The 227000-nt window shown below is 66.0% G+C and carries 201 protein-coding genes (2 of these 201 running past the window's edge); 89 read left to right on the top strand and 112 right to left on the bottom strand.

Annotated features, from left to right (window positions below):
• The 7 genes from DNK89_RS15740 to DNK89_RS15705 all read right to left on the bottom strand — a co-directional run.
• Positions 1–963, bottom strand: partial view of a tripartite tricarboxylate transporter substrate binding protein gene (locus DNK89_RS15740; RefSeq protein WP_110960852.1) — the 5' portion only. It extends 18 nt beyond the left edge of the window; only the first 963 of its 981 coding nucleotides appear in the window; its start codon is at positions 961–963; the stop codon falls past the left edge of the window.
• A gap of 8 nt (positions 964–971) precedes the next feature.
• The gene (locus DNK89_RS15735; RefSeq protein WP_056743247.1) at positions 972–1703 is read right to left on the bottom strand and encodes an ABC transporter ATP-binding protein; all 732 of its coding nucleotides are present in this window, start codon (positions 1701–1703) and stop codon (positions 972–974) included.
• On the bottom strand, positions 1696–2469 hold the full coding sequence (locus tag DNK89_RS15730; RefSeq protein WP_015016185.1) for an ABC transporter ATP-binding protein: 774 nt from the start codon (positions 2467–2469) through the stop codon (positions 1696–1698). The genes DNK89_RS15735 and DNK89_RS15730 overlap by 8 nt, the downstream gene beginning before the upstream one ends.
• 1 nt (position 2470) lies before the next feature.
• Positions 2471–3466, bottom strand: coding sequence for a branched-chain amino acid ABC transporter permease (locus DNK89_RS15725; RefSeq protein ID WP_110960954.1), 996 nt, complete (start codon positions 3464–3466; stop codon positions 2471–2473).
• On the bottom strand, positions 3466–4338 hold the full coding sequence (locus DNK89_RS15720) for a branched-chain amino acid ABC transporter permease (protein ID WP_110960851.1): 873 nt from the start codon (positions 4336–4338) through the stop codon (positions 3466–3468). The genes DNK89_RS15725 and DNK89_RS15720 overlap by 1 nt, the downstream gene beginning before the upstream one ends.
• 318 nt (positions 4339–4656) lie before the next feature.
• Positions 4657–5886, bottom strand: a complete 1230-nt coding sequence (locus DNK89_RS15710; protein ID WP_370220929.1) for an ABC transporter substrate-binding protein — start codon at positions 5884–5886, stop codon at positions 4657–4659.
• A gap of 100 nt (positions 5887–5986) precedes the next feature.
• Complete coding sequence (locus DNK89_RS15705; protein WP_110960849.1) at positions 5987–6763, bottom strand: GntR family transcriptional regulator; 777 nt, start codon at positions 6761–6763, stop codon at positions 5987–5989.
• A gap of 251 nt (positions 6764–7014) precedes the next feature.
• On the opposite strand from DNK89_RS15705, the gene DNK89_RS15700 reads away from it, so the two are divergent.
• Together DNK89_RS15700 and DNK89_RS15695 are read left to right on the top strand one after the other, a co-directional pair.
• Positions 7015–8070 (top strand): aromatic ring-hydroxylating dioxygenase subunit alpha, encoded by a 1056-nt coding sequence (locus DNK89_RS15700; protein WP_110960848.1) that lies wholly within the window; start codon positions 7015–7017, stop codon positions 8068–8070.
• Positions 8067–9032 carry a PDR/VanB family oxidoreductase gene (locus DNK89_RS15695; protein WP_110960847.1) on the top strand — a complete coding sequence of 322 codons (966 nt, stop codon included), beginning with the start codon at positions 8067–8069 and terminating at the stop codon, positions 9030–9032. The genes DNK89_RS15700 and DNK89_RS15695 overlap by 4 nt, the downstream gene beginning before the upstream one ends.
• 134 nt (positions 9033–9166) lie before the next feature.
• Here the strand turns inward: DNK89_RS15695 and DNK89_RS15690 are convergent, their stop codons facing one another.
• The 3 genes from DNK89_RS15690 to DNK89_RS15680 all read right to left on the bottom strand — a co-directional run bounded on the left by DNK89_RS15690 (position 9167) and on the right by DNK89_RS15680 (position 15171).
• Positions 9167–9523 (bottom strand): HPF/RaiA family ribosome-associated protein, encoded by a 357-nt coding sequence (locus DNK89_RS15690; RefSeq protein WP_015016192.1) that lies wholly within the window; start codon positions 9521–9523, stop codon positions 9167–9169.
• A gap of 85 nt (positions 9524–9608) precedes the next feature.
• Positions 9609–11630 (bottom strand): CHASE2 domain-containing protein, encoded by a 2022-nt coding sequence (locus DNK89_RS15685; RefSeq protein WP_110960846.1) that lies wholly within the window; start codon positions 11628–11630, stop codon positions 9609–9611.
• A complete protein-coding gene (locus tag DNK89_RS15680; RefSeq protein ID WP_110960845.1) occupies positions 11602–15171 on the bottom strand; it encodes a TonB-dependent receptor domain-containing protein in 3570 nt (1189 codons plus the stop codon). Before DNK89_RS15680 ends, DNK89_RS15685 begins: the two co-directional genes overlap by 29 nt.
• A gap of 293 nt (positions 15172–15464) precedes the next feature.
• Between DNK89_RS15680 and DNK89_RS15675 the strand changes: the two genes are divergently transcribed.
• Positions 15465–16340: a gamma-glutamyl-gamma-aminobutyrate hydrolase family protein gene (locus DNK89_RS15675; protein ID WP_110960844.1), complete on the top strand. Its 876-nt coding sequence runs from the start codon at positions 15465–15467 to the stop codon at positions 16338–16340.
• On the opposite strand, the gene DNK89_RS15670 is transcribed toward DNK89_RS15675, so the two are convergent.
• Positions 16323–17294 (bottom strand): LysR family transcriptional regulator, encoded by a 972-nt coding sequence (locus DNK89_RS15670; RefSeq protein ID WP_110960843.1) that lies wholly within the window; start codon positions 17292–17294, stop codon positions 16323–16325. The genes DNK89_RS15675 and DNK89_RS15670 overlap by 18 nt on opposite strands.
• A 58-nt stretch (positions 17295–17352) precedes the next feature.
• On the opposite strand from DNK89_RS15670, the gene DNK89_RS15665 reads away from it, so the two are divergent.
• The 4 genes from DNK89_RS15665 (at position 17353) to DNK89_RS15650 (ending at position 20911) form a co-directional block, all read left to right on the top strand.
• Complete coding sequence (locus DNK89_RS15665) at positions 17353–17700, top strand: protocatechuate 4,5-dioxygenase subunit alpha (RefSeq protein ID WP_110960953.1); 348 nt, start codon at positions 17353–17355, stop codon at positions 17698–17700.
• Between the two features lie 12 nt (positions 17701–17712).
• Positions 17713–18558, top strand: a complete 846-nt coding sequence (locus DNK89_RS15660; protein WP_110960842.1) for a class III extradiol dioxygenase family protein — start codon at positions 17713–17715, stop codon at positions 18556–18558.
• Positions 18559–18693: 135 nt separating this feature from the next.
• A complete protein-coding gene (locus DNK89_RS15655) occupies positions 18694–19986 on the top strand; it encodes a putative DNA modification/repair radical SAM protein (RefSeq protein ID WP_110960841.1) in 1293 nt (430 codons plus the stop codon).
• A gap of 4 nt (positions 19987–19990) precedes the next feature.
• On the top strand, positions 19991–20911 hold the full coding sequence (locus DNK89_RS15650; protein WP_015016198.1) for a TIGR03915 family putative DNA repair protein: 921 nt from the start codon (positions 19991–19993) through the stop codon (positions 20909–20911).
• Here DNK89_RS15650 and DNK89_RS15645 read toward each other — a convergent pair.
• Positions 20875–21876, bottom strand: a complete 1002-nt coding sequence (locus tag DNK89_RS15645) for a pyridoxamine 5'-phosphate oxidase family protein (RefSeq protein ID WP_110960840.1) — start codon at positions 21874–21876, stop codon at positions 20875–20877. The two genes, DNK89_RS15650 and DNK89_RS15645, sit on opposite strands and share 37 nt — an antisense overlap.
• Complete coding sequence (locus DNK89_RS15640) at positions 21873–22514, bottom strand: glutathione S-transferase family protein (protein ID WP_110960839.1); 642 nt, start codon at positions 22512–22514, stop codon at positions 21873–21875. Before DNK89_RS15640 ends, DNK89_RS15645 begins: the two co-directional genes overlap by 4 nt.
• 117 nt (positions 22515–22631) lie before the next feature.
• On the opposite strand from DNK89_RS15640, the gene DNK89_RS15635 reads away from it, so the two are divergent.
• Both DNK89_RS15635 and DNK89_RS15630 read left to right on the top strand, forming a co-directional pair.
• Complete coding sequence (locus tag DNK89_RS15635) at positions 22632–23570, top strand: LysR family transcriptional regulator (protein ID WP_110960838.1); 939 nt, start codon at positions 22632–22634, stop codon at positions 23568–23570.
• A gap of 85 nt (positions 23571–23655) precedes the next feature.
• A complete protein-coding gene (locus DNK89_RS15630; RefSeq protein WP_015016202.1) occupies positions 23656–23961 on the top strand; it encodes a hypothetical protein in 306 nt (101 codons plus the stop codon).
• A 138-nt stretch (positions 23962–24099) separates the two neighbouring features.
• Here the strand turns inward: DNK89_RS15630 and DNK89_RS15625 are convergent, their stop codons facing one another.
• The 6 genes from DNK89_RS15625 to DNK89_RS15600 form a co-directional block, all read right to left on the bottom strand.
• Complete coding sequence (locus tag DNK89_RS15625) at positions 24100–24576, bottom strand: peptidylprolyl isomerase (RefSeq protein ID WP_060985498.1); 477 nt, start codon at positions 24574–24576, stop codon at positions 24100–24102.
• A 152-nt stretch (positions 24577–24728) separates the two neighbouring features.
• Positions 24729–25808, bottom strand: a complete 1080-nt coding sequence (locus tag DNK89_RS15620) for a pirin family protein (protein ID WP_110960952.1) — start codon at positions 25806–25808, stop codon at positions 24729–24731.
• 226 nt (positions 25809–26034) lie between these two features.
• Complete coding sequence (locus DNK89_RS15615) at positions 26035–27480, bottom strand: MFS transporter (RefSeq protein ID WP_110960837.1); 1446 nt, start codon at positions 27478–27480, stop codon at positions 26035–26037.
• 149 nt (positions 27481–27629) lie between these two features.
• Positions 27630–28118, bottom strand: coding sequence for a DUF1579 domain-containing protein (locus DNK89_RS15610; RefSeq protein WP_110960836.1), 489 nt, complete (start codon positions 28116–28118; stop codon positions 27630–27632).
• Between the two features lie 32 nt (positions 28119–28150).
• On the bottom strand, positions 28151–28810 hold the full coding sequence (locus tag DNK89_RS15605; RefSeq protein WP_110960835.1) for a glutathione S-transferase family protein: 660 nt from the start codon (positions 28808–28810) through the stop codon (positions 28151–28153).
• Between the two features lie 44 nt (positions 28811–28854).
• A complete protein-coding gene (locus DNK89_RS15600; protein WP_110960834.1) occupies positions 28855–29283 on the bottom strand; it encodes a VOC family protein in 429 nt (142 codons plus the stop codon).
• 111 nt (positions 29284–29394) lie between these two features.
• Between DNK89_RS15600 and DNK89_RS15595 the strand changes: the two genes are divergently transcribed.
• A complete protein-coding gene (locus tag DNK89_RS15595; protein WP_110960833.1) occupies positions 29395–30060 on the top strand; it encodes a TetR/AcrR family transcriptional regulator in 666 nt (221 codons plus the stop codon).
• A 359-nt stretch (positions 30061–30419) separates the two neighbouring features.
• Positions 30420–32102, top strand: coding sequence for a methyl-accepting chemotaxis protein (locus tag DNK89_RS24965; RefSeq protein ID WP_110960832.1), 1683 nt, complete (start codon positions 30420–30422; stop codon positions 32100–32102).
• 11 nt (positions 32103–32113) lie between these two features.
• Here DNK89_RS24965 and DNK89_RS15585 read toward each other — a convergent pair whose 3' ends face one another.
• Positions 32114–33094, bottom strand: a complete 981-nt coding sequence (locus DNK89_RS15585; protein WP_110960831.1) for a YafY family protein — start codon at positions 33092–33094, stop codon at positions 32114–32116.
• A gap of 132 nt (positions 33095–33226) precedes the next feature.
• On the opposite strand from DNK89_RS15585, the gene DNK89_RS15580 reads away from it, so the two are divergent.
• Positions 33227–33955, top strand: a complete 729-nt coding sequence (locus DNK89_RS15580; RefSeq protein ID WP_110960830.1) for an NIPSNAP family protein — start codon at positions 33227–33229, stop codon at positions 33953–33955.
• Between the two features lie 51 nt (positions 33956–34006).
• Complete coding sequence (locus DNK89_RS15575; protein ID WP_110960829.1) at positions 34007–34543, top strand: hypothetical protein; 537 nt, start codon at positions 34007–34009, stop codon at positions 34541–34543.
• A gap of 101 nt (positions 34544–34644) precedes the next feature.
• Here DNK89_RS15575 and DNK89_RS15570 read toward each other — a convergent pair whose 3' ends face one another.
• On the bottom strand, positions 34645–35538 hold the full coding sequence (locus tag DNK89_RS15570) for an oxidoreductase (RefSeq protein ID WP_110960828.1): 894 nt from the start codon (positions 35536–35538) through the stop codon (positions 34645–34647).
• Positions 35539–35695: 157 nt separating this feature from the next.
• Between DNK89_RS15570 and DNK89_RS15565 the strand changes: the two genes are divergently transcribed.
• Positions 35696–36679: a LysR family transcriptional regulator gene (locus tag DNK89_RS15565; RefSeq protein WP_110960827.1), complete on the top strand. Its 984-nt coding sequence runs from the start codon at positions 35696–35698 to the stop codon at positions 36677–36679.
• An 18-nt stretch (positions 36680–36697) separates the two neighbouring features.
• Here DNK89_RS15565 and DNK89_RS15560 read toward each other — a convergent pair whose 3' ends face one another.
• On the bottom strand, positions 36698–37495 hold the full coding sequence (locus tag DNK89_RS15560) for an SDR family oxidoreductase (RefSeq protein WP_110960826.1): 798 nt from the start codon (positions 37493–37495) through the stop codon (positions 36698–36700).
• 141 nt (positions 37496–37636) lie between these two features.
• Here DNK89_RS15560 and DNK89_RS15555 point away from each other — a divergent pair, with 141 nt between their 5' ends.
• Entirely contained in the window at positions 37637–38563 is a 927-nt protein-coding gene (locus DNK89_RS15555) for a LysR family transcriptional regulator (RefSeq protein WP_110960825.1), read from the top strand.
• 76 nt (positions 38564–38639) lie between these two features.
• Complete coding sequence (locus tag DNK89_RS15550) at positions 38640–39341, top strand: aspartate/glutamate racemase family protein (protein ID WP_110960824.1); 702 nt, start codon at positions 38640–38642, stop codon at positions 39339–39341.
• 6 nt (positions 39342–39347) lie between these two features.
• On the opposite strand, the gene DNK89_RS15545 is transcribed toward DNK89_RS15550, so the two are convergent.
• Together DNK89_RS15545 and DNK89_RS15540 are read right to left on the bottom strand one after the other, a co-directional pair.
• A complete protein-coding gene (locus DNK89_RS15545; RefSeq protein ID WP_110960823.1) occupies positions 39348–40331 on the bottom strand; it encodes an alpha/beta hydrolase in 984 nt (327 codons plus the stop codon).
• 37 nt (positions 40332–40368) lie between these two features.
• Positions 40369–40941: a hypothetical protein gene (locus tag DNK89_RS15540; protein ID WP_110960822.1), complete on the bottom strand. Its 573-nt coding sequence runs from the start codon at positions 40939–40941 to the stop codon at positions 40369–40371.
• A 257-nt stretch (positions 40942–41198) separates the two neighbouring features.
• Here DNK89_RS15540 and DNK89_RS15535 point away from each other — a divergent pair, with 257 nt between their 5' ends.
• Both DNK89_RS15535 and DNK89_RS15530 read left to right on the top strand, forming a co-directional pair.
• Complete coding sequence (locus DNK89_RS15535; RefSeq protein ID WP_110960821.1) at positions 41199–41963, top strand: response regulator; 765 nt, start codon at positions 41199–41201, stop codon at positions 41961–41963.
• On the top strand, positions 41960–43345 hold the full coding sequence (locus tag DNK89_RS15530; RefSeq protein ID WP_110960820.1) for an ATP-binding protein: 1386 nt from the start codon (positions 41960–41962) through the stop codon (positions 43343–43345). Before DNK89_RS15535 ends, DNK89_RS15530 begins: the two co-directional genes overlap by 4 nt.
• Positions 43346–43478: 133 nt before the next feature.
• On the opposite strand, the gene DNK89_RS15525 is transcribed toward DNK89_RS15530, so the two are convergent.
• Positions 43479–45437: a sigma-54-dependent Fis family transcriptional regulator gene (locus tag DNK89_RS15525; protein ID WP_110960819.1), complete on the bottom strand. Its 1959-nt coding sequence runs from the start codon at positions 45435–45437 to the stop codon at positions 43479–43481.
• A gap of 313 nt (positions 45438–45750) precedes the next feature.
• On the opposite strand from DNK89_RS15525, the gene DNK89_RS15520 reads away from it, so the two are divergent.
• Together DNK89_RS15520 and DNK89_RS15515 are read left to right on the top strand one after the other, a co-directional pair.
• Positions 45751–47274 carry an aldehyde dehydrogenase family protein gene (locus tag DNK89_RS15520; RefSeq protein ID WP_015016223.1) on the top strand — a complete coding sequence of 508 codons (1524 nt, stop codon included), beginning with the start codon at positions 45751–45753 and terminating at the stop codon, positions 47272–47274.
• A 181-nt stretch (positions 47275–47455) separates the two neighbouring features.
• Positions 47456–47833: a DUF779 domain-containing protein gene (locus tag DNK89_RS15515; protein WP_110960818.1), complete on the top strand. Its 378-nt coding sequence runs from the start codon at positions 47456–47458 to the stop codon at positions 47831–47833.
• Positions 47834–47934: 101 nt separating this feature from the next.
• Here DNK89_RS15515 and DNK89_RS15510 read toward each other — a convergent pair whose 3' ends face one another.
• Complete coding sequence (locus tag DNK89_RS15510) at positions 47935–49905, bottom strand: methyl-accepting chemotaxis protein (protein ID WP_110960817.1); 1971 nt, start codon at positions 49903–49905, stop codon at positions 47935–47937.
• A gap of 320 nt (positions 49906–50225) precedes the next feature.
• On the opposite strand from DNK89_RS15510, the gene DNK89_RS15505 reads away from it, so the two are divergent.
• Together DNK89_RS15505 and DNK89_RS15500 are read left to right on the top strand one after the other, a co-directional pair.
• On the top strand, positions 50226–50666 hold the full coding sequence (locus tag DNK89_RS15505; protein WP_110960816.1) for an acyl-CoA thioesterase: 441 nt from the start codon (positions 50226–50228) through the stop codon (positions 50664–50666).
• Positions 50663–51634 (top strand): EamA family transporter, encoded by a 972-nt coding sequence (locus DNK89_RS15500; RefSeq protein ID WP_110960815.1) that lies wholly within the window; start codon positions 50663–50665, stop codon positions 51632–51634. The genes DNK89_RS15505 and DNK89_RS15500 overlap by 4 nt, the downstream gene beginning before the upstream one ends.
• A 48-nt stretch (positions 51635–51682) precedes the next feature.
• Here the strand turns inward: DNK89_RS15500 and DNK89_RS15495 are convergent, their stop codons facing one another.
• The 12 genes from DNK89_RS15495 to def all read right to left on the bottom strand — a co-directional run bounded on the left by DNK89_RS15495 (position 51683) and on the right by def (position 61777).
• Positions 51683–52675: a succinylglutamate desuccinylase/aspartoacylase family protein gene (locus DNK89_RS15495; protein WP_110960814.1), complete on the bottom strand. Its 993-nt coding sequence runs from the start codon at positions 52673–52675 to the stop codon at positions 51683–51685.
• On the bottom strand, positions 52672–53646 hold the full coding sequence (locus DNK89_RS15490; protein ID WP_110960813.1) for a tripartite tricarboxylate transporter substrate binding protein: 975 nt from the start codon (positions 53644–53646) through the stop codon (positions 52672–52674). The genes DNK89_RS15495 and DNK89_RS15490 overlap by 4 nt, the downstream gene beginning before the upstream one ends.
• Positions 53647–53812: 166 nt before the next feature.
• Positions 53813–54709 (bottom strand): LysR family transcriptional regulator, encoded by an 897-nt coding sequence (locus tag DNK89_RS15485; RefSeq protein WP_110960812.1) that lies wholly within the window; start codon positions 54707–54709, stop codon positions 53813–53815.
• Positions 54710–54820: 111 nt separating this feature from the next.
• Positions 54821–55645, bottom strand: coding sequence for an orotidine-5'-phosphate decarboxylase (pyrF, locus tag DNK89_RS15480; RefSeq protein WP_110960811.1), 825 nt, complete (start codon positions 55643–55645; stop codon positions 54821–54823).
• A gap of 186 nt (positions 55646–55831) precedes the next feature.
• Positions 55832–56389, bottom strand: coding sequence for a FlgO family outer membrane protein (locus DNK89_RS15475; protein ID WP_110960810.1), 558 nt, complete (start codon positions 56387–56389; stop codon positions 55832–55834).
• Complete coding sequence (locus DNK89_RS15470) at positions 56386–57072, bottom strand: hypothetical protein (RefSeq protein WP_056067885.1); 687 nt, start codon at positions 57070–57072, stop codon at positions 56386–56388. Before DNK89_RS15470 ends, DNK89_RS15475 begins: the two co-directional genes overlap by 4 nt.
• 216 nt (positions 57073–57288) lie before the next feature.
• A complete protein-coding gene (locus DNK89_RS15465; RefSeq protein WP_110960809.1) occupies positions 57289–58488 on the bottom strand; it encodes a phosphoglycerate kinase in 1200 nt (399 codons plus the stop codon).
• A gap of 83 nt (positions 58489–58571) precedes the next feature.
• Positions 58572–58907 (bottom strand): AzlD domain-containing protein, encoded by a 336-nt coding sequence (locus DNK89_RS15460; RefSeq protein WP_015016233.1) that lies wholly within the window; start codon positions 58905–58907, stop codon positions 58572–58574.
• Entirely contained in the window at positions 58904–59677 is a 774-nt protein-coding gene (locus DNK89_RS15455; RefSeq protein WP_369817443.1) for an AzlC family ABC transporter permease, read from the bottom strand. The genes DNK89_RS15460 and DNK89_RS15455 overlap by 4 nt, the downstream gene beginning before the upstream one ends.
• 47 nt (positions 59678–59724) lie before the next feature.
• On the bottom strand, positions 59725–60699 hold the full coding sequence (gene fmt / locus DNK89_RS15450) for a methionyl-tRNA formyltransferase (protein ID WP_110960808.1): 975 nt from the start codon (positions 60697–60699) through the stop codon (positions 59725–59727).
• 62 nt (positions 60700–60761) lie between these two features.
• Positions 60762–61268: a hypothetical protein gene (locus DNK89_RS15445; RefSeq protein WP_110960807.1), complete on the bottom strand. Its 507-nt coding sequence runs from the start codon at positions 61266–61268 to the stop codon at positions 60762–60764.
• Positions 61268–61777 (bottom strand): peptide deformylase, encoded by a 510-nt coding sequence (gene def, locus DNK89_RS15440; RefSeq protein ID WP_056067873.1) that lies wholly within the window; start codon positions 61775–61777, stop codon positions 61268–61270. The genes DNK89_RS15445 and def overlap by 1 nt, the downstream gene beginning before the upstream one ends.
• Before the next feature lie 199 nt (positions 61778–61976).
• On the opposite strand from def, the gene DNK89_RS15435 reads away from it, so the two are divergent.
• Together DNK89_RS15435 and dprA are read left to right on the top strand one after the other, a co-directional pair.
• Entirely contained in the window at positions 61977–63179 is a 1203-nt protein-coding gene (locus DNK89_RS15435) for a LysM peptidoglycan-binding domain-containing protein (protein WP_110960806.1), read from the top strand.
• A 79-nt stretch (positions 63180–63258) separates the two neighbouring features.
• Positions 63259–64425 (top strand): DNA-processing protein DprA, encoded by a 1167-nt coding sequence (dprA, locus tag DNK89_RS15430; RefSeq protein WP_110960805.1) that lies wholly within the window; start codon positions 63259–63261, stop codon positions 64423–64425.
• A gap of 127 nt (positions 64426–64552) precedes the next feature.
• Here the strand turns inward: dprA and DNK89_RS15425 are convergent, their stop codons facing one another.
• The 5 genes from DNK89_RS15425 to DNK89_RS15405 form a co-directional block, all read right to left on the bottom strand.
• Positions 64553–66952 carry a DUF1631 domain-containing protein gene (locus DNK89_RS15425; protein WP_110960804.1) on the bottom strand — a complete coding sequence of 800 codons (2400 nt, stop codon included), beginning with the start codon at positions 66950–66952 and terminating at the stop codon, positions 64553–64555.
• 17 nt (positions 66953–66969) lie between these two features.
• Positions 66970–67920 carry a protein translocase subunit SecF gene (gene secF / locus DNK89_RS15420; RefSeq protein WP_015016241.1) on the bottom strand — a complete coding sequence of 317 codons (951 nt, stop codon included), beginning with the start codon at positions 67918–67920 and terminating at the stop codon, positions 66970–66972.
• A 92-nt stretch (positions 67921–68012) separates the two neighbouring features.
• A complete protein-coding gene (secD, locus tag DNK89_RS15415) occupies positions 68013–69896 on the bottom strand; it encodes a protein translocase subunit SecD (protein WP_110960803.1) in 1884 nt (627 codons plus the stop codon).
• Between the two features lie 106 nt (positions 69897–70002).
• The gene (gene yajC, locus DNK89_RS15410; protein WP_015016243.1) at positions 70003–70338 is read right to left on the bottom strand and encodes a preprotein translocase subunit YajC; all 336 of its coding nucleotides are present in this window, start codon (positions 70336–70338) and stop codon (positions 70003–70005) included.
• 300 nt (positions 70339–70638) lie between these two features.
• Positions 70639–74208 (bottom strand): indolepyruvate ferredoxin oxidoreductase family protein, encoded by a 3570-nt coding sequence (locus tag DNK89_RS15405; RefSeq protein ID WP_110960802.1) that lies wholly within the window; start codon positions 74206–74208, stop codon positions 70639–70641.
• A gap of 188 nt (positions 74209–74396) precedes the next feature.
• On the opposite strand from DNK89_RS15405, the gene DNK89_RS15400 reads away from it, so the two are divergent.
• A complete protein-coding gene (locus tag DNK89_RS15400) occupies positions 74397–74882 on the top strand; it encodes an Lrp/AsnC family transcriptional regulator (RefSeq protein ID WP_056643917.1) in 486 nt (161 codons plus the stop codon).
• Between the two features lie 72 nt (positions 74883–74954).
• Here the strand turns inward: DNK89_RS15400 and DNK89_RS15395 are convergent, their stop codons facing one another.
• Complete coding sequence (locus DNK89_RS15395) at positions 74955–76112, bottom strand: murein transglycosylase A (protein ID WP_370220926.1); 1158 nt, start codon at positions 76110–76112, stop codon at positions 74955–74957.
• On the opposite strand from DNK89_RS15395, the gene DNK89_RS24585 reads away from it, so the two are divergent.
• Complete coding sequence (locus tag DNK89_RS24585) at positions 76111–76257, top strand: hypothetical protein (protein WP_203422291.1); 147 nt, start codon at positions 76111–76113, stop codon at positions 76255–76257. The genes DNK89_RS15395 and DNK89_RS24585 overlap by 2 nt on opposite strands.
• Positions 76258–76461: 204 nt before the next feature.
• A complete protein-coding gene (locus DNK89_RS15390) occupies positions 76462–77112 on the top strand; it encodes an OmpA family protein (protein WP_110960801.1) in 651 nt (216 codons plus the stop codon).
• Between the two features lie 35 nt (positions 77113–77147).
• Here the strand turns inward: DNK89_RS15390 and DNK89_RS15385 are convergent, their stop codons facing one another.
• The 4 genes from DNK89_RS15385 to DNK89_RS15370 form a co-directional block, all read right to left on the bottom strand.
• Complete coding sequence (locus DNK89_RS15385; protein ID WP_110960800.1) at positions 77148–77777, bottom strand: response regulator transcription factor; 630 nt, start codon at positions 77775–77777, stop codon at positions 77148–77150.
• 85 nt (positions 77778–77862) lie between these two features.
• On the bottom strand, positions 77863–79947 hold the full coding sequence (locus DNK89_RS15380) for a nitrogen regulation protein NR(II) (protein WP_370220928.1): 2085 nt from the start codon (positions 79945–79947) through the stop codon (positions 77863–77865).
• Complete coding sequence (locus DNK89_RS15375) at positions 79926–80741, bottom strand: carbon-nitrogen hydrolase family protein (protein WP_110960799.1); 816 nt, start codon at positions 80739–80741, stop codon at positions 79926–79928. The genes DNK89_RS15380 and DNK89_RS15375 overlap by 22 nt, the downstream gene beginning before the upstream one ends.
• Entirely contained in the window at positions 80738–84895 is a 4158-nt protein-coding gene (locus DNK89_RS15370; RefSeq protein ID WP_110960798.1) for a YhdP family protein, read from the bottom strand. The genes DNK89_RS15375 and DNK89_RS15370 overlap by 4 nt, the downstream gene beginning before the upstream one ends.
• A gap of 143 nt (positions 84896–85038) precedes the next feature.
• Here DNK89_RS15370 and glnE point away from each other — a divergent pair, with 143 nt between their 5' ends.
• The 15 genes from glnE to DNK89_RS15295 all read left to right on the top strand — a co-directional run bounded on the left by glnE (position 85039) and on the right by DNK89_RS15295 (position 104130).
• Positions 85039–87804 (top strand): bifunctional [glutamate--ammonia ligase]-adenylyl-L-tyrosine phosphorylase/[glutamate--ammonia-ligase] adenylyltransferase, encoded by a 2766-nt coding sequence (gene glnE, locus DNK89_RS15365; protein WP_110960797.1) that lies wholly within the window; start codon positions 85039–85041, stop codon positions 87802–87804.
• Between the two features lie 256 nt (positions 87805–88060).
• The gene (locus DNK89_RS15360) at positions 88061–88744 is read left to right on the top strand and encodes a CerR family C-terminal domain-containing protein (protein WP_238990828.1); all 684 of its coding nucleotides are present in this window, start codon (positions 88061–88063) and stop codon (positions 88742–88744) included.
• Positions 88745–88751: 7 nt separating this feature from the next.
• Entirely contained in the window at positions 88752–90134 is a 1383-nt protein-coding gene (locus tag DNK89_RS15355) for an efflux transporter outer membrane subunit (RefSeq protein WP_110960795.1), read from the top strand.
• 110 nt (positions 90135–90244) lie between these two features.
• A complete protein-coding gene (locus DNK89_RS15350; RefSeq protein WP_110960949.1) occupies positions 90245–91459 on the top strand; it encodes an efflux RND transporter periplasmic adaptor subunit in 1215 nt (404 codons plus the stop codon).
• Between the two features lie 12 nt (positions 91460–91471).
• Positions 91472–94606 carry an efflux RND transporter permease subunit gene (locus DNK89_RS15345; RefSeq protein ID WP_110960794.1) on the top strand — a complete coding sequence of 1045 codons (3135 nt, stop codon included), beginning with the start codon at positions 91472–91474 and terminating at the stop codon, positions 94604–94606.
• Positions 94607–94712: 106 nt separating this feature from the next.
• Complete coding sequence (locus tag DNK89_RS15340) at positions 94713–95924, top strand: HD-GYP domain-containing protein (RefSeq protein WP_110960793.1); 1212 nt, start codon at positions 94713–94715, stop codon at positions 95922–95924.
• 334 nt (positions 95925–96258) lie between these two features.
• Complete coding sequence (locus tag DNK89_RS15335) at positions 96259–96843, top strand: glutathione peroxidase (RefSeq protein ID WP_238990827.1); 585 nt, start codon at positions 96259–96261, stop codon at positions 96841–96843.
• Between the two features lie 244 nt (positions 96844–97087).
• A complete protein-coding gene (locus DNK89_RS15330; protein WP_110960791.1) occupies positions 97088–98398 on the top strand; it encodes an NAD(P)/FAD-dependent oxidoreductase in 1311 nt (436 codons plus the stop codon).
• The gene (locus DNK89_RS15325) at positions 98395–99198 is read left to right on the top strand and encodes a DUF1365 domain-containing protein (RefSeq protein ID WP_110960790.1); all 804 of its coding nucleotides are present in this window, start codon (positions 98395–98397) and stop codon (positions 99196–99198) included. The genes DNK89_RS15330 and DNK89_RS15325 overlap by 4 nt, the downstream gene beginning before the upstream one ends.
• A 23-nt stretch (positions 99199–99221) precedes the next feature.
• On the top strand, positions 99222–100445 hold the full coding sequence (locus DNK89_RS15320) for a cyclopropane-fatty-acyl-phospholipid synthase family protein (RefSeq protein WP_110960948.1): 1224 nt from the start codon (positions 99222–99224) through the stop codon (positions 100443–100445).
• A 61-nt stretch (positions 100446–100506) separates the two neighbouring features.
• Positions 100507–101040 (top strand): chalcone isomerase family protein, encoded by a 534-nt coding sequence (locus tag DNK89_RS15315; protein WP_099732304.1) that lies wholly within the window; start codon positions 100507–100509, stop codon positions 101038–101040.
• Entirely contained in the window at positions 101037–102329 is a 1293-nt protein-coding gene (locus DNK89_RS15310) for an MFS transporter (protein ID WP_110960789.1), read from the top strand. Before DNK89_RS15315 ends, DNK89_RS15310 begins: the two co-directional genes overlap by 4 nt.
• Before the next feature lie 20 nt (positions 102330–102349).
• Complete coding sequence (locus DNK89_RS15305; protein ID WP_203422290.1) at positions 102350–102889, top strand: DUF3833 domain-containing protein; 540 nt, start codon at positions 102350–102352, stop codon at positions 102887–102889.
• The gene (locus DNK89_RS15300) at positions 102886–103668 is read left to right on the top strand and encodes an SDR family oxidoreductase (RefSeq protein ID WP_110960788.1); all 783 of its coding nucleotides are present in this window, start codon (positions 102886–102888) and stop codon (positions 103666–103668) included. Before DNK89_RS15305 ends, DNK89_RS15300 begins: the two co-directional genes overlap by 4 nt.
• Positions 103669–103674: 6 nt before the next feature.
• Entirely contained in the window at positions 103675–104130 is a 456-nt protein-coding gene (locus tag DNK89_RS15295) for a nuclear transport factor 2 family protein (protein ID WP_015016267.1), read from the top strand.
• Between the two features lie 15 nt (positions 104131–104145).
• On the opposite strand, the gene DNK89_RS15290 is transcribed toward DNK89_RS15295, so the two are convergent.
• The 8 genes from DNK89_RS15290 to DNK89_RS15255 all read right to left on the bottom strand — a co-directional run bounded on the left by DNK89_RS15290 (position 104146) and on the right by DNK89_RS15255 (position 111596).
• Positions 104146–105051 carry a sugar phosphate isomerase/epimerase gene (locus DNK89_RS15290; RefSeq protein ID WP_110960787.1) on the bottom strand — a complete coding sequence of 302 codons (906 nt, stop codon included), beginning with the start codon at positions 105049–105051 and terminating at the stop codon, positions 104146–104148.
• 15 nt (positions 105052–105066) lie between these two features.
• Positions 105067–105966 (bottom strand): VOC family protein, encoded by a 900-nt coding sequence (locus DNK89_RS15285; RefSeq protein ID WP_110960786.1) that lies wholly within the window; start codon positions 105964–105966, stop codon positions 105067–105069.
• Positions 105967–106003: 37 nt separating this feature from the next.
• Entirely contained in the window at positions 106004–106864 is an 861-nt protein-coding gene (locus DNK89_RS15280) for a shikimate dehydrogenase (RefSeq protein ID WP_043567043.1), read from the bottom strand.
• A gap of 129 nt (positions 106865–106993) precedes the next feature.
• Positions 106994–107998: a TRAP transporter substrate-binding protein gene (locus DNK89_RS15275; RefSeq protein WP_110960785.1), complete on the bottom strand. Its 1005-nt coding sequence runs from the start codon at positions 107996–107998 to the stop codon at positions 106994–106996.
• 55 nt (positions 107999–108053) lie between these two features.
• Positions 108054–109334: a TRAP transporter large permease gene (locus DNK89_RS15270; RefSeq protein WP_110960784.1), complete on the bottom strand. Its 1281-nt coding sequence runs from the start codon at positions 109332–109334 to the stop codon at positions 108054–108056.
• 27 nt (positions 109335–109361) lie between these two features.
• A complete protein-coding gene (locus DNK89_RS15265) occupies positions 109362–109946 on the bottom strand; it encodes a TRAP transporter small permease (protein ID WP_110960783.1) in 585 nt (194 codons plus the stop codon).
• A 213-nt stretch (positions 109947–110159) separates the two neighbouring features.
• Positions 110160–110876: a TetR/AcrR family transcriptional regulator gene (locus DNK89_RS15260; protein WP_060985481.1), complete on the bottom strand. Its 717-nt coding sequence runs from the start codon at positions 110874–110876 to the stop codon at positions 110160–110162.
• Positions 110877–110981: 105 nt separating this feature from the next.
• Entirely contained in the window at positions 110982–111596 is a 615-nt protein-coding gene (locus tag DNK89_RS15255; protein WP_056643959.1) for a glutathione S-transferase N-terminal domain-containing protein, read from the bottom strand.
• A gap of 131 nt (positions 111597–111727) precedes the next feature.
• Here DNK89_RS15255 and purB point away from each other — a divergent pair, with 131 nt between their 5' ends.
• The 3 genes from purB to DNK89_RS15240 are packed head-to-tail and all read left to right on the top strand — an operon-like array spanning position 111728 to position 115404.
• Positions 111728–113107: an adenylosuccinate lyase gene (gene purB / locus DNK89_RS15250; protein ID WP_110960782.1), complete on the top strand. Its 1380-nt coding sequence runs from the start codon at positions 111728–111730 to the stop codon at positions 113105–113107.
• 45 nt (positions 113108–113152) lie between these two features.
• The gene (locus DNK89_RS15245; RefSeq protein WP_153064289.1) at positions 113153–114841 is read left to right on the top strand and encodes a hypothetical protein; all 1689 of its coding nucleotides are present in this window, start codon (positions 113153–113155) and stop codon (positions 114839–114841) included.
• Between the two features lie 2 nt (positions 114842–114843).
• Positions 114844–115404 carry a YaeQ family protein gene (locus tag DNK89_RS15240; protein ID WP_110960780.1) on the top strand — a complete coding sequence of 187 codons (561 nt, stop codon included), beginning with the start codon at positions 114844–114846 and terminating at the stop codon, positions 115402–115404.
• A gap of 84 nt (positions 115405–115488) precedes the next feature.
• Here the strand turns inward: DNK89_RS15240 and DNK89_RS15235 are convergent, their stop codons facing one another.
• Together DNK89_RS15235 and DNK89_RS15230 are read right to left on the bottom strand one after the other, a co-directional pair.
• Positions 115489–115794 carry a hypothetical protein gene (locus tag DNK89_RS15235; protein ID WP_056056585.1) on the bottom strand — a complete coding sequence of 102 codons (306 nt, stop codon included), beginning with the start codon at positions 115792–115794 and terminating at the stop codon, positions 115489–115491.
• Between the two features lie 52 nt (positions 115795–115846).
• Positions 115847–116287: a DUF3717 domain-containing protein gene (locus DNK89_RS15230; protein ID WP_110960779.1), complete on the bottom strand. Its 441-nt coding sequence runs from the start codon at positions 116285–116287 to the stop codon at positions 115847–115849.
• Positions 116288–116811: 524 nt separating this feature from the next.
• Here DNK89_RS15230 and DNK89_RS15225 point away from each other — a divergent pair.
• The 3 genes from DNK89_RS15225 to DNK89_RS15215 all read left to right on the top strand — a co-directional run bounded on the left by DNK89_RS15225 (position 116812) and on the right by DNK89_RS15215 (position 118540).
• Positions 116812–117567 (top strand): TerC family protein, encoded by a 756-nt coding sequence (locus tag DNK89_RS15225; RefSeq protein ID WP_056056589.1) that lies wholly within the window; start codon positions 116812–116814, stop codon positions 117565–117567.
• Between the two features lie 86 nt (positions 117568–117653).
• Positions 117654–118112 (top strand): hypothetical protein, encoded by a 459-nt coding sequence (locus DNK89_RS15220; RefSeq protein WP_056056591.1) that lies wholly within the window; start codon positions 117654–117656, stop codon positions 118110–118112.
• Positions 118113–118186: 74 nt separating this feature from the next.
• Complete coding sequence (locus DNK89_RS15215; RefSeq protein ID WP_056056593.1) at positions 118187–118540, top strand: phage holin family protein; 354 nt, start codon at positions 118187–118189, stop codon at positions 118538–118540.
• Here the strand turns inward: DNK89_RS15215 and DNK89_RS15210 are convergent.
• Together DNK89_RS15210 and tfpZ are read right to left on the bottom strand one after the other, a co-directional pair.
• Positions 118508–120046, bottom strand: coding sequence for a M48 family metalloprotease (locus DNK89_RS15210; RefSeq protein WP_110960778.1), 1539 nt, complete (start codon positions 120044–120046; stop codon positions 118508–118510). The two genes, DNK89_RS15215 and DNK89_RS15210, sit on opposite strands and share 33 nt — an antisense overlap.
• Positions 120046–120804 (bottom strand): TfpX/TfpZ family type IV pilin accessory protein, encoded by a 759-nt coding sequence (gene tfpZ / locus DNK89_RS15205; RefSeq protein ID WP_110960777.1) that lies wholly within the window; start codon positions 120802–120804, stop codon positions 120046–120048. The genes DNK89_RS15210 and tfpZ overlap by 1 nt, the downstream gene beginning before the upstream one ends.
• Positions 120805–120869: 65 nt before the next feature.
• Here tfpZ and moaC point away from each other — a divergent pair, with 65 nt between their 5' ends.
• A complete protein-coding gene (moaC, locus tag DNK89_RS15200; RefSeq protein ID WP_110960776.1) occupies positions 120870–121358 on the top strand; it encodes a cyclic pyranopterin monophosphate synthase MoaC in 489 nt (162 codons plus the stop codon).
• A 55-nt stretch (positions 121359–121413) separates the two neighbouring features.
• Here the strand turns inward: moaC and DNK89_RS15195 are convergent, their stop codons facing one another.
• The 10 genes from DNK89_RS15195 to sucC all read right to left on the bottom strand — a co-directional run bounded on the left by DNK89_RS15195 (position 121414) and on the right by sucC (position 134509).
• Positions 121414–123141, bottom strand: coding sequence for a PglL family O-oligosaccharyltransferase (locus DNK89_RS15195; protein WP_110960775.1), 1728 nt, complete (start codon positions 123139–123141; stop codon positions 121414–121416).
• Between the two features lie 111 nt (positions 123142–123252).
• Positions 123253–123750, bottom strand: a complete 498-nt coding sequence (locus tag DNK89_RS15190; protein WP_110960774.1) for a pilin — start codon at positions 123748–123750, stop codon at positions 123253–123255.
• Between the two features lie 317 nt (positions 123751–124067).
• Complete coding sequence (locus tag DNK89_RS15185) at positions 124068–124856, bottom strand: 3',5'-cyclic-nucleotide phosphodiesterase (protein ID WP_110960773.1); 789 nt, start codon at positions 124854–124856, stop codon at positions 124068–124070.
• Positions 124857–124866: 10 nt separating this feature from the next.
• Entirely contained in the window at positions 124867–127131 is a 2265-nt protein-coding gene (locus DNK89_RS15180; RefSeq protein ID WP_110960772.1) for a CHASE2 domain-containing protein, read from the bottom strand.
• A 72-nt stretch (positions 127132–127203) separates the two neighbouring features.
• A complete protein-coding gene (locus DNK89_RS15175) occupies positions 127204–127854 on the bottom strand; it encodes an FHA domain-containing protein (protein ID WP_110960771.1) in 651 nt (216 codons plus the stop codon).
• 41 nt (positions 127855–127895) lie between these two features.
• A complete protein-coding gene (locus tag DNK89_RS15170; RefSeq protein ID WP_015016291.1) occupies positions 127896–128684 on the bottom strand; it encodes a Stp1/IreP family PP2C-type Ser/Thr phosphatase in 789 nt (262 codons plus the stop codon).
• Between the two features lie 17 nt (positions 128685–128701).
• Entirely contained in the window at positions 128702–131335 is a 2634-nt protein-coding gene (locus DNK89_RS15165) for a CHASE2 domain-containing serine/threonine-protein kinase (protein WP_238990825.1), read from the bottom strand.
• 270 nt (positions 131336–131605) lie between these two features.
• Entirely contained in the window at positions 131606–132292 is a 687-nt protein-coding gene (locus DNK89_RS15160) for a TerC family protein (protein ID WP_110960770.1), read from the bottom strand.
• A 144-nt stretch (positions 132293–132436) separates the two neighbouring features.
• Entirely contained in the window at positions 132437–133333 is an 897-nt protein-coding gene (sucD, locus tag DNK89_RS15155) for a succinate--CoA ligase subunit alpha (RefSeq protein WP_015016294.1), read from the bottom strand.
• Between the two features lie 15 nt (positions 133334–133348).
• Positions 133349–134509, bottom strand: coding sequence for an ADP-forming succinate--CoA ligase subunit beta (sucC, locus tag DNK89_RS15150; protein ID WP_015016295.1), 1161 nt, complete (start codon positions 134507–134509; stop codon positions 133349–133351).
• A gap of 204 nt (positions 134510–134713) precedes the next feature.
• Here sucC and argC point away from each other — a divergent pair, with 204 nt between their 5' ends.
• Entirely contained in the window at positions 134714–135646 is a 933-nt protein-coding gene (argC, locus tag DNK89_RS15145) for an N-acetyl-gamma-glutamyl-phosphate reductase (protein WP_015016296.1), read from the top strand.
• A 53-nt stretch (positions 135647–135699) separates the two neighbouring features.
• Here the strand turns inward: argC and recX are convergent, their stop codons facing one another.
• Positions 135700–136158 (bottom strand): recombination regulator RecX, encoded by a 459-nt coding sequence (gene recX / locus DNK89_RS15140; RefSeq protein WP_110960769.1) that lies wholly within the window; start codon positions 136156–136158, stop codon positions 135700–135702.
• A gap of 84 nt (positions 136159–136242) precedes the next feature.
• Positions 136243–137319, bottom strand: coding sequence for a recombinase RecA (gene recA, locus DNK89_RS15135; protein ID WP_015016298.1), 1077 nt, complete (start codon positions 137317–137319; stop codon positions 136243–136245).
• A 140-nt stretch (positions 137320–137459) separates the two neighbouring features.
• On the opposite strand from recA, the gene DNK89_RS15130 reads away from it, so the two are divergent.
• Positions 137460–137981 carry a MarR family winged helix-turn-helix transcriptional regulator gene (locus DNK89_RS15130; protein WP_110960768.1) on the top strand — a complete coding sequence of 174 codons (522 nt, stop codon included), beginning with the start codon at positions 137460–137462 and terminating at the stop codon, positions 137979–137981.
• On the opposite strand, the gene DNK89_RS15125 is transcribed toward DNK89_RS15130, so the two are convergent.
• On the bottom strand, positions 137954–138901 hold the full coding sequence (locus tag DNK89_RS15125; protein WP_110960767.1) for a LysR substrate-binding domain-containing protein: 948 nt from the start codon (positions 138899–138901) through the stop codon (positions 137954–137956). The two genes, DNK89_RS15130 and DNK89_RS15125, sit on opposite strands and share 28 nt — an antisense overlap.
• A gap of 109 nt (positions 138902–139010) precedes the next feature.
• Here DNK89_RS15125 and DNK89_RS15120 point away from each other — a divergent pair, with 109 nt between their 5' ends.
• Complete coding sequence (locus DNK89_RS15120; protein ID WP_110960766.1) at positions 139011–139976, top strand: tripartite tricarboxylate transporter substrate binding protein; 966 nt, start codon at positions 139011–139013, stop codon at positions 139974–139976.
• Between the two features lie 166 nt (positions 139977–140142).
• Complete coding sequence (locus tag DNK89_RS15115; RefSeq protein WP_110960765.1) at positions 140143–141078, top strand: N-formylglutamate amidohydrolase; 936 nt, start codon at positions 140143–140145, stop codon at positions 141076–141078.
• A 24-nt stretch (positions 141079–141102) separates the two neighbouring features.
• Here DNK89_RS15115 and DNK89_RS15110 read toward each other — a convergent pair whose 3' ends face one another.
• From DNK89_RS15110 to DNK89_RS15100, 3 genes are all read right to left on the bottom strand, one after another.
• Complete coding sequence (locus tag DNK89_RS15110) at positions 141103–142314, bottom strand: serine hydrolase (protein WP_110960764.1); 1212 nt, start codon at positions 142312–142314, stop codon at positions 141103–141105.
• Between the two features lie 99 nt (positions 142315–142413).
• Positions 142414–143826, bottom strand: coding sequence for a HAMP domain-containing sensor histidine kinase (locus tag DNK89_RS15105; RefSeq protein ID WP_238990824.1), 1413 nt, complete (start codon positions 143824–143826; stop codon positions 142414–142416).
• Complete coding sequence (locus DNK89_RS15100) at positions 143823–144479, bottom strand: response regulator (protein ID WP_110960945.1); 657 nt, start codon at positions 144477–144479, stop codon at positions 143823–143825. The genes DNK89_RS15105 and DNK89_RS15100 overlap by 4 nt, the downstream gene beginning before the upstream one ends.
• Positions 144480–144629: 150 nt before the next feature.
• Here DNK89_RS15100 and DNK89_RS15095 point away from each other — a divergent pair, with 150 nt between their 5' ends.
• The 3 genes from DNK89_RS15095 (at position 144630) to DNK89_RS15085 (ending at position 147969) form a co-directional block, all read left to right on the top strand.
• Positions 144630–145304 carry a response regulator transcription factor gene (locus DNK89_RS15095; RefSeq protein ID WP_015016303.1) on the top strand — a complete coding sequence of 225 codons (675 nt, stop codon included), beginning with the start codon at positions 144630–144632 and terminating at the stop codon, positions 145302–145304.
• A gap of 80 nt (positions 145305–145384) precedes the next feature.
• Positions 145385–146836, top strand: a complete 1452-nt coding sequence (locus DNK89_RS15090; RefSeq protein ID WP_110960762.1) for a sensor histidine kinase — start codon at positions 145385–145387, stop codon at positions 146834–146836.
• A 128-nt stretch (positions 146837–146964) separates the two neighbouring features.
• On the top strand, positions 146965–147969 hold the full coding sequence (locus tag DNK89_RS15085) for an MBL fold metallo-hydrolase (RefSeq protein ID WP_110960761.1): 1005 nt from the start codon (positions 146965–146967) through the stop codon (positions 147967–147969).
• 31 nt (positions 147970–148000) lie between these two features.
• Here the strand turns inward: DNK89_RS15085 and DNK89_RS15080 are convergent, their stop codons facing one another.
• Genes DNK89_RS15080 through DNK89_RS15065 form a run of 4 tightly spaced genes read right to left on the bottom strand, consistent with a single transcriptional unit; the run spans position 148001 to position 151009 of the window.
• The gene (locus tag DNK89_RS15080) at positions 148001–148744 is read right to left on the bottom strand and encodes a DUF6882 domain-containing protein (protein WP_110960760.1); all 744 of its coding nucleotides are present in this window, start codon (positions 148742–148744) and stop codon (positions 148001–148003) included.
• Between the two features lie 24 nt (positions 148745–148768).
• The gene (locus DNK89_RS15075; protein WP_110960759.1) at positions 148769–149506 is read right to left on the bottom strand and encodes an SPOR domain-containing protein; all 738 of its coding nucleotides are present in this window, start codon (positions 149504–149506) and stop codon (positions 148769–148771) included.
• A gap of 46 nt (positions 149507–149552) precedes the next feature.
• On the bottom strand, positions 149553–150422 hold the full coding sequence (locus DNK89_RS15070; RefSeq protein ID WP_110960758.1) for a biotin--[acetyl-CoA-carboxylase] ligase: 870 nt from the start codon (positions 150420–150422) through the stop codon (positions 149553–149555).
• The gene (locus DNK89_RS15065; RefSeq protein ID WP_110960757.1) at positions 150419–151009 is read right to left on the bottom strand and encodes an SET domain-containing protein; all 591 of its coding nucleotides are present in this window, start codon (positions 151007–151009) and stop codon (positions 150419–150421) included. Before DNK89_RS15065 ends, DNK89_RS15070 begins: the two co-directional genes overlap by 4 nt.
• A 119-nt stretch (positions 151010–151128) precedes the next feature.
• Between DNK89_RS15065 and DNK89_RS15060 the strand changes: the two genes are divergently transcribed.
• From DNK89_RS15060 to DNK89_RS15040, 5 genes are all read left to right on the top strand, one after another.
• Positions 151129–154038: a DNA topoisomerase III gene (locus tag DNK89_RS15060; protein WP_110960756.1), complete on the top strand. Its 2910-nt coding sequence runs from the start codon at positions 151129–151131 to the stop codon at positions 154036–154038.
• The gene (locus tag DNK89_RS15055; protein WP_238990823.1) at positions 154035–154256 is read left to right on the top strand and encodes a hypothetical protein; all 222 of its coding nucleotides are present in this window, start codon (positions 154035–154037) and stop codon (positions 154254–154256) included. The genes DNK89_RS15060 and DNK89_RS15055 overlap by 4 nt, the downstream gene beginning before the upstream one ends.
• A 32-nt stretch (positions 154257–154288) precedes the next feature.
• Positions 154289–154627, top strand: a complete 339-nt coding sequence (locus DNK89_RS15050; protein ID WP_110960754.1) for a DUF4124 domain-containing protein — start codon at positions 154289–154291, stop codon at positions 154625–154627.
• A gap of 200 nt (positions 154628–154827) precedes the next feature.
• Entirely contained in the window at positions 154828–155811 is a 984-nt protein-coding gene (locus tag DNK89_RS15045) for a glycerophosphodiester phosphodiesterase family protein (RefSeq protein WP_110960753.1), read from the top strand.
• Between the two features lie 141 nt (positions 155812–155952).
• Positions 155953–156705, top strand: coding sequence for a tyrosine-protein phosphatase (locus DNK89_RS15040; RefSeq protein ID WP_110960752.1), 753 nt, complete (start codon positions 155953–155955; stop codon positions 156703–156705).
• 36 nt (positions 156706–156741) lie between these two features.
• Here the strand turns inward: DNK89_RS15040 and DNK89_RS15035 are convergent, their stop codons facing one another.
• Positions 156742–158052: an MFS transporter gene (locus DNK89_RS15035; RefSeq protein WP_110960751.1), complete on the bottom strand. Its 1311-nt coding sequence runs from the start codon at positions 158050–158052 to the stop codon at positions 156742–156744.
• 443 nt (positions 158053–158495) lie between these two features.
• On the opposite strand from DNK89_RS15035, the gene DNK89_RS15030 reads away from it, so the two are divergent.
• The 5 genes from DNK89_RS15030 to DNK89_RS15010 all read left to right on the top strand — a co-directional run bounded on the left by DNK89_RS15030 (position 158496) and on the right by DNK89_RS15010 (position 166420).
• Entirely contained in the window at positions 158496–159350 is an 855-nt protein-coding gene (locus DNK89_RS15030; protein ID WP_110960750.1) for a DUF6216 family protein, read from the top strand.
• Between the two features lie 40 nt (positions 159351–159390).
• A complete protein-coding gene (locus DNK89_RS15025) occupies positions 159391–159729 on the top strand; it encodes a 3'-5' exonuclease (RefSeq protein ID WP_238990822.1) in 339 nt (112 codons plus the stop codon).
• Positions 159730–159940: 211 nt separating this feature from the next.
• Complete coding sequence (locus DNK89_RS15020) at positions 159941–161707, top strand: hypothetical protein (protein ID WP_110960748.1); 1767 nt, start codon at positions 159941–159943, stop codon at positions 161705–161707.
• Positions 161708–161709: 2 nt separating this feature from the next.
• The gene (locus DNK89_RS15015; protein WP_110960747.1) at positions 161710–164814 is read left to right on the top strand and encodes an AAA family ATPase; all 3105 of its coding nucleotides are present in this window, start codon (positions 161710–161712) and stop codon (positions 164812–164814) included.
• Positions 164815–164998: 184 nt separating this feature from the next.
• Positions 164999–166420 carry a DUF2130 domain-containing protein gene (locus DNK89_RS15010; RefSeq protein WP_110960746.1) on the top strand — a complete coding sequence of 474 codons (1422 nt, stop codon included), beginning with the start codon at positions 164999–165001 and terminating at the stop codon, positions 166418–166420.
• A 115-nt stretch (positions 166421–166535) separates the two neighbouring features.
• On the opposite strand, the gene DNK89_RS15005 is transcribed toward DNK89_RS15010, so the two are convergent.
• A complete protein-coding gene (locus DNK89_RS15005) occupies positions 166536–167132 on the bottom strand; it encodes a flavin reductase family protein (protein WP_110960745.1) in 597 nt (198 codons plus the stop codon).
• A 326-nt stretch (positions 167133–167458) separates the two neighbouring features.
• Here DNK89_RS15005 and DNK89_RS15000 point away from each other — a divergent pair, with 326 nt between their 5' ends.
• On the top strand, positions 167459–167842 hold the full coding sequence (locus tag DNK89_RS15000) for a VOC family protein (RefSeq protein WP_110960744.1): 384 nt from the start codon (positions 167459–167461) through the stop codon (positions 167840–167842).
• Here the strand turns inward: DNK89_RS15000 and DNK89_RS14995 are convergent, their stop codons facing one another.
• From DNK89_RS14995 to DNK89_RS14980, 4 genes are all read right to left on the bottom strand, one after another.
• The gene (locus DNK89_RS14995; protein WP_110960743.1) at positions 167843–168454 is read right to left on the bottom strand and encodes a hypothetical protein; all 612 of its coding nucleotides are present in this window, start codon (positions 168452–168454) and stop codon (positions 167843–167845) included.
• A 24-nt stretch (positions 168455–168478) separates the two neighbouring features.
• Positions 168479–169300 (bottom strand): DUF899 domain-containing protein, encoded by an 822-nt coding sequence (locus DNK89_RS14990; protein ID WP_161958945.1) that lies wholly within the window; start codon positions 169298–169300, stop codon positions 168479–168481.
• Positions 169301–169495: 195 nt separating this feature from the next.
• On the bottom strand, positions 169496–170188 hold the full coding sequence (locus tag DNK89_RS14985; protein ID WP_110960742.1) for a PQQ-binding-like beta-propeller repeat protein: 693 nt from the start codon (positions 170186–170188) through the stop codon (positions 169496–169498).
• 43 nt (positions 170189–170231) lie between these two features.
• The gene (locus tag DNK89_RS14980) at positions 170232–171491 is read right to left on the bottom strand and encodes a helix-turn-helix domain-containing protein (protein WP_110960741.1); all 1260 of its coding nucleotides are present in this window, start codon (positions 171489–171491) and stop codon (positions 170232–170234) included.
• Positions 171492–171602: 111 nt separating this feature from the next.
• Between DNK89_RS14980 and DNK89_RS14975 the strand changes: the two genes are divergently transcribed.
• The 7 genes from DNK89_RS14975 to DNK89_RS14950 all read left to right on the top strand — a co-directional run bounded on the left by DNK89_RS14975 (position 171603) and on the right by DNK89_RS14950 (position 175365).
• The gene (locus DNK89_RS14975; RefSeq protein WP_110960740.1) at positions 171603–172211 is read left to right on the top strand and encodes a class I SAM-dependent methyltransferase; all 609 of its coding nucleotides are present in this window, start codon (positions 171603–171605) and stop codon (positions 172209–172211) included.
• The gene (locus DNK89_RS14970) at positions 172208–172954 is read left to right on the top strand and encodes a tRNA-uridine aminocarboxypropyltransferase (protein ID WP_110960739.1); all 747 of its coding nucleotides are present in this window, start codon (positions 172208–172210) and stop codon (positions 172952–172954) included. Before DNK89_RS14975 ends, DNK89_RS14970 begins: the two co-directional genes overlap by 4 nt.
• A gap of 27 nt (positions 172955–172981) precedes the next feature.
• Positions 172982–173134, top strand: a complete 153-nt coding sequence (locus tag DNK89_RS24410) for a hypothetical protein (RefSeq protein WP_161958944.1) — start codon at positions 172982–172984, stop codon at positions 173132–173134.
• 92 nt (positions 173135–173226) lie between these two features.
• Entirely contained in the window at positions 173227–173643 is a 417-nt protein-coding gene (locus DNK89_RS14965; RefSeq protein ID WP_110960738.1) for a hypothetical protein, read from the top strand.
• 178 nt (positions 173644–173821) lie between these two features.
• On the top strand, positions 173822–174307 hold the full coding sequence (locus DNK89_RS14960) for a GNAT family N-acetyltransferase (RefSeq protein WP_110960737.1): 486 nt from the start codon (positions 173822–173824) through the stop codon (positions 174305–174307).
• A gap of 166 nt (positions 174308–174473) precedes the next feature.
• Positions 174474–174725, top strand: a complete 252-nt coding sequence (locus DNK89_RS14955) for a hypothetical protein (RefSeq protein ID WP_110960736.1) — start codon at positions 174474–174476, stop codon at positions 174723–174725.
• A 67-nt stretch (positions 174726–174792) separates the two neighbouring features.
• Entirely contained in the window at positions 174793–175365 is a 573-nt protein-coding gene (locus DNK89_RS14950; protein ID WP_110960735.1) for a DUF1439 domain-containing protein, read from the top strand.
• Positions 175366–175390: 25 nt separating this feature from the next.
• Here the strand turns inward: DNK89_RS14950 and uvrA are convergent, their stop codons facing one another.
• On the bottom strand, positions 175391–178486 hold the full coding sequence (gene uvrA, locus DNK89_RS14945; protein WP_238990821.1) for an excinuclease ABC subunit UvrA: 3096 nt from the start codon (positions 178484–178486) through the stop codon (positions 175391–175393).
• Positions 178487–178703: 217 nt separating this feature from the next.
• On the opposite strand from uvrA, the gene DNK89_RS14940 reads away from it, so the two are divergent.
• The 4 genes from DNK89_RS14940 to DNK89_RS14925 all read left to right on the top strand — a co-directional run bounded on the left by DNK89_RS14940 (position 178704) and on the right by DNK89_RS14925 (position 182339).
• A complete protein-coding gene (locus DNK89_RS14940) occupies positions 178704–179882 on the top strand; it encodes an MFS transporter (RefSeq protein WP_110960734.1) in 1179 nt (392 codons plus the stop codon).
• 126 nt (positions 179883–180008) lie between these two features.
• The gene (gene ssb / locus DNK89_RS14935; RefSeq protein WP_015016327.1) at positions 180009–180563 is read left to right on the top strand and encodes a single-stranded DNA-binding protein; all 555 of its coding nucleotides are present in this window, start codon (positions 180009–180011) and stop codon (positions 180561–180563) included.
• A 379-nt stretch (positions 180564–180942) separates the two neighbouring features.
• Positions 180943–181521, top strand: coding sequence for a hypothetical protein (locus DNK89_RS14930; RefSeq protein WP_110960733.1), 579 nt, complete (start codon positions 180943–180945; stop codon positions 181519–181521).
• Between the two features lie 104 nt (positions 181522–181625).
• Positions 181626–182339: a Bax inhibitor-1 family protein gene (locus DNK89_RS14925; RefSeq protein WP_060986412.1), complete on the top strand. Its 714-nt coding sequence runs from the start codon at positions 181626–181628 to the stop codon at positions 182337–182339.
• A 136-nt stretch (positions 182340–182475) separates the two neighbouring features.
• Here DNK89_RS14925 and mnmA read toward each other — a convergent pair whose 3' ends face one another.
• Together mnmA and DNK89_RS14915 are read right to left on the bottom strand one after the other, a co-directional pair.
• A complete protein-coding gene (gene mnmA, locus DNK89_RS14920; RefSeq protein ID WP_110960732.1) occupies positions 182476–183645 on the bottom strand; it encodes a tRNA 2-thiouridine(34) synthase MnmA in 1170 nt (389 codons plus the stop codon).
• Positions 183642–184583, bottom strand: coding sequence for a LysR family transcriptional regulator (locus tag DNK89_RS14915; protein WP_110960731.1), 942 nt, complete (start codon positions 184581–184583; stop codon positions 183642–183644). Before DNK89_RS14915 ends, mnmA begins: the two co-directional genes overlap by 4 nt.
• 189 nt (positions 184584–184772) lie before the next feature.
• On the opposite strand from DNK89_RS14915, the gene DNK89_RS24775 reads away from it, so the two are divergent.
• From DNK89_RS24775 to DNK89_RS14900, 3 genes are all read left to right on the top strand, one after another.
• Positions 184773–185864 carry a 4-oxalomesaconate tautomerase gene (locus DNK89_RS24775; protein WP_110960730.1) on the top strand — a complete coding sequence of 364 codons (1092 nt, stop codon included), beginning with the start codon at positions 184773–184775 and terminating at the stop codon, positions 185862–185864.
• Positions 185865–185942: 78 nt separating this feature from the next.
• Positions 185943–186941 (top strand): tripartite tricarboxylate transporter substrate binding protein, encoded by a 999-nt coding sequence (locus DNK89_RS24770; protein WP_110960729.1) that lies wholly within the window; start codon positions 185943–185945, stop codon positions 186939–186941.
• Between the two features lie 85 nt (positions 186942–187026).
• Positions 187027–188091 (top strand): porin, encoded by a 1065-nt coding sequence (locus tag DNK89_RS14900; RefSeq protein WP_110960728.1) that lies wholly within the window; start codon positions 187027–187029, stop codon positions 188089–188091.
• A 7-nt stretch (positions 188092–188098) separates the two neighbouring features.
• Here DNK89_RS14900 and DNK89_RS14895 read toward each other — a convergent pair whose 3' ends face one another.
• The 4 genes from DNK89_RS14895 to DNK89_RS14880 form a co-directional block, all read right to left on the bottom strand.
• Entirely contained in the window at positions 188099–188932 is an 834-nt protein-coding gene (locus DNK89_RS14895; protein ID WP_110960727.1) for an SDR family NAD(P)-dependent oxidoreductase, read from the bottom strand.
• Entirely contained in the window at positions 188929–189723 is a 795-nt protein-coding gene (locus DNK89_RS14890; protein ID WP_110960726.1) for a citryl-CoA lyase, read from the bottom strand. The genes DNK89_RS14895 and DNK89_RS14890 overlap by 4 nt, the downstream gene beginning before the upstream one ends.
• A gap of 17 nt (positions 189724–189740) precedes the next feature.
• Positions 189741–191267 (bottom strand): class I adenylate-forming enzyme family protein, encoded by a 1527-nt coding sequence (locus tag DNK89_RS14885; RefSeq protein WP_110960725.1) that lies wholly within the window; start codon positions 191265–191267, stop codon positions 189741–189743.
• Positions 191268–191418: 151 nt separating this feature from the next.
• A complete protein-coding gene (locus DNK89_RS14880; RefSeq protein ID WP_110960724.1) occupies positions 191419–192450 on the bottom strand; it encodes a tripartite tricarboxylate transporter substrate binding protein in 1032 nt (343 codons plus the stop codon).
• A gap of 104 nt (positions 192451–192554) precedes the next feature.
• On the opposite strand from DNK89_RS14880, the gene DNK89_RS14875 reads away from it, so the two are divergent.
• The 5 genes from DNK89_RS14875 (at position 192555) to DNK89_RS14855 (ending at position 198392) form a co-directional block, all read left to right on the top strand.
• Positions 192555–193382 carry an IclR family transcriptional regulator gene (locus DNK89_RS14875; protein ID WP_110960723.1) on the top strand — a complete coding sequence of 276 codons (828 nt, stop codon included), beginning with the start codon at positions 192555–192557 and terminating at the stop codon, positions 193380–193382.
• 183 nt (positions 193383–193565) lie between these two features.
• A complete protein-coding gene (locus DNK89_RS14870; protein WP_110960722.1) occupies positions 193566–194549 on the top strand; it encodes a LysR substrate-binding domain-containing protein in 984 nt (327 codons plus the stop codon).
• Between the two features lie 192 nt (positions 194550–194741).
• On the top strand, positions 194742–196208 hold the full coding sequence (tcuA, locus tag DNK89_RS14865; protein ID WP_110960721.1) for an FAD-dependent tricarballylate dehydrogenase TcuA: 1467 nt from the start codon (positions 194742–194744) through the stop codon (positions 196206–196208).
• Positions 196195–197376 (top strand): tricarballylate utilization 4Fe-4S protein TcuB, encoded by a 1182-nt coding sequence (gene tcuB / locus DNK89_RS14860; RefSeq protein ID WP_110960720.1) that lies wholly within the window; start codon positions 196195–196197, stop codon positions 197374–197376. The genes tcuA and tcuB overlap by 14 nt, the downstream gene beginning before the upstream one ends.
• Positions 197377–197411: 35 nt before the next feature.
• Entirely contained in the window at positions 197412–198392 is a 981-nt protein-coding gene (locus DNK89_RS14855) for a tripartite tricarboxylate transporter substrate binding protein (protein ID WP_110960719.1), read from the top strand.
• Here the strand turns inward: DNK89_RS14855 and DNK89_RS25035 are convergent.
• The 10 genes from DNK89_RS25035 to DNK89_RS14800 form a co-directional block, all read right to left on the bottom strand.
• Entirely contained in the window at positions 198364–200073 is a 1710-nt protein-coding gene (locus DNK89_RS25035; protein WP_161958943.1) for a DUF692 family multinuclear iron-containing protein, read from the bottom strand. The genes DNK89_RS14855 and DNK89_RS25035 overlap by 29 nt on opposite strands.
• A 145-nt stretch (positions 200074–200218) precedes the next feature.
• On the bottom strand, positions 200219–200512 hold the full coding sequence (locus DNK89_RS14845) for a hypothetical protein (RefSeq protein ID WP_082522271.1): 294 nt from the start codon (positions 200510–200512) through the stop codon (positions 200219–200221).
• Between the two features lie 143 nt (positions 200513–200655).
• Positions 200656–201144, bottom strand: coding sequence for an NUDIX hydrolase (locus DNK89_RS14840; RefSeq protein WP_110960943.1), 489 nt, complete (start codon positions 201142–201144; stop codon positions 200656–200658).
• A gap of 315 nt (positions 201145–201459) precedes the next feature.
• Entirely contained in the window at positions 201460–201960 is a 501-nt protein-coding gene (locus DNK89_RS14830; protein WP_110960718.1) for a GNAT family N-acetyltransferase, read from the bottom strand.
• A gap of 17 nt (positions 201961–201977) precedes the next feature.
• The gene (locus DNK89_RS14825) at positions 201978–202682 is read right to left on the bottom strand and encodes a riboflavin synthase subunit alpha (RefSeq protein ID WP_110960717.1); all 705 of its coding nucleotides are present in this window, start codon (positions 202680–202682) and stop codon (positions 201978–201980) included.
• A gap of 110 nt (positions 202683–202792) precedes the next feature.
• Complete coding sequence (locus DNK89_RS14820) at positions 202793–205612, bottom strand: BPTD_3080 family restriction endonuclease (RefSeq protein ID WP_110960716.1); 2820 nt, start codon at positions 205610–205612, stop codon at positions 202793–202795.
• Positions 205612–206142, bottom strand: a complete 531-nt coding sequence (locus DNK89_RS14815) for a hypothetical protein (RefSeq protein ID WP_110960715.1) — start codon at positions 206140–206142, stop codon at positions 205612–205614. Before DNK89_RS14815 ends, DNK89_RS14820 begins: the two co-directional genes overlap by 1 nt.
• The gene (locus tag DNK89_RS14810; protein ID WP_203422289.1) at positions 206142–207371 is read right to left on the bottom strand and encodes an AAA family ATPase; all 1230 of its coding nucleotides are present in this window, start codon (positions 207369–207371) and stop codon (positions 206142–206144) included. The genes DNK89_RS14815 and DNK89_RS14810 overlap by 1 nt, the downstream gene beginning before the upstream one ends.
• A complete protein-coding gene (locus tag DNK89_RS14805) occupies positions 207371–210658 on the bottom strand; it encodes a site-specific DNA-methyltransferase (protein WP_110960713.1) in 3288 nt (1095 codons plus the stop codon). The genes DNK89_RS14810 and DNK89_RS14805 overlap by 1 nt, the downstream gene beginning before the upstream one ends.
• Positions 210659–210849: 191 nt before the next feature.
• Positions 210850–212205, bottom strand: coding sequence for an esterase-like activity of phytase family protein (locus DNK89_RS14800; RefSeq protein ID WP_203422288.1), 1356 nt, complete (start codon positions 212203–212205; stop codon positions 210850–210852).
• A 194-nt stretch (positions 212206–212399) separates the two neighbouring features.
• Between DNK89_RS14800 and DNK89_RS14795 the strand changes: the two genes are divergently transcribed.
• On the top strand, positions 212400–212651 hold the full coding sequence (locus tag DNK89_RS14795) for a hypothetical protein (protein ID WP_110960711.1): 252 nt from the start codon (positions 212400–212402) through the stop codon (positions 212649–212651).
• Positions 212652–212679: 28 nt separating this feature from the next.
• Here the strand turns inward: DNK89_RS14795 and DNK89_RS14790 are convergent, their stop codons facing one another.
• The 7 genes from DNK89_RS14790 to DNK89_RS14760 form a co-directional block, all read right to left on the bottom strand.
• Positions 212680–214398, bottom strand: a complete 1719-nt coding sequence (locus DNK89_RS14790; protein WP_203422286.1) for an NAD(P)-binding protein — start codon at positions 214396–214398, stop codon at positions 212680–212682.
• 11 nt (positions 214399–214409) lie between these two features.
• A complete protein-coding gene (locus DNK89_RS14785) occupies positions 214410–215402 on the bottom strand; it encodes a two-component system response regulator (protein WP_110960710.1) in 993 nt (330 codons plus the stop codon).
• Positions 215399–219151 carry a PAS domain S-box protein gene (locus DNK89_RS14780; RefSeq protein WP_110960709.1) on the bottom strand — a complete coding sequence of 1251 codons (3753 nt, stop codon included), beginning with the start codon at positions 219149–219151 and terminating at the stop codon, positions 215399–215401. Before DNK89_RS14780 ends, DNK89_RS14785 begins: the two co-directional genes overlap by 4 nt.
• A 120-nt stretch (positions 219152–219271) precedes the next feature.
• Positions 219272–220846 (bottom strand): polyamine aminopropyltransferase, encoded by a 1575-nt coding sequence (locus DNK89_RS14775; RefSeq protein WP_370220924.1) that lies wholly within the window; start codon positions 220844–220846, stop codon positions 219272–219274.
• Positions 220847–220939: 93 nt separating this feature from the next.
• Positions 220940–221158 carry a DUF350 domain-containing protein gene (locus DNK89_RS14770; RefSeq protein WP_015016355.1) on the bottom strand — a complete coding sequence of 73 codons (219 nt, stop codon included), beginning with the start codon at positions 221156–221158 and terminating at the stop codon, positions 220940–220942.
• Positions 221159–221231: 73 nt separating this feature from the next.
• Positions 221232–222746, bottom strand: a complete 1515-nt coding sequence (locus tag DNK89_RS14765) for a DUF4178 domain-containing protein (RefSeq protein ID WP_110960707.1) — start codon at positions 222744–222746, stop codon at positions 221232–221234.
• Positions 222747–222860: 114 nt separating this feature from the next.
• Positions 222861–223910 carry an SPFH domain-containing protein gene (locus DNK89_RS14760; RefSeq protein WP_015016357.1) on the bottom strand — a complete coding sequence of 350 codons (1050 nt, stop codon included), beginning with the start codon at positions 223908–223910 and terminating at the stop codon, positions 222861–222863.
• A gap of 282 nt (positions 223911–224192) precedes the next feature.
• Here DNK89_RS14760 and DNK89_RS14755 point away from each other — a divergent pair, with 282 nt between their 5' ends.
• On the top strand, positions 224193–224465 hold the full coding sequence (locus DNK89_RS14755) for a DUF2061 domain-containing protein (protein ID WP_110960706.1): 273 nt from the start codon (positions 224193–224195) through the stop codon (positions 224463–224465).
• 231 nt (positions 224466–224696) lie between these two features.
• On the opposite strand, the gene DNK89_RS14750 is transcribed toward DNK89_RS14755, so the two are convergent.
• Both DNK89_RS14750 and DNK89_RS14745 read right to left on the bottom strand, forming a co-directional pair.
• Positions 224697–225002 carry a flagellar basal body protein gene (locus tag DNK89_RS14750; protein WP_015016359.1) on the bottom strand — a complete coding sequence of 102 codons (306 nt, stop codon included), beginning with the start codon at positions 225000–225002 and terminating at the stop codon, positions 224697–224699.
• A 94-nt stretch (positions 225003–225096) separates the two neighbouring features.
• Positions 225097–226056: a LysR family transcriptional regulator gene (locus DNK89_RS14745; RefSeq protein ID WP_110960705.1), complete on the bottom strand. Its 960-nt coding sequence runs from the start codon at positions 226054–226056 to the stop codon at positions 225097–225099.
• Between the two features lie 129 nt (positions 226057–226185).
• Here DNK89_RS14745 and DNK89_RS14740 point away from each other — a divergent pair, with 129 nt between their 5' ends.
• On the top strand, positions 226186–227000 hold the 5' portion of the coding sequence (locus DNK89_RS14740; protein WP_110960704.1) for an aspartate aminotransferase family protein. Its footprint extends 547 nt past the window's final position; the window shows 815 of its 1362 coding nt (coding positions 1–815); its start codon is at positions 226186–226188; its stop codon lies off the right edge, out of view.

Here is a 227000-nt window from a genome sequence, read left to right as displayed (position 1 = left end):
GGCCTTGGCGATCACATCGCTCCAGCGGCGCACATCGGCGGCCAGGTGGTCGCCCAGCTGCGCGGGGGTGCTGCCCTGGGCATTGAGATTCAGCTCCAGCAGGCGCTTTTTCACGTCGGGCTGGGCCAACGCGGCTTGCACCTCGCGCGAGAGGCGCTCCACCACCGCCGGGGGCGTCTTGGCGGGCACGGCCAGGCCGTTCCACGACGTGACGTTGAAGCCCGCGAGTGGGCCGCCGCTCTCGCGCACCGTGGGCACGTCGGGCAACTGCGCCGCGCGCTGTGCGCCCATCACGGCCAGCGGCCGCAGGGCCTTGGCGCCGATCTGCGGCATGAGGCCGCCCAGGATGTCGATCATCACGTCGATCTCGCCACCCCGCAGCGCCGTGATGACCGGCGGTGTGCCGTTGAAGGGCACCACCTGCGCATCGATACCCGCCGTCACCTTGAAGAGTTCGGCCGCCAGGTTCTGCGTGGTGCCGATCTGAGGCGTGCCGATGTTGAGCTGGCCGGGGTGGGCGCGCGCATACATCAGCAGGTCGGCCAGCGTGCGAAAGCGTCCGCCCTCCTTCACCACCACGGCCAGGTCGAACGTGGCCAGCAGGGAGACGGGCGCAAAGTCCTTGAACGTGTCGAACGGCAGCGACTGGAACAGCGCCGCACTCACCGCCGTGCCGCTGCTCACCAGCAGCAGCGTGTGGCCGTCGGGCTCGGCGCGGGCCACCTGCTCGCCCGCCACCACACCACCCGCGCTGGGCTTGTTTTCAATGACCACGCTTTGCCCCAACGGGCCAGCAATCTTTTGGCCCACCGTGCGCGCCGTGATGTCGGCCGCGCCGCCTGCCGCATTGGGCACAACGATGCGCAACGGGCGCGAGGGAAAAGCGGCCTGCGCGCTGGCTGCACTGCCGAACGACGCTGCCAGCCATGCCAGGAGGGTTCTGCGGTGCATGGCGCTGCCCATGGTGTGCGCTAACGTGCCACGCCCAGCAGGCGGTCCAGCAGCTCGGGCTGCGCGCTCAGCTCGGCCGCGCTGCCGGTGTGCACCACGGTGCCCCGGTCCAACACGGCAGCATGGTCCGAGATGGCCAGGATGGCCTGCGGGTGCTGCTCCACGATGATGGCCGACAGGCCCTCTTCGCGCGTGATGCGGCGGATGGCGCGCAGCAACTCTTCCACGATGATGGGTGCCAGGCCTTCGAGCGGCTCGTCGAGCAGCAGCAGGCGTGGGTTGAGCACCAGCGCGCGGCCCACGGCCAGCATCTGCTGCTCGCCACCCGAAAGCTGTGTGCCCAGGTTGGTCTTGCGCTCGGCCAGGCGCGGGAACATTTCGTACACACGCTCGGGCGTCCACGGCCGCGCGGTGGAGCCTTTGCGGCCCGGGCGCGCCACGGCCGTGAGGTTCTCATGCACGGTCAGCGACTTGAAGATGTTGCGCTCTTGCGGCACCCAGCCGATGCCGGCCGCCGCGCGCTCATGCGGCGGCAGCTTGTGCAGGGCCACGCCGCCCAGGCTCACCGTGCCCGCGTGCTGGCGCGTGGCGCCGGCCAGCGTGTTGATGAGCGTGGTCTTGCCCGTGCCGTTGCGGCCCAGCAGGGCCAGCGTGTCGCCTTCGGGCAGGGCCAGCGAAATGCCTTGCAGCACCACGGCCTCGCCGTAGCCTGCGCTCAGGCCCTCGATGCGCAAGAGTTCTGTCTTAGACATGGGCGTCCTCCCCATGACCGAGGTACACCGCCTTCACCTGCGGGTCATTGGCGATCGTGTCCGGGTCGCCCTCGGTGAGCACCGTGCCGTTGACCAGCACCGTCATGCGGTTGGCAAAGCTGAAAACCAGGTCCATATCGTGTTCGATCAATAGCACCGAGACATCGGCGGGCAGGGCCGCCACGGTCTGCAGCAGTTCCTCACGCTCGCCGGCGGGCACACCGGCCACGGGTTCGTCGAGCAGCAGCACGCGCGGCTCGCAGGCCAGCGCAATCGCAATCTCCAGCAGGCGGCGCTTGCCGTAGGCCAGCACGCGCGTTTCCTCAGCCATCACGGACGTAAGGTGGAACTGCTCCAGCAACTGTTCGCAGCGCTCATTGACGGCTTTGCGCGCGCCCAGCGGCTGCCACCACTTGCCGCCCAGGCCCTGGTGTTGCGACACGGTGAGGGCCAGTGTCTCCAGCGGCGTGAGCGTGTCGAACAGCTGGTTGATCTGGAAGGTGCGCACCATGCCGCGCTGCACGCGCTGGTGCGGCGCCAGGCGCGTGATGTCCTGGCCTTCGAGCGTGATGGAGCCTTCGGTGGGCTCCAGCACGCCGGTCAGCAGATTGATCAGCGTGGTCTTGCCTGCGCCGTTGGGGCCGATGAGCGCATGGCGTGCGCCCTTTTGCAGGTTCAGCGTGACATTGTTGGTGGCCGTGATGCCGCCAAAACGTTTGACCAGGCCCTGCGCCGACAGCACGGTGTTGGAGGTGGTGTTGTTCATGTCAGTGGCCTCCCGTGTTGGAGGCAGCCCCGGCCTTGCGGCCCGCGCCAAACCAGGTCCAGGGGCGGAACAGGCGGTCGCGCCCTACCAGCACCAGTACCACCAGGAACAAGCCGACCCAGAAGGTCCAGTACTGCGGCGTGATGGACGAGATCACGTCCTGCAGCACCTTGAAGCCGATGGCGCCCAGGATCCCGCCATACAGCCAGCCCACGCCGCCGATCACCAGGATCAGCATCACGTCGGCCGAGCGGTGGAACTCGAACAGATCGAGCGAGGCAAAGCCCGTGGTCTGCGTGAGCAGCGCGCCTGCAGCCCCGGCCAGCGCAGCGGCCAGCGTGTACACCTGCGCCAGCTTGGCCGTCACCGGGATGCCGATGGCCATGGCGCGCAGCCGGTTGTCGCGAATGGCCTTGAGCGTGGCACCAAAGGGCGACTGCACGATGCGGCGGGCCAGCAGGAAGAACACCAGCAGCACGGTGAGCGAATACCACGCGGCCGTGCGGCCATACAGGTCAAATTCGAACTTGCCGAGCACGGGGCCCATCATCACGCCCTGCAGGCCGTCAGCACCGCCGGTCAGCCAGTCGAGCTTGTTGGCCAGCTCCAGCATCACCAGGCCCACGCCGAGCGTGACCATGAGGCGCGTGAGGTCGGTGCCGCGCATGATGGTGAGCGACGCCACGGCGCCCAGCACGGTGGCCGCGCCCATGCCCACGGCCAGGCCCACCAGCGGGTCGGGCATCACATGCTTTGCAAACAGCGCGGCCGCGTAGCCGCCCAGCCCGAAGAAAGCCGCATGGCCCAGCGAGACGATGCCGGTGTAGCCCAGGATGAGGTCCAGCGAAATCGCAAACAGCGCCACGATGGCGATCTCGTTGATGATGAGTGCGTGGCTCGGCAGCGCCAGCGGCGCGGCAAAGGCCAGCAGCCACAGCACGGGCTCCCACCAGCGAAAGCGCCGGGCCTGCAGCAAGGTGTTTTGCAGGTTTGACATCACTTGCCCCCCTTGCGCACAAAGAGGCCCTGGGGGCGCCAGATGAGGATCAGGATCATGAGGCTGTACACAATGAAGGCGCCCAGCTTGGGGATGTAGTACTTGCCTGCCACGTCGGCAATGCCGAGCAGCAGCGCGGCCAGCAGCGGGCCGGTGATGGACGAGGTGCCGCCCACCGCCACCACGATCAAAAAGTAGATCATGAACTTGAGCGGGAAGCTCGGGTCGAGACCCAGCACCTCCGCGCCCAGCGCACCGCCCAGGCCAGCGAGGCCAGACCCGAAAGCGAAGGTGGACAAAAACACGATGTTCACGTTGATGCCCATGCCAGCGGCCACGCGCTGGTCGTCCACACTGGCGCGCAGGCGGCTGCCGAAGCGGGTCTTGGTGAGCACATATTGCAGGCCCACGGTGAGCGCAGCGCACACCGCGATGATGAACAGGCGGTAGTGCCCCATGCCCAGCATGAGGGCACCGGTGCCGATCTCGGTACGGCCCTTGAGCCATTCAGGCAGCTGCATGATCTGCTGCGTGGAGCCCACAAAGTAGTCCACGCTGGCCACGGCCATGAACACTAGGCCAATGGAGAACAGCACTTGGTCCAGGTGGGCCTTGTGGTACAGCGGGCGGTACAGCGTGCGCTCCAGCACGCCGCCCAGCACGGCCGTACCGACAAAGGCGATGGGCAGGCAGACGAGGAAGGGCACATCCAGCCGCTGCATGAGCAGCACGGTGATGTAGCCCCCCGCCATGGCAAAGGCCCCGTGCGCGAGGTTGATGAAGTTCATCAGCCCCATGGTCACGGCCAGGCCTACTGCCAGGATGAACAGCAGCATGCCGTAGGCAACGCCGTCGAAAAGAATGGTCAGCATGAAATCACTTCATTGAAGACAAAAGTGCACCACCCTGCTCAGGGCTGTGGAAGTGCGACGAATCACCAAAGCCGGACGTTCAACCTGCGGCCCCCGGTTTCGACAGGCTCAGCCCGAACGGATCGAGAGGGAGTCTGCCCGTAAATACTGGCGCGGCCCAGACCAGCGGCCGCCGCGCAAGGGCCGCCCCGCCGCGCTGGCGGCGTCCCCCTTGGGGGCTGAGTGCCGCGGCTCCGAGCCTGCCTGCGCAGGCTTGGACGGCAACGAAGAGTGGCCGCATCTGGCGGACACACCGAGCGGGTCGCGGCTCAGGGGGGCTTATTTAGTTTTGCCGGGGTCCTTGACGTCCTTGATCACGTCGAACTCCACGTTGTACAGCTGGCCGTTCACACGCTCCACCTTGCGCAGGTACACGTCCTGCACGATGTCGCGGGTCTGCGCGTCGATGAACACCTTTCCGCGCGGGCTCTCGAAGATCTGGCCCTTCATGGCGGCCAACAGGGCGTCGCCGCCGCCGGCACCCTTGGTGGTCTTGAGCGCTTCGTAAATCACGCGCATGCCGTCGTAGCCGCCCACGGCCATGAAGTTGGGGCGCAGGCCCTTGTTGGCCTTCTCGAAGGCTTCCACAAACTTCTTGTTCATGGGCGAGGGGTGCGCGGCCGAGTAGTGGTGCGAGGTGACCACGCCCAGCGCGCCGTCGCCCATGTCGTTCAGTTGATCGTCATCCGTCACGTCGCCGGTGCCGATGAGCTTGATGCCGGCCTTGTCCATGCCGCGCTCCAGGAACTGCTTCATCACCGCAGCGCCCGCGCCCGAGGGCACAAAGACGAACAGCGCATCCGGCTTGGCGTCACGCACCTTCTGCAGGAAGGGGGCGAAGTCGGGGTTGCGCAGCGGCACGCGCAGGGCTTCGGTCACCTGACCGCCGTTGAAAGTGAGGCGCTGGTTGAAGAACTTTTCGGCATCGATGCCGGGGCCGTAGTCGCTCACCAGCGTGACCACCTTTTTGATGCCGTTCTTGGGGGCCCAGTCGGCCAAGGCCACAGAGACTTGCGGCAGCGTGAAGCTGGTGCGCACCACGTAGGGCGATGCCTCGGTGATGCTGGAGGTGGCGGCGGCCATCACCACCAGGGGTGTCTTGGACTGCGTGGCCAGCGGGGCGGTGGCCATGGCCGAGGGCGTGATGCCCATGCCAGCCAGCACGTTGACCTTTTCGTTGACGACCAGCTCCTGGGCCAGGCGACGGGTCACGTCGGGCAGGCTGGTGTCGTCCTTGATGATCAGCTGCACCTTCTTGCCGGCCACCGTATCGCCGTTCTGGGCCATGTACAGGCGCGCTGCGGCTTCGATCTGGCGGCCGGTGGTGGCTTGCTGGCCGGTCATGGGCAGGATCAGGCCGATCTTGAACACGTTGTCCTGCGCCACGGCGGGCAGCACGGCCAGACCGGTGGAGAGCGCAATGGCGGCAGCGGCCGAGGCACGAAGAAGGTGGCGTTTTTGCATCGTTGTCTCCTGTGGAAAGTCGTTGTATACAGAAAATGCTGGCAGGAGTTTGGCGCGGGCTGGGTTATTTCACAAGCGCAAATTCAAGCATTCAGGTATTACCAAATGCAATAACTCAAGACACCCTAGAAGCTTGCACTGGCCGTTATGCCCGCTCGCGGATCAGCTGTACACCGGGCAAGCCCTGCACCTGCGACGCCTGCACCGCCGCCAGCAGGTTGCGCCGGGTGATGCGCGAGTGCTCGCGCAAGATGGCCTCGGCCCGCGCGCCTTCGCGCCGCTCGATGGCGTCGAGCGCCTGGCGGTGCTGGTCTTGCGCCACCACCAGCATGTCGCGCGCCTGGGCCGAATGCGTCTGCACCACCACAAACGCCGAGGGCGACGCAAACGGCAGGCCCTTGACGCGGTCCAGCTCGCGCGCCACCACGTCGCTGCCCACCATGCGGCTGAGCAGCAGGTGGAACCGCGCATTCAGCTCCACATAGCGTGAGAAACCCTCGTCATCCAGCGTGGAAGGGGCCAGCGTGGCGTCGATGGCGTCCAGGCACGCATGGGCCTCGGCCAGCAGCGCGGGGGCCACGCCCCGCTCGGCCGCCAGGCGCGCGGCCAGGCCTTCCATGGTCCCGCGCAGCTCAATGGCATCGGCCACATCGGTTTCAGAGAACGTGCGCACGGCGTAGCCGCCACCGGGCAGCCGGTGCAGCAGCCCCTCCTGATCCAGCCGCATCAGCGCGGCGCGGATGGGCGTGCGCGATACGCCCAGCTTCTCGACGAGCGTCAGCTCGGCAATGCGGGCACCGCCGGGCAACTCGCCCGCCAGGATCATCTCGCGCAGGCGCAGTTGCGCCTTGACGGCCTGCGAGGCTCCCGCCTCGGCAGCCTCGGCCGGTGGAGCGATGGTCAGGGAGTCGGACAGGTTCATGGCGGGTGATGGATTGAATTCAGCCACCAGAATGTATACAGAAATCAGGACAACTTCCACTCACTCTCGTTGAGCGCCATTACAAAACAACAGCTTACGAGATATAAAGAACTGAGATAGCTGTTTTACGGCTTTCTTATGTATACATAAAATCGGCTTTTCCGCACAATTGCGCTACGCCAGCCGCGATCCGCACCCGGGCTGTATACCAAGACTGCGACAACACCTTCCACCCACGGAGAGAGACAACCATGTATCCCAAGAACGCCTGGTACGTAGCCTGCACGCCCGACGAGATCGCGGACAAACCCCTGGGCCGCACCATCTGCGGCGAGAAGATCGTGTTCTACCGTCCCGCGCCCGATCAGGTCGCCGCGCTGGACGACTTCTGCCCCCACCGGGGCGCTCCGCTGTCGCTGGGCACGGTGTGCGAAGGCCACCTGCAATGCGGCTACCACGGCCTGCGGGTGGAATGCACGGGCAAGTCGGTGTCCATGCCCGGCCAGCGCGTCCAAGGGTTCCCCAAGGCACGCAGCTTTCCGGTGGTGGAGCGCTACGGCTTCATCTGGGTGTGGCCCGGCGACGCCGACAAGGCCGACCCCGCCACCATTCACCACCTGCCCTGGGCCAACAACCCCGAATGGGCCTATGGCGGCGGGCTGTACCAAATTGCCTGCGACTACCGCCTGATGATCGACAACCTGATGGACCTGACGCACGAGACCTATGTGCACTCCACCAGCATCGGCCAGAAGGAAATCGACGAGGTGCCCTGCAAGACCCGCGTGGAGGGCGACGAGGTGATCACCAGCCGCTTCATGGAAGGCATTGAAGCCCCCCCGTTCTGGAAGATGGCGCTGCGCATGAACGGCCTGCCCGACGACCAGCTGGTGGACCGCTGGCAGATCTGCCACTTCACGCCCCCCAGCCATGTGCTGATCGAGGTGGGCGTGGCGCTGGCCGGCCACGGCGGCTACAACGCACCGGCCGACAAGAAGGCATCGAGCATCGTGGTGGACTTCATCACGCCCGAGACCGAAACGTCGATCCACTACTTCTGGGGCATGGCGCGCAACTTCAAGCCGCAGGACCCGTCGCTCACCACCCAGATCCGCGACGGCCAGGGCAAGATCTTTGCCGAAGACCAGCAGATGCTGGAACTGCAGCAGGAGAACCTGCTGCGTTACCCCGACCGCAAGCTGCTCATGCTCAACATCGACGCGGGCGGCGTGCAGTCGCGCAAGATTCTGGACCGCTTGCTGGCCGCCGAGCGTGCACCGGCCGCAGCCCAGGCGGTGGCCGCATGACCGCGCAGGAGACCCTGCAGGTCCGCGTCGTCAAGAAGCAGCCCGAAGCCGAGGGCATCGCCAGCTATGAGCTGGCGCGGCTGGACGGCGCCGCACTGCCTCCGTTCAGCGCGGGCTCGCACATCGATGTGCATCTTCCCAATGGCCTGGTGCGCCAATACTCGCTGTGCAATGCCTCCCACGAGTCGCACCGCTACCGCATCGCCGTGTTGCGCGACCCGGCATCGCGCGGCGGCTCCGCAGCCATGCACGACAGCGTGCACGAGGGCGATGTGATCACCATCAGCACGCCGCGCAACCACTTTGCGCTGCACCCTGCACAGCGCACGCTGCTGCTGGCAGGCGGCATTGGCGTGACGCCGCTGCTGTGCATGGCCGACCGGCTGGCGCGCACCGGTGCCGACTTTGCGCTGCACTACTGCACCCGCTCTGCCGAACGCACGGCGTTTGCCGCCGAAATTGCTGCATCGGCGATTGCGCCCCACGCCCACTTCCACTTCGATGCAGGCGCCCCCGAGCAGAAGCTGGACACCGCCGCCGTGGTGGCAGCCCCCAGCGCCGACAAGCGGCTGTATGTGTGCGGCCCGGCAGGCTTCATCGACCATGTGGTGACCACCGCCAAGGCCTTGGGCTGGGCGCAGGACCACATCCACCTGGAATACTTTGGCGCCCCGGCGCAGGACACCTCGGGCGACCAGGGCTTTGAGGTGCGCATTGCCAGCACGGGCAAGGTCTACCCCATTGCGCCCGATGTGTCGGTGGTGGAAGCGCTGCGCAAAGAGGGTATCGACATCCTGACCTCGTGCGAGCAGGGCGTGTGTGGCACCTGCCTCACGCGCGTGCTGGAGGGCGAGGTGGACCACCGCGACATGTACCTGACCGATGAGGAAAAGGCCGCCAACGAGCAGTTCATGCCGTGCTGCTCGCGCGCGCGCAGCAAGCTGCTGGTGCTGGATCTGTAGGCGCCAACAGCCCCAGTCCAGCAAAAAGGCGCTGCAGGCTTTGGGCTGCAGCGCCTTTTCATTCACTCCTGAATTGATAGCTACCAGCGCATATGAATCATGCGCTTGAAGCCAATTCGGCTTGAATAATCTGACTATTCCTGTTCCGCAGCCGCTGCGCGGATGGTCTCGCGGCCATTGCGGTCTTTCACGCGGCCCAGGTCGGTGTCGAGGGCGCGGGCCAGTTTGTCGGCCGCGCCGATGAAGGCATTGGCCATCTTGTCGGCTTCATCGGTCACGGTCACAGGCTGGCGGCCGGTGACGCGGGCCTCGATGCGGCAGCGCTTGTCATTGGCGCCCGACTTGCCGGCATCCAGGTCGGTCAGAAAAACCTCCAGCCGTGTCACATGGTCCTGAAAGCGCGACAGCCGGCTCTTGCACTCGTCCGTGATCCAGCGGGCCAGGGAATCGCCGCCGTGGATGTGGTCATCGGTGTTGACTTGTACTTGCATGGGGAGGGTCCTTCCTGATGAAGTTGCGAAGGCCCCATCATGGCACCGGCATCCATATCCCCGGTAAACACATGTCAAAGGATGTTTACAGCTTGTCCAGCGCCACGGCGGGTTGCCAGGGGGCCTCGGCGGGCAGCGCCCGCGCCTCGGCCACGCGCTCCAGCAGGCGGGTGGCGGCCGGGTCGCCGGGCAGCCGCTCCAGCACCTGCGCCAATTGCGCCTCGACGCCGGTCCAGTCGCGCGCATGGAAGGCGGCCAGCGCTGCGCTGCAGGCATCGCGCACCGTGGCGTCGTCGCAGGGCGTGAACACGCGCACGGGCTCGGTCTTGCCCTTGACGATCACATCGTCCAGCGCGCGCAACGCCACCGTGGGCGGCAGCTGCGCTGCAGTGGCGGCCGACAGCAGGATGCCGGTGCCAAAGGCTTTGTTAGCGCCCTCCAGCCGTGCCGCCAGGTTCACTGCGTCACCAATCGCCGTGTACGAAAAGCGCTGGTCCGAGCCCACATTGCCCACCACCACGCGCCCCGTGTGCAGCCCGATGCGCATGTGGATGGGCGGCAGGCCGCGCGCACGCAGGTCGGCCACCAGCGCCTGCATGGCCTGCTGCATGGCGACGGCGGCGGCCACCGCGTGTTCAGCATGCTGGGGGTCGTCCAGCGGCGCGCCCCAGAAGGCCATCACCGCGTCGCCGATGAACTTGTCGACCGTGCCACCCGTGGCGTGCACGATGGGTGTCATGGCGTTGAAGTAGCCGGTGAGCACCTCCACCGTCTGCTCGGCACTGAGCTGCTCGGACAGTGTGGTGAAGTTGGCCAGGTCGGTAAACATGAGCGTGACCTCGCGCGCCTCGCCCCCCAGGCGCATCAGCTCGGGCTGCGCAATGAGGCGCGAGACCACCGCAGGTGGCACGTACTGCGCAAACATCGCGCGCGTCTGGCGCGCGCGTTGGCGCACCACGGCATAGCCCACCAGCGCGGCCGCTCCATAGATGGCAACCGCCGCCACCGCAGGCAGCAGCGGCGGCCACCACAGGCGCAGGCCGGCAAACAGCACCCACGACACGGCGCCCATGGCTACCACCAGCGCTGCCGTCAGCGCCGCCGCGCCCGCCGGGTGCAGCCGTCGGCTGGCCCACAGCAGCACTGGCAGCAGCAACACGGTGATGGCCAGGGTCCACGCGTCTGACACGCTGCGCAGCCCGCCGCCGGTGAGATAGTTGTCCAGCAGCGTGGCCTGCAGCTCTACCCCTGGAAACAGCCGCTCACCACCTGATGTGCCAAACGGCGAGTTGAACAGGTCGGCCTGCGAGTGCGACAGCTCGGTGGCCGTGCGCGCCGAGCGCCCCACCAGCACGATCTTGCCCTTGAAGAACCCCGCAGGCAGCAGCCCCGGCTCCAGCGCCTGGTAGTACGAGCGGGTGTCAAACGTGCCGCGCGGCCCCCGGTAGCCGATCCAGTCGAAGTGGTGCAGCAGGGGCGCCTGGCCACGGGCCTCGGCCGCACGCTGGGCCAGCCGCAGTGCGAAGCCCTCGCGCGCGGCGGGGGCGCGGCGCACCACAAAGTCGTCGTCCGGCTCCACCCCGGCATCGCCCGCAGCGGCGCCCGCATCCAGAAGCCGCTGCAGCGGCTGAATGTCCATCCACAGCGCGGCATTGGCGCTGTCGATCTTTTCGCGGGTCGAGGCCAGGACCACGGGGAAGCCTTGCCCCGCCTGGGCAATGGCGCGGTCCAGTGCGGCGTCCTCGGCCTCGGTGGTGGGGTCGGCAAAAACAATGTCCAGCCCCACGGCCAGGGCGCCGTCGGCGCGCAGCCGCTCCAGCAGCGCCGCATGCACGCTGCGCGGAAACGGCCAGGTCTGCTGCAGCTCCTGAAACGTGGGCTCGTCGATCGCGAGAACCACCGCCGGCGCCGTCGTGCGGTGGGGGGCCGCCAGCGCCGTCATCATGTCAAAGGTCTTGAACTCCAGCACGTGCCAGGTGCGGCTGAGCGTGGCGACCCCCACCAGCAGCAGCGCGAGCACGCCCGCCGCCAGCGAGAGCCACCGCTGGCGCTGCCGGACCTGCGGCATTGCTGCCCGATCAGAAGCGGTAGCGCGCATCCAGGACATAGCGGGCTTTTTGCCGGTCGGACTTGGGCGCCCACAGGTTCAAGGCCGCAACGCCCACCACCCAGCGCTTGTCCTGCGTTTCCCAGAAGCCCATCAGGTCCACCCCCCAGCCCGGCGCGCGGCGCGTGAGGTTCTCCTTGTCCTCAAACCGCTCCGAGCGGTACACCGCACGCGCGCTCAGGTACAGCCGCTGGGCGCTGGCCCAGGTGGCGCCCAGCGCGACGGTGTGGCGCGGAATGTAGGGTATGCGCCCCACCACCTCGGCACCCCCATCGAGCGTGCGGCTTTCGCTGTGCTGGTACAGGTACTTGGCGTAGCCCGACCAGCGGCGGCTGAACATGTGGTTGACGGTGCCACCCAGGGTCTGCAGCGTGCCCCGCTCAAAGCTTGGCGTGTCTTCGAGCAGGTCGCTGGTGGACAGGTTGACCAACTGCGCATTGCGCATCTCCTCGAGGAACGGCAGGCTGGGGGTGCGCAAATCCACGCCCACGATGCCGGGGTTGTTCACCCGCAGATGGTCGGCCCGCAGGCCCACGAAGGTGTTGGCGCCCACCTCCATGCCCAGCTGCGCCACCGTGCGTTTGTGGCGGCCACCGGCTTCGACCAGCCGGTCTTCGACGGGAATGCCTGCGGTTTCCACGCTGGCGAGGGTGGAGACGCTCAGGGGCCGCAGCCAGTCCTGGTACGCCACGCGCAGCGTGGTGCCCGCTGCAGGCTGCCACACAGCGCCTAGGCGCGGCGTGACCACGCGCTCGGTGTCCGCGCGGCGGGCCTGGTCTTCGCTCAGGGCATCCAGCCCCACCAGATAGCTCTGCGTGAGGCCATCCACGCGGTGGCGGATTTGCTGCAGCCCCAGCGCGGCGTCCAAGGTCAACGCTGGGTCCAGACGCTGCGTGGTGGCCAGGGTGAGGCCGGTGTAGCGGCGATCCACATGGTTGTACCCTGCCACCGCCAGCACATCCCGGTAGGGACCGACTCCCGGAATATCCGCACCTACAGCGGCCACACCGTCGATCAGGTTGTTCTGACGCTCCCTCACATGCTCCAACGTCGCACTCCAACGACTGCCTGGGGCGGTGTCCACGGTGTGGCGAATTTGCAGATCGTTGAACTGCTTCTTGGGCTCGCTCCCCACGCCCATCAGCGTCACAAAGGGCGGCTCGATAAACACAGTGGGATATCGCTGCAGAGTGAGCTTTTGCACGCTGCGTCCCACCTTCAGCCACGTCTGCTCCGTGGGGCCCCACCGGTACGCCATTCCTAGTGCGCCCTGGGTGTTCGTGTTGTCGAAAGATGTTTCGAACAGGTTTTGGCTGCGCATGCGGGCATCGAACTGGTTGACATAGGCAAACAAGTTGATGCGCTCGGTGGGCTGCATGCCGACCCCTGCGGTCATCGCACGGCCCCGCAGATCACCATAGCCTCCGCGCACTGCCGGAGCCTGATTGTTAAGCAGATCAAACGGAAAGTCGGTCACAGAAGCCGTCTGTGCCTTGAAGAACCATGACACCGGCACATGGCTGTTGTCCAGTCCATTGAGGGTGACGGCTGGCGCACGCATGCGGTAGAACTCGCGGTCCAGTGTCACGCCCACCGATCCATGGCTGCCGGGCTGCTGCAGCAGCGGCGAAAAACGCTGGCTGCCGCCAAATGCCATGGGGTCGGTCAGAAAGCCCTGAAACAGCGCCGAGTTCTTGTTGAACTCGCCCGCATAGCGGTCCGCCATGAACAGATGGCTGCCGCCCCAGTAGGGATAAAAACTTTGCTGCGCCATCTCCAGCGCCCAGTCTTCCATGCCAAAAAACGCCAGCGATGCGCCCAGGTTGGCACTGCCCTTCTGGTCATTGGCCACCTGGTTGAGCGACTTGAGATAAGGCATGCGCGCCACGGCTGCGCGCGCCGCCTCCACCGCTTCGCCGGGCTGGAACAGATCGGTGTGGATCTGCGCCAGCAGCATGTAGGGCACCGGGTCCTTGTCGTCCAGCACGGTCGCCTGCTGCAAGGTGGTCAGCGCATCCTGGTGGCGGCCCAGCTGGTAGTAGGCCACGGCGGTCCAGGTCTTGGCGCGGGCATAGCGGGGCTCCATGACACCCGCCCGCAAGAACGCATCCAGCGCGGCATCCGGCTGCCCTTGCTTGAGGTGCAGCAAGCCCTGGCCCGTGAGCGCAACGTAGTCCGCCGGGTTGTCGCCCAGCGCGGTGGCAAAGGCCTGGCCCGCCTCGGTGAACTGGTTCACAAAGGTTTCTAGCGTGCCCAGCTCGCCCCAGGCACCGGGCGATTGCGGCGACAGCTGCAGCGCACGCCGCAGGTTCTCGCGGGCGGGGCGCGGGTCTTCGCGCTCGGCGTGGGCGCTGCCCAGGCCTTGCCAGGCGCGTGCATCGCCCGGTGCGAGCGTCTGGGCCTCGGCATAGGCCGCCAGCGTGCCGGGCGCATCGCCCCGGCGCCGGGCCAGCTCGGCGCGGACCAGCGCCAGGTCTGCGTGGGCCGTGCCTTGCGCGGGGGCCAGAGTGGCAGCCGCTTCATCCACCCGGTCGCTCAATATCTGCACCCGCGCCAGCTGCGCCACCAGCGCCGGGTGGGCGGGCCAGCGCTGGAGCGCAGCGCGCAGCGTGTCGGCCGCAGCAGCTCCTTCGCCCTCCATGAGCTGCACGTCGGACTGCATGAGCCACGCGGGCAGCGGCGCGGCGTCGGCGGCAGCCACCTGCCGTGCCAGCAATCCGCGCGCGGCCAGCAGGTCGCCCGCCTGCAGGGCCACGGCGGCATCGAACACATCCACCCATGCGGGTGCGGCCGTGGTGCGCGCCTGCGCCAGCGCCGCACGTGCCGCGGCGAGGTCGCGCGCCGCCAGGGCATCCCGCACGGGCACCAGTGCTGCAGGCACGGACTCAGCCGACAGGTGGGGCACCGGGTCGGCGCGCAATGCATTGACCCACTGGATGCGGTCACGCGGCTGGCTCAGCACCAGCTTGACCGGGGCCTTGCCCACTTCGGCCAGCGCCGCTTCGTTGGCGCCGACCGACACCGAGCCCTGCGCGTTGGAAAACTCCACCGTGCCCGAGAGTACGGTGATCAGCGTGCGGCCGTCGTCCTCCACACTGATGTCCCAATCGGTACCCCGGATGGCCGCCGTCGCAGCCGGTGTCTCCAGGTTCAGGCGGCTGCCGTCGGCGCGCTTGGTCTGGGTCCACGCACGGCCGGCATTGAGCAGCAAGGTGGTCACCGGCTGCGCCGGAGTGGCCACGCCCTTGACCTGCAGCACCGTGTTCTGGTGCAGGCGCAGCTGGGTGTCGTCCGCAAACAGCAGCGCCATCTTGGCGGCCTGCCGCGTGCGCACAAAGTCGCCCTGGACCAGGGCCTGGGCCAGCTTGGCAGGACCCCAGTCGGCCGCGGAGGCCGCACGCTGGTCACCGGTACCTTGCAGGCTGATGATCTCGGCCGCGGCACCAGCGGGCACGGTGGCCTGGGCCAGCAGCGGACAGGCGGCGGCTGTCGCGGCCACCAGCGCGGCCAAGGCGGACAAACGGAATGTTGGATGGGGCATTTTTTCTGCTTTCGGGGAAGGCGTGCATCGCGCCACCCGGCGCCCCTCCCTGGCACCGGGTGAGCCGAAATTATGGCCAGCACCCTCACAAAATCCGCCGTCACCCCAGCGCGATGCGGACACATTTCATGAAGAAAGCCACATTTCGTTGCAGGTTGTGACGCTTTGCGCACCCCGCCAACCCATGGAGGCGACGCGCGGCTCCGCACGGCCCTTTCCTACAGACGCCACAGGGGGCGCAGTGCTACAACTGCAGAAATGACGCGCACAAGCGCTGCCCGGAGCTTTCCCCCATGCCTGCTGCCCCCCGCCTCAAGATTGGCCTGTCCGCCTGCTTTCAACACGCCGACCCTGCACGCCCGCTGTTCACGGGCAAGACGCTGCAATATGTCGAGCAGTCCATCGCCCACTGGCTGATGTCGGCCGGTGCGATGGTGGTGATGGTGCCGTGCCCCACGGGCGAGACCGCGCGTGGCGACGTGACGCTCGACCACTACGCCGAATGGCTGGACGGCATCGTGATGCACGGCGGTGCCGACGTGTGGCCGGGCAACTATGGCGAGGAGCCCTTGCGCGAGGAGTGGGTGGGCGACCGTGTGCGCGACCTGTACGACCTGGCTGTGGTCAAAGCCTTTGCCCAGGTGGGCAAGCCCATCTTTGGCGTGTGCCGGGGCCTGCAGCTCATCAACGTGGCCTTTGGCGGCGCGCTGTACCAGGACATCGAGACCCAGCACCCCGGCGCGCAGCAGCACCGCAACGCCACCACCTACGACCAGCACTTCCACGACATCCAGATCCTGCCGGACTCGCACCTGGCCAAGCTGTACCCCAACATGCCACGCGCCCGGGTCAACAGCATCCACCACCAGGGCATCAAGCGCGTGGCGCCGGAGTTCGTGGTCGAGGCCCTGAGCGAACCCGATGGCGTACCCGAGGCGATTCGCCTCAAGCCCGCGCCAGGGCGTGGTTACATCGCGGCCACACAATGGCACCCGGAGTTTCACAAGCAGGGCTCGGACACGCTGGACGACACGGCCATCCTGAATGACTTTCTGGCGGCTTGCGAACAAGCCAAAGCCCACCCGCGACCTGCAGCGCGCCCCGCGCCCTCGCTGCGGGAGCGGGCCGCGCGGCGGCTGCGGCAAGCGCTGTCACGGCAGCGCGACTGACGCAGAAGTCGGTGCGCCACTGCCCGGCGGCAACACCTCCGCCAACACTTCCTGCAGTTGTGCCCGCAACCAGCGGTGCGCCGCGTCCTGCTGATAGCGCACATGCCAGATCAGGTACATGGGCAGGCTGGGGCAAGCCACTGGCACCGGCACATGCGCCAGCGCCGCCAATGCGGTGCGCCCCATCAGCGATGGAGCGGTGGTGAGCAGCGCAGTCCCCCGCACGAACGCGGGCAGGGCCGCAAAACCCGGCACACGCACCACCATGCGACGGCGAATGCCGCGCGCCTCCAGCAGCTGGTCCAGCTCCAGCCCCCGGCGCGCCTCGTAAGCCACGGTGGCGTGGTCTGCGGCCAGGTACTCGGCCTCTGACAGCGGAGCGCTGCGCACGGCGGGGTCGTAGAAAACGCGGTATTGATCCTCCAACAAGCGCTTTTGCACGATGTCGCTGCCCTCCGGCGGGCGGGGGCTGATGACGAGCTGGCATGCGTCCGAGCGCAGCAGTTCGGCGCTGGGCGCCCCGCTGGGCACGATGCGCAGCGTGACGCCCGGTGCCGCGCTGCGCAGGCGCGCGGCCAGCGCGGGCAGCAGCAGATCGCGCTGAAAATCGTTGGCCGCAATGGTCAGCTCGGTCTGCCAATGCAGCGGGTCAAACGCGGCTCCTTGGGCAAAGAGCTGCATCTGGTGCAGCATGTCGCGCGCAGGCTGGGCCAGGGCCTCGGCGCGGGCAGTGGGCACGATGCCGCGCCCGCGCTTCACAAACAGGGGGTCGCCGGTGATGGCGCGCAGCTTGTCGAGCAGATGGCTCACGGCCGACTGGGTGACGCCCAGGCGCTCGGCCGCTGCCGTGATGCTGCCCGTCTCCAGCACTGCCAGCAGCAGCTTCAGCAGGTGCCCGTCCAGCTGCGATCCATCGAATTTGCTCATGCATTCGATGATGTTTTCGGGCTTCATCTTTGGCAATGGCATCGCGACACTGCGGGCTGACTTACATCAAGCCCCGGAGACTTCCATGCCTTCCACACTGCCCCCGATCCCCGGCACCACGCCGTTCGATGGCGACCAGGCCCGCAAGGGCTATGCGCTGAACAAGATGTGCTTCTCGTTCAACGACGAGGCCAATCGCAAGGCCTTTCTGGCCGACGAAGAGGCGTACATGCGCAAGTACGGCCTGAACGAACAGCAGGCTGCCGCCATCCGCGCCAAGAACGTGCTGCAGCTGATTGCTGCGGGCGGCAACGCCTACTACCTGGCCAAGTTCGCGGGCATCTTCCAACTGGACATGCAGGACATCGGCGCACAGCAGACGGGCATGACCAAAGACGAATTCAAGGCCAAGCTGGTCGCAGCGGGCCAATAAGGAGACAAACCCATGGCACAACTCATCGGCGGCCTCGGCACCTCGCACATCCCAGCCATCGGCAACGCCATCCACAAGGGCCTGCAGAACGAGCCTTACTGGAAGCCCTTCTTCGACGGCTTTCCGCCCATCCGCCAGTGGCTGGGCGAGAAGAAGCCGGACGTGGTGGTCATGTTCTACAACGACCACGGCTTGAACTTCTTCCTCGACAAGATGCCCACCTTTGCGGTGGGCGCGGCGGCCGAATACAACAACGCGGACGAGGGCTGGGGCATCCCCACACTGCCACCCTTCCCGGGTGAGGTGGACCTGTCCTGGCACCTCATCAACACGCTGATCGATCAGGAGTTTGACGTCACCACCTGCCAGGAGATGCTGGTGGACCACGCCTGCACGCTGCCGCTCAAGCTCTTCTGGCCCGACGGCGATTGCCCCGTGGCGGTGGTGCCCGTGTGCATCAACACCGTGCAGTTTCCGCTGCCCTCGGCCAGGCGCTGCTACGCGCTGGGCAAGGCCGTGGGCCAGGCCATCCAGAGCTGGGACAGCAACAAGAAGGTGGCGGTGATCGCTTCTGGCGGCCTGTCGCACCAGCTCGACGGCGAGCGCGCAGGCTTCATCAACAAGGCGTTTGACCTGCAGTTCATCGAGAGCCTCGCCACCAACCCCGAATGGGCCACGCAGTTCAGCGTGCACGAACTGGTGGAAAAGACCGGCACCCAGGGCGTGGAGCTGCTGATGTGGCTGGCCATGCGCGGGGCGCTGGCCACCGCCAGCGCGGGCGTGCGGCGGGTGCACAGCAACTACCACATCCCGATTTCAAACACGGCGACGGCGGTGATGGCGCTGGAAGCCGTCTGACCGCCGCGATTTCAGGCATTTTGGCCTCTAGCGCTTGTTCCACAAGCGCAAACAGCTATTATTTCAGGAGCAATCATTGCTCCTGAATTTTCCCCAAGCTGGTGTCAGGCATTTGAAATACTGTAAATTCATCCAGTGAATTTACAGTCCAAACTCGCCATCCTGGCCGACGCAGCCAAGTACGACGCCTCCTGCGCGTCAAGCGGCGCCGCGCCGCGCGATTCGGTGGGAGGGCGGGGCATGGGCTCGACCGAAGGCATGGGCATTTGCCACAGCTACGCGCCGGACGGGCGCTGCATCTCGCTGCTCAAGGTGTTGCTCACCAACTTCTGCCAGTACGACTGCCTGTACTGCGTGAACCGCGTGACCAGCAACGTGCCCCGCGCGCGCTTCACGGTGGATGAGGTGGTGCAGCTCACGCTCGATTTCTACCGCCGCAATTGCATTGAAGGGCTGTTCCTCTCCAGCGGCATCATCCAGAGCCCCGACTACACCATGGAGCAGGTCGTGGAAGTGGCCCGCGTGCTGCGCGAAGAGCACGACTTTCGCGGCTACATCCACCTCAAAACCATACCCGACGCATCGCCCGAGCTGATGCAGCGCGCCGGCCGCTATGCCGACCGGCTGTCCATCAACATCGAACTGCCCACGGCCGAGGGCCTCACCGCCCTGGCGCCTGAGAAGGACAGCGCCGCCATCGACCGATCGATGGCCCGCATGGCCGTGCACATCGGCGAATCACGCGCCGCCCGCAAGGAGCAGGCCGCGCAGGCCATCGTGTCCATGCCGCAATCGCGCACCACGCGCCGGGCCAGCGCGCCGCTGTTTGCGCCCGGCGGGCAGAGCACGCAGATGATCGTGGGAGCCGATGCGACGGACGACCGCACCATCCTCGCCACCAGCGCGCGGCTGTATGGCACGCACCGGCTGCGGCGGGTGTACTACTCGGCCTTCAGCCCCATTCCCGATGCGGCGCGCGCCCTGCCGCTGGCTGCGCCGCCCACCGTGCGCGAGCACCGGCTCTACCAGGCCGACTGGCTGATGCGCTTTTACGGTTTCACCCACGACGAAATCGTGCCGCCCAGCCAAGGCAACCCAGGCAGCCAGGCCGGCATGCTGGCACTCGATGTGGACCCCAAGCTGGCCTGGGCGCTGGCGCACCGCGAGCGCTTTCCGGTCAACCTCAACACCGCCCCGCGCGAACTGCTGCTGCGCGTGCCCGGCTTTGGCGTGCAGACGGTGGACCGCCTGCTGGCCGCCCGCCGCGTGCGCCGCCTGCGGCATGCGGACCTGGCGCGGCTGCATGTGCCGCTCAAGAAAGTGCTGCCGTTTGTGGAGGCGGCCGACTACCGCCCCGGCCGTGCTTTGGAGGCTGCTGATTTGGCTGCGCAACTGGCACCTCCACCCCTGCAACGCAGCTTGTTCTGACACCATGCAGCGCCACACCATCACGCTGGAGCACCCCACCGACTGGCCCGGGTTTCGCACCGCCGCACGCGCCCTGGTGCAAGCCCAGGTGCCACCGCAGACCGTGGACTGGCGCTGCCAGGCCGATGCCGCTGAAGACCTGTTTGCGCCAGAGCCCCACGGCCACAACGCCCTGCCACCGCCAGCCCCCGATGCGCCCACGCTGCGCGTCCCCCCCGACTTTGTGCACCTGTGCGAGCAGCTCATCCTGCACCGCGACCCCGCCCGCCTTGCGCTGATGTACCGCCTGCTGTGGCGCATGGCCCAGGGCGGCGCGGAGGCCGAAGCCGCGCGGCACGACCCGCTGGACGCGGACCGCATGTTGGCCCACCACATGGTCCGCGCCGTGCGGCGCGACATGCACAAGATGCACGCCTTTGTGCGCTTTCGGCCCGTGGTGGAACCCGATGGGCAGACCCTGCACATGGCCTGGTTCGAGCCCGACCACTACATCACCGAGGCCAATGCGGGCTTCTTCATCCGCCGCTTCACGCAGATGCGCTGGGCCATCCTCACGCCCGACGCCAGCGTGCGCTGGGACGGCCAGCAACTGCACACTGGCCCCGGCGCGCAGCGCAGCGACGCGCCGCTGCCCGACGCGGGCGAGGCGCTGTGGCTCACTTACTACCGCCACATCTTCAACCCCGCGCGGCTCAAGCTAGCCATGATGAAAAAGGAAATGCCCACACGCTACTGGCACAACCTGCCCGAGGCCGCGCTCATCACCGAGCTGGCGCAGACCGCGCACGAGCGCAGCGCAAAGATGGTGGAGGCCGAGGCCACCGTGCCGCGCAGGCGCATCGCAGCATCACCGCCGCGCTCGCAGCCGGCCGCAGGGACGGGCTCCACTCACCCCAGCGCCGCCTCGCGCATCACCCGGAACTGAGGGGCCGACACCGCCGGTGTCCAGCGCCACGGCAACACCTGCGGCCGCCACAGGGCGCGCAGCACCGTGAGGCGCAACACGCGCTGTGCGCCAGGCCAGGCGGCACGCGCTGCGCGGTCCCACAGCACCTCGGCGTGCGCTGCAATGTGCAACAAGCCGCCCTCTTCATAGTCCACCACCAGCAAGCCTGCCAGCGGGTGCAATGCGAGGTTGCCCAGGGTGTTGAAGAACTGGTTGCCCGGGTAGTCAGGCAGGCTCAGCACCACCCCACCCGGTGTCTGCGCCACCTGCACAAAGCCCGGCTCGCCGCCCCGGTGCGATACATCCACGCCTTCGCTGTGCCCGGCGCCGGGGCGCTGCGCCGAGGCACTGGCGATGAACAGCGTGTCGGCCCGCTGCACACGCGTGATGGCAGCGTCGCCCAGCTCGGCGCCCAGCCACTGCGTCGGGCCCGGGGCAACCAGCGCTGCGCGCAGGCCGGGCTCGCGAGCCTGGATGTACTTGGGGCAGTTGCCAAAGCTCTGCACCACCTGCACGCCCAGGCCATCGTCGCCAAATGCGGTCACCCGCCCGTTCATGCGGTTGCGCCGCCGCGTGTGCGGCTCCAGCCCCAGCACGCCCACGGCCGCGCCTGGCGCCAGGTGTGTGAGCACCGGGTCCTTGGAATCCGGCGCAGTCGCGATCTGCATGTGCTGCGCATCGGGGGTGTGCACAAACCCGGGCGGGCCGGCAAGCATGGTGGCCCACGGCTGGCCTTGGTCATCCAAAGCCCCCAGCAGCAAGGTGGGCAGCTTTTCAAACAGCTCGCGGTGCTGGTCGGGCATGTGGTCGCGCAGCACCATGGCCCCCACGGCCGCCATGCGCTCGCGCACCCCCACGCGCGCCTGCAGCGCCTGCTCGCCGGGGTGGAATGCCTCGGGCGGCACCGGCACTGCAACCGATGCAGCGATCTCGGCGGTTGTCATGCCGCCACCTGCTCGGCCGTGGGCAGCTGGTCAGCCAGCACCGGGTACCCCGGCAAGGCCTGCATGCGCGCCACCCAGGCCGCAATGCGCGGGTAGGCCTCCAGCGGCAGCCCCGCCAGATGCGCCTGCGAGGTGTAGCTGACCATGGCCACATCCGCCAGGCTGGGCGCCGAGCCCCCGAGCAACCAGGCACGCCCCTGCAGCTCCTCTTCCATGAAGGCGAGCAGGCGCTTGCCGGTGGCCTGCGCGACATCGTTCACGGCACGGCCCGTCAATGTGGCAAACCGGGGCCCGGCAATGCCCGGCGCCAGAAAGCCTGCCGCCAGGCTGAACCAGCGCTGCAGCTGCGCCTGCCCCACGGCGTCTTGCGGCAGCCAGGCACTGCCGGGGGCGTAGCGCTGCACCAGGTACACCAGGATGCCATTGCTGTCGCTCAGCACCTGGCCAGCGTCCACCAGCACGGGCACCTGGCCCAGCGGGTTAAGTGCCAGAAACTCCGCGCGCTGGTGTTCGCCGCGCAGCAGGTTCACATCGATCAGTTCATAGGGCAGCCCGAGCAGGGACAGCATCAGCTCCACACGGTGGCAGTGGCCCGAGATGGGCATGCGGTAGAGCTGGAGCGGGGTGGTGGGGAACATGGAGGAGCCTCGTCGGTGGGTGAAAGGGAAGATGGCTCGACGATAGCTATTGCAAACTGCGATGTGAATCACCAGCCTCCGCTTTTCATAATTGCGGCTTTCGCAATAATTCGTCGCATGGACTATCTCGACACCCTGCGCTGTTTTGTGACCGTGGCCGATGCGGGCGGCTTTGCCGTGGCGGGGCGACGGCTGGGCTGCTCGGCTACGGCCGTCACGCGCGCCATTGCGGCGCTGGAGGCGCGGCTGGGTGTGCTGCTGTTCCAGCGCAGCACGCGCATGGTGCGGCTGACCGAGGCGGGCGAGCGCTTCTTGCAAGACTGCCGCCCCATCCTGAACGACCTGCACGAGGCCGAGCAGGCCGCCAGCGGTGCACAGGCCGAGGCCCAGGGCCTGCTGTCCGTCACCGCGCCGCAAATGTTCGGCATCCAGCATGTGGCGCCCATCGTGCAGGGCTTCTTGCAGGCCCAGCCGCGCGTGCAGGTGCGCACGCTGTTCGTCAACCGGCTGGTGCATTTGCTCGATGAAGGCATGGACGTGGCTATCCGCATCGCGCCCCTGCCCGACTCGGGCCTCACTGCGGTGCAGGTGGGCGCGCTGCGCCGCCTGGTGGTGGCGTCTCCCGCCTACCTGGCGCAACATGGCAGGCCACGCCACCCTGCAGACCTGAGCAACCACCGCGCCATCGGCTTCGCGTTTGACGCACGCACGCCAGCGCCCTGGAAGTTTCGCGATGGCGCCACCGGCCAGCCGCAGTTCACCTGGATCAGCAACAGCAACGAGGTGGACATTGCCGCCGCAGAGGCGGGCATCGGCCTGACCCGTTGCCTCGCTTACCAGGCCGCAGCCAGCCTGCGCGCCGGGCGGCTGCGCATCGTGCTCGCCGAGCACGAACTGCCCCCTGTGCCCGTGCACATCGTGTACCCCGCAGGGCGGCGGGCCCCGGCCAAGGTGCGCGCGTTTGTGGAATGGGCGCGCGAGCGCCTGGGCAAGGAGCCGGTGCTGAACGGACGTGGCCTGGGGCGCGGTAACGCCTTGTTGCCAATGACTTCGTAACCTGTCATCGCGCCACCGGCGAGGGCCGTTGCATAGCTAAGTCCGACGCTGTGTCGGGCGGTTATCCGATCTGAAAGGATTTCTCATGAACAAGCTCCTCGCTGCCCTGCTCGCTGGTTTCTTTGTGACCGCATCGTTTGCCCAGGCCCCTGCGGCTCCCGCAACACCAGCAGCGCCCGCGAAGGCCGCTGCGCCAGCGACCCCTGCCACACCGGCCGCGCCCGCCACCCCAGCAGCCCCAGCCGCCGAGGCCAAGCCTGCAGCAATGCCCGCCGCAGCCCCCGCATCGGCCCCTGCCGAAAAGAAGGCGGCGAAGAAGACAAAGGCCAAGAAGACCAAGGCAGCGGCAGAGAAAAAGGCCGACGCCGCCAAGCCTGAAGCCGCCAAGTAATTCACGAGGCTGTGCCCCACAAAAAAAGCCCGCAATGCGGGCTTTTTTTGTGCCTAAGCATCCGCCCCTGCCCGCTGGGCAGAGGCCTGGACTTCCAAGGTCTGCATGCGCCGCCAGCCTCAGGCTGGCGAGCTGCCATCAATGGTGGTGGCCGTGCGCGCCGTGCACATGGCGGTGCGCGATTTCTTCGGGGCTGGCGGCGCGCACTTCGGTCACCTTGCAGCTGAAGGTCAACGCCTGGCCTGCCAGCGGGTGGTTGCCGTCCAGGTGCACTTCGGGGCCCTTGATCTTGACCACGTTGAACACGGCGGGCTGGCCGTCGTTGCCCACGCCCTGCAGTTGGCCGCCGACCTTCACGCCGGGCGGGAACTCGCTTTTGGGGATGGTGCGCACCAGGCTTTCATCGCGCGCGCCAAAGGCGTCTTCCACCGCCAGTTGCAGCGTGGTGCTGAAGCCCACGGCCTGGCCATCGAGTGCGGCCTCGACCTTGGGGAAGATGTTTTCGTAGCCGCCGTGCAGGTACGACAGGTGCCCCGCATCCAGCGGCTTGCCCTGGGGGGTGGTGACCTTGTACGTGATGGTGACGGCGGAGTCTTTGGTGATGGTGGTGGCCATAGGCGTCTTGCACTTTCTGCGCGATGAAGAATCAGCGCGAGACGGATAGGGCTGTGCCGCCAGCCGCCGCGCGGGTCAGAACGAAACCCCGGATTGTCCACGAGGCGCCCGGTGGCATGCCGTGCGCCTCGTTCGGGGCTGGCTGAGCAGCCCTAGGCGCCCACCGGGGCCTCGGCCGGGCGCTCTTCCTCCGTCTGGCCGGGGTAGCGTGCAAAACGCCGCGCCTCTGTGCCATGCACCGGGTCCTGGTCAGGCCAGGGCCAGCCGCCAAACTGGGTGCGGCGGTAGTCGTTCATGGCCTGCATGATCTCGGCCTGCGTGTTCATCACGAACGGGCCGTACTGCGCCACGGGCTCGGCGATGGGCTGGCCTTGCAGCAGCAGGCATTCCAGCGGCGTGGCGCCGGTGTTGGTCAGCTGCCAGTCCTGCCCGGCCACCAGCTCCAGCGCGGCGTGCTGGCCCACGTCCTGCGGGCCCACGCGCAGGCTGTCGCCCACAAAGAAGTACAGCATGCGGCGCGTGCCCTGGCCGCGCGCGGCGGGCAGCGTCCACTGCGCGCCGGGGTCCATGCGCAGCGTCCAGATAGCCACATCGCCCTCGGGCTGCGAAGCCCAGGACTCGGGTGGCGGCGCCAGCGGCGCGGGCGCGCCGGGCAGGGCGCCCGCCACCACCGTCACCGTGGTGGCACGGCCTGCGTCGTCGTGGTGGACCAGGCGCGGAATGCGCTCGTTCCACAGCATGGTGAAGTGCGGCTCCACCATCTTGTTCTTCGCGGGCAGGTTCAGCCAGATCTGGAACAGCTCCAGCGGGTTGGGCTCGGTGGCGTTGAGCAGCGGGAACATCTCCGAATGCACGATGCCCTTGCCAGCCGTGACCCACTGCACATCGCCCCCGCCAAAACGCGCGGCGGCGCCCAGCGAGTCGGAATGGTCGATGAGGCCCTTGCGCACGAGGGTGACGGTTTCAAAGCCCCGGTGCGGGTGGCCCGGAAAGCCGGGCACCGTGTCGCCGTGGTACATGCTCCAGCCGTCCTTGCGGCTGAAGTCGCTGCCGATCTGGCGGCCCTCCAGCGACACGGCGGGCGCAAATGCGCCATTGCCTGCGGGATAGGCGTCGTCATGGTGGGCGCAGAACAGGAACGGGTCCATCGTGGGCCACAGCGGACCCAGCGCCTGGGCCTGCACGACGGGCAGGCTGGCGGCAGACGAAGACACGGTGGGGGAGGACGACATCAAGGACTCCTTGGGTTTGCGCCACCGGCTATCGGGCAGCACGCCTGCCAAAGATAAGGCCAGAGGCCGCTTTCAGAAGTGCGCTGGGTGGAACAGTGCGGTGCGGCATACAGGACAGTGCCGCACAGCGTGCGCACACAGTTTCGTCACCATTTCAGGCAAAAATGACTGCATGCGCTAGTGGAATATGCCTGAACTGCTATCAATTAAATAGCACCCTATCTCCTCACACGGCACCCGCGTGGGAAGGCGCGGCGGCGGACGGTGGTGGTGCCGGGCGCAACACGAAACCACCCAGCACGGCGGCCACCAGCGAGCACACGGCCGACACCCAGAACGCCAGCTGGTAGCCTGCATTGAGCGCCTGCTGCACGCTGGCCCCGGCCTCGCGCAGGTGGTCGGTGCGCGCATCGGCCAGGCTGGCCAGAATGGCAAGGCCCAGCGCGCCGCCCATCATGAACGCGGTGTTGACCACCCCCGAGGCCAGCCCCGAGTCTTCGGGCTTCACATCGCCCATGGCGGCCAGCAGCAGCGGGTTGAGCGCAATGCCGGCGCCCACGCCCAGCAGCACCATGCCGGGCAGCACGTGGATCACAAACCGCCCCTCGGTGGGCGCGAGCGCAAACAGGGCCAGACCCACCGCCGCCAGCAGCAGCCCCCAGCCCAGCGTGCGGCAAATGCCAAAACGCATCACCACCCAGGCCGACAGCCCCAGCGAGCAGCCCGCCATGATGAGGTTGGACGGCAGGAACGCCAGGCCCACCTGCATGGCGTCGTAGCCCAGCACCAGCTGCATGTAAAGCGCCGACAGAAAGAACCACGCAAACATCGACGCCGCCCACAGCACGCCCACCACGTTGGAGATGGCCAAATTGCGCAGCCGCAACAGCGGCAGTGGCACCAGCGGCGCAGCCACATGCGACTCGATGAACAAAAACGCCGCCAGCAGTGCCGCCGCAGCCCCCAGCAGCCCCAGCGACTGCAGCGAGGTCCACCCGGCCGCGTTGCCGTTGACGATGGCGTACACCGCGAGCATCAGCGACGCGGTGATGGTGAGGGCGCCCGCCACGTCCAGCCGCTGCCCGTGGGCCTGGCCCTTGCCGCCCGGCAGCAGCGCCAGACAGGCTAGGTAGATGGCCACGCCCACGGGAATGTTGACCAGAAAGATCCAGTGCCAGCTCAACGCGCTGGTGAGCACCCCGCCCAGCAGCACGCCAATGCTGCCGCCACCGGCGCACACAAAGCCGTAGACGCCCATGGCGCGCGCACGCTCGCCGGGCTCGGTGAACAGATTCATGATGAGCGACAGCGCCACGGCCGACACCACCGCGCCGCCCACGCCCTGCACCGCGCGCGCCGCCACCAGCAGCCCCTGCGTATTGGCCAGCCCGCAGGCCAGCGATGCGATGGTGAACAGCGTGATGCCCGCCAGGAACAGCCGCCGGTGGCCGTACAGATCGCCCAGGCGCCCACCCAGCAGCAGGCAGCCGCCAAAGGTCAGCATGTAGGCGTTGACCACCCACACCAGCGACGTTTCGGTGAAGCCCAGGTCGGCCTTGATGCTGGGCAGCGCGACGTTCACGATGGTGGTGTCGAGCACGATCATGAGTTCGCCGAGGCACAGCAGAATGAGTGCGGGCCAGCGTGCGCGGCCTTCGATGCGGAGGGTCATGGGACAGCGGAAATCAGAAGAGACGGACAGCGCAGTGTGTCACGCGCGTTGCGCTTGCGACTGGCGGAGTGCCATGCCAGTGCGCCTGTGGAGCTGGCTTGGCCAGTCCACCGTGTGCGTCCCCCTCCAGGGGGAAGCCGCGCAGCGGCTCATGGGGTTCGCGTGTACTTGGCTTGCATGAACTGCTTCCAGCTGCCGTCCGGCTGCTGGCCGAACGAGGTGAGCGTGCGCTCGTTGGCGCTGATGACGGTGATCACGTCCCGGTAGCGCATGGTGGCGCCGTCGGCCTTGAAGCTGGGGCCTTCGGTCTCCAGCGTCAGCACCTTCTGGTCGGCATCCAGCGTGCCACGGTACACCCACATATGCGTCATCATCGAGCCCACCCAGGTGCCGACAAACGCCTGCCGGTCCGGGTCGTAGCCCAGCGTCATCAGCATGCGGGCCTCACCACCCCCGCCGGGCATGGAGCCCGCCCCTTCGCACAGCACCCACAGGCTGCCCAGCGCGCGCACTTGCTCGGTGCCCCGGCTTTGCGCGGGGGGTTCGCCTGGGCCCATGTCGGCCAGCGACTCGCAGGTCCAGTTGCCCAGCAGCTGCTGCAGCCAGCGGTGCATGGCGTGGGGTTCGGGGTTCATCATGGGGGTCTCCTGGTGACGTGGTGGGCGCGCGCTCAGTCGCGGTCGGGCGCACCGAGCGGAAAGTAATGGCGGTAGGGGCGCCCGCCCTCCACCGCGCGTGCAAACGAGGGGCGTGCTAGCAGCCGGGCACGGTACGCGCGCAGCTGCGGGTAGGTGGCCGCGATGGGGTGCGTCCAGTCGGCATAGAACAGCGAGGGCGCCGCCGCGCAGTCGGCCAGCGAGAACGGCTCGCCCGCCGCCCAGGTACGCCCTGCCCACATGCCCTCCAGCCAGGCGTAGGCTTTCTCCAGCTTCTCCGCAGCCCAGGCCACGCCCTCTGCCTTGCGCTCGGCGTTGCCGGTCAGCGCGGCGTTGACCGCGTGCTGCACCGGGGCCATCACGTGCAGGTCAAAGAAGCGGTCCATGAAGCGCACGTCCAGTGCCGCCCGGGGGTCGGAGGGAATCAGCGGCACAGGCCCCGGGTGCGCGAGCTGCAGGTGCTCGATCACGATGCTGCTTTCCACCACCGTGTGGTCACCGTCCACCAGCACCGGAAACTTCGCCAGCGGCCAGTGGCGCAACCAGTCGGCGGAATGGCTGACGGGCTCTGCGGGGTCAAGATTGAGCAGTTCGAACGGTGTCCCGTTCTCGTACAGCGCGGTCAGCACCTTCTGGGTGTAGGACGAAAAAGGGTGGCCATAGAGAGCGAGCATGCGGGTTCCTGTGGGGGAGTCGGTGGGGGTGATGGCGGTTGCACTCATTCAGGGGCCACCACCATCCAGGGCACGCCAAAGCGGTCAGCCACCATGCCAAACGCCTGCGAGAAAAAGGTCTTGGTGAGCGGCATCTGCACCTTGCCGCCATCGGCCAGCGCATCGAAATAGCGTTGGGCATCGGCCGCATTGGCGGGGCTCAGCGCCAGCGAGATGCCCTGGAAGCTGGCGTGGCCCGAGCCCATGCCGTCCGACGCCATGATCTGCGTGTCGCCCACGGTGAACGAGGCGTGCATGACCATCTCGGGCTTGGGGCCCGGTCCGCTGCCATCGGCGCAGCCCTCGCCAGCGGCAGGCTCGGGGTTGTCCTTGTAGCGCATGAGCATGGTGACTTGGGCGCCTAGGGCGCGGCGGTAGAACTCCAGCGCTTCATCGCAGCGGCCTTCGAACATCAGGTAGGACTCGACTTTCATGGGATCTCCTCGGGAGGGTTGGCGGGCCAGTGAACACCTCGACGCGCAATTGTGAACACCGTCCACAAACAATAGCAAAGATAATGGACAGTGTCCACATCCAAACGATCCATGACCGTAAGCACCCGCAACAAGGCCGCCCCCTCCCGCACACCTGCCGCACGCAGCACCTATCGCCACGGGGATTTGCACCGCGCGCTGCTGGACGCGGGCATTGAACTGGCGCGCCAGGGCGGGCCCGATGCCGTGGTGCTGCGCGAGGCCACGCGCCGTGCGGGGGTGGCGCCCAATGCGGCCTACCGCCATTTCGCCAACCGCGACGACCTGCTGGGTGCCGTGCGCGCCGCGGCTGTGGCAGCCGCCGCGCGGTCGATGGAGGCCGAGCTGGCCCTGGTGCCCACCACTGGCACGCCCGCCGAGCGGGCCCATGCCAAGGTGCGCGCCGTGGGTGCGGGCTACCTGCGGTTCGCGCACGCCGAGACCGGGCTCTTTCGCACCGCTTTCGGCGGCCGCTTCACGGTGCAGCAAACGCCCGACCCGGCCATGGGCGGCGCCACAGGGCTCAACCCCTTCCAGCACCTGAGCGCTGCACTGGACGACCTGGTGACCGCTGGCGCCCTGCCGCCCGCGCGCCGCCCGGGCGCCGAATACCTGGCCTGGTCCACCGTGCACGGCATGGCGCTGCTCGCCATCGACGGGCCGCTGCGCGGCACGCCCCAGCAGATGCTGGATCTGCTGGGCCAGCGCCTGCTGGATATGGTGGAACGGGGGCTGTAAGCGCGCGGCCTCACCAGGCCCCACCCACAGCCTCTGCATGGCCCTGGCTCGCGGCTCCGTTGCCAGCGGTATCGGTCGCCCCACTCCGGCGCGCATACACGTGGGCGGGCCGGGGTGGCCCACCTTTCGTTCCCTAGCACGGATACCCATTCGCTGATTTGTAACAAGGACGGATTCCCTGTAGCGGCGCAGGTTGTCGAACTTGGCCTACACGGCCGTGGCGCTTTGTGACCGACAATTCACAAATTGATACGCATGGTTACAACGCACTGCGCGCATCACCCATCCTCTGGCTGGCACCCGTTTGCCAGCCGGTCAGACGGCACCTCGGCCGTGCATGACACCCACCCGGACTTTCCATGGCTTTCCACCAAAAAACCGTCACCCAAAAGCTGGCGTTTGCCTTTTCTGTATTGATCGCGATATTGATCGCCGTTGCCCTCCTGTCGCTGCGCAGCCTGGGCGACGCGCGCGAAGACTTCCAGCGCTTCGTGGGCAATGAATTCCACCGGGGTGGCCTGGCGCGCGACATCCAGGCAGCCGCCAATGCACGCGCCATTGCGGCCCGCAACCTGATCCTGCTGACCAGCGCGGCAGACCTGCAGGCAGAGACCTTGGCCGTGACGGCCGCGCACGAGCGCGTGCAGACCAAGATGGCAGAACTGCGCCAGGCCGTGGCCAACGCCGCACAGGTGCCCGCAAGGGAGCGCGAGCTGTTCGAGCAACTGCAAACCATCGAGCGCAGCTACGGGCCCGTGGCGCTGGCCATCGTGGGCCTGGCACGGGACGGCAAGAAGGACGAGGCGATCGCCAAGATGAATGCCGAATGCCAGCCACTGCTCAAGCAGCTGATCAGCACCACGTCCGCCTACACGCAAGCCGTGGCGGCCTCCGCAGACCAGGAAATCAGCCACGCGGCCGAAAAGTTCGGCAACAAGCGCCTCCTGCTCATCCTGGCCACCGTGGTGTCGATCCTGGCGGCCACGGCGCTGGCTGCGCTCATCAACCGCAGTCTCATGCGGTCTCTGGGCGCAGACCCGGTGCAGCTCAGCGCGGCAGCACGGCGCGTTGCGTCGGGCGACCTGGGCACCGTGTCCGGCAGCGCCACGGCGCCCGCCGACAGTGTGCTCGCGTCGCTGGGGGACATGCAGGTCGCGCTGGCCAGCATCGTGGGGCGCGTGCGCGCATCGGCCACGACCATTGAGGCGGGCTCTCAGGAGATTGCGACGGGCAATGCAGACCTCTCGCACCGCACCGAGCAGCAGTCCGGCAACCTGCAGCAAAGCGCAGCCTCCATGGAAGAAATGACCGCCACGGTGCAGCAGAACGCCGACACCGCGCAACAAGCGGCCCAGCTTGCATCGGCCGCGCGCGCGGCCGCAGAACACGGCGGCACGGTGGTGGCGCAGGTGGTCAGCACCATGGACGACATCACCACCAGCTCACGCCGCATTGGCGACATCATCGGCGTGATCGACAGCATTGCGTTCCAGACCAACATCCTGGCGCTGAACGCTGCCGTGGAAGCCGCCCGTGCCGGAGAGCAGGGCCGGGGCTTTGCCGTGGTGGCGAGCGAAGTGCGCACGCTGGCCCAGCGCAGCGCGCAAGCGGCCAAGGAAATCAAGTCGCTCATCGAGGCCAGCGTGGAGAAGGTGGAGACAGGGTCGGCACTGGCACACACCGCTGGCTCCGCCATGACCGAGATCGTGGGCGAGGTGAACCGCGTGGCCGATCTGATCGGTGAAATCAGCGCCGCCACGCGCGAACAGAGCGCAGGCATCGGGCAGATCGGCAACGCAGTGGCCGAGCTCGACCAGTCCACCCAGCAAAACGCAGCGCTGGTGGAACAGATGGCAGCCGCCGCCCACACACTGAACCAGCAGGCCCATGGCCTGGTGGAATCGGTGGCGGTGTTCCGCGTGGAAGAGCCCGTGCGCACCGTGGCAGATGTGCAGCGCCCGCCCCAGCAGCGGCCAGGCGCCGTGAAGATGCAGCCCCTGGGCGTTCGGGCTCCGTTCCCCAAGGCGCTGACCGCCGCTTAGTCAGGGCACCGCTACAGCGCGCCGTACAGCCGCGCTGTGGCCTGCACCCGCGCCACCAGCGCGCGGCGCAACGCCACGGGCCGCAACACTTCCACCTGCGGCGACAGCCGCATCAGCTGCCCGCAGGCATGCTCCACCGATTCGATGGGGATCGTCACGGACGTGCGGCCATCCTTGCGGCGCGACGGTGGAGCGGCAGCCACCGCACGCGCCACCGCGCTGCTGAGCGCGCGCAGGCCCCGCAGCCCTTCGGGTGTGGCCAGCAGTGTGGCCTCGCCCGTGTACAGGCCTGACTCAAAACGCCGGATCGACGCAGCCCAGTAGCCGGGCAGGTCAAAGCGTGCGGGGCGCTTGGCCGGTTGGTCGAGCGTCGTGGCCGCGAGGATGTTCGACACCCGGTAGGTGCGTGGCCCGCGCGCGTCGGCTCCCATAGGCAAAGCCACCAGGTACCACACGCCCGCTTTCAGCACCAGGCCCAGCGGGCTCACGGTGCGCTCTGCCGTGCGCGCCCAGCCCTCGTAGCGCAGGGTGATCTGGTGGCCGCTCCACACGGCGGCCGCCACGGTGGGCAGGTGCGGTGTGGGGTCGCTCTCGCGGTACCAGTCCACCGGGTCCAGGTGCAGGCGGGTGCTGACACGCTGCGCGTCGTCGCGCCAGGCGGCGGGCAGTGCGGCCAGCAGCTTCAGACGCGCGCCCGCGACATCGCCGCCCAGACCCAGGTCCTGCGCAGGGCCGGGCAGGCCACTCAAGAACACGGCCTGCGCCTCCGACGGCGTGAGGCCCGTGAGCGTGGTCTTCCAGCCCGGCAACAGCGCAAAACCCCCGTTGCGCCCGCGCTCGGCATAAATGGGCACGCCTGCAGCGCTGAGCTGGTCCACGTCGCGGTACAGCGTGCGCACCGACACCTCCAGCGCCTCGGCCAATGCCTGCGCGCTCATGCGGCCGCGCGTTTCCAGCAGCATCTGGAGTGACAACAAACGGCTGGCGCGCATGGGCTTTGGCAGGGGTGGTGCAAAAAGACGGAAGGCCAAAGATAGCGCAAATACCTGCCATGGGTTGGCAGGTATAGCGGCACACACTGCCGCTCTGTCTTTGCCTTCTTGCCCCATCTTTCCGGAGCCCCCATGCGCACCACAGATCCCCACGCCATCGTCGAACTGCGCCAATACACCTTGCACCCCCAGCAGCGCGAGGTGCTCATCAACCTGTTTGACCGGGAGTTTGTGGAAACCCAGGAGGCGCAGGGCATGCGCGTGCTGGGCCAGTTCCGCGACCTGGACCGGCCCGACCAGTTCGTCTGGCTGCGTGGCTTTGCCGACATGCCGGCGCGCCACCGCGCGCTGGAGGGCTTTTATGGCGGACCCGTGTGGGCAGCGCACCGCCACGCCGCCAATGCAACCATGATCGATTCGGACAACGTGCACCTGCTTCGCCCGGCCTGGCCCGGCGCCACGGCCGGCCTTCCGCAGCACGCGCGGCCGCAGCCTGGCGCGCAGGGTGCAGCCGCCGGCGTCCTGCAGATCACCGTGTTCCCGTTGCGGGAGCCCGCCACACCCCAGTTGCTGGACTTCTGCCGCCACCGCATGGTGCCCACACTGCTGCGCGGCGGTGCGCGCCAGCTCGCCTGGTTCTGCACCGAGCAAAGTCCCAACACCTTTGCCCGCCTGCCGGTGCGCGAAGGCGAACCCGTGCTGGTGGGCCTGGCCCTGTTTGGCGACGAGGCTGCGTTGCAGTCGTTTGCCGACAGCGGCGCTTGGGCGCGCGACGTGGCGCCCGGTCTCGCCCCCTGGCTGGCGGCAGCGCCCGAGGTGCTGCGCCTGCAGCCGACCGCGCGCTCGGCGCTGCATGCGTGACGCACCCGCACACCTCTCACCCTGACGCACCAACCACCCCGGAGCCCCACCATGTCCACCCCAGCCCGCCTCATTCCCATCCCGTCGCCCACCGTGGCGCCCAGCGCTGCGCGCGACTTCGACTTCCTCATGGGCCCTTGGCGCATTCGCAACACGCGGCTGGTGCGCAGGCTCGCGGGCTGCCACGACTGGGAGGTGTTTGATGCCACGGGCACCGCCCATCCATTGCCCGGTGGCATCGGCAACTTCGACACCTTCACACCGTTGGCCTGGAATCCCGGCTACGTGGGCATGGCACTGCGGGTGTTCAACCCCGTGACGCGGCGCTGGAGCATCTACTGGCTGGACAACTTCACGGGCGGCCTGGACCCAGCCACAGGCCTGCTGCCGCCGCCCGTGGTGGGTGGCTTTCAGGGTGGCGTGGGCCTGTTTGAAGGCGAGGAGCTGTTCGAGGGCCGCCCGGTGCGCGTGCGCTTCGAGTGGTCGCAGATGCACACGGGCGCGCCGCGCTGGCAGCAGGCGTTTTCGGACGACGGCGGCGCGACCTGGGAGGTGAACTGGGTGATGGAGTTTGCGCGGCTGGTATGAGCATAGGCAGCCACCCGGCACCCAGGCTAAAAATTGAAGCCAAAACAGCCCCTGGCGCCTGATGGTTATGCGCTATCAGCTACCAAAGCAGGAGCGCTAACTCACGCCATCTGGAGTGCTGCTTCCTGCACCGGGAAGTCCGTGGACGCCGCCACCGCACGCCACTGCGCCGTCTCTTTCGCCACAAAAGCATGTTTGTCGGCAATGGTTTGCAGCGTGTCGGTGCCCAGCGGCAGGCGCAGCGGTGGCGTGGGGCTGGCCACCAGCTGCATCACGGCCTGGGCCAGGCGCACCGGGTCGCCGGGCTGCTTCAGGTTGATGCGGCGCGCTGCTTCGCGTACGGCACCGGCGCTGGACGCGTAGTCGTCCAGCACGCGGGGCGAAACGGCCAGCGAGGCTCTGTCCAGAAACTCGGTGCGGAAGTACCCCGGCTCCACCACCGTGGCGTGGATGCCCAGCGGCGCCAGCTCGGCATGCAGCGCCTCGGTGATGCCCTCGACCGCGAACTTGGTGGAGCAATACAGGCCGAACCCGGCGGCCGACTGTACGCCGCCCAGCGACGAGATGTTGATCACGTGCCCGGCGTGGCGCGCGCGCATGGCGGGCAGCACGGCGCGGGTCACATGCAGCAGGCCGAACACGTTGGTGTCGTACAGGCGCAGCACCTCGTCGGCGGTAGCTTCTTCGACCGCGCCCAGCAGGCCATAGCCCGCGTTGTTGACCAGCACGTCGATGTGGCCAAAGCGGTCGAGCGCCGCGCCCACGGCATGGCGAGCCTGGGCCTCGTCGGTCACGTCCAGCGCCAGGGGCAGCAGGGCATCGTGTGCGCCCAAGCGCTTTTCGACCGAGGCGGCATCGCGCGACGTGGCGACCACGGCATCGCCCTGGGCCAGCGCGACCTCGGCAATGCGCGCGCCGATGCCGCGCGAGGCGCCGGTGATCATCCAGACGCGGGAATACGAGGAATGGGTGGTAATGGCTGTGGTGGAAGTCATGACAGGTCCTTGAGGTGGCGTTGAGCAATGGGCGGTGCCCATGGCGGTGGACTTTAGGCATGCCATTGCCATGCGACTAGCCCATAATCTCTGGATTCATTCACAAGCAACGCTTGCCAATCCACCACGCAGCTGCCTCGCAAAATGCCTGCCCACCATGGCCATCAATGAACTGCGCGCCATCGCCAACTTTGCCAAGGCCGCCGAGCTGGGCAGCCTGCGCCAGGCGGCGGCCGCGCAGGGCATCACGCCACAGGCGTCCAGTCAATTGCTGGTGCAGCTCGAATCGCACCTGGGCGTGCGGCTGTTCCACCGCACCACGCGCAGCCTGAGCCTCACCGAAGAAGGGCGGCAGTTCCTGGCCTCCGCACAGCCGGGCCTGGCCACACTGCAGCAGGCGGTGCAGGGCGCACGGCGCGGGCGTGAGGAGATGGCGGGGCCACTGCGCATCGTGGCGCCACGCTCCATCCTGCTGGAGGTGATCTGGCCGGTGCTCGACGAGTTCTGCCGCCGCCACCCGCTGGTGGAGCCCGATGTGCAGCTGGACGACCGCATCGGCAACTGGGTGGAAGACCGCGTGGATGTCGGCTTCCGCTCGGGCTACCCGCCCGAGGGTGGCGTGGTGGCGCGGCGGCTGCTCACGCTGCAGCTCATCGTGTGCGCCGCGCCCGCCTACATCGCACGCCACGGTGCGCCGGCCAGCATCGACGACCTGGCGCAGCACCGCTGCAGCGGCTTTCGCCATGCGTCCACCGGCAAGCCCATGCCCTGGGAGTTCCAGGTGGGCGACGACATCGTGGCGCGCACCATCCACCCCACGTTCTGCACCAACGACATCGAGGTGGAGGCCCGTGCGGTGCTGGGCGGCCACGCGGTGGGCCAGCTGGTGGGCGTGACGGCCGCGCCGCTGGTGCGCAGCGGCCAGCTGGTGCCGCTGCTGCCCCAGCATGTGCCGCAGCACCTGGCGCTCTACGTGTACTACGGCAGCCGCACGGCGCTGCCAGCGCGCGTGCGGGCCTTCATCGACCTGGCGGTGGAGATGGTCGCCAACAACCCCGCTTACCTGCTCACGCCCAAAGAGCTGGCGGCCCACGGCCCGGCTGTACAGAAAAAGCCCCGGGCGCGAAAGCCCCCGCAGTGAGCGCCGTGCTGACCTCCCTCAAGCCGCAAACCCGCCGTCGATCAACAAGCTCGCCCCCGTCACCATGCCCGATTCCGGGCCGGCCAGATACGCCACCATGCCCGCGATCTCATCGGGGTGGGCATGGCGGCTCAGGGCCATCAGGCCGTGCATGTCGCCCGCCATGGGGCCGTCGGCGGGGTTCATGTCGGTGTTCACGGGGCCGGGCTGCACGTTGTTCACCGTGATGCCACGCGGGCCCAGGTCGCGCGCCAGGCCCTTGGTCAGGCCCACGATGGCGGCCTTGCTCATGCCGTACACGCTAAATCCGGCCCATGGCACGCGGTCGGAGTTGGTGCTGCCGATGGTGATCACGCGGCCATAGGCACCGCCTTGTCCCATGTGGCGCACGGCGGCCTGGGTGGCCACGAACACGGCGCGCACGTTGACGTTGAGCGTGTGGTCAAAGTCGGCCAGCGCAAAGCTGCCGATTTCACCCGCGATGGCGACGCCCGCGTTGTTCACGAGGATATCCAGGCGGCCGAGCTCGCGCGCGGCGCGGTCCACCGCCTGCGTGAGGGCAACGGCATCGGCGCTGTCGGCCTGCAGGGCCAGGGCCTTGCCGCCGCTCGCCGCAATGTCCGCCACCAGCGCCTGCGCGGGCGCTGCGGAGCTGCTGTAGGTGAAGGCCACGGCCGCCCCGTCGCGCGCCAGACGCCGCACGATGGCCGCGCCAATGCCGCGCGCGCCGCCGGTGACAAGCGCGACCTTGCCCGCCAGCGGGCGACCAGGCGATGAAGGGGCGGAGACCGGGGATGTTTCAGACACAGAAGACATGGTGTTGTTTCTCCAACAAGATGTATGCAGAAAATGGTTCGCAACCGAACCGGGAAGACCTGCAGTGTCAGAAAAACACTCATGCTCCGGTAGCCATGAATGGGCTGTATATCTTTCAACCCTTGGTTGAAAATACACCGCATGCAACCCCTCAGCCACCTCGAATCGTTTGTGCAGTCCGCCCAGTCGGGCAGCTTTTCGGCCGCCGCACGGCTCATGGGCCTGACGCCCGCCGCCGTGAGCAAGAACGTGGCACGGCTGGAGGCCAGTCTGGGCGTGCGGCTGTTCCAGCGCAGCACGCGCAGCCTCACGCTGACCGAGGGCGGGCAGCGCCTGCTGGCGCAAGTGGGCCCGCCACTCACCGCCCTGGCCGATGCGGTGGACCACGCGGCCGAGGCCGAGCAGCAGCCAGCGGGCACGCTCAAGGTCAGCATGGGCCAGGCCTTTGGCCGTGCCTACCTGGTGCCGCTGCTCACCGAGTTCTTGCAGCGCTACCCTGCCATCCAGCCCGACTGGCGCTTTGAAAACCGGCAGGTGGACTTGATCGGCGAGGGCTTTGACGCCGGCATTGGCGGCGGCCTGAACCTGAACCCCGACATGGTGGCGCGCACGCTGGGTCCCATCCACCTGGTGGTTGTGGCCGCGCCTGCGCTGCTGCAGGGCCGCAAGCGGGCGCCGCGCCACCCGGCGGACCTGGCGCAGTGGGATGGCATTGCCCGGCGCAACATCCGCACCGGGCGCATCAACGTCACCACGCTGCGCAACAAGGCCGGCGATGCGGCTCCCGTGGAGCTGCGCCCGCGCATCGTGTTCGACGACCCCGAGGCCATGTGCCAGGCCGCTCTGATGGGCCTGGGCCTGGCCGTGCTGCCCATGCCGTTTGCGCAGACCTGGCTGGCGCGGGGCGACCTGGTGCGGGTGCTGCCGGGCTGGTGGGCCGATGCAGGGCCGACCTCGCTGTACTACCCCAGCAAGAAGCTGCTGCCCGCACGCACCCGGGTGTTTGTGGACTTTGTGGTGGAGCAGTTCAGCACGCGCGGCTTTGCGCAAAGGGTGCGCGGGGACTGACGGGCACAGCATGGGGCCCGAGCCACGGCAGTGCGGTGGCAATAATGGGCCTTTGCAACCGCTCTGGACCATATTCATGCCCCAACACATCGGCATCGTGGGCTGCTCCGCCGAAGGGGCCGCCCTGTGCTACCGCACCCTGTGTGCCGAAGGCGCTGCACTGCTGGGCCGCCCGCATGCGCACCCCGAGGTGACGCTGCACACACCGTCGCTGGCCGACTATGTGGACTGCCTGGACCGGCATGACCTGCAAGGCGTGGCCGACCTGATGCTGGCCTCTGCCCACAAGCTGGCCCGTGCAGGCGCCGATTTTCTGATCTGCCCCGACAACACCATCCACCAGGCGATGGACCGCGTGCTGCCCCACTCGCCGCTGCCCTGGCTGCACATTGCCGAGGTGGTGGCGGCCGAGGCGGCAACGCGCGGGCACCGGCGCCTGGCCCTCACCGGCACCCGCTGGCTGGTGGACAGCGGCGTGTACCCCGGTGCGCTGCAGGCCCAGGGCCTGCAATGGGTGCGCCCCACCGAGGCCGAGCGCAGTGAGATCAACCGCATCATCATGGACGAGCTGGTGCCCGGCATCATTCGCCCTGAGGGCGTGGCCCTGTTCCAGCAGATCATCGCCCGCATGCAGCGCGAGGAAGGCTGCGATGCCGTGGTGCTGGGCTGCACCGAAATCCCGCTGATCCTGAGCGACGCCAACTCCCCGCTGCCCACACTGGACTCCACCCGCCTGCTGGCCCGTGCGGCGCTGCGCCGGGCCGTGCAGGCCCACTGAACGCCACTACTTGAGCCGCTGCGCCACCACGGCATCCAGCGACGCCATGAAGGCTTCCACGGCCCGCGTGTAGGCGCTCTCCAGGCCCAGCTGCGCGTTGATCTCGCCGTGGGTCAGCTCCTGCGGCAGCACCTCGGCACGGCCGCCCAGGTCGCGCACGCGGCGGGCCATGCCCTGGGCTTGCAGGCAGGGGTGGTCGGGGCGCTCGGTGGAGCAGACAAACTGGAACGGCGGCACCGGCCCCGACAGCGCGTGGTACGGCGACACCGCCGCCCAGAACAACGGGTTGGCGCCCATTACCTCGTCATAGAACGGGTAGTGCGGCGCGGTCATCACCACCGGCACATTGAGTGCCGCACTGTCCAGCGACACGGTGCCCAGCCAGGGCCAGGCCCCTTCGCGCTGTGCCAGGGTGGGCGATGCATTGATGAGCGACACCAGGTGCGCGCCCGCCGAGTGCCCCATCAGGATGAACCGCGATGCATCGGCGCCCCAGCGGGTGGCGCGGCTTTGGGCGGCGGCCAGTGCCATGGCCACGTCCTGCGCCTCCTGCAGCACGTTCACGGCGGGGTACAGGCGGTAGTTCACCGAGATGAACACAAAGCCCTTGGGCACCCAGCGCGCCACCTTCTCCTGCACCACGCGGGACATGGCCTTGTCGCCCGTGCGCCAGGCGCCGCCATGCACCATGAAGATCACCGGCGCGCGCGTACCGCTGGCCACCGCAGCACTGCTGGCGGCGCCGCCAGCAGCGGGCAGGTAGACATCCATGCGCTGCAGCGGGTCCGCACCATAGGGCACATCGGCCAGGCGCTGCACACCGGCGGGCAAGGCCGCAGCGGTGTCGCGCAACTGGGCAAAGGGCCCCAGCCCGCGCAGCTGGGCGTGGGCGGGCGGGGTCATCAGCACAGCGGCCAGCGCACACAGCGCTGCGCCCAGGCCTGTGCGCAGGGAGGCCAATGCGGAGAGTGGGGTGGAAGGACGGGACATGCGGGATCTCCTGGCTCAATGAATGGAAGGTGATGGATCAGGGCCGCGCTGGGCAGGCCATGGGGGCGCCGCTGGCGTCAAAGCAGCTGGCGCTGCGGGTGCGGCCGGTGTCCGCGTTGTACGAGCTGCTGGTCTGCACGCTGTTGCCGGTGGTGGCGCTGGTGGCCGTGGTGGTGCGGCCCTGCGTCACGCTGCCGTCGGCGCTGCGCGTGGCGGCGCCCGTGCTCTGCAGCGTGCCCCGGTCGCCCTGGGCGGCCATGGCGCTGCTGTGGCTGGCTGAGCCATCGGCATTCCTTGCGCTCTGGCCCTGGCGCACAGCGGTGGCGCCGTTGGGGCCCACCACGGCGGCGCCGCTGCGCACGCTGCCGTGGCCCTGGCCGTCGGTGGTCACGCTGCGGCCGCGCAGCACGCCCCCACCGACCGGCGCGGCGCGGACCACGCCGGTGCGGGCAGTGGTACTGCCATCGGCGTTGTGCTCCACCGTGTGGCGGCTGCGTGCGCTGGCATCGCTGGCTGCCAGAAGCAACAGTACCGCCACGGCCAAGGCGGCCAGCAGCATGGCGCGGCAGGTGGCAACGGGGGCGGGCGGTGTCGGGACGGAAGGGAACATGGCGGTGGGCTCCTTGCAACAGAACAGGGGGTGCGGAGCAGCAGGGTGCTGCGCTGGGCTGAACTATGGCCGCGAGGTATGAGCCAGTTGTGGCGCCCGCTGCGCGATGTATGACAAAGCATGACAAACCACCGGCACGTGTCATGCGTTGTCATGCACCGGATCACCTTCCCGCGCTGGCACCCGGTGTTTTCGGCCCTACCATTGGCACGCAGCCTTGGCTGCACCCACCCGCTGCCACACCCACACACCGCCCCATGACGGAAGCCCTGGCCAAGATCCTGGTCGCCGATGACGAACCCGACCTGCGTGCGCTGCTGCAGCGCTACCTGAGCGACCAGGGCTACAGCGTGCGCACGGTCGATGGTGCAGGCCCGCTCGATGTGCTGTTGCAGCGCGAGCGCTTTGACGTGCTGGTGCTCGACGTGATGATGCCGGGCGAGGATGGCCTGGCCATCTGCCGCCGCCTGCGCGCGCAGGGCGAGACCATCCCCATCCTGATGCTCACGGCCAGGGGCGACCCCGTGGACCGCATCGTGGGCCTGGAGATGGGCGCCGACGACTACCTGCCCAAGCCCTTCAACCCGCGCGAGCTGCTGGCCCGCATCCAGGCCATGGTGCGCCGCCAGCGCCTGCTGGGGGCGCACACCGGGCCGCGCCAGACGGGCGGGCGTATCGATTTTGGCGCGTTCACGCTGTGGCTGGATGAGCGCCGGCTGGAACGCCACGGGGGCGCCGACGGCGACGGCGCCCAGGACGTGCCCCTGACCACGGGCGAATTCGCGCTGCTGCAGGCGCTGGCACAGCAACCGCACCGGCCCCTGGGCCGCGACCGGCTCATCGCACTGGCCTATGGCCCCGACCACACCGCCACCGACCGCAGCATTGACGTGCAGGTGATGCGCCTGCGCAAGCTCATCGAGGCCGACCCCGCACAGCCGCGCCACATCCGCACCGTGTGGGGCGTGGGCTATCTATTTGTGCCCGATGGCGCAGCGCCGGGCGGCGGGGGCAAGCCATGACGCCCTCCGCCACACCCCAGGCCACCCGAGGCTGGTGGCCGCGCAGCCTGCTGGGCCGCAACCTGCTGCTGATGGCGGTGCTGATCGTGCTGGGCCAGCTGGTGGCGGCCATGCTGGTGCGGCAGATGATCTTTCAGCCCCGCGTGGCGCAGGTGGCCGATGGCGTGGCGCGCAACGTGGGGGCGCTGCGCGCGGGGCTGCAGGCGCTGCCCCCGGCAGAGCGGGCCGCATTCGTCGAGGCCTTCAACCAGCAGGCGGTGCGGTCGCTCCCACCCGTAGCGGCGGAGAGCACCGTTCGGCGTGCGCTGCTGTCGCCCATGGAGCGGCAGTTTGTGCAGGCGGTGTCGCGCCGCCTGGGGGCTGAGGATGCGGCAACATCAGCATCACAGCCCTCACAACCCGTATGGCGCCGCGACAGCACCGGCGTGCTGGCCCTGCGTGTGGTGCACCAGGGGCCGGAGGGGGCGGAGACCTATTGGCTGAACCTGCCCAGCGTGTTCCCCACGCGCGAATTCACCGGCGCCTGGCTGGCCGCCACGCTGGCCAGCATGCTGCTGGCGCTGCTGGGGGCCTGGTGGCTGCAGCGGCACATCAACCGCCCGCTGGCGCAGGTGGTGGCGGCGGCCCGGCAACTGGCGCAAGGCCAGCCGCCCGCGCCGCTGCCCGAGGACGGGCCCGAAGAAATCGCCACCGTGGGCCGCAGCTTCAACCACATGGCGCACAGCCTCGCCGCAGCCGAGCAGGAGCGCGCGCTGATGCTGGCCGGTGTGTCGCACGACCTGCGCACTCCGCTGACCAAGCTGCGCCTGGGCGTGGAGATTGCCGGTGCGCAGGTGGATGCACCCCTGGCCGCGAGCATGGCGCGCAGCATCGACGAGATGGACGGCATCGTGGGCCAGTTTCTGCAGTTTGCGCGCAGCGGTGAGGCAGAGGTGCCCACCCCGGCGTCGCTCAACGACCTGGCCCAGGCCGTGGCCGAGGCGCAGGCCGACCATGGACGCACCGTGCGGCTCGCGCTGGGCGCGCTGCCCGACGTGCCGGTCCGCCCCCAGGCCCTGCGCCGCGCGCTGGACAACCTGGTGGAAAACGCCTGGCGCCACGGCACACCGCCGGTGCTGCTGCGCACGGGGGCCGATGCTGACGGGGTGTGGCTGGAAGTGCAGGACCAGGGCCCGGGCATCGCCCCGGCAGAGCTGGACCGCATCCGCCAGCCCTTTGCGCGCGGCGATGGCGCGGCACGTTCGGGCGCACCGGGCGCGGGGCTGGGCCTGGCCATCGTGGAACGCGTGGTGCGCAGCCACGGCGGGCGGCTGGAGCTGTTCAGCACGCCGGGCGCGGGGCTGCGCGCGCGGCTGGTGTTGCCACGGGGCGAGCGCGGCTGATGCCACCGGGCGCGCCCTGCGCACGCCTGGGGCGTGCTGCGCACTGAAAATTCAGCCGAAAGTGCCGCAAGCGCTAGTGCGATATGCTGCAACAGCTATCAAATCAATAGCAATCTACCGAACCCGGATGCCCTCAAGCCACCGGCATCTTCAGCTTGCGGTACAGCGTCTGGCGGCTGATGCCCAACTGGCGCGCGGCCTGCGACACGTTGCCGCGCGCAGCCTGCAGCGCCTGGTCTATGGCGGCCTGGGACAGCTGCTGCAGGCTCAGGCTGGCAGGCAGGCCGTCCACACCAGCGCCCGCTACGGCATCGCTGCGCGGGCTGGCGGGCACCGCCGTCAGCGCCTGCACCAGGTCGTCGGGCATGTGCTCCCAGCCCAGGGTGTCTTCGCCCTCGGCCAGCATGGCGCAGGCGGTGCGCAGCACATTGGCCAGCTGGCGCAGGTTGCCGGGCCAGGGGTAGGCGGCCAGACGGGCCAGCAGGTCGGGCGCCACCTGCACCTCAAAACCCAGGCCCTGCTCGGTGGCCAGGTCGGCCAGCAGGCGCTGCAGCAGCGCCACAAAGTCGCTGCGCTCGCGCAGTGCGGGCAGCTGCACCGTGAGGCCGTTGATGCGGTAGTACAGGTCTTGCCGAAAGCGCCCTTGCTCCGCCGCCTGCATGAGCTGGTTGTGCGTGGCGCAGACCAGTGCAAAGTCCACCGGCACGGCCTTGCTGGCGCCCACGGGCGTCACGCTGCGCTCTTGCAGCACACGCAGCAGACGGGTCTGCAGGGCCAGCGGCATGTCGCCAATTTCGTCGAGGAACAGCGTGCCGCCATGGGCCTCGCGCAGGCGGCCCAGGTGGCCCTCCTTGCGCGCGCCGGTGAAGGCCCCGGCCACATGGCCGAAGAGTTCGGATTCGATCAGGTGCTCAGGGATGGCCGCGCAATTGATGGCCACAAACGGCGCATCGCGGCGCGGGCCGCTGGCGTGCAGCGCGCGCGCAAACACCTCCTTGCCCACGCCCGATTCGCCCTGCACCAGCATCGCAATCGGTTTGCCCACCACGCGGCGGGCCTTGTCGGCGGCGGCGCGCCAGCGCGCGTCGCCGGTGTCCAGCTGGGCCAGGGCGTCTTGCTGGGACACTGCGGCAGCCGCAGCGGCGGGCCGTGTGGGGGTGGCGACCCAGGCGGCGTCCATCTGCACCTGGGCAAACAGCAAGGCGCCTTGCAGTGTGCGCAAAGCCTGCGGCTGCTGGGGGCGGCGCTTGTGGTGCGAGAGCAGGTCATCGAGCCGCACGTCCAGCACCCGCTCCAGCGAGGTGGCGCCCACGTCCCCCGCATGCAGGCCCAGCTGCGCCAGCGCCACGCGGTTGGCTCCCACGATCCAGCCGTCGGCCGACACGGCCACGATGCCCTCGGCCACGCTGCCAATGCCCTCGGGCGCGCTGTGCAGGTGCAGCCGGATGTTGCGTTTGCAGGTGGCCGCCAGCAGGCGGTTTTCGATCATGCGGGCGGCCGTGCTCACCAGGCCCAGCGTGTGGGCGTGGCCGTGGCGGTAGTCGCCCGAGATGTCGAGGATGCCCAGCAACTCGCCCGTGGCCGACAGGATGGGCGAAGCCGCGCAGGTGAGAAAATTGTTGCGCTCCAGAAAATGCTCGCCGCCGTGCACCTCCACCGCGCAGGCCTCGGCCAGCGCCGTGCCGATGGCATTGGTGCCCCGGTGGGCCTCGTGCCACGAGGCGCCGCTGGTCAACGCCACGCGCTCGGCCTTGTCCACAAAGTGCGGGTCGCCCAGCGTGTGCATCAGCATGCCGCGCCGGTCGGCCAGCACCACCACGCTCTGGCTGTGGCGCACTTGCTCGAACAGGTATTCCATCACCGGCCGCGAATGCGCGAGCAGCTCGGGGTTGCTGGCCAGCACCTGGCGCAGCGTGCCGCTGCTGGGGTGGTCGATGGCGGGGGGCCGCCCGGTGGGCAGCAGGCCGGCCGCCATGCTGCGCGACCAGGAGCGCGCCAGGCGCTCGTCCACCAGGCCGCTGGGGCACTGGCCAGAGTCCAGCAGATGCTGGCGAGCCTGTCGCAGGGCGACGGGGGAGGTGTTGGGGCGCACGCTTTGTCTCCGTGCGGGCTCAGGGCGGCCCGCTTGTGGTGTGTGGGCCAGTATGGCGGGCTCGACGGCGCGGGGCAAGGGTGTGGGCGCAAGCGGTGTGCCAACTGTTCCATTTCGTGACAGGTGTCGCGGCCCGGCACACCGCGATGCGGGCGGCTGCAACAGGTGTCCGCCCTGGGCGGCCGAAAAAATCCAATGAAATCAACACTTCGCGCACCGTGGCCTGCTGGCATGTGTTTTGAGTAAGGGGTTGGCATCGGACGGGCACCATCGAGTCCGCCCGATGCACACAACCATCGCAGGAGACAACACCATGACCGTTTACGCAGCCCCCGGCGCCGCTGGCGCCAAGATCACCTACAAGCCCCGTTACGACAACTTCATCGGCGGCAAATTCGTGCCGCCCGTCAAGGGCCAGTACTTTGATGTCATCACGCCCGTGAGCGGCAAGGTCTACACCCAGGCCGCGCGTTCCACGGCCGAAGACATCGAACTGGCCCTGGACGCCGCGCACGCCGCCGCCGACAGCTGGGGCAAGACCGATGCCGCCACGCGCGCCAACATCCTGCTCAAGATCGCCAACCGCATCGAAGAAAACCTGGAGCGCCTGGCCTATGCCGAAACCGTGGACAACGGCAAGGCCATTCGCGAGACGCTGAACGCCGACATCCCGCTCACCGTGGACCACTTCCGCTACTTTGCGGGCTGCGTGCGTGCGCAAGAAGGTGCCTTGAGCAACATCGACGAGAACACGGTGGCGTACCACATCCAGGAACCGCTGGGCGTGGTGGGACAGATCATTCCGTGGAACTTCCCCATCCTGATGGCGGCGTGGAAGCTGGCACCCGCGCTGGGCGCGGGCAACTGCGTGGTGCTCAAGCCTGCAGAGTCCACGCCGATTTCTATCCTGATCCTGGTCGAGCTGATTGCCGATCTGCTGCCGCCCGGCGTGCTCAACATCGTCAACGGCTACGGCCGCGAGGCGGGCATGCCACTGGCACAGAGCAAGCGCATCGCCAAGATCGCGTTCACCGGTTCCACCAGCACCGGCCGCGTGATTGCGCAGGCCGCTGCCAACAACCTGATCCCCGCCACGCTGGAGCTGGGCGGCAAGAGCCCCAACATCTTCTTTGCCGACGTGATGGACAAGGACGATGCATTCTTGGACAAGGCGATTGAAGGCCTGGTGCTGTTTGCGTTCAACCAGGGCGAGGTCTGCACCTGCCCGAGCCGCGCGCTGATCCAGGAAAGCATCTACGACAAGTTCATGGAGCGTGTCTTGAAGCGCGTGGCCGCCATCAAACACCAGAACCCGCTGGACACCGACAGCATGATGGGCGCGCAGGCCTCCAAAGAGCAGCTCACCAAGATCCTGAGCTACCTGGACCTGGGCAAGCAGGAAGGCGCCGAAGTGCTGGCCGGCGGCGGCCAGGCCCACCTGGGTGGCGACCTGGAAGGCGGCTACTACGTGCAGCCCACGCTGTTCAAGGGCCACAACAAGATGCGCATCTTCCAGGAAGAAATCTTCGGCCCCGTGCTGGCCGTGACCACCTTCAAGGACGAGGCCGAAGCGCTGGCGATTGCCAACGACACGCTGTACGGCCTGGGCGCCGGTGTGTGGAGCCGCAACGGCAATGTGGCCTACCGCATGGGCCGCGCCATCAAGGCCGGGCGTGTGTGGACCAACTGCTACCACGCGTACCCTGCGCACGCAGCGTTTGGCGGCTACAAGGAGTCGGGCATTGGGCGTGAGACGCACAAGATGATGCTGGACCACTATCAACAGACCAAGAATTTGCTCGTCAGCTACAGCGAAAACAAGCTCGGTTTCTTCTGATCTGGGGTGGCGGTCCAAAAACCGCCCCTGGCGTCGTTGCTCCGTCTGGCCGTGGCGCTGCCACTGTCTGCGACGGAGGCGCCTAGCCAGAGACGGTTTGTGAACCGCTGGAAACGTTTCTACTGACGCGGCTCGTTGTTCCAACTGGCCGCGTTTTTTGCATTGCACGCTGGAGACAACCATGGTCGAAAAAGTCATCGCCACCCCTGCCGCGCTGGAGTTGGTGGCCTTTCTGCAAGCAAAGCATGGCCCTGCGCTCATGTTTCACCAGAGTGGCGGCTGCTGCGACAACAGCGCGGCCAACTGCTACCTGCCGGGTGAGATCACGATGGGCGCGGGCGATGTGTATCTGGGTGACATCGGTGGCTGCCCGTTCTACATCGGGCGCGCTCAGTACGAGACCTGGAAGCACACGCAGCTCATCATCGATGTGATCGAGGGCACGGGCGGCACCTTCTCGCTGGAGGGACCGGAGGGCAAGGCCTTTCACACGCGCTCGCGGGTGTTCACCGACGCGGAGCTGGCAGAACTGGGCATTGCGCGCGGGCCTGCGGTGTGAACCCCGGGGGCTGTACGGCCCTCCATGACGCCCCTTCATGCCCGCTCCAGCGGAATTCGGGTCATTCAGACCGGTAGCGCTAGTGCAATATGCCGCTGCAGCTATTGAATTCGTAGCACGCCTGCGGCCGTGCGCCCGCCGCCATCGTCGCCCAGGCGGAACACCGACACCACGTGCACCAGGTCTTCGGCCTGGTTCTTGAGGCTGCTGGCGGCGGCGGCCATCTCTTCGACCAGTGCAGCGTTCTGCTGGGTCACCTGGTCCATCTGCGTCACGGCCTCGCCCACCTGGGCCACGCCCAGGGACTGTTCGTGGCTGGCGGCGCTGATCTCGCCCACGATGTCGGTCACGCGGCGGATGGCGCCCACCACCTCGCTCATCGTGGCGCCGGCGCGGTCCACCAGGGCGCTGCCCTGGGCCACGCGCTCCACACTGGCGCTGATGAGCGCCTTGATCTCGCGCGCGGCCTCGGCACTGCGCCCGGCCAGGCTGCGCACCTCGCTGGCCACCACCGCAAAGCCCCGGCCTTGCTCGCCCGCGCGGGCGGCTTCCACGGCCGCGTTGAGCGCGAGGATGTTGGTCTGGAACGCGATGGAGTCGATCACGCCGATGATGTCGGAGATCTTCTGCGACGAGGCGTTGATGCCGTGCATGGTGTCCACCACCTGCGCCACCACTTCACCGCCCTGCACAGCCACCGTGCTGGCATTGGCGGCCAGCTGGCTGGCCTGCTGGGCGCTGTCGGCGTTCTGGCGCACGGTGGCGTTGAGCTGCTCCATCGACGCGGCGGTTTCCTCCAGCGCGCTGGCCTGGCTTTCGGTACGGGCCGACAGGTCCGTGTTGCCCTGGGCAATCTGCACGCTGGCCGTGGCCACACTCTCCGAGCCACTGCGCACATTGCGCACCACCTGCGTGAGCTGTGCGCGCATCTGCTGCAAGGCCTCCAGCAACTGGCCCACCTCGTTGGTGCCATGGGCAATGGGAGCGCCGCTCAGGTCGCCCTGCGCCACGGCGCGTGACAGCGCCACGGCCTGCGACAGCGGCCCGGTCATGGAGCGCACAAACACCAGCGCCATCGCACTGGTGGCCGACAGCGTGAGCACCAGGGCCAGCGCCACCCACAGCAGGTTGCGCTGCAGCCCTGCCACGCGCGCCTGCAGCGCCTGGTCCAGGCTCGCCATCGACAGGTTGTTGAGCGCGTTCAGCGCCTCGATGGTGCGGGTGAACGCGTCGAAGTAATCCTTGGACGGCAGCTGCAGCTCCGTGGCGTTGAGGATGTCGCGCTCCACCATCTGCAGCGACTGCTGGATCTGCCCTTGCACGGCCTGCACGCTGCTGCCCAGCGCGCGCTGCAGCTCGGCATTGCCCTGCAGGGCGCGGTCCAGCCCCCGGAAAGTGTCGCCCTGCAACTCGGCCACGCGCTGCTGCAGCACCAGCAGCTGGCCCTTGCCCTGGGGCGTCAACTCGCGCTTGCCCAAGGCGCTGGCGCCCTGGGCGCGCAGCATGCCCAGCTTTTCGCCCAGCATGGGGGCCTGCGCCAGCGAGGCCTGCACCAGCGCGTGGGTGTCGGCCTCGGGGTCGATCTGCAGGCCATAGGCATGCACCAGCGACTCATTGAGCTGCAGCAGCGTTGCGATGAGCTGGGTGTGCTGCGCGGTGCTTTGCGCCTGTTCGATGCTGCGCGCGGCCACGGCCTGCTCCAGGGTGCGCCAGGTCTGCTGCGCCTGGGTCCAGGCCGCCATCTGCGCTGCGGGCACCTTGGCGGCGGCAAAGCGGGCGCTCACGTCGTCCAGCGCGGTGTTGACCGCATCGCGTGCGGCGGGGCGGCGCGCGGCCAGCGACTCGTCGCCCCCCAGCATGCCCACCGACAGACCCCGGTGCACCTGCATGCGCTGCACCAGCAGCGTGAGCGCCTGGGCGGGGGCCACGCCCTGCGCCTCCAGGCGCGCGTGGTCGATGGCGTGGAGGGAGTCGCGCACCACCAGATACGTGGGCAGGGCGCTCATCATGAGCCCGATGGTCCCCAGGATGAGGAATTTTTCGAGCAGGTTCAACCGGTGAAGCAATGACATGGCAATGGACGCAGGCCACACGGCGTGCGCTTTAGAGTAGGCCCCAGGGGCGGGTGTCGGCACCGCCGACTGGAGGGCGGCCCCTGTGAACCTGAGGACGATCGCATGGGGAAATCGTCCACCGGCACCGAGGGCCAAACGGAATGGTTCTCAATGTAGGGACGCGTTTGCAGTAGGGTTTTGACTCAGGTCAAGTGACGCAGAGCTTCGCCCACGCGGCCGCATCGCGAGCGCTGGGCTGCGTTCGGAGGCGGGTGGAGGCTGCGGCCACCGGGGCGCTGGAGAATAATGAACGCCTCCCCATCCTTTGGAGCCCCGGCATGCACTCAACCACCCTGCGCTTCCTGGCGTCCCAGACCACGCTGCCCCAGGCAGGCCGCATCCCCGGCGGCACGGTGCTGCGCTGGGTGGACGAAGCCGGGTTTGCCTGCGCGAGCGCCTGGGCCAAGGGCGCCTGCATCACCGAGTTTGTGGGCGGCGCCCACTTTGTGCGCGCCATCCGCCCGGGGGACCTGGTGGAGGTGCACGCGCGCCTGGCCTACACCACCGACACCAGCATGTGCCTGGCCGTGGAAGTGCGCAGCGGCGCCGTGCACGGCGCACCGCTGGAGGACGTGGTGCACTGCGTGGCCGTGTACACCGCCGTGGATGCCAGCGACCAGCCGCGCACGGTGGACAAATGGAGCCCCGAGACCCCCGGTGACATTGCGCTGGCCCAGCGCGTGAAGGCGCACATCGACGCAGCGCGCGCGGCGCAATGAGCGGCGCTGCACAGGCCGCAGCCGCCACCAGCCCGCTGCGTGCGCGCGACCTGCTCGCGGCGCTGGTGGTGGTGATCCTCTGGGGCGTGAACTTTGTGGCGATGAAGTGGGGGCTGCGCAGCTTCAGCCCCTTCCAGCTGGGCGCCGCGCGCTACCTGTGTGCAGCGCTGCCGCTGGTGCTGCTGGTGCGCCCGCCGCGCATGCACTGGCGCTGGGTGCTGCTGTTCGGGCTGTTCCAGGGCGTGGGGCAGTTCGGCTTTTTGTTCATGGGGCTCAAGGTGGGCATGACGGCCGGGCTGGCCAGCGTGCTGCTGCAAACCCAGGTGTTCTTCACGGCGCTGCTGGGCTTTGCGCTGTTGCGCGAGCGGCCGGGGCTGCCGCTGCGCGTGGGCATGGGGCTGGCTGCGCTGGGGCTGGTGTGTTTTGCGATGAACTATGTGGGCCCGGGCTCCGGCATGGGGGTGGCGGCGGCCACCACGCTGGCGGGCCTGCTGCTCACGCTGTGTGGCGCGGCGATGTGGGCGTCGTCCAACATCGTGGCGCGGCTGGCACAGCAGCACAGCCCGGGGTTTGATCCGTTGGCCTTTGTGATCTGGAGCAGCCTGGTGCCGGTGCTGCCCTTCGTGGCACTGTCCGCCCTGTTCGACCCCGACGCCGCACGCTGGCTGCAGTGGCAGACGCTGGCCAACGTGCCGCTGCTGTCGTGGGCGGCGGTGGCCTACCTGGGCTGGGCCGCCACCATCGTGGGCTACGCGCTGTGGACCAACCTGCTGCAGCGCTACCCCGCCAACCGCGTGGCGCCCTTCAGTCTGGCGGTGCCGGTGGTGGGCCTCACCGCTGGCTGGCTGCTGCTGGACGAGGGCGTGGCGCCCTGGCAGTGGGCAGGCATTGCGCTGGTGGTGGCCGCGCTGGCCTGTGTGGTGCTGGGGCCCAGACTACAAGCCAAAATGGCCGGTAGCGCTGGTTGAATATGCCACAACAGCTATCAATTGAATAGCATTCAGCCGCAGCACCGGCTACAGCAACCTGCGCCGCGCAAAGCGCACCACGGTCACCCCGGCACGTGCCTGGCGCACCGAGGGCATCACCAGCACACAGTCGTCGTACGGAGTGACCACCGGCACTCCGTCGTTGTCGCCAATCACCGTGCCCGCCTTCTCGAACACTTCCAGGCCCGTGTACGGCGCCATAAACCGGAAGGCGCTGCTGGTGGCGACTACGGGGCCGGTCACCTCCAGCGCCCACTGGCGCGGTGCATCGGGCAGACGCCAGCCGGGCAGCTGCTGCGCCAGTGCGTCGGCGCTCAGGGCGCCAGACTGTTCGATGAAGCGCACGCACTGGTCCTGCGCCACAGCGCGACTGGCCGGGTCGCCATGGAAGCCACATTCGATGAGCAGCGAACGGGTGCCGTTGTCGTCCAGGTCGCCAAACCGGCCGTAGTCGCGCATGCGCACGCCGTCCTTGTGGCCGGCGTCCACCACGATGTGCTCGGGCGAGCGCATGGCGCGCGCCAGCGCCAGGTTGCGCGGCTGGATGCCGGTGAGCAGCAGCGGCGCCGAGGGCTCGTGCATGGAATGGATGTCGAGCAGCCAGTCGGCCTGCGACACCCACGGGCGCAGCGCGGCGGCGCGGCGGCGCTCGTTGGTGTCTGCCGCGTCGATGCGCGCGTCAATCCACTGGCGGTTGAGGTCTTCGTCGGTGAAGCGCGAGGCGTCGTGGTTGCCAGGGTCGAAGCGGTCGAAGGCGTCGAGGTTGCAGAACGCCAGCGTGAGCGTGCCCTGCTGCGGGCGCACACCGGCGTCGAGCAAGCCTTTGAGCGCCCAGGCGCCGCACAGCTCGTTGCCGTGCACCAGGGCGCTGACCATCACGCGGCGGCCGGGTCGGCCCGAGTCGAAATGCCACACGCCTTCGGTGCCGGTGTTACCGGCACGCCAGACGCTGATGTCGGGGGCAGGCAGCGCAAACACCAGGGGTTGCACGGGCGCGGGAGAGAGGGGGCTGTTGCTCATTCTTCGATCTTGGCGAATTCAACAATCTTCTTGTACTTGGCCACTTCCGTGACCAGGAACTGGTCGATGTTCACGGTGGGCGAGGCCACGGTGGACCCGCTGGCTTCCATCTTCTTGCGGAAGTCTGGCGATTGCAGGCTGTCGGCCAGCGCCTTCTTGAGCTTGTCGGTCACGGGCTTGGGCAGGTTGGCAGGGCCCATGAGCGCAAACCACACGCTGATGTCCACGTTCTTGTACTGCGGCGACTCGGCCAGCGCGGGGATTTCGGGTGTGGTGGCCGAGCGCTTGGCCTCGGTGGTGCCCAGCGCAATCACCTTGCCGCTCTTGATGTGCGGCAGGCCGCTGGAGAGCACAAACACGCCGTACTCCAGGTTGTTGCCCATGAGGTCGCTGGTGAGCGGCGCCACGCCCCGGTAGGGGATGTGCGTCATGAACAGCTTGCCCTGCTCCTTCACGGCCTCGCCCGCCAGGTGCAGCGCCGTGCCCACGCCCGAGCTGCCGTAGCTGAACTTGCCGGGGTTCTTGGACACCTTCTGCGTGAACTCCGCCATGTTCTTGACGCCCGCGCTGGTGGAGGCCACCAGCACCAGCGGCTGGGAGGCAATGAGGCCGATGGCGGTGAAGTCCTTGATGTCGTACTTGACCTTTTTGGTCACGAGCTTGTTGATGGCGATCTCGTTGTTGGCACCCACCAGCAGGGTGTAGCCGTCGGGCGCCGCGTTGGCGACCTTCTGCGCACCGATCGCGCCACCGGCACCGCCCAGGTTCTCGATCACGACTGGCACGCCAAGCTTGTTACCCAGCTCGGTAGCCACTGTGCGTGCGGTCAGGTCGGTACTGCCGCCGGGCGGGTAGCCGACCACGATGGTGATGGGCTTGCTGGGGTAGGCGTCTTGCGCGATGGCAGGGGCAGCAAGAACGGCCAGGCCGCACAGCAGTGCAACACGGCGCAGGGGATGGACGGTGGTCATGGCGGAACTCCTTGGCAAAGAGGGACTATGTGGGGCGGGTTGGGTATGGACTGGATTGTGAAAAGTCCGCCGCTGGACATTGGTGCCAAAACGGCACCATGTCGTGCCGATTCACAACATCCGACACGGGGAAACCCGCAGGCCACTTCCGGTCAGCACCGGCACATCAGCGCAGCGCCAGCGCCTTCCACAGTGCCTCAGCCAGCGGCCCCAGGCGGCGCTTGGGGCGGTACAGGCGTACGTCAAACCGCACCTCCATGCGGGCGTCTCCCGCGAGTGCCAGCCGCTGGGCCTTGCAGTCGGCAAACACCATGGACCAGGGCAGCCACGCAACGCCCAGGCCTTTTTGCACGTATTCGTAGTGGGCGTCGGCCGAGTCGCACTCCACCACGCGCTGCAGCCGGGGCGCATGGGGGTTGTGCGCCAGGTGGTCTTCCACCAGCCGCCCCAGGGCCAGCTGGGGGGCGTAGGCCAGGTAGGGCACCCGCGTGGCATCCGGCCCGAACCGGTGCAACGCCTGCCCCTGCGCCGTGGCGCGCGACACAGGCACCAGCCGGTCGGAGGCCACCGTGAGGTGCGTGAACTGGCGCGCATCGAGCCGGATGGCGAGAGTGGGGTGGTGGTACACGAGCGAGAAGTCGGCCTCGTTGCGCTCCAGCATGCCCACGGTGTCGGCCAGGGCCCGGGTGCGGATGCACAGCTCTCCGCCCTGCAAAATCGGCTGCAGGCGCACCAGCCAGTCGGCCACTACGGTGCGCGCCAAGGTGCGGCCCGTGGCCAGGGTCACGGTGCGGGCCTGGCGCCCGGCCAGGCTTTGCAGCTCCTCGTGCGACTGCGTGAGGTTGCGCACCATTTGCCCGGCGGTGTCCAGAAAACTTTGGCCAGCGGGCGTGAGGGTGACAGGGCCTCCGCCCCGCTCCACCAGCGGAGTGCCCGCCCAGGCCTCCAGCGCGCGGATGCGGCGGCCAAACGCGGGGTGGGTGACATGCCGCAGCTCGGCGGCACGGGTGAAGCTGCGCTCCTGCGCCAGCACGATGAAGTCTTCCAGCCATTTCAACTGCATCGTCGGCTCCTGGAGGGGCGGCTGTCAGGCGGGTGGCAATCGGTGGTGCCGAGGTCGCGCCAGCACTGTACTGTCAGGGGGCTGCGCGCGAGGGCTGGAGTGGTGGGGAACTCAGCCCCGGGCGGCTTCCAGAACGCCCCGGGTGCGTGTGGCTTCGGCACGCGCCGCCGCAGCAAAGTCCTCGCCTTTGGACGCGTAAAGAATGGCCCGCGACGAGTTCACGATGATCGGCCCGTCACTGCGCAGCCCGGCGCGCACGGTGGCGGCGGCATCACCGCCCTGGGCGCCCACACCGGGGATCAGCAGGGGCAGCGTGGGCGCGATGGCGCGCACGCGCTCGATCTCCTGCGGATAGGTGGCGCCCACCACCAGGCCGAGCTGGCCGTTCTTGTTCCAGGGGCCTTGCGCCAGGCGCGCCACATGTTCGTACAGAAGCGGCTGGCCCTCGACGCTGACAAGGCGCTGGGTCTGCAGATCGTCACCACCAGGGTTGGACGTGCGGCAGAGCAAAAACGCGCCCTTGCCGTGGTACGCCAGATAGGGCTCGATGGAGTCAAACCCCATGAAGGGCGACAGCGTGACGGCATCAGCGCCGTAGCGCTCGAAGGCCTCCTTGGCGTACTGCTCGGCGGTGGAACCGATGTCGCCGCGCTTGGCGTCCAGGATCACCGGCACCTGCGGCGCGTTGGCGCGCATGTGCTGCATCAGGCGTTCGAGCTGGTCCTCGGCACCGTGCGCGGCAAAGTAGGCAATCTGCGGCTTGAAGGCACACACCAGGTCGGCGGTGGCGTCCACGATGGCGGCGCAAAAGTCATAGATCTTGCGCGGGTCGGCCTGCATGCCCGCAGGGAAGCGGGTGGGTTCGGGGTCCAGGCCCACGCACAGCAGGGAGTTGTTCTGCGCCGTGGCGTCGCGCAGCATGTCGGTGAAGTTCATGGGGCGTGATTTTAGGTGGGTGGGCGCGGAAGGCCTCTACCCATGGCCGCGATCATCTGGCGGAGGCAGCATGAGACGCAGGCTGTGGCCGACCTGACCTGTTGCAGCGGGCAATAAAAAAGGCCGTCGAGACGGCCTTTCGGGTTGGCTTGGAGACTTCTGCAAGCCTCTGGCGACAACGAGCGATTAGCGGGGCACAGCCAGCAGGCGTTGCACGTCGCGGTCGTTGGGCAACGCGTAGTCGTGGCCGCGCACGATGCGGCTGTCTTCCGTGCGCACCAGCTTCAGGCTCACGTAGGTGTAGTTGGCGGCTGCCGAGTAGGTGCCCACCAGCACCAGTGAGGCGTTGTGGTTGCGGGCAATGTCCTTGATCTCGCGCGACAGCAGCAACTCGCCTTGGCCTTCGCGCACGAACACGTCACCGCGCAGCTTGATTTCCTTCACGTTGAAGCCGCTGGCCGCCATGCTGGTGGCGTACTGCTCGGACAACGTGCGGCCCAGCGGGGCAGCGCGGCTGAGGTCGTTGACATTGACCACGGTGGCCACCAGTACAGGGCCTGCGCCCAGCGCGTTCATGTCAAAGCCGGTGGTCAGCTTGGCCACCGCATCGCGGCTCGTCTGGATGAACTGGCTGCTGGCGGCTTCCTGGTAGGTAGGCTCGACGCGCACAGGCGCGGCGTTGTTGGCGCAACCGGCCAGTACGGCACCGGCCAGCACCGTCAGAAGAAGTGCAGGGGTTTTCATTGCGAGACAACCTTCATGTTGACGTTCTTGTACGAGGGGCGCGTGAACAGTGGGGTGTCAGCGTTTTCCAGGTAGTACACGTCGGTCTTGCGGGCCAGGTACTGGCCGCCGCGCGTGACGGTGGTGGTCAGGATCAGCTCGGTGTTGGTCGGGCCACCGGAGTTGATGCTGTTGGCGTAATCAGCGGCGATCGACAGACCGAGGCCTGCGGCCAGCTGGGCGTCGATGTGCTCATGGCGCAGGCCGTAGGCGGCAAACAGGCCTGCAGCCAGCATGGTGAACTGGCCAGGGATGAAGTGCGGACGGTCGCTGTTGTGGCGCACGACCTGGATACCGTAGGAGACTTCCAGGGCCTGGCCCAGGTTCTGCTGCACCACGGCACCGTTCTGGACCAGCTTGGTGATCAGGAACTCGCGGAAGGCGGTTTCAAACTGCGTAGCGTTGGCAGGCAGGGAAACGTGCAGAGGGGTGTTGGGGGCCACGCCGGCTTTGTCCAGGGTGCTCAGCGTCTGGTTGACCACATCGCGCGACACCAGATCCCAGTGGCCAGCGGAGCGAACCTTGGGCTGCGAGGTGTACTCGAAATTTTCCGCGACGGGAATAGGCGCCCTCTGTGCGCACCCCACCAAAGTTGCCACAGCGCCAGCCAGCACGGCCAAGCTGATTGCCTTTGAAAACGACATGATTCCCTCCTACGGACTGAATTTGCGAGGATCCGATCTGATGCGACTCGCACGATTGAAAAATAATTCTGGGCGGTATCCTCAACAAAAACAAGAAAAAATTACGCTAACTACGCTCCGGCGTACACAGTTCGTTGTTTTTGGTCACAGTTGTGTGCCGATGCAAGGCGTGTAAGCAGGCAGAGCCACCTTTGCAGTGGCCCGCCTTGCATTTGCTTACACGGAAGCGGCTGCGCGCTGCTCCAGGATGTCGAAAGCGGGCAGCTTTTTGCCTTCCAGCACTTCCAGGAAAGCGCCGCCACCGGTGGAGATGTAACCCACCTGTTTGTCGATGCCGTACTTGGCAATGGCGGCCAGCGTGTCGCCGCCACCCGCGATGCTGAAGGCAGAAGATTCGGCAATGGCCTTGGCGAGTTGCTTGGTTCCGTTTTCAAAGGCTGCAAACTCGAACACGCCCACGGGGCCATTCCAGACGATGGTGCCTGCAGACTTGAGCTGGGCGGCCAGACGGGCCGCCGTCTCGGGGCCGATGTCCAGGATCATGTCATCAGCCGCCACATCGGAGGCCGCCTTCACGGTGGCGGGCGCATCGGCGGCAAAGGTCTTGGCCACGACCACGTCGGTAGGAATCGGCACTTCGGCGCCCCGCGCCTTCATGGCAGCCATCACGGCCTTGGCGGCGTCCAGCAGGTCGGGCTCAGCCAGGCTCTTGCCGATGGGCAGACCCGCCGCCAGCATGAAGGTGTTGGCAATGCCGCCCCCCACGATGAGCTGGTCCACCTTGTCGGCCAGGCTTTGCAGGATGGTGAGCTTGGTGGACACCTTGGAACCCGCCACGATGGCGGCCAGGGGGCGCTGGGGCTGGGCCAGGGCCTTGGTCAGGGCGTCAATCTCGGCCGACAGCAGCGGGCCGGCGCAGGCGATGGGCGCAAACTGGGCGATGCCATAGGTCGTGCCTTCGGCGCGGTGGGCGGTGCCAAACGCGTCGTTCACGAAGATGTCGCACAGCGCGGCCATCTTGCGGGCCAGCTCTTCCTTGTTCTTCTTCTCGCCCACGTTCAGGCGGCAGTTTTCCAGCAGCACGATCTGGCCGGGGGCCACTTGTACGTCGTCCACCCAGTTGGCAACCAGCGGCACATCACGGCCCAGCAGCTCGGCCATGCGCTTTGCCACGGGAGCCAACGAATCTTCAGGCTTGAACTCGCCTTCGGTCGGGCGGCCCAGGTGGCTGGTCACCATGACGGCGGCACCGGCGTCCAGGGCCATGCGGATGGCGGGGATGGAGGCGCGGATGCGGGTGTCTTCGGTGATGTTGCCGGCATCGTCTTGCGGCACGTTCAGGTCGGCGCGGATGAAAACGCGCTGGTTGCGGGCCTTGCCCTGGGCGCACAGATCGGAGAAGCGAAGGATGTTCATGGAGGGAGGTTTCCTGGAGGGGCCGGTGGGTCAGGGGCGCCATTTTAGGCGGCCCTGCTGACGCGGCCCGGCGCCGCCAGCACCTACCAGCCCCAGCCGATGTGCAGTGGCAGGTATACCGCCATGCCCACCAAAATGGTGCCCAGAATGCCCCGGCGCCAGAAGTAATACGCGCTGGCGAACAGCACGGCTGGCAGGCGGGCGTCCATAAAGGTGTCGATCAACTCACCCTGCACCATGAGGATCTCGGGCGCGATGACGGCGGTGAGCGCGGCCAGCGGGGCATATTTGAGGCCCCGCTTGAGCCAGTCGGGCAGGGGCAGCTCACGCTCCGGGATCATGAAGAAAGAGCGCGACACCACCGTGATCACTGCCAGGCCCACAGTGGCCAGCACGGGATAGATCCAGGACCAGCTCATGGGTGGCGCTCCTCACGCAGCGGCACCACGTCGCCCGCCTCGACATGCTCGCGCTCTTCCGGCGGCATGACGCTGTCGGCAGGCACCAGCAGCAGCTCAGGCTGGCGACGGCGGCGGTCCACCGCCTCCATCAGCAGTCCCGCGGCCACGGCGGCCGCCAGCGCCACCAGGATATTGAGCTTGAGCGGCAAGGCAAACGCGGCAATCGCGGCAGTGGCCGCAACGCCCGTGGCGAGCCAGGTGGCCCGGTCGAACAGCAGGGACAGCAGCACGCCCAGCAACGCCAGCACCCCCGCAAAACCCAGCCCCCAGGACAGGGGCACGGCGTTGGCCAGCAGGATGCCGGCGATGGACGGCACCTGCCATGCCAGCCAGTTGGTGGAGGCAGCGCCCCAGAAGTACGGCACCTGCTCTGGCGCCGGCCGGGGTTCCGGAAAGCGCTTCATGAACGCCACATAGATCACGTCCCCGCTGAAATATCCCACGGCCAGGCGCTGGCGCAGCGGCAGGTGCGCAAAGTAGCTGCGCCACATGCTGCTGAAGATCACAAACCGCAGGTTGACGCAGGCGGCCGTGAGCCACACCACCCACAGCGGCGCGCCCACGGAGAGCAGCGGAATCACGGCAAGCTGAGCACTGCCGGCATACACCAGCAGCGACATGAACACCGCCATGCCGACCGACATGCCACTCTTGACCATGGCCACCCCGGTGACCAACCCCCAGGCGGCGATGCCCAGCGACGTGCCCGCCATGTCGATGGCAGCCATGCGGAAGGAGGGGTGGCGCAGTGTCCGGCCCAGGGCAGCAGACACGCTCATGCAGGGTTGGCGCCCAGCACCATGCCCGGCTGCAGGTCAAAGCCGCGCAAGAAATCAGCGGCCGCCAGCCGCTTGCCACCCGCCCGCTGCAACGTGGTCAGGCGCAAAGCGGTGCCGCTACCGCATGCGACAGTCACTCCGGCGCCATCTGCAGCCAAAATCTGCCCGGGGCGCTGGTCGGATATGCCTTGAATGCTATCAATTGCATAGCTCCAGATTTTGATCGTTTCGCCCTTGCATTCGGTACTGGCGCCGGGGAAGGGATCGAACGCGCGAATGCGCTGGCCAATGACTGCGGCGGGCAGTGTCCAGTCGATGGTGCTCTCGGCCTTTTCGATCTTGTGGGCGTAGGTGATGCCATCTGCCGGTTGCGGCACGGCAGTGAGGCCCCCACAGGCGGCCAGCTCCAGGGCCTCGACGATCATGCGTCCGCCCAGCGTGGCCAGGCGGTCGTGCAAGGTGGCCGTGGTGTCGCTCGGGGCGATGGGCAGGCGCTCGGTGAGCAGCATGTCGCCCGTGTCCAGCCCGGCGTCCATCTGCATGATGGTGACGCCCGTTTCCGCATCACCTGCCTCGATGGCACGGTGGATGGGAGCGGCGCCGCGCCAGCGCGGCAGCAGGCTCGCGTGGATGTTCAGGCAGCCCAGACGGGGCAGATCCAGGGTCCACTGCGGCAGGATCAGTCCGTAGGCGGCCACGACCATCACATCGGCCTGCGCGGCCAGCAGGGCTTCGCGCGCAGCGGCGGCATCGTCGGGGTACTTGCCATCCAGGCGCAGGCTGCGGGGCTGGGCGACGGCAATGCCATGCTCCAGCGCGCATTGCTTGACGGGCGATGCCTGCAGCTTCATGCCACGGCCTGCAGGGCGGTCCGGTTGCGTCAGCACCAAGGGAACGGTGAAGCCTGCGGACAGCAGCCGCTCCAGGGCCACGCGGGCGAATTCGGGGGTTCCGGCAAAAATGACTCTCATGGAAACGGATGTTGGCTCAGGTGGGCGCGGGACGCGGTGGCCCGGCGGGGCCGCCCATCCCATCAATCGCGCGCGTTGTCAAAATTGGGCAGCTCGTCGGTGAACAGCACCTGGCGCACCACCCCTTGGCGGTCCAGGTGCACATGGGCCTGACGCAGGTCCGAGTTCTGCCGGAAGCGGTAGGTCCAGATATCACCATCAAAGCGCGCCACCTGCTCGACCCGCAAGGGCATTCCGAAGGTGTTTTGCAGGTCGGCGCGGGTCCAGGTGCCAATAGGCAGGTTCTCGAACCGCTGCTGCGTGAGCACCTGCTCGTTGCGCACCAGCCGACCGCTGGCGTCAAAGTCGAGGTTGTAGGCAGCAAACCCGGCGGGCAGTTCCGAATACAGCAAGCGCTCGCCAGAGGGCAGCGCAATCGCGGCCGTGGGCGGGCCCAAGCGGGCGACCACTTCGGCCCGCAATGCGCCCGGCTGTTCACGGGCCGGCAATGCGCAGGCCACCAACTGACCAACCAGCGCAGCCAGCGCCAGCACTCTGACGCCCCGGCGGACGCAGAGCGCTGCGCGCATCACCCGCGAGCCTCCCGCTGTTGCTTGACCATCTTGGTCTTGATGCGGTTGCGCTTGAGGGGGGATAGGTATTCCACAAACACCTTGCCCATGAGGTGGTCCATCTCGTGCTGGATACAGACCGCCAGCAGTCCGTCGGCCTCGATCACACGGGACTGGCCCTGGGCGTCCAGAGCCCGCACATGCACGGCATCAAACCGCTCCACCCCGTCATAAATGCCAGGCACCGACAGGCAGCCTTCTTCGTTCAGGTGCTTTTCGGCGCTGGTCCAGACCAGCTCGGGGTTGATCAGCACCAGGGGCTGGTCGCGCTCCTCCGACACGTCGATGACCACCAGCCGCTCATGCACATCCACCTGGGTGGCCGCCAGGCCAATGCCGTGCGCGTCGTACATCGTGGCCAGCATGTCGGCCACCAGCGTGCGGATGCGGTCGTCCACCGCCTGGACGGGGCGGGCGACCTTGTGAAGCCGGGGGTCCGGGTAACAGAGAATGGGAAGGATTGCCATGGCTGCAGGTAAGAGATGTCGCTATTTTCGCCACTTTTGCGGCCTACTGCCGCCCTGCGAGCCAATAATCGTTGCCGAATCAAGGGCTTGAGCAGAGAATCTAAGAAGCTTTGTAACGTATTTGCCCGGCCGCACGCCTGCTTTGTGCGCCGAGGTGCCAGCGAGGGGGCGTTTCCCAATGCATGAGAAAAGGAACAACATGACGGCATTCACCAGCGTGCGGCGGACCGCCCTGGGCGCGCTCACCATCATTGCTGGCGCCCTGCTGGTCATGCCGGCCCAGGCGCAGAACTACCCCATCTCCAGCGGCCAGCGCGCCACGGCACAGCAAGTGTCCGAGCGGGGAGTGCCCCTGGAAGAGCTGGCCCCCAACGCCCCCGACACCTACACCGTCAAGCGGGGCGACACGCTGTGGGGCATTTCGGGCATGTACCTCAAGCGCCCCTGGCGCTGGCCCGAGCTCTGGGGCATGAACCTCAAGGCCATCCCCAACCCGCACCTGATCTTCCCTGGCCAGACGCTGTACCTCATCAAGGAAGGTGGCTACGCCCGCCTGAGCACCAGCCGCTCGAACGAACCCGAAACCGTGCGTATCTCGCCCCGCACGCGCAGCGACAGTCTGGCCGATTCCGCGCTGCCCACACTCAAGCAGCACCTCATTGAGCCGTTCCTGGTCGAGCCGCTCGTGGTGGACGAACAAGTGCTGCTGAGCGCCCCACGCGTGATCGCGACCACGGAAGAGCGCGTGCTGATGGCGGCAGGTGACCGTGTTTATGTGCGCGGAGACGCCGCGTCGCCCATGCTGGCAGAGGCGGGCGAACCCCGGTACTACCGTGTGTTCCGCAATGCCGTGGCGCTCAAGGACCCCGTCACGGCCGAAGTGCTGGGATACGAAGCCCAGTACCTGGGCAAGGCGGAGCTGGTGCGTGGCGAGTCGTTCGAAGAAATTCCAAACGGCAAGGGTGGATACACGGCGGAGTACATCCCCGCCACTGTGGATCTGTCGGCCACCAAGGAGGAAGTCCGCGCGGGCGACCGCCTGCTGCCCGCACCCGCTCGTCCGTTCCTGAGCTACACCCCCCGCGCCCCCGAGATGGAAGTGGACGCCCGAGTGGTGTCCATCTATGGCAGCTCAGCGGTGGCCTACGCGGCCCAGAATCAGGTAGTGGCCATCAACATGGGTTCGCAAGACGGACTGGAGCCCGGCCATGTGCTCAGCCTCCTCACCAAGGGCGACCGCATCAAGGACATGACCGACAGCAACAAGGCGATGGTCAAGCTGCCCAGTGAAGTCAACGGCACCGCCATGGTGTTCCGCACCTTCGAGCGCGTGTCCTACGTGCTGCTGCTGGAAATCCGCAACGGCGTGCGCGTCGGCGACCGCTTGGTCAACCCCAAGTAACGCGGAGGGCCGACAGCACGTATCGCTGCGCGGGATTCCTGCGCTGCGGTAATCACGTTGCCGCGCCGTACTGGCATCCATGGACCACGACGAGCTCGGCGCCTGGCTGCGGCTGACCTTGACGCCGGGCATCGGCAACGGTGCTGCACGGCGCCTCTTGGCACAGTTTGGATTACCGCAATCCATCTTTCAGCAGACTGAAGCCGCGCTGCAACTCTGCGTGCCCGCCGCGCAGGCCAAGGCGTTGCGCAAGATTCCGCAGGGTTGGGAAGCCCTGTGGCAGACCACGGCCCAATGGCTTGCCAACGCTGCGCCACAAGGGCCGGCACGCGCCATCGTGAGTCTGGGCGACCTGCGCTATCCCCAAGCCTTGCTGGACACGGAAGACCCACCGCTGCTGCTGTACCTCATGGGCCCGGCGTTGCTGCTGGAGCACCAGCCCTTTCCCAGCGACCGCTGCCTCGCCGTAGTTGGCAGCCGCAACCCCACGGCCCAGGGCGCAGAAAACGCCCGCCTTTTCGCCCGCGCGTTGTGTGGCGCCGGCTTGACCATCGTGTCGGGGCTGGCTCTGGGTGTGGACGCAGCGGCGCATGAAGGGGCACTGGAAGCGGCGACCAGCGCTGGCACCATGGCGGCCACCATCGCCGTGGTGGGCACCGGGCTTGACCGCGTGTATCCGCGAAAGAACCTGGACTTGGCCCATCGCATTGCCGCGCACGGACTCATCGTCAGCGAGTACCCCCTGGGCACGCCACCGCTGCCTGGCAATTTCCCCAAACGCAACCGCATCATTTCGGGCCTCTCGCAGGGCACGCTGGTCGTGGAAGCCGCCCTGGCATCGGGCTCCCTGATCACTGCCCGCATGGCCGCCGAACAGGGTCGCGAAGTGTTTGCCATCCCAGGCTCCATCCACGCGCCACAGTCGCGCGGCTGCCATGCGCTGATCCGTCAAGGCGCCAAGCTGGTGGAGTCGGCCCAGGATGTGCTGGAAGAGCTCAAAATCCCCGCCACCACCGTGCCCGGTCTAGCCCACGAAGGCGTAAACGCCCCGGGAGCAGCCGCATCGGATGAGACAGAAGACCCCGTGCTGGCCGCCTTGGGCTATGACCCCATGGGGCTGGATGCTCTGATCGCCCGCACGGGCATGGACGCATCGACGTTGCAGGTGGCCCTGCTGGAACTGGAGCTCGACGGTCGCATTGCACGGTTGCCTGGCGGCTTGTTCCAGCGGGTCGGCCGGGGCTAACCGATCGGGCCCGGGATCACCGGCAGCCAAACCGGCGCAAACGATGCCGGCGCACGTCCCGGTTGCGCTCCCACGCGATCCCCAGCGAGATCGTCAGCAGGCTCCAAGCACTTGCCTGTAGGGCTCATCAGTCCAGCAATCGTTCCGGGTTGGCATCCAGCTTAGCCAGGGCATCGCGCGTGGCGCGCAAGGTGAGGCCTTCCTCATCCTGCGCCACCAGCAGACCGGCCTGCAGGTACGCGGCCAGGCGGCGCAACTGAATCAGGTAGCTGCTGCCATCCACGGCGGCAAAAAGATGCAACTGCTTGCGCTGACTTTGCCAAGCGTATTGCACCTGAGCCGATGCACCGTTGTGGTCCAGGGTGTACCAGGTGCCCGGCTGCAAGTCCTGCGCCCAGGCCACCATTGCATCGTCCACCGGAGCACCGTTGTCGGCAATCACGTGGATGGACGAGGCATCGATGCCCAGCATCATCTCGATGTTGTCCGCATTGAGCGGCATGTCACCCAGCGTGGCGTCACTGATGAAATCTTCCAGGTTGGCCAGGCGCTTGGCCATGGCGTCGATGTGGGCCTGCGGGATGGATGCGGTCTTGGACAGGAAGGCGTCGGCCAGGGTGTCCGTCAACACCTTGACCTGCGCATCCTGCGCCTCGCCATTCACCCCCAGCAGGGACAGGCCCTGCCGCAGGCGCTGCAGCAGCGTGGGAAGGTTCTGGATGACCTGCGCCCGGTCGCTGCGGTTGGGCTTGGCACTGGCGGCCCAGACGAGGTCTGCCGCCGTGCGCTTGAACGCCACCGTGTCGGCATGCTGCGGCCCGTCGCGCACGGCCGACAGCGCCAGCACCTCGGCCCAGGTCTTGAACAAGAAGTCGCGGATCTCGTCGCGCACCGGCATGTCGCGCAACATGGTGCGCAGCTCGATGGTGTACTGGATCGCCAGCGTTTCCCGCTGCTCGACCTGCTGGGCGACGCTGACCAGGCGCGAAGTGACCTGCTTTTCGGTCAGGAACTTGGCCAGGAATTTTTCGAACTCGTCATAGACCAGTTGGAAGACGCGGCGTCCCGTCTCGGGGTACTGTTCGATCACCTGCACCACGCGGCGAATCTCGGCTTCCAGCGCGCTGCCATTGATGCTGGTCGCATCAAAACCGAGCACACAGGCCCCCATGCGGTCGATCAGCTTGCGCGCAGGATGGTCGAGGTTGCTGAAGAATTCGGGCTCGGCCAAGGCCACGCGCAACACCGGCACCTGCAGCCGGGCAAACCACACTCGTACGGCAGGCGGTATCCGGTCTTCGGCGAGGATGCTCTGGAACATCAGGGCCACCACCTCGATGATGGCCTTTTCGCCCGAAGTGGTCGCTTTCTTCTTGAGTTCGGTGGAGCGCTCCCGCACGGCGCCCACCAGCTGGACCACGGCGGCAGGGCTGTAGTCCTCCATCAGGGTGGCGACGCCGCTGTAGTAGGTGTCCGCATTCACGCGGTGCGCGGTGAGTGCATGGGCCAGCGCCGCCGACGCAGGGGGCGCATTCACCATGTCAAAGCCAGTGGCGGGCTGCGTGAGCAGGCGCCGAAGCTGCCCCATCACACCCTGCGCGCGCTGGCGTGCGCGGGCCAGGGGCGTCATGCCTGTGGCAAAGGCCGTGGGCATTCCGTGTTGTGGCCGGGGGTAGCCGCCATATCCGGGGGGCGGCATCTGTGCGCCCGGAGGGCCCATCGGCCGGCCTGCGGCGGGCATGCCAGGCGGTTGCATCCCTCCCCGCGCGGCCATCATGGCCTGGCGGGTCTGCGCCAGGGCCTGCGAAGCAAGTCCTCCTGAGCCCGAATCGCCACCGCCACTGCCCGTGGCAGTGCCGCCCTGGGTGCGACGCACCTTGGATTTGAGATCGGTCTGCGGCGTGATGCCCTGCTCCACGTAGAACACGTTGACCGCCTGGTAGTGCTTTTGCAGCAGGTTCGCCAGTTCGCGCTGCAGGGGGTCCACCACGGTCTGCAGGTCCGTGCGGGGCAGGCCCGCCTCCACCCATTGCTCCACCAGCAGCAGGCATACCGTATCGGGTCGGAGAATATCGCTGCTGTCCAGCTCCTGCCCTTCCAGCGACTGGGTGCGCTGGCGCAAGGTATCAAACTGATGGCTGACCTGCTCGTTCACAGTGAGCGCCATGCGCGAGGCGAGGATCTTGTTCTCCACCACATCGTCGCTGAGCAGCTCAAACTGGCTGAGCCCCCCGCCGCCGCCGGCTGCCAGCTGGCCGCGTGTAGAACTCACATGGGGAGCCAGGGCCTCTTGCCAGGCCTTGCCGGTGCGCTCTGTCCACGCGGCATGTTTTTGCTGGTACTGCAGCCACGCATCCCGGCGGGACTGCATTTCACGGGCGGTGCCCGTCTGGTTCATCAATGCGGTGAGGAAGTCCTGGACCGTCTTGTCCAGGTCCGCCAGCCCACCACAGATCCCCTCTACGAACCGCTGGCGCGCCTGGCGGGCCAGGCGACGTTGCGGAACAGAAGGGGGCGTGGTGTGCATGAACAGATATTAGCGGGTCAGACGGTAGCTCCGGCTTGGGGATCGTTGGGATCCCCTTCCTTTTTGGCGGGCTTGACAAGGTCTTCGCGCTTGACCCCCAGCCACATGGCAATGGCCGCTGCCACGAACACCGAGGAATAGATACCGAACAGGATACCGATGGTCAGCGCCAATGCAAAGTAGTGCAAGCTCGGGCCACCGAAGAAGAACATCGACAACACCATGGCCTCGGTGGAGGCGTGGGTGATGATCGTGCGGCTCATCGTGCTGGTGATGGCATGGTCGATGACTTCGTGGGTGGTCATCTTGCGGTACTTGCGGAAGGCCTCGCGGATCCGGTCGAAGATCACGACCGATTCGTTCACCGAGTAGCCCAGCACCGCGAGCACGCCAGCGAGCACCGACAGCGAGAACTCCCACTGGAAGAACGCAAAGAAGCCCAGGATGATCACCACGTCGTGCAGGTTGGCGATGATGGCCGCCACGCCGAACTTCCACTCGAAGCGGAAGGCGAGGTAAATCACAATGCCCACGACCACCATGGCCAGGGCCATCAGGCCGCCGTGCACCAGTTCCTCGCCCACCTGCGGGCCTACAAACTCGGTACGGCGCAGAGTGACTTCAGGGTCTGCCGCTTTCAGGGCGCCCAGCACCTGCTCGCTTTGCTGCGCGGACGTTACGCCCTTTTGCACAGGCAGGCGGATCATCACGTCGCGCGAGGTGCCGAAGTTCTGCACCTGCACGTCGGGGTAACCCAGAGCAGACACGGTGTCGCGGACCTTGGCCAGTTCGGCGGGCTGGCTGTAGGCCACTTCCATCACGGTGCCGCCCGTGAACTCCACCGACAGGTGCAGGCCACGCGTGAGCAGGAAGAACACCGCCAGGGCGAAGGTGATGAAGGAGATCGCGTTGAAGACCAACGCGTGCTTCATGAAAGGGATGTCTTTGCGGATACGGAAAAACTCCATGATTCCTATTCCTTCGTTGGAGTTTTCAGAGAAAGCTCATGTGCGGAACGCGCACGTGATGCTGGAACTACGAATTCCATGGTCTTCCTCCTTCAGTTCGTCTTCGCCACAGCGCTGTCGGACTCAGGCTTCCAAACCTGACCGATGGCCACGCTCTTGAGCTTCTTCTTGCGGCCGTACCAAAGGTTCACGAGGCCCCGTGAGAAGAACACGGCCGAGAACATGCTGGTCAGGATGCCAATGCAGTGCACCACCGCAAAGCCGCGCACCGGGCCGGAGCCGAAGGCCAGCAGCGCCAGGCCCGCAATCAGGGTGGTCACGTTCGAGTCCAGGATGGTGGCCCAGGCACGCTCGTACCCCGCGTGGATGGCTGCCTGGGGCGATACCCCGGCGCGCAATTCCTCGCGGATGCGCTCGTTGATCAGCACGTTGGAGTCAATCGCCACACCCAGGGCCAGCGCCATGGCCGCAATGCCGGGCAAGGTCAGCGTGGCCTGCAGCATGGACAAGATGGCCAGCAGCAGCAGCACGTTCACCGCCAGCGAGACGGTGGAGAAAATGCCGAACAGTGCGTAATAGATGCACATGAACACTGCAATGGCCACCATGCCCCAGACCACGCTGTGGATACCTCGCTCGATGTTGTCGGCGCCCAGGCTCGGGCCGATGGTGTATTCCTCGATGATTTCCATGGGCGCGGCCAGCGAGCCGGCGCGCAGCAGCAGGGCGGTGTCATTGGCCTCGGCCGTGGTCATGCGGCCCGAGATCTGCACACGGCCGCCACCGATTTCGGAACGGATCACCGGGGCCGTAACCACCTCACCCTTGCCCTTCTCGAACAACACGATGGCCATGCGCTTGCCCACGTTTTCGCGCGTAATGTCCTTGAAGATGCGGGAGCCCTTGGCGTCCAGCGTCAGGTTGACGGTGGGCTCCTGGGTCTGACCGTCAAAGCCCGGCTGCGCATCGGTCAGATTTTCGCCGGTCAGGATGACCTGCTTCTTCACGATGACGGGCTGGCCGTTGCGTTCCAGGTAGCGCTCGGAGCCGAAGGGCACGGGGCCACGGCCTGTCTCTGCCGAACGGGCTTCCGTGCCCTCGTCCACCATGCGCACTTCCAGCGTGGCGGTGCGGCCCAGGATGTCCTTGGCCTTGGCGGTGTCCTGCACGCCGGGCAGCTGCACCACGATGCGGTCCAGGCCCTGCTGCTGGATCACGGGCTCGGCCACGCCCAGCTCGTTGATCCGGTTGTGCAGCGTGACCATGTTCTGCTTGAGCGCCTGCTCCTGCACCCGGCGCGTGGCTTCGGGCTTGATCGATGCACGCAGCTTGAATTCGGTGCCTTCGGGCGTAGTAGTGACCTGCAGATCGGCGAACTGGTCGGCGATCAGATTGCGCGCGGCCGTGGCCGTGGCTTCATCGCGTACCTTGATGTCGATGGACTGGCCGTCGCGGCTGATGCCGCCATGGCGGATGTTCTTGTCGCGCAGTGCGGTGCGGATGTCACCCGCATAGGACTCGGCCTTCTTGGTCAGTGCCGCCTGCATGTCCACCTGCAGCATGAAGTGCACGCCTCCGCGCAGGTCCAGCCCCAGGTACATCGGATTGGCGTGCAGGGCCTTGAGCCACAGCGGCGAGCGCGACACCAGATTGAGGGCCACGATGTAGGAAGGATCGTTGGCGTCAGGCACCAGCGCCTTCTGGATGGCGTCCTTGGCCTTGAGCTGGGTGTCGGGCGTGTCGAAACGCGCGCGCACCGAGTTGCCCTCCAGCGCCACAAAGTCGGGCGTCACGCCAGCGGCCTTGAGGGCTTCTTCCACCCGCTGCTGCACGGCGGTGTCCACCTTGATGGTGGCCTTGGCCGACGACACCTGCACGGCAGGCGCCTCGCCAAAGAAATTGGGCAGGGTGTACAAGGCCCCTACCAGCAGCACGATCACCAGGATCGCGTACTTCCAGACCGGATAACGGTTCATGATCGCGCTCTCACCTCGGTTGTGCTGACGCCCTACGCGCCAGCGCCCCCTGCCCCCGCGCCCGGCCCAGCCGGGGCGCGCAGCGCCTCAGGGGGATGTTCACGGATTACTTGACGGAGCCCTTGGGCAACACCTGCACCACAGCGCTGCGCTGCATTTGCACTTCCACGCCGCTGGCGATCTCGATGTGCAGGAAACCTTCGGACAGGCGAGTGACCTTGCCGACGATGCCGCCGGCGGTCGCCACTTCATCACCCTTGGCGATGGCGTCGATCATGGCGCGGTGTTCTTTCTGGCGCTTCATCTGGGGGCGGATCATGACGAAGTACAGCACCACAAACATGAGCACCAGGGGCAGCATGCCGGTCAGGGAGGACATGATGTCACCGCCGCCAGCGGCTGCGGCAGGTGCGGTTTGGGCGAAAGCGGAAGAAATAAACACGGACTGGACTCCACAACGGATGGTCAAAATTCACACAACCCGCCCACACCAAGCGCCAAAGCGCCCACCGAGGGCAGAACAGGGCATTGTATGCGGCGCTTCGGGCGCCGCCCAAGGGGGAAGACCCAAGCATGCAGCGGGTGTTTGCCGCCAGCAGGGCCCGCAAGGGCTCGCCCACGGAAATACAAGCCAAAAACGGCTGATGCGCTAGGGATTCATGCCTCGATAGCTACACTATTAATAGCAAAAGCCCGCACAGGTGCGGGCTTTTGTGGGAGATACTGACGGCAGAAGGACCGATCAGGCGACCTGACGCTGGACCGGGGCGCCTGCGCGCCACTGGGCCATCAGGCCGTCCCACTTGGGACGCGCCGCCTTCAGGTGCCGCTCCTTGACGTGACCGTAACCGCGGATCTCTTCGGGGATGCGGGCAATTTCCACCGCCAGGGCCAGGTTGTCGGCGCTCAGGCGGGCCAGCAGTTCGTCGATGCAGGCGCGGTATTCGGCGATCAGTGCGCGCTCCATGCGGCGCTCCTCGGTCTTGCCGAAAATGTCCAGCGCCGTGCCGCGCAGGCCCTTCATCTTGGCCAGCACGCCGAACGCGCTGCGCATCCAGGGGCCGAACGGCTGCTTGACCAGCTCGCCCTTGGCGTTCTTCTTGGCAGTCAGGGGTGGTGCCAGGTGGTGCACCAGCTTGTAGTCGCCTTCAAACATGTTGGCGATCTTGTCCGTGAAGGCCTTGTCGGTATGCAGGCGCGCCACCTCGTACTCGTCCTTGTAGGCCATGAGCTTGAACAGGTAGCGGGCCACGGCCTCGGACAACTTCGTGCTGGTGCCCAGCTTCGCTTCCGCTGCCTTCACCTTTTCGACGAAGGCCTGGTACTCAGAGGCGTAGGCCGCGTTCTGGTAACCGGTCAGGAACTCCACACGCTTGGCCACCATCTCGGCCAGCGAAGGCTTCTTGACGAACTGAATCACTTGCGCGGCCTGGAACAGCGCCTGCACGGCCGCGAGGTCGTGCGCGCAGCGGCGGCCCCATTCAAAGGCGGCCTTATTGTTCTCGACCTGCACGCCGTTCAATTCCATGGCGCGCATCAGCGATGCGTAGGTGAGCGGCACGCGGCCCTTTTGCCAGGCGTAGCCGAGCATCAGCGGGTTGGTGTAGATGCTGTCGCCCAGCAGCTGCGTAGCCACCTGCTCGGCGTCAAAGCTGCCCACACCGCCTGCACCCACGGCCGCGCTGATGGCCGCATCGCAGTTGCCGCCTGGGAACTGCCAGTCGGGGTTGTTCACAAACGCCGCCGTGGGCGTGCCATGGGTGTTCAGCGCTACAAAAGTGCGGCCGGACTGCATGACGGCCAAGGTGTACTTGTGCGCAGCCACGATGGAGTCGCAGCCGATCACCAGGTCGGCCTTGGCGGTATCGACCTTGGTGGTGTAGATGGCGTCGGGGCGGTTGGCGATCTGGATGTGGCTCCAGGTGGCGCCGCCCTTCTGGGCCAAACCACCAGCGTCCTGCGTGATCACGCCCTTGCCGTCCAGGTGCGCGGCCATACCCAAGAGCGAGCCGATGGTGATCACGCCCGTGCCACCCACGCCACCCACCACGATGCCCCAGGCGGTTTCGGCCACGGGCAGCACAGGCTCAGGAATGGACGGCAGCGCCGACAGGTCGCCCTTCTTTTCCTTCTTGGGCTTTTTCAGCTGGCCGCCTTCCACCGTCACAAAGCTGGGGCAAAAGCCGTTGACGCACGAGTAGTCCTTGTTGCAGGTGCTCTGGTTGATGCGGCGCTTGCGGCCGAATTCGGTCTCCACCGGCTCCACGCTCAGGCAGTTCGACTTCGTCGAGCAGTCGCCGCAGCCCTCGCACACCAACTCGTTGATCACCACGGTCTTGTCGGGCGTGGCCAGCTTGCCGCGCTTGCGACGGCGGCGCTTTTCCGTCGCGCAGGTCTGGTCGTAAATGATGGCCGTGCAGCCCTTGATCTCGCGGAACTGGCGCTGGATGGTGTCCAGCTCGTCGCGGTGGTGCACCGTCACGCCGTCGGCCAGCGCAACGCCGTCGTACTTGTGCGGCTCGTCCGTCACGATCACGAGCTTGGCCACGCCTTCGGCCTTCAGGCTGTTCATGATCTGCAGCACGCTGTGCCCCTCGGGCCGCTCACCCACGGTCTGGCCGCCAGTCATGGCCACCGCATCGTTGTAGAGCACCTTGTAGGTGATGTTCACCCCCGCCGCAATGCTCTGGCGAATGGCCAGCAGGCCGCTGTGGAAGTACGTGCCGTCGCCCAGGTTGGCAAAGATGTGCGCGTCGGTGGTAAAGGGCTGCTGACCGACCCAGGTCACGCCCTCGCCACCCATCTGCGTGAAGGTGCTGGTGCGGCGGTCGGGCATCCAGTTGACCATGTAGTGGCAGCCAATGCCCGCCACAGCGCGCGAGCCCTCGGGCACGCGGGTGCTGGTGTTGTGGGGGCAGCCGCTGCAGAACCAGGGGGCGCGTTCGCCCGTGTCCACCTTCAGCTCCGTCATCGCGCGCTCGCTGGCCTCGATGATGGCCAGGCGCGCTTCCATGCGGGCCACGATGTCAGAAGGCACCCCTAGCTTCTTGAGGCGCTTGGCAATTGCCTTGGCGATGATGGCGGGCGTGAGGTCGGCCTTGGCGCGCAGCAGCCAGTTCTGGCTGGGGTTCGGCATGCTCCATTCGCCGCCCGTGGCGTCGCCTTCGGGCTCGTCGAATTTGCCCAGCACGTTGGGGCGCACATCGGGGCGCCAGTTGTACAGCTCTTCCTTGAGCTGGTATTCGATGACCTGGCGTTTCTCTTCCACCACCAGAATCTCTTGCAGGCCTTGCGCAAAGTCGCGGGTGATGGTGGCTTCGAGCGGCCACACCACATTGACCTTGTGCACGCGGATGCCCAGCTGGCGGCAGGTGTCGTCATCGAGGCCCAGATCCACCAGCGCCTGCCGGGTGTCGTTGTAGGCCTTGCCGCTGGCGATGATGCCGAAGCGATCTTGCTTGCCTTCGATGACGTTGTAGTTGAGCTTGTTGGCGCGGATGTACGCCAGGGCCGCGTACCACTTGTAGTCCATCAGGCGCGCTTCCTGCTCCAGCGGTGCGTCGGGCCAGCGGATGTGCAGGCCGCCGGGCGGCATCACAAAGTCCTCGGGCAGGATGATCTTCACGCGGTCGGGGTCGATGTTGATGCTGCTGGACGACTCCACCACCTCCTGGATGGTCTTCATGCCCGACCACACCCCCGAAAAGCGGCTCATGGCAAAAGCGTGCAAGCCCATGTCCAAAATTTCTTGCACGCTGCTCGGGAAGAACACCGGCGTGCCGCAGGCCTTGAAGATGTGATCGCTCTGGTGCGCGGCCGTGCTGCTCTTGCTGATGTGGTCGTCGCCGGCAATGGCGATCACGCCGCCGTGTTTGGCGGTGCCGGCCATGTTGGCATGCTTGAACACGTCGGAGCAGCGGTCCACACCCGGGCCCTTGCCGTACCAGATGCCGAAGACGCCGTCGAACTTCTTGCTTTGCGGGTACAGATCGAGCTGCTGCGTGCCCCACACCGCGGTGGCGCCCAGTTCTTCGTTCACACCGGGCTGGAAGACGATGTTGTTGGCTGCCAGGTGCTTCTTGGCCGCCCACAGTGCCTGGTCATATGTGCCCAGGGGCGAGCCCCGGTAGCCGCTGATGAAACCCGCCGTGTTGAGCCCCGCCGCCGCATCGCGCTGGCGCTGCAGCATGGGCAGGCGCACCAGGGCTTGCACACCGCTCATGAAGGCGCGGCCTTCGCCCAGGGTGTATTTGTCGTCCAGTGTGACCGTCTCTAGCGCTTTGCGGATGGACTCGGGCAGGGGGGCGTTCATGGCTATGTCTCCAATGGCTTTTGTGGGGTCCGCGCCTTGTGGGCACGCTGGGGTAGCACCATGCAGCCCGTTTAGGGCTGCGGCACTAATCTGCGGGTAAGTGTATGTCTGCGCCGCTGATATGTCTTTGCGTTCTGTGCCGTGTTTAGGCTATTCTGAGAAAGGATCTTTCTCATTTCAGCCGCTTTGTGAACACTCTCGACAAATTCGATATCGCCATCCTCAACGAGCTGCAGGCTGACGCCCGACTGACGAATGCCGAGCTGGCCCAGCGGGTGGGCCTGTCGGCCGCCCCCTGCTGGCGCCGCGTGCGGGCGCTGGAGGAGCAAGGCTTCATCAAGGGTTACCGCGCGGAGATCGACCGGCACAAGATCGGCCTCGGGGTTCTGGCCTTTGTGCGGCTGGATGCGGACCGCAGCACCGGCAACCTCACGCGCAAGATGGAGGAAGCCATCCGCCAGATCCCGGAAGTGGTGTCCTGCCACTACATCAGCGGCACCGGCACGTTCGAGCTGCAGGTGGTGGCGCGCGACCTGGACAGCTTTTCGCAGTTCGCGCGCGACGTGCTGCTGAACCTGCCCAATGTGAAAGACATGCACACCAGCTTCTCGCTGGGCGAGGTGAAAGCCAGCGGGGCACTGCCACTGACACACCTGAGCCGCCCGCGCGCTTGAAAACCTACTAGCGCCCTCAGCACACGCCCACGAGCACGGCGGCGCGGTGCCCGGCCCGCAGCCCCAGTCGTCTCAGCGTGGCCACAACGCCCACAGGCGCAGGTTCTGCTTGAGCCGACCCGCAATGTCGCCCGCCTCCGGTCCCCAGCCGGTGAAATAGTCCGCACGCACTGCGCCGAGGATGGCGCTGCCTGTGTCCTGCGCCAGCACCAGGCGGTTGAGCTGCACCTGCGGGCCCGACGAGGCCAGCCACACGGGGGTGCCGTAGGGAATGCTCTGCCGGTCCACCGCAATCGATCGGCCCGGCGTCAAGGGCACGCCCTGCGCACCACGCGGGCCAAAACCGGCATCCAGCGGGTTCAGGGGTTCTTCGCGGAAGAACACGTAGCGGGGATTGCTCCACAGCAGCTCATTAGTGCGCTGGGGGTTGGCAGCCACCCAGGCGCGGATGCCGGGCCAGGTCGCATCGCGCGTCAGGCCCTGGTCCAGCAGCCAGCGGCCTACGCTCTGGTAAGGCTGGTCATTGGTGCCTGCGTAGGCCACCCGCACCAGCGAGACCGAACCATCGGGCTCGGTGATGCGCAGACGGCCCGAGCCCTGGATGTGCAGCACCATGGACTCGATGGGATCACGCAGCCACGCAATGGCCCGGCCCGCCAGCGCGGCCTGGGCCTCGGGCAGGGTGTCGATCTGCTGGCGCGTGTACCAGGGCTTGCGCGCCCCAAGGCTGGCGGGCACCCGGTAAATCGGCACCGTGAAGCCGTTGCCGGGCTGGCGGGCCGCATCCATCATGGGCTCGTAATAGGCCGTCAGCAGGCCATCGGGATTGCCATCGGTGGCCTCGACGCGGTAGGGCTGCAGGCGCACAATGAGCCAGGCGCGCTGCTCATCGGCCGTGGCAATGCTAAGTTGCCGCACCTCGCTGCACAGCGCCGTGAAAGGCGGCTGCGGCCGCTCGCAGCTCTTGATCCACGCGTTCCAGGCTTCATGCAGCGCATCTTCGGTAAAGCCCGGCAGCTCGGCCCAGCGCACCGGAATCCATCGGCTTTTGGGCTGCGCCATGGGCGGTGGCAGGGGGCCCGTGTCCCCCGGCAGTACCACCGTGCTGGGCGGCAGCGGCGCGGGAGTGCCCCCAGGCCGTGCGGGGACGGGGGCAGGGGGCGTGGAGCAGGCAGCCAGCGTTCCTACAATCAGCGCGGTCAATGCAACGCGCAGGAGTGTCAATTTCATGGGGCTGATTTTGCTTGAAGCGCTGCTGGCGCTGGTGGTCCTGGTGGCCATCGTGTGGTGGACCATGTTCTCGGGCCGCAAGGGGGGCGAACTCCAGGCTCCGCAGTCCTCGGACGACGACAAGCAGCCTCCCCGATCGCCTTGAGCCGCCGCTAAGCCCCCAGCGGGTACGGCTCCGTCCTACAAGCGATGGGCCAGCGGGCTGATGGTGCAAGCGCACCCCGAGCCCGACGATGGCGTGAGCCGGGTGATGGCACCGCGCCGACGCGCGGAACAGGGCAACACCCCGACAAGGCTGCGGGCGCGAAGCCCGCCCACCCGGCGCCACCGACCTTCAAGGAGCACACACATGCGCACACACATTCAACTTCTCGGCGCGGCCGCCGCCATCGTTCTGGTCACCGGATGCGCCAACATGGACGACACACAACGCCGCACGGCCACAGGCGCCGGCATCGGCGCCCTGGCGGGGGCGGTGATCGGCTCGGCCACTGGCGGCAGTGCCGGGACAGGCGCCGTGGTGGGTGCCGGGGTCGGGGCACTGGGCACCTACATCTGGTCTCAGAACATGGAGCGCCAGAAGCGTGAAATGGAACAGGCCACCCAAGGCACCGGCATCGCCGTGACGCAGACGGCGGACAACCAGCTCAAGCTCAATATCCCCAGCGATATTTCTTTTGCTGTGGGCCGTTCGGACATCCAGCCCAACTTCGCGCCGGTGCTGGACCAGTTTGCTGCAGGCCTGCGCAACAACCCCAACACCGACGTGCGCATCGTTGGACACACGGACAGCACGGGTAGCGACGCCATCAACAACCCGCTGTCAATGGACCGCGCTGCGAGCACCCGCAACTACCTCACGGCGCGCGGAGTGGACGGCCGCCGCATCGTGATCGAAGGCATGGGCGAGCGCTACCCCATTGCCACCAACGACACTGCTGAAGGCCGTGCGCGCAACCGGCGGGTCGAGATTTTTGTGGGCGAACGACCACGGGGTTGATCACCCCGGCACGAAACCTCGCCAAAGGGACGGGCTCACTGCCCCGCGCGAAGCAGGTTCGCCAGTTCCACGGCGGACTTGACCTGCATCTTGTCGAACACCCGTGAGCGGTGAACCTCGACCGTGCGCACGCTGATATCGAGCTGGTCAGCGATGAGCTTGTTGGGAAGACCGGCGACCACTAGGTCCATCACGTCGCGCTCCCGCTCGGTCAGCTCGCTCAGCCGCACCTGCAGGTCACTGCGCTCGCGCACCTGGGCCAGCCGCTCGGACGATTGGGCCAGCGCCTGTTCGATGCGGTCCACCAGCGCGTTGTCGGAGAACGGCTTCTCGCAAAAATCGAACGCCCCCCGCTTGACGGTGTCCACGGCGGTGGGTACGTCCGCATGGCCGGTGAGAAAGATCACCGGCATGGTGGCCAAGTCGCCGCGCGCGGCCAGCACGTCAAAAAGTGCCAGCCCACTCATGCCAGGCATGCGCACATCCAGCAGCAGGCAACAGGGCTGGCGCTGGGGCGGCCGCTTTTGCAGCATGGCATCGAAGGCCTCGGCCGAATCAAAAGACTCGCTGGGCAACCTGCGCGAGCGCAGCAGCCAGGCCAGCGCCTCGCGCACGCTGGCGTCATCGTCCACGATGTACACGGTGGCGTTGGTGATGGGCTCCATAAATCAGTTCTGTGGTCCATTGCAATATCTGTCACGCGCACACGATGAAACCGCCAGGGCTCGGCAAAGGCTCATGCCATATGCCTCAGGACGTGGCGCCATTGTTCACAGGCAGCGTGAAGGTAAATACCGTACCACGGGGTTCATTCGGCGCAAATCCGAGGAAACCGCCGTGTTGTTCGATGACGGTGCGGCACATGCTCAGCCCCAGGCCCATGCCCTCGGGGCGGGTGGTGAAGAACGGGGTGAACAGCTTTTCTGCGACTTCGGGAGGAATCCCGGTTCCCACATCGGTGACGGCAAATTCAATCCAGCCATTGTGCGGGTTGGAGGCTGCGCGCCGCACCCGGATATCCAGCACACGATTGCGCACCCCAGGGTCATCCATGGCTTGCATGGCATTGCGCGCGAGGTTCAGAAGCACCTGCTCCACCATGGTGCGGTCGCACAGCGCGGGCGCCAGGCCGGGCTCGATGGATGTGTTCACGCGCACCCCCAGCTTGCGGGCCTGCAGGCTCACCAGCGGCAGGATGGCATCAAGCAATTGCTGCGCATGCACGGCCTCGCGGGCCTGGTCGCGGCGCCGCACAAAGTCGTGCACGCTCTTGATCACGCGGCCCGCCCGCTCGGCCTGTCGGGCGATCTGGCGCATGGCCATGCGCACATCCTCCAGGGCATCGTGTTCGGGGGTGGACGCACCGGCACTGGCTCCGACGCTGGCGGGCGTGGCATGTTCCAGCAGGTTGATAGAGCCGTTGGCGTAGCTGGAGATGGCGGCCAGCGGCTGGTTGAGTTCGTGGCTGAGCAACGAGGCCATCTCGCCGACCGTGGCCAGCCGTGCCGTGGCCTGCAGACGCTCCTGCGAGGCACGGGACAGCTCCTCGACCCGGCGCTGCTCGCTGATGTCCAGGAACGCGCTCATCCAGCCCGTGTGCTGGCCTTGGGCATTGATGAGCGGCGCCTCGATGATCAGCACGGGAAACCGGGTGCCGTCCTTGCGCATGAACTCGGACTCGAAGCCCTCGCGCGGAGGCATGGTGCCTGCAAAGCGGATGGCCTGGCGGTGGCGGTATTCCTCCACACGCTCGGGTGGCCAGTAGGGTGCAGACATGCTCAGACCCAGCAGCTCCTGCGGGCTGAAACCCACCATCTCGCAAAAGGCCGGGTTGACGTAGGTGATGCGCCCCTCCAGGTCGCGCGCGCGCAGCCCGGTCACCAGCGAGTCCTCCATCGCCTTGCGAAAAGCCAGCGCATCGGCCAGGTCGCGCTCCGCGCGCAGGCGGCGGCGGTTGTCGCGCACCAGCACCACCATCACCGTCACCAGCGCAATCGACATGGCCGTCACCAGGGCCGTCAGCACATTGGGAAACAGGCTGGGAGCGCTGTGCCAGCTGTCCATGCGCAGCACCAGCGTGCTGCCCGGCAAGTCCAGCAGGTGCTGCGCCGAAAACATGCGCGACCCCCGGCGCGCCGCGCCCAGCACCGCCAGCCGGGTGCCGTCGGCCTCGGTGAAGGAGGCTTCCTGGCTGCGCGTGAGGTTGTGCCCCACCAGATTCGCCAGGATGTCCTGCAGCGCATAGGTCGCGACGAGATACCCCAGGGGGCGGCCGCTGGCCGATAGCGGAACACACAGCTCCATCATCTCCGAGCCCAGGCCGTCGCCATGGGGTTGGAAGTAGCTGCTGGAATACGCCGGCCCCCCCAGGCGACGCGCGTTGGCGCAGGCGATGGTGAGATCCGACTGGCCGCTGTCGCGCAGCCGCATGTCCCAGGCCACCGGGCGGTAGGGCGACTGCACGTGGGTGCGCATGCGCAGGTTGGCATCGCGCAACTCAATGCGCACCAGCTCGCGCCGGTTGCGCAGCAGGTCGGACGCCTCGACCTCCCAGGCGAGGTGGCTCGGGTTGTCACTGGGCAGGGCCTGCAGGCTTTGCAGGTTGTGCGTCAGCGCGGTGCGGATGTCCGAGACTGCATCGGCCGTGTCGCGCTCCAGGCGCGTCTGCACCTGGCTGGCTTCATAGCGTCCGGCCAGCCACACCATGGTGGCCAGCATGGAGACCACGAGCAGCACCAGCGCAGTCCACAACGACCAGCGCCGCCAGGCGCCGCGCCAGCGCTGCAGCAGGGTGCGTTTGACGGGGGTGGGTTTCACAGCACGCGGTGGGTCAATGCGGGCAGCTGGGCGCGCACGGCACTCAGGCGCTGCACATCCAGCTCGCCGGCCACCACGCCAGCACCCTGATCGCGCTGCGCGAGGATGCTGCCCCAGGGGTCCACCAGCATGCTGTGGCCCCAGGTGTGGCGACCGTTGGCGTGCACCCCGCCTTGGGCGGGGGCCAGCACATAGGCCAGGTTTTCTACCGCGCGGGCACGCAGCAACACCTCCCAGTGCGCCTGGCCCGTGGTGTGCGTGAAGGCGCTGGGCACCAGCAGCAGGTCGGCCCCCGCTCGGGCATGCGCGCGGTACAGCTCCGGAAAGCGCAGGTCGTAACACACGGACAACCCCACGCGCCAGCGCTGACCACTGCGCGCTTGCAAGTCAAACTGCACCGGGGTATCGCCAGCGTCGATGACCCGGCCTTCGTCGTACTGTTCAGCGCCGTTGCTGAAGCGAAAGAGGTGGATCTTGTCGTAGCGCGCAACGCAGGCACCCGTCGGGTCAAAGACCAGCGTGGTATTCCGCACCCGGTCCGGCGCATCGGTGGCCATAGGCAGGGTGCCCCCCACAATCCATATCTGCAGCGCGCGTGCGGTGTCAGCCAGAAACTGCTGGATCACTCCGGAGCCTGCGGTCTCGCGCAAGGCGAGCTTGTCGGTGTCCTTGTATCCCATCAGACAAAAATACTCTGGCAACACCGCCAGCTCGGCGCCGCCCAGCGCAGCCTGCTCCAGCAGCTCACGCGCAACCCGCAGGTTGTCGTCCAGCGCGGTGCTGGACACCATCTGGATGGCAGCGACTTTCATGAAGGTTCTCCGGTCTTGGGGGGTGGGCTGGCGCGGGGCGCCGCTTCGGTGGCAGGGCTCGCTTCGCGTGCGCGGCGCGCCACGCGCACCACCCGGGGATCGGTCCAGGTACCGTCGATGCGGAACTCCTGCGTGGCCGCCTCAATGAGCGGGCCACGCAAAAACACCTGGGCCAAAAAGCTGCCCAGGCCAATCACCGGGTTGATGGCCGTGGCCACGAGCGAGGCGGTCATGGCATTGATCTCAGGCACCACGACCACACGCAGGTCCTGCGTTTCCTGGTCGATGTTGGCGCTGCCTTCCATCAGCACGGCTGCGTTGACGCCCTTCATCTGCAGGTTGTTGGTGGTGGCCACGCCGCGCTCGATGCGCACATCGCCCCGCACAAAATCGAACGCGAAGCCTTCGCTGAACACATCCCGAAAATCGAGAGTCAGCCGGCGCGGCAGCGACTGCAAACTGAGCACGCCCAGCAGCTTGGCCAGCCCGGGATCGGCCTTGAGAAACTGGCCGGACTCGACATTCAGGTTGATCTGCCCGGTCATGCTGCGGTAGTCGGGGCTGAACGGCGCGCCAATCCAGCCCACCTGACCCTCCATGCGGCCCTTGCCACGCCGCACCACGTTGGCCATGCCCAGGCGAGCCAGCAGGTCGCCCGAATCGCGAATATCGAGCTTGAAGCTCAGCACCGTGCGCCGCTCGGCAGAGCGGGGGCCGGCCGCAGCGGCGTTGAGCACTGCCCAGTTGCCACTGGCGGTGAACGCGGCCTCGGGCGCGGTGATGTTGAACTTGGACAGGCGCCACTCACGCAACACGCCCTCACCGCCCCGGTTCTGGGCCTCCATCTCAACCCGCCCCAGCCGCTTGCCCCGCAGCTCAAAGTCGTCCACCACAATGTCCAGCGCGGGCAAGTTGCCCGGTTGCTCGTTGAGCAGCTCTTCGACCTGGGTCACATCACTTTGCGGCATGTTCACCCGCGACAGGCGGGCAAACAAGCGGCCGTTGCTGAACTCGGGCGACCCAGGCTGGCGATATTCCAGATAGCCATTGAGTTCGGTGGCATCGAGGTTGGCACGCCAGGTGGTGCCCTCCCGCAGCGCGCCTGCCACCACGTTGTGCAAGGTGCGGCCTTGCAGAGTGAGTTCCCGCGCACGCAGCGCCAGCGTGGTGGGCAGATAGTCCTGCGCCATGGCCTGCCCCACCGGTGCGGCGGTCGCTCCAGCGCTGCGCGCGGTGGACTCGGCGGCAGTGGCCCGGGTGAGCACATCGTCCCACGCATCCACGTCCAGCTTGCCCTGGTTGATGTTGGCGGCCACACCTTGTGAAGGCATGGGGGCGAACTCGCCATTGCTCAGGCCCACACCGATGGCGCCGCGCAGCACGCGGGGCTGGGGGCCGCTCAGGTCGCGCACATAGGTGGCCGATCCGAGCGGCCCCAGGTCGAGCGTGATCTGGTCTCGCAGCGGTGGGGCATTGCTCCCGTTGCCGTTGTTGTTCGCCAAGCCCGCCAACGATTCGCGCGCCACCTGGTTGTCGAAGCGCAGGGGCAGGCTGCTGTCCGCAGCCTTGCCCAGCGGGGGCGGCAAGGCCAGGGCCAGGCCCTGCAGGCTGGTGTTCACCTGCAGCTCAGGCACCCCGCGTCGAAAAGACAGGGCCAGTGTGTACGGTGCGCTGCCGGTGGCCCGCCGCGCCAGTTGCGACAACATACCCAGCTGCGGGGTTTGCTGCAGCCCCTCGGCCGTGGCTGTCCCCTGGGCACGGATCTGCACCGCCGACTCGGTGGCCGGGGCATTGGCCGCCAGCGCGCGCATACCGCCTTCCAGCCGCACGGGGCCGCCCAGCGCCTGGGCCTGCACATTGGACAGCGAAAACCCGGTCTCGCTGAACTGCACGGCGCCCCGCACGCGGGTGAGCGCAGGGGTGTCGGGGGTGATGCGCAGCTCGTTGCCCGCCAGCGTGACGCTGCCCTGCACCTTGGATTTGTTGATGTCGCTGATGGGCAGGCTCAACCGCAGCTGGAAGTCGGCGTTGCCCGTGCCGCTGGCCTGCTCCAGCGCATTGCCCGTCATGCGGCCCAGCGGCGAGGTGGTCATGAGCGTAAGCAGCTCGGCCAGCGGGCCGCGCGCATCGGCACTCACGCCGACCACGGTATGCGCCAAATCTGGAATGCGCGCCTCAACCTTGGACAGGCGCAAGCCCTTGCTACCCGCAAAGCCGCCGCTGGCGCCGCGCACCTGCATGGACGAGCGTTCAAAAATCAGCTCCCCCCCGAGATCGGTCAGCGCCGGCCAGGGCAGGGTGCCTGCGGGTTGCAGCGCGGTGGGCACGTAGGCGTAGGTGACGTCCTTGACGCGCGCCGCAATGCGGAACTCGCCCTGCTTGGGGTCATTGAAAGGCAGGTCGTGCAAGTCCCCTTTGACCCGGAACTGCACATTGCTGGCGCTGCCGGCAACCACCGCATCGCGCACGTAATGGCGGGATTCGGCGGGAATCGACAGGGGCAGGTAGCGGTGCACCCGGGTGCCGTCAGCGCGGTGCAGCATGCCGGTGAGATCCAGCACCCCCGGAAAACGCGACCGGTGGGGCGCCTTGGAGGGGTCGCTGGTATGCCAGGTGGCACGGGCATCTCCCTGCGCGTCGGCATTGGCAAACTGCACATCGTTGGCCTGCACGGCGATGCGGCCACCGTCCAGCTGCCAGCGCACGTCGGCACTGAGCCGGTCGAGCGGCAGGACGGGCTCCTCAAAAACCCCCGGCAGCACCAGCGCCCCCGACGCCATGGTCAGCGCCGCCTTGCCCCCTGCCTGGGTCATGTCGATGTCCACATTGGCGCCCCGCAGGCCCAGGTGGGCGGGGGTTACGCCATCGGCGGCACCGGCCAGCGCCAGCCCCTGGATGCGCCCCTTGACCTGGTACTGCTGCAACGCATCCAGCGGCCCCTTCCAGGTCGCCTGGATCTCGTCCACCAGCCCCTGGGGCGTGTAGGTGCGCAAGGCGTCGTGGGCGGCCGCTCCCAGCGGCAGACGGCTGGCCACCTGCGCCAGGGCCGCCAAGTCCAGCCGGTCGGCCCGCAATTCGCCTTGCGCCGGGGCCTTGCCGTTGGCATCAGTGTGCACCAGCCGCAAGTTGCCGCCGGGCCAGGTCAGGCCGTCGTCGATCTGGAACTGCAGCGCCTGCGTCGAGAATTCAAACCCGCCGGTGAGCCGACGCCCCCCCAGCCGGCCCTGGATGGAAGGCAGAACCAGCGGGCGCAGATCGGCCGCCAGCGTGGTGTTCACATCGGCCAGCGCCAGGTCGGCCGTGCCGCCCACCACCTGCCCGCTGCGCACATCGGCCCAGGCCCGCAGCGCGCCCCGGCCTTGCGCCACCTCGATGCCCACATCGGCGTGGTGCCGCAGGTGCGACACATCGACCCGCGTGAAATGGGCAAACACCTGGCCGCTCCAGTGCTTCCAGTTGCCATCGCGGGCGCGCAGCAGCGGCGCGCGAAACAGGCCGACCAGACTGAAACGGTCGCCCCATTCCGGCGGCGGTGTGGCGTCTACCCGAAGGTTGTGGTGCCAGTTGCCGTTGCGCAGAACCAGGTCCACCTTTTCCAGCGCCAGCTCCGGGGCGCCGCGCTGCTCGTCGGTCCAGCGCACCGTGCCACCCTTGATATAGACCTCGCCCTGCGAGAACAACCAGTCGGCCGCCGCGCTGCTGTCGCCCTGGTTCTGGGCAAATTCAAGCCCCGCCACATAGATGCGCCCGTCGCTGGCCCGGCGCACATCCAGATCCGGGCCTTCGATGTAAAGCTGCTCGAACCCCCACTGCAGCAGCGAACGGGGCGACAGCGCCACCACCACCCGCGGCAGGCGCAACGCGGTACGGCCTGCCGCATCCAGCAGCGCGACGTCAGACAGCTCAATGGACGGGATCAGCCCCTCGGTGCGGGCCACGATGGCGCCGATCTGCACGGGAACCCCCAATACCCGTGCGGCCTGCGCCTGCAACTGTGGGCGGAAATCACCGATTCGCGGCACAATCCAGCCATGAAGAGCCCCCCATGCGATGGTCAGCAGCAGCCAGAACGCGAGCAACAAGCCCAGCGACCACCGCGCAAAACCTGCAACTATTTTCAGCAGGCGTGAGGGGTGCGAGGTGGGATCGATCATGGTGAGATGGAAAGTGGCAGGAATTATGACCCGCAGCCCTGGCGTGGGTTCACTCGTGACCCGAGTGCCCAGTGAGCTTTTGTATGCCGTCGGGCCCGCACACCAGCACCCCGCTCCCCGTCCAACATCCGGCTGTGGCTGCCATGCATCCCTCTCTGTCTGACCCCCGCTGCCACCAGCCCCTGCCCGAGGGTCCCCTGGCCGAGCATTCCCGCTTCTACCAGCGCCTGCACCGCCGCTACGCCAACGACCTGCCGCTGCTGCCCCCGGGCGTCCCGGTGCTCGCGACCATGGAACAGGCCTACGACGCCCTGTGCGCACGTGGCTGCGATACCGGAACCGCGCTGCGCGTGCTGCGCCAGCTGGTCATGGAACGGCTGATCCAGCTGGACTGCGAAGCGCAGACACCCCTGGCCGACATCACCCGGGCCGTGACCGAACTGGCCGAGCTGGCCCTGGACCGCGCCTGCCAGCAGGCGCGCCGCGAGCTGGACGAACGCCATGGCGCACCGCGCGGCCCGCAGGGCCAGCCCGTGCAGCTGTGGATCATCGGCATGGGCAAGCTGGGCGCCCGCGAGCTCAACGTTTCCAGCGACATCGACCTCATCTATGTGTACGAGCACGATGGCGAAACCGCCGGCATGCCCGATGGCCGGGGCCGCATCTCCAACCACGAATACTTTGCGCGCGCCGTCAAGGCCATCTACAGCCTGGTGGGCGACACCACCGAGCATGGCTTTGTCTTCCGGGTGGACCTTGCCCTGCGGCCCAACGGCAACTCGGGCCCCGCGTCGGTATCCCTGGCCGCGCTGGAGGAATACCTGCAGGTGCAGGGCCGCGAATGGGAACGTTTTGCCTGGCTCAAGAGCCGTGTAGTGGCCCCGCGCGACTGCATTGGCCGCCCCGAGGTGCAAGCACTGCGCGGCGTGGTCCTGCCGTTTGTGTTCCGCCGCTACCTGGACTACAGCGTGTTCGACGCGCTGCGTTCGCTGCACAGCCAGATCCGGGACCATGCGTCCAAACGCAGCGCCGGGCACCCCGAGCGCGCCAACGACGTCAAGCTCTCGCGCGGCGGCATCCGCGAGATCGAATTCACCGTGCAGCTGCTGCAGGTGGTGCGCGGCGGGCAGTTCCCCGAGCTGCGCCGCCGCCCTACGCTGGATGCGCTGCAGCGCCTGGCCCACTCGGGCCTGATGCCCCAGGAGACCGCCGACGCGCTGGCCCGGGCCTATGTGTTTTTGCGCCGGGTGGAGCACCGCATCCAGTACCTGGACGACCAGCAGACCCACGTGCTGCCCACGCGCGATGACGACCTGGCCTGGATCGCCAGCACCCTGGGCTACAAGGACTGCTGCGCCTTCCTGCACGAGCTGGACGCACACCGTGAGCTGGTGGCCCAGGAGTTCGACACCCTGCTGGGAGGCAACGGCAAAAAGCAATGCAGCGGCGGCGGCTGTGGCGGCCCCCGGGCAGCGGCACCGCCGCCCCCGGAACTGGAAGGCCTGCTGGAGCAGCTGCCACCGGGCTTTCGCGAGCGTGTGGCCGAGTGGCGCAACCACCCGCGCGTGGCCGGACTGCGTGACGAAGCGCGCGCGCGCCTGTTCCGCCTGGTGCAGCGCACGGCCCAGTGGCTCAAGGAAGGACGCGTCACCGAAGATGCGACCGTGCGCCTGGCCAACTGGCTGGAGCCGCTGCTGCGGCGCGAAAGCTATCTGGCGCTGTTGCTGGAGCGGCCGTCGGTGCACGAACAGCTGCTGCACCTGCTGGGCGCGGCCAAGTGGCCTGCGCGTTACCTGCTGCAGCACCCCGGCGTGATCGACGAGCTGGTGGGCGACGCACTGCTGTCCGAGCGTTTTGTGGTGGCCGACTTTGAACGCGAGTTGGGCATGCGCCTGGCGTCGCTGCGCTCCACCGGTGAGGACGACGACGAAACCCTGCTCAACCTGCTGCGCCGTGCGCAGCATGCCGAAACCTTCCGCACCCTGGCGCGCGACGTGGAGCGCCGCATCACGGTCGAGCAGGTGGCCGACGACCTCAGCGCGCTGGCCGACAGCGTGCTGCGCATCACCAGCCAGTGGTGCTGGAGCCGCCTCAAGAACCGCCACCGCGACGAGCCCCAGTTCGCCATCATTGGTTACGGCAAGCTGGGCGGCAAGGAGCTGGGCTACGGCAGCGACCTGGACATCGTCTTTGTGTTCGACGACGACGATGAGCGCGCCCCCGAGGTGTACGCGGCCTTTGTGCGTAAGCTCATCAACTGGCTCACTGTCAAGACGGGCGAGGGCGACCTGTACGAGATCGACACCGCCCTGCGGCCCAACGGCAACTCCGGCCTGCTGGTGACGAGCTTTGAGGCCTATGCCAACTACCAGCAGCAACGCGGCAGCAACACCGCCTGGACCTGGGAACACCAGGCCATGACACGTGCGCGCTTTGTGATGGGCAGCGAGGCCTTGCGCGAGCGCTTCGACGCCGTGCGCGAGGCCGTGATCACCTCGGCCCGCGACCCGCTGGCGTTGAAGGACGAGATCGTGACCATGCGCGAGCGGGTGCGCTCGGCCCATCCCACGCCGGCAGGCCGCTTTGACGTGAAGCACAGCCCAGGCGGCATGGTGGACGCCGAGTTTGCCGTGCAGTACCTGGTGCTGTCGCAGTCTGCGGCCCACCCCGAGTTGCGCGGCAACCTGGGCAACATTGCGCTGCTGCAGCGCGCCGAGCAAGTGGGCCTGCTACCTGCCGGTGTGGGCCACGCAGCCGCCGACGCTTACCGCGAACTGCGCCGGGTGCAGCACGTGGCGCGCCTGGACGAGGCGCCCACCCAGGTCACACCCCCCGCACTGCAGACAGAGCGCGATGCCGTGCTGGCGCTGTGGACGGCGGTCTTCGGCTCTGCCGCCGCATCAGCCTGATCGGCGGGCGCACAGCGCAGGGGACGGCCGACTTCTGGAGGGGTCGCCTTCCCCTTCCACACCCTATATTCGGATGGTGCAAAACCTCCATCCGATCTGCCCAGCCCCCGCTCCAAACAGCCGCTCCGCACTGGCAGAGGCAAAGCCGAAACACCTCCGACATTTTCTGAAACAAAAATTTAATCAATCGTTTGATTAAATAGTGCTGTAATCCGGCTCCATGCCAGATTCAGCTTCCAGGTCGCCCCGGCCTTCCATGCCCCCACCACCGCCGACGGAAGGACCGCAGGCCCGTGCACGACTGCTGCACGCAGCGTTGCGCCTCTTTGCAGAAAACGGCTTTGCCAAGGCATCCATCCGCGACATTGCCCAGGCGGCGGGGGTCAACCCGGCCTCCATCAGCTACTACTTTGGCGACAAGAACGGGCTGTACCGCGCGGCGTTCACCGAACCCATGGGCAGCCCCATCGCCGTGGATGCCTGGCCGGACACCTTGCCTGCGTTCATCGAACTGCTGATCCAGAGTTTCATGCAACCCTTGCACGAAGGCGATCTGGTCGAGCTGTGCATGCGCTTGCACTTTCGCGAAATGCTGGACCCGACCGGGCTGTGGCAGCAGGAGCTGGAGTGCGAGATCAAGCCCGCGCACGCCGCGCTCGTGGGCCTGCTGTGCAAGGAGTTCGGCCTGAAAACCGCCGATGACGACGTACACCGCCTGGCCATGGCCATCACCGCCCTGGCGCTGCAGTACTACGTGGGCCGCGACGTGGTGCAGGCGGTGCGCCCCGGACTCACCGCCACGCCACGGGGACTGGCCGCCACCACATCACGGCTGGTGGACTTTGCCCAGTTCATGGTGGACGGGGAGCGCCAGCGCCGCGCCACGGCCCGCGCTGCCGCGTCCGCCAAAAAAACCTCCTCTTCCCGTACCCCAGAGTGACTTGCACATGCGACTGATCTCACACAAACCCCTGTGGCTGGCACTGGTCCTGCCACTCGTGGCCTGCTCCACCACCGCACCCCCAGCCCAGGTCGCAACACCCGTACCCATGCGCTGGCAGGCCCCCTTGCCGCACCAGGGCTCCCTCACGGACATGGCCCGCTGGTGGACCCAGCTGCAAGATCCGCTGCTGGTCGAGCTGATCGACGCCACCCAGGCCGTGAGCCCGGGCATCGCGCAGGCCCAGTCGCGCATTGCGCAGGCCCGTGCCACGCAGGTGAGCAGTCGGGCGGCGTTGTTGCCCGCGCTCGACGCGCAGGCCAGCGCCAGCCGCGGCTTCAATGACCAGCTGGCCCGCGTAGCCACCACCTCGCAGGCCGGACTGCAGGCGAGCTGGGAGGTGGACCTGTTTGGCGCCAACCGCGCCGCCAAAACTGCGGCCGATGAGCGGCTGGCGGGCGCACAGGCCCTGTGGCACGAGGCGCGCGTGAGCGTGGCGGCCGAGGTGGCGCAGCAGACCAGCAGCATCCGCACCTGCCTGGCCCAGCAGCAGGTGGCGGAGCGCGACGCGCAGTCCCGTGGTGAAACGTCCCGCCTGTCCCAGCTGAGCGAGCGCGCGGGCTTCACGGCGCCCGCCACAGCCGCACTGGCCCGTGCCAGCGCCGCCGAAGCCCAGGCCCGCGCCTCGCAGCAGCGCATGCAATGCGATGTGGAAGTCAAGGCCCTGGTGGCGCTCACCGGCTGGGAAGAACCCACCCTGCGCACCCGGCTGGCCCAGCCGGTGGCTGCGGCCCCGGACACTTTGTTTGCCGTGGGCGCACTGCCCGCCCAGGTGCTGGCCCAGCGCCCCGACGTGTACAACGCCGAGCGCGAAGTGGCGGCCGCCAGTGCCGACGTCGCCAGCGCCCAGGCCCAGCGCTACCCACGCCTGACCCTCAGCGGCAGCGTGGGTGCAGCCCAGGTGCGCACGGGGGGCGTAACCACCGACCTGAACACCTGGACCATCGGCCCGCTGGCGCTCAGCGTGCCCCTCTTTGACGGTGGCCGCCGCGCTGCGCAGACCGATGCGGCGCAGGCCCGCTACGACGAGGCCGCCTCGCAGTACCGGGCCAAGGTGCGCCAGGCCGTGAGCGAGGTCGAGCAAGCCCTGGTGCGCCTGCAAAGCACAGCCGAGCGCAGCGCCAGCGCGCGCACTGCCGCCGACGGCTACCGCGCGTCGTTCGACGCGACCGAGGCGCGCTGGCGCGGCGGCCTGGCCAGCCTGGTGGAGCTGGAAGATGCCCGGCGCACGGCGCTGGCCGCCGACAACGCGCTGATCGCGCTGCAGCACGAGCGCCAGACCGCCTGGATTGCGCTGTACCGCGCCGCTGGCGGCGGATGGAAGCTATGAGACCCCCCCTGAGGCGCTTTGCGCCTCGTCTGCGCATCGCCGGTTTCAAGCGCAGTGGGCTGCGCCCAACACCATGCACAGCGGATATGAATTTTTCAGGACAAATGCACATGCAACACTCCTCCTTCTCCTTCAAGTTTTCCCCCACCGCCTTCGCCGTGATCACCGCCTGCGTGCTGGCCACGGGCGGTGCGCTGGTTTTCTCGGGTGCATCGCGTGCCGCCGATGAACCCAAGGCGGGCCAGCCCCGGCCTGCGCTCACCGTCAGCACGGCGCAGCCGCAGCGCATGCAGGTTCCGCTGCGCCTGGCTGCCAACGGCAACATCGCGGCCTGGCAAGAGGCGAGCATTGGGGCCGAGAGCAACGGCCTGCGCTTGACCGACGTGCGTGTGAACGTGGGCGATGTGGTCAAGGCCGGGCAGGTGCTGGCCACCTTCTCGGCCGACACGGTGTTGGCCGATGTGGCCCAGAGCCGCGCCAGCCTGCTCGAAGCCCAGGCCAATGCGGCCGAGGCCGCCGCCAATGCCGACCGCGCCCGCTCGTTGCAAGCCACGGGCGCACTCAGCCAGCAGCAGATCCAGCAGTTCACCACCGCCGAGCAAACCGCCAAGGCCCGCGTGGAGGCTGCCCAGGCCGCGTTGAACGCGCAGCAGCTGCGCCTCAAATACACCCAGGTGGTGGCGCCTGACAGTGGCGTGATCTCGGCGCGCACCGCTACGGTGGGCGCGGTGGTGGGTGCCGGCACAGAGCTGTTCCGCATGGTGCGCAAGGGCCGCCTGGAGTGGCGCGCCGAGGTCACGTCCACCGAGCTGCGGCGCATCCAGCCCGGCGCCAAGGTCAACGTCACCGCCGCCAGCGGCGCCGTGGCCGAGGGCACTGTGCGCATGGTCGCGCCCACGGTGGACCCGCAGACGCGCAATGCGCTGGTCTACGTGGATCTGCCCGCCAATGCGGACTTCCGTGCCGGAATGTTTGCGCGGGGCGACTTCGCGCTGGGCAGCAGCGACGCGCTCACCGTGCCGCAAGAGGCGCTGGTGGTGCGCGACGGGTTCTCGTACGTGTTTGTGGTGGGCGGCGACCAGCGCGTGCAGATGCGCAAAGTCCAGACCGGCCGCCGCGTGGCTGACCGGGTGGAGGTGCTGTCGGGCCTGGACGCAGGAGCCTCCGTGGCCGTGCGCGGTGCGGGCTTTTTGAACGATGGCGACCTCGTGCGCGTGGCGGCCCCTGCGGCGGCGCCAGCGGCGGGCAAGCAGTCCTCGAGCGAGCATTTCATGCAAAAAGTGCCTGTAGCGCTAGTGGATCGTGCGCCAACAGCTATCAATTAAGGAGCATTCCAGATGAATGTATCCACCTGGTCCATCAAGAACCCGATACCGGCGCTGATGCTGTTTGTGCTGCTGACCTTCGGCGGCCTGCTGTCCTTCAACGCCATGAAGGTGCAGAACTTCCCGGACATTGACCTGCCCACGATCTCGGTGACCGTGGCGCTGCCAGGCGCCTCGCCCGCGCAGCTCGAAAACGACGTGGCGCGCAAGATCGAGAACAGCATCGCCACGCTGCAGGGCCTCAAGCACATCTACACCAAGGTGCAGGACGGCGGCGCCACCATCACCGCCGAGTTCCGGCTGGAGAAGCCCACGCAGGAGGCGCTGGACGATGTGCGCTCCGCCGTGGCCCGTGTGCGCGGCGACCTGCCGGGCGACGTGCGCGACCCCATCGTGACCAAGATGGACCTGGCCGCGCAGCCCGTGCTGGCCTTCACCATCGCGTCGGCCCGCATGGACGATGAGGCGCTGTCCTGGTTTGTGGACGACGCCGTGGCCAAGAAGCTGCTCACCGTGCGCGGCGTGGGCGCCGTCAACCGCGTGGGTGGCGTGCAGCGCGAGGTGCATGTGGCGCTCGACCCGGTCAAGCTGCAGTCCCTGGGCGCCACGGCGGCCGATGTGTCGCGCCAGCTGCGGCTGGTGCAGACCGAGAGCGCCGGCGGCCGCACCGACCTGGGCGGCAGCGAGCAGCCGGTGCGCACGCTGGCCACGGTGCAGTCGGCGCAAGAGCTGGCGGGCCTGACGCTGGCCCTGTCGGACGGCCGCCATGTGCGGCTGGACCAGGTGGCCACGGTGACGGACACCATCGCCGAACCCCGCGCGCTGGCCCTGCTCAACGGCAAGCCGGTGGTGGGCTTTGAAGTGGCGCGCAGCAAAGGCGCGAGCGAAGTCGAGGTGGGCGCTGCGGTGCAGGCAGCCCTGCAGGAGATGCGCGCGCAGCACCCCGACCTGGAAATCACCGAGGCCTTCAACTTCGTGCAGCCGGTGCAGGAGGAATACGACGGCTCCATGCACCTGCTGTACGAGGGCGCGCTGCTGGCCGTGCTGGTGGTGTGGCTGTTCCTGCGCGACTGGCGTGCGACGTTTGTATCGGCCGTGGCGCTGCCGCTGTCGGTGATCCCGGCGTTCATTGGCATGTACTGGCTGGGCTTCTCGATCAACGTGATCACGCTGCTGGCGCTGTCGCTGGTGGTGGGCATTTTGGTGGACGACGCCATCGTGGAGGTCGAGAACATCGTGCGCCACCTGCGCATGGGCAAGACGCCCTACCAGGCGGCCATGGAGGCGGCCGACGAGATTGGCCTGGCCGTGATCGCCACCACCTTCACGCTGATCGCGGTGTTTTTGCCCACGGCGTTCATGAGCGGCATTGCGGGCAAGTTCTTCAAGCAGTTTGGCTGGACGGCGTCGCTCGCGGTGTTTGCCAGCCTGGTGGTGGCCCGCCTGCTCACGCCCATGATGGCGGCCTACATCCTGAAGCCCATCGTGGGCAACCACAAGGAGCCGCGCTGGATGACGGTGTACCTGCGCTGGGCCGCGTGGTGCATCAAGCACCGGTGGATGACCTTCATCGCCACAGCCGCGTTTTTCATTGGCTCGCTGGCGCTGATCCCGCTGCTGCCCACGGGCTTCATCCCGCCGGACGACAACTCGCAGACGCAGGTGTACCTGGAGCTGCCGCCCGGTGCCACGCTGGCGCAGACGCGTGCCGTGGCCGAAGACGCGCGCCAGCGCATCGCCCAGGTGGAGCATGTGCAGAGTGTGTACACCACCATCGGCGGCGGCTCGGCCGGCACCGACCCCTTCATGGGCGGCGCTAGCACCGAAACCCGCAAGGCCACGCTGACCATCCTGCTGTCCCCGCGCGGCGACCGGCCGCGCAAGCAGGGCATCGAGAACAAGATCCGCGCCGCGCTGGAGACGCTGCCCGGCGTGCGCAGCAAGGTGGGCCTGGGCGGCTCGGGCGAGAAGTACGTGCTGGTGCTCACCGGCGACGACCCGCAAGCGCTGACCACGGCCGCCTTGGCGGTTGAGAAGGACCTGCGCACCATCCCCGGCCTGGGCAGCATCTCGTCCACCGCCAGCCTGGTGCGGTCCGAGATCGCCGTGCGCCCCGACTTTGCTCGCGCCGCCGACCTGGGCGTCACCAGCAGCGCCATCGCCGAGACCCTGCGCATTGCCACGGTGGGTGACTACGACGTATCGCTGCCCAAGCTCAACCTGGCTGCGCGCCAGGTGCCCATCGTCGTCAAGCTGCAGGACGATGCGCGCAAGGACCTGTCGCTGCTGGAGCGCCTGCCGGTGCCCGGCGCCAAGGGCCCGGTGATGCTAGGCCAAGTGGCCACACTGGAGTTCAGCGGCGGCCCGGCCGTGGTGGACCGCTACGACCGCGCGCGCAACGTGAACTTCGAGATCGAGCTGTCGGGCCAGCCGCTGGGCGATGTGACCAAGGCGGTGGAGGCGCTGCCGTCCATCCAGAACCTGCCAGCCGGCGTGCGCCAGATCACGATTGGCGATGCCGAGATGATGGGCGAGCTGTTTGCCAGCTTTGGACTGGCCATGCTCACCGGCGTGCTGTGCATCTACATCGTGCTGGTGCTGCTGTTCAAGGACTTCCTGCACCCGGTGACCATCCTGGCGGCGTTGCCGCTGTCGCTGGGCGGCGCGTTTGTGGGACTGCTGATCGCGCAGAAGAGCTTCTCGATGCCCTCGCTCATCGGGCTGATCATGCTCATGGGCATTGCCACCAAGAACTCCATCCTGCTGGTGGAATACGCCATCCTGGCGCGGCGCGAGCACGGCATGACGCGTTTTGAGGCGCTGATCGATGCCTGCCACAAGCGCGCACGGCCCATCATCATGACCACGCTGGCCATGGGCGCGGGCATGCTGCCCATCGCCATTGGACTGGGCGCGGCCGACGCGAGCTTTCGCTCGCCGATGGCGGTGGCGGTGATTGGCGGGCTCATCACCTCCACGCTGCTGAGCCTCTTGGTGATTCCGGCAGTGTTCACCGGGGTGGACGACTTGGGACAGGGGTTCGGGCGGCTGGCCCGCCGCCTGCGCGGGGGGCGCCATGCCCCGGGAGCGCCGGCGGCCCCCGCAGCCACGGCAACGGCGCCATCAGCGCCGCATTCCGCCCCCTGACGCCAGCACTTGGCGCGCCCCCCGGCGTGAGCCCAAAAAGCAGGGCAATCACGGGGGTTGCGCGGGCTTTGGCGGGGGGTAGCCGTCGGATAATGCAACGCGCACCATGAACCTCGTCAGCCTGAACATCGAATCCATCCAGCTGGGCCACCCCTTGCCTTTTGTGCTGCGGGGGGCCGATGGCGTGTTGCTGGCGCAAAAGGGCTATGTGATCCGCACCCGCGACGAGCTGGCCAAGCTGGTCGAACGGGGCCGCGAGCTGTGCGTGGACACCGACGAATCCGGCGGCAGCCACCGCGCCTACCTGGCGCAGCTGCAGCGCATGCTGATCGCCGACACCAACCTGGGCGAGATCGCCGCCATGAAGATGACGGCGGGCGAGCAGGCCGCCGCTGCAGCCGCCGCGCGTGCAGGCAAGACCCTGCCCGACTGGCCAGAACTGCAGTTGCGCGCCACGCAGCTGCTGCGCGCCCCGTCGCCCAGCGACTTCGGCGGGCGCTTTCAGGCGCTGCACGACGAGCTGGCGCGCCATTGCGAACAAAACCCCGACGCCACGCTGCTGGCCCTGATTTACCTATCGGCCCAGGAAACGCGCATGTATAGCGCCACGCATTCCATGCTGGTCAGCTGCGTGTGCATGGTGGTGGCCCGCGAGATGCTGCGCTGGCCCAGCGGCCGGGTGCAGCAATTGGGGCACGCAGCGCTGAGCATGAACATCGCCATGACCGAGCTGCAGGACCAGTTGGTGCTGCAGACCCAGCCCCTCACCGCGACCCAGATTGCCGCCGTGGAAGACCACGCGGCGCGGTCCGAGGCGCTGCTGCGCCATCTGGGCGTGGCCGACCCGGTGTGGCTGGAGGCCGTGCGCTGCCACCACCACCGCACGCCCGGGCCCCTGGCCAAAAAGACCGAAGCCCAGCAAATGGCCCGCCTGCTGCAGCGCGCCGACATTTTTGGTGCCCGCCTGGCCCCCCGCGCCGCGCGGCTGCCCATGCCTGTCACTGCCGCCATGCAGGCCAGCTACTACGACGAAGAGCACCAGGTGGACGAGGCCGGCGCCGCCCTCGTCAAGACCCTGGGCGTCTATCCCCCCGGTGCCTTTGTGCGCCTGGCCAGCCGTGAAGTGGGCGTGGTCATCCGCCGGGGCACCACCGCCACCACCCCCCGCGTGGCCGTGGTGACCAACCGCGACGGCATGGCCACGGGCGAACCCATCCCCCGCGACACGGGCATGCCGCCCTGGAAGGTCACCGGCGTGGTGGCGTTCAAGGACGTACGCGTCAACCTGTCGCTGGACCGCCTGCTGCAGATGGTCTGACGGCCGGGAGGGCGCTGCAAGCCCAGTTCCATGCTCCGCCGCTGTCTGCGGTGGGCCACAGCCCCCCCTGATACCTGCATGAGGCGTCGCCCCATGCGTGGCTCCTGCCGTCCGTCACAGGGACTGACGCCGTATCACCTCCTTTCCCTGCCCAGCCATGGGCTGGCGCCGGTGGCACTGCGCGGCCGCTTTTGCCCCCCCCGCGTCCCGTTTCCTCCCGAAATCTGAATCCAAACGCGTGCGCGCCACGTAAACCATTCAGTACAAATAAAAACTCATGTGGACAAAAAATGATGAAATGGTTAAATTGGCTGCACTCACTGCCCAAAGTCCTATGAATCGCCTCACAAGACTCCTCTCGACCGCTGCCGCCCTGGGGGCCTGGCTGTTGCTGGCGCCCGCCGCCCAGGCGGCCGACGCGCCTGCCGGGTGCCCGGCCACGCTGCAGCACACCTTCCCGCGCCTGCAGGACGAAAAGCCCCAGTCGCTGTGCCAATACAGCGGCAAGGTGGTTCTGGTGGTCAACACAGCCAGCTTCTGTGGCTTTACCGGCCAGTACAAGGGGCTGGAAGAGCTGTATGCCCGCTACAAGGACAAGGGGCTGGTGGTGCTGGGCTTCCCGTCCAACGACTTTGCCCAGGAAAAAGGCAGCAACAAGGAAATCGCCGACTTCTGCGAAAACACCTTCGGCGTGAAATTTCCGATGTTTGCCAAGAGCAGCGTCAAAGGATCGGAGGCCTCGCCGCTGTACCAGCAGCTGGCCCAGCTGTCGGGCACGGCGCCCCGCTGGAACTTCCACAAGTACCTGCTGGGCCGCGACGGCAAGCTGGTGGACAACTACTCCAGCCTGACCGGGCCGGACAACAAGGGCCTGGTGCGTGCCATCGAACAGCAGCTCGCCCTGCCTACTCCCCGGTAAGCACCATGACTTCTTTACATTTCTTGAAAAAAAATACAGGCGCCCTCTGGAACTTCGCCGCAGCGGCCCCACTCTATCCATTGCGCAAGCCGATTGCGCGGCGTACAGTTTTAACGTTGCGAAGCCTTTCGGGCCCCTGGGTTCCGACTGACCTCCTGGAGCGCTTCTCCTCCCTCCCTCTCTTATTCGTTTCGGGACGCTTCGCAACCTTTTTATTCCAGGCGCCGGCCAGAGGGGGCCGGCCATGAAAATTGCCATCATCGGCTCCGGCATCTCCGGGCTCTCCGTCGCGCACCAGCTGCGCGGCCAGGCGGACATCACCCTGTTTGAGGCGGGCGACTACTTCGGTGGGCACACCCACACCGTCGATGTCACCTTGCCCGATGCGTCGGGCACCCCCGTCACCCACGGCGTGGACACCGGGTTTCTGGTGTTCAACGAGCGCACCTACCCCAACCTGATCCGCCTGCTGGCCGAGTTGGGCGTGGAGACGGCCAAATCCGACATGTCGTTCTCGGTGCAGGTGCCTGCCGCCCTGGGCGGTGGCCGCGCGCTGGAATGGAGTGGCACCAACCTGAGCACCGTATTTGCCCAGCGCTCCAACCTGGTCAACCCGCGCTTTCTGGGCATGCTGCGCGACCTGCTGCGCTTCAACAAGCTATGCACGCGCATTGCCGAAAAGCAGGCGGAGGCCGCGCTGATGCAGCCCCTGGGAGACTTCCTGCGCGAGCACCGCTTTGGCGACGCTTTCCGCGACTGGTACTTCCTGCCCATGCTGGGCTGCATCTGGAGCTGCCCCACCGACCAGATGCTGAAGTTCCCCGTGGCCACCATGATCCGGTTCTGCCACAACCATGGCCTGATCCAGGTGAGCAACCGGCCGCAGTGGTGGACGGTGTCCGGCGGCGCGCGCCACTATGTGGACAAGATCGTGGCGGGCATTGCCGACAAGCGCCTGAACACCCCCGTGCGCCGCATCGAACGCGACGCCGCCGGTGTGCGCGTGGTGACCGCAGGCCACACAGAACACTTCGACAAGGTGGTGCTGGCCACACACTCCGACCAGTCCCTCGCCCTGCTGGCCCAGCCCACGACGCAGGAGCGCGCCGTACTCGGTGCCATCCGCTACCAGGCCAACCGTGCGGTGCTGCACACCGATACGTCGGTGCTTCCCCAGCGCCGCGCCGCCTGGGCCGCGTGGAACTATGAGCGCGCCCAGCAGCGCAGCCGCGAGTCGGCCCGCGTGTGCCTGCACTACCTCATCAACCAGCTGCAGCCCGTGCCGTTCGCGCAGCCCGTGGTGGTGTCGCTCAACCCGGTGCGTGACATTGCGCCCGAGCACGTGATCGGCAGCTACGAATACGCCCACCCGGTGTTCGACATGGCCGCCATTCGCGCGCAGCAGCAGGTGGGCAAGCTGCAGGGGCAGCAGCACACCTGGTTCTGCGGCGCCTGGACGGGCTACGGCTTCCACGAGGACGGCCTCAAATCCGGCCTGGCCGTGGCCGAGCAATTGCGGGCAGCCCTGCCAGCCCCCTTGGCGGAGGCCGCGTGAGCCACGCCCCGGCCCCATCCGCAGCGCCCCTCATCGGCTTCGGCCAGGTGCGCCACACGCGGCTGCGGCCCCGGCGGCACGCGTTTGCCTACCCCACGTTTTTCCTGATGCTGCCGATGCGCAGCCTGAGCGGCACGCACACGCCGCTGGCGGTGAACCGCGGCGGTGCCATCAGCTTCCATGATGTGGACCACGGCGACGGCCGCAGCGCCGCGCAGGGCGGGGCGCTGGCCTGGCTGGACGAGCTGCTGCACACCGAAGGCATCACCGATGCCACGGGGGAGGTCTGGCTGCACTGCTACCCCCGCGTGCTGGGCTACACCTTCAAGCCCGTGAGCTTCTGGTATTGCCACCGTGCGGACGGCCCCCTGCGCGTCATCGTGGTCGAGGTGAACAACACCTTTGGCGAGCGCCACTGCTACCTGCTGGACGCGCCGCAGTACGGCGTGGAACAGCGGGCGCGCAAGGTGTTCCATGTGTCTCCCTTTTGCGAGGTGAGCGGCGGCTATCGCTTCCGCTTCATGCGCACCGAGGCCAGTCCCAAGGCCGGTGCACAGGATGCAGGCCGCACGGTGGTGCGCATCGACCACGACGACGACACCGGCCCCCTCATCCAGACCAGCGTGAGCGGCACCCTGCAGACCATCACCCCACAGACCCTGCGCCAAGCGCTGTGGGGCTACCCCGCCATGACGCTGGCCATCATTGCCCGCATCCACTGGCACGCGCTGCAGCTGTGGCTCAAGCGTGTGCGTTTCCACCGCAAGCCCGAGGCGCCCGCCGCCGCCGTGACCCGTTGATTTCCATGACGAACGAGACCGCCATGAACTCCACCACCGCCCCCCGCTCTGCCCAGACCCTGCCCGCGGGCACCCCCGCAGCCGCACGCACAGCTCTCAAGCTGCTCCACAAGCTGCAGCACGGTCACCTCACGGTGCAGCTGCCCGACGGCACCCTGCAGCACTTCGGCCACGGGAACGGTCCCTCGGCCGCGATCACGCTCAAGAACTGGAATGTGTGCAGCGCCGCACTCAAGTCGGGCGACATCGGCTTCGCCGAGAGCTACATCGCGGGCGACTGGACCACGCCGCACCTCACCGACCTGCTCAAGCTCTTCATCGCCAACCGCCAGCAGGTCGAAGGCGTGATCTACGGCACCTGGGCGGGCCGGCTGCTGTACCGCATCAAGCACCTGCTCAACCGCAACACCCGCGCCAACAGCCAGAAGAACATCCACGCCCACTACGACCTGGGCAATGCGTTCTACGAACTCTGGCTGGACGACACGATGAACTATTCGTCCGCCTGGTTCGAGGGCGATGCGGGCGGTGACATGCGCACCGCGCAGCACGCCAAGGTGCGCCGCGCCTTGCGCATGGCGGGGGTGGAGCCCGGTTCCCGGGTGCTGGAGATCGGCTGCGGCTGGGGCGCGCTGGCCGAGATGGCGACCGTCGAATTCGGCGCCCGCCTGACGGGGGTGACGCTGTCCACCGAGCAGCTCGCGTTTGCGCAAAAGCGCATGGCGCAGCAGGGGGTGGCCGAGCGTGCCGACCTGCGCCTGCAGGACTACCGCGACATCCAGGACGGCCCGTACGACGCCATCTGCTCCATCGAGATGGTCGAGGCCGTGGGCCGCGAATACTGGCCCACCTACTTCCAGTCGGTGAACCGCCTGCTCAAGCCCGGCGGCAAGGCCTGCATCCAGAGCATCGTCATCGACGACAGCCTGTTTGACCGCTACATCAGCTCCACCGACTTCATCCAGCAATACATCTTCCCGGGCGGCTGCCTGCCCTGCCCGCGCGAGTTCCGCCGCGAGGCCGAGGCGGCAGGCCTGCGCGTGGTGGACGAGTTCGCGTTCGGCCAGGACTACGCCGAAACCCTCAAGCGCTGGCGCGAGCGTTTTCTGGCGCAGCGCACCCAGATTCTGCAGCTGGGGTTCGATGAGCGCTTCATGCACATCTGGGAGTTCTACCTCGCGTACTGCGAAGCGGCGTTTGCGATGAGCAACATCGACCTGGTGCAGTACACGCTGGTGAAGGACTGATCAAGAACCGAGAATCGCTATGAAAAACATAGCTATTACCGCAATATTCACTAGCGCATTGATGGCTTTTGGCCCTCAAACCGCGCTGGCGCAGGTGGCAGAGGCCAGCGCCGCCGCTGCAGCCCCACTGTCGGGTGCGCGGCTGGTGGGGCAGGGCGTGCTGCGCTTTCTGGGGTTTGAGATCTACCGCGCGCGGCTGTGGGTGCAGCCCGGCTTTGACGCCGACAACTACGCGGCCCACCCCCTGGCGCTGGAGTTGACCTACCACCGCGATTTTTCGGCCGACGCCATCGCCAAGCGCTCCATCGAGGAGATGCGCCGCGTGGGCAGCTTCACGCCCCAGCAGGCCACGCGGTGGCAGCAGGCGCTGGCCGCCGCCTTGCCAGATGTGAAGGCGGGCGACCGGCTGTTGGGCCTGTACCAACCCGGCGCGGGCGCCGTGTTCAAGATGGGCGGGCGTGTGGTGGGCGAGGTGCCCGACGCCGAGTTCTCGCGCCTGTTCTTCGGCATCTGGCTGTCGCCACAGACCTCCGAGCCTGGACTTCGGCAAGAGCTGATCGCTGCCACCCGCACGGCGGGCCAAGGGCAGCAATGACCACCCACACGCCCATTCGCACCGGCCAAGGCCTGGCCTATGGGCTGCTGGGCCTGCCGCTGGCGTTCGTCGCGCTGCCTTTGTACGTGCTGCTGCCCAACCACTACGCGCGCGAGTTCGGCATGCCACTGGCCACGCTGGGGTCGGTGCTGCTGGCGGCAAGGCTGTTGGATGCGGTGTCGGACCCGCTGCTGGGCCGCCTGTCGGACTACCTGTTTGGCCGCTCGGTGCGCGCCGTGCTGGCGGTGGGCGCGGTGTCGGCGGTGGTGCTGGCACTGGGGCTGACCAGCCTGTTCTTCCCGCAGGTGCGCGGGGCCGACGCGCTCATCGCCTGGGCGCTGGTGGCGCTGCTCATCACCTACACCGCCTACAGCCAGTTGGGGATTGCGCATCAGTCCTGGGGCGCGCGGCTGGGCGGCGACGAGCTGCAGCGCGGCCGCATCGTGGCCTGGCGCGAAGGCGCAGCGCTGATGGGTGTAGTCACCGCCTCGGTGCTGCCCGCACTGCTGGGCCTGCCAGTCATGCTCAGCGTGTTTGCACTCACCTTGCTACTGGGCTGGTGGGCGTGGACGCGCGCCCCGCGCCCCACAGACCACGCAGGCGGCGTGGCCGGCGTGTACCGCCCGCCCCAACGTGCCAGCCTGTGGCGGCCCTGGGGGCGGCCCGCCTTCCGCCGCCTGCTGGCGGTGTTCATGCTCAACGGCATTGCCAGCGCCATCCCGGCCACGCTGGTGCTGTTCTTCATTCAGGACCGCCTGCAGGCCCCGCCCACGCAGGAGCCGATGTTCCTGGCCGCATATTTCGTCTGCGCGGCGCTGTCCATCCCGCTGTGGCTGCGCGCCGTCGCCCGCTGGGGTCTGGCGCGCACCTGGCTGGCCGGCATGCTGCTGGCCATTGCCGTGTTTGTGTGGACGGCGTTCCTGGGCGCGGGCGATGTAGTTCCGTTCCTCATCGTCTGTGCGCTGTCGGGCGTGGCCCTGGGCACCGACCTGGCCCTGCCCAGCGCCTTGCTGGCCGGAGTGATTGCCGCCGAGGGCGACAGCGGCCAGCACGAGGGCGCTTACTTTGGCTGGTGGAACTTTGCCACCAAGCTCAACCTGGCGCTGGCCGCAGGCCTAGCGCTGCCGCTGCTGGGCTGGTGGGGCTACACGCCAGGCACACGCAGCGACGACGGCCTGCACACCCTGGGGCTGGCCTACGCCGTGCTGCCCTGCGCGCTCAAGCTGCTGGCAGCGGCGGCGCTGTATTGGCTGGTGCTTCGGCCTGCGCGCGGCGCGGCCAGTGCCTGATTTTTCAAGGGATGCCCAACATGCAAAGACGCCTTCTCCTCTCCGCCGCTGTGGCCGCACCTGTGGTCTTTTCCGGCTGCGCCAGCCAGAACCTCGATGGCTACGCCAGCGAAAAACCGGTGCTGGACCTGGCCCAGTATTTCAACGGCAAGATCGACGCCTACGGCATCTTCCAGGACCGCAGCGGCCAGATCGTCAAACGCTTCACCGTGGTGATGGACTGCAGCTGGAAGGGCAACGAGGGCGTGCTGGACGAAGCCTTCACCTACTCTGACGGCACCACGCAGCGCCGCATCTGGCGCCTGACGAAGCATGCCGACGGCCGCTACACCGGCACCGCCGACGATGTGGTGGGCACGGCCAACGGCCAGACGCGCGGTAACGCCTTCCGCTGGAACTACACGCTGGCGCTGCCCGTGGATGGCAAGGTCTACAACGTGGACTTGGACGACTGGATGTACCTCATCGATGACCGCGTGATGCTCAACCGCGCCACCATGAGCAAGTTCGGCGTGCGGCTGGGCGAGATCACCCTGTCCTTCACCAAGCGCGCACCATGAAACTCAACCCTCCCTTGCGCGACTGGAAGGGCCGCCGGGCCTGGCTCATCGGGGCCAGCAGCGGCATCGGCCGGGCCACGGCCGCAGCGCTGCATGCGCGCGGCGCGCAGGTCATCGTTTCGGCCCGGAGCAGCGATGCGCTGAACGCCTTCGTGGTGCAGCACCCTGGCAGCACCGCGCTGGCTTTTGACACGGCCGAGCCCACCCAGGTGCAGGCTGCCGCTGCGCAGGTGCTGGCGGATGGCGCGCCCGACCTGGTGTGCTACTGCGCGGGCTACTACCGCGACATGCGCGCGACCGACTTCGACCTGACCGTGATGCTGCGCCACGAGCAGATCAACTACAACGGCGCACTGCATGTGCTGGCCGCCGTGCTGCCCGCCATGCTCGCCGCCGCCCAGGCGGGGCGCCCCGGGCATGTGAGCCTGATCAGCAGCGTGGCGGGGTTCCGGGGCCTGCCCAAGAGCCTGGCCTACGGGCCCACCAAGGCTGCGCTCATCAACCTGGCCGAGGCGCTGTACCTGGACCTGCACGACCTGGGCCTGGGCGTGAGCGTGATCAACCCCGGCTTTGTGGCCACGCCGCTCACGGCGGGCAACGACTTCACCATGCCTGCGCTCATCTCCCCCGAAGCGGCAGCCGACGCCATCCTGCAGGGCTGGGCGCGCGGGCAGTTCGATATTCACTTCCCCAAGCGCTTTACGCGCGTGATGAAGCTGCTGCGGCTGCTGCCCTACCGGTGGTACTTTCCAGCCGTCCGCAAGTTCACGGGACTCTGAGTTTCCATGCAACCCCCTTACACCGCCCCCGCTACCGAAGAAGCCGTCACGCGCGTCATTGCGTTTTTTGAAAACCTGTCGCCCGCCGATGTGGCGACCATCGGCCAGTTCTATGCGCCCCAGGCGCGCTTCAAGGACCCGTTCAACGAGGTGGTAGGCGTGCCTGCCATCCAGGGCATCTTTGCCCACATGTTCGAGGCCCTGGAGCAGCCGCGTTTTGTGGTTACGGGCCGCGTGGTGCAGGGACAGCAGTGCTTCTTGACCTGGGACTTTCTGTTCGCGTTCAAGGACTTCCACAAGGGCGTGACGCAGACAGTGCGCGGCGCCTCGCACCTGGTGCTGGACGCCCAGGGCCAGGTGACCTTGCACCGCGACTACTGGGATGCCGCCGAGGAGCTGTACGAAAAGCTGCCCGTGGTGGGCGCGCTGATGCGCTGGCTCAAGAAGCGCGCCAACAGCTGACGGTCCGGGCCTTCATCACCCCACCGCGCGGATGCGTGGGTGCCCCGGCAGCGGCACCGCACGCTGCAGCACGCCTTCGGCCAGCCACAGTGCACTGTTCCATGCGCGCTGCGCGACATAGGGCAGCGGCAGCTGCTGGTAGTCGTCGTTGAAGACCTCAAAGCTGTAGTCGCCCTGATAGCCCATGCCGTCCAGTGTGCGCACCAGCTCGGCCAGCGCCTGGCTGTGTACGCCCTCGCCGGGAAACACGCGAAAGTGCCGCGCAGTCTCGATGCGCTCCTGCACCGTGCGCGTCTCCTGCCACATGAAGTCCGACAGCTGCACGAGGTAGATCTTGGCCGGGTCCACATCCTCCAGCGCCGAGAGCGGCGTGCTGGTGGCGAACTGGTGGTACGAGTCGATGGCCAGGCCCAGGTTGGGGCAATCGGCCTGCTCCACGGCCGCCCAGGCCTGGTGCACCTCGTTGATGTGGCGGCCCCACGAGAGGCCTTCAAACGCCACGCGAATGCCGTGCGGCAACGCCAGCAGGGCCAGCTTGCGCAGGTCCCGTGCAATGGCATCGGCGTCGGCCGTGGCGTGTGACGATGTGGAGCTGCAGGCCAGCAGCACGGGCGCGCCCAGGTCGCGCGCCATCAGGATCATCTGCTTGGCAATGTCCACCTTGTAGCTGTGCAGGTGGCCCGAGAGGCCCTCAAAATCGCGCAGCACCTGAAAGCCCGTCACGCGCAGGCCGCTGTTGCGCACGGCGTGCACAGCGGCCTCAATGCCCGCAGGGTGGCCCACGATGTCGCGCGCGGCCAGCATGATCTGGCCAAAGCCTGCGGCCTGGACGGCGGCGAGCTTGGCCTCCAGCGGCCCAGCCAGGCTGATGGTGTCCATGCCGAAGTCGGCGACGTTGCGTTGCATGGTGGATCGGCGCATGGGCGGTCTCCAGGCTCAGCGCGCGTCGAGCACCAGCTCGAAGCTGGGCGATGCTGCATCGGCACGCGTGAGGGCGCCGCGCGTGCCGGTGTGCACGCCCGTGGGCGACTCCACAAACTCCACGCCCCGCGCACGCAGTGCATTCACAGTGGCCAGCACGTCGGGCGTGCCAAAGGCCACGCGCTGCAGCAGCTCCTCGGGGTCGGCATCCAGTGCATCGACCTGCGGCTCAATCAGTTGCCAGTGCAATGTGCCGCACGGGCTGGACAGGATGCGGCCATGGGTGAGCACGCCAAACGACTGGTTGGGCGCCAGCTCGGCAAAGCCGAACAGCTCGCTGTAGAAGTGGATCCAGTCTGCCGCGCGACCCAGACCGATGTACTGCACCACACCGAACAGGCGCAGGCCCTGCAGCGCGGGCGGGCGCGGGTGGACGGTGGGGATGGGCACAAAGTCCACGTCGTAGATGGAGAACTCTTTCCAGCGGTCCACAAAGTAGATGCGGCTCGCGCCCACACCGTGGATAGCGGGGATGTTCAGCTCCATCACCTCGACCTCGGTGTGCACAGCCCAGGCGCCCAGCTCCAGTACACGGCGAAACGCTGCGGCGGCGTTGCTGACGCGGAATGCGACGGCCGCCAGCACGGGGGCTTCGGTGAGCGCGGGCGGCGCATGCAGGCCCGTGCGCTCGGCATCCTGGTGTGCGTTGACGATGATGTTCATGTCGCCCTGGCGGTACAGCAGCACCTCGCGCGAGCGGTGGCGCGCCACGGGCTGGAAGCCCATGCGCTCCAGCGCCTGGCCCAGCGCTTGCGGGCGGCTGGTGGCGTATTCGATGAACTCCACGCCCTGCAAGCCCAGGGGGTTGGGCAGTTCGCCCAGCGCTTCGCGGGCGGCCATCATCGGGGTGCTCATGGGGTTGGCTCCTTGTGGTTTGCTGCGGGCGTTGGCATCAGCGGGTACTGACCAGGCGGCGGAAATGCGCGTCCATGCGTGCGGCATCGGGCGCCTCGCCAGTGAACAGCTCGAACGCGCCCACAGCCTGGCCCACGGCCATGCCGCCGCCGTCCGACACGCGGCAGCCCAGTGCGCGCGCGGCCTGCACCAGCGCGGTGTCGAGCGGGAAATACACCACCTCAGACACCCACATCGCGGGCCGCAGCAGCGCCACGTCCAGCGGCAGGCCGGGCAGTTTGTCCATGCCCGTGGGCGTGGCGTGGATCAGGCCGGTGGCTTGTGCCATGGCCGCTTGGATGTCAGCCGCTTCGGCCCGGGCGCCGTAGAGCGCATTCACGTCGGCCGCCAGTTGCGCTGCGCGCTCGGGCTGTGCATCGACGATGCTCAGGTGCTCGGCGCCCAGGCGCAACACGGCGTGTGCAATTGCAGCGCCCGCACCGCCTGCGCCCAGCAGCACCACGCGGCGCAGGTCGGCGCCGGGCAGCGCGCGGGTAAAGCCCCAGGCCCAGCCCGATCCATCGGTGTTGTGCCCCACCAGTTGTCCATCACGGATAACCACGGTGTTCACGGCGCCCATAGCGCGCGCTTCTTCGGACAGGCTGTCGAGGTGCGGGATCACTGCCTGCTTGCAGGGGTAGGTCACGTTGCAGCCCGCATAGCCCATGATGCGCGCCGCTGACAACAGCGTGGGCAGATGCTCCACCGAGGACGCCGAGCGGTCCAGGTCAATGAGCTGGTAGTGCAGGCGCATGCCGTGGTGGCGTGCTTCTTCTTCGTGCAGCGCGGGCGACAGCGACTTCTGGATGCCGGCACCGATCAGCCCGATCAGCACCTTGCGGGGGCTTGTGGAGGACATGGTGGACATGGGTGTGGTGACCGGGGGATCAAGCAGCTGGGTGCTCATGGGGCGGGCGGAATGCGGGGTGAATGCACGGCCGGGCGTGGCCAGGCCATGGGCGGCCGTGCGAGGAGGGCAGCGTGGGGCTTACTTGCCGCCGCGCAGCTTGGCCAGCGTGGCGTAGACCTCTTTTACCGTCTCGGCGCCGACTTTTTCGCTGTGCTTTTCGACCACGGGCTTGACCTTGGCGCGCAGCTTGTCCAGCTCGGCGGGCGAGAACTCGGACACCTGCATGCCGGCCTTCTTGAGGTCTTCCAGCGCCACGTTGGCCTGCACGCGCGACACACCGCGCTGGAAGGTGGTGGCCTCGGCCATGGCGTCGGTGAGCGCCTTCTGGTCGGCAGGGTTCAGGCTGTCCCAGAACTTCTTGCTCACGATCACGGCCTGGGGGTTGTACATGTGGCGCGTGACGGTCAGGTACTTCTGCACCTCCGCAAACTTGGACGACAGGATGGTGGAGAACGGGTTCTCCTGGCCGTCCACGGCCTTCTGCTCCATGGCGGTGTACAGCTCGGGGAACGGCATGGGAACGGCGTTGGCGCCCAGCGCGTTGAACATGTCGATGTAGATGGGCGACTGGATCACGCGGATCTTGAGGCCCGCAATGTCCTCGGCCTTGGTGATGGGACGCTTGCTGTTGGTGAGGTTGCGAAAGCCCAGCTCCCAGTAGCCCAGGCCGATCAGGTTCTTGGCCTGCAGCTTGTCGAGCAGCTTCTTGCCGAAGGGGCCGTCGGTCACGGCATCAGCCTCTTGGGGCGTACCGAACAGGAATGGGAAGTCGTAGATGCCGAATTCCTTGGCCTGGGCCGAGAGAATGCCTGCGTTGAGCACCGTCATCTCCACCGTGCCACCTTGCAGCGCCGACACCGTCTGCAGGTCGCCGCCGAGCGTGCCGCCGGGGAAGAGCTTGACCGCAATGCGACCGTTGGTCTTGGCCGCCACCAGGTCGGCAAACTTTTGCGCGCCCTGGGCCTGCGGGTGGTCCTTCTGGTTCTGGAAGGCGAACTTGATGGTGCGCTCCTGCGCGTGCGCGGCGGGCAGCAGCGATGCGGCGATGAGGGCCGTGGCGAGCAGGGTTTTGAGCAGCTTCATGGAATGGTCTCCTTGGGTTTTGGGCAGGCAGAAACGGTAGGCGAGTAGGGGCGGGTCAGCCCCCCAGCAGGCGCAAGGGCACAAGAACGATGGACGGGAACAGCACCAGCAGGAACATGACGATGAACTGCGCCACCATGAACGGCATGACGCCCCGGGTGACCTGCGACATGGAAATGCGGCCTACCCCGGCTACCACGTTGAGCACGGTGCCCACGGGTGGCGTGATGAGGCCAATGGCGTTGTTGATGATGAACAGCACGCCGAAGTACACCGGGTCAATGCCGGCTGCCTTGACCACCGGCATCAGCACGGGCGTGAGGATGAGGATGGTGGGCGTCATATCCATCGCGGTGCCCACCACCATGACCAGCACCATGATCGCGATCAGCAACAGCGTCTGGTTGCCCATGAAAGGCTCCAGCATGCCGATGACCGCAGACGGGAGATCGGCCACGGTGATGAGCCAGGCCGACACCATGGCGGCAGCGACCAGAAACATCACCACGGCGCTGGTGCGTGCAGAGGTCTGAAAGATCTCCACCAGCTGGCGCAGGCTCAGCTCGCGGTACACCACCATCGCGACAAACAGCGAGTAGACAGCGGCCACCACGGCGGCTTCTGTTGGCGTGAATACACCCATGCGCAGGCCCACCAGGATGATGATGGGCAGGCCCAGGGCCCACACGGCCTCACGCAGCGCCAGCACCAGCTCGGCGCGCGTGGCCCGCGTGGGCGGCGCCACGTTCTCGCGCCGCACCAGCCACCACCATGTCACCGCCAGCGAGAGCCCCAGCAGCACACCCGGAACAATGCCCGCCAGGAACAGCTTGCTGATCGACACGTTGGCGGCCACGCCAAAGATCACGAAGCCAATGGAGGGCGGGATGACTGGCGCGATGATCCCGGCGGACGCAATCAAGCCCGCCGAGCGCTCCTTGTTGTGCCCCGCAGCCACCATCATTGGCAGCAGCAGCGACGCCAAGGCGGCCGCATCCGCCACAGCCGAGCCCGACACGGCCGCCAGTATCACGGCCGCCATGATGGCCACATAGCCCAGGCCACCGGGGACATGGCCCACCACGGTGAGCGCCAGCTTCACGATGCGCTTGGACAACCCGCCCACATTCATGATCTCGCCCGCCAGCATGAAAAAGGGCACCGCCAGAAGCGGAAAGCTGTCCGCGCCATTGATCACGTTTTGCGCCAGGATCTGCGCGTCGAACAGGTCCAGATGCCACATGAGCGCCACACCGCAGATCAGCAGCGCGTAGGCGATGGGGATGCCGATCGCCATGGCAAGCAGCAGGGAGCCCAGGAAGATGGTGACGGTCATGGTGCGCGTTCCAGTGCAAAAGGGGGATCAGCGGCGCGGGCCTACCGAGGGAGGGGTGGCACTGGCGTCTTCCGCGCGGTGTTGCAGCGCCGCGAGTTCTTCGCTCTCCTGCACCATGACCAGTTCGTTTTCGCTCAGCGGCACAAACAGCGTGCGCAGCAGATCACGCAGCAGGATGGCAATGGCCGACCCGCCCATGAGCACACCGCTCGCGTAGAAGATGCCCACCGATGCCCCCGTGACCGGTGCTTCGGTGTCGGCATTGATCACCATCTGCGCCCAACTGCCCTTGAGCAGCAGCCAGGAGACATACAGCATGGCGACCTGCGCCAGAACCAGACAAACCTTTTTGCCCGCGGCAGGCAGGCGAGACACCAGCACGTCGGTACCCAGGTGTCCGTGCTCCCGCAAAGCCACCACGGCTCCCATGAACGTCAGCCACACGAACAGCCAGCGCGACAGCTCTTCGGACACCGTGATGCCCGAGTTCGCGGTGTAACGCAACACCACATTGCCAAACACCAGCACCACCATGATGGCCAGGCACAGGCCGGAAAGCATGTCGAGTGCGCGGGTGTATCGCCCGAGCCAGCGGTCGGCCAGTGCAAGCATGGTGTCTCCAGTCGTTATCGGTTGCTGTTTTTAAATTTTGTACGAACTGGTTAGTATTTGATCTAGGTGCAAACCCTGCTCGTTGGCGGCGGTCAGGCCATGCGGGAAAGGCTGCAATGCAGGGACGCACGGCGCCAGACGCAGAGCGCCCCCGGCTCCGATGTCCGGGAGCACCGCACGGTCAAGGCGCGCAATGCGTCGGAGAAATGCGAATCAGGGCCGCAGAAAGCGCACGATCATTTCAATGATCGATTCACGGCGTTGCGCCGTGGCGGCAGGCGTGTCCAGCGAGCGCTTGAAGATCGCGCCAAAGGTGTGGCGGTTGGCCACGTTGAAAAAGCACAGGGCGGAGATCGACATGTGCAGATCGACCGGGTCCACATCCGGACGAAAAACCCCCGCCGCCACGCCGCGCTGGTACACATCGCGCACGGCATGGATGACCGGGATGTTCAGTTCCTGGATCGTGGCCGATTGGGTGATGTACTCGCCCCGGTGCATGTTCTCGTTCATCACCAGGCGGATGAAGTCGGGGTTGGCGAGCTGGTAGTCCACCGTGAAGCCCACCAGCGTACGCAGGGCCTGCTCGGGCGCGAGGTCTTCGAGATGCAGCTCGGACTCGATGCGGCGGATGCGCCGGTAGGCATCCTCCAGCACCGCCACGTACAAACCTTCCTTGCTACCGAAGTAGTAGTAGATCATGCGCTTGCTGGTGCTGGTCAGCGCCGCGATCTCGTCGATGCGCGCCCCGGCCAAACCCTTGTCGGCAAACTCCGCCGTGGCCACCTGCAGGATGTTGGCCATGGTGCGGTCCGGGTCGTTCACGCGCACCCGGTCGGCGCCCGGGGTGGCTGCGGCCTCGCGTGCGGCGCGCTGGCGGGTCGCCCTGGTACCAGCGCCTGGGGGTGGGTTTTGAACCATTTCGTTCATACACCCGGGAGCATACGGCAAGCGGAGGATTGAACGGCACAAAGACCCGCCGCACACTGCGGCAGGACGGGCTCGCCGGAGCCTTGCGGCGGCCGTGGGACCGGGTCAGGCAGGCTTGGTGTCAGCGAAGCTGGGGCGCTGCATCAGTTTGTCGAGCAGCTTGCCCAGGTTGGGGTATTCGTTGCGCCAGGCGATCTCGGGAAAACGGAACTCCAGCCAGCCCAACGCACAGCCCACCGCAATGTCGGACAGGCTCAGGTGGATGCCGCTGCAATAGGGCTTGTCGCCCAGGCCCTGGCTCATGGACTTGAGACCATCGTTCACCTTGAGCAACTGGCGGTCGATCCAGGCCTGGCTGCGTTCGCTGTCCTTGCGATGGACCCAAGTGGCTTCCAGGCGGGCCAGGATGCCGGCGTCCATCACGCCGTCGGCCAGGGCCTCCCAGGTCTTGACCTCGGCACGTTCGCGGCCCTGGGTGGGGATGAGCTTGCCCACGGGCGACAGGGTGTCGAGGTATTCCACGATGACACGCGAATCAAACACGGCCTCGCCGCCTTCCATTACCAGGCAGGGCACCTTGCCCAGGGGGTTGGAGGCGGAGATGTGGGTGTCGTCTGCCCAGACGTTTTCTTGCACGAACTGGTAGTCGAGCTTTTTCTCAGCCATCACGATACGTACCTTGCGCACGTAGGGGCTGGTGGTGGCTCCGATCAATTTCATGGTGTGTCTTCCAGTGCGCGGGGATGCTGAACAATTCGGGTTTGATTCTATCGACAGCGACCCGGCGTGAGGCTGACTGATGCGCCGCCCCCACAAACCCCGCCAACCCGCCCCGCCTACAATGGCGCGCCATGAGCCTGTCCACCATCACCGCCCTGTCGCCGCTTGACGGCCGTTACGCCCCCAAACTTGCCGCCCTGCGCCCGATCATGAGCGAACACGGCTACATGCACCGCCGCGTGCAGGTGGAAGTGGCCTGGTTCATTGCGCTGTCGGATGCGGGTTTTGCTGAATTCAAGCCCCTCACCACCGGAGCACGTGCTTACTTGCTAGGCCTGGTCAAGAACTTCTCCGAAGCCGACGCTGCGGCCATCAAGGAGATCGAAAAGACCACCAACCACGACGTGAAGGCGGTCGAATATTGGATCAAGAGCAAGTTCGAAGCCCGTCCTGAGCTGGAAAAGGCCTCCGAATTCGTGCACTTTGCCTGCACCAGCGAAGACATCAACAACACCAGCCACGCACTGCAGCTGCGCTCGGGCCGCGACCAGGTCATCCTGCCGGGCCTGGACCGCATCATGCTTAAGCTGCGCGAAATGGCCCACGCCTTTGCCGATGTGCCCATGCTCAGCCGCACCCACGGCCAGACCGCCAGCCCCACCACCGTGGGCAAGGAAATGGCCAACGTGCTGATGCGTCTGCAAACGGCCTGCGAGAAGATCGCCGCCGTCAAGATCATGGGCAAGATGAACGGCGCCGTGGGCAATTACAACGCCCACCTGTCCGCCTGGCCCGAGTTCGACTGGGAAGCCTTCAGCAAGAAGGTGATTGAGACCCCCGAACCGCTGGGCCTGGGCCTGACCTTCCAGCCTTACAGCATCCAGATCGAGCCGCACGACTACATGGCCGAGCTGTTCGACGCCGTGGCCCGTGCCAACACCATCCTGATCGACCTCTCGCGCGACATCTGGGGCTATGTGAGCCTGGGCTACTTCAAGCAGCGCCTGAAGGCAGGCGAAATTGGCTCGTCCACCATGCCGCACAAGGTCAACCCCATCGACTTCGAGAACGCCGAAGGCAACCTGGGCCTGGCCAACGCACTGCTCAAGCACCTGTCCGAAAAGCTGCCCATCAGTCGCTGGCAGCGCGACCTGACCGACAGCACAGTGCTGCGCAACATGGGTGTGGCCCTGGGTTATGCCACGCTGGCCTACGCCTCGCTGCTCACGGGCCTGAACAAACTCGAAATCAACGAAGAAGCCCTGGCCGAAGACCTGGACGCGTCCTGGGAAGTGCTGGCCGAGCCCATCCAGACGGTGATGCGCCGCTTTGGTGTGCAAGGCGCCTACGAAAAGCTCAAGGAAGTGACCCGGGGCAAAACCGTTACGGCAGAAGCGCTGCACGGACTGATCCAGTCGCTGGAGATTCCCCAGGCTGAAAAAGACCGCTTGCTGGCTATGACGCCCGGCAGCTATGTGGGCAAGGCGGCTGAGCTGGCACGCCGGGTGTAGCAATACCGCCATGTGGCAGCGCAGTAAAACCAAGAGAGCACCTGGATGACGGCGCCTTTCACTCGGGGGCGTTGGTCAAAGGAATCATGGTTTGCTCTGCTTGTTTTTGTCTTGGTTTCAGCCGTCGCGGCGACGCTGTACGGCCCGTACCTGGAGAATCCGTTTGTTTTTGACGACGGCAATCTCTTCTTCACGTCCCGGCTCACCACTGCGGCAATAGAGCCCTGGGAACTGCTGACCCGGTCGTTACCTTACTTCACTCTTGGCTGGGTACAAACACAGTTCGGCAGCATGGAGGCGCATCGGCTCATCAGCTTGATGCTTCACATTCTGGTCGCTTGGCAGCTCTACCAATTGCTCAAGCAGCTACTGCTTCTGGATGTGGGCCGAAACGAACCCGCAGATCGAGAGCAGGCCGACGTCGTTGCGGCATTGCTGGCTATTGTCTTTGTGGCGCATCCGGTAGCCGTGTATGCAGCAGGCTACCTCATTCAGCGCACCACTGTCATGGCCGCGCTGTTCTCACTGATCAGCCTGCGATATTTGCTAATGGCGCTGCAGGAGGGCAGCTTTTTCAAGGCACTGCGAGCAGCGCTGATGTCGTCATTGGCCATGCTGTGCAAAGAACATTCCGTGACTGTTCCGTTTGCAGCCTTGTCCCTTGTTCTGATGCTGGAGCGCATGGATCGGCGCACGGTACAAATTTGCGCCACCTTCATCGGCGCAAATTTGCCCGCCATTGCACTGGTGTTTAGCGTAGGGATGGGATTCGTTGGCCAACCGTACGAACCCAGACTGAGCGACCTAGCAGGTGAAATATACGGCCTGCCTGCATTCGAGGGTCGCGGCGATCGATGGCTGTTTTCGGCCTACACGCAGGCCCAGCTTTACTACCAATACTGGCTGCAGTGGTTGGCACCTTCCACAACCAGAATGTCCGCAGACTTGCGGGTCGATTTTCTTCAACCCTGGACCTCCGCTAGCGCTTTGCTGCAATTGGGCCTGTTTGTCGCCGTGCCTTCTGTGGTGGCAGGCTTTTCGCTGCGGACGGGCAAGCACCGCTTGTTCGCTTTTGGTCTCGCATTCAGCGCTTTGCTGTTTATGGTTGAGTTCAGTCTTGTACGCTTTCAGGAGCCGTATGTGCTCTACCGTAGCTATATCTGGGCCATTGGGTATGCTGCGACGGTCGCCGCTTTGGCACGACACCTACCGTGGCGTATGACACTTGCACTTGGCGTCTTGGTGCTCCCTCTTTTGTTCGTGCAGTCGCAAGACCGGCTTGATAGCTTTTCTTCAAGGGCAGCTCTCTGGGAAGATGCTGCTGCCAAACTCCCAAAACCTGAAGTTGCAGGAGCGAGCCGGATCTTCTTCAATCGGGGCAACGAGCGTTTCCAGAAGGGCAACATGGAAGGTGCACTGCTGGATATCAGCAAGGCCATCGAATTGAGCCCCGGAAACTCCAGTTTCTACCTTGCCCGCGCGACTACGCTCACTCGGATAGGTCGCCCTCAAGAAGCACTTTCTGATCTGGAAAACGCCGAGCGGTTGACTCCCCAGGACGAAGCGCGAATTTGGTTTGAAAGATTTCGCGCGCTTCATGCCCTGCGACACCCTGGTGCTGAAGATGCGCTGCAAACTGCCGCGCGCCTGGGGAGTTTTTCAGCCCGATATGTTATTGAGAAACGTCGGAGCAAAGGCGCTGACGTAGAAGTATTTGTTGAAGGAACCCGCTGAGAATGGCGATCAAATCCACGATATTCAAAGCGAACCTTGCGATCGCCGACATCGACCACGGCTACTACGCCGACCATGCGCTCACCCTGGCACGCCACCCCAGCGAAACCGACGACCGCATGATGGTGCGGCTGGCAGCCCTGGCCATTCAGGCGCACCAGCTCAATGACCTGTGCAATGGCGACGCCACACTCGCGTTCGGCGCAGGGCTGTCAGACCCGGATGACCCAGATGCATCGCTGACGGACTTTACCGGCCGTAAACGCGTGTGGATCGAAGTAGGGCAGCCGGAAGACAAGCCCCTGACCAAAGCCTGCAGCAAGGCCGACTCGGTGATCGTGTACTGCTTCAACCACGCGGCCGAGATCTGGTGGAAGGGCATTGAAACCAAGCTTTCGCGGCTCGACAAGCTGCAGGTCTGGCGCATTCCGACCGAGGCGTCGCAGGCGCTGGCACAGCTGGCCGAGCGCAGCATGCAGCTGCAGGCCACAGTGCAGGAAGGATCCATCACCCTCAGCAGCACACAAGGCAGCGTGCATGTGGAGCCTGTACGCTGGAAGTGAGGGCGTTTTGGGGCAAAATCCCTGGTAGCGCCAGAGGAATATGCCGCAATTGCTATTAAATATATAGCAAACCACCCAATGCCGTCAGTCGCGCGGCATGAACGCTCCGCAATTCCAGCACTGTTCAAAACCGCCTTCCACCAACTCGCCACAGAGACAGGCCCAGTGGCGCTGCGGCAGGTTGTGTAACTCTTGCAGCAAGGCTTGTGCACGCGCAGCGTGCTCTTCGTGGTCCAGCCAGATCTCGGGCAGGCACTGATCGGGTGGCAGGTGTCCGGCGGCAGCGCCCAGGTACTGGCGCTGCACAGAGGCCGTCATGCCCGCTTCGCACAGCAGATCCGCCCACAGGGTGGCGATGGCGATGTTCGGAGCTTGGGTCAGGCGCAGCATGGCGCCACCTTAGCGGTTTGCCGGGCGAGCGTACAGCCCATCGCCCATCAACCTACCCCGCCGTTGGCGCCCCTGGCGCGGTCACGCCCTCTGCAGCGCGCTCGGCATATCGGTTGAAACGCCAGGCCGAGTGCTCCAGCGTGATACGGCGCCACACCCCCCGCTTTTCCGTCGGAGTGTACGAGGGCCAGAATTGCACCTCGTCGAAGGTGCGCCCGCAGCCCTTGCACAGGTCGTCGCCTTGGCTGGTGGAGCAAATCGCGATGCAAGGTGTGTCGGGCGTCGTGTCGTACCAGGCCTGCCATGCCGCCATGGCTGCGGAAGGCAGGCTGTCCTCGTCGATCTCTGTGGTGTGCCCGTAGACCATCAGCGCATAGACCTCCCCCAGGGCCTGGACCTCAGGCGCCAGACCCAACCCATCGGGTGATGCGGGCGCGCGGTGCCGCCAGTGATTGATGGCAGCTTCGATGTCGGTGATGTGGATGGCAGCCATGAAAGGGGGACAAGGGACGCGCAAGCGCAGGGGCACAAGAGGGGCTGGATGATAGCGGCCCGCCACAAGGGATGCTGGCAGTGGTGGTATCCGTCGTATCTCCCCGGGCGAGGCAGCACGCCCAGCCCCACCCCGGCGTGTACGCAGTAACCACAACACCCCGGCCCTTGCGCTGCCTCGCCGGTAATGTTCCAATCGCGGTCTCGAAGGGGAGTAGCTCCCGCCTTGCCAGCCAGCCCACCGCCATCCGGGCTTGAGCAGCACAAGGCATCGGATTTGTCGTCAATACGAAGCTTTGCTTCCGGCAATCCGGGTTCACGCACAACCAGCTTGTGTAGAACTGAGCAAGACCTTTGATGGGCCCACCGTGGGCTGATCAAGGCCGTCTCTTCGCTTGCCATGTCTCCCCTGTCTGGGGCAAGCCTTCCTTGACCAGGTCACCGTAAGCCCCCTATCCCTGCGGGGGACTCGGCGCTACAGTGGCGCCAGGATCCTCGTTTCGCGCCGCTGACATTGAGGAATTTATGGACTTTTTGGCTTCGCCCGAATTCTGGCTCGCACTCGGCCAGATCATCATCATCGACATCCTGCTGGGTGGTGACAACGCCGTGGTCATTGCCCTGGCCTGCCGCAAACTGCCCCCTGCACAACGCACCAAGGGCATCATCTGGGGCACTGCGGGCGCCATCGTGCTGCGCGTGATCCTGATCGCCTTTGCGATGACCTTGCTGGCGCTGCCCTTCCTCAAGTTCGTGGGCGCGCTGCTTCTGGTGTGGATCGGTGTGAAGCTGCTGGCTCCCGATGAAGAGGGCCATGGCGACGTGCAAGGCAGCGACAAGCTGCTGGCTGCCATCAAGACCATCATCGTGGCCGACCTGGTCATGAGCGTGGACAACGTGATCGCTATTGCCGGCGCGGCCCAGAACGCAGGCGACCATTCGTTCCTGCTGGTGGTGCTGGGTCTGCTGATCTCTATCCCGATCATCGTCTGGGGGAGTCAGCTGGTCATCAAGCTCATGGAGCGGTTTCCCCTCATCATCACGCTGGGTGGCATGCTGCTGGGCTGGATTGCCGGCGGCATGCTGGTCACCGACCCAGCCCTCGCCAACCCTGACAAGTGGCAGTGGATGCTCAAGATGCCCGTCGATAGCGTGAGCGGCGAAGTCACCGATGTCGTGAAGTACGGGGCCAGTGTGGCCGGTGCGCTGCTGGTTTTGCTGGCGGGCAAGATCATCCTGGCTCGCCGTGCCAGTGCTGGCTCGGCACCGGCTGGGCACTGACCGCTTCACGCGAATTGCATTGCATCTGACGCGGCGCAGGGGGCCATACCGCTCCCCTGTGGTCAGCATCACACCTGGAGGTGGGTATGGACAGAGTCATCGTGTATGTAGACGACGCAGCGTACGCACAGCAAGTGCTGGCACCCCTGTGTGGGCGCCCAGCCAGCGCACACACCCATTGGGTGCTGGTAGCGTGTGCGCCACGCATGACCCACCGTGTCAGCAAATGGGTGAGCCACAGCACCCGCGAGAACTGGCGTACCAAGTGGGCGGATAAGCTGTTCGCACAAATTGTTCCGACACTTCATACCCCCTCGGGGGCTGTAACCACCGTGGTGGCCAAGGGCCCGTTGGCCGAGCTCACGGCTCAACTTCAGGCAGATGCCGGCGGCATGGTGACCGCACCCGTGGTGGACGCGCGCCGACCCAAGTCCGAGCCTGTGCAGCCCACTGGCCGCGTGGACGGGCGCTGGTCGTCACTGTCGGGCACGCTAGGCAGCGTGCTCACCGGCTTTGGTGTGTTGTGGGTGCTGGCGCTCGAATAGGCCGGTAGGTGTGTGTGGCCAGGCAAGCCACATCCAATGATTGCGGCACAGCAGGCCAGTGCTATTCTCCGGCCATGCGACTTCTTCTGAAATGGCTGCTCAGCGCTGCATCGCTGCTGTTTGTGGCTTACATCTACAGCGGTGTGGAGGTGAAAAGCTTCACCTCGGCGCTGATCGCGGCCTTCGTGATCGGCCTGTTCAATGTGGTGCTGCGACCGGTGCTGGTCGTACTCACGTTACCCGTCACCATCGTTACGGTCGGGCTGTTTCTCTTCGTCATCAACGCACTCATGTTCTGGGCAGCGGCCAGCGTGCTGGACGGCTTCCACGTCGCCGGTTTTGGGGCTGCACTGCTGGGTTCGCTGATCTACTCGGTGCTGGGCTTGGTCATCGAATCAGCGCTCGGCGGCCTGTTCGCGAAGAAGTGACTCCATCGAGCGCAGACGCGTGTCGATGATGGAGGCCTCAATGTGGTCCACTGCCGCACCGCCTCGGCGAGCCATATCCTGGCCGGCCTTGAACCGGTCTACAGCGGCGGCATAGTCATAGCGCGCAGCCTGCGCTTCGGCCTCCGCACGAATCGCCCTGAGCGCCTGGCCTTGTGCTTGCCAGGTGGACGCCAGTAGTTGCCATACAGTCGCATCCTTGGGGTGGGTTGCCACCCAGGTTTGCAAGGCTTGCGTGGCGTCAGCGGGTCGGTTGGCGCGCAGCAGGGCTTGGGTACGCAACACAAGTTCTGGCCTGCGTGCGTTGGTGCCATCTGGAATGGACGGCAGGGCCGCAGATGCATCGCCAGCTGCCAATTCGGTCTCTGCCACCAACAGGCGTGCCAGGCGATGCGCAGCGGCGTCCTGTCGCACCAAGTCGTCCAGTTGGCGCGTGATCAGACGCGCATTTGCCGCATCACGCAACTGGCTGCTTGCCAACGCCGCCGCATACAGCGCGCCGGCCCGTCGCGGAAGTGGCTGCGACTGAAACCCAGAGCCCTTGGGCTCCGCGATCCACTGGCGCAAGGTATCCACTCCGGGGTTAGACAGCACACGCGCCCGCGCAGCCACCATGGCGTGTTCGCTGGAAACCTGCATTGCGGTGCCCGGCGCAGATGCTGCACCCGGAGGGATGCGCGACTGCATGTCTGCCATACGCTCCGTGGTCAGCGGGTGGCTGCGCAAATAAGGCCAGGACCCATTGTCATTGAGTCGATTGGCTTGCTGCAGCTTTTCAAACATGCTCACAAACCCTTGGGGCGCAAAACCTGCGGGGGCCATCAGCCCGTAGCCAATGCGGTCCGCCTCACGCTCCATGTCCCGCGAGAAATTGAGCTGATTCTGAATGGCCAAGGCCTGGCCTCCCAGGACCAGGGCCTGCGTGGCGCCTGGGTTCTTGCTGGCCGCAAGCGCACCCAGCACCATGGCCCCCAGCAGCAAGGGCGTCTGCTTGCTCTGCTGCGTGATCAGTCGCGAGATGTGACGCTGGGTCACATGGCTCAGCTCGTGCGCCAGTACCGAGGCCAGTTCATCGCGCGTGGCCACCACACCGATCAACCCCAGATGCACCCCCAGGTACCCACCGGGCAAAGCGAAAGCATTCACCGTGCGATCGCGTCCCAGCAGGATTTCCCAGGCAAAGCGTTCGTCCAGCTCGATGCTAAGTTCACCGCGTGTCTTGGCCGCTGAAAGGAGAGGCTGCCAGATTCCCTGCACATAGTCGGCCACGACCGGGTCATCAACGTAGTCTGGGTCGCGGTACAACTCGCGGATGATGCGGTCGCCCAAGCGGCGCTCGGCGCTTGTGGTGAGGTCGCTGGTGTCGCCGAGGGTAGGGAGGGTAGTTGGGGCTGCAATAGGGTTCAGGCAGAACACCAAAGCTAGCGCCACAATGAAGGGTGCCTTCCTCACAAGCAGAACAATATGACTTCGCTTCGAAATTCGCATCAAAGAGAGTCCAAAGGAAGGAACTCCAGTGGTTCGGCGGTGTTGCTGTCCAACAGGACAGTCCACACATGGTCGCGGCCCACTAGCGGCAGGGTTCGCAACTGTGTTATCGACTTTCCTGTACGTTCTATGGCACTCCCAATAAGCGCGGAATGATTGGGGAAGCGGGAAATCAGATCTGCCGCTGGCTTTGCCGCCTCGAGTATCCGCACAGTGCCATCAGCATAGGGCCTCCATAAATCTGTGCGCGCCGCCAGCGGAACACCACCGATAGCAGCCATCGTGGCGTCAAACTCCTCCGCAGCATCCCTGAAAGGACGCAACGTAATCGCAGTAGGACCAGTAACGGGTAACTTCTGCAGTGATGCAGGCGCCTTGTCCAAAAAAACTGGATCCACTTCAATGGCATGAACTACGCTCATGCGGGAGTACTCAAAAACAAGGTGTACCGGACGTGCCACAAAAACCGTCCACAGACCGTAGCTGAGAGCAGCCATCTGCAACAAGCCAACAACGGTGAAGTCCATAGCCATCTCTTGCCGGGGCTTAGTGCTGTTAAAGATGATCAAAGTAATGAGCGGCCCCATGACTACATCCACGCCCGCCACGAGGAAGAAAAGCGCTCGCCCTCCGGAGATTTCGCGGTACGGGTAGGGATACCACAACCCAAATACAAGAATGGCAGCCAAAGAAGCAACACAAAGGCTAATACTTAGGTGGATGCCGCTGGCGCGCAAACGTCTTTTCCAGTTCTGCATGGGCGTATGATTCTTTCATTTGATGATTGTTCAACCGCCGGTTGTTCGCCGCCGCTTTTTAACGCATGTCCACGCTCACTCACTTCGATGCCCAAGGTCAGGCCCACATGGTGGACGTCGCTGGCAAAAAAGCGACCCATCGCGTCGCTGTGGCTAGCGGTCATATTGAAATGTTGCCAGAAACGTTAGCGCTGATTGAGTCTGGCACTGCCCACAAAGGGGATGTGTTGGGCATAGCTCGTATTGCAGGCATTCAGGGAGCAAAAAAAACCAGCGATCTTATACCGCTGTGTCATCCTCTAGCGTTAACTCGGGTCGCAGTTGAATTTGCATCAGTTCGTGCAAACGAATCGGATGCTATCGGCATAACATGTACTGCAACTGTAGAAACGATTGGCCCAACTGGCGTCGAAATGGAAGCGCTCACCGCTGTGCAGATTGCATTACTCACCATCTACGACATGTGTAAGGCAGTAGATCGGGGGATGATAATCCGCGACGTACGAGTCAAGGAGAAGCATGGAGGGAATTCAGGGAGCTTTGTAGCATGCTAGGTGGTGCGCAGTTTACGAGAGCACCCATTAGACGGTAGAGAATCGCCCAAACTGCTTATTGTTCAATTAGAAACTCAGTACTGGGAAAGTTTGTTTTCCCTAGTTCAGGGTGTTTGCCCTTAGCGAGAACTTCCCAATGCTTTTTTGCACTCTCACATACGCTCTTGGGCTGCATAAAACACAATTTTTTCAGCGTCATCGCAGCATCCTCTGGACGATCATTGAGTGATAGGGCCGAGGCGTATTTAAACATGGGCGCGGCGTAGGCGAAACGCTCAGACACTCGACGCATCCATTCAAGCTCCTCCTCTGACATGCCTGATCTAGCTTCAGTGCGAGAAAATTTTAGGAATTGTTGTAGACCAATTAGCAGAATTGCACGAGGTGGTTCAGTTTTTTCAAGGTCTCCTATCCGCGCCTCCTGAAAGCGCATCAAACTCCAATCAGCCTCCATTGGAAAATATTCGATCGCAGCGGATGATGTTAAGCCCGCCGCAAAAACTCCAAGACCGAAAAGAACGCCTCGCGTCATTGGAGTTAGATATGATCTGCATGCCGCATTCAAAGGCATACATTTTTCACGTGACAAGAACCCCATGAAAAATCCGACAGGTAGCAAGAAATATGCATAGCTCAAAGGATATTCCACCATCGCATGGTTAAAAACCACGGCGACACCCAAAAGAGTCGCCCAGCTTGTAGGACTGTCACAACTTCTTACTTGGTGAAAAAACCAGAATGCAAGTCCGATGACCACGAGAATTGCAACCGGCAGACCATTCCAAAGTGCTAGATCAAGTAGCAGGTTGTGGGAGCTTTCAAGCAACAGATGCGTAGGAGGGTGATTCAAGGCGACTGCTATTTGAGCCACACTTATTTGCCCCCATCCATAACCAAACCATGGCGCCCTTCCTATTGCATCCCCAAGAGAAACCCAAATCACTTGGCGAATGCCTGGTGTACTCATGCGCTCCAAGGCCGTATTCACACCTGAACCCAGCAGAAGCCATTCATCCAGGACCGGCCACAGCCAAGTCATTCCCAAATAGAAAGATAAGATCAAGAGGATTGCGGTCGGACTAGTGCGCAAATGGCAACGCTTGCGCATGAGCGCATAAGCCGGCAGTAACCAAAGAAGTGCAAGTAGCACGGAGCGCGACCCAGTCATTACTAGCGCCCAGAGCAGCAGGACAATCGCAAGTATGGCGTAGCATGCACGCAATCGACGCGCTTCCCATAGATACATTAAACCGGCAGCACCGAGCAATATTAGTGTCGCGAGCTGGTTCGGTTGAGCCAAGTTACCAAATGGTCGACTACGTGGGGGCATTTCAACAATGAAAATGCCCTGATGCGTTGGTAGGAGCCATTGGTGAAATGCGATTAGGGCAGAAAGCAGGGCTGCAACCAATAGCGCCGTCCACAAGACCTCGACTGCCGGTAGGTCGGATTTTTTTGGAGACGGAGGTACTATTTGTACACATTGAGCGCCCGCATGGGAAGATAGCGCGAAGCCCAGAAGATAAAGACACGACATCCACCCATCAGTGGAGAAATAAAGTTTCCCAGCAGCTATTTGCAATATTGGAACTACAGCTAAAACAATGGCACCATATGTGATCGCTGGAACATGGGAGCTTCTCACAATTCCCCATGCCAATAGAGGAGCAAACGCGATTGCCGCAGCCATCTCTTGGTGAAAGCTCAACCATGGGGAGTAGTGGTTTGGCAGCAAGTAGGCAATACACGAGACCACGCCAGCCCAAAGGAGCGTTTTTTCCATAGCAGAAGGTGTCAAAAAATGATTGACAACAAAGAAGAAAGCGGCGTACCTGACGGCACACCGCTTCTTCGGGAAACATCTGTCTTAAGGACAGAATTCACGTATTAACCATTAGCCGCGGCAAGAACCAGGCAGATACTTTGCAGGCATGGGCGCTGCACCACCAGGGCCGCACACCCACTTGTAAACAACAACGTTGATGTTATTGTTTGCAATCGCTGTGGACTCAGTCAAGTAAGGAGTCATGATGATTGTCTTGCTCGCAGCCTCTTTGAGGCTAGCATCGTCAGAGGAGGTAATAGTCACAGCACCCGTGTTGCTCGTCCGGATGGACTGAACATACTTTGTCGGCTTGCTGGCAGCAACGTTGGCGGTATTTTGCTCGCAGCCCCATGTATCAGCAGCAGGCAGAACATTACTGGAAATGCTCTGAATCGTCTCCGTGATGCTGGTACGGCACTGAGAGCCCGCCAGAATCACCTCAGACACTTTAGCCCGGATGGTGTAGTCCTGATACGCAGGCAACGCCACAGCAGCCAAGATACCGATGATCGCGACCACGATCATCAATTCGATCAGGGTGAAACCCTTTTGGATAGAACGCTTCATGAAGAACTCCTAGAAAAATTGCAAATGCGCGGTAGTAATGCAATTGCTGTGCCTAGCCAACATCTACTCACTGTTCAGCCCAAACCGCTAGGAGAGACCATACGTGCAGGCCACTAATATTTCTTCGTATCGACCTCACAGCCAAAGTGGGGCCTCCACGAAGACCAGTTCATCAAGCGCCCTCGCTGCGTATTCCGTGAAGACGCTGCCCGCAAGTGCTAGCCCTCTTATATCTAAGCCTGCAGGTCAAGCGAACTCAAACTGTCTCGGCATTACATTTTTGTCGCTCAGTATTGTCACAACCCATCCCCGTCTCCTTACACCAGCATCGTTTGCCCTGCAGTCAACCAACGGATGTCATGCTGGTTTTGATCAATGCTTGTGCTGGAGTCAAACCGCTTGATTTCATCAACGATGAGCGAGGTTTCCGACGGCTTGGTGTGCGTGATGTAGATGGGGTAGTGGTTAGCTGCCGGGATATGAGCTAGCTCCTGCGCCAAGGCCTCGGGGGAGAGATGCAGACTTCGCCGGGCCAGATCTCTTTCACGATTGCTGAAGGCTGTTTCGATCACTAAACAAGCCACCTTCAATGTGTTGATCCGATTCCAGAATGGGGGATTGCGTTCGGTGTCACCGCTGAAAACCCACCACCCAGAATCTCCTTGCACGGCAAACCCCACGGCAGGGACGGTATGGTGGGCTGGCAGCACTTCGATCTGAACACCTGAGATGCTCAGTACGTCACCGCATACAAAAGCTTGATACTGCAGAAATGGGGATGCAGCAGACGGTATCGCGCTGAAATCCGGCCAGATGACGTTGTTGAAGACATGCGTCTGCAGCGCAGAGATGGTGGCAGCCAGGGCGTGCACTTGCACCGGACGACTACGCTGTGACGACACCGCGTCGAGCATCAAGGGCAGCGCGGCGATGTGATCCAGGTGGGAATGGGTCAGCAACACATGGTCAATCTTGCCCATCTCTTCCAGCGTCAGGTCGCCCACGCCGGTGCCAGCATCGAGCAAGATGCTGTCACCAATCAAGAACGATGTCGTGCGACAGTCCTTGGCAATAGCGCCGGAACACCCCAGCACACGAACCTTCATGTAGAACCCTCTACTTGGTATCGAAATTGGTGGCGCTGTCCCAGTCAGGATTAAAAGGCAACCCACGCAGGCCTTCGACCCGTGCAGCATACAACTCGTAGAGAGTGCAACGAGGTCTGAGGCCTCTCAACTGCGCCATCAGCTTGTCGCATTGTGCCCATTCCTGTGCCGCATAGGCTCGCAGAAAACCCTCCCATACCACCAGTTCTTCGGCGAGTTCGGCGGGTAGGTGATCCCGGGGCGCCAGCGGCTGGTAAATCGGTACGGCCTGCGCCTTGCCCTTGACACGAACGCGATCCATGGCCTGCCATGCAAACTGAGGGGCGAGCTGCATGGCAGATTCACTCACCACAATCGACGTGCCGTAGTGTTTGGACAGCCCCTCCAGGCGCGAGCCCAGGTTGACCGCATCCCCGATGACTGTGTAGCTGCGCCGGATGTCCGAGCCCATATCTCCCACGCACATGACGCCCGTATTGAGCCCAATGCCCACTCCGATCTCGGGCAGGCCGCGCTGGCGATGATTGGCGTTGATCTGCCCAATGGCCTGCGACATTTCCAGGGCCGCAGTCACCGCCAGCTGCGCGTGGTCTGGCGTCGCCACGGGCGCACCCCAAAACGCCATGACGCAGTCGCCCATGTATTTGTCGATGGTGCCGCGGTGGCTGCGGATGATATGGGTGAGCTTGCTGAACACTTCATTCAGCAACCCTTGCAGTTGCAAAGGCTCCATCCTCTCAGACATGGCGGTGAAGCCGCGCATGTCGCAGAACATCACCGTCAGCTCCCGGTTGGTGGCCTGCATGCTGTAGTGCTCTGGCTGCTTGACCATTTCGGCCACCAGCTCTGGAGGCACATAGGCGCTGAACAGCGCTGCGAGTTCGCGCTTAGACCGGCTCTCCACAAAATAACCGTAGGCCATGTTGAGCGCGAAGGCCAACATGGACATCACCACCGCCGTAGCCAGTGGCAACGCCAAACCTTGCGCAATGTACATCCACAGGTTCAGCCCCACTAGCGCAGAAACCACGCCGGCGCTCAGCAAGACCGCTGAAGATGCAGACAAGAGTGGCAATGCCACCGCCAAAAGTAGCCCTGCGCAGAGGAGCTGCAGCACATCGAACCCGGCGGCATAGTCGGGCCGAACGATGCTTTTGCCATCTAGAAATGCCGACAACACGTTGGCATGGGTTTCTACGCCAGGGTAGGTTCTGCCCACTGGCGTCACACGCAAATCGAGCAAGCCAGGCGCGGTGGACCCGACCAGCACCAATTGATCCTTGAGCTGGCCAGGTGGGAGCACGCCATCCAGAACGTCCGACGCTGAGATGTACCGAAAGGAGCCCCCTTTAGCATCTCCCGGTCCCCGATAAGGAATGAGGGTGGCCAGTTGCTGGTCTACAGGGAGCGCCAGCGTGCGACCGTCCTGTCGCAACACGATGCTTTGCAGCAAATCATGCGTCCCAACCGGTGTGGGGTTCACAAAGCCCGGATGGATTTCTGGCAACCCGATGGCTGTGCGGAACATGGCCAGCGCCAGCGACTCGTAATACTGCCCTTGGTACTCGGCCAACAACGGCAAGGAGCGAACGACCCCGTCCTCGTCCGTGATGGAGTTGAAGAACCCAGCAGCAGGCGCTGCGCGGGTCAGCGCCTCGATGTTGCTGCTATAGCCGCGCCAGGTGGTTGCTCCCAGCGGCAGGCCCCGTAATCGCTCCAACGGGAGCGCAGGGTCCGGCAGCATGCCTTTCGTGATGCCGTCGCGGTCTTCGCCCGACAGGTAGTAGCCCAGCACCACGGGCTGCCCACGCAAGGACTGCGCAAAAAGCGCGTCGTAGTCCAGCGACGGTGCCAGTCTTTTCAGTTGCTCCTGGAAGGCCGGCTGGCTGCGCAAAGGGCCTTGGGCCAGCTCTTGCAACGTAGAGAGACCTGAACTCTCGTCGGACTCGGCAAACAGAACGTCAAACCCGATGACCGACACTTGCTGGCGCTCAAACAGTTCGCGCACTAGCGCGGCCATTTTGTCCCTGCGCCAGGGCCATTGGCCCACACGCCCCAGACTTTTCTCGTCGATATCGACAATGACGATGCGCTCGTCCAGCGTTCGAGGCATGGTCACCCGCAGGCGGGTGTCGTAGATGATGTTGTCCAGTCTCTCCAACACCTGAAGGTGGAGCACATCGGCCACATGCAGCAGTGCAAAAACCAGCGGTATCAGAGTGACTGCAATGCGCCGCCAGCGTCGGCGGAACAGGTGCGACAGGGACTGCAGCATGGGTCCACGCGCAAGGAGAGAAGATTCAGGTCAGCAGAGGCCCGCGGCCATGGCGCGGGCCCATGCCAGGCATCAGGTCTGTTCGAACTGCATTTCGGTGCCAGCCAGCTCCAGGCGATCACCGTGCTTGAGAGGTACGGGCGAAGCACCAATGGCCGCACCGTTGAGCAGCGGCATTTCAGGCCCCTCCACGTGAGACAGGACAAAACCTTGGTGCCGCTTGGTGATGGATGCCACGGCCACGCCAGGCTTGCCAATAGTAGTCACGACCTTTTGCAAGGACACCTCGCGCCCCGCTGCAGCGCCCGACATGACACGAATCACCGCTGAAATCGGAGCGGGCGCAGGGGCGGCTGGCGCGGGCCTGGCGGCGGCCACTGCAGGCGGCACCATGCCGGGCTTGAAGATCATGGTCTTCTCGAAATTCTGACCTTCGGCATCCTGCAAAAAGCGGATCTTGTACTTGCCCACCTCGACCGTGTCGCCATTGCGCAGCTCCTGGCGCTTGACGGCCTTCGCATTCACGTAGGTGCCGTTCGTGCTGCCCAGATCCTCAATCTCCACATCGTGTCCCACCATGTGGAGCACCGCATGTTCACCGCTCACCGCGAGGTTGTCGATCACGATGTCGTTGTATGGGCGCCGACCAAGCGTAGTCCGCTCCTTGGTCAGCTGCACTTCCTTGATAACAACGCCGTCGATTGAAACGATCATTCTCGGCATGATCCACTCCTGATGTGATGAATTGTTGTAGTTCGGGCCGTTCAAGAGGCCCCTAGCAATCGGGACATGAGGCCGCGCTTCTTGCCTCCTGCGGCAGCCTGCACCAGCAGCACGCTCACGTTATCACGACCACCGTTGGCATTGGCGGTGTCAATGAGCAGTGTCGCTTTTTCTTCCAAAGGCATGGGCGCCCGTACCAGCTCCGCCAGATCCGAATCGGACACCATGTCGGTGAGTCCGTCGGAGCACAGCAGGAACAGGTCATTCGGCGCCACCTGGAACTCGTTGACTTCCATCAGCACATTGGGCTCCACACCCAGGGCCCGCGTCACCAGATTGCGATTGGAAGACAGGGCCGCCTGCTGCGCCGTCAACAGCCCTGCATCGACCTGCTCCTGCAACCAGGAATGGTCGCGCGTGATTTGCTGCAAAGCACCATCGCGCAGGCGGTAGCAGCGGGAATCGCCGATATGCCCCAGGATCAGGCGGCTGCCGTGGAACACCGCCACCACCAGCGTCGTGCCCATGCCCGCGTACTGCGGGTTAGAGAGCGACGCTCCCAAAATGGCATGGTTGGCGTTCTCGACGCAGATTTCCAGCGCCCTGCGCACGTCCGTGGACTGAGGGCTTGCACCTGCTTGGGCCAGCCAGCGGGCCATCTCGGTACGGATGAAGGTGGTGGCCATGCCGCTGGCCACCTCACCCGCGTTGTAGCCGCCCATGCCATCGGCCAGTATCGCGACCTGCGCATCGCGGTCAACGGCGACCGCGTCTTCGTTGTTGGAACGCACGCGGCCCTTGTCGGTCCGCGCAGTGAATTCGTAGGTCATGGATGTGGAGGCGTGCGTCATGGGGCGCCCGAAATCGGCGGGGCTGCCGCACCCCGCACGGCGGGGGGCTCCATCACGGTTTCCTGAAAATCCGCCATTTCTTGCCCTGTTGCATCGCGGTCCGCATCATAGACGACTGCCTCAGTGCTGGATTGCGCGTCGCCCGCCAGGGCCTGCCGCAGGTCCGCCGCAAACTGCCGCCCGGTCTGATAGCGTGCCTCAGGGCGCTTTTGCAACGACAGCGCCACCACCTTGGCCACTGCCGCTGAAAGTTCAGGGCGCAGCTGCCGCACATCGGGAGCCTCCACGCTCGCAATCTTGTGCATCAGCTCGGTCATGGACGCACCCCGCAGCGGGAGCGTACCCGTCAGCAACTGGAAGAGGGTGATACCCAGCGAATAAAGATCCGAACGCCCGTCGACCTTCTTTCCGGCCAATTGCTCCGGGGACATGAAGCTGGGGGTCCCCAGAACGAGCCCCGTGCGGGTCTTGCTCGAATCCGTGATCCGCGCAATGCCGAAGTCCGTCACCTTCACCGCGTCGGTACCGCTGTCAAACATGATGTTGGCCGGCTTGATATCGCGGTGCACCACGTTGTGGGCATGGGCATAGTCCAGCGCATCGGCCACCCTGGCCGCAATGGAGAGCACGGTGGAAACTGGCAGCAGCCGGTCCTGGCCGCAAGCATGGGTCAGATCCTCGCCTTTGAGGAACTCCATGGCGATGTAGGCCAAGTCATGCTCCTCGCCGGCATCAAAAATGGTGACGATGTTCGGATGCTGCAATCGCCCCGCAGTTTCGGCCTCGCGGAAAAACCGCGCGCGCGCATCAATCAAGGCATCGCCTTCAAACTCCTGTCCCAAGGCCAGCGTCTTGATGGCCACGACGCGGCCGATCTTGGGATCGCGCCCCAGATACACCACCCCCATGGCACCTTTGCCAATTTCGCGATCAATCTGGTAGCGGCCCAACATGGGCACGCCGACGCTCGCATCGCCTGGCAGGCGGGGTGTTGCGGCGGAGGCGCCAGGCAAAGAGTCTGTGGCGCCCTGCGGAGCTTGCGCCCCCCCTTGAGCCTGCGCCTTGGCACGCTTGTAGCGGCTGCGAGCGTCCTTGTAGTGCCGGTCATGGCGCAGGATATGTTCGTATACCGCCTGCGCCTTGCCGAAGTGGCGCTTGCGTTCGAAGTCCTCCGCCAGATGGTAGAGATTGTCCAGAAGTGCGCCGCTGGCAGGCACCTTGCGCAAGCGCTCAAAGGCCATGTCCAGCTGCCCTTGGCCTTGCAGGGCCAAGCCCATCATGCGGTCGGCTTCGGCGGCTTCGGCAGAGCGCGCGGAGGTTTCGCTGCGCTGCCCCCGGTGCAAAAGTGCCACGACGGTGGTACCGGTCAGTACGGCCAGAACAGGCAACAGCAAAGAAAGCCACAAACCGCCGTAACGCAAAAGCGTCCACTCCGTGGCAACACCCGCAAGCACGAGCCCGGCCCCCACCGCCACCACCAAGGGCCGCGCCAAACGGGGCGCTACCAGCACCACATAGAGCAGCGCCAGCGCTAACACCAGCCAGGTGACCGGCATGGCCCAGCCTGGTTCGACTACCCCCAATCCGAGGCGCATGGACGACACGGCTTGCGCAAGCTCCTCCACGGGATGGACGAGACGCTCTCCCACCCTCACTGCGGTAGCGCCCGGCGCATCTGTCATTTCGCCCACCAGCACGATCTTGCCCTTGAGGCTGCCGGTGGGAGCAGTTCCGTCGAGCACATTTGCAGCTGAGAGCGTTGGGAATGTACCTGCACCGTCACCGGACACCTGCCAGCGAGGGCGCAGCATGACTCCTGCATTGCTGGGAATGTTCAACCCGCCTAGGCGCAAGCCCTCCAACGCATCCAGCGCCCGAAGGTCATCCAGGCCCAGGTGCAGGCTGTGTTGTACCGCCAGCAACGCCAAGGACGGCACCCCGACGCTGTCGTAGCGAAGCAGCAGAGGAATCTGGCGCACACGGCCGTCGTTGTCGGGCTCTGCGTACACATGCCCCACTCCCGCAGCCACCGTTCCCAGCGACGGGATGGGGTGCTGCGCGGATTGCAGCGTGGTTGCAGTCGTACCCGGGTCGGGTGCCGTGCTGCGGCGTACGTACGCGGGCAGAGGGGCTGCAGCACCCGCATTTTCATACCGCGAGGCCAGGAACACATTGCCCGCCCGCTGGATGGATGCCGTCAGACGCGCATCTCCGTCCAGTGCGGCTTCTGCCTCTCCCACCACGCGGCCCAGTTCGGCTGTCAGCGGGGTTATTTCTGTCGAGGTTGACAGGGTGTCGCGGATTTTGCGCAGATAGGCCAACCCCCTGTCACTCTGGGGCTGCGTGAACGCGGGAGTGTAAACAACGGTTTGGGCACCGGCTGCGGACAGGCGATCAATCAAGCGGGCATGGATGTCGCGCGACCAGGGCGACGGGCCCTGTGCAGCCAGGCTGGCATCGTCGATGCCCACAATCACCACGTCGGCCAGCGGGGCGGGTGACGAAGTGCGGATGGCCGCGTCGTAGAGCTTATGTTCAAGCGTGAGCGATGCGCCCGTCACTGCGCACAGGCCTGCAACAGCCAATGCCACCAATCCGCCCCACAAGCCATCGGTACGCCATCCACCCATCCGCCGCGCCGAGGTTTTTCGTCCCACTTGCTGTTGTTCCACTCAGTATTGGGTGGGTTTCAAGCAATAACCGCGCCCAGGCAAACACAGGCAGTCGGGACAGCAGAGACAAGGGGATGGGCGGCGAATCGGCCCCCCGGGGCAGCGTCAGGTGCCGTTCTTGTCACGCAGCCTTTCCATGGAAAGTGACTGCCGTGCCATTTTTGTCACACGTTGTATCTGACACAGCAGCCGAGGCCTGCGCGCAAGCCCCGGCCGCAGCTTCAGCCATCAGGTGACGGAGGCGCTGTTCGACCCCTTGCGCCAGAACTTGCCGACGCCTACGACCAGCGCAGCGCCGAGTGCGGCCGCCACATAGTGCAGTGCGGGATGCGCCACCGCATAGTCGTGCAAGATAGCATCGCTGGCGATGGTTTCACCACCCACCCAGCCAATCAGGGCAGCGCCCAGCACCACGATGATGGGGAAACGCTCCATGAGCTTGATCATAAGGGTGCTGCCAAAGATGACCAGCGGAATGCTGATGGCCAAGCCCAGCACCAGCAGCACCACGTTGCCCTGGGCCGCAGCGGCCACGGCGATCACGTTGTCGAGGCTCATCACCAGGTCGGCAATGAGGATGGTGCGAACGGCGGCCATCAGGCTGCCATAGGTCTTGGACTCTCCCTCTTCCTCCTCGTCATCGCTGAGCAGCTGATAGCCAATCCACAGCAACAGGCAGCCGCCCACGATCTGCAGGAACGACAGCTCCAGCAGCTTGGCCGCCACCACCGTCAGCAAGATCCGCAGAACCACGGCGGCGCCAGAGCCCCAGAACACGGCTTTCTTTTGCTGATGGGGGGGAAGGGACCGGGCAGCCAGCGCGATGACCACCGCGTTATCGCCCGAAAGAATGATGTTGATCCAGACGATCTTCACCAGGCCGATCCAGAAATCGGCGCTTTGCAGAAACTCCATGACTGACTCCACTGTTATGAATGCAAGAAGCGCCCGGAACCGGGGTTCCGAGCGCTTCTCTTTTTGTTGGAGCCGCCAGTCTAGCGGTCTGTGCCGAGCGCCGCGTCCGTAATTGTGCTTACGGTCGCGACAGGGCAAGGCAACTTACTTCAGCTGGGCCTTGAGCAGCTTGCCCAGTTCAGACGGGTTGCGCGTGATGACGAAGCCCGACTCTTCCATGATGGCGAGCTTGGCGTCGGCCGTGTCAGCACCGCCGGAGATCAGCGCGCCAGCGTGGCCCATGCGCTTGCCGGGAGGGGCCGTCACGCCAGCGATGAAACCGACCACGGGCTTCTTCATGTTGGCCTTGCACCATTGGGCGGCTTCGGCTTCGTCAGGACCGCCGATTTCGCCGATCATGATCACGGCGTCGGTGTCCGGATCGTCGTTGAAAGCCTTCATCACGTCGATGTGCTTGAGGCCGTTGATGGGGTCCCCACCAATGCCCACGGCGCTCGACTGGCCCAGACCCACTTCGGTCAGCATGGCCACGGCTTCGTATGTCAGCGTGCCCGAGCGGGACACCACGCCAATACGTCCCTTGCGGTGGATGTGACCGGGCATGATGCCGATCTTGATTTCGTCAGGCGTGATCAGGCCAGGGCAGTTGGGGCCCAGCAGCAGGGTCTTCTTGCCACCGGCAGCTTCCTTGGCCTTCATCTTGTTGCGCACCATCAGCATGTCCTTGACGGGAATGCCTTCGGTGATGCAGATGGCCAGGTCCAGGTCGGCTTCGACGGCTTCCCAGATCGCGTCCGCAGCGCCTGCAGGAGGCACATAGATCACCGACACGGTGGCGCCGGTCTGCTGGGCGGCTTCCTTGACGGAGGCGTAGATTGGGATGTTGAAGATCGACTCGCCGGCCTTCTTGGGGTTCACGCCCGCCACGAAAGCGTTCTTGCCGTTCGCGTATTCCTGGCACTTTTCAGTGTGGAACTGGCCAGTCTTGCCCGTGATGCCCTGGGTGATGACCTTGGTGTCTTTGTTGATGTAGATCGACATGTGTGTTCTCCGGGCTTACTTGACGGCAGCAACGATCTTGGTCGCAGCTTCGGCCATGGTGTCTGCAGCGATGATGGGCAGGCCGGACTCGGCCAGCATCTTCTTGCCCAGCTCTTCGTTCGTGCCCTTCATGCGCACGACCAGCGGCACGTTCAGGTTCACAGCCTTGCAAGCGGTGATCACGCCGGTGGCGATCGTGTCGCACTTCATGATGCCGCCGAAGATGTTGACCAGAATGCCCTTGACCTTGGGGTTCTTGAGCATGATCTTGAAGGCTTCGGTGACCTTCTCGGGGGTAGCACCGCCGCCCACGTCCAGGAAGTTGGCTGGCTCGCCGCCGAACAGCTTGATGGTGTCCATGGTGGCCATGGCCAGGCCCGCGCCGTTCACCAGGCAGCCGATGTTGCCGTCCAGGCTGATGTATGCCAGGTCGAACTTGGAGGCTTCGACCTCGGCAGGGTCTTCTTCGTCCAGATCGCGGAAGGCCACGATTTCGGGGTGGCGGAACAGGGCGTTGGCGTCAAAGTTGAACTTCGCGTCCAGGGCCATCAGGTTGCCCTTGGAGTCGCAGTTCAGCGGGTTGATTTCCACCAGCGACGCATCGGTGTCCATGTAGCACTTGTAGATCTTGGCGAAGATGTCCACAGCCTGGTCGATGGAAGCGCCGGTCAGGCCGATGGCAGCAGCGACCTTGCGGCTTTGCGCTTCAGTGATGCCGGTCAGCGGGTCGATCATCTCGGTGACGATCTTCTCGGGCGTGGAGTGGGCCACCTCTTCGATATCCATGCCGCCTTCGCTCGAAGCGATCAGGGCGACCTTCTGCGTGGCGCGGTCGGTGACCAGCGAAACGTACAGTTCGTTCTTGATGTCGGCGCCGTCTTCGATGTACAGGCGGCGGACCTTCTGGCCTTCAGGGCCGGTCTGGTGCGTGACCAGTTGCATGCCCAGGATTTCGCTGGCGCGAGCCTTCACGTCGTCAATGGTCTTGGCAACCTTCACGCCGCCGCCCTTGCCACGGCCACCGGCGTGGATCTGGGCCTTGACCACCCACACGGGGCCGCCGAGCTTCTGGGCTGCTTCCACGGCTTCTTGCACCGTGAATGCGGGAATGCCACGCGGAACGGGCACACCAAAATTGCGCAAGATTTCCTTGCCTTGGTATTCGTGAATCTTCATGAGGTCTCTCTCAGGGAAGGGTGGTAGTTACCCGTTTACCATGAACAGTTGTCTGGCCGCGGGCTTGGGACATGGCAACCTGCGACTGTATCATGCTGCAACGCACCATCCTTGTGCCTGGCTTACATCCAGGGTTGGCGTCGCAGCCTTTCCCATCCCTTTTGCCGGCAGACGCTGCCGTCCCTTTTTTGCAGGAGCACCTCCATGTCCAAAGTCTTTATTGATGGCGAAGCCGGCACCACAGGCCTGCAGATCCGCGAGCGTCTGCAGGCCATGCCGCAGATCGAGCTGGTCAGCATTGCGCCCGAGCTGCGCAAAGATCCTGCCGCCAAGCGCGACCTGATCGCGGGGGTGGATCTGGTGGTGCTGTGCCTGCACGACGACGCCGCGCGCGACACCGTGGCCATGGTGGACGAGATCGAGCGCAGCTCGGGCCGCAAAGTCAAGGTCATCGATGCCAGCACCGCGCACCGCACGGCCGATGGCTGGGTGTACGGGTTTCCAGAACTCGCAGCATCGCAGGCACAGGCAGTGCGCGAAGCCAGCCGCGTATCCAACCCCGGCTGCTACGCCACAGGGGCCATTGCCATCTTGCGCCCGCTGGTCGATGCGGGGCTGATCCCTGCGGACTACCCCTTGAGCCTGCCCTCGGTGTCGGGCTACTCCGGCGGTGGCCGCACGATGATCGAAGCCTACGAGGCGGGCACCGCAGCGCCCTATGAGGCGTATGCGCTGGGCCTGTCGCACAAGCACATCCCCGAGATCCTGCGCTACACCGGGCTCACACGCCGCCCGGTGTTCATCCCCGCCGTGGGCAACTTCCGCCAGGGCATGCTGGTGCAGTTGCCGCTACACCTGGACCTGCTGCCCGGCGCCCCCAAGGCCAGCGACCTGCACGACGCGCTGGCTGCCCACTACAGCCGCACCAACACGCCCGAACAATGGGTGAGCGTGCTGCCGCCCACCGGCGATTTGAAGCTGGCGGCCGACACGCTGACCGACACCAACAAGCTGGAACTGCGCGTGTTTGCCAACGAGCAATACCGGCAAGCCGTGGTCATTGCGCGCCTGGACAACCTGGGCAAGGGCGCCAGCGGTGCCGCCGTGCAGAACCTGCAGTTGATGCTGGGCGTGTAACCATACCCCAGCGCTTCAGAAGGGGGCGAAAGCCCTGCTTGTGAGCAGTGCGCTCACCCCTCGTCGGAATCGTCGGCGCCCTGCACGGCGCGCCGCACCACATCGCCTGAGAACCCCCGCGTCAGCAAGAAGCGCATCTGTTTGGCGCGGGTTTGCGGGTCTGCGGCGGGCTCGCCAAACTTGCGGCGCCACACCTCGCGGGCACGCTCCAGTTCGCTGCCCTGCAGCTGGGCCACGGCGTGCTGCACGGCCTCTGCGCCCAGCCCTTTGGATTGCAGCTCTTGCCGGATGCGCGATGCACCCAGGCGACCGGCGCGCCGGTTCAGCACCGACTCCACGACCCGCGCCTCGCTGATGAAGTCCCGGGCCTGCAGGTCGTCCAGCACGGCCTCCAGGTCTTCGCCCTCTTGCACATGGGGGCTGAGCTTGCGCTGCAGCTCGGCCCGCGAATGTTCGCGCTGGCTCAGCAGCCGCAGTGCACGGCCTTTGAGCGAGAGCGCAGTGAATCCCATGGCTGACCAAACGCTATATTTTCAATAGCTGCAGGCGCATATGGAATGTTCACCTGCAGGCCATTTGGCTTCAAAAACCGTCAATCACTCGTCGGCAGCCGCTGCCGGGGCCTGCAGTGCGCCAGGCAGCAGCGCAATGCCCAGCCCTTCACGCACCTTGTTTTCAATTTCACGGGCGAGGTCGGGGTTCTCGCGCAGGAACTCGCGGGCGTTGTCACGGCCCTGGCCGATCTTCTCGCCGTTGTAGGCGTACCAGGCGCCGCTCTTTTCGATGACCTTGGCGTTCACGCCCATGTCGATGATCTCGCCTTCGCGGCTGATGCCTTCGCCAAACAGGATGTCGAACTCGGCCGTCTTGAAAGGCGGGCTCACCTTGTTCTTGACCACCTTGACCTTGGTCTCGTTGCCGATGGCTTCGTCGCCCTTTTTGATGGTGCCGGTGCGGCGGATATCGAGGCGCACGGAGGCATAGAACTTGAGCGCGTTACCGCCGGTCGTCGTTTCGGGCGAGCCGAACATCACGCCGATCTTCATGCGGATCTGGTTGATGAAGATGACCATGCAGTTGGTCTTCTTGATCGTGGCGGTCAGCTTGCGCAGCGCCTGGCTCATCAGGCGGGCCTGCAGGCCTGGCAGGGCATCGCCCATCTCGCCTTCGATTTCGGCCTTGGGTGTGAGCGCGGCCACCGAGTCCACGATGATCAGGTCCACGGCACCGGAACGCACCAGGCTGTCCACGATTTCCAGGGCTTGTTCACCCGTGTCGGGCTGGCTGATCAGCAGGTCGGACAGCTGCACGCCCAGCTTCTGGGCGTATTGCACATCCAGGGCGTGCTCGGCATCGACAAACGCGCAGGTGCCGCCCTGCTTTTGCATCTCGGCCACCACCTGCAGCGTGAGCGTGGTCTTGCCCGACGATTCCGGTCCGTAGATCTCGACCACACGGCCGCGCGGCAGGCCGCCCACGCCCAGGGCAATGTCCAGGCCCAGGGAGCCGGTGGAGACCACCTGGATGTCCTCGATCACCTCGCCTTCACCCAGGCGCATGATCGTGCCCTTGCCAAATTGCTTCTCGATCTGGGCGAGCGCGGCGGCCAGGGCCTTGGCCTTTTCGGTGTTCACGGGCAATGCGGGGTTGGTGCCTTTGACTGCGACGTCCATGAGAAACTCCTTGAAAAACAACAGGTTGGATGCTTGCATTGCTCTGCGGTTAATCACAGGCTGGATGCTTGAACAGTAGTTTATGCGAGCAATGAAATCCAGATAAAGCGATTTTTAGTCAGTTTGCCTGACAATATCGCATGGCCGATTTTTCTCCTGCCGCCGTCTCCACCCCATCCGCCCCGGGAGCTGATGACCGCTGGCGCCAAACCCACCTGGGCCGCCTGATGGGCAGTGCATTGCGCCGCTTCGACGCGCGGGCGCTGCAGCTCATGGCGCACAACGTGGAGGTGCCGCTGGCGCTGTCCAACCTGGCGGCGCGCGACCAGGTGACGGCCGCCCATGTGCACATCACGCGCCACCTGGCCTTGCAGGGCGACCGGTTGACCGACCTGGCCCAGCGCGCGGGCATGACCAAGCAGGCCATGGCCAACCTGGTGGACCAGTGCGAGGCCTGGGGGCTGGTCACACGGCAGGCAGACCCGCTGGATGCGCGGGCGCGACGCGTGTGCTTCACGCCCACCGGCCTGGCGTGGCTGCAAGCGTTCCGGGATGCAGTGGCGCAGGCCGAGGCAGAGTTCCGCGCCGAGGTGGGTCAAGACGTAGCCACTGTGGTGGCGATCGGGCTGGAGGCCTATGCGGGCGGCGATACGGGTGTCTGAGCCCCCACAGGCTCAGCGCACGCCAGCAACCATTCCTTGAAGCACTGCAGCGCGTGCAGTTGCGTGCGGCCTTCGGGGTAGCAGAACCAATAGCCCACATCGCTCCGGTAGCCGCCGCGCAGGTCGGCATCGGGCAGGGGCTCGCGCACCAGGCCCGCCGTGATTTCGTCTTGCACCAGGCAGCGCGGCACCAGCGCCAGGCCCATGCCTGCCATCACAGCGCGGATCATGGTCTGGAACTGGTCAAACTGCGGCCCAGCCAGCGGGTCGATGAGGCCCTCCACCCCATGCGTCTCGCTCCAGCGCAACCACGCCTCGGGCACGGTCACGTGGCGCAGCAGCGTGTAGCGGGCCACATCGCGCGGGGTGTGGATGGGCCAGTCGGCCACCTTGGTGCGGGGGGCGATTAGCGCCACCTCGTTGCCCGTGATGTGATGGGCGTGCGCGCCGGGCCAGTGGCCGTCGCCGAACAGGATGGCGCAGTCCAGCTCGGGGCGGGTGAAGTCGTAGCTGTGCACATAGGGCACAAAGTGCAGCGTGATTTGCGGGTGCTGCTGCTGGAACTGGGGCAGGCGCGGAATGAGCCACTTGGCCGCAAACGTGGGCAGGCTGGACAGGTGCAGCGCGCCGCCGCCGTCATCGCTGGTGATCAGCTCCAGCGTGGCCGCCTCCAGCTGCGCCAGCACGCCGCGCACGGCCTTCTCGTAGCGCTCGCCCGAGGGGGTCAGCGCCAGGCGCTTGCGGCTGCGCTCGAACAACGGCACGCCCACCCAGCCCTCCAGCTCCTTGACCTGCTTGCTGACCGCGCTTTGGGTGAGGTGCAGGGCGTCGGCCGCGCGGGAGACGCTGCCAAACCGCGTGACCATGGAGAACGCGCGCAACAGGTGCAAAGGGGGCGACAACCGGCGGAGGGAGGACATGGGCTCAGCGCTTGATCATTCCGTTATGGAATGTTATCAGGCCCAACCATTGCTTGTTGATTGAGAGCAGCCTCCGTAACCTTGAGGCTCCCCAACAGGAGAATCCTCCATGCAACGCCGTCATATGCTCTCAGCGCTGGCCGCTGTATCTTTCTTTCCTGGAATATCCTTGGCGCAAGAGGGCAAGCCCCTGCGCATCATCGTGCCCTTCCCCCCGGGCGGAGCGACCGACATCACGGCCCGTAGCCTGCAAGAGCCGCTGGCGCGCATCCTCAAACAGCCCGTGGTGCTGGAAAACCGGGGCGGCGCAGGTGGCTCCATCGGCATGGCCGAAGTGGCGCGGGCTCCGGTGGACGGCCTCACCCTGGGGGTGGCCACGCTGTCCACCCATGGCGTGAACCCCGCCGTCTACAGCAAGCTGCCGTACGACCCCACCAAGGACTTTGTGGGCGTGACCGAGATCGTCAAGGCGCCTGGCGTGATCGTGGTGAACCCGACGGTGCTGCCCGTCAAGGACCTTGCCGAGTTGGTGAAATACCTCAAGGCCAACCCCGGCAAGGTGTCGTACGCCACCCCCGGCAACGGCACCATCGGCCACATGTGGGGCGAGCTGTTCAAGCGCGCGTCGGGCACCTCCATGGTCCACATCGCCTACCGCGGCGCGGGTCCGGCCATCAACGATGTACTGGCGGGCCAGGTGGGTGTGTACTTTGACCAGGTGGCCTCATCGCTGCCGTACATCAAGGCGGGCAAGCTCAGGGCGCTGGCCGTGTCCTGGCCCGTGCGGCTGGACGTGCTGCCCGACGTGCCCACCTACGCCGCGCTGGGCTACAAGCAGGCCAACGAACCCTCGTGGTTTGGCCTGGTCGCCCCCACGGGCACACCCACCGCCGTGGTGGACCGCATTCAGCAGGCTGTGGCCCAGGCCCTGAAGGAACCCACTGTGCGGGAGCGCCTCGCGGGGCAGGGCCTGTACCCATCGGGCACAACGTCCAAAGAGTTCACCGCGCAGATCGCCCACGAGATCGAGAAAATGAAGGGGGTTGCCGCCTACGCCAAGGTGGTGCTCGACTGACCTGACTTCCCCCGGGCCCTGAGCCCCGGGGACGGCCACAGCTGGGATGGTGAGACGACGCAGGCAAGCCTGCTTCCCGGGCCTGCTCAAGGTCTCAGGGATAACCATAGTCACATCCCGGTCTGGGCGGCTAGGCCGGCCGCCCTCCTTTGCGCACACTCTGCCTATGCATGCAGCCTTGAAACTGATCCACCACCGCTTTCAGCAAGCCCAGCCCGGCGTCACCGGCTCGCCGGGGCTTGCCACACAACCCTCCGCCACCACCACCGTCACTGCGGTGCTCGGCAGCACCCCGCTGGTGCTCGACTCTCCCCACAGCGGCACCCAATACCCCGACGACTTTGGCTCCGCCCTCGACCTGGCCACGCTGCGCCGGGCCGAAGACACGCACGTCGAGAAGATCTACGCCTTTGCCCCCGCGCTCGGCGTGGCCTGGGTCGAGGCCCATTTCCCCCGCATCTACCTGGACGCCAACCGCGACACCACCGAGCTGGACACCAGCCTGCTCGACGGTGACTGGCCCGCCCCCATCTCCACCGACCCCAAAGTGCTCAGCAAAGTGCGCCTGGGTAAAGGGCTGGTGTGGAAGTTCACCGACGAAGGCGAGCCCATCTACCAGCGCCAGCTCACCGTGGCCGAGGTGCGCGCGCGCATTGACCGCTGCTGGCGCCCGTACCACGCCGCCGTGGCACAAGCCATCGATGCCGCCCACGCGCGCCATGGCTACAGCATCCACCTCAACTGCCACTCCATGCCCGCTGTGGCCGGGCGCTTTGCCACCGAGTTTCCGGGGCTGGAGCATGCCGACTTCGTAGTGGGCGACCGGGACGGCACCACCGCCAGCCCGGCGCTGTCCGCGCTGATCTGCGAGCACCTTCGCGCGTGCGGCTACAGCGTGGAATACAACCACCCCTACAAGGGCGTGGAACTGGTGCGCCGCTACGGCAACCCCGCGCAGCACCGCCACAGCATCCAGGTCGAGATCAACCGCAAGCTCTACATGGACGAGCAGACGCTCGCGCAGGAGCCCGAGGGCATGGCCCGCCTGCAGGCCGACCTGAAAGCCCTGGTACACAAGCTGCTGGCGCACGACCCGCGCTGAGCACCCGGCGCGGGCCCGGCGGGCTCAGGCCACCAGCGTGGAGACACCGTCGTAGAGCTGGCCCATGCTCTCTGCCGTGGCGATGTTGCTGTGGGCCAGGCCCGCGCGCGAGCCATCGAGTGCGACCACCGACATGGCCTGAAAGCCCGCGTCCTGGCCGTTGTGCAGCAACCAGCCTGTGCCGTGCGCCGCATGCACCAGCCAACCCAGGCCATAGCGGCCTGCGGGGGCGTGCCCCAGGTCCTGCAGACCCTTCACGTAGCTTCGCGGCAAGGGGGTGGCGTCGCCGCGCAATGCCCGCAGATGCCACTGCAGCCACCGTGCGTCCTCGTCCACCGTCAGGCTCACGGCGCCTGCCGGGTCCAAGACCTCCAGCCACACACGTTCCGGCGCCTCGGCCAGCGGCAGGGGCTGCAGCCGCCCGTCCAGGATTTCATGCCCGGCGGGCTGCTGGCTCCCGGCACGCATCGGTTCTCCCACAAAGAGCGACAGGCCCAGGGGCTGGGCCACGCGCTGGCGCAGCAGATCCGCCCACTCCAGGCCCGTGGCCGCGCGCAGCATGCGGGCCGCCAGCGCATAGCCTGCGTTGGAGTAGGCAAAGCCGGGGTCCGCGCCTGTCCCGCGAACGGGCGGCTGGCGCAGCAGCCACTGCAGGAAGAACGCCTCCGCCTGCGCAGGTTGCTGCCAGCGCGCCAGCACCTCGGGGCCCACTGCATTCACGAACAGGTCCACGTCTTCGATGGCTGAAAAACCCATCACCCCGGCGCGGTGGTCCAGCAGGTCGCGCAGCGTGATCTGCTGGTAGGCGGGCAGGGCGCTCTGCGCCAGCTCGGGCAACGTCTGGGCCAGTGTGCTGTCCCAGCGCAGCAGGCCCTGGTCCACCACGCTCGCGGCCGCGCAGGCCGTCATGGCCTTGGTGTTGGAGCCGATGGCCATCAGGTCGCCCGTGGCCAGGTGTGCATTGCCCGCCAGGCGGCGCAGCCCCGCGACGGCTGTGCGGATCTGGCGCGGGTCCGCCCACCCCGCTGCGGCGCCCACCACACCCTGCTTCACCAGCCCTTGGGCCAGGGTCTGCACCCGCTTGTGGGCTTCGCGGGGGCCGTCGTCGTCGCCACCGCCGCAGGCGGTGAGCACGCCGCCCAGCGTGGAAAGGCCTGCAACGGCCAGCCAGTAGCGCCGCGAGAGAAGGGGGGCGCTGCGCGCCGTGGACGGGGTAACAAGGCGGTTAGGGTTCATGGCATCTCGTGAAGTGAAGAAGATGCCGGGATTGTTGAAACGCCAACCTTGGGCAAACCCAAAGATTGGCGCAGCGGGGCGGCTGCCGGGTGCGGGTTGTCAGCCCACCACCGGCCAGCGCAGCGTAAAGCCTACGCCCCGTCCGTGCAGCCCTGGCCCCAGGCGGACCTGCCCACCCAGGTGGCCGATGGCCTGCTGCGCAATGGTGAGCCCCAGGCCCGATCCGCTGCTGCGCGCGCGTGGCGAGCGCCAGAAGCGCTCGAACACCCGGTCTTGCTCACCGGCCGCTATGCCCGGGCCGTCATCGGCAATCCAGACCACCACGTCGCCGCCCTCCTGCCGCACCCTCAACTGCACCTCGCGCCCCGCGCCCGGGCCACAGCCGTGCTTGAGCGCGTTGTCCAGCACATTGCCCAGGGCGGACCAGAGCAGCTGGCGGTCCAACGGCAGCTCCAGCGTGTCCGGGCCATCGAGCGACAGCTCCACGCCCAGGCCCTCGGCCCAGTCCGCGCGCTCGGCCAGGCAGTCCTGCAGCAGCGCCATCAGGTCCTGGGGCGCGGTGGGGCGCTGCGCGGGGGCTTCTTCCAGTGCCGCCAGTGTGAGCAGCTGTTCGCTCAGGTGCGCGGCGCGCTGCACGGCGCGCATCAGCGCCTCGCTGGCCTGCGCGCGTGAGGGGCCTTCGGGGGCTTGCGCCAGCACATGGGCCTGGGTGGCGATGACGGCCATGGGCGTGCGCAGCTCGTGGGCAGCGTCATGCACCAGCGCCTTTTCGCGCGCCAGGTGGGCGCGCAGGCGGGCCAGCAGCTGGTCGAACGACTGGGCCAGGCCGCGCAGTTCGCGCTGGGGCGGCAGGTGCTGCGGCGGCCGCAGGTCGTGGGCCGAGCGGGCGGCGATCTGGGCATCCAGCCGCGCCAGCGGGCGCAGCCCCGTGCGCACGGCCAGCCACAGCGGCAGGCCCACCAGCGGCAGCGCCAGCAGCACCGAGGCTGCCAGGTCTTCGCCCATGAAGCCCAGCAGCCGCGCATCGGCCAGGCGGGGCTCGGCCACCACCACGCGCCAGGGGCCCGTGCTTTCCCACGCCACCCAATGGGGTGTGCCAGCCACGTCCATCGCGGCATGGCCTGCGTCGCCCGCCAGCACCACCGCGTGCACACCGGCCGTGCTGCTGTGCAGCAGCTGGCCTGTGCGGTCCTGCAGCTGCAGCAGCACCAAGGTGCCCTGCAGCAGATCCACATCGGCGCGCATGGCGTTGAGGGTGTGGGCCATGCCGTGCACCAGCGCGCGGGCCTCGGCGGGCTGGTCCAGCGTGGCCAGCGCCCCTGCCAGCCCCTGCGCGAGCTGGCGCACGCCGGGGTTGGTGTCCATGGCGCGGTAGTGGGTGATGGCCGCCTGGCCCAGCAGCACCAGCCAAACCAACGCCATGGCTGCGAGCAGCGCCAGCAGGGTGCGGCGCATGAGGCTCGGGCCCCACCAGCCGCGTGGGCGCGCGGGGGTTTCGGTCGGTGGTGTCATGGCTGCAGCCGGTAGCCCACGCCACGCACCGTGACCACGCGCTCTGCGCCGATCTTCTTGCGCAGGTTGGAGACATGCACCTCCAGCGTGGCGGCGTCCAGCGCATCGCCCAGGGGTTCGAGACGCTGGGCAAGCACGTTCTTGGCCACCACCTTGCCGGGTTCGCGCGCCAGCTCCACCAGCAGCCGGAACTCGCGCGGCGACAGCGCCAGGGGCTCGTCGCCCACCCAGGCCTCGTGCCGCCGGGGCGCTAGGCGCAGCGCGCCCAGCGTCCACTCCTCGCTGGCTTGGCGCGCACTGCGCCGCAACACGGCGTGCAAGCGCGACAGCAGCTCGGGCACGTCGAAGGGCTTGAGCACGTAGTCGTCGGCACCGCCATCCAGGCCGTCAAGCCGGTCCTGCAAGGCGGTGCGGGCCGTGATCACGATCACCGGCAGGCTGAGGCCCGCGCGGCGCCAGCGACGCAGCAACGCCATGCCCTGGCCGTCGGGCAGGGTCAGGTCCAGCAGCACGGCGGCGACCTCGTTGGCGTCGGGCAGGGGCGGCGTGGCGGCCACGCTGCGCAGCCATTGCACCGTGAAGCCGCCCTGCTGCAGGGCTTGCAGCAGGGCCTGGCCCAGGTCCAGGTCGTCTTCGATGAGCAGGATGTGCATGGCCGCCATTTTCCGTGCCCCCAGCTTGCAGCCAGCCAAAGGCGCCGGACAGAGGGCTGGCGCCTTTTGGGCACCCTAAAATCCTCGCACAGGCAGACAATGACAACACAGGCCCGCCCACGGGCCACACCACCCAAGGAGACAGTCCGCATGCGCATCCTCATTGCCGAAGACGACCAGGTGCTGGCCGATGGCCTGCTGCGCACGCTGCGGGCCTCGGGCGCCGTGGTGGACCATGTCGCCAGCGGCAGCGAGGCCGACGCGGCGCTCATGACCAACAACGAGTTCGACCTGCTGATCCTGGACCTGGGCTTGCCCAAGATGCATGGGCTGGAAGTGCTCAAAAAGCTGCGCGGCCGGGGCTCCGCCCTGCCGGTGTTGATCCTCACCGCCGCCGACAGCGTGGAAGAGCGCGTGAAGGGCCTGGACTTTGGTGCCGACGACTACATGGCCAAGCCCTTCAGCCTGCAAGAACTGGAAGCCCGCGTTCGCGCCCTCACGCGCCGGGGCATGGGCGGCACCAGCAGCGCCATCAAGCACGGCCCGCTGGTGTACGACCAGGCCGGCCGCGTGGCCACCATCGACGGCAAGATGATCGAGCTGTCGGCCCGCGAGCTGGGCCTGCTGGAGGTGCTGCTACAACGCGCCGGCCGCCTGGTGAGCAAGGAGCAGCTGGTGGAGCGTCTGTGCGAGTGGGGCGAAGAGGTGAGCAACAACGCCATCGAGGTCTACATCCACCGCCTGCGCAAGAAGATCGAAGGCGGGCCCATCCGCATCGCCACCGTGCGCGGCCTGGGCTACTGCCTTGAGAAGATCCCCAGTTAACTATCAAAACGATAGCTGCTCGTGCATATGAATCTAGCGCTATCGGGTGTTCTGGCTTCAAAAATGCCACGGCGGACGCTGTGAAGATCTTCCAGCGCGAGCAGCGCTCCCTGTTCGGCGAAATCCTCGACTGGATGCTCACGCCGCTGCTGCTGCTGTGGCCGGTGAGCCTGGCGCTGACCTGGCTGGTGGCGCAGGGCCTGGCCAACAAGCCGTTTGACCGCGCGCTTGAATACAACGCCCACGCCCTCGCCCAGCTCGTGAGCGTGGTGGGCGACAAGGCCCAGTTCAACCTGCCCCAGCCCGCCAGCGAGATCCTGCGGGCCGACGACTCCGACATCGTGTACTACCAGGTCATCGGCCCGGGCGGCGAGTTCCTCTCGGGCGAGCGCGAGCTGCCCGAGCCCCCGAGCGACGAGGTGCCCATGTCGGGCGAGGTGCGGCTGCGCGATGCCGAGATGCGCGGCATTGATATCCGCGTGGCCTACATCTGGGTGCGCCTGCCGCTCAAAGACACGCCGGTGGCGCTGGTCCAGGTGGCCGAGACGCGCGAAAAGCGCAGCGTGCTGGCCACCGAAATTATCAAGGGCGTGATGCTGCCGCAGTTCGTCATCCTGCCGCTGGCCGTGCTGCTGGTGTGGCTGGCGCTGGCGCGGGGCATCCAGCCGCTCAACCAGCTGGAGCAGCGCATCCGCGCGCGCAACCCCGACGACCTGTCGCCGCTGGACGACCGCACCGTGCCACTCGAAGTCGCGCCGCTGGTGTCGTCCGTCAACGACCTGCTCACGCGCCTGAACGATTCGCTGGCCACCCAGAAGCGCTTTCTGGCCGACGCGGCCCACCAGCTCAAGACCCCGCTCGCCGGCCTGCGCATGCAGGCCGACCTGGCCCAGCGCGAAGGCACCAGCACCGAAGAGCTCAAGCGCTCGCTGCAGCAGATCGGCCGCTCCAGCATCCGCGCCACGCACACCGTCAACCAGCTGCTGGCGCTGGCGCGCGCCGAAGGCAGCGGCGTGGGCATTGCCCGCCAGCCCTGCGACCTGGCGCGCCTCGTGATCGAGGTGGTGCGCGACTCGGTGCCCCGCGCGCTCGACAAGCACATCGACCTGGGCTACGACGGTGCCGAGCCGGGATCGCCGGGCGTGCTGATCGACGGCAACCCCACGCTGCTCAAGGAGCTGGTGCGCAACCTGGTGGACAACGCCATCAACTACACCCCCTCCACGCCCGACAAGCCCGGCGTGGTCACCGCCCGCGTGCTGGCCGACACCTTCGGCCATGTGCTGCTGCTGCAGGTCGAGGACTCCGGCCCCGGCGTGCCCGAGGCCGAGCGCGAGCTGGTGTTCCAGCCGTTCTACCGCGCCCTGGGCAGCGAGGCCGATGGCTCCGGGCTGGGTCTGCCCATCGTGCTGGAGATTGCCAGCAAGCACGATGCCGAGGTCACGCTCGAAGACGCGCGCCCTGGCCAGACACCGCCCGGCGCACGCTTCAGCGTGCGTTTTGCAGCGCGGGACGTGGTGGCAGGCAGCTGACCCTGTGGCAGAAGACAAGGCCAGCACGCCGCAGGGTTGATGCGCCGGCAACCCGCCACAGCACCGGGCATCCGGCATCATGCGGCCTCGTCGCTTGGCCCGATCTTTTTGCACGGACGCAGCCCCCCATGACCTCACCGCCCCGCCGCTTTGCCAATACGCACCCTGACGTGGTGATCGGCAACTTCCCCTGGTACGAAATGGTCTGGCGCTCGCTGCGCGGCGATTTCAAGCCGCGCAGCGAACCGGCGGGTGGCTACGAGGCCTTTGCCCGGCAATGGACACAGCCCGTGGACCCTGCCCGCCTGGCGCAGCGCCAGCAGGCCCCCGTGATCACCTGGCTGGGCCATGTCTCCATGCTGCTGCAGGTGGCGGGCCTCAACGTGCTGATCGACCCCACGCTGTGCGATTTTGCGGGCCCCCTGGGCCGCTTCGGCGCCCCGCGCCGTGTGCCCGCTCCCCTGGCGCCCGAGGACCTGCCGCCCATCGACGTGGTGCTGATCTCGCACAACCACTACGACCACCTGTGCTACGGCACCTTACGCCGGCTGCGCGACGCGGGCCAGTCACCCCGCTTTGTGGTGCCGCTGGGGCTGGCCGACTGGTTCATCCAGCGGGGCATGGGCCCCGTCACCGCGCTGAACTGGTGGGAGCACACCGACATCGCCCCCGGCGTGCGCGTGGTGTTCACACCGTCGCAGCACTGGAGCCGCCGCACCCCGTGGGACACCAATGCCTCGCTGTGGGGCGGGTACCTGCTGGAATGGGCGCGCCCGCAGGCGGCGGCGCCCTGGCGCTTTCTGTTCCCGGGCGATACGGGCTACAGCGAAGACTTCAAGGCCATCCGCCAGCGCCTGGGGCCGGTGGATTTTCTGGCCCTGCCCATCGGCGCCTACCTGCCCCGCGACTTCATGAAGCCCATGCACGTGAACCCGGAAGACGCCGTTCAGCTCATGCTGGACGTGGAAGCCAGGCAGGCCATGGGCGTGCACTGGGGCACGTTCATGCTGACGCAGGAGGCCTTCGACCACCCGCCGCGCGACCTGGCCACCGCACTGGCGCAGCGGGGCCTGCCGCTGGACCGCGTCTGGCTCCTGCGGCAGGGCGAGACGCGCGCCATACCGTTGCCATAACGCTGCACCCGGGTGGACACAGCAACCGTGCTCACGCCACGCGCTGCACCGACATCAGGGCCATGTACAAAAAGCCCCGCTCCATCGGCACGCGGTACACCCCCTGGGCGCCCAGCACCTGCGCGGCCACGCCCGACAGCTCCCAGCCATCGATGGCATCGCCCTTCCACAGCGGCACCGTGAGGTGCAGAAAGCCCTGGGCTTCGCCAAACTCCCGCACGGCCGCGATGCGCGACACCACCGGGGCTTCGTTGTGGAAATTGGCCCAGGCCCACAACCAGGTGCCACTGACCTCCGACACCGATCCGATGAACTCGATGTCGGCCACCACCCGGGGCACGCCACCGGCCGAAAAGGTCAAAGTGCCGGCGGACTGGTCGTAGTCCCAGCGCTCAAAGCTGGCGATGCCGTAGTCCTGCTCCAGCGCGCGCTGCTTGTCCCGCAGCGCGTGGTGGCCCTGCGTCACCGCCTCGATCCAGGCGGCTTGAGTGTCGCCGTCCAGCGCCTCCACACTGCGCGCCATGGCGTCCTGGTAGCAGTGGTGGCACAGGATCTGAAGGTCCAGGCATTGCGTGTTGTGCTCGGTCCACTCACCCCCCTGCCGCATCAGCTCCGCGTTGCAGCTGGCGCACCATGCGTCCGGGTAGGGGGTGTCTGGCGAGGGTGCATCGCAAAACCAGCGCTGCACCGGGTGGCGGCACAGGTGGCCGCACACGAAGGTGGGTGCGGCGTCGCCGTGCTCGCCGCACTGGATGGACGTTGGCTCTTCATTCATGGTGGCAATGTGCAAAAGGGGACGTCAGCCGCAGGCACGCAGCGTCTTGCCCGCCATGGCCATGCGCAGCACATCCAGCTGGGCACGCAAGGCGTCGTTCACGGCAGGCAGGCGCAGCGTGAAGCCGGGGGCTTCAGCGCGCTCCTGGATCACACGGGCGGTGCGCACGCCCTTGGTGCCCAGGTTGGTCAGCTCGCGCTCGGCCGCCTCCTTGGAGGCAAAGCGGCCCAGCGACAGGCCCAGCTCGAGCGTGCCTCCGGCGCGGTCGTGGTCCACCTTGCGGGCGCGCAGCTCGGCGCGTTTGCGGTCCAGAGTTTCGATGTCGTCAAACCGCCCCATGTACACCATCCAGCGGCCTGGGATGGGCGTGGGCTCCAGCGTCCAGCTGCCGGCGGGCAACCCGGCGGCCGCCGTGCGCAGCGCTTCGGCCTGGCGGTCGTCAAACACGCCGGCCTGCAGGCACTCCGCAGAGTCTGCGGGGGGCGAGGCGGCCGGTGTGGTGGGGGGGGCGGGGGAGTCGTTGGCGGCGGTGGCCTGGGAGGGGGAAGCGGGGGTGGACGTGGAACCGGGAGGCGCAGCGGAGGAGGTCTTGCTGGGGTTGACCTTCAGGATCTGCAGCGTTTCGGGCCGGATCTGCTGGTTCATGCGCTGGGGTTCCGACTGCTCCTGCGGCGCGTAGCCCAACGGGCGCAGCAGGCCCTGTGACCACGCGTAATAGCCCGCGTTGGCCAGGAGCAGCACGATCACGGCAAGACGGAGCATGGGGCGCGGCCTTTCAAGAACACTCGCATCGGAAGGAAAAGCGGGCTCACACCGGTGGCACCGCTGTCGGCCGCACGCTGATTTCGGAACTGGTGATGGCCTGCATGCCACCCGCCGTGTGCACCAGCAGCGCCCCGTCATCACCCACGCCATGCGCGGTGCCCGTGTGGCCGTCGCTCAGCGTCACGGCGCGGCCCTGCAGCACATCGCGCGCCGCAAAGCGGGGCTGCATGGGCGCAAAGCCATAGCCCGCAAACGACTGCAGCATGGCCACCAGCGGCGGCACGATGCGCAGCAGCGCGGTGGGCGCGTCCAGGCCCGGCTCCACCTCCTGCAGGCTGCCGGGGGGCATGCTCATGCCCTCGGGGCTGCGGGGCAGCACGTTGATGCCGATGCCCACCACCACATAGCGCGCGGTGCTGGTGTTCGTCTGCGGGGCTACGGCCTGGGCGGCCTGGGGCGCCACAAAACTCGCGGTCTCCACCAGAATGCCGCCCAGCTTGCGGTCGCCCGCCGCACCGCCCAGCCAGAGGTCGTTGGGCCACTTGAGCCCCACGCGAGCGGGCTGGTTCGCGCCCAGCGGCGGCAGCACGGGCTGCAGGCTCTCAGCCACGCTCACCCCCACAGCGAGCGACAGGCCCGACCAATCCTTGGGTGCCAGCGGCAAGCCCAAGGACATCATCAGAGAAGCCCCCACATCGCTTTGCCATACCCGCCCCAGCCGCCCACGCCCGGCGGTCTGCTGCTCGGCCACCAGCAGGGTGGGCTCGCACTGGCCGTTGCGCGCACGGCGCATCAGCTCGGTGTTGGTGGAGTCGATGGTGGGCAGCACCTCCACAGTGAAGCCCGGCAGCAGCGGGGAAACCGCCTCCCAGATGGCCTCGGCGGGCCAGCGGATCGGTGGGGCTGCGCTCACTGGCTGCGGCCTCGCGGCTTGGCCTGCTGGGGAGCCTTGGCGGCCTTCTTGGCCTTGGCAGAAGACGGCTTGGACGGTGGCAGCGGCACCGGCGGTGCCCAGCCGCGCTTGGGCGCCAGCAGCGTGCCCCGGCAGTTGGGGCTGCCGCACCAGCAGGGGTACTCGGCCTTGAGTTTGGGCGTGTAGCGCTCTTCGATGATCAGGCCGTAGTCGTAGTTCAGCTCTTCGCCCGCCTTGATGTTGCGCAGCGCGGTGATGAAAATGCGGCCGTCCCGCTCGTCGGCGTAGCAGTTGGGGTTGCAGCTGTGGTTGATCCAGCGCGACGAATTGCCGCCGAACTTTGCATCGATCACATGGTCTTCATCCACATGGAAGTAGAACGTGTGGTTGGGCTGCAAGGGGTCGTGCGGGTGCCGGTCCTGCGCTTCCTGCCAGCCGATCACTTCACCCGTGTATTCGACAAGGACTTCGCCCTCTGCAATATCCTGCAGGGCAAAAACGCCCTTGCCGTGCACGCCCGAGCGCCGGGTCTGGATGCGACGCCCCTGCGCAGGGGTCGGGGTTGCAGGCGGTGCGGTGCGGGGCATGGCAAAAACTCTGTTAACTTGAATATGCACACATGCGCGTGCGCGTGTACGCGTGAGGCAACGGATTGTAGAAGCGACCGGCCGGATGCCGGACAGCCAGACTGGCGAGAAACCAAAAAATGACCAAGACCCTGGTAATTGCAGAAAAACCCTCGGTGGCGCAAGACATCGTGCGCGCACTGACCCCCGTGGCGGGCAAGTTCGAGAAGCACGAAGACCACTTCGAGAACGACCGCTATGTCGTCACCAGCGCCGTGGGCCACCTGGTGGAGATCCAGGCCCCCGAGCAATTTGACGTGAAGCGCGGCAAGTGGAGCTTTGCGCACCTGCCCGTGATCCCGCCGTACTTTGACCTGAAGCCCGTGGACAAGACCAAGAGCCGCCTGAACGCGGTGGTCAAGCAGGCCAAGCGCAAGGACGTGACCGAACTCATCAACGCCTGTGACGCGGGCCGTGAGGGGGAGCTGATCTTCCGCCTGATCGAGCAGTACGCCGGGGGCAGCAAACCGCTGGGCAAACCCGTCAAGCGCCTGTGGCTGCAGTCCATGACGCCCCAGGCCATCCGCGACGGCTTTGATGCGCTGCGCAGCGAGCAGCAGATGGCTGGGCTGGCCAGTGCGGCCCGCAGCCGCTCCGAGGCCGACTGGCTGGTGGGCATCAACGGCACGCGCGCCATGACGGCGTTCAACTCGCGCGACGGTGGCTTCTTCTTGACCACCGTGGGCCGGGTGCAGACGCCCACGCTGTCGCTGGTGGTGGAGCGCGAAGAAAAGATCCGCAAGTTCATCAGCCGCGACTACTGGGAAATCCACGCCACCTTTGGCGCACAGGCGGGCGAGTACCCCGCCAAGTGGTTCGACCCGAAGTGGAAGAAGGGCGAGGATGTGGAGGCCCGCGCCGACCGCGCGTGGTCGGCCGCAGAAGCCCAAGCCATTGCCAACGCCGTGCGCGGCAAGCAGGCCACCGTCACCGAAGAGAGCAAGCCCACCACCCAGGCATCGCCCCTGCTGTTCGACCTGACCAGCCTGCAGCGCGAGGCCAACGGCAAGTTCGGCTTTTCTGCCAAGACCACGCTCGCCCTGGCGCAAAGCCTGTACGAACGCCACAAGGCCCTGACCTACCCGCGTACCGACTCGCGCGCGCTGCCCGAAGACTATTTGCCCGTGGCCAAGCAAACGTTTGAAATGCTGGCCGACAGCGGCATGCGCCACCTCGCGCCGCACGCGCTCACCGCGCTGAACAACAACTACATCCGCCCGTCCAAACGTATCTTTGACAACAGCAAGGTCAGCGATCACTTTGCGATCATCCCCACCACACAAGCCCCGTCGGGCCTGAGCGAGGCCGAGCAAAAGCTGTATGACCTGGTCGTGCGCCGCTTCATGGCCGTGTTCTTCCCCAGCGCTGAATACACCGTCACCACCCGCATCAGCACCGTGGCCCCGCACAGCTTCAAGACCGAAGGCAAGGTGCTGGTCAAGCCGGGCTGGCTGGCCATCTACGGCAAGGAAGCGGCTGACGAAGTCGAAGGCGGCAAGGACGGCGACAAAGGCCAGAACCTGGTGCCGGTCAAACCTGGCGAGATGGTCAACACCCTGCAGGTGGACCCCAAGGGTCTAAAGACCAAGCCGCCTGCCCGCTACTCCGAAGCCACGCTGCTCGGCGCCATGGAAAGCGCGGGCAAGCAGATTGACGACGACGAGCTGCGCGAAGCCATGCAGGAAAAGGGCCTGGGCACGCCTGCCACGCGCGCGGCCATCATCGAAGGCTTGCTGACTGAAAAGTACATGCTGCGCGAAGGCCGCGAGATCATCCCCACGGCCAAGGCCTTCCAGCTCATGACGCTGCTGCGCGGGCTGGAGGTGGAAGAACTCTGCCGTGCCGAACTCACGGGCGAGTGGGAGTACAAACTCTCGCAGATGGAGAAGGGCCAGCTCAGCCGCGAAGCCTTCATGCAAGAGATTGCCGCCATGACCGAGCGCATGGTGAAGAAGGCCAAGGAATACGACCGCGACACCATCCCCGGCGACTACGCCACGCTCGAATCCCCTTGCCCCAACTGCGGTGGCGTGGTGAAGGAAAACTACCGCCGCTATGCCTGCGTGGGCAAGCCGGGCGCCGAGGGCTGCGGCTTCAGCTTTGGCAAGTCGCCCGCCGGCCGCACGTTTGAAACGGCCGAGGCCGAACAGCTGCTGCGCGACAAGAAGATCGGCCCACTAGAGGGCTTCCGCTCCAAGGCGGGCTGGCCGTTCACGTCCGAAATCGTCATCAAGTACGACGACGAGGCGCACAACTATAAGCTCGAATTCGACTTTGGCGATGACAAGAACGCCGAGGAATCCGGCGAGCTGGTGGAGTTTGAAGACGCCTCGCTGGGTGCCTGCCCCATCTGCGGATCGGAAGTGCACGAGCACGGCAGCAACTACGTGTGCAGCAAGGCCGTGCCCACTGCCGCCCAGCCCACACCCAGCTGCACCTTCAAGAGCGGCAAGATCATCCTGCAGCAGCCGGTGGAGCGCGAGCAGATGCACAAACTGCTGGAGACCGGCAAGACCGACCTGCTCGACAAGTTCGTGAGCATGCGCACGCGCCGCAACTTCAAGGCCCACCTGGCGTGGGACAAGGAGGCAGGCAAGGTCAACTTTGAATTTGCCCCCAGCAAGTTCCCACCCCGCCCAGGAGCCGCTGCAAAAACAATAGCAGCCAAGGCAAAAGCCACTAGCGCTACCGCCAAAAAGGCCCCTGCAAAGAAGGCCGCAACCAAAACCGCTGCCGCCAAAGCCCCGCGCAAGGCCGCCGCAGGCAAGGCTCCCAGCGCCGCCCTGGCCGCCGTGATCGGCAACGAGCCCGTGGCCCGCCCCGAGGCCGTCAAGAAGATGTGGGAATACATCAAGGCCCACAACCTGCAGGACCCCAAGGACAAGCGCACCATCGTCGCCGACGACAAGCTGCGCGCCGTGTTCGGCAAGGACAGCGCAGGCATGTTCGAACTGGCCGGCATTCTGGGCAACCACCTGGGCGGCGAATGATGAAGCCGCTGAACAGGGCACCTACCGCGTCGATGGCGGGCAGCGTCTGCCGCACCGCGCTGGTGGCCCTCGCTGTTGTCGCTGCGCTGGGGGGTTGCACCGCCACAGGCTCTGCGCGCTCCAGTGACCCGGCCAGCCAGCAGCAGCCCCAGGGTGCCAGCGGCGTGACCGTGTTTGGTGACATCGACGTGAACGTGACGCGCGAGCGCACACGCTGACAAGCCTTCGCAGGCGCTCTCACCGCATCCGTATGCGCAGCCGCACTGAACGCACCGTCCTCACCGCCATCGCGGTCGTGGTAGTGGCTGCCGCCGCCGCTGCGTGGTGGACGCGCGATGCCTGGCTGCCGCACGCAGGGCCGTGGTCCGAGCAGATGTGGAAAAAGATCACCCGCCCGGGCCCCGACACCCTGCCGCCTGACAAGCGGCCCGCCCAGGCGCAGCCCGCGCGCAACGGCGCCTCAACCCCCGCTGCGCCGCAACCGCGCAAGTGTGTGAAAGACGGCCGCACTACCTACACCGACCAGCCCTGTCCCAAGGGCACGCAAGAGCTGCCGGTGGATGGCGCGGTGACCTCGCTCCCGCCCTGACGGTTCACTGGCCATCGGACAAAGGCGTCACCAGGCGCCTGATCCCGCCCTTGCATGGGTATGGGTTCTTGCACCGCAGGGTTCACTGTCGTCCCGGTGTCTCCCGCGTTCCAGCCCTGCGCATATCCGCGCCACCATGTCACGCCGCTGCAACGACGCCGCCCTAGAGTCGGCCTCTTTTCAGAAACGGAACCGTTGCCATGAAAGCCTTGTCTTCCTTCGCCGCTGTCTGCCTGTCTGCCCTGGTGCTTGCCGGGTGTGGCGGTAGTGACGACGCGCCTGCACAACCCCAGGTCATCGCGCACCGTGGCGCCAGCGGCTATCTGCCCGAACACACACTGGGCGGCTACGAGCTGGCCATCCGCATGGGGGCCGACTTCATCGAACCCGACCTGCAGATCACCAAGGACGGCGCGCTGGTCGCCATCCACGACGACACCCTGAACCGCACCACCAACGTGGCCACGCTGTTCGCGCAGCGCAACGGCGGCTACAAGGTGTCGGACTTCACCCTCGCCGAAATCAAGACACTGACCGTGGTGCCCACCGGCACGGGCAAGGCAAGCTATCCGGGCTTCACGCCCAGCTCGGCCAACGCGTTCGCTGTGCCCACCTTCCAGGAAGTGGTGGACCTGGCCAAGAAGCAAAGCAGCACCGCAGGCCGCGAAGTGGGCATCTACCCCGAGGCCAAGCAGGCCGACCCCGCCATGGAAGACGGCATCTTGAAGACCCTGGCCGCCAACGGCTACAACGCCAACAGCAAGGTCTTCATCCAGTCGTTCAGCGATGCCACGCTGCGCAGCCTGCGCACCAAGCAAGTCGCGCAGAACAACAAGATGCCGCTGATCCTGCTGGGGGTGGCCACCACTGCGGCGGACGGCACCGCGCGCATGGGGGTCACGGGCGCCACCGGCGTGCAGGCGCTCGCGCTGAAAGATGTGGCTGCCTTCACCGAGGGGGTGGGCGTGCTCATCAACAACACCACCTACCCCGTCACGAAGTCCTTCATCGACCAGGCCCACGCCGCAGGCCTGAAGGTGCACGGCTGGACCTTTGCGCAGGCCGATGCCGCCCCCGCAGCCGCAGAGTTCCGCAAGTACCTGGACATGGGCATGGACGGCATGTTTGCCAACTACCCCGACCTGGCGGTGACGGCCCGCAACGCGTACGTGCAAGGCAAGTAAGCGCGGCACGACGCAGCGCAACGGTGTGGGCAGGCAGGCGACAGGCCACGCGCCAGAGGGTGCGTAGCCCCCAGGAGACAACCTGGGGGACGCATCTGGGCTAGTCTTGCGGCAACACTTTCGAGCTTGTGCTTTTCGACCATGTCCTCTTCTGCCCCCACCCGATCCCTGCCCCTGCGGGGCGCCACCAACTTCCGCGACCTGGGCGGCTACACCGGCCACGGCGGCCGCCCGGTGAAATGGCGCCGCATCTTCCGCTCCGACCACCTGGCGGGCCTGACGCCCGAGGACCAGGCCCTGCTGGCCGACCTGGGCGTGGCCCGCGCGGTGGACTTTCGCGGCCAGGCCGAAAGCGCCGCCTATGCCTACGCGCTGCCCGGCGTGGCCTACCACCCACTGCACATCGAGCCCACCGTGGTGCAGCGCGCGCTGGAGCTGCAACGCACCGGCCGCCAGCTCACCGCCCAAGACGCCGTGGGCCTGATGCAGGACACCTACCGGGGCTTTGTGCACGACAACGCCCCGCGTTTTGCCGAACTGTTCCGCCTGCTGCTGGCCAGCGATACGCCCACGGTGTTCCACTGCACCGCAGGCAAAGACCGCACCGGCTTTGCCGCCGCCCTCATCCTGCTGACGCTGGGCGTGCCGCGCGATGTGGTGATGCACGACTACCTGCTCACCAACGCGCTGTACCAGCGCCCGCCCGGCATGGGCAGCCATGCGCCCGAGGAAGTGCTGCGCGTGCTGTGGCGCGTGCAAGAAGAGTTTCTGGACGCGGCCCTGCACATGGTGGACAACGACTTTGGCGGCCTGCAGACGTATCTGGTGGACGTGCTGGGCGTGGACGCCGCTGCGCAGAAAGAATTGGCCGGGCGGTATCTGCAGACCGCCTGAGCCGCCGACGGCGCCCGCTGGCAGCGCCTGCCCGGCTTACCCCGGGCTGTGCTGCGGCCGCCCTGTCACAGCGCGCTGTTGGCGCACGCGCCAAAACAGCCAGCCCACGATCGACAGATTCAGCAGATTCCACGCCATACCGTTCAAAAACGCCGCGCGGTAGCTGCCCGTCAGGTCGAAGATCCAGCCTGACATCCAGCCCCCCAGCGCCATGCCGATCAATGTGGCCATGATCACTGCGCCCACGCGCGCGCCGGCCTCCTGCGTGGCGAAATACTCGCGGATGATGATGGCGTAGGCGGGCACGATGCCGCCCTGGAACAGCCCGAACATCGCTGAGATCACATACAGCGGCACCAGCCCGTCAAACGGCAGAAACAGCGCCAGCCCCACGCCCTGCAACGCCGAGCCCAGCAGCAACGTGCGCACGCCGCCAATGCGGTCGCAGATCACGCCCGACACCAGGCGGCTGACGATGCCGCAGGCCAGCATCAGCGACAGCATCTCGGCCCCGCGCGCCGCGCCAAAACCCAGGTCGGTGCAATAGGCCACGATGTGCACCTGCGGCATCGCCATGGCCACGCAGCACGCAACGCCCGCCACACACAGCAATAGCTGTGCATGCAGCGGGCGCAGGCCGAACGGGCGGCTGCGATCGAGCGGCAATGGCGAGGGCGCTGCACCCGACGCGGCCGGCGCCATCGCTGCCGATGCTGCATCCATCTGCACCATGGGCGCGCGCTGGCGCATGCGCAGTGCCAGCAACAGCATGCCAACCCCACACACAATGCCCAGCAGCACATAGGTGTGGCGCCAGCCGATCAGCTCAATGCCGTGCTGCACGATGGGCGGCCACAGCGCGCCCGCAATGTAGTTGCCGCTGGCGCAGATCGCCACCGCAATGCCGCGCCGCTTGTTCCACCACAGCGCGGTGTCTGCCATCAGCGGCGCAAACGTGGCCGAGCTGCCAATCAGCCCCATCAGCCCGTGCGCCAGCCCAAACCCCCAGATGCTGCCCGACAGCCCCGCCCACACAAAACCGCCACACACGGCCACCGCGCCCACGCACAGCACCGGCATCAGCCCATGCCGGTCGGCCATGCGGCCCGTCCAGATTCCGCCCAGCCCCAGGCACACCATCATCAGCGTGTAGGGCAGCGATGCATCGGCACGGCCCACGCCAAACTCGGGCTGCACGGCGGGCAGCACCACCGACACCACATACATGCTGCTGTTGCCCAGCACCACCAGGCCCAGCGTGGTCAGCAGGCGCCATGCGGCCTGGCGGGAGTCGATGAGGGATGCGGGGGCGGCCGCTGAGGAGGTGAAGGCGGAGGGTTGGGGCATGCGGCCAATTTACCCCACGGGTCTGCAGCAGCTTGCAAGGCTGCGCAGGTGACTGCGGGCTGCAGGGCCGCAACGTGTCAAACAATATGAAATTGATAGCTGCCAGCGCATATCAGGTAAGCACTAGCGGCCGTTTTAGCTTGAACCCGCAGAGCTGCGCGAGTGATATCCCTCCGAGCCACTCGCGCGCTGCTGACCAACTCATCGGCCATTCAATGGTTGCGTCGCGGCACCACACCCCCTAAAGTGCATTCACAACTGCATACAAAGATATGCACCGCACAACATAGGGGGGCGACTCGCGGCATGGCGACATTGATACCGGCATTGGGTGCGTGCTTGCGGCGCATGACCCCTGGAGAAAAGCGCTTGGCCGAGAGGCTGGACGACTCGCTTAGATCGAGTCAGTCCCCCGATGGGCGATACGCGCCCCCAGCCGCGTGATGGACTTCGCCACTATCACGCAATTCGGCGGCGCGCTGGCCGCCCTGGTGCCACTGGTGCTGATCGCTGGCTTTGCCATCGTCATCTGGCGCACTGTGTCGCTGCACACCCTGCTGCGGCGCCTATGGCTGCTGGTGCACGGCAGCGAAGACATCTCAGACCCCAAGATCCGTGCGTATGTGGACGAGCAAACCAACCTCATGTCCTTTCGCATGTTCTCTGGCGTGCAGGCCGCTAGCCTGGATGAAGCGCACCAGCTGATCGCGTGGGCCCAACACCACCGCGTTGATTTGCGCCAGATCGCCGCATGCGGGCGCTACTTCGACACCGGGCTGCGGCAGGTGCGCAAGCAAGACTTGCCCTCGCGTCCCTACCTTTATGCGCATGCCGCTGGGTTCCTCTTGTTTCTCTTCGCATCGATAGGCTTCGCCTGGCTGATGCTGATTCCGCAAGTGCCGTTCACCTTCAAAGCGAGCGAGCGCACCTTCCTTGCCGCAGAGACCAGCGCGCAAACTCTGTGGCCCCCTGTCTTCTTCAACAGAAATCCATTGAACAAGGGCGACTGCAATCAACCGCTGGCCGCGAACGTGGCGCGCACCTCGTTCACGGAGGCGGAGGTGAATACGCTGTGCGAGTTTTTGCCAACGGACAAGTGGCCGCCGCATCTTGCAAGCAAGCTGAAAGAACAGCGGTGGTCTTTGTTCACCGGCCTGCTGTTCTTTCTGGCGCTGCTCGGCTACGTTGCCGTGGTGGTGAACAAAGTCATTGCGGCCAAAGACCTTTTGGCCCGTGGCCTTCCGCCCGCCTTGCCGGGGGAGCAGGCCGAGTTGGATTTCGCCAGTGCGAAAGGCTGACATGACGCACTTCGATTGCTCGAGACCGAGGCGTATGGGCATGACTTCGCTCTGCGGCAAAGCAATGCTGTGCGCTGACACCAAGACGCGCGACCTGGGCGCCCGCCCCCTGGCACAACGCAAGCTGTCGGGAGAGAACCGGCTGGGCTTTGGCGACTTTGATCCCACCAGCAACAAGATCAAGGTGATGACCATGAAGGTCAGCAAGGGCCTGGAGTTCCCCGTGGTGGCGCTACCCGGCGTGGGGGATATGCCTGCTGCGGGGAAGAACGAGAAGGAGGCGGCGCGGGTGTTTTATCTGGCGGCTACGCGGGCTACGCAGATGTTGGTTATGGGGGTTGGTGGGGATGGCGGATTAGGGAGGCGGTTACATGAGTAGCGTTTCTGTATTGCAGCGTGTAGACAAAAACGACGCAAAGTGGTCGCGAGCGTGCTGCGCGACGTTGCCTCAAAGCTCACGTTCAACTTGGTTCTCTCTTGGGAATGACTGCGGCTTTCCGGATCAAGACCTGGCCCTCGCGGGTAGTGCCTAACCGCCAGTGCGATATTGCTTTAAGCAGCCCGATAAAGGCGCTGCAAGGGGATGAGAAATGAAGATCGAAAACATCGTAAATGTAAGTGACTATTTAGACAAACATGGACTCGCGAATCCAGCGCTCGAAGTTCTGAATCCAACCGAGGAGAGCTACCGTGCGCTGCTATTTCAGCCCTCTGGCCCGTTCCTGGGTGACGCAGCCCGAATCGGACCTCTGGACCTCGATTTTGCCGACCAACAAGCGACACGGCTACTTGAGATGGCCGTAAAGGGTGGCCATCATCTGGTGGTCACTCCCGAGTACTACCTTCCCATCAAGACTTTGCTGAAGTGCATTGAGGGCGAGACGTTCCCGGCTCGGGATGCATTGTGGGTACTGGGTTGCGAGAGCATGACCCCAAAGCAACTGGTGGAGTTCAAGACACAGGCGCTACAGACTGGCACATGCGAAGTTTTCTTCGAAGAAGACGAGGCCGCAGAGAAACAGGGTACCTACTTCGACCCAGTTGCATACTGCTTCATCGCAAAAGAGAAGCAAAGCGGAAACGAACGCCGCGTGGTGTTGTTCCAATTCAAAACCATCTCTTCTAAGGACGAGCACTACTTTGAGAACAGATTGCTCCGCACAGGCAGAAAGATTTATCAGTTTTTTGGCCCGGAGAAACGCCTCTCGCTGGCGACCATAATCTGCTCAGACGCCTTTGGCATTTCCGAGGATAAGAACATCCTTCTTAAGCTGACTGAGCGGGCAACGCTGTTACACATCCAGCTCAACCAAAAGCCTCATAACCCCGACTATCAACAGTACCGATTTGAGACTTTCCGCCGAAACCGTCGCACAAGTAATTGCGACATCGTCTGTCTGAACTGGGCAGAAAACATGATCTTCATGGAGCATGCTGATGGAAAGAAACACGAGTGGGGAAACGAGACAGGATCGGCGTGGTACTTGCCGCACGACCGCTGCTCAACAGATGATGCCGAAATAGAGAGCAATGAGCGGAAGGGTCTGTATTACTCGAAACATCGGCGCGAACGTCATGTCTTGCACTTTCACTATGCTCCTGCCGTTTTCGAACTGACCGCGCCCAAGGTGGAGCACACAGGTCTCCAGTTGCTCGCCAATTCAACCGGTCCAACTATGGATGCGAGATACACCTGGGATGCAACTTCGCTGGCATGGGTAGAGCAAACTGAGTGTGCTGACACCGGCTTAACAGAGATCTTTTCTGGCGACGAGAAAGTCGAGGCGGCATTCGCACATCTAAAGACTGAGGAAAGCCGCCTCCGCATCGAGCGCGCAGTGGCGCTCGCTTGTGGGCTTAATAACGAAACAGAGAACTGGCATGCCGCAACAGAACTTGCTTCGCTTCGCATCGAAGACGACGAGCTTCCTCAGCGCGTGACGGTCCGCCTGGAACGAGACGAACAAATTCGGACATTGCGACATGACCGCGTCCAGAGCGTCGCCGCGTTGCACCACATTCTTGCTACTTTCGACCCGTTGCCCTTGGCAATTCGCGATTTAGAGGGCGGTGGCGCTCGCATCCAATGGTCACGGCGATCACCTCACACCAACGTGGTGAAGGACGGGCAGCAGCCTGCGCTCGTGTCATACCTAGGGTTCAACCCGCGGGGTGACCAAATCAAGGCTAAGTCTGACGCGGCCTATGAACTACTCCGCAGGGAGAACGTCCCGGAGCGGCGCCACCGTGTGGCGGTTTGCTATTTCACAGTAGACGGTCCGGTGTTTGCACCAATCAAGCAGTTGGTGAACTTCACAGATGACGGCAGAAGCCCTACATCAATCGCTCAAGGCTAACTATGCAAGTACTTGAATCCGCTCGGAAAAAAGTGGCCGGCCTTCTAGTCGGCATCGAACAGATTGAAGACGCTGTTCTTCGTGGCGAGCGCCGTTACCAAGACAAGACATTTGCGGTCGCCTACGTTGACTTCGCAGACGATGTGGTTGGCCGTGCAAAGGGGCTTCGTGCGTTTCAGGAACGCATCCTTGGGGAAGGATACTTCAGTTCGCCGGGCGACCTGAGATGGAACAAGTACATCTACATCGTGGCGGGCCCTAACTCCAAACAGCAAGACGGCTTCCAAGAGGCGAAAAGCGCGATTGAAGCGGACGAGGAATACGCCCGTAAGCGCGTAGTCTCGGAAGACGAACTCGAATCAGCGCTCGGCGCTGCTCAATACTTCACAGCCAATGACAATGTTCAAGAGTTCGACATAGTGGCTGAATGGGGACGCAAGCTTGCGGCAGCGGCCCTCGATGCGGTTCTTGACCGGCCTACGCGCACTACGCTTATTGAACAGATTGGAACCGGTGACGCTCGTCGGCTAGCAATCAGTCGGAAGCCGCTCACACTCCATCAGACAGATGCCCCACTGAATAGCACATGGCTCACGAAACTCCGAATTGAGAAGTTCAGACCTGTCCACGATGGAAAGCCGCCGTACGAGTTTGGTCAAGTAACGTTGATTACGGGCCCAAACGGCACAGGTAAGACCTCACTCCTCGAGGCCATCGAATACTTCTATTGCGGCCAAAACCGACGACGAGGAAGCAGCTCCAGCAAGGTTTTCGCTACGCTGTGCGGGAGCACGTTGGAGATGGCTTCAACGACCGATTCCACTCGCCTTAGAGCCCGATGCCTGAAGTGGTACAACCGCGAGGAGCGAACCTCGAGCGGCGTCCTCGATGGATTTGACCGATATAACTTCCTTGATACCGATGCCGCGTTCCGAGTTACGTCCGAACTCAATGCTGAGGCTCTGCCCGAGGACCTCAGTCGACTCGTCGTGGGCCCAGAAGCCTCCCAGGTCTGGGCATACATCGGAAAGCTGACGCCGGAGGTCGAGCTCGCGAGAGACCGTTCGCTCGTCAAGTTGGAGGAGGCTCAGGGGCAACTGAACGACGCTAGGACAAAGCTAAAGGCATTACAAGAGCGGCCGTCCGATGCGAAGGCGCTAACTGATTCGTTTAGGGCATCACTGTCAACGATGGGGTGGAAGGCTAGCCCGTCCAGCTCTCCCTTTGCTTCGGCGGAAGAAGGGACTCCGCTGCAGGCCGCGCATGAGCACATACAAATCCTTCTCTCCGCAGGGACGGGACTCGTAAACCTTAGAGCCCTAAAAGCGCGGTGGTCCCAAGTCGACAGCGCGTTTATTGCCGCCCAAGCTGTCGACGCTGCTCGTACTGCCATCAATGAGCGGGCAACTGGTCTCGCAGAGCAAATCAGGGCTTATGACGCAGCCGCTGGCATTTTCGAGCGTTGGGCCCTCTACGTTAGAAGTCGGTTCGCTACATTGAGAGCTGAGTATCTGCAGTGCAAGGAACGCGTAGACAGAGCTGCGGACAAGATTGGCATCTACGCAAGTTTCGATGTCCCTACGGTGAGCCCTGAATTCTCGGATGTGAGGCTCATTGATGCAGTCAATAGCGCAATCCAGAGCGTCAATTCAGTGGCTAGCCAAGTCCATTCGCTAGAAAAGCTGAGCTCGGCTTACGGACAGGCAGCGGCGACACGGGCACGTGTGGCTCAGCAACTGACTACTGCTGTGCAAGCATCAATAGCAGAAGGTGGCGCCGCAGACATTTGCCCAGTGTGTAAGACAAAGCACACGGCGGAGGTGCTTGCACGCCACATTGAAAGTATTACTGCCGACCTCGAGCAGCCAGCGGAACTTGCTGCCATTGCGCAGCAACTTTCAGATGCCAAGAACAACCTGCAAGGTTGGAAAAGTTGGCAATCACATCTCGAACGAATTCAGCACATTGCCACTCATTTTGAAATGCCGCAGACATCGCTTTGCAGAGATGTTCTCCTCGCGCTGCAGAACGCTCGCAATGAGCTGAACCAAGCGAATGCTGACCTGCCGATAGTCAAGGAAAAGTGGCTTGAACTGGAGAGGCTCGGCCTCACCGAGATTGAATACGACCGACTGTTGAACTCGATATCCGCTGAGGTAACGGTGGGTCAGAGTCCCTATGACATTGACGCTGTACAACAGCACCTTCAGGCATACAAGCGCGCGTCCACATCATCTCGAGAGCAGCTACCGCCACTGCAGGCGGAACTGAATTCGAATGCATCGCAACTTGCATCATTGGTTTCACCTCTCTTTTCTCCATCATGGCAAACTCGTGTGGCCGTCGGAAATGATTTCCAAGCTGTTGCTGCTTTACGCCAAGATTTGGAAGCCCTGACGAAGCATGCAGACGCGCTCTGCCTTCAATTGGACATTGCGGATGACATGGCCTTAAGCGACGTCCAAGCATCCATCGCCGGCGCTTTACGGGCGCTGGCAGAGGCGGTCCAAGCAGCCACGCATGAACAGTCAGCGTCTAACGATATCTCCGCGCTGACTGAACACATTTCAGAGATTGACAAGGCAGTACGTGCGCTCCTTATGAAGCACATGAATTTTCGTGCCGCTGGAGAAGCGCTGATAGCCCTTGCAAAAGAACTATCCCTGGACCGTGCCACCAAGAAGTCGCTTGATGCCATCGGCGCAGAAATCAATGCAGCCTTCGTCCGAATTCACTCTCCGAATGAGTACGAGTATGTTGGTGACGGCGAAGTACTTCTCAGGTCGCGAGAGTCCAAGGAAACTTGGTCATTGGACCGAGTTAGCACTGGTCAGCGCTCAGCATTTGCGCTGTCAGTCTTTCTGGCTCTCAATCGGACTGCAGCCAATGCACCGCCAGTTGTTCTGATTGACGACCCAGTTGCCCACGTCGACGATTTGAACGCCCTATCGTTCTTAGACTACCTGCGCGACTTGGCCGTTCACTCAAAGCGTCAGATTTTCTTTGCGACTGCGGATACGCGCATTGCTTCGCTGTTTGCTCGCAAGTTTGGATTCCTTGGCGATGACTTCAAGACGATTAGGTTGGCCCGAGACACTGAAGCGTAAGGTGCGGCCATTAGGCGGCGGACAAGTGTGCCCGGGTCTTTCGTGCGGAGTGTTGAGATTAATGGGGGAACTTGTCACAGTCCTACTTTCGTAGCTAGGAATTGCATTTACAAAGCTCTCCCACGGCAGTCGCTCCACCAATTGAACTACTCGTCAATAACTAACAAAAACAGGGCGCACAGACATGCACGAAATCATCTGCCCCCACTGCAGCAAAGCCTTCAAGATCGACGAGGCGGGGTATGCCGACATCCTCAAGCAGGTGCGCGATGGCGAGTTTGAGCAGCAATTGCACGAGCGGCTGGAGTTGGCCGAGCGGGAAAAGCGCGACGCGATTGCTCTGGCCAAAGCGGAGGTGACCAATGCGCTGCAAAAGGCGGCGGCGGCCAAAGACACCGAGATTCAGGCGCTGAAGGCCCAGCTGGACGCGGTCGAGGTGGAGCGCAAATTGGCCGTCACAGAAGCCTTGGGCGCGGTGAGCAAAGAGCGCGATGCGCTGGCGAATGAACTGGCACAGGCACGCAACGCGCAGCAAGCCGCCGCCCAGTTGGCCGAGGCCAAGCTGGCCCATGCGCTGCAGGCCGAGGCCGCCAAAAAGGACGCCGAGATTCAGGCCCTGCAAGCCAAGCTGGCGGCCAGCGATGTGGCGCGCCAACTGGCGGTGACGGAGGCGGTGAACCAGGCCGTGGGAGTGGTGGCCCAGGAGCGGGATGCCTTCAAGAGCGAGCTCAGCCTCATCACCGTCAAAAACCAGCTGGAAGAGAAAGCCATCAAGGAGCAGTTCGCCCTGCAGTTGCGCGACCGCGAAGGCGAGATTGAGCGCCTGCGGGACATGAAGGCGCGGCTATCGACCAAGATGGTGGGCGAGACGCTGGAGCAGCACTGCGAGATTGAGTTCAACCGCATCCGTGCGGCGGCGTTTCAGCGCGCGCACTTTGAGAAAGACAACGACGCCCGCACCGGCAGCAAGGGCGACTACATCTTTCGCGAGGCGGATGAGCACGGCACCGAGATCGTTTCCATCATGTTTGAGATGAAGAACGAGAGCGACGAGACGGCCACCAAGAAGAAGAACGAAGACTTCTTGAAAGAGCTGGACAAGGACCGCAACGAGAAGGCGTGCGAATACGCGGTGCTGGTGTCCCTGCTGGAGCCGGAGAGCGAGCTGTACAACAGCGGCATCGTGGATGTGTCGCACCGCTACCCCAAGATGTATGTGGTGCGGCCGCAGTTTTTTGTGCCGCTGATCACGCTGCTGCGCAATGCCGCGTTGAACTCGCTGAAGTACAAGTCCGAGCTGGCGCTGGTGCGTTCGCAGAACCTGGATATCACCAAGTTTGAATCGCAGCTGGAGGAGTTCAAGGGGGCGTTTGGGCGCAACTGGCGCTTGGCGTCAGACGGGTTCGAGGAAGCCGTGAAGCGGATTGACGAGGCCATCAAGGACCTGGAGAAGACCAAGGAAGCGCTCCACAAGTCGGCCAACAACCTGCGCCTGGCCAACGACAAGGCCGAAGACCTCACCATCAAGAAGCTGACGCGCGGCAACCCGACGATGGCGGCCAAGTTTGCGGAGCTGAAGCAGGTGGGAATGTTGGATGGGGAGTGAGACAGGGCCGCGCGGTGGACGGTGCGCGGCCGGGCGTTGCGCCCCCATCGCTGCAGGCGGTGATCAGGAGCCCGCACTGCCTGCCGCAGCGGCGACGCGCCCCCTGCGCCCGGGCTCACACCCTGATGGAAGCCCCCGTCGCATAGAACTGCCCACCCGCCACGTAGTGCAGCGTGCGCAGGTCATCCGGCGCGGTGTCGAACTCCCAGTGCCCGTTGCGGAACACGCGGTCGTCGGCCCAGGCGGCCACCACTTCGCCGATGAAGAGGTCGTAGGCCTGCTGGTTGTGCGGCTCGGGGACCACGCGGCACAGCAGCCAGGCGGCGCAGCCTTGCACCAGCGGGGGTGTGGTCTGCGCAGGTTGACCGGGGGCTTCAAAAAACGCCACGCCATGGCGCCGCAGCTTGTCGGGCGTGGTCTTGGCGGTGTCGGTGCCCAGGGCAACGGTGAGCGCTGCCAGGGGCACGGTGGGCAGCTGCAGTGCAAAGAAGCCGCTGGCCTCCACCAGCTCGCGCGTGCGCGTGGCCTTGTCGAGCACCACGGTGACCTTGGGCGGCGCAAAGTCCAGTGCGCAGGCCCACGATGCGGCCATGACGTTGTGCTGGCCTGCATGGGTGGCCGACACCAGCACGACGGGGCCGTGGTTGAGCAAGCGGTAGGCCTTGTCGAGGGGCACCGGGGTGAAGTGGGGCGGGGAGGCAGTGGGCAACATGGGGTGTGATGGTTTGTTCAGTGAGCGATACGAGGGGGATGGGGTGGAGCGCGGAAGCTGTTGGCGTTGCGGATGTTTGCTATAAATTAAATAGCTATTCAGGCATATTGCACTAGCGCTATAGCGCATTTTTGCCTCAAAACGGCTTTCATGCAGCCTGTATGGGCGCCCGGAGGCCGCAGCGGCTGCCGCCAAAAGGCGCCCCAGCCAGAGTGCCGCACAGGGGCTTGTGGCACGCCCCTGTGACGGCGATAGCCACACGCTAACATGCCACCGCCAACCGTTGGCCACAACCCGCCCCTTGAGGGGCTTACAGGAGACGATGAATGTTCAGTCATGTGATGGTCGGTGTGAACGACCTGGAGCGGTCCAAGAAGTTTTATGACGCGCTGCTGGGCACGCTGGGTGTGCCGCCCGGGCTGGCCAACAAGAACCGCTACTTCTATCGCGGACCCACCGGTACCTTTGGCATCACCACCCCCATCAACGGCGAGCCTGCCACCTTTGCCAACGGCGGCACCATCGGTTTTGCCATGCAGTCGCCGGAGCAGGCCGACGCCTTCCATGCCGCCGGCGTGGCCAACGGCGGCGTTACCTGCGAAGACCCACCCGGCTGGCGCGAAGGCCCCGGCGGCAAGCTGTACCTGGCGTACCTGCGCGACCCGGACGGCAACAAGATCTGCGCACTGCATCGCCCGGCCAAGGCCTGATCAGCGAGCAGGGTCGCCACTGCAACGCCGGTGGCGCTGCAGCCAGCGCTGGGCGGCCTGCACAGCTTGGCAGGCCGCAGCGGCCATGGCCCCGGTGACGGCCAGCATGGCCAGGATGTGAACACCCAGCGCGGCCAGCGCCAGCAACAAGGGGGTGGAGAGCCCGCCACCCGCTGGAGCCGCCCCACCTGCTGCGCCATCACCCCCGCACAGCGGGGCCAGCGCAGGCATCAGCGCCAGCCCGGCACCGTGCACCGTGGCCACCCCAAAGGACCAGACTGCCATGCCCACGGGCCCGGCCGGCTTGCGCAGGCGATGCCACCCCGCCGCCAGCCAATGCGCGCGAGCGAGCACCACCACCCCACCCAGGCCGCCCGCTACCGCAACCAGCGCGGATGGCGACAACGATAGCCCCCACACCGCCGCAGCCGCCGGCAATGCCACGGCGGCCAGGTGCCCGCAGGCCATGGGCAGCAGTGCGCGCAGCGGCATGCTGCGGTCGTTGGCGTGCAGGCTGCAGGCGGTGGCCAGCCCCCAGCCCGTGAGGGGGTTGAGCCCGTGCAGTGCGCCCATGGCAGCGATGGCCAGCCAGGGCCAGAGGGCGGCGTCCATGGTCGCACTCCGCGCGGTGTGTGGTCAGCCCCGTGCGGCGCAGCAACCACCCGGCGCCGTGTGGGCCGGTGAAGGCTGGGGCGCCTGTGCGGCTGGCGCCGTCACAGACCCAGCCTGTGGCTGGGAGGGCGCATACCGGTCGTGGTGGCGCACCCAGTCCATGGGGTAGGCGGGGTTGGTCTCGTGGCGGCCTCGGGGCGTGAGGTCCAGCAGCTGGTAGGTGCCCATCATGGCCTCCACGCCGCGCCCGAAGGTGGAGTAGGCGTGGAACACATCGCCCGCATCGTTGCGCACAAACACGCTGATGCCCGGCGCCTCATCGGCAGGGAAGGGCCGCATGCCGTAGTTGTAGAACACCTCGCCGTTGCCGCGTGCGCGCTGCTCGGGCGTGAAGCTCACGGCAAAGTCGTGGTTGAAGTCGCTGCCGTGCGACGACGCCCAGCGGAACTGCCAGCCCATGCGCTGGCGGAAGCGCTCGATCTCGGCCAGCGGCGCGCGCGACACGGCGAGCACCGATACGTCACGGTGTTGCAGGTGCAGCGCCATGCCGCCCATGTGGTCGGCCATGAAGGAGCAGCTGGGGCAGCCCTGCTCCCACCCCGGGCCGAACATAAAGTGCTGCACCAGCAACTGGCTGCGGCCGTCGAACAGGTCGGCCAAGGCGCGCGGGCCCTGCAGCGTGTCCAGCGTGTAGCGCTTGTCCACGCGGGTCCAGGGCAATGCGCGGCGCTGCGCGGCGACCTCGTCATGCAGACGGGTCAGCGCCTTCTCGCGGGCCAGCAGTGCATGGCGCTGTGCCAACCATTGGTCGGCAGAAACCACGGGATGGGGGGTGGGTGCGTTCATCGGGGTGCTCCTTGTGCGAGTGGTGGATGGCGTAGCGGGATGAAAAATGGCCTTGGAATGAGGCGCTGGCAGGCGCACCCATCCCCGGCCCGCGGCATCGCGTGATGTGCGCAGGGCCTGTGGTTACCAGGGTGGTGGAGGTTGCGGCGGGGGGCCGCATACCTCAAGAGGTCAAGGGATCAAGAAGTCAAGGCCTCAGGGGCGGGCCGCTTTGGGCCGGCGAACGGCGCGGACCTTGCCGCTGCCGCCGCCCCCGCAGTAGAAGAGGTCGGCGCCGTCGGATTCGAGGCCGCTCACGCCCACGTCTGGTGGCATGTCGAGCTGCTGCAGCACGGCACCGGTGGCGGGGTCGATGTGGCGCAGCGTGCTCTCGTCACCCTCCCAGGTGCCATGCCACATCTCGCCGTCCACCCAGGTCACGCCGGTCACGAAGCGGTCGGACTCGATGGTGCGCCGGATGGCGCCGGTGGCGGGGTCGATCTGGTGGATCTTGCGGTCGCGGTACTGGCCCACCCACAGGCTGCCTTCGGCCCAGGTGAGGCCCGAGTCGTTGCCGTTGCCCGGGGCTGGGATGGAGGCCACCACCTGGCCGGTGGCGGGGTCGATCTTGTCGATGCGCGCCTCGGTGATCTGGTACAGGTGTTTGCCGTCAAACGCGGTGCCGGCATCGCTGGCCACGGGCAGCGTGCGCCGGGTCTCGCCCGTGGCGGCATCAAAGGCCACCAGGTGCGCCCCCGTGGCCGCCCAGACATGCTGGCCGTCGTGCGTGACGCCATGCACGCTGTCTGCACCCGCAAAGGGGCCGTATTCGCGCACGATCTCGGCGGGTTGTGAAGGGTGACTGCGGAGGGTGGCGGGTGTCGGTTCGTGGTGGGTGCATGCGGTCATCGTTGGCTCCTGGGGGGTGGCCCGGTGGGGCTTGGCGTCCACTTTAGGCAATTGGCAGCGCAGCGGGGAGTAACAAGATCGTCGTGAATCCGGACAGCGGCGGCGCCAGCCAGCGCTGCGCACGCGCGCGGCCGATGGAGCGCACACGGCCTTGTTCTTCCAGCTCGGCCAGCGCGCGCTGCACGGTGCGCTGGCTCGCGTCCACAGCCAGCGCCAGCGCCGATGTGGACCAGGCCGCCCCGTCCGACAGCAGAGCCAGCAGCGCCGCCTGCTCGCCATCGATGGGCGGTGCCAGCACCACCACCGGCCGAGCGTCCAGGGGCTGCAGCACAAAGCCGCGCGCCGTGGCCTCGATGCGCGCCAGCGGCCGCAGGAGCGCGCGCAGGCGCCCCACCTCCACCCGCAGCCGCGCGCGGTGGGTCTCGTCCGGGCGGCGGGTACGGAAGGCCTGGGCAATCAATACCTCACGCTCTGCATCGCCGGGCCAGGCCTGCGCCAGTGCACGGGCGAGGGCAAACAGAATAGGTCGGCGTGCCAGGGGTTGCCACACGGCACCGGCGTCTGGGGCAGATGGGGCCGCGCCCACCCCCACACAGCGCCGGCACGCATCCACCACCAGCGCGCCAGACGCCAGCAGGTCGGCCACCTCTGACAGGCGCAGCGGCTGGTCCACCCCGGCCCCCACGCGGCGCGCTGCGGGCTGGTCCAGCATGGCGCGTGCCTGCGCCACCTCGGCCAGCAGGGCCGGCACGCGGGCTTGCAAAGCGGCCTCATGCGCGCGGTCCAGGGCAGCGCGGGCGGCGGCAATGTGCAGCGAGCGCAGTGCCAGTTCGGCCAGGGTGAGGTCTGCCATGGCCCGCAGGGCGGGGGGCAGTTTGCCCGCTGCGGGGGCGGCCGCCAGGGCATTCATGGCCGCTGCAGCTTCGTCCAGGCGGCCGATGCGCAGCAGCCGTCGCGCCGTAATCAGTCGCGCCTGGGCGGCGTTGGCGGTGTCGCCGTGGGCTTGCAGCGTATTGGCGGCCTCCAGCAGCGGGCGGGGTGACCCGCCGAGGTCGCGCATGGCCAGCGCCACCTCGGCCTCAGCCACCACGCAGCGGGCGCGCGCCTGGGCTTCGTGGGCGCCGAAGGCACGCGCCGCCTGCCGCAGCAAGTCGCGCGCATGGGGGTACTCGCCCAGCTGCGCCATGGCAATGCCGCGCAAGGCCAGGGCGGGCGGGTCGTCACGCAGGGCCACGCGCTTGAGGGCGCTCAGCGGGTTCCCGGCAGCCAGTGCGCGGGCAGATGCGGAGATTAGCGAATCCATGGGCCACAGACTACACGCCCGCCGCAGCCGCCGTCACGCCCACGCCAGGCACCCGGCCGGGTGCGGGATACTCTGGCGCTTTGCTGCTTTCACCGCCACAAGGACCGTCCATTGAAATCCGCCAGTGCCACCACCTTCGACGAGGCCTACTACCAACGCTTTTATTTCGACAAGAAAACCAGCGTGGTGGACCCGCAGCACATGGAGCGCCTGGGCACCTTCGTGTGCAGCTACCTCAAATACCTGCGTGTACCGGTGCGCCGCGTGCTCGACGTGGGCTGCGGCATCGGGCTGTGGAAAGACATCATGGCGCAGCACTTTCCCGCCGCCAGTTACCAGGGCGTGGAGTTCAGCCCCTACCTGTGCGAGCGCTTTGGCTGGCAGCAGGGCTCGGTGGTGAACTATGCGGCAAGCGAGCCGTTCGACTTTGTGATCTGCCAGGGCGTGCTGCCCTATCTGAGCCCGCCCGACCTGAAGGCCGCCCTGCACAACCTGGGCCGCCTGAGCCGGGGCGCGCTGTACATCGAAGCGGTCTCGCGCGAGGACTACGAGCGCGACATCATCGACGAAGACATCACCGACAACCGCGTGTTCCGCCACCGAGCCGACCTCTACCGGCGCGGGCTGCAAGAGGGCGCCATTGAGCTGGGCGGCGGCGTGTGGCTCAGTCGCAAGGCGGAGGTGCCGCTGTTTGCGCTGGAGCAGGCAGGCGGCCAGTGAACGACTCCACGCCCACGCCCCCCCATGCGGTAGCCCGTCTGCGCGCCGAGCGCCTGGCCCGCAGTGCCAAACCCTTTTTGGCTCGTGGCGGCCCCAAGGGCGAGCGCTGCGCGGGCTGCCGCTTGGTGCCCAGCCACTGCATCTGTGCGCTGCGCCCCCAGCTACCCACGCGCGCGGGCATGTGCCTGCTGATGGCGGACATCGAACCCCTCAAGCCCAGCAACACTGGCTGGCTGATTGCCGATGTGGTGGCCGACACCTATGCCTTTGGCTGGGCGCGCACCGAGGTGCACCCCGACCTGCTGACTCTGCTGACCGACCCGCAGTGGCAGCCGTATGTAGTCTTCCCCGGCGAGTTCGTGGCGCCCGAGCGCGTGGTCACACAGGTGGCCACGGCTGAGGGCAAACGCCCGCTGTTCGTGCTGCTCGACGCCACCTGGCCCGAGGCGCGCAAGATGTTCCGCAAAAGCCCCTACCTCAACCACCTGCCCGTGCTGAGCCTGCAGCCCGAGCAGCTCTCGCGCTACCACCTGCGCCGCTCCACGCGCATGGACCACTTCTGCACCTCCGAGGTGGGCGCGCTGTGCCTGGAGCTGGCGGGCGAGCTGCAAGCCGCGCAGGCACTGGAGGCGTACCTGGATGTGTTCACGCACCACTATCTGCAGGCCAAGCACCAGTTGCCGGTGGCGGCGGACGATGCTACGCACCTGCGGCTGCGCGGTCTGACCGAGACGGGTAATTAAGGCGGCGCAGGAGCCAATAAGCGGACGATGCGCGCCGTCGTCGACCTGACGCGCTTTGGGGCGGCACAGCGCCAAAAAATGGACAAAGAGCGTGACATGAACGCTTACAAAAATGCACGTTTTGTAAGGCGCAACGCGACGAATGCAGCGCCTCTGCGCGGCACAATCCGCAGCGCTTGAACCATCAGGTCGAGCGCGGGTACCGGCCAGGGAGGGGCTGGTGGCCGCCGTTGCGAGAACAGGTTCTCCAAACCGTCCATTGAAAGAACACTATGAAAAAACACACGCTGGTGATTGCATCCCTGAGCCTCGCCGTGGCCTCGCTGGCCCATGCCGGCAAGGCCGAGCGCGACTTTTTTGCGGCAGAGGTAACGCCTGCCCTGCAGTCTGCCGCCAGCACCCTCAAGCAATCTTGCGGCTGCAATGTGAAGATGGAAGTGAAGCAGGAAAGCTTCCAGACCGTGGACCACCTGCGCCAGGTGCGCTATGCAGCCGGCACCATCGTGGACAACGCTCCGCGCTACTGCAACGATGCCCCCTCCAAGGCGGCGGTGTGCAAACTCAAGACCCTGGAATTCGCCCGCACCGGCACCACGGCTTTCAAGTTTGTCGCGGGCAAAGGTGCCATCACGCTGGACGAAAGCTCGTACCCCAGCTGGGACATGCTCACCGCCGAACTCGACAAGTAAGCGCGCGGTTCCCGCCCCGGTCTCGCCAACGCCCGGCATCGCCTTTCGCGGTGCCGGGCGTTGGTGTTTCTGCGCGATCGTCCGTAGCCTGAAGCGCGGGGATGCAGACCAGAGCAAGCTGCTGCGCAATGGCCTTGCTGCACAATCGCGCGCCCTGTTCTCTGTGAGCGAACCACCCATGCTCTCTGTCCACATCCGCAACTTTCGCCCTGGTGACGCGCCCGCGCTGCGCACCGTTTTCCATGCCTCGGTGCATGGTCTGGCGTGCAAGCACTACACAGCCGAGCAACTCGATGCCTGGGCGCCACAGCGCTATGAGGCCACAACATGGGCAGAGCGCATGCGAGCCAACCAGCCCTTCGTCGCACAAGCGCAGGGCGACGGCCCCATTGCGGGGTTTGCCGATCTGCAGGCCGACGGTTGTATCGACATGTTCTTCGTGGCTCCAGCGTTTTCCGGCCAGGGCGTGGCCCGTGCGCTGATGGCGCACATCCACGCGCAGGCCCAGCAACGCAACATCCCCCGTCTGCACGCGTACGTGAGTCTGACTGCCGAACCATTTTTTGCCGCCCAGGGCTTTGTGGTGGAGCTGCGCCAGCAGGTGGAACGTGCCGGCGTGGTGCTGCACAACGCGCGCATGGCCAAGCCGTTGGTGGGCGAATGACTTTCCACTCCTGATTTGATAGCTGACTGCGATTAATCCGCAAGCCCTGGAGGTTCATTGGGGTTGCAGTGCCGATCCCGCTCAGTGCCTTTTCGTCGCCGGTGCCTTACAGTAGCCGCCCCGCAGCAGACAAACCCACACCCCAGCCCGCGATGGCTGCTACCCCATGACCAAAGACTTGGCACGACACAACGAACTCAAACCCATGGCCCTGTGCGAGCCCTGCCAGGGAATCCAGCGCAACTGGCGCAAGGCGCCGGGCCACGCCGAGCTGGTGCAGCGCGGCAACCGCAAGGAAGACCGTGACGACGGCACCGTCACCATCACCCGCTACGTGTGCGACCGCTGCGGCACCGCGTGGGAGTACGAGAACGACAAGAACAACCAGCGGGCGGGCTGGTCGGTGGTGGGGCGCTGAGCGCAACCTGCGCCGGGGCACCTTTTTGCCGCCTCGAAGTCACACCGGTTTTTGCCGGAGAACGCCCATGCTGCACCGCCGACGATTTCTGACCGCCGCCACCCGTAGCATCGCCCTAGGCGGCGCGGCACTGCTGGTGGCGAGTGGCGCACAGGCCCAGCCCAGCTACACGGTGCCCCTGGCGCAGCTGCAGTCCATGGTGGACCCCAAATTTCCCCGCAGCGTGCCGGTGCAGGGCCTGTTCAACCTGACCGTGCAGACGCCGCACTTGCGCCTGCTGCCCGAGGTGAACCGCTTGGGCGCGGCCATGGCGCTCGACGTGGCCGGCCCCGCTTTGCGGCGCAGCTACCCCGGCAGCCTGGATGTGGAGTTTGCGCTGCGCTACGAGGCCAGCGACCGCACGTTGCGCGCCCACCAGATCCAGCTGGGCCGCATGGAGTTTCCCGGCCTGCGCCCGGCAGTGAACGAGCTGCTCAATGCCTACGGCCCACAGCTGGCCGAGCAGTCGCTGCGCGAAGTCACGCTGCACCAGTTGCGCCCGCAAGACACCGCAGTGTTTTACGGCCTGGGCCTGCAGCCAGGGCTCATCACCGTGACCGCCAAGGGGCTGACCGTGGCGTTTGTGAGCAAGGCGCCCTGAAAGCCTGCCCTGGGAGCCCGCGCGCTCAGGCGGGCGATTTGGATTTGTCTAGATACGGCGCCAGATAACGTCCCGTATGGCTGGCAGGGTTGCCGGCCAGCTCTTCTGGGGTACCCACACCCACCACGGTGCCACCACCCGCACCGCCCTCGGGGCCCATGTCGATGAGCCAGTCGGCGGTTTTGATCACGTCGAGGTTGTGCTCAATGATGACGATGGTGTTGCCCGCATCGCGCAGCTGGTGCAGCACTTTCAGCAGCAGGTCGATGTCGGCAAAGTGCAGGCCGGTGGTGGGCTCGTCCAGGATGTAGAGCGTGCGGCCGGTGTCGCGCTTGCTCAGCTCCTGCGCCAGCTTCACACGCTGTGCCTCGCCGCCAGACAGCGTGGTGGCGGCCTGGCCCAGGCGGATGTAGGAGAGGCCCACATCCAGCAGCGTCTGCAGCTTGCGCGCGATGGTCGGGACGTCCTTGAAGTACGCCGCCGCGTCTTCCACCGTCAGCTCCAGGATCTGCGCAATGTTCTTGCCCTTCCACTGTACTTCGAGCGTCTCGCGGTTGTAGCGCTGGCCGTGGCAGATGTCGCAGGGCACGTACACGTCGGGCAGGAAGTGCATCTCCACCTTCACCACGCCATCGCCCTGGCAGGCCTCGCAGCGGCCACCGCCGGAGGATTGCGACACGTTGAAGCTGAAGCGCCCGGGGCCGTAGCCGCGCTCCTTGGCGGTGTTGGTCTCGGCCATCAGCTCGCGGATGGGGGTGAACAGGCCGGTGTAGGTGGCGGGGTTGCTGCGCGGCGTGCGGCCAATGGGGCTCTGGTCCACATTGATGACCTTGTCGAAGTACTCGATGCCCACGATCTCTTCGTGCTCGGCCGGTTCTTCGTGCGCACGGTGAATCTGCCGTGCCACGGCGGCATAGAGCGTGTCGTTGACCAGTGTGCTCTTGCCCGAGCCCGACACCCCCGTCACGCAGGTGAGCAACCCCACGGGAAAGTCCACCGTGACGCCTTTGAGGTTGTTGCCGGTGGCGCCCACCACGCGCAGCGCCTGCACGGCGCCCTGGCGCGCGTGGTGTTCGGCCATGCGTTCGGCACGGCGCTTGCTGGCTTCGGTCTGCGGAAAGCGCGACTTGGCCTTGGTCTCCACCACGGGCGCGGGCTGGTCCAGCACGGGCAACCACGGCGTGCGCCGCTGGGGCACGGCAATCGTGCGCGTGCCCGACAGGTACTGGCCGGTGAGCGACTGCGCGTTCGCGCGCACTTCGTCATACGTGCCCTGTGCCATCACCCGCCCACCGTGCACACCCGCACCGGGGCCCATGTCGATCACATGGTCGGCGGCGCGCATCATGTCTTCGTCGTGCTCCACCACGATCACGCTGTTGCCGATGTCGCGCAGGTGCTGCAGCGTGGCAATCAGCCGGTCGTTGTCGCGCTGGTGCAGGCCGATGCTGGGCTCGTCGAGCACGTACATCACGCCCGTCAGGCCCGAGCCGATCTGCGACGCGAGGCGGATGCGCTGCGCCTCGCCGCCCGAGAGCGTTTCGGCGCTGCGGTCCAGGCTCAGGTAGTTCAGGCCCACGTCGTTCAGGAACTGCAGCCGCGTGGTGATCTCGCGCACCACCTTGTCAGCAATCTCGGCCTTGGCGCCCGTGAGTTGCAGGGCCTTGAACCAGGCATGGGCATCGCTCAGCGTGGCGTGGCTCACTTCGTAGATGGCGCGGGCCTGTGGGCCTTCGCCCACCTTCACATGGCGGGCCTCGCGGCGCAGGCGCACGCCGTGGCATTCGGGGCAGGGCTGGGTGCTGCGGTAGCGGGCCAGGTCTTCGCGCACCACCACCGAATCGGTCTCGCGGTAGCGGCGCGCCATGTTGGGCAGGATGCCTTCAAACGGGTGCTTCTTGGTATAGACCTTGCCCTTGTTGGCGCCGCTGTCCAGGATGTAGCTGAACGCGATCTCGTCCTCGCCCGAACCGTGCAGGATGGCGTGTTGCACCGTGGCGGGCAGCGACTCGAACGGCGCCTCCACATCAAAGCCGTAGTGGCGCGCCAGGCTCTCCAGCATCGCAAAGTAGTAGCCGTTGCGCCGGTCCCAGCCCTTGATGGCACCACTGGCCAGGCTCAGCGTCGGGAAGGCCACCACACGCGCGGCATCAAACACCTCGCGCTGGCCAATGCCGTCGCACGCCGGGCACGCCCCCATGGGCGAGTTGAACGAGAACAGGCGCGGCTCCAGCTCGGCCAGCGAATAGCTGCACACCGGGCACGCAAATTTGCTGCTGAACAGGTGCTCCTGCCCCGTGTCCATCTCCAGCGCCAGCACGCGGCCATTGCCCTCGTGGCCGCCCACGCGCAGAGCGGCTTCAATGCTCTCGGCCAGGCGCTGCTGCAGGTCGGCGCGCACCTTCACGCGGTCGATCACCACGTCAATGTCGTGCTTCTCGGTCTTCTTGAGCTGCGGCAGGCTTTCGTGCTCGTAGATCTGCCCATCCACCCGAAAGCGGATGTAGCCCAGCGCCTGCATCTGCGCAAACAGCTCGGTGAACTCGCCCTTCTTCTCGCGCGCCACGGGGGCGAGGATCATCAGCTTGGTGTCTTCGGGCAGAGCCAGCACCGCGTCCACCATCTGGCTCACCGTCTGCGCCGCCAGCGGCAGGCCATGGTCCGGGCAAAACGGTGTGCCCGCACGGGCGTACAGCAGGCGCAGATAGTCATGGATCTCGGTCACCGTGCCCACAGTGGAACGCGGGTTGTGGCTGGTGGCCTTCTGCTCGATGGAAATCGCTGGCGACAGGCCCTCGATCAGGTCCACGTCGGGCTTGTCCAGCCGCCCCAAAAACTGCCGCGCATAGGCCGACAGGCTCTCCACATACCGCCGCTGCCCCTCGGCATACAGCGTGTCAAACGCCAGGCTGGACTTGCCCGAGCCCGACAGCCCGGTGATCACCACCAGCTGGTTGCGCGGGATGTCCAGGTCGATGTTCTTGAGGTTGTGCGTGCGCGCGCCACGGATGCTGATGCACTGCTCGCGCAGGGCGCGGGCGAGGTAGACACCATCGGCGGATCGGTCATCGGCAACAGGGGGAGGGGTCACGGGCGGGCTCTGTGCAGGAAAACCCACCATGATAGGTCACCCACGTTTTCTGGCGTAGCACTCCAGCATTACCCGCCAGGCCTGCACCGCGTCCCTGCGCACCACGCTTTGGAGGCCTTCGAGCAGCCACCCAGCCAATCGGCGAAAATCCCGGTTTTGCTTCTTCGGGCCTTAGCGCACCACCGTGCCGGATTCTCCTTCCCTGTCAGCCACCGCCGCCTCCCGGCAACCCACCCCCAGTACCAAGATGACCCCGCTGGAGCGCCGCTCCAGCATCAGCCTGGCGCTGATCTTTGCGCTGCGCATGCTGGGCCTGTTCCTGGTGCTGCCCGTGTTTGCCCTGGAGGCACGCAAGTACCCCGGTGGCGACGATCCCGCCCTGGTGGGTCTGGCCATGGGTATCTACGGCCTGACGCAGGCTTTCCTGCAGCTGCCGCTGGGCATCGCTTCCGACCGCTTCGGGCGCAAGCGGGTGATCGTGCTCGGCCTGCTCGTCTTCGCAGGCGGCAGTCTGATGGCTGCGCTGGCGGATTCTCTGACCGGACTGCTGCTGGGCCGGGCGCTGCAGGGCGCAGGGGCTGTGTCGGCAGCCGTGACCGCGCTGCTGGCCGACCAGACCCGCGACAGCGTGCGCACCAAGGCCATGGCGCTGGTGGGCGGCAGCATCGGGCTGATGTTTGCTGTGGCGTTGGTGGCTGCCCCGGTGTTGGCCGCCCATATCGGCCTGTCGGGCCTGTTTGGCCTGACCTGTGCGCTGGCCCTGGCCGGTGTGGCGGTGGTGGCTTGGTGGGTGCCGCCCGAGCCGCTGCAGCACCAAAACGCCCCCCGGGGCCGCCTGGCCGATGTGTGGGGCCACCCCGATCTGCTGCGCCTGAACCTGGGCGTGTTTGTGCTGCACACCGTGCAGCTGTCCATGTGGGTGGCTGTGCCGGCCATGCTGGTGCAGGCGGGACTCACCAAAGACCACCACTGGCAGGTGTACCTGCCCGCCGTCGTGCTGTCATTTGCCGCCATGGGGGGGCTGTTTGCGCTGGAGCGCGCGGGCCGCCTGCGCGCTGCCCTGCTCGGTGCCATCGCCCTGGTGCTGGTGGTACAGGCCGGGCTGGGCCTGTTGGCAGCCAGCGGCATGCCGGCCACGCTGTGGGTGCTGGGGCCGCTGCTGTTCGTTTTTTTCTGCGGATTCAATGCGCTGGAGGCCAGCCAGCCCAGCCTGGTATCGCGCATGGCGCCGCCCCACCTGCGCGGCGCCGCGCTGGGCAGTTACAACACCCTGCAGTCGCTGGGCCTGTTTGCGGGCGGTGCGCTGGGGGGCGCGCTGGTCAAATGGGCGGGCGCTCCGGGCCTGTTTGCGGTGACCACGGCGCTCACAGCCCTGTGGCTGGTGCTGACCTGGCCGCTGCGGCCCGTGGGGCGCGGCGGGCACTGAACGGCAGACCCTGCCGTCCCGCACGGACTGCCATTGCCCCCGGGGTTGCGGCACAATGACGCGTTTGGCGCCTGGAATCTCTCTCCAAATCCGGCGCTTTCCTCCCTTAAAGGCATAGACAGCACCATGGCATCCGTAAACAAAGTCATCATCGTCGGCAACCTGGGCCGCGACCCTGAAATGCGCACCTTCCCCAGTGGCGACCAGGTGGCCAACGTGACGATTGCCACCACCGACAAGTGGAAAGACAAGCAGACCGGCGAAATGAAGGAAGCCACCGAGTGGCACCGCGTGGTCTTCAACGGCCGCTTGGCAGAAATCGCCGGCCAGTACCTGCGCAAAGGTTCGCAGGTGTATGTGGAAGGCAGCCTGCGCACCCGCAAGTGGACCGACCAGAGCGGCGTCGAAAAGTACAGCACCGAAATCCGCGCCGACCAGATGCAGATGCTGGGCAGCCGCCAGGGCATGGGCGGTGGCGGCCAGGGCGGCGGACAACAAGGTGGCGGATACGACGACGGTTACGGTGGCGACCAGGGCGGCTACGACCAGGCCCCGCGCCGTGCCGCACCCGCGCCGCGCCCCATGGCCGCCCCCGCACAGCGCCCGGCGCCCGCCCCTGTGGCACAGGCACCGCGCGCGGCCTCCGGCTTCGACGACATGGACGACGACATCCCGTTCTGACAGCCTCCGGCACCGGATTCAATCCAAAGCCCGCATCCGCAAGGTGCGGGCTTTTTTTTGCCTGTGCGCCACGCACCGGTAACCCCCTAGAAACCGTCGCCTGTGGGCGTCAAAACGTAGCAACTCGCAACAAGAGGTGCTGGAGTCAACCCAACTTACCAAGGCTAACCAGCGCCTGGGGGTGGTGACTTTTACAACGGCGCTGGCGCACGCCGCTTCTCAGTTTTGTCCAGTTCGGTGCAGGCGCCACACACCAACAATTCCTTACATCCGATACGGAAATATCAAAGATCATCGCTGCCTGGCGCGCCAAAGAGGTGCAAAGCCCGGCGGCCAGCAATTACCAAAAACCAATATTCCAAAGAGAGAGAGGGTCGTGATGCCTGGGTTCGTGCGCAAGATTTTGATATTTGTCACTGGCTATGCGTGGCTGCTGCTACTGGCTGGCCCCGGGCTGATCGCACTGTCGGTGTACAGCGGCTGGAAGGCGGAAGACGGCCACGCCTATGTGGCACGCGAAAGCCTGCAAACCGTGTCCGGCACGGTGACGCAGGCCTCTGAAGTCACCGTCAAGCGCAAGCGCCGCGCGACCAAGAAATACTACGAAATCACGGTCCAGCCCGACACCGCAGGCGCCGAGGCACGCAAGCTGCGCATTGACTACAGCACGCCGCAGCAGTTGGTGGGCAACCTGATTGATGAAAAAGTGACCGCTTTGGTGGACGGCAGCGACCATGACCTGGTCTATGAAGTCTCGGCTGCCGGTGGCGCAACCGTCATCAGCTACGAGACCACCAAACAGCGCCTGCAGGCCGAAGCCACCTCCTCCGCGCAATCCTTCAGCGGCGCAGGCACCTGGATCTTCGCCATCCTTCTGACCCTGGTAGGGGCTGCCGGCGTGTGGTCCAACCGCAAGCTGCGCGCCGCCGATAACGCACAGCAACTGGCCGCCGCCTGACGGCCATACCCCATAAAAAAAGAGAGAGGGAGGGAGGGGCAGCGCCCGGGGCGCGCTCCTCCCATCGTTTGCGCAGACCTGCGCTCACTACGGAGGACCACACCATGAACCCCAACGCACTGTCACCACAAACCCCAGCAGGCGCTCCGATGGAGCGGCGCGATTTCATCGTCTCCACCTACAAGCACCTGGGCGTAGCCATTCTGGCCTTTGTCGTGCTGTCGGCAGTGCTGATGGTGAGCGGACTGTCCACCACCGCCGCCAAGATGCTCATGGCCAGCGGCAGCAAATTCTTGTGGCTGGGTGTCATGGGCGCCTTCATGCTCGTGGGCTGGCTGGCATCGCACCTGGCCGACAACTCGGACAATCCCCAGACGCAGCTGATGGGCCTGGGCCTCTATGTGCTGGCAGAAGGGCTCATCTTTGCCCCGATGTTCGGCATTGCCCAGCTTTTGGTGCCCGGCGCCATCGGCGCTGCCGCCTTCATCACGCTGCTGCTGGTGGCAGCGCTCACATGGACGGCGTTCAGCAGCAAGACCGATTTTTCGTTCCTGGGCGGCATCCTGAAGGTGGCGGGCCTGGTGGCACTGGGCACCATCGTTGCGGGCGCCATCTTCGGCTTCAAGCTGGGCATCTGGTTCTCCGGGCTCATGGTGCTGTTTGCGGGCGCCTGCGTGCTGTACGACACCTCGCGCATCATCCACGACTACCCTGCAGACCGCCCCGCCGGTGCAGCGCTGCACCTGTTCGCATCGATCGCGCTCATGCTCTGGTACGTGCTGCGCATCCTGATCAGCCTGGCCATGAACGACGACTGACACGCCGGGGCACTGCCCAACAAGAAAGCCGGAGCGGTCACCGCCCCGGCTTTTTTGCTTTTGGAGAATGGATTTCGAGAGAAATCAGGCGCAAGCGCTAGTCTTTATTGGCCTAGCAGCTATCAATTTTGAAGTATCAACGAACCATGGCCGGCTGCACAGCAGGCGCATTGCCGGTGGGCTGCGGCAGCCCTTCCACGGCAGCAATCACGCCACCGCCCAGGCAGACATCGCCGTCGTACAGCACCGCGCTCTGCCCCGGCGTCACGGCCCACTGGGCGTCCGGGAACTGCAGCGCAAAGCCGTCGGGCACAGCCTCCAGCGCGCACGCGGCGTCCTGCTGGCGGTAGCGCGTCTTGGCAGCATAGGTGCCAGGCGCCGGGGCCTGGCCAGCGCACCAGCTCACGTCCTGCGCCACCAAGCGGTGCGATAGCAGCCAGGGGTGGTCATGCCCCTGCACCACGCGCAGCGTGTTCTTCTCCAGGTCCTTGCGGGCCACGAACCAGGGCTCGTGCGCGCCACCACCGCGCTGCGCGCCCTTTTCTTTCACGCCGCCAATGCCCAGACCCTGGCGTTGGCCCAGGGTGTAGAAGCTCAGACCCACATGCTGACCCAGCTTACGCCCTCGGTCGTCCAGGATGGGGCCGGGCGCATGGCTGATGTAGCGGTTCAAAAACTCGCGGAAGGGCCGCTCACCAATGAAGCAGATGCCGGTGGAATCCTTCTTCTTGGCATTGGGCAGGCCGATCTCTTCGGCGATGCGGCGCACCTCGGTCTTGTGCAGCTCACCCACAGGGAACAGCGTCTTGGACAGCTGCGCCTGGTTCAGGCGGTGCAGAAAGTAGCTCTGGTCCTTGCTCGGGTCCAGCCCCTTGAGCAGCTCGTGCAGGCCCGTGGCCGGGTTGTGGCGCACGCGCGCATAGTGGCCCGTGGCGATCTTCTCAGCCCCCAGGCGCATGGCATGGTCCAGGAAGGCCTTGAACTTGATCTCGGCATTGCACAGCACGTCAGGGTTGGGCGTGCGGCCGGCCTGATACTCGCGCAGGAACTCGGCGAACACGCGGTCCTTGTAGTCGGCCGCGAAGTTGACGTGCTCGATCTCGATGCCGATGACATCGGCCACAGCGGCTGCGTCCACAAAGTCGATGTTGGACGAGCAGTACTCGCTGTCGTCATCGTCTTCCCAGTTTTTCATGAAGATGCCGACCACCTCATGGCCCTGCTTTTTGAGCAGGTAGGCGGTCACGGCCGAGTCCACGCCGCCGGAAAGGCCGACGACAACGCGCTGTTTGGTAGGGGAAGTCATTGCCCCGATTGTATTTTTGATGCCGACGGGGCACTGCGCGGGCGCGCAGAACGCGTAGCCACCAGCAGGTCATACAGCTGCTGCGCGGCGGGCGACAGGGTTTTGCCCCGGCGCTTGATCAGCCCCATCTGCCGCGTGACGATAGGCTCCACGAGCGGGATGCTGACCAGCGTGGGGTGGTCCTTGCCCGGCATGGCCAGGCTGGGCACGGCCGCCACGCCCAGGCCCGCCTCCACCAGGCCCAGCAGCGTGGTCACGTGCTTGGCCTCGTACAGGCACTGGGGCCGGTCGGGCACATTGGCCAGCGCCAGGTCCATCAGCAGGCGGTTGCCCGACGTCTTGCCCACCGACATGAAGTCGTGCTGGCCCAGCTCCGCCCAGCTCACCTTCTTGCGGCGCGCCAGCACATGGTCGCGCCGGCACGCAGCCACAAAACGCTCGGCCAGCACGGGCTTGAACTCGATCTCGGCCTCCTGGCTGCCGATGAAGTTCAGGCCAAAGTCCGCATCGCCCTGCGCCACGGCCACCAGCACCTCGTTGGCGCTGGCGTCGTGCACCTTCACGCGGATCTTCGGAAACCGCTCGTGGTAGCGCTTGACCACCTGCGGCAGAAAGTAATACACGGCCGAGGGCACGCAGGCAATCGTCACCTCGCCCATGCGCCGCGCGGCCACATCGCCCAGGCCCATGAGCATGCCGTCCAGGTCGTCCAGCCACACGCGGGTCTTGCGCGCAAAGTCGCGCCCCACGGCCGTGAGCGTGACGCGGCGCGTGGTGCGGTCGAGCAGGCGCACACCCAGCGCCTCTTCGAGCTTGTCGATGCGGCGGCTGAACGCGGGCTGGGACAGGTGGATGGCCTCGGCCGCCGCACGAAAGCTCTGCAGCTCGGCCACCGTCGCAAAAGCCTGGATGTCGGCAAGGTCGAATTTGTTGTTCATCGGGCGTCCTTCGTGTGCGCTTCAGGGTGTTGGCAGCGTTGCATGCTGTGCATCAAACGATCAGAACATTGCAATTCACGGCCGAGATTGGAGCATGTACAAGCCGCTACAGCCTATTGCACAGCATGCATCAATCGTTACCAACAATGCAATTCACAGATCATCGACGGCGCAGCACCATGCCGACCCATGAGCACCAACATTCCTTGCGTTCTGATGCGTGGCGGCACTTCCCGGGGGCCGTTCTTCCTAGCCGACTGGCTGCCGCGCGACTCTGAGGCCCGCGACCGCACGCTGATTGCAGCCCTGGGATCGCCGCACGAGCTGCAGATCGACGGCCTGGGCGGCGGCAACTCGCTGACCAGCAAGGTCGCCATCGTCTCGCGCTCCACGCAGCCCGACTGCGATGTGGACTACCTGTTTGCCCAGGTCAGCGTGCAGGAGGCCCGCGTGGACACCCGCCCCAACTGCGGCAACATGCTGGCCGGTGTGGGGCCCTTCGCCATCGAGCAAGGGCTAGTCCCCGCAGACCGCGAAGGCCAGACCACCACGGTGCGGGTCTACAACGTGAACACCCGCTCCCGCATCGATGTGCAGGTGTGCACAGCGGGCGGCCAGGTGCACTACGACGGCGATGTGCGCATCGACGGCGTGCAGGGCACGGCAGCCCCCGTGCTGATGAACTTCCTGGACGCCTGGGGCGCCGTCACCGGGCAGATCTTTCCCACCGGCCAGCGCATCGACACCATCCAGGGCCTGCAGGTCACCTGCATCGACGCAGCGCAAGTGATGGTGCTGGTGCGCGCCGCCGACCTGGGCCTGCGCGGCGACGAGACACCCGCCGAGCTGGACGCCAACACCGCCTTGCTCGCCCGCCTGGAGGCCGTGCGCCTCGAAGCCGGTCAGCGCATGGGCATGGGCGATGTGACGCACAGCGTGCTGCCCAAGCCGGTGATTGTGTCGCCGGGCACATCGCCGGGCAGCGTGGTGTCACGCTACTTCACCCCCCACCAGTGCCACCGCTCGCATGCGGTGACGGGCGCGATTGGCGTGGCGGCGGCCTCGGTACTGCCGGGCACGGTGGCCACCGACGATCGGCATGCGCCCACCGCCGGACTGCGCCGCGTGGAGGTGCAACACCCGGCAGGCCGCATCCAGGTCGAGGTGGAACTCAGCGAGGTGGATGGCCAGTTCAAGCTGGTGCAGGCCGCGCTGGTGCGCACCGCCCGAAAAATTCTGGAAGGCACGCTGTTCGTTCCAGAAAGCGCTACGGCGCACTAAGTGCTCTTCAGGGCGCCGCTTGCGCAGCGTCCTTCTCACTACTTCAACGATTCCAACCATTACGACAGGAGACACACCATGACCCGTTCCATTCACTCCACCACGCGCCGCACGGCGCTGGCCACGGCTGCGCTGGCGCTCGCGTCCAGCGCCTTCTGGACCGCCGGCACCGCCCATGCGGCCTATCCCGACAAGCCCATCACGCTGGTCGTGCCCACCGCCGCGGGGGGTGGCAACGACGGCATGGCGCGCGTGGTGGCCATCAAGCTCTCCACCCTGCTGGGCCAGCAGGTCATCGTGGAGAACAAGGCCGGGGCCAATGGCGCGATTGCTGCCGAATACGTGGCCCGCGCGGCACCCGACGGGCACACCATCTTGTTCGGCTACATCGGCACCCACGGCATGAGCCCCGCACTGCAGAAGCTGCGCTACGACCCCATCACGCAGTTCGAGCCCATCGGCATGGTGAGCTACTCGCCCACGCTGATGGTGGTGAACCCCAAGGTGCCCGCCAAGACGGTGAGCGAGCTGGTGGCGCTGACCAAGGCCAAGCCCCACGACTTCAACTACGCATCGGCCGGCAACGGCACAGCCCCACACTTCTCGGCGGAAATTTTCAAACTCGAAAGCGGCGCCCAGATGGCCCATGTGCCCTACCGGGGCGCAGCGCCCGCGATGAACGACACCATGGCCGGGCAGACGCAGGTGATGTTTCCCAGCCTGTTTTCCGCCTACCCGCACGTGAAGGGCGGCAAACTGCGCGCCCTGGCGCTGGCCGGGCCCAAGCGCTCATCCCTGCTGCCCGATGTGCCCACGCTGGAGGAGGCCGGCATCAAGGGGGTGGAGATCACCCAGTGGTATGCCCTGTTCGCACCCGGCAAGACACCCCGCCCGGTGATCGACCTGCTCAACAAGACCTTGAACACCGCACTGGCCGACAAGGACGTGGTGCGCCGCATCGAGGAACAAGGCGCGGTGGTGGACACCAGCACGCCCGAACAACTGGCCCTGACGGTGAAGCAGGAGCTCGCCAAGTGGAAGGGTGTGGTGGTCAAGGCCCAGCTCACACCCGATTGAGCCCTTGCGAAGAAGGCTCGGGGAGGCAAAGGGACGCCCCCCTGCAGGGCGCGGTGTACCCGTATTTCAACAAGAGGAGACACACATGAAAACAACCATCGCAGCGGTCTGTGCCGCGCTGGCCGGCCAATGCGCCATTGCGCAAAGCGCCAACGTCACGCTGTACGGCGTGGTGGACCTGGGCCTGCGCAACGGCAGCGGCCTCACCGCATCCAACGCGCCTGCCGCCGGCTCCAGCCGCAGCCTGGGCAGCGGCATTCACACGACCAGTCGCTGGGGCCTGCGGGGCAGCGAAGACCTGGGTGGCGGCGCCAAGGCACTGTTCAACCTGGAGAGCGGCCTCAACGCCGACACGGGTGCACCGGCCAACGCCTCCAAATACTTCGACCGCGCATCCTGGGTGGGACTGCAGGGTGGCTGGGGCACGCTGGCCCTGGGCCGCCAGACCACCACGCTGGCCGACGCCATATCGCCTGTGGACCCACTGGCCATGCGCTTTGCCAGCTTCAACCCCAACATCGGCGTGACCGCGCTGAGCCAGCATGGCCTGGGCATCGAGTACGGCAGCGCAGGCGCCAATTCGGGCTCGTACCGGCTGGACAATTCACTGAAGTACACGGGCCGCTTCGGCGGCTTCACGGCGCGTGCCATGTGGGGCCTGGGCGAAGTCGCATCGCAGGCTTCGGCCTTGTCGTCACACGGCGTGGGCCTGGCCTGGGCTGCGGACGGCTTTGTGGTGTCCGGCGCCTACCAGAGCTTCAACGACGCCAACAAGCGATCACTCGACGGCACCACGCTGGGCGCGTCTTACCAATGGGGCAGCGTGCGCCTGGCCGCCAACGCAGGCCGCAACAAGGCCGAGACAGCCGCGGGCCGCTTCACCGTGCAGCGCGTGTTGTCCGCCGGCGGCACCTGGACTGCCACGCCGTGGGTGGACCTGACGGCGGCCTACTACAAGGTGGACCGCTCGCGCACCGGTGCGGCCGACGACGGCTACGGCCGCCTGGTGGCGTTTGCCGAATACAAGCTCTCGCGCCGCACCAAGGTGTATGCCGAGCTGGACAACACCCGCTGGCGCAACGGCTTCCAAGGTGCAGCCAACAAGGCCACGGCCACCGGCATCTCCGCCGGCGTGGTGCACACGTTCTGAGCAAGGCTTAAACAAACTTGCCGGTGATGCCCCCGTCCACCACCAGCTCGGTGCCGGTCACATAAGCAGCCGCATCGCTGGCGAGGAAGGCGCAGGCATGGGCCACGTCCCACGCCGTGCCCATGCGACCCATGGGCACCTGGCGGGCGCGCGCGGCGCGGGCCTCGTCGAGACTGGTGTCCGAGAACATCTTCGCCACCGTGGTGGCAATGCGCGGCGTGTCGATCAGCCCCGGCACCACGGTGTTGGCGCGCACGCCCTGGCCCGCGTACTGCTGCGCCACCATGCGCGTGAAGTGGGTGACGGCCGCCTTGGTCACGCCATAGGCCAGGTGTGGGTAGCCCAGGTAGCGCATGCCCGCGATGGACGAGATGGTGATGATGGAACCCCGGCCCCGCTCCACCATGCCCGGCAGCACCTGCTGGCAGGCCAGCAGCAGGCTGTTCACGTTGACGGAATGGATGCGGTCGAAGTCTTCGGTGCTCGTCTCCAGTGGGCCGCCGGTTTTGCCGATGCCCACGTTGTGGTGCAGCACGTCGATGGCGCCGCCAAAGCGCTCGCGCGCCTCGGCAAACAGACGCTGCACATCGGCGGCGTCCGCCACGTCACCCACCAGCGTGGCGGCCGTGCCACCTTCGGCCTCGATGAGCGCCGTGGTTTCTTCGGCCGAGGCTGCGTCCCGGTCCGCCACACACACGCTCGCGCCCAGGCGCGCGTAGGTCACGCAGGCGGCGCGCCCAATGCTCCAGCCCGGGCCGGCAGAACCGCCCCCGGCCACAAACACCACGCGGCCCGACAAATCGAGCGGCAGGGCGGGAGGATGGCCTGGCTGCGCGCTCATGCGTCCGTGCCCTGGCCGGCACTGCCGCCGACGAAGGGTATGGCGTGCTCCACCGTGTCCCAGATGAAGCGGCCCGAGGGGCTTTGCTGTTCTTCCACGATGTGCGCCACCAGCCCGGCCGCGCGCGAGATCACGGCAAAGCCGCGCATCACGGCCGTGGGCACGCCGATCTCGCCCAGCAGCGCGGCCACCGCGCCGGTGGCGTTGATGGTGATGGGGCGGCCTGCGACCTCGTCGACGGCCTTGGACAGCGTCTCCAGCGCACGGATTTTGTCGCCCTGCAGCTCCGGCTCGGCGCGACCCATCTCCAGCAGCTTGTAGGCGCGCGGGTCTACCGGTTTGTGCAGGTGGTGGCCAAAGCCGGGCACGGGGGATTTGAGGCCCTTGTAGTGGCGCGCGATGGCCAGCGCCTCCGCCTCAGGGTCTTGCGCCGCTGCGATGCGGTCGAGCAGGCCCGAGCAGTTCTCCATGGTGCCCACGAAGGAGCTGCCCACGGCCAGCAGGCCGGCCGAGACGGCGCCCTGCAGGTTCTCGGGCGCGCTCATGTAGATCAGCCGCGTGGCAATGGCGCTGGGCGTGAGGCCGTGCTCCATGAGCACGATGAGCACCACGTCGGTGATGCGCAGGTCCACACCGCGCGGCGCGCGGCCCAGGATCTGCATCAGCATCACCTCGGTGAAGGTCTTCTTTCCCATCAGGTCCTCCACCAGATTCGCATCGCGGTAATGCAGGCTGGTGAGGGTGTGGGTGCACAGGCGGGTGACGGGGGTCTTGGAAGCAGTTTGGGTCATGAGATGGGTTCCTTCGTTCAGGCAGTGGCCGTACCAGCCAGGGCAGCCAGGGCCGCATCGCGCACGGCAGACTTGAGCACCTTGCCCACGGGCGAGCGCGGCAGGCTTTCGTGAAAGTGGATGCGCTTGGGCGTCTGCACCGGGCCCAGGCGCTCGCGCACAAAGGCGATCAGCTCGGCTTCCGTGGCCAGCTCGCCGGCGCGCAGTTGCACGGCGGCCTGCACGGTCTCGCCCCATTTGTCGTCGGGCAAACCGAACACGGTGCATTCGTGCACCGCAGGGTGCTGGCCCAGCGCGTTCTCTACGTCCACGGGGTAGACGTTGAAACCGCCGGTGATCACCATGTCCTTGAGCCTGTCCTTGAGGTAGAGAAACCCCCGCTCGTCAATCAAGCCCCGGTCGCCGGTGTGCAGCCAGCCGTTCACCAGGGTCTCGGCCGTCTTCTCGGGCAGGCGCCAGTAGCCGGTCATGAGCAGGTCGCCGCGCGCCACGACTTCGCCCACTTCGCCCGGGGGCAGCAGGCGGCCATCGGGCGCCATGATGGCCACGTCGCTGAACCAGGTGGTGCGGCCCACCGAGGCCAGGTTGCGCTCGTCCTCGAAGTCCTCGGGGCACAGCACGGTGAGGATCTGCGGCGCCTCGGTCTGGCCGTAGGTCGTGCCCAGCACCGGGCCAAAGAAGTCGCGCACCTGGCGGATCTTGTCGGGCGGCATAGGGGCACCGCCGTAGATGAGCCGGCGCAGGCGCGGAAAGTCCGCGCGCGACGCGCCGGGCAGCGCCATCAGCATGTAGACCAGCGTGGGCGGCATGAAGCACACGGTGCCGCCGCGCTCGCGGAAGGCCGTTCGCACCGCATCGGCGCCCGCGCCGGCCAGCACCACGTGGCAGCCACCCTGCGCCAGGATAGGCAGGATGTACGTGGAGGTGCCGTGCGTGATGGGCGCGGCCACGATGTAGCGCTCGTGCTCGTCAAAGCCCCAGGCGTGGATCTGGTTGGTGATGTTGGCCATCCACGCGCGGTAGGGCTGCATCACGCCCTTGGGTGCACCCGTGGTGCCGCCGGTGAACTTGATGGCCTGGGTGGCGTCGTCCGGCAGGTCCAGCTGCGGGCGGGGGGCGCCAGCGTGCGCAGCGGCCCAGCTGGCCAGGGTGGCGGCGCCCTCGGCGGCCTGCGCGCCGGTCAGCACGCGGGCGCCGGGTGCGCCTTCCAGCAGGTCGGTGCATGCGACATCCAGCACCAGCAGGGTGGGCTCGGTCGCGTCGATGATGCGGCGGATCTCGGGCCGCGTGCTCTTGGGGTTGAGCGGTACCCACACCTTGCCGCAGGCCAGCACGGCCAGCAGCGCGGCGATGTGGTCGGCGCTGTTGCCCGCGCAAATGCCCACGCGGCTTTGAGGGGTGGGGTCAATGGCGGTGAAGCCCGCCGCGAGCGCGGCCACGCGGGCGGCCAGGGCGTCGTAGCGGACGGCGCCCTCGGGCGCGTCGATGGCAATGCGGTCGGGCCAGCGCTGGGCAGCCCGCCAGAAGAAGTCGATGGGGAACATGGTGAGAACAGGGTTTCCTGGGTTGCCTTCAAAAGGAGTGCAAACGGTGGGCAAAGCCCAGCGCAGCGGTCCTGGCTAGGCGTTCCGTCGCAGGCAGTACGGGCAGTACGACAAGACGGAACAACGACGCCAGGAGGGCTTTTCCCGCCGTTTACTCGGCCGATGCGCCGGACTCTTTCACTACCTCACGCCAGCGCTTGATCTCGGCGGCGGCGAACTGGCGCATCTTGTCGGGGGTTCCGCCGTCGGGCGTGGCAGCCAGCTCCTGCAGGCGCGTGCGCACCTCGGGCTGGGCCAGCACCTTGTTCAATGCGGTGTTGACCTGCTCGATCACGGCGCGCGGCGTGCCCGCCGGTGCGGCCAAGCCAAACCACGACTGCACGTCAAACCCCGCATAGCCCGACTCGGCCAGTGTGGGCACATCCGGCAGCAGGGGCGAGCGCTGGGCACTGGTGATGGCAATGGCGCGCAGCTTGCCCGCCTGCACATGCGGCAGGGCCGACGGGGTGTTGTCGAACATCGAATCCACCTGGCCGCCCAGCAGGTCGGTGACCGCGGGCGCGCTGCCCCGGTAAGGCACATGCAGCATCTTGAGCTTGGACTGCATCTTGAACATCTCGCCCGAGAGGTGGATGGACGAGCCGCTGCCCGAGGAGGCAAACGTGATGCCGTCCTTGGACTCCTTGGCGTAGCGCACGTAGTCGGCCAGGTTCTTGATGGGCAGCTTGGGGTTGACCACCAGGATGTTCGGGATCTTGGCGATCATGCCGATGGGCTCGAAGTCCTTGACCGGGTCATAGCCCAGCTTGGGGTACAGCGTGGCGTTGATGGTGTTGGCGATGGTGAAGACGTACAGCGTGTAGCCATCGGCCGGCGCGCGCGCCACGGCCTCGGCGCCCACGTTGCTGTTGGCGCCGGCGCGGTTGTCCACCACCACGGGCTGGCCCAGCTGGTCGCCGAGCTTCACGGCCACCAGGCGCGCGATCACGTCCGTGGCGCCGCCCGCCGCATATCCGACGACCAGCTTGACCGGTTTGGTGGGCCAGCCCGAGGCATGGGTCTGGGCATGCAGCGGCAAGGCGGCGCCGCAGGCCAGGGTGGCTGCCAGCGCCAGCACGGCGCGGCGCGGCAGGGATGGCGAAACAGTGCGCTGGCCCAGCGCGGCGGGGGTGTGTTGGCTCATGGTGCTTGTCTCCGATGGTTCTTGGAAAAATGCGGTCTTGGCGCCCCGCCGCGTGCTCTGCGGCACACTGCGCGGTGGTTGCGTTGACGAACAAATTCTTTCCCATGCCCTCCCGACCTGCGAATTCAAACGTCCGCCAGACGGACGAAATTGTCCGCAAGCCACCGGCGCCAGAACCGGCCGACGACCCCGGCAGCCGCACACTGCGCCGGGGTTTGCAGGTGCTGGACGCCGTACTGGCCCACGGCCGCGATGGCGCGCGCGTGGTGGACCTGTGCCGTGCAGCCGCGCTGGAGCGCGCCACTATCTACCGGCTGCTGAGCACGTTGCTGGAGAGCGGCTACGTCGCACAACGGGGCCGCTTCCGGTACGTGGCAGGCCCCCGGCTGGCTGCTGCGGCCGAGCCTGCTGGCCAGCCCAACCTGGCCATGCGCCTGAAGCCCGTACTGGAGCGTGTGAGCCACGCATGCGGCGATGCTGCCTTCGCCATCGTGCGCGAGGGGCCCACGTCGCACTGCATCGCGCGGCACGTGGGCACACACCCGGTGCAGATGCTCGTGATCCAGGTGGGCACGCGCCAGCCGCTGGGCGTGGGCGCTGCGGGCCTGGCGCTGCTGGCCGCGCTGCCCGATGCCGAGATGCAGGCCTGCATCAATGCCAACGCGCAGGAGCTGCCGCGCTACGGCGGCATGACGCCCGAGCGCCTGCAGATCCTCGTGCGCGCCACGCGCGAGCGCGGCTGGTCGGTGGTGGGCAACCATGCCACGCAGGGCGTGCTGGCGGCCGGCATGGCCGTGCGCAACGCGGCGGGCGAACCCGTGGCAGCGATCAGCGTGGCATCGACCGTGGACCGCATGCCGCGCGAGCGCCAGCAGCTGATCGCACGCTGGATGCGCGAGGCGCTGGCGGCGCACCTGCCCAATGGCATCTGAGCGGGGCTGCGGCACACTCTGGCAAGCTGCCAGCGGGCGATGCCCGCTTGCTGGCGACCCGAACACCACCGAAGCGATTACTACAAAAATGATAGCTTTCAGCGATGGGTGGACAAGCGCCAGATGGCAATTTGGCTTGAAACCGATGCGTCCCCTGCATTTCCGCCACCCTGAGGCCCGCCCATGGAACTGAGACAACTGCGCTATTTCGTGCGCGTGGTGGAGCAAGGCTCCATGAGCCGCGCTGCGCTGGACCTGGACGTGGTGCAGTCCGCGCTCAGCCAGCAGATCACTCGGCTGGAGAGCGAGCTGGCCACACGCCTGCTGCAGCGCACGCCGCGCGGCGTGACCCCCACCGAGGCAGGGCTAGCGTTCTTTCGCGAGGCGCAGCTCACCCTGCGCCATGCCGACCAGGCCGTGCGCGCGGCGCAGCAGGCGCGGCTGTCGGGCACCGTCACCGTGGGGCTGGCGCCCACCACCTCGGGCGTGCTGGGCCTGCCGCTGATGCAGGCCATGCGCACGCGCTACCCCGACGTGCGGCTGCACATGGTGGAAAGCATGTCGGGCCACCTCACGGCCATGCTGCATGCGCGAGAGCTGGACCTGGCCGTGCTGTTCGACACCCGCCTGCACCAGGCGCAGCAGGCCACCGGCGCGCGTCGCTGGGACATGGCACCACTGCTGGAGGAGGACCTGTTCCTCATCTGCGCCCGCGGCGGTCCTGGCAACCCCTGTGGCCGGCAGCTGCCGGAAACCATCACCGTCGCCGAGCTGGTGCAGGAGCCGCTGATCCTGCCCACTGGCCCGCACGGCCTGCGCAGCACACTGGACACGGCCTTTGCCCGCGACCGCGTGGCGCCACACGTGGTGCTGGAGGTGGACTCGCTCGCCATGGTGATGGCCGCCGTGGACGCGGGCCTGGGCTCCACCGTGCAGCCCTGGGCCGCCATGGGCCGCTACCCGGATGCGTCAGAACGTTTTCAGTGCGCGCGCCTCACCGACGCGCCCGCGCGCCGCGTCAACCTGCTGTGCAGCCTGCCCGACGAAGAACTCTCGCCCGCCGCGCTGGCCGCACGGCTGGTGCTGGCGGACTGCGTGCGCGAATTGGTGACGAGCGGCCAGTGGTCTGGCACGACATGGATAGGCGGACAAGACACCAGCGCCTGAGCGGCCACGCCGCAGCTATCACGATCCGTGATACCCCCATGACCTGAACCCGCTGCACAGCGGGCCTGCGTCTCCCTACAGTCGCCATCACCCCGATGAACGACACGGCGACCACGCCAGGAGACACCCCATGGGCCCCACACCCCCTTCTTCATTCCCCCGCTCGCAGCACACCGCCGGGAGCCACCGGCCATGAGCGGCGATGCTGTGGTCGATGTGCTGGTCATCGGCGGCGGCAATGCCGCTCTGTGCGCGGCCTTGATGGCGCGCGAGGCGGGCGCCAGCGTGCTGCTGCTCGAATCGGCCCCGCGCGCCTGGCGTGGCGGCAACTCCGCTCACACGCGCAACCTGCGCTGCATGCACGACGCGCCGCAGGACGTGCTGGTCGATGCCTACCCCGAGGAAGAATTCTGGCAAGACCTGCTCAAGGTGACGGGCGGGTTGACCAACGAACACCTGGCGCGCCTGGTGATCCGCGCGTCGAGCACCTGCCGCCCCTGGATGCGCCGCCACGGTGTGCACTTCCAGCCCGCGCTGGCAGGCACGCTGCATGTGGCGCGCACCAACGCGTTCTTCATGGGCGGCGGCAAGGCGCTGGTCAATGCGTATTACCGCAGCGCGGAGCAGCTGGGCGTGCAGATCCGCTACGAAGCGCCCGTGGAGCGCATCGAGATGGAGGGCCCCCGCTTCGTCGCCGCCCACCTGGCCAACGGCGAGCGCATTGCCGCCAAGAGCTGCGTGCTGGCCGCAGGCGGCTTTGAATCGAACCGCGAGTGGCTGCGCGAAGCCTGGGGACAGAATGAGCGCGGCGAGTGGCCGGCTGACAACTTCCTGATCCGCGGCACGGCCTACAACAAGGGGGTGCTGCTCAAGCACCTGCTCGACGACCACGCCGCCGACCGCATTGGCGACCCCACGCAGGCGCACATGGTGGCCATCGACGCGCGCGCGCCGCTGTACGACGGCGGCATCTGCACGCGCATCGACTGCGTGTCGCTGGGCGTGGTGGTCAACCGTAACGGCGAGCGCTTCTACGACGAGGGCGAGGACTTCTGGCCCAAGCGCTACGCCATCTGGGGCCGCCTGGTGGCGCAGCAGCCGGGGCAGATCGGCTACTCCATCATCGACAGCAAGGCCATTGGCCGCTTCATGCCGCCCGTGTTCCCGGGCGTGCAGGCCGACACCTTGCCCGAGCTGGCCCAAAAGCTCGGCCTGCCCGTGGACACCTTCATGCGCACGCTGACCGGCTACAACGCCGCCTGCCGCGTGGGCCAGTTCGACCACACCACGCTGGACGACTGCCACACCGAAGGCGTGGCGCCCGCCAAGACACACTGGGCCCGGCCCATCGACACCGGCCCGTTCTACGGCTATGCGCTCAAGCCTGGCGTCACCTTCACGTACCTGGGCCTGCACACCGATGACACGGCCGCCGTGCGCTTTAACAACCAGCCCAGCCCCAACCTGTTTGTGGCCGGCGAAATGATGGCCGGCAACGTGCTGGGCAAGGGCTACACCGCCGGCGTGGGCATGAGCATTGGCACTGCGTTTGGCCGCATTGCGGGCACGCAGGCAGCTTTGGCCTCAAAACGCCCGGTAGCGCCAGTCGAACATGCCTCAAACGCTACAAAACAAGGAGCAAACCATGCAAACGCTTGAGGCCCTGACGCGCGACGCCCGGGCGCTGGCGAACGGCGACATCGTGCTGTCTGCACCCGAAACCGAAGTGGCGCGCCAGCTGCAGATCTGCAACGCCTGCCGCTACTGCGAAGGCTTTTGCGCGGTGTTCCCGGCCATGACGCGGCGGCTGGAGTTTGGCAAGGCCGACATCCACTTCATTGCCAACCTGTGCCACAACTGCGGCGCCTGCCTGCATGCCTGCCAGTACGCACCGCCGCACGAGTTTGCGGTGAACATTCCGCAGGCCATGGCCCAGGTGCGCGGCCAGACCTATGCCGACTACGCCTGGCCGCCCGCACTGGGCCAGCTCTACCAGCGCAACGGCCTCACGTTGGCGCTGGCGCTGGTCGCAGGGCTCACGCTGTTCCTGCTGCTGGCCGTTGCGCTGCACGGCCAGGGCATTGCCGCGCTGTGGCAGGCCCCCGTGGGCGGCTTCTACGGCATCTTCCCGCACAACCTGCTGGTGGGCTTGTTCGCACCCGTGTTCCTGTTTGCCGTGCTGGCACTGGGCCTGGGCGTGCGCCGGTTCTGGCGCGATGTGACGCCCGCCACCAGCGGCGCGCCGCTGAGCGCCCCCGCCACGGCCGAGGCCACCGATGCGTTGCTGCGCCTCAAGTATCTTGACGGCGGCCACGGCGATGGCTGCCACAACGAGGACGATGCTTACACCCTGTCGCGCAGGCGCATGCACCACCTCACGTTCTACGGCTTCATGCTGTGTTTTGCGGCCACCAGCGTAGCCACGCTGTACCACTACCTGCTGGGCGCGCCCGCACCGTACGACCTACCCAGCCTGCCGAAGCTGCTGGGCGGCGTGGGCGGCATCAGCCTGGCGATGGGCACCGCCGGCCTGTGGCGGCTGAACCTGCGCCGCCACCCCGAGCACGGCGACGCCGCGCAAAAGCCCATGGACCGCGCCTTCATCGCCCTGCTGTTCCTCACCGCCACCAGCGGCCTGGCGTTGTGGGCCGCGCGCGGCACTGCCGCCTTGCCGCTGCTGCTGTGCCTGCACCTGGGCGCCGTGATGGCACTGTTTGCCACCATGCCCTACGGCAAGTTTGCGCACGGCATCTTCCGCACCGCGTCGCTGCTGCGCCATGCGGTGGAGAAGCGCCAGCCCAACCCCATCGGCCTCGGCGCCGACTGATCCCCGCACCCACCATCCACGATGAAGGAGACCCCATGAAAAAACGCACCCTCTTGATGAGCGCGCTGGCCCTCGCCACCGCTGCCGCGACACTGTCTGGCGCAGCCCACGCGCAGGATTTCCCGCCCAAGAAGCCCGTCACGCTCGTCGTGGGCTTTGCCGCAGGCGGCGCGGCCGATGCGGCGGCGCGGTTGATTGCCAAGAAGCTGGGCGAGAACATCGGCCAGTCGGTGGTGGTGGACAACAAGGGCGGCGCGGGCGGCAACATCGCCCACCAGTTTGTGGCCAATGCGGCGCCCGATGGCACCGTGTTGCTGTTCGGCTCGGTCGGGCCGCTCACCATTGCGCCGCACCTGATGAAGCTGGCGTACGACCCCTTCAAGGACCTGGCACCCGTGTCAGGCGGGGTGAACTTTCCGAACGTGCTGGTGGTGCACAAGGGCGCGGGCGTGAAGACGCTGGCCGAGTTTGTGCAGCTGTCCAAAAAGAAGCCCGGCAGCGTGGACTTTGCCTCTACCGGCGCGGGCTCCGCATCGCACCTGGCGGGCGAACTTTTCAACCAGCGTGCAGGCATCGACATGGTGCACGTGCCCTACAAGGGGGGCGCTCCCGCGTTGCAGGACTTGCTGGGCGAGCGCGTCACCTCGTACTTTGCCGCGCCCCCCACGGCGCTGCCGCATGTGGAAACCGGCAAGCTGATCCCGCTGGCCACCACGGGCCTGACTCGACCCGCCTACATGCCCAATGTGCCCACCGTCGCAGAAGCGGGCTACCCCGGCTTCGAGGCACTGAACTGGTATGCCTTTGTGGCCCCGGGCAAGACGCCCACGCCGCTGCTGGACCACTGGAACCAGGAGATCGTCAAGGTTCTGAACGACCCGGGCGTGAAAGAGGCCCTGAACAAGCATGGCCTCACACCGCAGCCGACCACCCGCGCGGAGCTGACGGCTTTCATGAAGAAAGAGTCCGCACAGTGGGCGGCCATCATCAAGGAACGCAAGCTGACGGCGGATTAACAAGAGCCGGAACCGCGCTCGCCTCCACAGCAGCATCCGCCTGCACCAACCCATCGTCCAGCAACTGCGCGAGCCAGCCGCCGAGCACGGCAGGGTCGCCCTGCCACAGGCCGCTGTCCAGCAGCGTCGTACAGGCGTCGTGCACCGAGGCGCCGGCGTGCAGCTCCTGCACCCACGCGGCCTCGGCCGCGTCGAGCGTGCGAAAGTGCGGCTGGTGGCCCTTGCGCCAGATGAGCAACGTGGCCGCTGAAGGCAAGGCCACGGCCTCGGGCACTTCATCGTCGATATGGATGGCGTTCCACACCGCCACCACATTCGTCGTGACCGTGCGCATCAGCGCGCTGGGGTGCAGCATGCCGGCGCAGGTGGTCCAGTTGTGCGATGTCTGGGCCGCAGCTGCGTCCAGAACCGGCACGTCGGCACCGTCAAACCGGGTGCGCAAATCCCAGTCGAGCTGGGCCAGTTCGTGCAGCTCAGGGTTGTCGGGGTACTGCGCCTTGAGCGCTAGCACCAAGCCTTCGCCGTAGCGGTTCAGGCTGCGCGTGTGGGGAGGGTGGGCGACCGCGTACGCGTGGGCGTGCTCTTCAAAGGTGTCTGAGCCCATGTAGAGGCAGGTCTTGGCGTAGGTGTCGGCCAGCACCTCGGCCAGACGCGCCCGGTAGGCATGGTGGTAGATGGGCAGGCGGCCGGTGACGGGGTCATGGGGCGTGGCGGGTGGCAGCGCCTCGGCCAGCACCTGGTCGGCAAAGTGGCGCTGCACGGCGGCCAGCGGCACCGGGTCCACAGCGGGGGCCAAGGGCAACGCTGCAGCGGAGCCGACAGCGGCAGCGTTGGAGGGTTCGGGCGATGCCACATGTTCGGCAGCGATGCGCCGCGCCACCGCCATTTCATCGAGCAGCTCCGCCAGCGGCGGGATGTGGTCGTCGCGCTCGATCATCGCGGCCACGGCACCAAAGCGCTGGCAGGCGTGGGCGTACAGGTCCCACACCGGCTGCGCCACCGGTTGGTCGTGCGTGTCGATGATGTGGTCGCCATTGTCGCTGTGCCCGGCCAGGTGAATTTGCTGCACCCGGTGTGCGGGCAGGGCATGTAGATAGGTCAGCGGGTCAAAGCCATGGTTCACGCTGCTTACGTAGATGTTGTTCACATCCACCAGCAGCAGGCAGTCGGCCTCTTGCGCAATGTGGGCCAGAAACTGCCACTCGCTCGCGCTGTCGTGGCGGTAGCGGACATAGCTCGACACGTTTTCCAGCACCAGCCTGCGGCCCAGCACATCTTGCGCATGGCGGATCTGCGCGATCACGTGGCGTGCAGACTCGTCGGTGTAGGGCAGCGGGTACAGGTCATGCAACTGCTCAGGGCCGGGGCCTGTCCAGCACAGGTGGTCGGACACCCACAACGGCTCGATGCGGTCGGCCAGCGCCTTCACGCGCTGCAGATACGGCACATCCACGCCCTGCGACGCGCCGATGGACATCGCAACGCCGTGCATCGCAACCGGGTAATCGCGCCGAATGGACTCCAGCACCGCCAGCGGCTTGCCGCCGTCGATGAGATAGTTGTCGGTGATGATTTCCAGCCAGTCCAACGGCTGCTTGCGCGCAAGGAAATCGGCGTAGTGCTGCGTGCGCAGCCCCAAGCCAAAGCCGGTGCCGCGCGTGGCAATGGGTTCGTGTGCCATGACTCAATCAAAGGGATGCGCATCGGCCAAGTGCGATGCAACTGGCGCGACCCAAGGCGAGCACCGCCGCGCAAGGGCAGCCCCGCCGCGCTGGCGGTGTCCCCCTGGGGGGATGGCGCGCAGCGCCTCAGGGGGGCTTGTTGCCTTATCCCTTGATATCGCCGATGGTGCCCTTTTCCATCAGGCACTGAGCCGCTGTCTTGGCCTTGAAGCCGTGGCCCTTGCAGGCGTTCTGGCCTTTGCAGCTGTGCTCTGCCGTGGAGCAGTCGCTGTTGCCCTTGCAGTCGTGCACGTTGTAGCAGTGCACGGTGTCGTTGGCGCCAATGGCCGCGCCTTTGGCACCCTTGGGCAGATCCGCTGCGAAGCTGGTGGATGCCAGTGCCAGCAGGGCGGCAGACAGGGCAAAGGAGGCGGTGGACTTGGCTTGGGTAGACAGCATGGTGAGTAACTCCGTAAACGTTGAGGGATGAATGAAGCGGGTAGATCACGCTGCACAACTGAGCGCTCTCTGCCTGGTAATTCGTCCCCCGCGCACTGCGGGTTACATGCAGTCCAAAAACTTTTTTGCGTGGTGCCTCGGCGCTATTGCGCAGAAGGTTCGGTCACCGAAATGTCGGTGTGCACCAGCGTCAGCGGAAAACGCTGGCCCGCCAGGTAGTCCTCCAGGCAGCGCAGCAGCAGGGGGCTGCGATGGCGCTCGGGGCAGGCGCGGATCTCGTCGGCCGTGAGCCACAGCGTGCGCACGATGCCGGTGTCGAGCGTGCGCCAGTCATGGTGCGTGCCCAGCGTGCCCGCAAACGCAAAACGCAGGTAGGTGATGTCGTCCCCCGTGCGCGTCTTGGTGAAGCGGTTGAGGTACACGCCAATCAACGCTGTGGGCTCGAAGTCGTGGGCGGTTTCTTCCAGCACCTCGCGCGCGCAGGCCTGGATGGGCGACTCGCCCGGGTCCAGGTGGCCGGCAGGGTTGTTGAGCTTGAGGCCGTCGGTGGTTTCTTCCTCGACCAGCAGAAAGCGGCCATCGCGCTCGATGAGGGCGGCCACGGTGACGTTGGGTTTCCAGCGGTGGGGCATGGCGGGCATTATGACGAGGGCCGGTGACAGCGCGCCTACAAGGTCTAAGAACGTGTTGACGATCTCGCAGGGGATCGCGTTGGAGCGCAATCGGGATGAGTGGATGCTTCAGATGCGCCGCATGGGCTCATGCCCATGCAAGCAGCTGGGGCGTCCAATCACCCGATTTCGCTCCAACCCTTCGGGCAGTGGCCTTTGCGGGCGGTCTGCAGCGTTGCGGCGCTTGTGGATAGCCAAGCTATCCACTACGCACCGCGCCTTGCATCCCATACCCGAAAGACCGCTGCGCGACCCCTGGGAGATCGTAAACACGTTCTAAAGCGCTCGCGCCATGTACACGGCGCCGTCGCCGTAGCTGGCCAGGCGGGCCTGCTGGGTGGCGTCCTGCAAGGGGTGCAGTGCATAGCCCTGCCGTTGCCAGTAGGCCTGCGAGCCCTGCACCGAGACCAGCGCGCTGTGCCGCACCCCTTCTGCGCGGGCCTGCGCCCACAGGGGCTGCAGCAGCGCGTGGGCCAGACCTTGCCCCGCATGGGCGGGCAGCACGGCCATGTCGTGCAGGTACAGCGTGTCGGGCTCAGCAGCGGCTTCAAAGTCGCCATGCAGCGGGGTGACCTTGCCACGCACGCTGCGGTAGGCCGCCAGGTAGGCACACACCGCGCCGCCTTGCTCCAGCACCAGCGAGCAATTGGCGGGGCTGGCGAGGCGGCGGGCAAACACCTCGCCGCTCTCCACAAACCCTTCGCCATAACAGGCCAGTTGCACGGCCAGCAGGTCGGCCAGATCGCTCAGCGCCAGCGGGCGCACCACCACGGACATGGGAGAACGTCGCTGGGTCAGTGCGGCAGCACGGGCGCCTGCACGAAGTCGTCGAGCGACAGGCCCTTTTCCTTCAGCAGCGCCTCCAGCACGGGCTGCAGGCGGCCCAGGCTCTCCTGCACGGCCTCGCGCACGGTGTCCACCACCACCTGCGTTCTGCGCTCGATCTCGATGTTCAGCCGTGCGCCCACTGCTTTGTTTTCAAACACGGTGGCACGGCGCGTTTCGGGGATCATCCAGATCTCGAACCAGCCCTCTTGCCGGTTCACCTCGGCCACCGTCAGGCTGGCGCCGTGGATGGCAATGTAGCCCTTGGCAAACACATAACGGCGAAACGCCTCGGGCACAGCCACGCGCCACACCAGGTTGTTGTCAAACTCGCGCCGCTCAATGAGCGTGCCGGTGAAGTCCACATGGCCCGACAGCGGGTGCCCGCCGATCTCGGCCCCGTCCTTGGCCGCGCGCTCCACGTTCACGCGGTCGCCCTGCGCGTAGCTGCCCAGCGTGGTGATGTTCAGGCTCTGCAGCATCACGTCAAAGTTGGCCTGTGTGGGCGACAGGATCTCGGTGACGGTGAGGCACACGCCATCGGTGGCCACGCTGGCGCCAATGGCCAGGTCCTGGCAAAAGCCCTCGGGGAAATCGAGCGTGAAGGTGCGCAGCCCTGCGCGGTCGTGGATGGCGGCAATGCCTGCCGTGGCTTGGACGATGCCTGTGAACATGGTGGCGCGGTGTGTGGAACGTTGGAAGGGGAACCGGGAATTTTGCCACCCGGCCCCCACCGGCAGTTCAGCCGCCCACAGAACACGGCTCAGCCCAAGGGATACGCATTTCACAAATGCGGCGCGTGTTTTGCGACCACGTCCTGCAAACCAGCCGGGCTACCGACCACCACATCCCACGCCCAGGTGCCAAAACCCCCTTGTGCATTCACAGCTTGAACCCACTGATCCAGCGCTCGGCGCTTTGCCTGGTCTTGCGCAGAATCTTCGCCCTTGATTTCGAGAATGAGCGTCTTGCCCGAGCGAAAACGCAGCAGGAAATCCGGGATGAACTTGCGCTTGGTGCCATTCCACAGGTACAGCACATGAAAACCCAGGTGATCGTTCTTGACCCAGGCCGCCACATCGGCATGGGTCTCGGCCACATTCGCAGCGTACTTTTCCCACCCACTGTCCACCACGATATGGCTGATCTGGCTGTGCTGGGTCGGCTCGGCCACCCTTGTGGTGTACCAGGTGCGCATGTCCCGCGTGCTGCCCACTGGCCGCTCACCGTCAAACACGGCCTCCAGCCGGGTGGTGTTTTGCTCCACCACATGGCTCATCAAGTGCTGCACGATGGCATCCATGTGCATCGAGAACAAAATCCGCTTGCGCAATGGGTCCTGGTGAAACAGCGAAGGGATGTCGATCTTGTCCGAGGCCAGAAAGGTTTCGACCAGGCGCACCAGCTGGAACAACAAATACTCCCGCTGCCCCTTGAACTGGTCCTGCAGCTGCTCAAACGCCTTTTGCGCAGCCTTGAACACCAGGCGCTGCAAGCGAAACTCCTCAGGCAGCCTTTCCAGATCAATGGTCACGATCTGGCTCCAATCGGCCGCCCCTCCCAGCGCTGGGGCAATGTCCGCATGCAGCGCCACCTTGGCGGGGTCAATCGTGAGCGGCGGAACCTCGTTCCACGCCACCACCAGTTGCGGGCGCACCACCTGATCCACCCGCAAGATGTTGGGCCACTTGATTTCATACACCTGCCGCTCCGGCAGCGATTTGATCTGCACACTCGGCTTGGGTGGCGGAGGCGGTGTTCCACCGTCACCGGGTGGCATCGCCACCGACAGCGGCACGCCAAACACATTCACAAACTCCGGCGCATACAGGCCGGTTGCGGGGTCCACGTCATAAGCTACCCGGCGCAGCCCACGGCCTATCACCTGCTCGCACAACAACTGGCTGGTAAACGCCCGCAGGCCCATGATGTGCGTCACGGTCTTGGCATCCCAGCCTTCAGACAACATGGCCACCGACACCACGTTCTGCAGGTCTTGCCCAATCTGGTCCGGCTTGCCCACCGTGTCTACCAGCTCGCGCAACACTTCTTCTTTCTTGGTGCCGCTCGCCAGCCAGCGCTCCTTGCTGTTGGTGCCGATGCGCGCGGCCTGCACGATGCTGCGCAAGCGTGTGTCGTAGTCCTTGTCGGCACTGGCAGCCTCGCCCAGCTCTGCCTTCTCCAGCACCTTGGAGTCCACCCGCAGCGTGCGCGCAGCGTCATGCAGTTCGGTCCATTGGGCATGCCCTTTGGTGAAGTAATGCTCCACGCGCGCCGCTGTCTCGGTGCGGTTGCACACCGTCAACATCACGGGCGGCGACAGATGCCCCTGAGCCGCCCAGTCGGCAGCCGTTGCGCGCCAGTCGGCGCCCAGCAGCGTGTAGGCCTGCTGCACCAGCGCGGGCAAAGGCTCATGGGCCTCGGCCTTGCGGTTCAGGTCTTCTGCCACATCGGGCTCGCGGTACAGGTGGTACAGCTTGGGCCGCAAGGTCTGCGCATTGGGCAGGGCGTCGTCACGCACCACCACGCGCGGCGTCTTCACCAAGCCAGCCTCAATGGCGTCGTTCAAGCCAAAGTCCGACACCACCCAGGTAAACAGGCCCGCTTCGGTGTTGGTGCGCCCCGTGGGCGCAAAGGGCGTGGCCGACAGGTCAAAACAGCGCGCAATGCGCCGGGTCTTGTGGATGCGGTCCAGCCCCTCCACCCAGCGGGTGGCCTCGTCCAGGTCGATGCCAAAGGCCTCGGCATCGGCCTTGCTCACCTTGATGTCGGCGGGCTTGCGGTAGGCGTGGTGCGCCTCGTCGTTGATGACCACCAGGTTCTTGGCGTTGGCCAGCTTGCCCAGCACGCGCCGGGTAAAGGCTTCGTCGCTCTCCTTGCCCTTCTTGACTACAGAGCGTTCCTGCTCCTTCAGCGGCATCAGCGTGTGCCAGTTCTCGATCAGGATGTCCGCCTGGTTCAGCTTCTGCCGCAGGGCCTCGGAGGGACACAGCTCAAACTGGTCGTAGTAGTTGTTCTCGTGCCCCGGCATCAGCACCTGCAGGCGCGACTTCACTGTGAGGCCCGGTGCCACCAAAAAGATCGCGCTCGAATACTTGCGGGGTGACTTGGGATACGTCAGCGCGTTGAGCACCTGCCAGGTGATGATCATCGCCATCACCGTGGTCTTGCCGCTGCCCGTGGCCATCTTGTTGCACAGCCGCTCAAACTCGCCGCCGTCACCCTGGATGTAGATGCCCTGCCGGTATTCGGGCATCGCCTCCAGGTGCCAGATCAGCGTTTCAATGGCTTCGAGCTGGCAAAAGTAGAACGGGTACTGCCTGCGCGATACCTTGTCTTCGTCCCACCAGTGCTGCAGCAGCGCCAGCGTGACCGCAGTGGTGCCCGGCCAGCCATCGGCACGCCATTGGCGCACCCGTTCGCGGATCATGTCCACCAGCGGGATGGAGACCTGCCGCCGCGTGTTCTCGCGCGTGTCGATGATCTCGTAGCCCGCCGGGCGGCGCATGGGCTCGATGCGCAAGGTGCGGTCGGGGTTCTCGGCCCAGTGCTGCTGGGGTTCTACGAAGGCGCTGTTGATGATGAGGGAGTTCGGCTGCGCCATCAGATCACCACCCTGCTCTTGGGCAAGTCCATGCCGCGTGCTGCGAGCATGTTGGCCTCGCGGCTGCCAGGGCGAATCGCAACGTTGGCAGAAGCCAGCCAGTGGTAAGGCCTGCGCCCCTGCGCCACGCAGGCATCGGTCAAGGCCTTCAAAGGCTTGAATGAGGGCTGAGCGAGCTTGGCTTGCAACCAGTCCAGCTTGGCCAACATCGTTTTCACTTCGCCAGTGCTCGCGGCGGAATGCGGCTCAACCCACACAGCGCACTCTGGCTGGCCAGTGGCACGCACGCCCAGCCCAAAGTCCCAGCGGTTGGCTCTCCCTTCGGCACTTTCGAATGCGGCGTCCATGTCCACACTGCCAGTAAAGCGCGTCGTCGCCATCTTTCCGTCGATCAGGCCCCGGTAGCAGCCTTCGACGGCACCCTTACCGGGCTCCGACGTCAGCCCGGCAGCGGCCACCGCTTGCTCAAAGGCTGATGGAGCCGGTGCCGCGGCTGCTTTTTTGCGGGCTTCCTGCTTTTTCGTACCCATCAGGCCTTTACCCCCACTTTCGTGGCACGCGGGCGCCGCGTCTTCTTGGGTTGGGCCCCTGCCCGGTTCACCACATCGGCAATCACCTGACCCGTGCGGCTGGCAAAGCCCACCAGGCCGCCCCACTCGGCCTCGGCGGTTTCTTCCGACAGCGGGCTCAAGCGAGAAATGTCTTTCACCGCGTTGTCACGGCTGAAGAAATACACACGCATGTCCTTTTTCAGCACCGCTTTGCCCAGTTCGTTCGCGTAGCCGCTGGCACTCAGGTTCAGCAACTTGCGCACATCGGCCTCGGTGCCCCCCAGGTGCTTGAACTCCTGCAGCGCCCACACCAGGTCCAGCACCACGGGCGAGTGGGTGGAGAGCACCACCTTGTAGCCGCGCTTCATCAGCTCCAGCACCAGCAGCAGCACCGCTTCGATTCCCTGCGGGTGCAAGCCCATCTCGGGCTCTTCCACCACCACCCATTCAATCTCGTCTCTGCGAGACGTGCCCCCCGCCGGGCACAGCCAGTACAAGCCCAGCAGCAGCGGCGTGAACTCGCGCTGTCCCGCAGACCAAGCGGTGTAAGGCAGGCCCTCCTTGTGCCCCGGCACGTTCAACACCAGCCGCTTGGTGAAATCCTTGGAGTCCACCGACAGCTTGGCCGCACCGTACAAATGCTGGGTGATGGGTTTGCGCAGTGTTTCGTTCAAGCGATTGGGCTGTGGAAACAGCTCCCCCTTGGCCCCAAACTCGTTTTGCAGCAGGTCGTGCACCGTGTCGCTGAAGTAGCGCAGGGTGTAGGGGTCGCCATAGTCAAACTGCCCAAAGTTTTGCGTCATGCCGCGCGTGAGGCTCATAACGCGCTGGGCCGGTATGAAAAACAGCCGCTCCTTACGGTTCTGGCCCTTGCTGGGCTTGGCCAGCAAGGGTAGGGATGCCTCCTTGCCGTTCCATCGCAGCGTGGATTTGCCGGCCTTCCAGGCCGCCGCCATGCCCTTACCGTAGTAGCCCCCCAAAAAGGCGCTGGCGTCACCGTTGAACGACACGCTGTGGTGCCGAAATGTGTCGTGGATGTGGTCCCGGTCCAGCACCAGCTTGAGCGTCTGCAAAAAAATGCTCTTGCCCGTGGCCTGCGGCCCCACGATCACCGTCAGGTCGCCAAACGTCACATCGGCCGCCTGGATGGGCCCCACCTGCTCCATGCGAAGCGTGCAACTCTTCTTGCTTTTCTTAGGCGTCGCCATCACTGGCCTCCTTGCGTGCTCGCATCCAGCCGCATCACTTTCAGCGACTCAATGCCCCGGTCATCCACAATCTTCACCGCCACCATGCGGTTCTCGCCCGCCGGGAACGGCAGCGACACCGTGCCGGTGAAGGCCTGCAGCCGCTCGGCGTCCAGCTCGGCGCGGATGTCCTTCTTCAGCTTCATCCAGCCCTCGTCCTTGCCCGCCATGGGGAAGAACACCTGGTGCGGGAACAGGCTGCGCCCGTCGTAGTCGGTATCCAGCTGCCAGGCCGCAATCTTGGCCTTGCCGCCCGACACCAGCTCGCCCTTGGCGGTGTCGAAGTAGTCAAACCCGTTCACCTCCACCTGCCACAGGCCATCCGGCAGCGGTGTCAGCAGCACATCGGGCTGGCCCATGAGCCAGAAGCTCTGGTTGCTGCTGCGCGCCTTCTTCAGGTCTTCGGTCAGCAGGTCGGTGTTCATCTGCGCCTTCAGCGCGGTGATGCCCTTGAGCGCATCAATGTCCTTGGCCGCCTCGGGGTCGAAGGCAAAGGCGCAGAACACGATCATCTTGGGGCGGGGGAACAGCTCGCCCGCCTCATCCAGCGCGCGCTCCACCTGGCGCTGCTCCAGTGCGCCGTGCTCGGGGCCAAAGCTCACCACCACACGTTCTCCTGTGTCCAGGCTGCCTGTGGCGTGCAGGCTGGCCGTGCCGGGCAGCACCTCCAGCTCGGCAAAGCGCAGCATCTGCCCGCCCTTGCCGCGAATGCCGGTCTTCAGCAGCTCGTCGCGCCAGGCGTGCTGGCGGCTGGTGTGGCCGCTGCGGGCAATGCTCATATCGGCCAAATCGGGCCCTGGCGCTTGCCCCGCTTGCGCAGGCAGCTCCTCTAGTGATAGCACGGTGGGGAAGGGCACGGCCTCTACCGTGAACGGGCCGCTCACACGCAGCTTGGCCTTGTCGCGTTCGGGCTGGTCGTACAGGGTTTCGTTGTCGGCATTGGCGGCAATGCTGCGGTCCATCTCGGCCTGCATCTTTTGCCGCGCGGTGTGGAAGGCGGCCAGCGGGGCTTGCAACTCCGCCGCCCAGTCGGCGGGCGGGTCAAACGGCACCTCCCATTCCTGCAAGTCCTGCCCTTGCAGGCCCAGCACCAGCTTCTGGCCCTTGCGCGCGCCCTCGGTCACCGGGTAAGGCATGGCCGGGGCATGCGCCTTGAGCGCCGCATTCAGCGCCGCCAGCGCCGATGCAATGGCCGGGTGCATGCGCTCATAAATCGCGTCGATCTCGGCATTGTTGGCAATGCTTTTGAGCGTGACGTGCGGCACCGTCTTGTAGATGAAGCCGCCCCGCAGCCCCTCGTGCGGGTAGCGCAGCGCAAAGTAGTCAAAGCTGGCCGTCATCAGCCGCTGCTTGGCCAGCGTGATAGCCACGCGCGAGGTGTCGCAGGTGATCCAGCGGCGGCCCCATTTTTCGGCCACATAGGCGGTGGTGCCGGAACCGCAGGTCGGGTCCAGGACCAGATCGCCGGGGTCGGTGGTCATGAGCATGCAGCGCTGCACCACGGAGAGAGCCGTCTGCACCACGTAAACCTTGTCTGAGGTTCCAGCTACGTCAGACCAGACATTCGATATCTCATACGCCGGAAAATCATCCAGCAACCGCTTGTACTGAAGCGTCTTTCTTCCGGCACTGATTCGGCCTGATCGAATCAATCTCGGAAACCCCGCCTCACCTGTCTTCCAATATCCACCGCTTGGCACCCAACTTCCACCCTGAAATTCCACAGGAAAGAAGCCAGGCGGCCTGTTGGAAACCAATGGCGACCAACGGAAGAACTTTCCATCCTTGTCCGTCAGGTTGTATCGCTCGCCCGAACCATGGCCCTGTCCGACCACTTTGTCGAGATAGAGCTGCCTGTACTTTAAAGACGGCTTGTTTCTTGCGAACCAGATGCAGTAGTCAGCGATATTCGCCAACAAATCCGAAGTCTGTCCACCAGTTTTCTGAACCACAACAACACTTAGAAAGTTGTCTGCGCCGAAGACCTCATCCATGATCTCCCGCACGTGATGCAAGTTCTCATCCGAAATCTGCACAAACACACTGCCCGAATCACTCAACAACTCCTTGACCAATAACAGCCGGTCCCGGAGATACGTCAGGTACGAGTGAATGCCCAGCTCCCAGGTATCGCGGAAGGCCTTGATCATTTCGGGCTCTTGCGTCAAATCGGCATCGGCCCGGTCTTTCACGTCGCGCTTGCCCACAAAGGGCTGGAAGTTGCTGCCGTACTTGATGCCGTAGGGCGGGTCGATGTAGATCATCTGCACCTGCCCGGCCATGCCTTCCTTGTGCAGCAGGCTGTTCATCACCAGCAGGCTGTCGCCAGCCACCAGCCGGTTGGCCCAGCCCCGGTCGTGCTTGTAGAAGTCCAGCGCCGAGCGCAGGGGCACGCTCTCAAACGGGGCCTCGAACAGGCCGGTTTGGTACTGAAAGTTATGGAGTTTTTGGCCGCTAGCGCTTGCTGCGCTTGCGCTGGCAGCTCCTGTTTTCATAGCGTTTTGCCGTTTGCTCACGCTGCTCAGGATGCTCATGGCGTCGATGCGCTCGTGCACGTGCAGGCTCACGGTGTCCACGTCAAAGCTGGTGCGCTCGGCCTTGCCTGTCCATTGCAAATAGGGCGCGCCCATGCGCTGCAGGGTTTGCAGGGCGTGGCGCATGGCGGCGGGGTCGTTGCCGGCCAGGGCGTCGGCAATCAGGGCGTCGGCCTGGGCGCGGGCGGTGTCGAACTGCAGGGCCGGGTCCAGGTGGGGGTCGTAGGCCCAGCGGGTTTTGGGCTGTTCGGGGTCGCTTTCGGCGTTGACCAGGCCGACTTCGGGGTTGTTTTTGCGCCGGTCGGGGTGGCGGTAGGCCAGCACCTGGGCCTCGCCCGTGTCGGGCTGGCTGGGGGCGGGTTTGGCTTTGGCCTTGGCTTTGGTGGGGGCTGCCTTGGCGGGTTTGCCAGCGTTGTCGGCGGCGGGGATCGCTGTAGAGGCCACGGGCGCACCCAGCGCAAAGTCGGGGCGCGTGGCGCCGGTGGCGCGTGCGGTGGAGCCGCCCCGGCCTTTGCCTTTGACGGCCTGCCCGCTGGCCACGAGCGCATCGCGGGCGGCCTGGAAGTCGGCGTCGGTGGCGGGCGGGGTGGTGCCTGCCTGCTGCGCCTGGGCCAGAAACTGTTCCAGCAAGCTGGTGTTGCCGACCGTGGTGTGGTCTGCGGGCAGCAAGTTAAGCAGCAGCGCCTGCAACTGCTGCGTTCGTTCGTTGGACATTCGCCCGTTCCCTCTGGTCTCAAGAAGAGGGAAGTTATAGCAGGACATCACGGCCCGCCAACGCTTTCAATGCCCTGGCAGTACACGTTACGCGCAATGTGGCGCAACTTGGCGCACCTTGGTAGGGATTGCGGAGCGAGGGGTTGCGCCTGGGTGCTGCGAGCCCGCCCAGGCGCAGTGGCAGCGCCGGGTTACTTGGCGCGCAGCAGCTCGCCCACTTCCAGCAACACCAGCTCGTTGTCATCCGCCTTGTTCGGGTCACGGCTGCTGCTGAAGGGCAGGTTGTTGTCGTTGCCCACCACGATGTGCGAGCTGTCCACGATGTCCACGTTCTCGATGGTGAAGAACGGGAAGGTGAGCACGCCGTTGTTCAACGGCTTCCTGGCCAGGCGCTTCGGGTCCTGGATGTTCATGAGGTCGATGTAGCCCACCTTGCGGATCTCGCCGCCCACGTTGGCGTCGCTCATCTCCACCTTGTAGACGCGCTTGAACTTGGCCAGGTCGTGGAAGCAATCCGTGCGCTTCTGGCCTTCGGGGCAGGCTTTGTCGGCCGTGCCTTCGCCGTTGTCGCGCTCGATGATCAAACCGGTCGTGTTGTCGATCATGTTGAAGTCGCCAATGGCGTGGTGGTTGGCCTCCAGCACGTACTTCCAGCGGCGGCCGGTCCATTGCTCGGTCTTCACGTCAAATTCGAGCACGCGCAGGTACTGCTTGCCGCCCACGTTTTCGTACGCCTTGGCGCCGTCGTTCCACAGCGCGCCTTCGAGCAGCGCATAGAGCTTGCTGCCGTCCTTGCTGGAGGCCATGCCTTCGTAGCCCTTGGAGCGCTTGACTTCAAACGGCGTGGGCTTGGCATCGGGCGCACCGGGCATGAGCACGCCAGGCGCATCGGGCGAGCGCACGACCTTGCCATCCACCTGCGTCTCGAACACGGCCAGCACCTTGCCGTTCAGGTCGGCCTTGATGAGGAAGGGGCCAAACTCTTCGCCGATCCACAGTGCGCCACCGGCGAACTGGAAGCTCTCGGGGTCAAAGTCAGCGCCGGTCAGGTAGCGCTTGTCGGTGCCTTCGTGGGTGATGCGGAAGGGGATCTTCTTGTCGGGGTCGTGCAGGAAGACAGTCTTGAGGCGGTTGAACTGGCCGCTTTGGAAGTCCACGGTGTAGTGGCTCAGGTGCAGCATGAAGTCGGGCGAGTTGGCCTTGGAGCCCGCGCCGTTGTCGGTCAGGATCCAGAACGAGCCGTCGGCCATGCGCTTGATGCCCGAGTGGCCCTGGAGGGGCTGGCCCTGGAACGGCAACGACACACCCGTGTCGCGGCCGCCCGACTGGCCCATCACGCTGCCCACGGCGTCCACACGGCGGGGGGTGGTGAACTTGCCGGCCACCTGCAGGTCTTGCGGCGCGTCCTTGGGCGCGGCAACCACGGTGAGGGCGGGCATCACGGCGTGGCCGGCCAGGGTGGCGGGGTAGGCCTGCTGGGCGATGGCGGGGGTAGCGGCAGCGCACAGCAGCGCTGCGCAGGCGGCAATTTGGGACAGTCGGGACATGGTGGTCAAGGGGAAGAGAGCCAAAACCGTGGACGATGCCGCCGCCCTGTGACACCGCCATGAAAGGCCGTTCTCCAACGCCCCCACCAGGCAACGCCGGATCGGGCACACACCAGGGACCTGGCCAGGGACCTTTTTCCGCTGGCAGGAGTCACACCCACCTCACCCCACCCGCACAGCCTGCGCACCCCGCCATGGAAACCCTCTCTGCACTGCAATCCCTCGGCCTGGAGCTGCCCAGCCCGGCCTACATCGTGGGGGCCATCCTGTTTGGCCTGATCGGCATGGCGGCGTACTGGCACGGCAAGCGTGCGCAGCAGCCGCGCACGCGCTGGTGGGGAGTGGCGTTGATGTTTTATCCCTACGTGGTCTCGGCCACCTGGCTGCTGTATGCCGTGGGCGTCGCGCTGTGCCTGGGGATGTGGTGGGACAGACAGCGCGGTTAGTGGCCCTCTGGACCAATCGTCGCGGGCCTCAAACAGCGGCGGCCACCAAGCCCGCGCCGTGCCCGCGCGTGAAAGCCTCTTCAAACACCGAATACCCCGACCAGTCGGCATGCGCAAACGCCAGCCGTGCGGTGGCGGGTGTGGGCAGCCAGGCGGAGCGCTCACCATTTGATAGCACCTTGGGCATGAAAGACCTCGGCTCCAGGCCGATTTGGCTCAAAAACTGCTGCAAACCCGGTGTGGGGATGGACATTGCGTGCCCGTAGCGGGTGATGTCCACGCGCGTGGCGCGCTGGCGCAGGTCAGGGTGCGGCACCGCCAGGGCGGCCAGGGCGGCGTCAGCCCAGTGCTGCCAGGGCTGGGTGGCCAGCTGCTGGCGGCCGTCCGCCCGGTCGCCCAGCGCCTGGTAGTAGGTAAGCACGGTGGGGCCGGCCAGCGTGGCGCGGGTGTCCAGGCGCTGGTGGCCGGCGTTCACATAGCCCAGGCCCCCCGCCGTAGGGTCGGCATACAGGACGTTGTCCCAGGCCGGCGCGGCGCCGGGGCGGTCGGTGAGCGGACTTTGGATGTGGATGTTGGCCACCAGCCAGGGCGCCCACGACAGACGCTGGGCCGCCCCGGTGAGGAAGGCGGGCGGGTTCTGCACCACGCGCGCCGCCACGAAGACGGGCAGCGCCACGATGCAGCGTGGCGCCTGCCAGCGCTCCACGCTGTCGGTGGAGTGGTTGAACGCATCCACCTCCACGCCGTGGCGGCCTTCGGTAATGCGCAGCACGCTGGTGCCGGTGCGCAGCTGGCCGCCGCCGTGGGACGTGTTGGCCAGCGGCTCGGCCAGGCGCCGGGTGATCCAGCCATTGCCCTCGGGCCAGGTGAGCACGCTTTCGCGGGCTTCGTCCACGGCCTCGCCGGGCGCATGAAAGCCATGGCGGCTGGCAAAGTAGTGGATGCCCGCCCAGGCCGAGACGCGGTCGGCGCCGGCGCCGTAGTCATCGCGGCAGCAGTAGTCCAGGTACCAGCGCAGGTGGGCATCGTCCAGCCCTTCCTGCGCCAGCCAGGCGGCAAACGTCATCGCGTCCAGCGCCTGCTGGCTGGGCGCCAGCGAGCGTTTGGCGGTCCACAGCTTGAGTGCGGGCATGGCAAACCGCGCGGCCTTCGACTCACGCTCCACCGCCTGCGCAAAGCGGCGGTACTGCGCCAATGTGGCCTCGCCCACACCCTGCACGGGCAGCAGGCCCTCCTGCCACTCGCCCTCGAAGTACAGGCGCTCCTGCGGGCTGTGGCACAGGTGGCGTTCGTCGTACTGCCAGCGCCCGGCCACGCGCTGGCGCAGGCCCAGTTCTTCCAGCAGGTCTTGCACCTCGCGCGCGTCGTCGCCAGGCACGGGCAGGTAGTGCGCGCCCTGCGGGCAGGCCAGGCCGTTGACAGCGGTGCCCCGGCTGTTACCGCCCGCGGTGTCCTCCAGCTCCAGCAGCGCAAAGTCCTGCACGCCCGCCAGGCGCAGCGCGCGCGCGGCCGCCAGCCCCGCCACGCCCCCACCGGCAATGATGACCTGCGCGCGCCGCACCACGGCGGGCTCGGGCCAGGTGCCGCGCGCCAGCCACTCGCGCAGCTGGTGGCCGCGCGCCATATCGATGCCGGTGAAGCCGCCTTCCAGTGGCGGCACGGCACGGTCGCACCCACCCAGCGCGGCCGTGGCGAAGGCGGCGGCGCCCGCCACGAACTGGCGGCGCTGCAGGGTCCAGGGGGTCATGCGGTCACGCATCAATCCGACCAGCGTGCGCGGATCTCGAGCAGCTGCGGCACCAGCGGGGCAAACAGCGCCACCAGGGCGGGGTCGAAGTGTTTGCCTGCCTGCGCTGTGATGTGGTCCAGCGCGTCATGCACGGGCCAGGGCTCCTTGTAGGGGCGGCGGGTGGTGAGCGCATCGAACACATCGGCCACGGCCACGATGCGCGCCGACACCGGGATGGCCTCGCCCGCCAGGCCGCGCGGGTAGCCGCTGCCGTCCCACTTTTCGTGGTGGGCCAGCGCAATCTCGCGGGCCAGCTGGAGCACGCCGGACGGGTGCTCGCCAATGATCTCGGCGCCGATCTCGGGGTGGCGGCGCATGGTGTCCCACTCAGCGGCGTCCAGCGGGCCCGGCTTGCGCAGCACGGCGTCGGGGATGCCGATCTTGCCCACGTCGTGCATGGGCGCGGCGTTGAGCAGGTCTTCGGCCCAGGCCGGGCTGTGGCCTGCGGCCAGCGCCAGCAGCTGGGCAAAGTGGCTCATGCGGATCACATGCATGCCGGTTTCGTTGTCCTTGTATTCGGCCGCGCGGCCCAGGCGCTGCACGATCTGCAGGCGGGTTTCGCGCAGTTCGTCCATGCGCACCAGCGACAGGTGGGTGCGCACCCGCGCGCGCACCACGGGCGGGCTGACAGGCTTGGTGATGTAGTCCACCGCGCCTGCGTCAAACCCGGCGGTTTCGTCCTGGCTGTCGGTGAGGGCGGTGATGAAGATCACGGGGATCGAGGCCGTGGCGGCATCGGCCTTGAGCGCGCGGCACACGGCGTAGCCATCCAGGTTGGGCATCATGATGTCGAGCAGCACCAGGTCGGGCCGCTGCTCGCGCGCCACCTGCAGCGCGCGTTCGCCATCGGTGGCAAACAGCAGGCGGTAGTCGGCCTGCAGGATGTGGCGCAGCACCTGCAGGTTGGTGGGCTCATCGTCCACCAGCAACAGGCGGGGCCGCTGGTCAGGGGCCGGGGTCATGCGGGGTTCTCCAGGGGTTCGTCCAGCCAGTGTGTGCGCAGCTGCTGCAACTGCACCACGGCCTGGTCAAAGTCAAAGGTGTCGATGGCCTCCTGCAGGCGCTCTGTGGCGGCCGCAGGCAATAGCTGCACCAGCACGTCCAGCGGCGGCTGGGCCAGCTCGGACTGCGCCAGGGCCTGCTGCAGCGCGTGAGCGGCGTCCAAGGCCTGCTGGCGCTGGTCGGCGGTCAGCGGTGCGTGCTGGCCCACGCCGGGGGCGGGTGCTGCGGCGGCCGCCACCTCGTGGGCCAGAGCCTGCTGTACGGCCTGCAACGCGACGGGCAGGGCGGCCACGAGCGGCGGCAGTGCCGTCCGGTCCAGGCTGTGGGCCGCCTCCTCGATGCGCTGCGCCAGCGTTTGCAGCGGGCCCAGGGCCAGATTGCCCGCCGCGCCGCGCAGGCGGTGGGCCAGCGCGCGGGCCGCATCCATGTCGGGCTGCGCCACCATGGCCTGCAAGGTGGCTGGGGTGGCGGCATGGTCGGTCAGCAGGCGCGCCACGGCATCGCGCAGCAGCGCACGCTGGCCCCAGAGGCGGGTGCCACGCTCCCAGTCCACCGCGGCGATGGTGGCGTGGGGGACCGGTGGCATGTCGGTGGCGCGCGTCAAGGTCTGCAGGCTGCTCCACCCCGATGTGGCGGTGTCGGGCTGCAGATGCAGCACGCGGGCGATCTCGCGGAACAGGCGGGCGGGCTCCAGCGGCTTGCTGGCAAAGCCGTCCATACCGGCAGCGCGGGCATTGCGCCGGTCCTGCTCCAGCACGCTGGCGGACAGGGCGATCACCGGCACCGGCTCACGCCGTTGCGCCTGCTCGAACGCACGGATGCGGCGCGTGGCCTCCAGGCCGTCCATGCCGGGCATCTGCAGGTCCATCAGCACCACGTCAAAGCGCCCGGCCTCGTAGGCGGCGACTGCACTTTCGCCGTCCCGTGCCACGGTGACCTGGTGGCGCCCCCGGTCCAGGTGGATCTGCAACAGCTCGATGTTGGCTGGCACATCGTCCACCACCAGCATGCGCAGCGGCGGCAGCTGCACGGCCTGGCTCACGGTGGCCACGGCCGCCGTGGCCTGGCCTACCGGCAAAGGCACACACACGGTGAACGTGGTGCCCACCCCCAAGGTGCTGCGCACGCTGATGCTGCCGCCCATCAGCTCGACCAGCTGGCGCGAGATGGTGGTGCCCAGGCCCGTGCCGCCGAACTGCCGCGTGGTGGACGCATCGGCCTGTGCAAAGGGGTCGAAGATGCGCTCCAGGTGCTGCGCCGCGATGCCGATACCGGTGTCTTCCACCTCCATCACCAGCGTGCCGTCGTGGTAGTCCAGCCGCAGCAGCACATGGCCGCGCTCGGTGAACTTGAGCGCGTTGCCCAGCAGGTTGAGCAGCACCTGTTGCAGGCGCAGCGCATCGCCCCGCAGGTAGGGCGGCACCCGGTCGTCCGTCATGCACTGCAGCGCGAGCCCCTTCTTGCCCGCATGGATGCGCAGCGAGGCGAGGATCTGGTCGCACACCTCCTGCAGCGAGAAGTCGGCAATCTCCAGTTCCACCGCGCCTTTTTCCAGTTTGGCGGTGTCCAGGATGTCGTTGAGCAGGCGCAGCATGGACCGCGCTGCATGCTGCACCGTGCCCAGGTGACGGCGCTGCTGCGCGTCCATGGGGGTGTCGAGCAGGGCCTCGGTGAAGCCGATGATGGCGTTCATCGGCGTGCGGATCTCGTGGCTCATGTTGGCCAGGAAGGTGCTGCGCGCGGCAGCGGCCTGCTCGGCACGCTCCTTGGCAGTGCGCAGCTCTTGCTCCATGGTGCGGCGCTGGGTGAGGTCGGTCGCAAACTTGACGACCTTGAAGGGCTGGCCCTGCGCGTCAAAAATGGGGTTGTAGGTGGCCTGGATCCAGATGCGCCGCCCGTCCTTGCCGAGTCGCTGGTACTCACCGCCATCCAGCTGGCCAGATCGCAGCTGTCGCCAGAACTGCGCATACGCCTCGGTCTGCGCGTAGGCGGGCTCGCAGAACATGCGGTGGTGCTGGCCCACGATCTCCTGGAGGCCATAGCCCATCAGACTGAGGAAGTTGTCATTGGCGTGGAGCACACGGCCCTGCATGTCGAACTCCACTACCGCCAGCGCGCGGTTGATGGCGCGCACGGTGCTTTCGAACTCTGCGTTGCGCTCCTTGAAGGCGGTCATGTCCATGATGACCCCGTCAATCCATTGCACTTGACCATCGTCCCCCACGACGGGGCGCCCGCTTTCGGACACCCAGCGCAAGCGGCCCTCGCGGTCACGCAGGCCAAACTCCACGTGATAAGGCCTGTGCTCCTCAATGGCTGCCGACACCTCGTTCCAAAGACGGTCCACCTCTTCAGGCAGCGTTAACTGTGTGAAGTTGACACGCCCTTGCAGGAAGTCTTGCGGCAGCCACCCCGTCAGCGCTGTCACGGCATCACTGATGAAGAGCATGGTCCAGTCGGCGTCATAGCGACAGCGAAAAGTCACACCAGGAATGTTCCCTATCAGCGAGCGCAAACGCTGCTCGCTCGCCTTGAGCTCCTGCTCCATCGCGCGGCGCTGGGTCAGGTCGCTGATGAACCCCACAAACACCGGTTCGCCATCCAGCGGTACGCGTCCAACGGCAATGCGAATGGGCACGGTATTGCCGTCGGGGCGCAAGGCCAGCACCTCGCGGCTGTTGGCGCCGACCACGCCACCGCCCTGGCCCTGCAGGTAGCGCTGCAGATAGGTGTCATGGCGAGAGCGATCAGGCTCGGGCATGAGCATGGACACGTTCTGGCCCACCACCTCATCGGGGCGCCACCCCAGGATGCGTTCGGCCGCCGCATTGAAGGACTGCACCCGGCCCTGCGCATCAATCATCACCATGCCATCCACGGCCGTGTCGGCAATCGCGCGCAGGCGGGACTCGCTCTGGCGCATCTGCAGGAACATTTGCCGGTAGCGCAGGCCAGCGTTGATGGCGATGACCAGTACACCAATAACCAGGGCCACGGCAGCCACCGCCAGGGCCATGGGAGTGCCCTCTGCAGCAGCCAACAGCTCCAACTCGTTTGGCACCTCGATAAAGCGCAACGCCGCCATCCCGGTGTAGTGCATGCCCGCAATGGCCAGCCCCATGACCACGCCCGCTGCCAGGTTCAGCCAGCGGGCCCGCCAGCGAACCACCCGCTCCAGTCCAAATCGCACCCACAAGGCCACAATGGCCAGCAGCACGGCCACCAAGACGGAGGCCGCAAAGCCCCAAGGATCAAAGCGCATGAATGGAGCCCACTGGGACGCCTCCATGCCGATGTAATGCATGGCGCCAATGCCAGCGCCGACGAGCACGCCGCCGACGACCAGGGCTGCACGGCTGATTTCGCGGCGCATCAGCAGCCCCAGCGCAACCCACGACGCAGCCACGCTCGGAAGCATAGACAGCGCTGTCATCCAGGGATCAAAACGCCCGCGCCCACACACTGTGAACGCCAGCATGCCGATAAAGTGCATCGACCAGATGCCCCCACCCAACGCCATCGCCCCCGACCCCCGCGCCATCTGGCGCATGAAACGGGTGTCTGCACGCCGGGCCAGGCCCGCCATTTGTAGCGCTAGCACAGACGCCAGCACCGCCATCGCTACAGACAGCGCCACCAGCCAAGGATCATGCTGGGCCCAGAGCAGCGGATAGGGCTGTGCGTTAGAGAGGAAAAAGAAATCCGGCATCGGGAGCCCACGGCGATCAGGTCTTGACAGCTTTGTAGCCGATTGTGACGCCCGTGCCACCGGGCAGAACCCCTGCAAATTGCTCGGCGAATGCCCGTTGGCCCCCAAGCCATCGCCGGCTCAATGCGCCACCACCTTGCCCCATTCGCGCTCGTAGCTGTGTACCAGCGCCTGGTTGGACAGGCGGTTCACATCGGCCGGCACCCGCGCCATATCGAGCGGAAAGTCGAACAGCAGCGGCAGCGACGGTGGGCTCAAAAACCGCAGCCCCGGCGGCAAGGCATCGGGCAGGCGCCAGGGCCTGCGGCTGGCAATAACGTAGCCCCATTCGCCAAAGCTGGGCACATGGGCGTGGTACGGCGCTGTCGAGAGGCCCACGGATTCGATGGTCTGCACCACCGTCCAGAAGCTCTGGCGCGCCACCAGCGGCGAGGTGGTCTGCACCACGGCGTAGCCACTGGCCGCCAGCCGCTTGTCCAGCAAGGCATAAAAGCTGTTGGTGTAGAGCTTGCCGATGGAGAAGTTAGTGGGGTCGGGAAAGTCCACCACGATCACGTCAAAAAGGTCTGTCCCCTGCTGCAGCCACCCAAAGGCATCGGTATTGACGATGGTCACCTTGGGGTTTTGCAGCGCGTGGCCGTTGAGCTTTGCCAGCGTGGGGTTCTCGCTGAAGATGCGCGTCATGGCCGGGTCCAGCTCGACCAGGGTGACGGACTCGACCGAGGGGTACTTGAGGATCTCGCGCACCGCCATGCCGTCGCCGCCGCCCAACACCGCCACCCGCTTGGGCGCGCCGTGCGCGGCCATGGCGGGGTGCACCAGGGCCTCGTGGTAGCGGTATTCGTCGGACTCGGAAAACTGCAGGTTGCCATTGAGGTACAGCCGGTGGCCATAGCGGCCCTGCGTGACCACGATGCGCTGGTAGGGCGTGGCCGTGGTGAAGATGATGCGGTCCTGGTAGAACTTGTCCTCGGCCAGACTCGTGATCTGCTCGGCCCCCGCCAGCCCGGCCAGCAGCAGTCCCACCACCATCAGGCAGGCGAACAAGTGGGCTTGGAGGCGCCGCAGCTCATGCCGGAACAGCCACACCGCCCACAGCGCCACGGCGGCGTTCATCAGCCCGAACAGCAGCCCGGTACGGATAAGGCCCAGGTGCGGCACCAGCAGCAGCGGAAACGCCAGCGACACCGCCAGCGCGCCCAGGTAGTCGAACGTGAGTACCTGCGAGACCAGGTCCTTGAGCACCACATTGCGCTTGAGGATGCGCATGACCAGCGGAATCTCCAGCCCCACCAGCGTGCCCACCACCAGCACCATGCCGTACAGCAAAAACCGGAACGCGCCCGGCGCGTACGCATTGGCCAGGAACAGCGTGGCGGGCAACGCCCCGCCGATCAGCGCCACCAGCAGCTCGATGCGCAGGAAGTGCGCGGGCAGCTGCCGCTCGAAATAGCGCGACAACCACGATCCCAGGCCCATGGCAAACAAGTAGGTGCCAATGATGGTGCTGAACTGCAGCACCGAGTCGCCCAGCACATAGGAGGCCAGCGCACCGGCGGCTAGCTCGTACAGCAGGCCGCAGGCCGCCACGACGAAGACGCTGATGAGCAGCGCAATGTCGATAGGGCGGGGGCCGGAGGATGGGGGCGGCACCGCAGGCGCGGGCGCAGTGGAAGGCGGGGTGGGAGACGACAAGGCGGCGGTCAGCGCACCCTGCCGGGTGCGCCGCTTCGTTCATTCAGGCGGTAGGGGCTCGAAAACGCGTCAATGCGTTAATGCGTCGATGCGTCAATGGATGGCAGCCGCCACGATGATGCTGATGCCCAGGCACATCGCCGCCACCACCAGGCCCAGCGCCTGGTTCTGCTTTTCAACGATCTCGCGCCACAGGTCATAGGGCGTGATCTTGTCCACGATGACAAAGGCCAGCCAGAAGATGATGACGCCAATGATGGCGTAGAGGATGGACCCGAGAAATGCCGCGGGTTTGAGCCATTCGAATCCCATCATGGTGTGATCTCCTTGAAACGTGTGGTCAGTGACAGTGGCGGGTAGACGGTGGACAAGCGCAGACGCTGCACTACTTGTGGCTGCCGCCGGACGAATATCCGCCGTACGAGCCCCCCGAGCTGCGGTAGCTGGAGGACGAGGAACAGTTTTCGACCCGGGGATCGCAGCTGGAGCAGCGGCTCAGCAGGATGAGCAGGATCAGGATCACCAGCGCGATGATGATGATGGTGCCGCAACCCAGGCCGGATTTGGCCACGAATGGACCGGGGTCGTCGCGCTTCAGGACATCTTTCTTGTCGTCCAGCTTGAACGCCTTGGCCACCGTGTCGCTGGAGAGCTTGTCGCCCGCAGACCAGGTGATCTCATTCGGGCTCTGCTCCATCGACAGCAGGCCCTTGGCGCTTGCAAAGTCGCGGTTGGTGGTTTTCTGCCCGCGCGTGACCTGCCAATAGAACTCGCCCAGCACATAGGTGGTCTCGGCCTCGTAGGTGTACTTGAGGTCGTACTTGGTGCCCATGTACGTGGCGGAGCGGCCCGTGGCCGCCATCTGCGGCGCACCGGTGGTGGGGCGCACCATGCTCCAGCCTTCTTCGGAATCGACCAGGAACGCAAAACCGCGCTTCTGGTTGTAGAGCAGGTACTCGCTCCAGCCAAAGTGCTCGTCGTCGCCGGGCTCCACGCCCATGCGGTGCTGGAAGCCCACCACCTGCCAGTGCACGCCCTGCAGCTGCCCCTTGCTGCCCAGCGGGATGAGGGGCTGCACGGGTTCGTCCTGCTCGGCCGAGCGCAGCTCTCCGCCCACGCCGCTGTCCAGGCTGATGATGCTGGCGCACGACCCACAGGTGATGCTCTTGGAGGTGGATAGCTGCACCTGCACGGGCGCACCGCAGTGCGGGCAGTTGAACTGTCGGCCTTTTTCGTCCTTGGCGGATTCGTCTTTGAGACCTTGCAGCTGCAGGTCTTCGAGCAGCACGGCCTTGCCGCGCTCTACATTGGGTGGGGTGTGGCCGTAGTCGATGCTGACCACTTCGCCGTCGGCGCTGCGCAACTCGACCATGCCAAAGGGCTGGCCCAGCGGCGGCAGCTTGGGCAGCTCGCCCTGGGCCGAGATCAGCTGCGCCTGGCCGGTGTAGGCAACGCTGTAGGGCTTGCCGTTGATGGCCGTGGTGGTGCCGATGCGAAAGCGCTCGGGCGCAGGCATCTCGCGGCCGGGGTCGATGGGCCGGGTAAAGACGTAGGCACCGTTGTCCTCGCCCAGCGTGGCCAGCGTGCCGTCATTCAGAAAGGCCGCCCATTCGGTCCACACGCCCGCGTCGCCCTTGTACTGCAGGCGGCCGATGAGGGTGAAGGGAACGTCCTTGCCATCGAGCTGAATGCGCCCGCTGGCCATGAGCTGCAGCGGGCTGTGGTCCTCGAACAGCTCGGCCATCTTGCCCAGGCGCGTGAGCACGTCGCCACTGCGCACCACGGTGCTCTGGCAGTAGCCGCAGACGGCATGGGTGGACTGCGCGCTCTTGAACTCCACCGGCGCGCCACAGCCGGGGCAGGGCGCGCGGTAATAGCGCTGGGTGGGGTCGGTGGCCATCGTGTGGAGTGTTCTGCCCGCGCCGCGCTCAACGGCTTTGAAGCCCTATTGGCCTCTAGCGCCTATCCCTCCAGCGCAAGCAGCTATTTTTATGATAGCAATCGATCCGATCGATCAGACGAGCTTCTTGAGCAGTTCGGCCTTCTTGGCGTCGAACTCTTCCTGCGTGAGGATGCCCTTGGACTTGAGCTCGCCCAGCTTCTCCAGCGTGGCCATCACGTCTTCGGGCTTGACGCCCACCGCAGCGGCCGCCGCTGCAGGCGCTGCCTGGGCTGCTGCGCCTCCGCCTTGCAGGCCCTGCTGCAGGTTCTGCGCGAGCACCTGCCCCAGCGCCACACCGGCGCCCAGGCCCATCGCGTCACCCGCCACACCACCGCCGTTGCTGGCGCCCTCGGCAAACTTGGGGATGGCCTGCGCCGTCTGGTACTGCATGAATTTGGCCATGTCGTTGCCGACCATGCCCATGCCGATCTTCTGGTCGAGGATCTTCTGCAGCTCTTCGGGCAGCGAGACGTTCTGCACCGTGAGGGACTCGATCAGGATGCCCAGCTTGGCAAAGATGGGCGCGAGTTCCTTGGTCAGCGCGTCGGCAAACATGACCTGGTTGGCCGCCAGGTCCAAGAACGGCAGGCCGCTGCCCGCAATGGCGTTGCTGATGTTCTGCAGCACCAGGCCACGCAACTGGCCTTCGAGGTCGGCCACGGGGTAGGACTCGCGCGTGCCCGAAATTTCGGTGTGGAACAGCTTGGGGTCAGCAATGCGGAATGCGTAGTTGCCGAAGGCGCGCAGGCGCACGGCGCCAAAGTCCTTGTCGCGGATCGTGATGGGCTGGGGCGTGCCCCACTTCTGGTCGATCTGCTGGCGCGTGCTGAAGAAGTACACATCGCTCTTGAAGGGGGACTCAAAGAGCTTGTCCCAGTTCTTGAGGTACGTGAGCACCGGCAGCGTCTGCGTGGTGAGCTTGTAGGTGCCGGGGCCGAACACGTCGGCCACCTGGCCCTCATTCACGAAGATGGCCATCTGCGACTCGCGCACCACCAGCGTGCCGCCGTTCTGGATTTCCATGTCGCGCATGGGGAAGCGCCAGGCCAGCGTGCCGTCCCCCTCTTCGGTCCACTGAATGATGTCAATGAACTGTTTCTTGATGAAGTCCATGAGGGCCATGTGTGCTCCCAAAGCAAAAGAGGGGGTTGAAAAGAGCGGCCATCATAGCAACGGGGGCTTTGGTCGCATCGGCTTTTTTCAGCGGCGGAACGTGAACTAGTTCACGCGCAGAACCAGTCTGTTTGGGATAGGCGCTGTGGCGCTTCGCACAGCGTCATTGGATAGCGGCTATCTGCGCCTTAGCGATGATCAATTGGCTTTCGCTATTGCGAATCACTACCATTCAACCATCCCTGCTGCACTGCCGCAGTCTCTGTTGAACCGAAGAAGTAGGAGTCCGCCATGTCCCTCATCCGCCGCGTTGCCCGCCAGAACCAAACCATGCTGATGAAGACGGGCAGCTACTACCTGATCCACATCTGCGTGGCCGCCCTGGTGGCCTATGCCGTCACCGGCAACCTGTGGGCCTCGCTCACCCTGAGCCTGCTGGAGCCCACGGTGCAGGCGGTGGCCTTCTTCTTCCATGAAAAGGCGTGGGACCGGGCTGGTCGGCGCGCTGCACGCCAAAGCGCTACCCCATCGCCCCACAGCAATCCCGCCATCCAGGGCACCTGAACACCCTCACGACAAGGAGCACCGCCATGTACGCCATTCCACTGCGCAGCCGCACCGCCACAGGCCTGGCGTTTCAACGCTGGCTGGTCCAGCGCCTGGCGGGGCTGGCCCATAGCGGCTGAGCCCGCTGCGGCGTCTTGAGGCTGGCCCCAGAAACAGCCATGCCCCGTCTGGCGGGGCATGTGGGGATGGGGTGAGGCGGCGCGCAGAGAACCGCTGGACGAGCCGCGCTCAGGCTTTCACATCCAGCAGGGAGCCCATCATTTCGTCCTGCGTCTTGATGGTCTGCAAGTTCGCCTTGAACGCGTAGGTGGCCGACATCTGCTCCACCGCTTCCTGCTCCAGCGCCACGCCCTTGGCGTCCTGTTCGCGCTGCACGGTGGCGCGCACACCGGCGCTTTCGGCCACTTCTTCTTGTGCAACCACCTCGCGGCGGTAGCCGGGGGTGTTCATGTTGGCCACGTTGTTGGCCGACGCGTCCAGCCGCAACTGGGCGGCCTGAAGGCCAGAACTGCCGATGGAGGAAATACTGGCCATGGGCGCTGCTCCCGATGTCACACAATGTTGCAAAGAAGGTGAATTGTCCGCCTCGCCGCAGTCGCTGGCAAGCCGCAGCCCCACAATGTCCCAGTCAGCGACCGGGGCGGTGCGCGTCTTCCAGGCATTGCGCAAACGCCTGGGCCGCACGGGCGGGTGCGGGCGAGCGGCGCATCAGGCTCACAAACTGGCAGTGGTAGTGGAACAGCGACGGGTTCACCGCCTGCATGCGGCCCTGGCGCTCGAAGGCCTCGGCATAGTGGTCGGGCAAGAACCCCATAAAGCGGCCCGACAGGATCAGCGTGGCAATGGACTCCTGATCAAACCCCGTGGCTGCGCGCTGCAGCCGGGCCTGGTGGCTCAGCTCCATGTTGGGCGAGTGGTAGCCCAGCCCCGCAAACTGGTAGCCCCGCACCGCGTGCCAGTCGGCCGGCGGCGATGACGCCCCAAACAACGGGTGGCCCGCGCCGCAGTACAGCAGCATGGTCTCGCCAAACAGGTCGGCGTAGGCCAGGCTTTGCGAGCTGCGGTGCGCAGGGATGATGCCCACCTGGTAACTGCCGTCGATCACGCCACGCTCGATGGCGTTGATGGAGCCCACATGCAGCTGCAGCTGCACATCGGGCGCCTGGGCGGTGAAAGCGGCTATCGCCTCGCCAATGCGGGCGGCCGGGTTGCTGGCGGTTTTGTCGAACACCGCCACGGCCAGCTGCCCGCCCATGCGCGAATGGATGTCGTCCACGCTGTCGCGAAAGCTGCGCACCGAGGCCAGCAGGCGCAGGGTTTCGTCATACACCCGCTGCCCCTCGGCCGTCAGCGCAAACCCCGCCCGACCCCGCCGGCACAGCGTGAGGCCCAGGCGGGCCTCCAGGTCTTTGATATGGCGGCTGACGGTGCTGGTGCCGATGTTCAGCTCCAGCTCGGCGGCCGACATGCCGCCGCACTCCACCACGCTCTTGAAGACCTGCAAAAGGCGCAGGTCCATGTCGCTGAGCTGGCCCAGCACGGCGCGGTGTTTGGGGGAGGGGTGGGGCAGAGGTTTTTTTACTTGCATAAACCGTCAAGTAAACATTGATATTGGAGTATTGGAGAGATTAACAGGCGGCGCAACAATGCCCTACGTCAAGCCCTGGCCCGCTGGGGTTGCCTGCATTTTTTTGCCGCCTTTGCACTGGAGAACCCCATGAGCTTCGTCAACATCGAAAAACCCGCCGCCGGTGCCGAAGGCCCCCGCATGGACGCCGAATGGCTGGACGCGCACTGGATGCCCTACACCGGCAACCGCCAGTTCAAGGCCAACCCGCGCATGATCGTGGAGGGCAGCGGTGCCTACTACACCGACTCCGAGGGCCGCAAGATTTTTGACGGCCTCTCGGGCCTGTGGTGCGCAGGCCTGGGCCACGGTCGCCGCGAGATCGCCGAGGCCATCGGCAAGCAGGCGATGAAGCTGGACTACGCACCCGCTTTCCAGTTTGGCCACCCGCTGTCGTTCGAGCTGGCCAACCGCGTCAAAGAGCTGACACCCGCAGGGCTGGACTATGTGTTCTTCACCGGCTCGGGCTCCGAGTCAGCCGATACGTCCCTCAAAATGGCCCGCGCCTACTGGCGCGCCAAGGGCCAGGGCACCAAGACGCGCCTGATCGGCCGCGAAAAGGGCTACCACGGCGTGAACTTTGGTGGCATCTCGGTGGGCGGCATCGTGGCCAACCGCAAGCTGTTTGGCCAGGGCGTGGAGGCCGACCACCTGCCCCACACACAGCCTCCCGCAGGCTCGTTCCACAAAGGCATGCCACCCACGGGCAAGGAGCTGGCCGACCGCCTGCTGGAAGTGATTGCGCTGCACGATGCGAGCAACATCGCCGCCGTGATCGTCGAGCCCTTCTCGGGCTCGGCCGGTGTGGTGATCCCGCCCGTGGGCTACCTGCAGCGCCTGCGCGAGATCTGCACCCAAAACAACATCTTGCTGATTTTTGACGAAGTGATCAGCGGTTTTGGCCG

The sequence above is a fragment of the Acidovorax sp. ST3 genome (assembly GCF_003231145.1).
In the GTDB taxonomy this organism is placed as follows: domain Bacteria; phylum Pseudomonadota; class Gammaproteobacteria; order Burkholderiales; family Burkholderiaceae_C; genus Acidovorax.
Note: the sequence above shows the minus strand (reverse complement) of the source record. Positions and strands in the feature narration are given on the sequence as shown.

Bases quoted from the DNA above. Each gene is read 5' to 3' on its own strand.
- DNK89_RS14915 (WP_110960731.1), bottom strand. From the start codon at position 184,583: ATGAACAACAAATTCGACCTTGCCGACATCCAGGCTTTTGCGACGGTG.
- DNK89_RS15055 (WP_238990823.1), top strand. From the start codon at position 154,035: ATGATGAAGCCGCTGAACAGGGCACCTACCGCGTCGATGGCGGGCAGC.
- DNK89_RS14990 (WP_161958945.1), bottom strand. From the start codon at position 169,300: ATGAACGCACCCACCCCCCATCCCGTGGTTTCTGCCGACCAATGGTTG.
- mnmA (WP_110960732.1), bottom strand. From the start codon at position 183,645: ATGACTTCCCCTACCAAACAGCGCGTTGTCGTCGGCCTTTCCGGCGGC.
- DNK89_RS14790 (WP_203422286.1), bottom strand. From the start codon at position 214,398: ATGACCCCCTGGACCCTGCAGCGCCGCCAGTTCGTGGCGGGCGCCGCC.
- DNK89_RS15210 (WP_110960778.1), bottom strand. From the start codon at position 120,046: ATGCGAATTTCGAAGCGAAGTCATATTGTTCTGCTTGTGAGGAAGGCA.
- DNK89_RS15495 (WP_110960814.1), bottom strand. From the start codon at position 52,675: ATGAGCAACAGCCCCCTCTCTCCCGCGCCCGTGCAACCCCTGGTGTTT.
- DNK89_RS15505 (WP_110960816.1), top strand. From the start codon at position 50,226: ATGCACTCAACCACCCTGCGCTTCCTGGCGTCCCAGACCACGCTGCCC.
- DNK89_RS14955 (WP_110960736.1), top strand. From the start codon at position 174,474: ATGACCAAAGACTTGGCACGACACAACGAACTCAAACCCATGGCCCTG.
- DNK89_RS15175 (WP_110960771.1), bottom strand. From the start codon at position 127,854: ATGCCGAGAATGATCGTTTCAATCGACGGCGTTGTTATCAAGGAAGTG.
- DNK89_RS14900 (WP_110960728.1), top strand. From the start codon at position 187,027: ATGAAAACAACCATCGCAGCGGTCTGTGCCGCGCTGGCCGGCCAATGC.
- DNK89_RS14870 (WP_110960722.1), top strand. From the start codon at position 193,566: ATGGAACTGAGACAACTGCGCTATTTCGTGCGCGTGGTGGAGCAAGGC.
- DNK89_RS14875 (WP_110960723.1), top strand. From the start codon at position 192,555: ATGCCCTCCCGACCTGCGAATTCAAACGTCCGCCAGACGGACGAAATT.
- DNK89_RS15310 (WP_110960789.1), top strand. From the start codon at position 101,037: ATGACCACCCACACGCCCATTCGCACCGGCCAAGGCCTGGCCTATGGG.
- DNK89_RS15215 (WP_056056593.1), top strand. From the start codon at position 118,187: ATGCGACTTCTTCTGAAATGGCTGCTCAGCGCTGCATCGCTGCTGTTT.
- DNK89_RS14885 (WP_110960725.1), bottom strand. From the start codon at position 191,267: ATGTTCCCCATCGACTTCTTCTGGCGGGCTGCCCAGCGCTGGCCCGAC.
- DNK89_RS15100 (WP_110960945.1), bottom strand. From the start codon at position 144,479: ATGCACATCCTGCTCATCGAAGACGACCTGGACCTGGGCCAGGCCCTG.
- DNK89_RS15720 (WP_110960851.1), bottom strand. From the start codon at position 4,338: ATGCTGACCATTCTTTTCGACGGCGTTGCCTACGGCATGCTGCTGTTC.
- DNK89_RS15485 (WP_110960812.1), bottom strand. From the start codon at position 54,709: ATGCAGTTGAAATGGCTGGAAGACTTCATCGTGCTGGCGCAGGAGCGC.
- DNK89_RS15600 (WP_110960834.1), bottom strand. From the start codon at position 29,283: ATGAAAGTCGAGTCCTACCTGATGTTCGAAGGCCGCTGCGATGAAGCG.
- DNK89_RS15005 (WP_110960745.1), bottom strand. From the start codon at position 167,132: ATGTTGCCCACTGCCTCCCCGCCCCACTTCACCCCGGTGCCCCTCGAC.
- DNK89_RS15125 (WP_110960767.1), bottom strand. From the start codon at position 138,901: ATGTCCTCCCTCCGCCGGTTGTCGCCCCCTTTGCACCTGTTGCGCGCG.
- DNK89_RS14745 (WP_110960705.1), bottom strand. From the start codon at position 226,056: ATGCAAGTAAAAAAACCTCTGCCCCACCCCTCCCCCAAACACCGCGCC.
- DNK89_RS14880 (WP_110960724.1), bottom strand. From the start codon at position 192,450: ATGAGCCAACACACCCCCGCCGCGCTGGGCCAGCGCACTGTTTCGCCA.
- DNK89_RS15640 (WP_110960839.1), bottom strand. From the start codon at position 22,514: ATGTTCCCCACCACCCCGCTCCAGCTCTACCGCATGCCCATCTCGGGC.
- dprA (WP_110960805.1), top strand. From the start codon at position 63,259: ATGGACCACGACGAGCTCGGCGCCTGGCTGCGGCTGACCTTGACGCCG.
- DNK89_RS15685 (WP_110960846.1), bottom strand. From the start codon at position 11,630: ATGTCCTGGATGCGCGCTACCGCTTCTGATCGGGCAGCAATGCCGCAG.
- DNK89_RS24410 (WP_161958944.1), top strand. From the start codon at position 172,982: ATGCGCGCCGTCGTCGACCTGACGCGCTTTGGGGCGGCACAGCGCCAA.
- DNK89_RS14845 (WP_082522271.1), bottom strand. From the start codon at position 200,512: ATGCTGTCTACCCAAGCCAAGTCCACCGCCTCCTTTGCCCTGTCTGCC.
- fmt (WP_110960808.1), bottom strand. From the start codon at position 60,699: ATGAGAGTCATTTTTGCCGGAACCCCCGAATTCGCCCGCGTGGCCCTG.
- DNK89_RS15680 (WP_110960845.1), bottom strand. From the start codon at position 15,171: ATGCCCCATCCAACATTCCGTTTGTCCGCCTTGGCCGCGCTGGTGGCC.
- DNK89_RS15220 (WP_056056591.1), top strand. From the start codon at position 117,654: ATGGACAGAGTCATCGTGTATGTAGACGACGCAGCGTACGCACAGCAA.
- DNK89_RS15025 (WP_238990822.1), top strand. From the start codon at position 159,391: ATGACTTCGCTCTGCGGCAAAGCAATGCTGTGCGCTGACACCAAGACG.
- tcuA (WP_110960721.1), top strand. From the start codon at position 194,742: ATGAGCGGCGATGCTGTGGTCGATGTGCTGGTCATCGGCGGCGGCAAT.
- DNK89_RS15605 (WP_110960835.1), bottom strand. From the start codon at position 28,810: ATGCTCGCTCTCTATGGCCACCCTTTTTCGTCCTACACCCAGAAGGTG.
- DNK89_RS15095 (WP_015016303.1), top strand. From the start codon at position 144,630: ATGCGCATCCTCATTGCCGAAGACGACCAGGTGCTGGCCGATGGCCTG.
- secF (WP_015016241.1), bottom strand. From the start codon at position 67,920: ATGGAGTTTTTCCGTATCCGCAAAGACATCCCTTTCATGAAGCACGCG.
- DNK89_RS15425 (WP_110960804.1), bottom strand. From the start codon at position 66,952: ATGCACACCACGCCCCCTTCTGTTCCGCAACGTCGCCTGGCCCGCCAG.
- recX (WP_110960769.1), bottom strand. From the start codon at position 136,158: ATGGGATTCACTGCGCTCTCGCTCAAAGGCCGTGCACTGCGGCTGCTG.
- DNK89_RS15405 (WP_110960802.1), bottom strand. From the start codon at position 74,208: ATGAACGCCCCCCTGCCCGAGTCCATCCGCAAAGCGCTAGAGACGGTC.
- DNK89_RS15160 (WP_110960770.1), bottom strand. From the start codon at position 132,292: ATGGAGTTTCTGCAAAGCGCCGATTTCTGGATCGGCCTGGTGAAGATC.
- DNK89_RS15555 (WP_110960825.1), top strand. From the start codon at position 37,637: ATGCAACCCCTCAGCCACCTCGAATCGTTTGTGCAGTCCGCCCAGTCG.
- DNK89_RS24775 (WP_110960730.1), top strand. From the start codon at position 184,773: ATGAGCACCAACATTCCTTGCGTTCTGATGCGTGGCGGCACTTCCCGG.
- DNK89_RS14805 (WP_110960713.1), bottom strand. From the start codon at position 210,658: ATGTCCAACGAACGAACGCAGCAGTTGCAGGCGCTGCTGCTTAACTTG.
- DNK89_RS15010 (WP_110960746.1), top strand. From the start codon at position 164,999: ATGCACGAAATCATCTGCCCCCACTGCAGCAAAGCCTTCAAGATCGAC.
- DNK89_RS15475 (WP_110960810.1), bottom strand. From the start codon at position 56,389: ATGAAAACCCCTGCACTTCTTCTGACGGTGCTGGCCGGTGCCGTACTG.
- DNK89_RS15735 (WP_056743247.1), bottom strand. From the start codon at position 1,703: ATGTCTAAGACAGAACTCTTGCGCATCGAGGGCCTGAGCGCAGGCTAC.
- DNK89_RS14760 (WP_015016357.1), bottom strand. From the start codon at position 223,910: ATGGCCCTCATGGACTTCATCAAGAAACAGTTCATTGACATCATTCAG.
- DNK89_RS15650 (WP_015016198.1), top strand. From the start codon at position 19,991: ATGCAGCGCCACACCATCACGCTGGAGCACCCCACCGACTGGCCCGGG.
- DNK89_RS15280 (WP_043567043.1), bottom strand. From the start codon at position 106,864: ATGTCCTCCACAAGCCCCCGCAAGGTGCTGATCGGGCTGATCGGTGCC.
- recA (WP_015016298.1), bottom strand. From the start codon at position 137,319: ATGGACGTCGCAGTCAAAGGCACCAACCCCGCATTGCCCGTGAACACC.
- DNK89_RS15370 (WP_110960798.1), bottom strand. From the start codon at position 84,895: ATGATCGATCCCACCTCGCACCCCTCACGCCTGCTGAAAATAGTTGCA.
- DNK89_RS14960 (WP_110960737.1), top strand. From the start codon at position 173,822: ATGCTCTCTGTCCACATCCGCAACTTTCGCCCTGGTGACGCGCCCGCG.
- DNK89_RS15335 (WP_238990827.1), top strand. From the start codon at position 96,259: ATGAATCGCCTCACAAGACTCCTCTCGACCGCTGCCGCCCTGGGGGCC.
- argC (WP_015016296.1), top strand. From the start codon at position 134,714: ATGTCCAAAGTCTTTATTGATGGCGAAGCCGGCACCACAGGCCTGCAG.
- DNK89_RS15690 (WP_015016192.1), bottom strand. From the start codon at position 9,523: ATGCAAGTACAAGTCAACACCGATGACCACATCCACGGCGGCGATTCC.
- DNK89_RS15130 (WP_110960768.1), top strand. From the start codon at position 137,460: ATGGCCGATTTTTCTCCTGCCGCCGTCTCCACCCCATCCGCCCCGGGA.
- DNK89_RS15060 (WP_110960756.1), top strand. From the start codon at position 151,129: ATGACCAAGACCCTGGTAATTGCAGAAAAACCCTCGGTGGCGCAAGAC.
- DNK89_RS15245 (WP_153064289.1), top strand. From the start codon at position 113,153: ATGACGGCGCCTTTCACTCGGGGGCGTTGGTCAAAGGAATCATGGTTT.
- DNK89_RS14785 (WP_110960710.1), bottom strand. From the start codon at position 215,402: ATGACCCCGGCCCCTGACCAGCGGCCCCGCCTGTTGCTGGTGGACGAT.
- DNK89_RS15535 (WP_110960821.1), top strand. From the start codon at position 41,199: ATGACGGAAGCCCTGGCCAAGATCCTGGTCGCCGATGACGAACCCGAC.
- DNK89_RS15080 (WP_110960760.1), bottom strand. From the start codon at position 148,744: ATGAATGAAGAGCCAACGTCCATCCAGTGCGGCGAGCACGGCGACGCC.
- DNK89_RS15460 (WP_015016233.1), bottom strand. From the start codon at position 58,907: ATGAGCTGGTCCTGGATCTATCCCGTGCTGGCCACTGTGGGCCTGGCA.
- DNK89_RS15575 (WP_110960829.1), top strand. From the start codon at position 34,007: ATGTCCACCCCAGCCCGCCTCATTCCCATCCCGTCGCCCACCGTGGCG.
- DNK89_RS15515 (WP_110960818.1), top strand. From the start codon at position 47,456: ATGGTCGAAAAAGTCATCGCCACCCCTGCCGCGCTGGAGTTGGTGGCC.
- DNK89_RS14750 (WP_015016359.1), bottom strand. From the start codon at position 225,002: ATGGCCAGTATTTCCTCCATCGGCAGTTCTGGCCTTCAGGCCGCCCAG.
- DNK89_RS15000 (WP_110960744.1), top strand. From the start codon at position 167,459: ATGTTCAGTCATGTGATGGTCGGTGTGAACGACCTGGAGCGGTCCAAG.
- DNK89_RS15490 (WP_110960813.1), bottom strand. From the start codon at position 53,646: ATGACCACCGTCCATCCCCTGCGCCGTGTTGCACTGCTGTGCGGCCTG.
- DNK89_RS15180 (WP_110960772.1), bottom strand. From the start codon at position 127,131: ATGCTGCAGTCCCTGTCGCACCTGTTCCGCCGACGCTGGCGGCGCATT.
- DNK89_RS14765 (WP_110960707.1), bottom strand. From the start codon at position 222,746: ATGGCCACCGACCCCACCCAGCGCTATTACCGCGCGCCCTGCCCCGGC.
- DNK89_RS14940 (WP_110960734.1), top strand. From the start codon at position 178,704: ATGACCCCGCTGGAGCGCCGCTCCAGCATCAGCCTGGCGCTGATCTTT.
- DNK89_RS15120 (WP_110960766.1), top strand. From the start codon at position 139,011: ATGCAACGCCGTCATATGCTCTCAGCGCTGGCCGCTGTATCTTTCTTT.
- DNK89_RS14965 (WP_110960738.1), top strand. From the start codon at position 173,227: ATGAAAAAACACACGCTGGTGATTGCATCCCTGAGCCTCGCCGTGGCC.
- DNK89_RS14855 (WP_110960719.1), top strand. From the start codon at position 197,412: ATGAAAAAACGCACCCTCTTGATGAGCGCGCTGGCCCTCGCCACCGCT.
- DNK89_RS15580 (WP_110960830.1), top strand. From the start codon at position 33,227: ATGCGCACCACAGATCCCCACGCCATCGTCGAACTGCGCCAATACACC.
- DNK89_RS15165 (WP_238990825.1), bottom strand. From the start codon at position 131,335: ATGGGTGGATGGCGTACCGATGGCTTGTGGGGCGGATTGGTGGCATTG.
- DNK89_RS14815 (WP_110960715.1), bottom strand. From the start codon at position 206,142: ATGGGTACGAAAAAGCAGGAAGCCCGCAAAAAAGCAGCCGCGGCACCG.
- DNK89_RS14770 (WP_015016355.1), bottom strand. From the start codon at position 221,158: ATGGGATTCGAATGGCTCAAACCCGCGGCATTTCTCGGGTCCATCCTC.
- DNK89_RS15260 (WP_060985481.1), bottom strand. From the start codon at position 110,876: ATGAACGAAATGGTTCAAAACCCACCCCCAGGCGCTGGTACCAGGGCG.
- DNK89_RS15445 (WP_110960807.1), bottom strand. From the start codon at position 61,268: ATGCGCGCAGCGCTCTGCGTCCGCCGGGGCGTCAGAGTGCTGGCGCTG.
- DNK89_RS14830 (WP_110960718.1), bottom strand. From the start codon at position 201,960: ATGTCCGTGGTGGTGCGCCCGCTGGCGCTGAGCGATCTGGCCGACCTG.
- DNK89_RS24770 (WP_110960729.1), top strand. From the start codon at position 185,943: ATGACCCGTTCCATTCACTCCACCACGCGCCGCACGGCGCTGGCCACG.
- DNK89_RS14950 (WP_110960735.1), top strand. From the start codon at position 174,793: ATGCTGCACCGCCGACGATTTCTGACCGCCGCCACCCGTAGCATCGCC.
- DNK89_RS15265 (WP_110960783.1), bottom strand. From the start codon at position 109,946: ATGCTTGCACTGGCCGACCGCTGGCTCGGGCGATACACCCGCGCACTC.
- DNK89_RS25035 (WP_161958943.1), bottom strand. From the start codon at position 200,073: ATGGCACACGAACCCATTGCCACGCGCGGCACCGGCTTTGGCTTGGGG.
- DNK89_RS15565 (WP_110960827.1), top strand. From the start codon at position 35,696: ATGGCCATCAATGAACTGCGCGCCATCGCCAACTTTGCCAAGGCCGCC.
- DNK89_RS15375 (WP_110960799.1), bottom strand. From the start codon at position 80,741: ATGAAAGTCGCTGCCATCCAGATGGTGTCCAGCACCGCGCTGGACGAC.
- tcuB (WP_110960720.1), top strand. From the start codon at position 196,195: ATGCAAACGCTTGAGGCCCTGACGCGCGACGCCCGGGCGCTGGCGAAC.
- DNK89_RS14820 (WP_110960716.1), bottom strand. From the start codon at position 205,612: ATGGCGCAGCCGAACTCCCTCATCATCAACAGCGCCTTCGTAGAACCC.
- DNK89_RS15115 (WP_110960765.1), top strand. From the start codon at position 140,143: ATGCATGCAGCCTTGAAACTGATCCACCACCGCTTTCAGCAAGCCCAG.
- DNK89_RS15270 (WP_110960784.1), bottom strand. From the start codon at position 109,334: ATGACCGTCACCATCTTCCTGGGCTCCCTGCTGCTTGCCATGGCGATC.
- DNK89_RS15295 (WP_015016267.1), top strand. From the start codon at position 103,675: ATGCAACCCCCTTACACCGCCCCCGCTACCGAAGAAGCCGTCACGCGC.
- DNK89_RS24585 (WP_203422291.1), top strand. From the start codon at position 76,111: ATGGGGCTGATTTTGCTTGAAGCGCTGCTGGCGCTGGTGGTCCTGGTG.
- def (WP_056067873.1), bottom strand. From the start codon at position 61,777: ATGGCAATCCTTCCCATTCTCTGTTACCCGGACCCCCGGCTTCACAAG.
- DNK89_RS14895 (WP_110960727.1), bottom strand. From the start codon at position 188,932: ATGAGCGCGCAGCCAGGCCATCCTCCCGCCCTGCCGCTCGATTTGTCG.
- DNK89_RS15510 (WP_110960817.1), bottom strand. From the start codon at position 49,905: ATGTCATTGCTTCACCGGTTGAACCTGCTCGAAAAATTCCTCATCCTG.
- DNK89_RS15040 (WP_110960752.1), top strand. From the start codon at position 155,953: ATGTCCTCTTCTGCCCCCACCCGATCCCTGCCCCTGCGGGGCGCCACC.
- DNK89_RS15065 (WP_110960757.1), bottom strand. From the start codon at position 151,009: ATGCCCCGCACCGCACCGCCTGCAACCCCGACCCCTGCGCAGGGGCGT.
- DNK89_RS15635 (WP_110960838.1), top strand. From the start codon at position 22,632: ATGGACTATCTCGACACCCTGCGCTGTTTTGTGACCGTGGCCGATGCG.
- moaC (WP_110960776.1), top strand. From the start codon at position 120,870: ATGTCCACGCTCACTCACTTCGATGCCCAAGGTCAGGCCCACATGGTG.
- DNK89_RS15240 (WP_110960780.1), top strand. From the start codon at position 114,844: ATGGCGATCAAATCCACGATATTCAAAGCGAACCTTGCGATCGCCGAC.
- DNK89_RS15540 (WP_110960822.1), bottom strand. From the start codon at position 40,941: ATGTTCCCTTCCGTCCCGACACCGCCCGCCCCCGTTGCCACCTGCCGC.
- DNK89_RS14890 (WP_110960726.1), bottom strand. From the start codon at position 189,723: ATGACCCAAACTGCTTCCAAGACCCCCGTCACCCGCCTGTGCACCCAC.
- DNK89_RS15455 (WP_369817443.1), bottom strand. From the start codon at position 59,677: ATGGCTGCCATCGACATGGCGGGCACGTCGCTGGGCATCGCCGCCTGG.
- ssb (WP_015016327.1), top strand. From the start codon at position 180,009: ATGGCATCCGTAAACAAAGTCATCATCGTCGGCAACCTGGGCCGCGAC.
- DNK89_RS15075 (WP_110960759.1), bottom strand. From the start codon at position 149,506: ATGCTCCGTCTTGCCGTGATCGTGCTGCTCCTGGCCAACGCGGGCTAT.
- DNK89_RS15110 (WP_110960764.1), bottom strand. From the start codon at position 142,314: ATGAACCCTAACCGCCTTGTTACCCCGTCCACGGCGCGCAGCGCCCCC.
- DNK89_RS15340 (WP_110960793.1), top strand. From the start codon at position 94,713: ATGAACCTCGTCAGCCTGAACATCGAATCCATCCAGCTGGGCCACCCC.
- DNK89_RS15035 (WP_110960751.1), bottom strand. From the start codon at position 158,052: ATGCCCCAACCCTCCGCCTTCACCTCCTCAGCGGCCGCCCCCGCATCC.
- DNK89_RS15695 (WP_110960847.1), top strand. From the start codon at position 8,067: ATGACCGCGCAGGAGACCCTGCAGGTCCGCGTCGTCAAGAAGCAGCCC.
- DNK89_RS15645 (WP_110960840.1), bottom strand. From the start codon at position 21,876: ATGACAACCGCCGAGATCGCTGCATCGGTTGCAGTGCCGGTGCCGCCC.
- DNK89_RS15290 (WP_110960787.1), bottom strand. From the start codon at position 105,051: ATGCGCCGATCCACCATGCAACGCAACGTCGCCGACTTCGGCATGGAC.
- DNK89_RS15725 (WP_110960954.1), bottom strand. From the start codon at position 3,466: ATGTCAAACCTGCAAAACACCTTGCTGCAGGCCCGGCGCTTTCGCTGG.
- DNK89_RS15030 (WP_110960750.1), top strand. From the start codon at position 158,496: ATGGACTTCGCCACTATCACGCAATTCGGCGGCGCGCTGGCCGCCCTG.
- DNK89_RS15350 (WP_110960949.1), top strand. From the start codon at position 90,245: ATGCAACACTCCTCCTTCTCCTTCAAGTTTTCCCCCACCGCCTTCGCC.
- DNK89_RS14995 (WP_110960743.1), bottom strand. From the start codon at position 168,454: ATGGACGCCGCCCTCTGGCCCTGGCTGGCCATCGCTGCCATGGGCGCA.
- DNK89_RS15730 (WP_015016185.1), bottom strand. From the start codon at position 2,469: ATGAACAACACCACCTCCAACACCGTGCTGTCGGCGCAGGGCCTGGTC.
- DNK89_RS15305 (WP_203422290.1), top strand. From the start codon at position 102,350: ATGCAAAGACGCCTTCTCCTCTCCGCCGCTGTGGCCGCACCTGTGGTC.
- DNK89_RS15355 (WP_110960795.1), top strand. From the start codon at position 88,752: ATGCGACTGATCTCACACAAACCCCTGTGGCTGGCACTGGTCCTGCCA.
- DNK89_RS15625 (WP_060985498.1), bottom strand. From the start codon at position 24,576: ATGGCCACCACCATCACCAAAGACTCCGCCGTCACCATCACGTACAAG.
- DNK89_RS15045 (WP_110960753.1), top strand. From the start codon at position 154,828: ATGAAAGCCTTGTCTTCCTTCGCCGCTGTCTGCCTGTCTGCCCTGGTG.
- DNK89_RS15610 (WP_110960836.1), bottom strand. From the start codon at position 28,118: ATGATGAACCCCGAACCCCACGCCATGCACCGCTGGCTGCAGCAGCTG.
- DNK89_RS15345 (WP_110960794.1), top strand. From the start codon at position 91,472: ATGAATGTATCCACCTGGTCCATCAAGAACCCGATACCGGCGCTGATG.
- DNK89_RS15560 (WP_110960826.1), bottom strand. From the start codon at position 37,495: ATGTCTTCTGTGTCTGAAACATCCCCGGTCTCCGCCCCTTCATCGCCT.
- DNK89_RS15700 (WP_110960848.1), top strand. From the start codon at position 7,015: ATGTATCCCAAGAACGCCTGGTACGTAGCCTGCACGCCCGACGAGATC.
- DNK89_RS15225 (WP_056056589.1), top strand. From the start codon at position 116,812: ATGGACTTTTTGGCTTCGCCCGAATTCTGGCTCGCACTCGGCCAGATC.
- DNK89_RS15670 (WP_110960843.1), bottom strand. From the start codon at position 17,294: ATGAAGCCCGAAAACATCATCGAATGCATGAGCAAATTCGATGGATCG.
- DNK89_RS15320 (WP_110960948.1), top strand. From the start codon at position 99,222: ATGAACTCCACCACCGCCCCCCGCTCTGCCCAGACCCTGCCCGCGGGC.
- DNK89_RS15360 (WP_238990828.1), top strand. From the start codon at position 88,061: ATGCCCCCACCACCGCCGACGGAAGGACCGCAGGCCCGTGCACGACTG.
- DNK89_RS14795 (WP_110960711.1), top strand. From the start codon at position 212,400: ATGGAAACCCTCTCTGCACTGCAATCCCTCGGCCTGGAGCTGCCCAGC.
- DNK89_RS14755 (WP_110960706.1), top strand. From the start codon at position 224,193: ATGTCCCTCATCCGCCGCGTTGCCCGCCAGAACCAAACCATGCTGATG.
- DNK89_RS15170 (WP_015016291.1), bottom strand. From the start codon at position 128,684: ATGACCTACGAATTCACTGCGCGGACCGACAAGGGCCGCGTGCGTTCC.
- DNK89_RS15570 (WP_110960828.1), bottom strand. From the start codon at position 35,538: ATGACTTCCACCACAGCCATTACCACCCATTCCTCGTATTCCCGCGTC.
- tfpZ (WP_110960777.1), bottom strand. From the start codon at position 120,804: ATGCAGAACTGGAAAAGACGTTTGCGCGCCAGCGGCATCCACCTAAGT.
- DNK89_RS14810 (WP_203422289.1), bottom strand. From the start codon at position 207,371: ATGGCGACGCCTAAGAAAAGCAAGAAGAGTTGCACGCTTCGCATGGAG.
- DNK89_RS24965 (WP_110960832.1), top strand. From the start codon at position 30,420: ATGGCTTTCCACCAAAAAACCGTCACCCAAAAGCTGGCGTTTGCCTTT.
- DNK89_RS14985 (WP_110960742.1), bottom strand. From the start codon at position 170,188: ATGACCGCATGCACCCACCACGAACCGACACCCGCCACCCTCCGCAGT.
- DNK89_RS15275 (WP_110960785.1), bottom strand. From the start codon at position 107,998: ATGAAGCTGCTCAAAACCCTGCTCGCCACGGCCCTCATCGCCGCATCG.
- DNK89_RS15595 (WP_110960833.1), top strand. From the start codon at position 29,395: ATGACCGTAAGCACCCGCAACAAGGCCGCCCCCTCCCGCACACCTGCC.
- DNK89_RS15190 (WP_110960774.1), bottom strand. From the start codon at position 123,750: ATGAAGCGTTCTATCCAAAAGGGTTTCACCCTGATCGAATTGATGATC.
- DNK89_RS15520 (WP_015016223.1), top strand. From the start codon at position 45,751: ATGACCGTTTACGCAGCCCCCGGCGCCGCTGGCGCCAAGATCACCTAC.
- DNK89_RS15315 (WP_099732304.1), top strand. From the start codon at position 100,507: ATGGCTTTTGGCCCTCAAACCGCGCTGGCGCAGGTGGCAGAGGCCAGC.
- sucD (WP_015016294.1), bottom strand. From the start codon at position 133,333: ATGTCGATCTACATCAACAAAGACACCAAGGTCATCACCCAGGGCATC.
- uvrA (WP_238990821.1), bottom strand. From the start codon at position 178,486: ATGGTGGGTTTTCCTGCACAGAGCCCGCCCGTGACCCCTCCCCCTGTT.
- DNK89_RS15105 (WP_238990824.1), bottom strand. From the start codon at position 143,826: ATGACACCACCGACCGAAACCCCCGCGCGCCCACGCGGCTGGTGGGGC.
- DNK89_RS15660 (WP_110960842.1), top strand. From the start codon at position 17,713: ATGGCACAACTCATCGGCGGCCTCGGCACCTCGCACATCCCAGCCATC.
- DNK89_RS15390 (WP_110960801.1), top strand. From the start codon at position 76,462: ATGCGCACACACATTCAACTTCTCGGCGCGGCCGCCGCCATCGTTCTG.
- DNK89_RS14780 (WP_110960709.1), bottom strand. From the start codon at position 219,151: ATGCCGGATTTCTTTTTCCTCTCTAACGCACAGCCCTATCCGCTGCTC.
- DNK89_RS14925 (WP_060986412.1), top strand. From the start codon at position 181,626: ATGAACCCCAACGCACTGTCACCACAAACCCCAGCAGGCGCTCCGATG.
- DNK89_RS15630 (WP_015016202.1), top strand. From the start codon at position 23,656: ATGAACAAGCTCCTCGCTGCCCTGCTCGCTGGTTTCTTTGTGACCGCA.
- DNK89_RS15195 (WP_110960775.1), bottom strand. From the start codon at position 123,141: ATGGAAAAAACGCTCCTTTGGGCTGGCGTGGTCTCGTGTATTGCCTAC.
- DNK89_RS15255 (WP_056643959.1), bottom strand. From the start codon at position 111,596: ATGAAATTGATCGGAGCCACCACCAGCCCCTACGTGCGCAAGGTACGT.
- DNK89_RS15385 (WP_110960800.1), bottom strand. From the start codon at position 77,777: ATGGAGCCCATCACCAACGCCACCGTGTACATCGTGGACGATGACGCC.
- DNK89_RS15185 (WP_110960773.1), bottom strand. From the start codon at position 124,856: ATGAAGGTTCGTGTGCTGGGGTGTTCCGGCGCTATTGCCAAGGACTGT.
- DNK89_RS15015 (WP_110960747.1), top strand. From the start codon at position 161,710: ATGCAAGTACTTGAATCCGCTCGGAAAAAAGTGGCCGGCCTTCTAGTC.
- DNK89_RS15235 (WP_056056585.1), bottom strand. From the start codon at position 115,794: ATGCTGCGCCTGACCCAAGCTCCGAACATCGCCATCGCCACCCTGTGG.
- DNK89_RS15675 (WP_110960844.1), top strand. From the start codon at position 15,465: ATGCCTGCTGCCCCCCGCCTCAAGATTGGCCTGTCCGCCTGCTTTCAA.
- purB (WP_110960782.1), top strand. From the start codon at position 111,728: ATGAGCCTGTCCACCATCACCGCCCTGTCGCCGCTTGACGGCCGTTAC.
- DNK89_RS14800 (WP_203422288.1), bottom strand. From the start codon at position 212,205: ATGTCCCGACTGTCCCAAATTGCCGCCTGCGCAGCGCTGCTGTGCGCT.
- DNK89_RS15300 (WP_110960788.1), top strand. From the start codon at position 102,886: ATGAAACTCAACCCTCCCTTGCGCGACTGGAAGGGCCGCCGGGCCTGG.
- DNK89_RS15435 (WP_110960806.1), top strand. From the start codon at position 61,977: ATGACGGCATTCACCAGCGTGCGGCGGACCGCCCTGGGCGCGCTCACC.
- DNK89_RS15665 (WP_110960953.1), top strand. From the start codon at position 17,353: ATGCCTTCCACACTGCCCCCGATCCCCGGCACCACGCCGTTCGATGGC.
- DNK89_RS15615 (WP_110960837.1), bottom strand. From the start codon at position 27,480: ATGACCCTCCGCATCGAAGGCCGCGCACGCTGGCCCGCACTCATTCTG.
- DNK89_RS15705 (WP_110960849.1), bottom strand. From the start codon at position 6,763: ATGAACCTGTCCGACTCCCTGACCATCGCTCCACCGGCCGAGGCTGCC.
- DNK89_RS15530 (WP_110960820.1), top strand. From the start codon at position 41,960: ATGACGCCCTCCGCCACACCCCAGGCCACCCGAGGCTGGTGGCCGCGC.
- DNK89_RS14980 (WP_110960741.1), bottom strand. From the start codon at position 171,491: ATGGATTCGCTAATCTCCGCATCTGCCCGCGCACTGGCTGCCGGGAAC.
- DNK89_RS15585 (WP_110960831.1), bottom strand. From the start codon at position 33,094: ATGCGCGCCAGCCGTTTGTTGTCACTCCAGATGCTGCTGGAAACGCGC.
- DNK89_RS15545 (WP_110960823.1), bottom strand. From the start codon at position 40,331: ATGTCCCGTCCTTCCACCCCACTCTCCGCATTGGCCTCCCTGCGCACA.
- DNK89_RS15470 (WP_056067885.1), bottom strand. From the start codon at position 57,072: ATGTCGTTTTCAAAGGCAATCAGCTTGGCCGTGCTGGCTGGCGCTGTG.
- DNK89_RS15085 (WP_110960761.1), top strand. From the start codon at position 146,965: ATGACCTCACCGCCCCGCCGCTTTGCCAATACGCACCCTGACGTGGTG.
- secD (WP_110960803.1), bottom strand. From the start codon at position 69,896: ATGAACCGTTATCCGGTCTGGAAGTACGCGATCCTGGTGATCGTGCTG.
- DNK89_RS15330 (WP_110960791.1), top strand. From the start codon at position 97,088: ATGAAAATTGCCATCATCGGCTCCGGCATCTCCGGGCTCTCCGTCGCG.
- glnE (WP_110960797.1), top strand. From the start codon at position 85,039: ATGCATCCCTCTCTGTCTGACCCCCGCTGCCACCAGCCCCTGCCCGAG.
- DNK89_RS15285 (WP_110960786.1), bottom strand. From the start codon at position 105,966: ATGAGCACCCCGATGATGGCCGCCCGCGAAGCGCTGGGCGAACTGCCC.
- DNK89_RS15020 (WP_110960748.1), top strand. From the start codon at position 159,941: ATGAAGATCGAAAACATCGTAAATGTAAGTGACTATTTAGACAAACAT.
- sucC (WP_015016295.1), bottom strand. From the start codon at position 134,509: ATGAAGATTCACGAATACCAAGGCAAGGAAATCTTGCGCAATTTTGGT.
- DNK89_RS14840 (WP_110960943.1), bottom strand. From the start codon at position 201,144: ATGCCCCACCGCTGGAAACCCAACGTCACCGTGGCCGCCCTCATCGAG.
- pyrF (WP_110960811.1), bottom strand. From the start codon at position 55,645: ATGAACTTCACCGACATGCTGCGCGACGCCACGGCGCAGAACAACTCC.
- DNK89_RS15500 (WP_110960815.1), top strand. From the start codon at position 50,663: ATGAGCGGCGCTGCACAGGCCGCAGCCGCCACCAGCCCGCTGCGTGCG.
- DNK89_RS15230 (WP_110960779.1), bottom strand. From the start codon at position 116,287: ATGGCTGCCATCCACATCACCGACATCGAAGCTGCCATCAATCACTGG.
- DNK89_RS15550 (WP_110960824.1), top strand. From the start codon at position 38,640: ATGCCCCAACACATCGGCATCGTGGGCTGCTCCGCCGAAGGGGCCGCC.
- DNK89_RS15395 (WP_370220926.1), bottom strand. From the start codon at position 76,112: ATGAAATTGACACTCCTGCGCGTTGCATTGACCGCGCTGATTGTAGGA.
- DNK89_RS15465 (WP_110960809.1), bottom strand. From the start codon at position 58,488: ATGAACATCCTTCGCTTCTCCGATCTGTGCGCCCAGGGCAAGGCCCGC.
- DNK89_RS14825 (WP_110960717.1), bottom strand. From the start codon at position 202,682: ATGTTCACAGGCATCGTCCAAGCCACGGCAGGCATTGCCGCCATCCAC.
- DNK89_RS15050 (WP_110960754.1), top strand. From the start codon at position 154,289: ATGCGCAGCCGCACTGAACGCACCGTCCTCACCGCCATCGCGGTCGTG.
- DNK89_RS15620 (WP_110960952.1), bottom strand. From the start codon at position 25,808: ATGTCGTCCTCCCCCACCGTGTCTTCGTCTGCCGCCAGCCTGCCCGTC.
- DNK89_RS14930 (WP_110960733.1), top strand. From the start codon at position 180,943: ATGCCTGGGTTCGTGCGCAAGATTTTGATATTTGTCACTGGCTATGCG.